A 195,782-nucleotide genomic window follows, 5' to 3' on the forward strand; every position below is an offset into this window, starting at 1 on the left:
ATCCAGGCGTGCGGAGCGCCGAGCACGTGTCCCAACTCGTGCCCACCCACGCCGGTGGTCCAGGACTCGGTCACCGCCGAGCAGTGCCCGCCGGAGGAGTTGTATCCGCCGCCGGTGGGGCACACGTAGGCGTCGGAGTTCGAGGCGAAGTCGGTGAAGACGAGGTAGATGCGGTTGCTGTCGTCGTATCCGGCGGAGATCAGGTCACTGCGGACGACGGCCGAGCTGGTGCTCGGGTTGGTCCCGGCGTCGATCTTCTCGGGGACGATCAGCGAGCGGGCGTAACCGGCGTAGGTGCTGGTGTCGTACCCGGTGCGGCAGCTCAGCTTGACATGCTGGTCGTAGTTGCTCGACTGGTCCAGCGCCCAGTCGATGCGATCGACCACCTTGGCGATGTACTCGACGTTGGCCTCGTAGTTGTTGCCATTGCCGTCGTGCCAGGCGTAGATGACCTGGAGGGCGGGGCTGGCCCCGGTCGGCGCGGACGGGTTGGCCACTGTCGACTGGCACCCGCGTACGGGCACGTCGGGGAGGGCCGGCAGCGCGTACGGCAGAGTGGGTTCAGCGCCGGGCCCCCACGCGTGAGCGGCGGTGGGTGTGACCACGGTGAGGGCGGCCGCGAGCAGGGTCGCGGCGGCGGCGGTGAGGGCGTGTGCCCGACGTACCCGGAGGTGGAGCCTTGGCAAAGGGTTCTCCTCGGTCGGCATGTGCGCGCTCCCAGGATCGGGACCGCCCGCTCATCTAAGCCGATTGAAGTGATGTATATCAATGTATGGCGGTGGAAGTTTGATGGCGGAGCCGCCTTGCGGCTGGCCATGATCGCCGTAGTGGCAGGTGGGAGAGGCGCGATCGGGACGTCTCGGGCGGGCGCGTCGACCTCGTGCGGCGCGGGCCGGTGCGGCAGTGGACGGTGGCGGAGCCCGATCCGAGGTGAAGCAGCGCGCCGGCCCGAGCGCTTGACACTCGGGATGGGATCGCTAACACTTGTCGATACCTCGATTTAACAACCAGCACACATGGCGACTGTGGCGGGTTTGCGTGCCAGGATCGCCCGTGCGGCGGGTGAGCTACGCCAGGATGGTGAAGTCCTTCATGGTTGTCGGCGACGCAGTCTGTTAGCGCTAACATCGCTGGCTTTCCTGAGAGGGGTGGCGGCCGGGGCCTGAGACGAATGACAGCGGCTTCGACCACCGGCGTACCCACAAGGGGCCCGGCGGCCCGACCCTCGGTGTCATCGGCGCGCTCACGACGGCCGGCGCACATCTCGTCATTCGGGGCCGACAGCCACCCGACCGCCCACGGCGTCTCGATCAGGTCCCCGCCCGCGTGGGCCCGAGAGCAAGGAGGCAACATGACGATTCGCAAGGAACGGAAAGGTGCATTCCGCCCGCTCGTCGCGATGGTCGGCGTCCTCGCGTTCATCCTCGGTGGCCTGACGGCCCCGCAGCCCGCCTCGGCGGCCACCACGCTGATCTACACGACGTTCAAGGGCGACGGGGCGGCGGACCAGGAGCTGTGGGTCTATCAGTCCACCAACGGGGGGACGAGCTACAGCGTCCTTTACGACACGAACTTCCGGGGCCCGACCGGCGTGCTCCGGGACCCGAGCATCATCAAGCGCGACGGCACCTACTACGTCGCGTACACGTGGCAGTCCTGGACGACGAACTCGACCTACTTCGCCGTCGCGCGCAGCACGGACCTGCGGAACTGGACGAACATCGCCACCGTGCCGTCGGGCATCTCCAGCACGCAGAACGTGTGGGCGCCGGAGTTCTACGTCGAGGGCGGCACCGTCCGGGTCATCGTGAGTGTCCGCCAGACCACGAACCCGAGCGGCTTCCGGCCGTACGTCTACACCGCCCAGAACGCGGGCCTCACGTCGTGGAGCGGCCCGCAGCAGATGGGCGGCCTGGGCTACAACTACATCGACACCTACGTCGTGAAGTCCGGCAGCACCTACCACGCCTTCACGAAGAACGAGAGCACGAAGTACATCGAGCGTTGGACGAGTAACAGCCTGACCAGCGGCTGGACCCGCCAAGGCACCCTGTGGAGCTCCGGCTACGAGGGCCCGTCACTGGTGCGGCTGGACGACGGGCAGTACCGGATCTACGTCGACAAGTACACAAACGGTGGTATCTGGACGGCGACGAGCGCGAACCTCACCTCGTGGACCGGCCTGAGCCTGGTGGGCTGCTCCGGCTGCCGCCACGGCACGGCAATTCCCAAGTGACCTGACCCGTCCGGGTCATCCGGCGGCTCGGAAACGCCGAGACGCCAGGTGGCTCGATGCGCCGTCACCTCGTCACGTCGGAAACACGGCCGTCGAAAGGGCGTACCTCATGCTGGCACGTACCCGATCCACCGTCATCGCACTGGTCGCAGCCGTCCTGCTCAGCGTCGGCATGGGCGCCGTCTCCACCCCGAGTGGCGCCGCCCCCGGCGCGTCGTTCCAGAATCCCGTCGTCGGTACGCCCAACAGCGCCGACCCGTGGCTCGGCTACTACAACGGCAACTACTACTACACGGCCACCACCTGGACGGGGAACATCTACATCCGTCGGGCGTCGACTCTCGGCGGCCTGCGCACGGCACCGGAGACCCGGGTGTTCACGATGTCGCAGCCGAACGCGACATCGAACATGTGGGCGCCGAGCATGCACCTGCTCGACGGCCCGAATGGGCGGCGCTGGTACCTCTACTACTCGGCCGGCCCGAGCGCATGCTGCGGCGGGCAGCGTCAGCACGTGCTGGAGAGCGCGGGAACCGATCCGATGGGTCCCTACACCTACCGGGGCCCGCTCAGTCTGATGCCGAACAACGGCTGGTCGATCGACGGCAGCGTCATGACGGTGAGCGGGGTGAACTACTTCGTGTTCTCCGCGTTCAACAACAACTCGGGGTTCGAGAACGGCGGCCTGCAGAGCCTCTACATCACGCGTCTGACCAACCCGTGGACGCCCGCGTCGTTGGGGACGCTGATCTCCGAGCCCACTTTCTCGTGGGAGCGCCAGGGCAACCCCGTCAACGAGGGCCCCTACCCGCTGCAACGCGTCGGCCGCACGTTCCTCACCTTCTCGGCAAGCTACTGCGGCACGCCCGACTACAAGATCGGGGCGCTCGAGCTGACCGGCTCCAACCCGCTGAGCCGCACCTCGTGGACCAAGCTCGCCAACCCGCTGTTCCAGCGCAGCGACACCAACGGCGTGTACGGTCCCGCCCACCACTCCTTCTTCACCTCGCCCGACGGCACGGAGGACTGGATCGTCTACCACGCCAACTCATCGTCCTCCCAAGGCTGCGGGACCACCCGCACCAGCCGCGCGCAGCGGATCTCCTGGAACCCGGACGGCACGCCGCACCTCGGTGTCCCTGTCTCCACCTCAACCGTCCTGGCCGGCCCGTCCGGCGAGACGAACAACGCGGGCGCTGTGCCCGTCCAGCGGCTGCAGTCGTTCAACTTCCAGGACCGCTACGTACGGCATCAGAACTACGCCGTCCGGATCGACCCGAACGTCGCCCCCGCGCTGGACGCGCAGTTCCGGGTGGTTCCCGGGCTGGCGGACAGCGGATCCGGGTACGTGTCGTTCGAGTCGGTGAACTTCCCCGGCCACTACCTGCGGCACAACAACTACGTGCTGGGCCTGGAACCGAACAACGGCTCGACGACGTTCCGGGAGGACGCCACCTTCCGCCAGGTGGCCGGACTGGCGAACTCCTCGTGGTCGTCGTTCCAGTCCTACAACTTCCCCGGCCGGTACGTCAGGCACAGCAACTACGTGCTGCGGATCGACGCGATCAGCACCGACTCGGACCGCGCCGACGCCACGTTCCGACGGACAGCCTGACACCCGACCGCACAGCGCGGGTGTGGTGCGGGTGAGCTCGAACCGAGAGGAGCCAGATCCAGTGAGTGGACGTTTCTCGACCCGGATCACGTCGTCTGGCGGTTACGTATCAGGAGTGTCGCGGATCAGCCGACCGCTGCGTTGGTCGCTGGTCGCGCTGGTGACCGCAGTGGCAGGGATGGTCGGCGTCGTCGTCACGTCGTCACCGGCCACCGCCGCCACCAACCAGTTCCGAGGCATGAACTGGGCCGTGCTGGGTGACAACTTCAGCACCGGTCCACTCGTCGTGCAGGGCCTGAACTCGTCCGACAGCAACGCGACAGTGCGGGCCAAGGCCAATGCCCTCTACGACGACATGGCCTCCACCATGGGGGTCAACACGGTCCGGCTGCCCATCAACACCCACACGGTGGGAACGACGTGGTGGGACGCCTACCGAGGCGCCATCGACGCGGCCACCGCCCGCGGATTCAAGGTCATTCTGGCGTACTGGGAGGACGGTGCCGCCTCCGGTGGCAGGATCACGAACCTGGCCGCGTGGAACACGATGTGGTCCACGGTGACCCACACGTACGGCTCGAACACCAACGTCTACTTCGAGCCGATGAACGAGCCGCACGGTTACAGTTCGACGGAATGGCGCAACGTCGCTGCCGACTGGCTCAGCTACCACTACTCCGCGGTGCCCGGCCGGGTGCTCATCGGCGGCACCGGCTACAGCCAGGACCTGCGTGACGTCTGCAACGACACCCGCTTCAACTCGACGCTGCTCTCCTTCCACCACTACGCCTTCTTCTACAGCCCGATGACCTACGACGCCTTTCTGAGCCACATCCAGACCCGTCTCGGCAACTGCGCCTCCCGGGCGGTCGCCACCGAGTTCGGCGCGCTCATGGACAACGGCCTCGACTACGCCGACGCGGGCAGCACCGACAACTTCGTGCGCCACATTCGCGCCATGGCCCAGGTGATGCGCGACAACCGGATGGGTGGCACCTACTGGCCCGCCCTCGGCGGCAAGCCCGGCAGCTCCGGATACGACGCGTACTCGATGTTCTCGCTCAGCGGTAGCGGCACCAACCTCGACCTGACCGTCCGCAACACCTCGGGCGCCGACCGGATCCGCTACGGGTGGGGCGACACCATCGGCGGCCCCACGACACCCCCTCCAGCAACGGGAACGACCTACCGGATCAACGTGCGCCACAGCGGCAAGGCCATGGACGTCCAGTCACCGAACACCGACAACGGCGCGCGCGTCGGCCAGTACACGTACGGCGGAAGCGCGTGGCAGCAGTGGCAGTTCCAGGACGCCGGCAGCGGCTACTGGCGCGTCGTCAGCCGGCACAGCGGAAAGTGCCTCGACGTGGTGAGCGCCTCCACCGCCGACGGTGCCGAGCTCGTCCAGTACACCTGTGGCACCGGCGCGAACCAGCAGTTCCAGATGGTCGCGAACGGCAGCTACTTCCAGCTCCGGGTACGACACAGCGGCAAGTGCGTGGACGTGCCGTCCGCGTCGACCGCGGACGGCGTGGTCCTCAAGCAGTATCCGTGCAACACCGGTACCAACCAGCAGTGGTCACGCACGGTCGTGTGACGACCGTGTCGGCGCTGGGGGCGCATTGGAGGTGGCTGAACCTGCTTTTTGCCAGGGGAGGGAGAGGGCTCGCATCGGCCGGAAGGCGGCCCGCAAGCGGATCGCGCCGCCAACCCCCGGCCTGTAGCGACCTCCGGACGGCATCCCCGTCGCGTCCCGCATCCCCGGCGTGCGCGACCTCGTCACCGAGCTACGCACCCTGCCCCATCCGGGGTGACAATCCGTACCATGCCAGCGGGCCCGGATACCCCTCGGACAGCAACCAGAGGTCCCACGTCGCTCTCTAATAGCGTTGCAGAGGCGGATGGCCGCCCCTACTGTGGAGATCAGCACCGAGCCGACCAACTAGGAACCGGGAGACCGAGATGTTGTGGCACACCTCGATCGCATCGCAGCGGCTCACGCCGCGCGGCGAGGTCGCCATGACCTGTTTCGGGCGACCCGGCCTGCTGGCCGGTAACAAGGCCAGCAAAGAGCTGAGACGGTGGCGCAGCTAGCACCCGCTAGCGATCCTCGCGCCGCCCTCCCAGATCCGGGATCGGGCGGCGTTTTCTTCCCGGCCCCCGGCCACCACATCCCTATTCGACCTACGGGTGTAGCTCCACCGGCAGAGCACCAGCCTCCAAAGCTGGAAGACGCGGGTTCGATTCCTGCTGCCCGTACGCACCGCCCCGGCCCCGCCGGCGGCATCGATTGTTGAGAATTCCACAGCGGATGGCACATCACCGATGCCGCGCACACCTTCGTGGGCCGCATCGGACGTCATGGCCCGGCCACCGGTAGATCCGCCAGCGGCCGGGTGATCCGGAGCGGGGGAGACGGCAACCCGCGCGCCTTGGGAGCGCGAGACACCCCGTTCGACTCGGGGGTTCCGGACGTAGGGGCTTGTGGCGCAGCGGGTAGCGCACCGGTTCGGCAGGCCGGGGGTCGGCGGTTCGAATCCGCCCAGGTCCACCACGGGATGTGAACGGCGAACATGACGGGCTGACCACCCGTCAGGCGGTTGGTCACCGCCCCGGAAAGCCCGGGTAGGCCGCGCACGATTCCGTCTGTCCTCGTAGCTCAGTGGATAGAGCACCGGATTACGGATCCGGGGGCCGGGAGTTCGAATCTCTCCGGGGACACGAAAGTAGCGGTGCGAGCCGCGCCCCTTCAGGAGGGGCGGGGCCTGTCTCCACCGGCCGGCGTGTGGCCACCGGTCCGAATCCGGTCGACGGCTCGCAGGTGGCTGTAGCTCAGCAGGCAGAGCGTCGCTCTGCCGTGGCGGTCCCGGGTCCGAGCCCCGGTAGCCGCTCCACACCCACCTCCGGCCACGACACCGGAAGGAGATTTCGGCGGACGTGCTCGTACTCGATGCCGACCGTCGTCCGGCTCACCACCCATGTGATGACCCGCTGGCGGCACAGCTGCGGCCCGGCCTGGTCCCGCGCCGGCGTGCTGGCCCGCGACGGGCGTCGCCGCGGCTTCCGCGGCCGCGCCGCGTCCACCATCGACCACGTGCTGCCGCGCTCGCGCGGCGGCGCCAACACCTGGCTCAACACCGTGGCCGCCTGTGGCGGCTGCAACCAGCCCAAGGGCGACCGGACCCCGTCCGAGGCGCGCACGCCCCTGCGGACCGCACCGACGGTACCCACCCGGGCCGCGCTGTCCCTGTTGCTGATGCCGGCCAGCGCGCCATCACCCCGCTGGCCGCATTGGGAGCTGATGTAACCGGCAGCATGACCGGCTCTGACCCGGTCCGTGGAGGTTCGAATCCTCCGCTCCCAGCTTTCCGCCCTCGTAGCCCAACGGCAGAGGCACGACGTTGAGGACGTCGTCAGTGCGCGTTCGACTCGCGCCGAGGGCACGCAATGCCGGCGCAGCACGACAGGCCGTGCAGCCGACTTGTAATCGGCAGGCAGCGGGTTCAGGTCCCGCCGCCGGCTCCACGCCCGGGTAGCCCAAATGGCAGGAGGCGCGCCGCTCAGGACGGCGACAGTGCGCGTTCGAATCGCGCTCCGGGTACGCACCGCACCATCCTCTGGGGCTCGTAGCTGGCGGCTGCGGCCAGGCAGTGGCCCGGTTGCTGAAACTCATCAGTGTGGTCTGACCACGGCATACTCGGGGGTCATGGGATTCGAAGAGGAGTGGCAGGACCTGGTTCCCGGTACCGACCGCATTTCCGGCATCGGGGTCGCGGTCGGCGGGCTCGACGGTGACGTCTGGACTGCTGGTCACGACCTGCTGTTCCCGGCATGCTCGATCAGCAAGCACGTCGCCGCGTTCGGCACGCTGCGGCTGGTCGCCGACGCGACCCTCGATCTCGACACCGACGTCAACGCCTACCTGTCCACCTGGCGGCTGCCCGGAACCGGTACGGTGACCGTACGCCAGCTCTTGGCCCACACCGCAGGCCTGACCAAGAACTGGTTCCCCGGGTACGCCGCAGGTCAGCCCGTGCCATCACTGCAGCAGATCCTGCAGGGTGAGCCACCGGCCAACACGCCCAGGGTCCGGCGCGAACTGCCGCCGGGCACCGAGTTCCGTTATTCAGGCAGCCACTACGCCGTTCTCGAGCAACTCCTGACCGACGTGACTTCGACGCCGTTCGACAAGCTGATGGCGACGCTCGTGCTGGAACCGGTGGGCATGGTGGACAGCAGCTTTGATCAGCACTTCCCGAACGAACACCGGGACCGTGCGGCCCGCGGCCACTGTGGCGGCACCCCCGTTCGCGGCGGCTGGCATACGCAGCCGGAGATGGCCGGCGCCGGGCTGTGGAGTACCCCGGCGGACCTGGTGCGGCTGGAGCTGGAGATCAGCCGTGCCGCCGCGGGCGAATCCGCGCTACTGCCGCAGGATCTGGCCGCACAGATGCTGACCCCGCAGGTGCCCGGCGGGTTTGGTCTTGGCACCGAACTTGGCGATGGGCGTTTTGGGCATACCGGGCAGAACACCGGCTACAGGTGCTTTTCGTTTGCCTGGCCGGTGTCGGGCACAGCGGTCGCCGTGATGATGAACGCCGAGGACTGCCACGACACCCTGCTCGCCCTCATCGAACTGGCCGGCCGCAACTACGGCTAGCGCCCGGCAGGCAGCGCCAAACTCACCCAGCATTGCGGGTACGCAGAGATTCGTCGGTGTCGAGCCTGTGTGCCGGTCTTCGCAGGCCGTCCTTCGCGGTGCCACGTAGTGCCTCGGGAGCGTGTCATGCGACGGAACGTCGACGATTGAGGTTGCTGGTCCTGCCATGCATCAAGGGTCGCATCCCATCGTCGCACTGATTTGCCGTCGAGCGGGCGCTACGTGCGGTCGCCTGGCGGGCCGCGCCGCCCGCTCATGCCGGGATGAGGGTGCCGAGATCGGTGGTCGACGCCCAACAAATGGCATCGATCATGAGCAGCCGCAGGGATAGCGTCTACCCCGCGATGAGCGATCCGGCACCCTCGCTCGAATGCGGTGCGTGTGACGTCATCGGTGTCCACGAGCTCGATCCGCACCCATCCGTGGTCCTCTGCCGCACTTGAGAAAAATGGCTCGATCGAACCGCGCTGAGAGGCGATCATCACGAGTGTTCCCTGCGGCCTCGGGCACTCCGGCGGAGGGCATCATGGGGGCGAACGGCTTGATGTCCTCGAACCGCTCACGTTGATGCGCCTGTTCCAGATGGAGGACGGATGCTGGCTCCGCTGCGATATGACGCGTTCCGATACCTGGCTGCCGGCCGGCTGGTCAACATGCTGGGCAACGGTGTCGCTCCCATCGCGTTGGCCTTCGCCGTGCTCGACATGACCGGCTCGGTGCGCGACCTGGGCCTGGTGGTCGGCGCGCGATCGCTGATGACCGTGCTGTTCGTGCTCTTCGGTGGGGTGATAGCTGACCGGATTCCGCGCCGGCTGGTCCTGGTCGGCTCCAATGTGCTGAGTGCGGTGACCCAGGCGGTGGTGGCCGCCCTGGTGCTCACCGGCACGGCGACGATCCCGCTGCTGCTGGCGCTCGGCGCGGCCAACGGCATCGTGAGCGCGCTGTCCCAGCCAGCCTCGGCCGCTGCGACGCCGCAGACCGTACCGCCGGAGCTGATCCAGCCGGCCAACGCGCTCATCCGGCTCGGCATCAACGCGGGCATGATCGGCGGCGCTTCGCTCGGCGGTCTCCTGGTGGCCGCCGTCGGGCCGGGGTGGGGCCTCGCCATCGACGCGCTCACCTTCGCTGTCGCGGCTGTCGCGTTCGCCGGAGTCCGGGTCGCTGCCTCGCCAGCGAAGAGCACCCGCACGAGCGTCGTTGCCGACCTTCGGGAGGGCTGGACGGAATTCACCGCGCGGACCTGGGTCTGGGTGGTGGTGCTCGGCTTCATGATCCTCAATGCGGCCCTCGCTGGCGGCGTGAACGTGCTCGGCCCGGCCGTCGCGGACGAGACGGTCGGCCGTAGCGCCTGGGGCCTGGTGTTGGCGGCGCAAACCGTCGGCATGGTCGTGGGCGGGTTGATCGCCCTGCGGATCCGGGTTCGCCGGCTGCTGCTGCTTGGGGTGGCCTGCATGTTCGCCGAGTCGTTCCTGCTGTTGGGGCTGGCCCTGGCGCCCACCATCGTCGTGCTGCTGTTGGCCGCAGTGGCGGTCGGCATCGCCGTCGAACAGTTCGCGGTGGCCTGGGACACGTCGATGGCGCAGCACATCCCGGCCGACCGACTCGCCCGCGTCTATTCCTACGACATGCTGGGGTCATGGATCGCCATCCCATTCGGCCAGATCGCGGTCGGACCGGTCGCCGTGGCGATCGGCGCCCGCGACACACTGCTGATTCTGGCGACTCTGGTGGTGCTCGCCGTCCTCGGCATGCTGACCAGCAGGGACGTCCGCCGGCTGCAGGCGGCGGCCCCGGCCCACGCTGCCGACGCAACGGAGATCGAGTCAGCCGACGGTGGACCGAGCGACAGCCCCACCACGAAGCCCACCGAACCAGCCGCCCGCGCCTGACCGGTCCTCAGTCCTCAAGGCCGGCCGGCCGCGACTTCAGCTCGAAGAGCAGGATTCAGCCGCCGCCACGTACGGCGGCTCACTCTTCTCTCGCTAAGCGCGCTAGGCAGGGTTCCGCCAGGCAGGTGCAGGTTCAGGTGCCATTGCGTGGGGCATCCGGTCCTTCCGGTCCCGGCCACGATCGGCCGGGAACTACGATGGTCTCGATGACCATTCCCGAACGGCGACCCGACGACGTCCCTACCGACGAGGCCCGGGTCGGCGAGGCTTTGCGGCTGCTCTGCGGCGTGCCGGTCGAACTCAGTGTCGCCGCCAAGCGGCTCAGCCGTGGCAGCGGTGTCTACGCCTGGTGGGCTGCTCCCTCGGTCTTTCCCGATCTTCCCGGACTGCCGAATGAGCACATCCCGTCGTTACGGCTGTTGTACCTCGGACGGGCGGGCAGCCTGCGGGGGCGGATCCTGCGCAACCATCTGAGGCGTTCGGGCAGCTCGACTCTGCGCCGTACCCTGGCCGGGCTTCTTGTGTCCGAGGGATACCGGACGACCTGGACCGACCGTGTCGTCCTGGTCCCCGAGGATGAGGCGCGGCTGACCAAGTGGATGCACGCGCACCTGCGCTTGACCTGGGCGGAGGATGCGGAACCGGCGATCATCGAGGCCGAACTTGTCCGGCGTGTGCACCCGCCGCTCAACGTACACGGCGTGGGCCCCGAGCACATCCAGGCCGCCGTTGTCGCCGCGAAGAACTTGTACAACGCCAGCAGCCGCCCGGCCGAGCCTCCGCGAACGCCGTAACTGGTTGCCCGACATGCCGACGGGTGCGGTTGCGCGTTCCTGCTGCCGTACGAGTCGAGCGTGATCGCCGGCCTTGCCAACAGCCCCTTGATTTTCGTTGATGTCGATGGGCCGCTGATCCCGCTGAAGGCTCGGCCACGGAGCCGCGAGCGTCCTCCGGGCCGTGCCGATGCGGCATTTTCGGCGGTTCGCCGGTGGATCAGGCAGATCGACGGCACTGCCTGATCGCTCGTACGCTCATGCCGCGATCCGTGCGTCACGTGACGTGAGCGCGATCGGCACGCCGGTTGGTGCCCCGAATGCCGAACTGAAGTGCGTTCTGGTCCGAGCTACCGCCGATATGACGGTGGTTCGTCAGGCATGTCTGCGGGTTTGTCTCGCCACGGCCGTGCGGATCGCCGCGGTGAACTGGTCCGGTGCTTCCAGCCAGGGATGGTGGCCCGCGTTCGGAATGAGGACGACCTCGCACCCGAGGTGGGCTCCGAGTCGTCGCAGGGCATCGGCGGGCCGGCTGTCATCGGTTCCGCCGATGATCACGGTGCCGGCGGGAAGGCGTTCGCGGAGTTCATTCACGTGCGATTCGAGCGGGTCCGCCTTCTTCGCGGCGTTGAGCTGGCTGTTCATCACATAGTTGACGGGTCGCAGCGCGCGGGCCGATGCCAATGCCCAGTCCCAGGCCCGAGCCCGGTCGGCGTGGTCGGTGAACCACGACAGAGTGAGGTACTCGATCTCTTCGGCGTCGGTCCGCGATGCGTTCGCTTCGAGTTCGTCGAGCCTGTCTTGCTGCTCGTCGGTGCGTCGTGTTCGCTGCGCCGCACCGTAGGCATCGCGCCAGGGGTCCAGGAAGGGCCCGGCGATCTGGATCAATCCCGCGACGCGCTCGGGATGCGCCAGGGCGAAGTAGCAGGCCAGGTTGGTTCCGAACGAGTGCCCCACCAGGACGGCCCGGTCGTGCCCCCACGCGTCGAGTAACAACGCCAGGTCTCGAACGTGTCGGGCAATCGTATGGTGCCCCTCCCAGCCGGATCCTCCCGTGCCACGTTGGTCGTAGCGATGGACCAGGCACAGGTCCTCGACCATGCCGGCGACCGGGCCGAGATAGTCGGGCAGCCCCGGACCCCCGTGCAGGATGACCAAGGGGATGTCGGCGTGATCCAGGGAGCCCGTGGTCCACGTGCGCAGCTGTGCACCGTCATCCATCTCGATCTCGGCTGCAGACATGGACGTGAGCGTACGCACGCCGACGCCCTCACCTGGCCACTATCCGGTCCTGCGGCTGAGCACCGACTGCCCCAGGACCAAGTCCTGGCCGACTACCTGTAGCAGGCGGTGCGGCTCACCGGCTCAGGTGACTCAGGAGGTGGGTGGTCGACACAGATCCAGTCCGGGATTGGGCATCTCGACGGCCTCGCCGTGGAGCAGCGGGTCAGCCATCGTCGGATCGTCCAGCACCGTCCGCAGCTCATCAACCGACAGGCGGCGTCGGATCAACTCCACGCCCATGGGCAGTCCCTTTCGAATCGTGCTTAAACGTCACTTGATCTTTTGGCTGCCGTAGCGACCGAGTCTGCGCTGGTGGGATCGTCGGGCTCTGGCTTGGGATGCCCATTGCTGGGTCCCCCAGCGCAGGATGTGCGCTGGGGGTAGCGACGGGGTGAGGACGAAGGGGTGGTGTCAGCCCAGCCGAGTTGCAGCCGCGCCGGTGGTTGGTCACCGAACGGCCGGCGGGTCCGCGGAGGCATAGTGGCGTACGTACTCCCAGACCGGTTCGGAGAGCTGCTCATCGGATCGCTTCTGTCCCACCACCTCGTACCAGGCAAGGTTCTCGATCCAGAATCGGGCAATGAACTGGTCGAAGTCGTCGGCCACCCGCACCAGGTCCTCATGCGCTTCCTCCTGGGGGACCACCCGCAGGTCGTACGCCTCTGCACCGCACAGGACCTCGTGGCTGCCGTCCGGTAGCAGGTGCAGATACCAGAACAGACAACCCTGCTGGTCGTTGAGGAACCGCACCAGCTGCGCGCCATGGTGGACGGGGCTCGGCGCCCGCGGAAGGTCGGAAGCCCAGTAACACGACGTGCAGGTCGGCACCGAATCGCGCAGCACCGGATCAGCCATGAACGCGACGAACTGCTCCGGCAAGGCCGCCTCATTTCCGGACACGGGCGCGCCATTGGTCAGTGTGTCCAGGCCGTACTGACCGGCAGCGCGTTCACCGAGTGGCACCAACTCCCGCATCCAGCTGTGCAGACCACCTGGATGCCCGAGGGGAAGCGCCGGTAGCGCGGTGTGGGAGCTGCCGCTGTACGTGGCGAAATCGACCTCGTGGCTGCGGAACCTGCCGAGATCGAACGAGATCCAACCATCTCTGATCGTCATGGCGGCACCATAGAGCCGGCCACCGACAGTGCCCGCCGCGCGGGTTGATGCGGCCGGTCTACGCACCTGGCGAGGATCGCAACTACCCGATCAGGCGTCGCAGCTTACTGGCTACCGGCGCTGTGCCCGGTTTCCGGTGCCCGCGTTTCCTGGCTGAATCTTTCGGCAGTGGCGTTAGCGGTGTCATGGCTGTACGGGCTGGGCCAGTGATCGGACCAGGCGCTCGCCGTCGGGCCACGCACCGAACCCCGTCTTGGAGTCCAGGTGCCCGACGGCGCCCGCGTCGAACAGTTCCGAGCCCCAGTCTCGCGCGTACGCTTCGAACTGCTCGAACGTGGTGATTGGATCGTTGCGGCTGGCGACCAGGATCGAGCGGAAGGGCAGTGGCTCGCGTGGCACGTGGTCGATGAAGACATCGACCGGCTCGCCAGGGTCGGGAGTCCAGTCCGGATCCAGGTACGGTGGTGTGACCAGTAGAGCGGCACGGACGGGACCGACGTGCTCTTTGGCCCAGGCGGCAACGGTCAGGCATCCAGCACTGTGTGCGATGAGGATCGCCGGCTCACCGTCGGCGCTTATCGCAGCGTGTAGCGCGGCGACCCGTTCGGCGGCGACGTACGGTGGCCCGGGCGGCTCGGGCGCCCATTGGTACTCCGGGTGGTCCCTGACCCAGCCACGCGACCAGTGGTCGGGGAATGGAACTCCTCGACCGGGCACGACAAGGTGACGCGTCATGCGAGGAGGTTAACGCGACGATCCTCGGACTCGTGGGTGCGAAGGTCGTGGTTGAGTCGACGAAACCGAGCCGCAACGACGCCTTCACCTGGCAACTGACGGCGGCACCGAAGGAGTCGACACCAAGACCGAGGTCAACGGTCGGTCGGCCGCACCGCCCGCGCTCGACGGGCTCGCCGGTGCACCACGACCGGCACGAACACCACACCGGCAACTACCGCGATCAGGGCGGCGACCCACCACGACAACGCCGGAACCAGTAGCAGACCGAAGAACGACAGCGGTACGACCAACACGGCGTCCGCCACGCTGTGATCGGCCGACCAGCGTCGAACCCGCGAAGAGGCGAGGGCGGTAGCGCCCAGGAGCAGTCCATACGTCAACGTGGCCAGCACGCCCAGGACCGGCCCCCGCCGTTCGGTCATCTCGAATCCCACGAGACCGGCGAGGGCCAGGGCGCCGACGAAGCGCGCAGTCCGCCACGTCCGGCCAACGGATCGCGCGCTTCTGGTGGAGGGTGCCACGGCAGCATTATGACGAGATCTCGTGCGCTCCGCGTACGCCGGCGGGGCCGACACCCTTCGCGAAGGCCGGCCACCGGATCGAGCAGGCCGACGTCGAGCTGACGATTTTTCGTTTCCTGCCGTTCAATCTCGCATCGATCCGAGTTGTTAGGGTGCACCGACCGCCATCGATGGCGGCCTGGTGTGGAGGGAAGTCGATGCGCGAGACAGTAAACTGGTCGGCCCGTGCCCTGGGCGCTCTCGCAGGCGCCGTCGCGCTGGTGGCGGCTCTGCTGCCGGCCACTCCAGCCGCCGCGGCGAACACGGCCTTCAAGGCGGCGACGCTCAACATCTACTACGGACTGAGTCAGGCCGACTTCGCGCACGACCTCAACCTGATCGCGTCCAAGGCGGACCTCGTCGGGCTCAACGAGGTCGGCAACCGCAAGGCCTTCCTGGAAGGCTGGGCCGCCGACAACGGCTGGTGGCTGTACGCGCCAGGCGGGACGAACCAGGCCGGCGAGACGCTGATCGCCAGGAAGAACATGTTCGACGTCCTCGACAAGGGCTCGATCTTCGTCTGTGACACCAACGGTCCGGGCGAGGTACCACCCGCGCGGTACAACAACTGGGTCACGTACCGGCACAAGACCAGCGGCCGCACCGTGACGCACATCAACGCCCACGCGGTGGCCGGCATCGAGGCCGCCGGTCAGCCGCAGGACCTGCCGCGCACCAGGTGCGCCGAGGCCCAGTTCCAGGCTCTGAAGGACCTGGCGGTCGCCAAGCAGGGCACGGGCCAGGTCATCGTCAGCGGTGACCTCAACGTCGACTTCAGCGCCGACCGGAGCTACGGGTACGCGAAGTTTCCGTGGCAGGTCTTCGAGGCCAACGAGCTGCCGAACCTGCGCTCCAACTACAACCTCTACGGTGAGCAGGGCACCGGGACGCACGGCAACCGGCACATCGACTACGTCTACTTCTGGAAGCGGCTGCCGGATTACCAGCGCATGTGGATGACCGGTTACGACATCGTCGGTGGCACCAGGTCCGACCACAACGGGGTCGTCGCGACGTTCTCCATCCAGAGCTGACGTACCCGTTTTCGTCGGCAACGGAGTCCGCTCGCGCCCCGCTTGACGAGGCCGGGCAGGAACCGTTGCCGGCGAGAGCAGAGCGTTGCGGGAGTCTGCTCCACAACGACTGTCTTGCGGACGACCCGGGTGGCGGTCGGTGCCGATGATCGTCATCCTGGCCACCAGCAGGGCATCCGGCCAGCAGCTATCGATCTCCGGCCGGAGCCGGCTCGCCGCCGGCCGGCGCCTTCAGCCCGGCTATGCCGGGCCGTCGCTGCCACGGCCAACGACCCTCCAGTTCGACTTCGAGGGTGACGCTGAGAAAGGTCCGGACCGCCACGATGAGGGCTAGCACCCCGACGCTGTAGAAGGTCGGCGACACCGCCACGGTGCGGATGATGTCGCCGGCCACCAGCAGTTCCAGTCCCAGCAGGATCGCGCGGCCCACCCCCTGTCGGTAGGGCCGGTACGCCGCCGTCGGCCGCCGGGTCCGCCAGCAGCTCAGCAGGAACCTGATCGAGGCGATGGCCACCCCGATTGCGATGACCAGTACACCGGCCAGGTCGAGGAGATATCCGACCCCATCGACGATCTCAGTTCTCGACACTGCTCACTCCAGCGCGCGCTCGTGCTGGCCGTCCTGACCGTCCGTCGGGCGCCGAAAGTTCATGATGCCGGATCCGATTGGGCTTGACCGCAGGTTTCACGTCTCCGCCTCGACAGCCCTCCGGTCGGGTAACGAGGGCGTCAGCGTCGGGTGTGGCGCACCAGTCGTTCCACAAGCACTGACGGCGCGCCAGCGGGGAGACGCGGTGGGGGTGGCGACGGCACCGCCCCCGCTGTCACGTCCGGGGAGCGACGCCGGCGGGGCGAAACGTCGGCATTGGCGGTTGGTGAACGACTGCTATCCCGGGCGGCGGCCGGCCGCGATCATTGCCCGGAGATAGATATGAGCCAATCTCACCTCCGGGTGGAGCGCCCGGGCGCGGAGGGCGAGATGTCGGCACGGCAGCCGGGCGTACCGAAGGCCCGACTCCGCGTCCCCGGAGGAACTCTCATGCCCCGTCCCCCACTCCGCGCCCGGCTCGCGGCGCTCACCGCCGCGGCCCTGACCGCGAGCGTCCTGACCGTCACCCCGCCGGCACCGGCGCTGGCCGCCAGCCCGTTCGCCGCCAACGACTACTGCCTCGGCCAGTGCGCCGACATCCTGCCCCCCGGGCAGAACGGCAACGCCACGCTGGCCGCCATCCTGGCCCACCAGGCGCTCGGCACCCGCCCCGCGCACTCCAGCGACCAGCTCGACGAGTACGCGAACCTGGTCTACAACTACGCCGGGCTGACCGACGAGCAGATCGCCCACTTCTTCAACGACGCCTCCTTCGGCGTCCCCGCCGCGCAGGTCGAGAGCACCGTCTCGCCGCGCGCCGACGTCACCATCGTGCGGGACAAGGCCACCGGGGTCCCGCGCGTCACCGGCACCACCCGCGCCGGCACCATGTTCGGCGCCGGCTACGCCGGGGCCCAGGACCGGCTCTGGGTGATGGACCTGCTGCGGCACGTCGGCCGCGGCAACGTCACCTCGTTCGCCGGCGGTGCCCCCGGCAACCGGGAGCTGGAGCAGAGCGTCTGGGCCAACTCGCCCTACACCGAGGCGGACCTCCAGGCCCAGGTCAACGCGCTGCGCACCAAGGGCGCCCGGGGCCAGCAGCTCTACACCGACGTGGTCGACTACATCGCCGGCATCAACGCCTACATCGACAAGTCGATCGCCGACGACAACTACCCTGGCGAGTACGTGCTCGCCGGCGCCGGCAAACCGAAGCACTTCACCATGACCGACCTGATCGCCACCGCCGGGGTGATCGGCGGCCTCTTCGGCGGGGGCGGCGGCAGCGAGATCCAGTCCGCGCTGGTCCGGGTGGCCGCCCGGGCCAAGTACGGCGCGACCGAGGGCGACCGGGTGTGGGCGGCGTTCCGGTCGCAGAACGACCCGGAGACCGTGCTGACCCTGCACGACGGGCAGAGCTTCCCGTACGGCGCGACGCCGCCCGGCGCGACCAGCGCGGTGCTCCCCGACGCCGGCACGGTGGTCGCCGAGCCGCTCGCCTACGACCAGACCGGCGGGGCCGCCGCGCGCACCGGCGCCAGCACCGCCACCCAGGAGCTGATCGGCGGCCTGGCGAACCTGCGCGCGCACGGCATGTCCAACGCGGTCGTGGTCTCCGGGCGGCACACCACCACCGGCAACCCGGTCGCCGTGTTCGGCCCGCAGACCGGCTACTTCGCCCCGCAACTGCTGATGCTCCAGGAGTTGCAGGGGCCGGGCATCAGCGCGCGCGGCGCCGCGTTCGCCGGGCTGAACCTCTACGTGCTGCTCGGCCGCGGCCAGGACTACGCGTGGAGCGCGACGTCGGCCTCGCAGGACCTCACCGACACCTACGCGGTGCGGCTGTGCACCACCGACGGCAGCGCGCCGACGCTGCGCAGCAACCGCTACCTCTACCACGGGCAGTGCCTGGCCATGGAGACGCTGGAGCAGCGCAACTCCTGGTCGCCGACGCTGGCCGACTCCACCCCGGCCGGGTCCTACACGCTGCGCGCGCTGCGCACCAAGTACGGGCTGGTCGCCTACCGGGGGCTGGTGAACGGGCAGCCGACCGCGTTCACCAAGCTGCGCTCCACCTACCGGCACGAGGCCGACTCGGCGATCGGCTTCCAGGCCTTCAACGACCCGTCGGCGATGGGCAGCGCGGCGGCGTTCCAGACGTCCGCCGCGAGCGTCGGGTACGCGTTCAACTGGTTCTACGTCAACTCCACCGAGGCGGCGTACTTCAACTCCGGCTCGAACCCGGTCCGCCCGGCCACCGTCGACCCGAACCTGCCGGCGAAGGCCGAGCCGGCGTACGAGTGGGTCGGCTGGAACCCGGACACCAACGAGGCCACCTACACCCCGCTCTCGGCCCACCCGCAGTCGGTCAACCAGGACTACTACGTGAGCTGGAACAACAAGCAGGCGCGGGACTTCGGGGCGGCGGACGGCAACTTCAGCTTCGGCTCCGTACACCGGGGTCAGTTGCTCGACGGTCCGGTGCGCGCGGCGATCGCCCAGCGCAAGCTCGGCCGCGCCGACGTCGTGAAGATCATGGCGGACGCGGCGGTGACCGACCTGCGCGGCCAGCAGGTCCTCGGCGACCTGCTGCGGGTGCTGGACAGCGCGCCGGTCACCGACCCGGCACTGGCCGACGCGGTCGGCAAGCTGCGGGCCTGGCAGCAGGCCGGCGCCCGGCGGGTGGAGACCACGCCCGGCTCCAAGGTCTACCAGCACGCCGACGCCATCCGGATCTTCGACGCGTGGTGGCCGCTGCTCGCCTCGGCGCAGTTCCGCCCCGGCCTCGGGCCGGACCTCTACGCCGCGCTGGTCGACGCCATCGAGGTCAACGAGGCGCCGTCGGGCGGCCAGAACGGCGGGCGCGACGGCGCCGCGAGCTGGGCGTTGCAGGGCCAGGCGCACAAGGGCTCGTCGTTCCAGTACGGCTGGTGGGGCTACGTCGACAAGGACGTGCGCACCGTGCTCGGCGACCCGGTGGCCGGCGGCCTCGGGCGCGCGTACTGCGGTGGCGGAGACCTGGCCGCGTGCCGCACGGCGCTGCTCGGCGCGCTCGGGCAGGCGACGGCCGTGCCGGCCACCACCGTCTACCCGGGCGACAAGTCCTGCTCCGCCGGCGACCAGTGGTGCGCCGACTCGATCGCCCACTCCGGGCTCGGCGGCATCACCCACCCGGTGATCGCCTGGCAGAACCGCCCCACCTACCAGCAGGTCGTCTCGTTCCCGGCCCGCCGGGGCGACGACGTCACCAACCTGGCCCAGGGTCGCCCGGCCACCGCGTCGAGCACCCAGTTCCTGACCGGCAACACGCCGGACAAGGCGGTCGACGGCAGTCTGAGCAGCCGCTGGGCCAGCAGCTACAACGACAACCAGTGGCTCCGGGTCGACCTCGGGGCGGCCCGCACCGTCAGCCGGGCGGTGCTGCGCTGGGAGTCCGCGTACGGCACGTCGTACCGGATCGAGGTCTCCGGCGACGGCAACTCCTGGACGCCGGTGTTCGCCACCACCACCGGCAACGGCGGCGTCGACAACGCCACCTTCGCCCCGGTCGCCGCCCGCTACGTGCGGGTGTACGGGCTCAAGCGGGCCACCTCGTACGGGTTCTCGCTACACGAGTTCGAGGTCTACGGCCGGTGACGCCGACGGCCGGCCGGCGGGAACCCTCCCGCCGGCCGGCCGAGGGACAGGAGCAGGCCGGCGGCGGCGAGGGCGGCTCCGGCGGCGGCGGTGTACGCGGGGAGCTGGGCGGGGATGCCCAGGTGCACGGTGATGCCGAGGATGCGGGACAGGCCCCAGGGCAGTAGCGCGAGCTGGTCGTTCCACACCGTCAGCGCGCGTTCCAGGCCCACCACCGAGACCAGGGCGGACAACACGCCGAGGGGCACGCCCGCGGCGGTGAGGGTCAGCCCGACGGCGCTTCGACGGCGCAGCCCGTACCGGTCCCGCAGGACCACGGCGGCGGCCACGAACAGCCAGCAGAACGCCGCGAACGCGACGGTGACGTACGCCGCCCGCAGACCAGGCGCGGTCCAGAAGGCGAACCAGTACCCGCCCGGTCCGCGCCCGGCGAGCGCGGCCAGCAGCAGCACGCTGCGCAGCAGCGCGACGCCGCCGACCACGGCCCACAGGTGGAACGGGTCCCGCCGGCCGACGACGAGGCGTACGACGAGGGCGAACAGCGCCCACCCGCCGAGGGTGACCAGCAGGTGCGCCGGCGCGGCGAACCAGGTCAGCACGAGCCGGCTCGCGGCCAGCACCACGGCCGGGACCAGCCACACCAGCACCCGGTCGGCCCGCGCCCCGGGCGTCGGCAGCGCGGCGACCCGCCACGGCCGGAGCGCGCCGAGCAGCAACCCGCGCGCGGCGGCCGCGCCGGACCCGCGCCCGCGCAGGCCGAGCAGCACCACGAGCAGGATCGACCCGAGCAACGCCCGGGCCGCCCAGGCCATCGCCGGGTCCCGGTCGGCGCGCCGCGCCCCGAGGTCGGCGGCGGTGAAGTTGTACGCGGGCAGGTCCAGGTCGGCGCCGTAGCGCTGCCGGTGCGCGTCGCGTGCGTCGTGGTACGCCGCCGCGGCCAGCCGCCAGTCGTGGCGGGCGGCCGGGGAGCCGGTGTCCAGCCACTGCGCGTGCCGCAGCACCATGGCCCGGTACGCGCCCAGCGTCTCGAACAGGTCGACCTGGTAGTCGAGCGTCGCGGTGAAGCGCCCGCGCAGTTCGGCGTCCCGCCAGGTCGCCGGGTCGGTCGCGGCGACCAGGTCGCGCATGCGCCGGGCCAGCGCGACGGCCTGCGTGCCCTCCTCGATCGCCTGGTCGACGCGGCCGCCGGTCACCGCGTAGATGCTGTCCAGCGCGGCGGAGTCGCCGGTCGGGATGTCCCACTCGAAGATCCACATCATGGGCGGCGGTTCCAGCCCGAGCGCCCGCACCGACCGGTCGGCGTACGGGCCGATGTAGAGGCCCTTGGTGACCGCCTGCCGGGACAGCGCCATGGCCTGCCCGATCGCGGCGACGGTGGCCGGGTCGCCGGAGAACGTGCGGTACGCCCAGTCCGCCGTGACCTGCGCCGGGTCGGCGTGCGGGTCCCAGGCGAGGCGGCCGACGGCGTACGTGTTGAGCTCGTAGAGCTGCCAGAAGCCGGCGCGCAGGTGCAGCGACATCGGCCCGGCGCGCAGCGGCCCGCCGTCCTGGGTCCAGTTCCAGACGCCCTCGACGTTCGGGTTGGCGGCGAGGAACGCGCGCAGCGCCTGGCGGTGCAGCGGGCCGAGATCGTTGGGCAGCGAGCCGAACGCCTCGAACTCGCGCCGGGCCTGGAACTCCACGATGCGGCGGTGCCCGCCGCCCAGCAGGGTGGTGTTCAGTGGCAGGTGGCTGTAGAAGTCGCCCAGGGTGTACTTGGTGGACACGATCAGGTGCGGGTCGTCGAGCCCGCCGAGCACCCGCTCGTACGACTCCGGGTTGGTGTGCAGGTCGCCGACGGCACCGACGCCCACCGTCCAGGTGCGGAAGATGATCTCCTTGCCGGCCCGGCCAGCGGTGTCCAGCAGCGCCCGCAGCATCGCGCGCACGGACGTCTCCGTGGTGACGGCGAGTTTTGACGAGTAGTCCCAGCCGGCCCCGGCGTACACCTCGCCGCCCTCGCCGACGCGGACCATCAGGCCGTCGACGAACGGCATGCTCTCGAACAGCTCGGCCAGACCGGCCTGGTAGACCGCCCACAGCCGCGGGTCGGCCACGTCGAGGCCGCCGACGGTCCGCGTCAGGTACGCCTCCAGCGGGGGCGACACCGCGAGCATGTCGGTCAGCAGGAAGACCCGCACGCCCATGTCGTCGGCGTACCGGAAGACGGGGCCGAACGCCGCGACCATCGCACGCGCGCGGTCGACGTGCGGGTCGCCGGGCGGGTAGACCGCGCGCCCGTCGCCGACCTTCGCGAACGTGACGTACTCCAGGAAGCCGGGCACGACGATGCCGTTGAATCCCTGCGCCACCGAGTGGTCGACGAACTGCCGGAACTGCGCGTCGATGCGGGCCACCGCGTCGGCGTCCACCCACGGCGCGCCAGGCAGCACCGCCGACCCGACCACGTCGGTGTTCAGGCCGTAGTCGTCGCCGGCGGCGAAGGCGGCCGGGTCGGGCTCGCGCCCCACCGAGCCCGCGTCGGTCAGCCGCAGGCCGAGCCGGGGGAGGACCACCCGACCCGCGTCCGCCGCGGGGAGCGCCTCGGCGCCGGAGCGGATCCGGTCGGCCAGCCGGTACATCCCGGCCGCCACGCCCGCGACGTCGCCGCCCTGGACGGCCAGTTCGGCGCCGTGCACGTCGAGCCGGTACGACTCGGGCGACCCGCCGAGGGTGGCCAGCACGCCCGCCCGCAGCGTGGTCACCGCCGACAGGTCCGGGGCCGTGCCGCGCGCCGCGCCGGTGCCCGGCGCGGCCGTCGCGGACCTGGCCGGGCGCGGCGCGGTGGGGGCGAGCACCGGCCGGGGCAGGCCGCGGGAGACGACCGCGTCGGCGACGGCGGCCGCGGCCTTCCTGACGCGCGGCTCGTCGGGCACGACGAGGGACACCAACGGCGGGACCGGTGCGGGCGTCCGCGCCGGCGCGGCGACGGCGTCCTCGCGCGGCACGGCGGCGGGGGAGTGGCTCAGCCCCAGCATGTCGCCGACCCCCCAGGCCGTGGCCGCGCCGAGCGCCAACAGGACCGCCGCGGCGACGAGCAGCGGGTACGGCCTGCGGAACCGAGCGACGTGAGTCACGCTCGCATGGTAGTGGCCCGCCGGCCCCGTCCTCGGCGTGCGGAAGCGCTTCCTCGGTACGTCCGGCTGGGGTTCGCCTGACCCGGACCGGCGGTCAGAGCTGCACCGGAACGTCAATCACCTGGATCGGCTCCTGTTCCCAGGCCGCCAGCAGACCGTTTACCACTTCGACCGTGTCCGTCCAGCCGGCACGGCCACTCAGGCCGGCGGCCAGCAGGGTCGACGGGACCTGCCCGGCGCGCAGCAGCTGCTGCCAGCCCGCGACGTCGAGCTGCAGGTATTCCAGCGCGGGCAGCTCGGTGACGGCGGGAAGGTCGGCGACGACGGCGGATTCGGTGACCAGGGTGCGCAGCCGGTGGCCGGCCAGCGCGGACAGGTCCGAGGGTGCGGCTCCGGCTCTGATGTACAGCACCTCGGTCGTCGGCTGGACATCGGCGAGTGTCCTGCCGCTGCGCGATCCGGCCCGCACCAGCAGCCCGCCTTCCGGACCCAGCTTCGCCAGGGTGGTGGGCCGCTCGGTGAGCAGCTCGGTCAGCGAGGGCGCCAGCCAGCGGGCGCCAGCCGACATCTCGTGGTCCACGAACAGCACCTGGCCGAACGTCCCCTGCGGCCCGGGGGCGAGGTCGACGACGTACAGGTTGCCGCCACCGTCATCTCCGACCACGAACCACGCTGGCGAGGCTGCCAGCTGCTGCATCCGGCCGTGCGGATCGGGCGCGACGACCTCGGTCGCGCCATACCTCCAGGACAGGTATCGGGCCTGCGGTTCCAGACAGGCGCGGGCGGCGGCGTCGGCCAGCGGCACGATCCGCAAGCCGTGAAGACGATCCCGGTCGGCGGGCTGCAGGACCAGGGTGCCCTCGGCCGCGGCGAGGAAGAGCGCCCGGACGTCATCGGGCAGTGCGACGCCGAGGTCCGCCTCCGCTGCGGCCAGCTCCGACGGGTCGGCCGGCCGCGCGTCCGGCAGCAGCTGTCGGACCAGCGCGGTGACTGTGGCCGCGTCGGCGCCGGGGGAGGAGGCCACGTCGTAGCGGACCGGCTCGCGGCGGTACGGCTCCGGATGCGCTCCGGCGACCAGGTGCACGTCCTCCAGCAGGTCGCTGCCCATCCCGAACGAAACCTGCGGCGCGCTGGGGACGATGCTCACCGTTGCCGCCCCGGAGTGCGTCGTGACGCCGCGCACCGCGACGGCCTGCCCGCCGGTCAGCTCGGTCAGCGATCTGAGCATGTCCGTCGGCCGCTCACCCCGCTTCAGGTCCAGCCCGAGGAGGCGGTGGTCGCCGTCGTAGGTGATCGAGCCGCCGAACGCGCCCGGCGCCATCGTGCCGCGGAACTCGGCCTTCCCTGCCTCGGGGGGCATGCTGTTGCGCAGCGCGGTCACGAACGGACGCCAGGCATCGGCCTGAAACAGCGTAGCGTCGATCATCGCCTGATCGTAGGCGGCGGGTCGGCGCCCGCGTCGGCCGCCGACGGCGGCCTCGCCCCTCGGCCAGCATCCAGTCGCGGTGTTCGCGGGCGGTGAGACGGCGGTTTCGGCATCCGCGGGGCAGGGCAATGATCGGAGCCGACGACAGGAAACTCCTGGAGGGACGGCTCCCCGTGGAAGTCACCGGCTTCTTCACCGCGATCATCATCGGCCTCATCATCGGCGGGCCGGGCCGACTGGTCGTACCCGGCAAGCAGCACATCCCATCTGGCTGACCCTGCTCATCGGTGTGGTCGCCGCGATTCTCGGCACCCACGTCGCCGGTGCGCTCGGTGTCGACGACACCGCCGGCGTCGACTGGATCGAACTGGCCATCCAGGTCGTCTTCGCCGCGATCGGCGTGGCCATCGCCGCCGGCGCCTACGGCCGCCGCCGCATCCACTGACCGTCACACCATCAGTACCGCCGGCACCTGCGGCACCAGCCCGCCGCGCCGCTGGCACACTGACCACCCACACCATGACGTACGACGAGAGGGAACAACTGATGGCGGCGGAGGGCAGCACCAAGGCCGTGGTGACGGCGCTGGTCGCGAACCTGGGCATCGCGGTGAGCAAGTTCGTCGCCGCAGCGGTCACCGGGTCGGCGTCGATGCTCGCCGAGGGCGTGCACTCGGTGGCGGACTCCACGAACCAGGCGCTGCTGCTGGTCGGCGGCAAGCGCGCCCGCCGCGCCCCGTCGGCGCTGCACCCGTTCGGGTACGCCCGCGAACGCTACGTCTACGCCTTCATCGTTGCGATCATCCTGTTCACCCTCGGTGGCCTGTACGCGCTCTACGAGGGCTACCACAAGATCACTGATCCCCACGAGCTGACCTCACCGCTGATTGCCGTCGCCGTACTGGTCATCGCGATCGCGCTGGAGAGCTACGCCATGTACACCGCCGTCAAGGAGGCCAACAAGGTCCGCGGCAACCGAGGCTGGGTCTCCTTCGTACGCCACGCCCGCGCCCCCGAACTGCCAGTGATCCTGCTCGAGGACGCCGGAGCCCTGCTCGGCCTGATCTTCGCGCTGTGCGGGGTCGGCCTCAGCGTGCTCACCGGCAACGCCATCTTCGACGGCATCGCCACCCTGTGCATCGGTGTCCTGCTCGTCGCCATCGCCGTCGTCCTCGCCGTCGAGACCAAGAGCCTGCTCATCGGAGAGGCCGCCCTGCCCGAAGAAGTCGCCGCGATCCACACCGAACTGGTGTCCACCCCCGGCGTCGATCGGGTCATCCACCTGCGCACCCTGCACCTGGGGCCGGAAGAACTCCTCGTCGTGGCGAAGATCGCCGTCGGCACCGCCGAGCAGGGTGCCGACGTCGCCGCCACCATCGACGACGCCGAGGCGCGGATCCGGCGGGCCCTACCCACCGCCACCACGATCTACCTCGAACCCGACATCGACCGACAGCGCCTACGCACCAACCTGACCCGTTGAGGCTGGTTCAGGACCAGAGTCGGGGGTGAGGGGCGATGACGTCCCAGGCCCCGTCAGCGGCCACCAGGGCGGGGACCCTGCCGGTACGCCGAGGCCAGCCGAACGAAGCCTTCCGCAAGCGTCACCTGCGGTGACCAGCACAGTGCCTCTCGGGTCCGGCGTTGGTCGAACCAGTGTGCGGTGGACAACTGCTCGGCCAGGAACCGGGTCATCGGCGGTTCCTCAGTACGCCGAAGTGCCGACCACAGCCACTCCACTGCGGTGCCGCCGGCCTTCGCCACGGCCACCGGCACCCGAAGCCTCGGCGGCGCCGTGTCGGCGGCGACGCAGATCCGGTCGATGAGTTCGTGCACTGTCCGCGGCTCACCGTTGGTCACGACGAAGACCTGCCCGTGTACGCCGGCCTCGGGCGCCCGGTCGAGCGCGGCGACGAGGGCGTCGACGGCGTTACTGACGTACGTCGTGTCGATCAGGGCGGTTCCCTGGCCGACCAGTGCCAGCCGGCTGGCCCGGGCTCGCGCGACGATCCGGCCCACCAACTGGGTGTCGCCCGGTCCCCAGACCAGGTGGGGGCGGATCGCCACCACGGCGAAGTCGGGCGAGTCGGCGGCCAACGCGAGCAACTCAGCCGAGGCCTTGCTGCGGGCGTAGTGGCCCCGGGCCCGGTCCGGGTCGGCGGCGCCGGCACCGACGCCGACCAGGCCGGTGCCGTGGTGGGCCACCGACGGCGAGGACACGTGCACGAACCGCGTCACGCCGGCTGCCCGGGCGGCGGCGAGCAGGGTGGCCGTGCCACCGACGTTGGTGTGCTCGAACTGTTGCCACGGGCCGGTCATCGACACTTTCGCGGCCAGGTGGACCACGGCGTCGACCCCTTCAGCGGCCGCCCGTACGGCTTCCGGATCGGTGATGTCGCCGCGACGCTCGTCGACCCCGACCAGGCCGCTGGGCCGACGCTGCAGGACGCGTACCTCGTCGCCGCGCATCCGCAGAGCTGTGGCGACAGCGCTGCCGAGCATGCCGCTGGCACCGGTGACCAGGATCCTCACGGTCCGCTGATCCTTCCGCCAGCGAGCACTCGTTCCGCCCAGTGACGGAGCCGGGTACGGTCGATCTTCGAGTTGTGGCGGATGTCCGTCGGCAGGGACGGGACCACCAACACGGCCGCGACCGGCGGCGCGGCTGCGGTACGTACCGCGTCGGTGAGTTCTCGGCTGGCCAGTCGGGCACGGCGGGTCCCGGGCAGGGTCTCGGCGATGACCACGACCTTCGCCACACCGGGCGGTCCCACACCGACCACTGCGGCCCGCGCGATCTGCGGCAACGACTCGACCTGCTGCTCGATCCCGACCGGGCTGAGCACGCCGTCGGACGTGAGCAGGATATGGGCCAGTCGACCCTGCACCCACAGCCGGCCATCGGGATCCAGGCACCCTACGTCGCCGGTGCGGTGCCATCCGGGATTGCGAGAGCTGTCCCGCTCGGTCAGCCAGAGCCCGTCGTAACGATCCTTCACATGCCCGGCCCTGACCAGGATCTCGCCGGTCAGCCCAGGAGCGCAACCGGGTTGCTCGGAAGGCGTGCCGGTCGAGTCCAGGGCCGCGATCGCCACCTCAACACCGGGCAACGGCCGGCCGACGCAGACACCGTCACCCGGCTGGGCGTCGACGATCTCGTCGAGGGTGATGTCGGTGACCGGGAGGACCTCGGTCATCCCGTAGGGGGTGTGCGGCTGCGCCTTGGGCATCAACGCCCGCGTCTGGGCGAGCAGCGCGGCGGGCACCGGCGCGCCCGCGCTGAGCAGCAGTGTCACCCCCTCCAACGCGGTGCGCTGGCGATCGTCCAGCACGTCGCCGGTGTCGACCACGTTGCGTAACGCGGCCGGTGACGCGAACACCGCCGAACCGTCGACCGCGGCTGTCGCCTCAGCGAGAGCGGTGGCGGTCAACGTCCGTGGTGCGGTGACGCTCATGTCCGGGATCGCCGAAGGGGCACCGAGGGCCGGCCCGAACAGTGCGAATGGCGCGAACGCCGCCACGATTCCGGCGTCGGCGTTCACCCCGAGTCCGAGCAGCGCGTCACGCATCGCGGCGAGTTGGCGATGGGTGTAGACCACGCCCTTCGCCGGCCCGGTAGAACCGGAGGTGAACAACACGGCCGCGTCGTCGTCCGGGTCCGGCGTGGCCGGAAGTTCCACGACGCCGGCGCCGAGGCGGGCGAGCTTGCCCAGGGTGGGCACCCCCAACGCGGCGGCGCCAGGCCCGGCCCCGATCCGCCGTCCGGGCCAGCGCAGGGCCCGGGCGACGGCGAGTCCGCGGCCGATGGCGACCAGGTGCGAGGGGTCGGCGCTGCGCAGTGCCCGGCTCATGCCGGCCAGTCCCAGACCTGGATCGACCACCACGATCACCGCACCGATGCGAAGGCACGCGTAGATGGCGGCGGTCAGATCGGCGCCGGGCGGTACGAGTAGTGCCACCCGATCACCGCGACGCACTCCGGAGGCCGACAATCCGGCCCCGATCTCCCGGATCCGTTGCCACAACAAGGACCAGCTGACCTGCCGGCCGTTGTTCGCCAGCTCGACCAGGGCGACCGAGCGGTCCTCGGCACGCTCTGCCAATGCCGCCCACAGCGGACGCCATGGCACTGCCGCTTCCGGCGTCGGGGTCGGGTCGGCCGGCCGGCCGTCCAGGTCGACCAGCCACCGCGCGACCGCACCGGCGACATCGGCGTCCTCGGGGAGCAGGTGACCCGCGCCTTCGAACCGGTGCAACTGCGCATGCGGCAGCCGGTTCCGCAGGTCCCTCAGATGCACCTCGCCGAAGACCGGGTCGCGCGGCCCCCACAACAGCAGTGTCGGTGTCTCCGCCAGCGTGTGCAGACCCTGCGCGACCTCTTGCAGCGCCTGCCAGCTCGGGTGGTCGGGACTGAGCGGGATGTCCGCGACGAAGCCGCCGATCGCCGCCCGTCGGTCCACGCTGCGGTACGGAGCGAGATAGCCCTCTCGGACAGGCTCCGGCAGCCACGGATTCGCCAATGCGAGGGTGGCCTGCAGGAACGTCGGCGTCCGCACGGTCACCGCCGGCAGCACGCCGGGCAGTCGGGCCAGGCGGATCAGTGTGGGCGCCGGCGACCCACTCGGCTGGTGCACCGCGGTGTTGGTCAACACGACACCGCGTAGCTGATCACGGTGGCGCAGGGCCCAACCCAACGAGATGGACCCGCCCCAGTCGTGCCCGACCGTGACCACCGGCCCGGTCAGACCCAGCGCGTCGGTGACCGTGGTGAGGTCGTCGATCCGTTGCGCCAGCCCGCGTACGGTGCCGGTGCGCTCGGAGAACCCCATGTCCAGATGGTCCACGGCGACCACCCGCCACGGCGGTGCGTCAGCCCGCGCGAACCGGGCCAGCAGATGCCGCCACAGGTACGACCAGGTGGGATTGCCGTGCACGCACAGCAGAGTCCCGACCGGTCGGAACGCGCTACCGGAATCCGTAGCGGCGGTGTCCAGGACATGCCAGGTGCGCTGCACGCCCTGACTGTCCACCGCGGTGACCCACCGGGACCAGGCACCGTCCAGACCGGGCAGTCCGAGCGGCGGCACGGCGTCTCGACTGCTCACCACACGACCTCCAGAGCGCACGTGTTCAGGCCGGAGCCAACCCCCATGCACAGCACCCGGTCACCGGAGTTGAGTGATCCCGCGTGGTGGGCCAGAGTCAACGGCAGCGACGCCGGGCCGACGTTTCCCCACAGCGGGAACGTCTCCGGGACCTTCCGAGGGTCAAGGCCGAGCCGGCTGACGACTCCCTGCGTGTGGGCCACCGAGACCTGGTGCATGACATAGAGGTCCATGTTCTGCCAGTCCCACGACCCGGCGTGCGCCCACGTCGCCTCAGCGAGGCTCACACCCGCGTCGAGAAGACCCTTCGCATCGGTACGCATCCGCGTGTTGTCCCCGACGCACAGCTTGTGGTGTTGGGTGGCCGCCCGGCCCACACCGCCGATCAGCCGGTGCCCCTGCTGGTGGGCGTCCGCGGTAGCCAGCACCATCGCGGCCGCGCCCGAACCGAGGGTCAACGTGGCGAACTGCTCCCGGACGTCGTCCCGGGTGGAGTCGGATCTACGTAGCCGCTCGATCGTCGCCTGCTGGGCCTCACGGGAGCTCTCGCCCGCCACGATCAGCGCGTACCGGATCTGTCCGGCGTCGATCATGTTCGCAGCGACCTGGATCCCGTTGACGAACCCGAGGCAGGCGTTGGCGATGTCGAAGTTCAAGGCCGATGGCGGCAGGTCCAGCGCGTGGTGGATCGCCACCGCCGTCGACGGCTCCAGATGCGCTCGTGACACGGATGTGTTGATCAGCAGGCCGACGTCACGCGCGTCGACACCCGCCTCCGACAGTGCCTTGGCCCCGGCCATCGCCGCCGCGTCGGCGAATCCGAAGCCCTCCGGCCACCAGCGCCGCTCCTGGACGCCGGCGATCCGCTGAAGCATCCCCGGGCGCAGCCTCAACCGCCGGAAGGTCTCGCTCAGCTGCTCGTCGAACTGATCAGAGGTGACAACGACCGGCGCCTCCAAAGCCGCCACCGACAATATCGCCGTGTTCGTGTAGCGATACTCAGCGTTGCCATGCGTCATCCAGCCTCCGCCCGTCGCCCACCCTGAGGGCTCGAAGTTATCCACTCGGTCCCCCCATCCACCAATGGCCGATCGGCATCGCGGTGAACATCACTCACCCGCCCGCACGCATCCAGCACGTCTTCGCTCCATGGGAGCGCTCAGTAAGTAACCCGCCACTCCACGCCTTGTCGGCAGACGTCGCCGCCGACGGATCCGCGTCACCGTTCGGGAGCCCTTCCGCGTCTGGTGAGCCTGCCATCACAGGTGGGCGCCGAACCGTGCCCTGTCGAGTTCGTTCCGTCGGTGACAGGTCGGGGAGTTGCTGCGGAGCTGGCAGGCGAGAACCAGCGGCTGACCGGTCCGCCTGGGCGGCTTTTCGCCGCAGTGCAAGGTCAGGGCCTTCCACCTCGGGTGCTTCGGCCTGCGCGACGACCGGACTGTATCGGGCTGCGCTTAGCGGCGACAGTGCGCCGTGCTGCTCATCCTCGTGCGTGAGGCGAGCGCTGAAGGTGAGTGACGTCAAACGTCGTCGGACGTGTCGAGCACGGTCCAGTCGCGGCATTCCGGATGGGTGGCGCGGTGGTGACGTGCCCAGAGCCCGACGTCGCGTTCTTGCCTGCGTGGCGGAACGGCGGCTAGTTGCAGCCGACGCAGTAGGTGGAGGTTGGCGGGCAGTGCGGCGACGTCCGAGGCGCGGAGGCGGGGGTGGTCGACGATGAGTGCACCGTCGCGCATGGTCACGAGCGCGCGGTACTGGCGGAGATCGTCTGGGCCGTCGGGCCGGAAGAAGGTTTCGCCCTGGCGGCTGGGACGCAGGATGTGCCGCCCGTCCGGGTGGAGGTGATCGAGAAACCACTCAAGGAAGGCGGCGCGTACGGGCCCGTGGGTGGGGTCCTGGCGGTCGACCGCTCGGGCCTGACGCTCAAGGTCGGCAAGGGTGTTCGAGTCGACCGCGATGAACGTCCTCGGACCGCGAGGCCACTGCCAGCGCTTCCAGGTGGGCCGAGTGTCTGGTGCCGTCGCGGGCCGCGGCAGCCGTGGGGCTTGCTCCAGGAAAGAGGTATCGATACCGGCGTGGGCGAAGTGCGTGCGCAGCCAGGCCCGCTGGAAGTCGTTGGCGGTCTGCCAGGTCCAGACGAGTCCGTCGTACTCGCCAGCCGGCCGGGGCTTGTCGGCGCCGGGCAGGTTGTGGCAGACGTCAGCGATGAGTCTGATCTCGGTGAGGTGCCCGTCTGGATGCTTCGAGAAGTCGGGCCTCGACGCGAGGGCACGAATTTCGATCATCGCGGCTGAGAGCAACACGGCGATGGCCGCGCGCCGCTGATCGCGCGTCCATCCGCTGCTCGGTCTCCGGCGTAGGCGCACGACGAAACGGTATCGCCTCTGTCCCGGGCGCAGTCGCGGGTTGCCCTCAATCGATATTGATCTCTAGGCTGCCGCCGTCTGGTGGAGCACGGCGGGGACCAGTGACCACCGTGCCGGAAGTTCTTCACGCAGGGGAATCGTCGGTGCGAATCCGGCCGTCCCGACGGGCAACTGCCCTGACCAGCAACAGAGCTGGTCAGGGCTTCGGCAGTCAAGCTGTCATGGCTGCACGCCGATTGGCGTCAGTGGTTGTTCGGGCATGGTGAGTTGCGTAGGGGGAGCTCGGCGGGCATCAGTAGCGGCCGGTACGTCCGCACGGAGTCGATGAGCGTGCCGAAGTGAGAAGAGGCGTTCCCATCGAGATACCGCGTGGGTATCGTGACCTGCTCGATCGGGCAGCGGTTGCGGGCGGCGGCGACGAGGACGGCCATCTCGTAGTCGAAGCGTTCGCCCGGAATCGTCAGCAGCCATCGCACCAACTCGTGCGGGTATGCCCGCAGACCGGTCTGGGTATCGGACGCCGTCACGCCGGTTGTCGCCTTGAACAGGGCTCGTGTGATGGTGTTGCCGACGCGGCTGCGTAGCGGGACATCACCGTCGAACCGACGGACGCCGAGCACGATGCTCCTGGTGTCGCGCACCCGTTCGGCCAGGCGCAGGATGTCTGACGCACGATGCTGGCCGTCGGCGTCGGCGCACACCACGTCCTTTTCCGGGTGGGCTCGCAGTACGTACTGGTAACCCTCCTTGAGTGCGCTTCCCTTGCCGCGGTGGCGGTCCAGGCGCCGCAGTGTGCAGCCGAGGTCGCGCACCCGCCGCAGCAGGTGCGCCGAGTCCGTGCCGCTGCCGTCGTCCACCACGACGACAGGCATGTGTGCTGTCGACGTACGCAGATCAGAGACGAGTTCGACGAGCCTCTCGCCCGGCTGGTACACCGGCAGGACCACGACGGTCTGTGTCATGCCAACCTCCTCGACAGCGCACGACGCGCATCCACCGGCGATACCGGCGTTACCGGCGTGCACTTGGTGCCGGCACCTTTACCCCCTTCGCGAGTGGTCCTCACCCTGCCTTCTGCGCCCACCGACAACCACTGTGGTCGGTGCCACGGGGACGCGTCCATGCCGTCGACCGATGAGCCTCGCTGCCAGCGCGAGGAGCCGCCGCTCGCGGCGCAGCAGCCCGGCCGGGCTGCGTGCGCCCAGGAGGCACAGCCACGCCGCGGCGTGCAGCATGCGCGGTGACCAGAAGCGACCGACAGCGCTGGCATCCGGCACCGGAACGTCGAGCATCGCCCCAGTGGGAAGCCGGAGAATGCGCGCGGTGAGGAACCTGACGCGGGGCAGGTGCCAGGAATGGGAGACCAGGCCCAGCGGTTGTCGCGTGTCGAATGAGACGTCGGCGAGCAGTCCGTCCTCGACCGCGTAGAACACGTTTTCGAGGGTGCTCGTCGATCGCGTCTCGGACTTCAGGTCCGCGTACCGGCCGAGGCCGGCTGCCCGGGCCCGACTCAGCATCAGATCGCCCTCACAGCAGCCTGCCGGCGGCTTGTCATCGCAGCGGTGTCGCCCCGGCCAGCCACCGCTGAAGACGATGCGAGGTCGTGGGATCTGCGTGGCGCCGCTGCGGTAGGCGGCTCCGTTGGCGGCGACGTAGGCCACCGCCGTGTCGACGCGGGCGGCGCTTGCTGGCGTCAGCGTCCATTGCCCGTCGACTCGCTGCACGCCGCACCCGAACACCAGCAGCACGGGTGCAATCGAATCGCCGCCCCGCCCCCGGGGCGCCGGCCGACTGCTACGGATGCGCGCACGGATGACCACCCCACTACGCGTCACGACCGGCACCCCCAAGGTTGTTCCACACCGTCGCCGCCCGCGCCACCAGCCCGGACTGGACCAGCACCGCGAGACCCCTTCGGCTGCCCCCTCACACCAGCCGACCACACCACTCTGCTTTGCGAACGCACAACCGGCACCACCATCGACAACCAGTCGAACAGTGTGATGATCACCGCGCGCCACCCGGCGCCTTGAACGTCACCTGCACCGGCCCATCGACCAGGGCCCACCACGCGACCGGAGAAACCCACCGAATTCACAGTCGTAGTTGCGGGTGCACTCAGTGATGGCGCGATGGCGGAAGGTGGAGTTTCCGCACGGTCCGCAGTCCTGAAATGTGGCTGCTGTCGACATAGGTCGATTCTTGGCGCGGTCGTAGGTTTCCAGGACGCGACGACCATGTGACAGCGGTCACCTAATCTGGCAGTTGGCGACATGGTGTGCCGGAGCACCGTCGGGCCACAGCGCGGGTGCGGTTGCGCGTACGGCCGAGCACGTCAGTCTGAGGCCGGCGACGCTGTTGCTGTACGACTTGACAAGCCGCCTGCTGCTCGACTGGGAACTGTCGAACAGCAGGCGGTCCCTGACTTGCTCCACGAAAACGGCAGGCTTCATGCCTCGTGGGTGGTGATCGTTACTCAGGGAGTCCAGTCACCGATAATGATAGCGATCTCCAGGTTGAAGGCGAGGAAAACACCCGTCTCCTCCTGGAAGCTACCCATGGCCGTCACAGCCGGAGCCACATACGCTTCTTTCATCTTGTATCACCTCCTTCGCTATGAAAGTGGGGTTTCATCTGGACGACGTGGTCAGGTTCGGCCGCTCAACGCGAAACAGCTTCCTGAGCTCCCCGCGCCCCGCGACCTCATCCACGATTCGCCCCTCGGCCTCCACCCAGGCGTGCGCCTGAAAGGGAGGCTCCGCCATCACACCGACACACCAATCCGCCCAGGAGCCGCGCAACCTGCACAGGAGCACGACGGCTGTTGAGCGGATGAGGCAGGCGGAACTGCCGCGACAGGTGGTGCTGACGGTGAGAATCTCATTTCTTGCCCGGCTGACGTCGGTGTAGGTGCCTGGCCGGGACCCCCGTGACGCGGCTGTCAAGAAGCGTCTCAATCTGGCCGGCTTCTGCTTACTCACAACCCGTGCCACGCGGACGACCGCGCGTATTGCGAGACGGGTCATGACGGGAACCTTCACCGGGGTGACCGGAAGCACCTGACTCATAGGATGCGGTTCTCCCGCAGCTGCTGAACCACCTTGTGGACGTCCGCACGGGCTTGATCGACCGAGACGTCGTAGCGGCTCAGGATCGCTTCGACGGCATCGTCCACGCTCCCGCCGGCGGAGACGATCGAGACGACCAGACTTGCCGTCGGATTCAGGTGCCAGTACTGGCCTCGCTCCTCGTCGAGCACGACTTCGCCGTAGTTCGTCTCTACGCGGCTCAACTGCGTCGATTCCCGGCGCTTGGAATGTCTCATCGTGCCCCTATCGGGTTGCAGCATTACGGGAACGCGCCCTGAGGAAGAGGGCGGTGTTTGTGAGAGCGAGCACGAATCGCGATGGCTCCCGCATCGAGTCGGGCGGGACATCACGGAAGAACCTGTCTCGGTCGATCAGGCCGTGATCGAAGAGTCCCGCTTCCTCCCAGATCTTCATCAGACTCGGGTAGTTGTTCTTGAAGCCTCGGACTGCCTGAGGTCCACCACCGACCTTCGACGTGCGCGCCAGGTAGTCCTCCGGCAAGAGGCCGGACATTGCCGCCTTCATGAGTGGCTTCCACTCCAAAGGTGAGTCGCGTTCCTGGTAGGCGACCCCCAGGACGGCCTCGACGACGTGGTCGTCGAGAAGGGGCGCGTCGACGCGCACGCCGGCGAGTTCTCCAATATGGTGCATGCCACGCGCGACTTTGCCCGCTTCTTGGACCATGTAGAGGTCAAAGTGTTCGCTTGCCGTGTCGCCGAGGGGGATGAGGATATCGGTCAAGCCTTTTAGGTCATCGATGATCGACTCACGTGCGTCTTTCGTGAGCCACGGTATGAGCTGAATGGGTACGGACCAGTCATTGATGCGAGGTATTGGCAGCTGAGCCAGCCTCACGGCATCGTCTGCGTGCTTGACCGCCGCCGCGTACCATTCGCCATACGATCGCCTGTCAAGCAGATCCCTCAGCAGGCTCAAGGCCCCCTGATTCTCAAGCAGCGGCCAGTCACGTACCCGCCGCCAAGCAAGTCGCGGGTTTGCTCGGAAGACGGCCTTCTCCCACATCGGGAGACCACGCAAGAGATGGTCTCCCCCGACCCCGGTGAGATGAATAGATGCGCCGATCTGCTGTTCCCGTTTCAGCATTTCCAGGAACCTGGGCGTCGCCGCTGCCGCCTGAGTCGGCTCGTCTGGAAAGATCGAGACCTCCAGCCCTCCGAAGAACTCGGGCAGGTCCGCAGTCGATGAAACGACATGCTGCGTCACTCCGGGCATGCTCGCGATTGCCTTCTTTGCCCAGAGGAGATCTTCGCCTCCGCCGATCTGGTCTGCGTAGAGCGTATTCGCTACGCATCCGACAGGGCCTTGTGCCGCGAAGTAGCAGACGGGAGTGGAGTCAAGGCCGCCAGACAGATCGGCAACGACGGTCTGGCCGCCCGAGGTGCGTACAGCGACTGCGGCCGCAAGCGCGGCGCGAAGCCTCTCGGCACCCTCACGTCTCGAACCCGTGGGCGTTGGGCGCGTCCACCAAACCGGCTGTCTCAGCGAGGAACCGTCCGATGTCACAGCGACGTAGCGGTGGCCGGGAACTGATTCGACGCCTGCCCAGACGGGGAGATCGTTCAGCGGCGCGGGCAGACCCATGGCGAGATGCAGCCTGGTGCGGCTGGTCTCCAGGCGTGTGTCGCCGAGGTAGGCCAACACGTCTGCCCTGTCCGACACGAGATGAACACCGTTGACCCGTGCGGTGAACACCCGCCGCGTCTGACTCACCGGTCCGCGAGCGACCAGGCCACCAGGCGTGTTCGCGAAGAGGACGAAGCTTCCGTCGAAACGGCTCCCCGCTCGCACAAGTCCGTCCGGGTCCTCAGCTAGGGGAAGCAGTTGGCGCAACCCGAGATGGTTCGCAGAGGCGGGGCCCAGCAACGCGACCGCGCACTGACCTGCGGCTTCGTGTATCAGCGGGTCCGTACCGGTCTTGGCGATGAGCCATGGGCGCCCGGAGGAGTGATGAAGCCTGACGTCGCCTATCCCGCGCAGTCGCTCCTCGACGCCAGCGGCAGCGGCACTGTCAGGAAGAAGTACGACAAACTGACCAACCCGATCGAGATCCACTTTGCTATTCCCCTGACGAGTCGTTGTGAGCAGCAAGGACTCAGCCGCCCTGGTGATCGTCGCCGGCTCGGTCTGGATCACCCTAGGTAGGACCAGGGGCCCATGCAAGGTCACTTATGTAGTCCGACGACCACCCGGTGTTCGGTGTGGACCAGCAGCTCAGTCGCGTCGCGTGTGGTCTGGATCCGGCGGGCGGCGGGCAGCCCGGCGCGGGGGCCACGGAGCCCGTGACCGATGGCGAGCAGCCGGGCGCTGAACGTGGTGCCCAGCAGGAACGGCGGGCGATACGGGATCCATCGCACCGGAGTCGATCCGCCAGGTGCCCAGGAACGCGATCAGCAGCAGGATCATGGCCGGCCGGTGGCCAGGGGCATCAGCGTCTTCGCGCCGGGGAACGGCCGCTGCCAGTCGTCGAGAAACCCGATGTACGCGTCGAGCCGGGCCCGGAAGGGCCGATGCGGCGGCACCACCGGCGTGCAACCACCCTGCTCGCCGAGGCCAACGGCACCGAACTGCTCGGGGTGTGACAGCTGGATTGTGGTGACCCGCAATGATGGGGCCGCTGGGTTGCTGTAGACGACGGGGTTGGCGGCACAGGTGTAGGCGGGTCGTTTTTCGGGTCGACGGAGATGAATCGGCCGATCTTCGGGTCGTATTCGCGGGCCCGAGGTGGGTCAGGTCGGTGGAGTACTGGTCGCCGTGCCTTGTCGGCGTGCAGCTTGGCGGGTTTGCGTCGTGGTCGGCCGCTGGTCGTGCTGTTCACTTACCGGAGTCAATCCGTTTGCGGATCAACCGCGTTCTTCGACAAGCTCTGTGACACTGGCGTAATCGAGCTGGGAGGATCAGTGGAGTTACGGGACATCGAGATCTTCCTGACGCTCAGCGCGGAACTGCACTTCGGAAGGACCGCTGAGCGGCTGCGGATCAGCCAGGCCAGGGTCAGCCAAGCGATCAAACAGCAGGAACGCAGCATCGGGGGCAGGTTGTTCGAGCGCACCAGCAGGGCCGTGCGGCTCACGCCGCTGGGCGATCAGCTGCGTGACGACCTCACACCGCATTACCAGGGAGTGAAGGAGAGCCTCGCGCGAGCGCGGCTTTCCGCCCGCGGCGTCACCGCCGTGTTGCGCATCGGCACCATCGCCGCGTTCATCCACGATCTCGATCCGGTGTGGAGCGACTTTCGCCGACGTCACCCGCAGTGGGGCCTCAACATCCGCTACACCCAGTACCTCGACGCCTTCGCCGCGCTACGCCGCAACGACATGGACGCGCTGATCTGCTGGCTTCCCGTGGAGGAGGTCGACTTCACCGTCGGGCCGCTGGTGCACACCGGGCAGCGTGTCCTGGCGGTGGCCCACGACCATCCGCTGACCAGGCGCAGCACCGTGTCCCTGGAGAGACTGGCCGAGGACCACGGCGTCGTCACCGGCCAGCCCCACATCCCCGACTACTGGGAAGACGCCTGCGTTCCCTTCCACACGCCCAAAGGCAGAGCCATCGAGCGGCGCGTACACGTGGCGACGCTGGAAGACATCCTCATGCTCGTCGGGACCGGGCAGGTCACCCACCTCATGCGCGCCGATGCTCCCCGGTACCACAGCCGGCCCGACCTGACCTTCGTCCCTTTCGAGGACGCCCCGGACATGCGCTGGGCACTGGTGTGGCGCAGCGACAGCGACGACAACCCGCGCGTCCGGGCGCTGGCCGGCATCTTCCGCGAACACGGACCCTTGCGGCACTGACGAAAGCCCGGAAGTCGCGGCTGCCTCCCCTTGACGCGGGCGCACACCGCGCTCGACGAGGGCTGGGGCAGTTCACGTCACCAAGCAGGTGCACCGATAACGTCTGGTTATCGCGCCTTAAGAAGGCTGCCGTAGATGAGCCGGCGAGGTAGCTGAGAGGCTGACCCGGTCCAAGCGATCTGGACGCCGCTGGGTCGATCTCCGTTGATGGGGGAGCGACCTCGACCGTGTCTGGTTCCGCCCCTGGCTCCACGTTGTTCGCCTGGGAGGCATGCATGAGAAAGTCGATCGGTACCATCGCCCTGCTATTGAGCATCGCTGCCGTGGGGATCGCGAACCCTGCTGCGGCTTCGGCCGCCAACCAGTCCTCCGCCCGGCATTGCGTCGGCAACCTGGACACCGGCCGGATCACCTGTGCCAGCGACCAACAGCAGGCCCGGCAACTCAGCGATGTCGGAGCAGCGGCCCTGACGATCGCGATCTTCTACGACAACACCGGCTACAACACCGCTGCGGGCACGTTCACCTGGACCCAGTCTCGCCAGTGCACCAGCACTTACGACAATGAGTTTGAGTGGGTCGATCTCAGCAGCGTCGGCTGGAACAACCGGGTCAGCTCGGTGCATACCTACAACCAGTGCGACGTCAAGTTCTACAACCTGGCGAACTTCGGGGGTGCCTCCTCGACGTGGATCGATCAGGCATCGAACCTCGGCACCATCGGCGACGGCTGGAGCAACCGAGCGGGCTCGGTCAAGTTCTCCTAGTAGTGCATTGTTGGGGACGGGTTGGTGGCAGAGGGGCAGCACCGAGCCGGGTCGCGAGTAGGTCCTGCGGTTGCCGCAGGACGGCGTAGAGGCTCAGGTCTGCCCCGTTGCTATTGGCGTGTCAGCCGCGGTTGGTTTTGTAACAGTTGGGCGGCCGCGGTGAGGGTGACGAGGCGGTGCCAGCCGATCCAGGAGCGGCCTTCGAAGTGGTACGTGGTCGAGCAGCTCGGCGATCCGGCCGGGGTGTAACGCCAGTACCCCGGCACCGCGGGTCGGACGGAGAATTGCCAGGTCGGGGTGTTTCTCGCCTACCACTGCAGCACGGGCACGCGCTGATCGACTGGCAGCTCTACCTCCCAACGTCGTGGACCGCGGCTGGCTCTGGCTCGGCGGCATCGTGTCGATCCAGCGCACCAGGCTACGAAACGTGCCGAGCTAACAAGGGCCGACCGCCGCGGCGACTCGGAGGACTTCGGCGGCCCGGGTCATAGGGTTCTGCCATGATCGTAAGGTGACTACGGGGAACCACGCTCCGGCGCTTCGCGTCTGGCGCGTGACAAAGTACAACCCGGCTGATCGAGATGAGCGGGGCCATTACACCGGCCGCGAAGACGCCGACAGCGACCACGGTCCGGTCGAGGCCGCCTATCTGGACACGGTGGCGGCCTTTGCCGAGGACACCGGTGTGGACGTCCTGCAGATCCGGGAGCCGTCGGTCCCCATCGTCACTGGCATCGGATCGGACATCCAGGAACGCTTTGGTGGGCTCGTCGAGCTGTTCGGCGTCGACCTAGACGGCTACCACGACGGCGCTCCTCTTCAGCTGGATCATGCCGTGGAGCTGGTGCGGTCGATGCTGCGTGGCGACGGCGTATGGTGCCGGCTGGAAGCGGGGGACGACTTCTTCGTTCACGTCGGCTGGGACCAGTACGTCTATGTCGCCAGCAGCGCTGGCTGCCCCAGAGCGGTCGCCTTCGCCCACAAGCATGGTCTGTTCGCGGAGCCGATCTCCGGTTCGCCGTACGTCTTCGGGTTGGACGACGACCACATCGACGTCCGCTCCGCCGACGCGGCATTCTGGGCCGACCTGGCGGGGTTAGTTGACGAGCTTGGCACGTGCTGCTCGAGGAGGGCTACGTGCACAACGACTCGCGATGGCACCGGCTGACCCCGAGCACCGTTGACACGGTTCGTGACAGGTTGACACCTCGTCCGACCAGCCTGCAGTACGCGCGCGACTAGCGGATGCCGCTGCCGCAACAGCTTTGTCGGTGTACGCCGAGCAACGCCGCCCTCTACTGACGGCCGTACTTCCCGATGCCGATGGAGTCCTGCGCGCCCGCTGGACTCCATAGCCGGTAAGTACCGCAACGGCCTGGAAACCCTGCTCTCGGCGAAGTTCCGCATGCCCCGTGGCCGTCATCGTGGACCTGTACGCCAGCCGCGGCTGAAGCCTCGGTCATCCTCTGTGTCGTCGACCTGCTGGACCTGGTCGTGGTCACGGCATCAGATGGACGCGGATCCGTCTGGCCGTAACCGCCGCATCCTCCAGGACGGCCAGCCGGGGCTCGGCGGATTCGAGCAGGTGTGGATGACGCAGTAGCGCCAGCGGCGCCAGACGCCGGTCGGTCAGCACCGCGTCGATCATCGACCGGTCGCCGCCACAGACCAGGGCACTGACCGCATCGTGAGGGTCGGCGACAACACCGGGCGCATGGGGCAGCATGATCCGCGCGGCGATGTCCGCAGCCCGCGCAGTAGCAGCCTGGGCCTGGTTGGCGCGGCGACGTGCGTAGCGCTGCTGCGAGGAACCGCCGGCCGCGGTGCGACCCTGCACGTAGAATCGCTCGACCTTGGAGACGGTGATGGTCGTACCGTCCGCGACACCGGCGGCAACCGCGCCCTTACGGGCCAGCAGCACGGCGATCCGGGGCGGTCGGATGATACGGGCCAACAGCGTGTCGACGTCCTTCGCGTCGGCAAGCCCCGGCGGCGGATACAGCGTGGCGGTGTCACCGTTGCTCACACCGGTCAACACGAGGCCCTGCTCGGTGGCGCCGTCGTGGCGGCTGTAGAAGCCGTCGAGCCAACCACGAATCCTCTCCGGTGAGATCTCCACCCACCGCCCGCCACCCGCGGCGGGTCGCGCCTTCACCACGTGAACTCCCCCTGTCAGGAACGGCCGGCCTGCACCCACCATGCTCACAAAGAAGCGGGGCGCGCCATCGAACACCGCCCAGATGATGCCCGGCTCCGCCGAGTTGCGGGCGTCAGGTGGTGGCTGCAGGCTGGCTGACCGGGGTCGTTTCGGGGTGAGGATCGGGGTGCCAGCCGAGTTCGACTGACCGGCGGCAGGTGGCTGGGTCGTCGCCGCAACTGATGTACAGGGCGGTGAGCATGGGTGCGCCGTGGCCGAGTGCCTGGCGCGGTAGGGGACCTGTGGCCACCAGGGACACCAGTCCGTGGCCGATGGTCCAGCTTTGTGTGGCCAGGGCCAGGGCGTCGACGTCGTGGCGGAAGCGTCCGATGTCCTTGGCCCGGTCGATGGCGCGTAGCAGGCAATTCAGTGATTCGTCTGCGGCTGCGGGGTCTTCCAGTTCGTAGCCGGCATCGAACATGACCCGGTAGAGGTCGGGGTTGGCCAGGGCGTTGGACAGGTAGGCGGCCCCCAGGGCGGCGAGGTCTCGTACCGGGTCTGCTGACAGCGGGACCGCCTCGAGCTTGGCGGCAAGGCGAACGAATCCCTCCTGACGGGTTGCCTGCCACAAGCCGTCCATCCCGCCGAAGTAGGTGTAGACGGCCATGGTCGACACGCCGGTTCCCGCGACGAGCGAGCGTAGGGTGACCGGCTCCCGGGCGCGCAGCATCTGCGCGGCTCGCTCGATCAGCAGGGTGCGGACCGCGGGGTCTCTTGTTCTGACCATGGCGCCACAATACATAGCAATGCTATGTTTAGACGTCCGATCTTCTGCCGCCGATGCGAGGAGTGGTTCATGGCCGTGGAGCTGGTCAACCCCGACGGACTGCCGAAGCCCGAGGTGTACCGGCAGTTGTCGATCGCCACCGGATCGAGGCTGGTGTTCCTGGCGGGCCAGGTGGCTCGCGACGCGGATGGAAACCCGGTTGGCGAGGGCGATCTGGCCGCCCAGGTCGAGCAGGCATACCTCAACATCGGTACGGCCCTGGCTGGGGTCGGTGGCTCGTTCGACGATGTGGCGAAGCTGACCATCTACATCGTCGACTGGTCCCCTGACAAGATGCCCTTGCTGGGCGAAGGTGTGGCCAGGGCGGCCGCGAAGCTGGGGATCGACCCGGTCAAGCCGATCACCCTGCTGGGTGTCGCCGCGCTGGGTGAGCCCGACCTGCTGGTCGAGGTGGAGGCCACCGCCGTCCTCGACTGACCCCTGTGCTCCGCTGACGCAGCGCACGCATCGCCCTCGAGACAGGAAGCGGCCGCCCCCGTACGCTCAAGCCGTGATTCGCGCGTCACGCAACGTGAGTGTGATCGGCGCGTCGGCAGGTGCCGCGCTGGGCGCGCTGACCGCTCCGCTGCTGGGGCTGCGCGACGCCGCCAGTCTCCGGCAGGCCGCAGCGGCGGCGGTCGGGCCGGGGGCCTGACGCGTACGTCACGGTCCTGCCGCCGGTGGAGCCCGACGCGCGGGCGTTGGCCCGAGCCTGGCGGACGCCGGGGCCGACGAACGGCACCTGTACCGCGCGGGGCTGGCCGCCACGTGGCGTCCCGACGCCGCCGCGGCGGCGCTGTGCGTCCTGAGGTCGCCCCGCTGGGCCCCGCGGCCGGGACCGCCGGCCCGACCGGGGTCGGGTCTCATTGCATTAATACTTAACTATCTTTATAGTTCGATGGCACTAGATTCCCTCCCGACCACCGGAGGTGTCCCCGTGCGACTTCGCGGCAGAATGATCCTGGCCGCCGCCCTGCTGGCGGCGGTGGCGTTGGCACCACTGACCCTGGCCGGCACGGCCGGCGCTGCAGCGGCACCGACCGCGAGCTTCGCCAAGGTGAACGACTGGGGCTCCGGCTGGGAGGGCAGCTACCGGATCACGAACTCCGGCAGCAGCACGATCACCTCTTGGCGGCTGGAGTTCGACCTGCCCGCCGGCACCACCGTCGGAACGTACTGGGACGCGCTGCTGACCAGCAGCGGCCAGCACCACACCTTCACCAACCGCTCCTGGAACGGCACGGTCGCCCCGGGTGCCTCCGTGACCTTCGGCTTCGTCGCCACCGGCACCGGCACCCCGACCGGCTGCACGCTCAACGGCCAGCCCTGCGCCGGCGGCACGACGCCGCCCACCACCCCGCCGCCGACCAGCGCGCCGCCGACCACACCTCCGCCGACGACCGCACCGCCCACCACCCCGCCGCCGACCACCGTCTCGCCGGTCGCGGCCAACGGCCAGCTCCGGGTCTGCGGTCGCCAGCTCTGCAACCGCGACGGCCGCGCGATCCAGTTGCGCGGCATGAGCACGCACGGCATCCAGTGGTACGCGAACTGCGCCACCCCGACCTCCCTGGACGTGCTCGCCGGGGAGTGGAACGCCGACGTGCTACGCATCTCGATGTACATCCAGGAGGGCGGGTACGAGACCGACCCGCGCCGCTTCACCGACCTGGTGCACCAATACATCGAGCTGGCCACCGCCCGGGGCATGTACGCCATCGTCGACTGGCACATGCTCAGCCCCGGCGACCCGAACCACAACCTGACCCGGGCGCGCACCTTCTTCGCCGAGATCGCCGACCGGCACAAGGACAAAGTCAACGTGCTCTACGAGATCGCCAACGAGCCCAACGGCGTGGCGTGGAGCGCCATCAAGAGCTACGCCGACCAGGTCATTCCGGTCATTCGCAGCCGGGACCCGGAGGCCGTGGTGCTGGTCGGCACCCCTGACTGGTCCTCCCTCGGCGTCTCCGGCAGCGGCGGCGGGGTGGACACGATCGCGGCGAACCCGGTTGCCGGCGGCAACCTGATGTACGTCTTCCACTTCTACGCCGCCTCGCACGGCAACGCGTACTACGACACCTTCGCGCGGGCCGCCGACCGGCTGCCGCTGTTCGTCACCGAGTTCGGCACCCAGGACTACTCCGGTGACGGCCCGAACGACTTCGCCATGGCCCAGCGCTACCTCGATCTGATGGCCAGCAAGAAGATCAGCTGGACCAACTGGAACTTCTCCGACGACTTCCGCTCCGGCGCGGTCTTCACCACCGGCACCTGCGGCAGCGGCCAGTTCGGCGGCACCAGCCGCCTCAAGCCGGCCGGCGCCTGGATCCGCGACCGTATCCGCACCCCCGACACCTTCTAACCAGGGCGACCTAACCAGGGCGACCGCAGTCGGGGCGACAGCTGCGTCAGTGAGACGACCGAGGGTGCGGTCACCGGCTGTCGGCTCCGCCTGAAAACCGACCCCTCTGTTTCCGGATCCTGCCCGGAAACAGAGGGGTCACAGTTCGACCGGCGCTGACACCGCGTGCGCGGGGAGCATCCGCGCGCCTCGCACCCAGGGGCCGCTCTCAGCGGGATCACCCGCGGGACGCGTTTGCCGTACGGCAGAGGCGCCGAATCGACTGGGCCCAGGATGGCCGGCCCGTAGTCGCCGTAGAAATGTGTCCGAGGCTTGTCCGCAGGTGCGCGAAGGCGGATGCAGGCGTGCCGCCGTACCTCTCAAGAGGCATCGCGGGCCCCGGCAACCGGCGCACACCGACGTGGCTCGACGCGTTCTGACAGTCGTTGGACTACCTGGTGCATCATCAGATCGGGCGCCTCGCCGGCAGGGCGTCCGAGGTCGCGGAAGATGGCCTGGGCCGCCTCGTGACAGGCCAGCGCCTCCCGGTGGCGCCCCTGCAGCCTGCGGAGGAGGCCAAGCTGCCGCAGCGACTCGGCCTCGCCGTGACGGTCGCCCATCTCACGGTAGATCGCCAGGCACCGCGTCAGGCAGTCGAGCGCCGCAACGTGGTGGCCCGTGTCGCGGTGCAGGATGCCGAGGTCGAGCAGTCCGACGGCCTGGCCGTAGCAGTCACCCAACTGCTCGAAGATCGCCAGCGCCTGCCGGTGACACTTCAGCGCCTGCCGGTATCTTCCCTGCGTCCGGTAGATGGGGCCGAGATTGTCCAGGATCATCGCCTGACCGCGGATGTTGCCGAGTTTCTCGTACATGCGCAGGCTGTCGCGGTAGTAGTCTTCCGCCTTGTCGAACTGGCCCATTGCCTGGTGGGTGACGCCCAGGATCTGCAGGCAGTGCGCCTCGCCGCCGTCGTTGCCCAGTTCCCGGTGGATCGCCCGGCTCTCCAGGAGGCACTCGATCGCCTCGGACGAACGGCCCAGCTGACCGAGGGCGGCGCCGAGATCGTTCCAGGCGTTCGCGTACGCCCGCCGGTCACCCGCCTGGCGGGCGACGGTGCCGGCGATCCGGTTGACCTCGGCCGCGTGGCTCCAGTGGCCGCGTAGCCGCAGGAACGCGTAGAGCGCCCGGGCCAGTTGCACCGGTACGGTCGGGGGGATGCCGTATGTGTCGGCGGCCTGGCGCACGGCCGCAACCACGTTGGACCTCTCCGCTTCCAGCCAGTCGAGGGCGGCGCAGGCGTCGGCGAAGTCGAGACCGTCCGGACCCTTTCGCCGATCGCGTTGCGAGAGTCGCCAGTCCCCGGGGCGAATCACCGCCGAGGCGTTCCAGGCGGTCGCGACGTACCCTTCGAAGACCCGCCTGAGCGCGGCCGTCCGTTGCTGTACCGGCTGGCTGCCGGTGGCCAGCTCGCGCCCGTACAGCCGGAGCAGATCGTGCAGCCTGTACCGGCCGTGGGCCGGCGTGTCGAGCAGGTTGGCGTCGACCAGGCGCTCCAGGATCCGCTCGGCCTCCGGCTCGGGCCGGTCCAGCAGCCAGGCCGCCACCGGCACGCTGATGTCGGCACCGTCGAGCAGGCTGAGCAGGCCGAACGCCTCGGCGGCCGCGCGGTCGCACGGATCCTCGCTGCGGGACAGCTCCTGGTGCGAGACGGCGAGGCTCGCGCGGAACCCCATGTCGGTGACCTCGAGTTCGTCGAGCCGCCGTTGCGCGTCGGCCAGCCGGTCGGCGAGAACCCGTAGCGTCCAGCCAGGCCGGGCGGTGAGGCGTGCGCCGGCGATCCGCAGCGCCAGCGGCAGGTATCCGCAGGCGCGGGCCACGTCGGCGGCCACGCCGGGTTCGGCGTCGACCCGCGCCGCGCCGGCGATCTGAGCCAGCTGCCGCACGGCCGCCGACGCGGTGAGCACATCCAGCTTGAGATGCACAGTGCCGGGCATGCTGGTCAGCGTGCGGCGGCTGGTCACCAGCACCGCACACCGCGACGAGCCGGGGAGCACGGGGATGACCTGGGCCGGTTCGCGTGCGTTGTCGAGTACCAGCAACAGCCGCCGCAACGCGACCTCCGACCGGAAGCGGGCGGCCGCCTCCTCCACGTCCGTCGGGACGTGCTCCGCGGCGACGCCCAACGCGCGCAGAAAACGGGCGAGTACCTCCAGCGGGGCCAGCGGGTGCAGGCCCTCGCTGTATCCCTGGAGGTCGATGTAGAGCTGACCGTCGGGGAAGGCCGCTGCCGCGCGATGGGCCGCGTGGATCGCCAGCGCCGACTTGCCGATCCCGCCGGCTCCCTCGATCGCCACGATCCCCAATGGACCCGAGCTGTCGAGCACGGCGAGCGCGCGCTGGATCCGCAGTAGTTCCGCGCCCCGGCCCACGAGTTCGGTGACGTCAGCGGGCAGCTGGCGCGGCACCGGGACGGGCACCGCGTCGCCGGCGGCGGTCGTGGCGGCCGGCGGTACGGACGGGGAGGCCTCGTCGAGGTCGCCGTTCAGGAGCGCCCGGTGGATCTCCTGGACGGCCTCACCGGGCTCGACCCCGATGTCGTCGACGAGGCGGCGGCGCAGCCTCCGGTAGGCGTTGAGTCCCTCGCTCCGTCGACCGGCACGGTGTAGCGCGATCATCAACTGCCCGGCGAACCGCTCGTGGAGCGGGTGCTCCTCCACGAGGTGGTTCAGCTCGGGCAGCAGCCGGGTGTGCTCGCCAGTGGCCAGCTCGGCGTCGATGCAGTCGGCATGTGCCGCGAGCCGGCGCTCGTTGAGGCTGGCGGCCTCGGACTCCAGGGTCAGCCCTGTCAGGCCGGCGAGGGCGTTGCCGCGCCAGAGCGCGAGTGCCGTGCGGAGCGCGGTGGCGGCATGGGCCGGCTCCGGTTCGTGCCGCGCCTTCTCGACGAGGTGCCCGAAGACGTCGACGTCCAGCTCGTCCGGGCCGACCCGCAGCCGGTACCCGACGTCGTGGGTGTCGATGGCCCCGCCCACCCGGGCGAACCGGGTACGTAGTGCGGCGACGCGATTCTGGACCTGGCGGCGGACCGTGGCCGGCGGGTTGCCACCCCAGCCGGCCTCCGCCAGCCGGTCGTGGGTGACGACCAGGTTCGGGTTGAGCAGCAGCATGGCGAGTATCCGTTGGGATCGATGACCTCCGACGTGCAGCTCCCGGCCGTTCGCCGACACCCGCAGCGGACCCAGAATGGCGAACTCCATACGACGCCGTCCCCCGATGCCGATCGCATTGGTGTTACTCGATGATTGTCCTGCCGTCAAGAGTTGTCGCTGATGAAAATTCTGTGATCAGACGATGTTGACTATGAGCATAGTTCTGATTGCCCATCTCGTCCGGGGCCGACGTGCACGGGGGAACGTTGTGTTCAGCTCGCTCGATTTCGATCCGATCCAGGCGCTTGCCGAACCTCGCGCACAGCACGACCCCTTTCTGGTTTACGGACCCCTTCTGGACCAGCATCCGGTGTTTTGGTATGAGCCGCTGCGGTCGTGGGTGTTGACCCGGTATGACGATTGCAGCGCGGTCCTCCGGGACAGCGCCCGGTTCAGCACCGACTGGAGCCGAGTCGGTGAGGTGGTGCCGCCAGCCGCGCGCAGCATCCAGGCGCTCGACCCGCCGGAACAGACCCCGGTACGTCGGCTGTTCGTCGAGGCGGTGCGCGCGGCACACGGTGACGTGCTGCGCGACGAGGTGGTGCGAGAAGCGAGCGCCCGGCTCGACGCGTTGGCGAGTCGGGAATCGTTCGACTTCGTCACCGAGTTCGCCGAGCCGCTCGCCCTGCACACCACAGCCTTCCTGCTCGGCGTTCCGGCGCCGGAACAGGCGTGGTTCGTACCGTTGGCCAACGCCATCTCCGACGGCATGGACGGACACCTGTTCACCGACCGGCTGGCGCCGGCCACGGCGGCGCGGGCCGAACTCGCCGCACTGACCGCGCGCTGGCTGGCCGATCCCGGCGCAACGGGCGTGGTCGGCTTCGTGGCGCAGCGCGCCGGGCACTACGGCGTCGAAGCGGCCCTGACGGCGACGACGCTGCGGGTCGCGCTGCACGCCGGGTACACCTCGGCCAGCAAGTTGCTGAGCCTGTCCGCGGTGGCGCTGCTTGGCGTGTCCGGCGCGTCGAACCTGCCCGGCGGGCTTGACGCGTTCAGGTCGGCCGACCCGAACACCGCGGTCGAGGAGCTGACCCGGTACACCTCGCTGGTGCAGGGCGTGGCCCGGGCCTGCGTGCAGGACACCGAGTTGGCCGGCGTCACGCTGCGCCAGGGTGATGCGGTCACCCTGCTGCTCGGCGCCGCCAACCGGGATCCGGCCCGCTTCGACGGCCCCGCCGAACTGCGGCTGACCCGTTCGCCCAATCCACACCTGGGCTTCGGCCGCGGCACCCATGCCTGTATCGGTTCGCTGTTCGCCGTGATGCAGACCGGGATCGTGTTCTCGATCCTGGCTGACCGATACCCGCGGGCGCGGTCGGTGAGCCCACCGACGTACCCGGGGAACGTGACTCAGCGCACCGTCGGCCGTTTCGAGGTGGCGCTGAGCTGATCGAGAGGAGGAACGCCATGCGTTACGACCACTGACCACGTGAGACGTGAGGTGGCTGCCGGGCCGGATGTCGGTCCGGCAGCCCCGAACCAGGACCGTCCCGCGCCGGCGCCGAGGCGCCCCCGGCGCCCTATCCGCCAGGGAGAACGATGACCGCCGACCCGTACGCGTTCGCTGCCGGCTACTACGACCTGTTCCGCGCCCGGCCGGACTCCTGGCCGCCGGTCGGCTTCTTCGCCGACCTCGCCCCGGTGGGCGGGCAGGCGCTCGAAATCGGGCCAGGCACTGGCCGGATCACCCTCGCTGTCGCCGAACGGGCCGCCGGGGTGCACTGCCTGGAGCGCTCGGCCACGATGCGCGCGGTGCTACTGGCCAAGCTCGCAGCGCGACCGGACCTCCGGGACCGGATCACGATCCTCGACGGGGCCGCACCCGACTTCGACCTGGCCCGGAAGTTCGACTACGTGTACTTCGCGGGAGTGCTCGAACACATCCCGCCGCAGGCCCGTCCGGCGCTGTTCCGGACCGTCGCCGCGCACCTTGCCCCCGACGGCGTCCTGGCCATGGACATGGTGCTCGACCTGCCGGTGGCCGACGAGCCCGAGCGGCCCCGGAGCACCGCGCAGGTAGGGGAGTGCCGGTACGAGCTGTCGGTCGAGACGCGGCCCCGCGGCCTCGATCTCGCCACGCTCCGGCACGTGTACCGCACATACCACCAGAACCGGCTGGTCGCCACCGAGACGATGGAGCGCGATCACCACTACCACCGCCGCGCGGCGGTGCTGCGCGATCTGGCCACGGCCGGCCTGGTCGCGATCGGTGGCTCGGTCCAGCACGCGCCGGCCGATCAGTCGAACCCGAACAACCCGGGCACCCTGGTCGCCCAGCTCGCGCCGGTCTCGGCAGGCGGCACCGCATCGGGCTCTGCCACGCTGGATCCGGCCGCTTCGGGTGCCGGAATCCAGCGATGACCGCGGTGATGACCGATCGGCTTCCAGAGGCCGTCCGGCTGGCCCTCGAATGGGACCCCGAGCGGCTGGCCGCCGAGGTGCGGGCGCTGTCCGACCAGACCTGGCGGAACCAGCGGCCGTACGGCAGCGCCGGCCCGATGCCCGAGGTGACCCTTGACTGGAAGATCCTGTCGTTGCGCAGCCCGGGCGGCGATCCGGGCCGTACCGATCCCGGCGGTGCGGGCATGGTCGGCTTCGCCGACACCCCGTTGCTCGACCGCTGCCCGGAACTGCGCGCCGTGCTGGACGCCATCCCGGCACCGCTGCGTTCCGCTCGGCTGATGGCCCTGGGCCCCGGCACCCGGGTACACACCCATCGCGACGGCAAGTGCGGCCTGCCGTGGGGGCGGCTTCGGTTGCACGTTCCGATCATCACGCACGAGCGGGCGCTGACCGTGCTCGACGACCGGGAGTGGCACTGGCCGGCCGGTGAGCTGTGGTACGGCGACTTCAACCGGCTCCATCACGTCCGCAACGAGGGGTCGACCACCCGGATCCACCTCGTCATCGACTCCCTCGTCACGCCGGCAGTGATCGATCTCTTTCCTGCGGACTTCCGGCGCACCCTGCCGTACGCCGACGTCGTCTTCGCCCGGCAACCCGTGCCGCTGCAGGAGTGGGAACTGCCGCCGCTGTGCCGACAGTTCACGCTGCCCGTCGCATTCGCGGACTGGGCGGAGGAGGACGAGCACCTCGGCGAGCCCGATCTCCCGGCCGAGATCACCGTTGACGGCGACCGGTTGGTGCTGGCGATCGCCGGTGGGCAGCGGCTGGCCCTGGTGCACCTCGGCAACGCCGAGTTCAGGCTGGAGGGCTGGTGCGACGAGCGCTGCCTGCGTCTCGACCCCGATGGCACCACAGTGCTCCGGATTCGCACAGGACGCACCGAGCGGGAATGGAAACGCTGAGTCGAACCGGGCGGGAGAGGACGAGATGCGCGCTGTACTGGCACTGGTACTGGGGGTGACACTGGCCGTGCCGGCCGGTGGATCCGGTGGAGCCGGTGACGCCGGCAAGCTGTGGCTCGCCGATCGCCTGGAGGGCACGGTGTCCGGTGCCGCCGCGACCCACCACCTGGCCGCCTGGCAACGCATCGCCGACCGCACCGAGGGCACCCGGGCCACCGGCACGCGGGGATTCGCACAGTCGGCCGACTACCTGACCCGTCGGCTGACCGACGCCGGTTACCGGGTGACCCGGCAGCCGGTTCCCTATCAGGACTTCCGGTTCGACGCCGAGCGGATCACCGAACTCACCCCGAACGCCGCCCCGATCCGGACGTACCTCCTGCGCTTCTCCCCGACGACGCCGGTCGGCGGTATCGAGGCGCCGGTGGCGGTCGTTCCCGACACCGATCCCACACCGGGCTGTGAGCCGTCCGACTTCGCCGGCCTGCCGGTGCGCGGTGCGGTGGTGCTGGCGCCACGCGGCTCCTGCGGCCTCACCCGACAGGAGCAGGTCGCCGCGGAGGCCGGGGCCCGGGCGTTGCTGCTCTACCGGATCCTCCCGCGGCCGGACAACCTGTACCGGACCGCGGTCCCCAACCCCGCGGCCGCCACCATTCCGATCGCCACCATCACCCAACGGCGCGCCCAGCAGCTTGCCGCGGACGTGGCGGCGTCGCCGGTACCGATCCGGCTCCACCTGGAGTTGCGCGGTCACACAGTTTCAGGGATCACCGAGAACATCCTGGCGGAGACTGCCGGCGGCCGCTCCGACCGCACCGTGGTCGCCGGCGCGCACCTCGACAGCGCGACCGAGGGGCCGGGCCTCAACGACAACGCGAGCAGTGCCGCCGCGTTGCTGCAGACCGCGCTGGCGCTCGCGCCGGCGCAGCGGCGGATCCGCAACAAGGTCCGCTTCGCCTGGTGGGGAGCCGAGGAACTGGTCATCCTCGGATCCACCCACTACGTCGCGAATCTCACCGCCCGGCAGCGCTCGGATATCGCGCTGTACCTCAACTGGGAACTGCTCGGCTCGGCGAACTTCGGGCGCTTCGTCATGGACGGCGTGGGCGCTCCGGCCGGCTCCACCACTGTGGCGGCGATATTTGCCGGTTACTACGCGGATCGCGGGCTCGCACACAGCACCGTGCCGGATGCGGCGATCGGGTCCGACCACGAACCCTTTGCCAGGGCCGGCATCCCGACAGGCGGCTTCCACGGCGGAACGACCGGGATCAAGACCGTCGAGGAGGAACGCCTCTTCGGTGGTCAGGCTGGTCAGATGTACGACTCCTGCTACCACCAGGCATGCGACCGGATCGAGAGTATGAGCTTGGCCGAGTTCGACCGCAACACCAGGGCCGTAGCCTGGCTGGTCGGACGCTTCGCCCTTGATGTCGACGAGGTCGTGGCACCGTTGGCGACGACGTGACGGACGAGGAGGCGTTGCCGTGCGAGTCCTGCTGCGCAACCGCAGCTTCCAGCTGCTGATATTCGGGCAGACCCTGTCGGCGCTGGGAGACCGGGCGCTCATCATCGCCTTCGGCATCTGGGCCAAGGAACTGACCGGCAGCAATGCCGCCGCTGGTGTGGCGTTCTTCTTCGTGGCGTTGCCGTATCTGTTCGCGCCGCTCGCCGGCGTGCTGATCGACCGGTTCTCCCGACGTGGGGTGTTCATCGTCGCCAACCTGGTGATGGCGGCTGTCCTGTTCGTGTGCCTGCTGGTCAACGACGCCGGCGATATCTGGGTGCTGTACGCCGTCACGTTCTGTTACGGCGTTTCGGGGATCATCATCGGCCCGACCCAGTCGACGATCATCTCGTCCACGGTGGATGAGAGGGACCTGCCCGACGCGAACGGCCTGATGCAGACCATCACCGGCGGCGTGCGGCTGCTGGCTCCGTTGGTCGGGGCGGCGCTGTTCACCGTCCTCGGCGGGAAGGCCGTGGCGGTGATCGACGCCGTGACCTTCGTCGTCGCAGCGCTGTGCGTGTGGCGGATCCGGTTCCCGGACAGCGCCCGGCCCGCCAGGGAGCCGGCCGCGTTCCGGCAGGAGATGCTTGCCGGCCTACGTCACGTTTTCGGGGTACCGATCCTGCGTCGCGTGGTCATCGCGCTCGGCGCCACCCTGCTCGTCATGGGGTTCTCCCAGACCCTGATCTTCTCGATCGTCGATGACGGGCTGCACCGCTCGACGGCCTTCATCGCCGTGCTGGTCAGCGTGCAGGGAGCAGGGACGATCGCCGCCGGTCTCGGGTCAGGCGCCCTGACCAGACGCTTCGGTGACGTCAACGTGGTCACGATCGGTATCGGCAGTATCGCCGGCGCCGCGCTGCTCTACCTGTCCTCCAACGTCTTCGTTGTGGCGGCGGGTGCGCTCTGGTTCGGCGCCGCTGCCTGTTGGACGACTGCCGGCCTCATCACGGCGGTCCAACTGCGCACGCCCGAGGAGCTGAAGGGTCGGGCACTGGCGACCTCGATGGGTGCGGTCAGCCTTCCGCAGACGGTCTCCATCGCCCTCGGTGCGGGACTGTCGCTGCTGGTCGACTATCGGATCCTGCTTGGCGCGATGGCGGTGGTCACCGTCGGGTCGGCGGCGTGGCTCGCGTGGTATTCGACCGGCGACCAGCTCGGAAAGAGACCCGCGCGGGCAACAGTGCCCGCGGCGCAGAGCGTGCAGGAGAAATAGTCGGAACGTCCCGCTCGAAGGAGAACCATGCAGATAATCAGCATCGGGTTTTTGCGCACCGGTACCACGTCGATGAAGCTGGCTCTGGAAGAGCTCGGGTTCGGTCCGTGCTATCACCTGAAGGAACTCGTCAACGAGCCGTCGCGCGCCGCCGAGTGGCTCACCGTGGCGGAAGACCCTGCGTCGGCTGACTGGAAACAACTCTACGCCGACTACAACTCCGCCGTCGGCACCCCGACCACCACGTTCTGGCGGTACGTCATCGAGGCGTTTCCGGACGCGAAGGTGATCGTGACCGTCCGGGACCCGAACGAGTGGTACGACAGCGCCACCCGCACGATCGGTGAGGCGCTCGAGCCGCCGCTTCCGGTCCGCCTGCTGACCTGGCGGCCCCGGCGCGAGCCGGACCTGCTCGACGCGGTCCAGCGGATCGCCCGCCAGCACGAAGGCGGCCAGGTTACCGACCGCGAGGAGGCGGTCGCGGCGTTCGAACAGCACCTCGCCGACGTCCGGGCCCACGTGCCGGCCGATCGGCTGCTGTTCTACAGAGTGCGTGACGGATGGGGTCCGCTCTGCGCGTTCCTCGGTGTGCCCGAGCCGGTCACGCCGTTTCCGCGGGAGAACGACCGGGCTACGTTCCGGCGCCGCATTCGCAAGGGGGTCACCCGGGTCATTGCGCGTCGGGCGGTGGGTGCGGTGGTCGTGGCCGGGGCCGTCGCACTTGCGGTCTGGGCCACGCGGCGGCCGCGCTGAGTCTCATGCCGGGCCGCTCACGATCGGCGGACAGCGATCCGTCCTTGACGCGGCCCGGTGAACAGTCGAGATTGCGGCTCGGCGATCGGCCGGCGCGCCGGTCCCTCTGTTCAGGCGCTCAGTAGGCCCATGGCGACGGGCCCTGCTTGAGGATCCGGACCCCGCGTTCCCCAACCGTTGGCCGGATGGTGACCCGGTACTCCAGATGATTGCCCGGGTCTGTCTCGGAGAACTTCGAGGGCCGTTGCCCGGTCGGGAGATACCCGACACGCACCCGGTATCGCCCGGCCGGGACAGGGATCGGTTCCACCTCCTCGGGAAGCTGCGTGGCGCCCGTGACCGCCAGCTTTCCCGACGGGAACTCGACGTCGGATTCCACGACATGGTCATAGGCGTCGAGCGGCTCGAAGACAGGAAGGCCGCTCCAGATGTCCAGCCTCACCGGCACGTAGTCATAGCGGGCTGTGCCGATCACGACGCAGTGCCGCTCCACGGCAATCCGCCACGCCTCATCGGCCTTGTCCCAGGTGTCCCCGTCAAACACGCGCTCGGTCGCTTCTGCGTCGGAGAGCACGACGGCCAGGTGGTCGGCGTAGGGCTCGAACCGGTAGATCCGCACACGCTCGTCTGGGACGGCGGGCACGCTATCAAGACACGTCCGGTCAGCCGGATACGAGCTTTCAGACTGACGCTCCCACCGGACTACCGGTACGGGGCGTACTGGATGCCGCGGGACCAACGCCGCCAGAAGGGCAGCGGCAGGCAACCGGCCGGTGCTTCGCCTCCGATCTCGGTCTCTACGGCTCCATCGGCGAGCGTGACCGAGATGGCCGAGCGACCCGGAGCGAACACCTCCCGAACCCTGTCGGCGATCACTGAGCGAGCGATGTCTTCCAGCAGAGCGACGTCCTCGGGGCCGGCTTCCAGTTCCCATCGGCCGCCGTGGTCACCGACCTGCAGGATGAGTTCATCGGAGAAGTCCGTCCAACCGAAGGCACGGGCATCGGGGTTACGTGGTGTGACGCTGATCGAAATACCGCCCTCGACGCCGTCAATCTCCACAGTCGCCACCCCCACCAACTCCCTTGCCAGTTGCCTCGCGATATTCAGGGTTGGTGTACGAGGCGGCTGGTCGGTGTCAGGCTCGTCGCGGCCGTGCTCATCGGTCACGCCGTCAGTCTGCCAAGCCATCAGGGGTGAGGCGGACCCAGCAGTCCTGATCCCGGACCGTGGCCGGCCCGGCCGAGGTCGGGGTCTCGGATGAGTGCATGGACCGCCTGCCCGTTCGAGCGAGCAAGAGCCGTAAGGAGAGAATGTGATCAGTGACCTGCCCGCGGCCACGGGACAAGCGTCTGCGGTGCGTCAACGCAGGCCGTTCGCACTGCTTCTGGTCGCGCAGTACCTGTCCTCCTTCGGCAACGCGATCACGGTGGTCACCGTGCCGCTGTATGTCCTGGAGAAGACCGGCAGCCCGGTGGCGGCCGGCCTGGCCGGCTTCGCGGGCACGTTGCCGCTGATCTTCGCTGGGGCGGTCGGTGGCGTCTGGACCGACCGGCTCGGCGGCCGGCGGATGAGCGTGATCTGCGATGCCGCCTCGGGCTTGTTCGTGTTCCTGGTGCCGCTGCTCAACGACACTGTCGGGCTGCCGATAACGGTGCTGATGCTGCTGCTGTTCGGGCGCGGCCTGGTCTCGACTCCGGCGTCCTCGGCCCGGCTGAGCCTGCTCAAGCCCCTGTCCGAGGCGGCCGGCGTGCCGACGACCACCGCGGCCACCTGGTTCCAGGGCGCACCCCGCCTCGGGCTCGTGGTCGGCGCGCCGCTCGGCGCGGTGCTGGTCGGGGTCTCCGGCGCGGCGGTCGGCATGTACATCGACGCCGCCACGTTCCTCATCGCCGCCCTGCTGGTCGGCTTCGGGGTACCCGCCCGGCGCCGGGAGCCGACCGGCGTACGCCCGAACTTCCTCTCGGAGATGGTGGCCGGTGCGGCCGTCCTGAAGACGGTGCCGGTGGTCATGGCCATGACGGCGTTCGTGTTCGTGACGAACCTCCTGGACGACGCGTTCACGCCGGTGATCCTGCCGGTGTACGCGCGCGACGTGCTCTCCGAGGGGAATCTGCTCGGCTGGATGCTGGCCGCGTCAGGTGTCGGCGCGGTCATTGGCACCTTCATCTATCCGCCGCTGGTGAAGTACTTCGTGGTCAAGCGCCGCCTGACCCTGTTGGGCTGCTTCACCGCCATCGGGCTGCTGCGGCTCGTGTTGGCGATCGTCCCGCACAGTGCGGTCGCGGTGGGGGTGTGCCTCCTGCTCGGCCTGGCGGCCGGACCGCTCAACCCGGTGCTCTCGGCCGTCATGATGGAACGGGTACCCGAGGACCTGCAGGGACGGGTGTTCGGGCTCACCGGCGCGGTCGCGATGAGTGCGGCCCCGCTCGGCATCCTTGGCGCCGGCCTCGTCCTCGACGTCCTCGCCGTCCGGACTGTCATCGTCATCTTCGGCCTCGCCTACCTCGCCCTCATCGTGGCGTCTCTGCCGAGCAAGTCGCTGCGGCAGATGGATCCCGATCCGGAACCGGCAGCCCCGGCCGACCAGGGGGCCGTGCGCGCCTGACGACCGCCTGGCCCTGGCCGCGGCCGACGACTGAGGCACCTGGTCGCAAAGGGACACGCTTGTTGTCGGGCTGGCAGACGTCGGGTCTGTGTCGTTCAGCGCGGACGATGCGACCGCCTCCATCATCGGCGGGAGAACACCTTCATCCGGCTCTGGCGACCCGCCCTCAACACGCTGTGGCCGGTGAACGAGATTGTCGGCGTGCGCACCAACGGACTCCGACAACCGCACCAGGTCTGTCTCACATTCGGCTCCGTCTGGACTCGCCGGGTCGACTGGCCACCGCTGGTGCGGTAGCCGGTGCGCGCCGATCCCATCAGGCCGGACGCCCTCTGCGCTGCCCGAAGGATCCGAAGGCCTCGATCGACGTCATGACCGAGCCGTTCGGGACTGTTCCGAACAGTCAGCGGGACCCTGCGACTTCTTTTTCATCGCATGCTGGTTCAAGCGGGGAGTCCCGTATTCCCTGCGGGGGCCGTACCAGAGCACCTGCTCTTCGCCCCCCCGGCCGGCCGGCTCGCACCACCAGTCCGAGTGCCCACCGATCGAAAGGAATCCTCATGCCACCCGTGGTGACCACCCTCGAAAGGCCGCTGGACGAGGCGCTCGACCTGAGCGACGCGTTCGACCTGGATGTCCGGGAGATCAAGGTGGTCCCGGCGCAGCAGGAACCGACTGCTACCGGCTTCACCTGCACGCTGTTCACCTGCCCGGCGCTGACCTGCGGAAGCTCCTGCACGAGCTGCTGACGGCTTCGTGTCGTAGTAGGTCCGGTCGGCTGACCGACCGCGAGTGACGAAAGCGGGTGCCGCTGGCCGGTGGCACCCGCTTTCCGCACCACGGCCCGTGGAGAATAAGGAGAACGAGATACCCATGTCCCGCGAACCCCTGTTCTGCTCCGCCAAGGTCGCCCTGCTGCGCGCACCGGTCCATCCGGTTGGCCGGGCCTGCGGCCTGGCGGCTGCCGACGAGCCGGCGGACGCCGCGGTCCGGACGCTGGCCGAGCTTGCGAGCGATCCGCTCGTCCCGGAAGCCATCTCGATCTCCAGCCCATCACTGGCGCACCGCCTGGACGCCCTGCTCGACCGGGGATCCGACCGGCCCGCATCGACTCCCGCCGACCTGCGCCGGGCGGTCCGCGCGCTCACCAGTTACCGACTGCGTATGGCCAGCAGGTCAACCCCGTTCGGGTTGATGGCAGGCGTCGCACCGGTCTCGGTGGTGGACGACCCGGCGGACGCCAAGGTCCGCCTCGGTACGCAACACCGGCGCTCGGCCCGACCGGACCAGGAGTGGCTGGGTGAGGTCATCCGTGACTGCGAGCGGCGACCCGAGGTGCTCGCCCGTCTCCGGGTCGTCTTCAACAACCTGTCTTTCGCGCGGGGTGACCGGCTCGTCCTGCCCTACGTGCCCAGCTCCGCCGAGGGGCAACGGACGCGTACCGCCGTGCAGGAGGTGAGCCTGCGGCATACCGCCGCCGTGCGGCTCGTCGCCGAGTTGGCGGGCGTGCCGATCCTGTTCCGCGACCTGGCGGCCCGGGTGGCCGAGGCGTTCCGCGCGGTACCGGCCGACATGGTCGATGCCATGCTCACGCTGCTCGTGCGCAAGGAACTGCTCCTCACCGAGCTGCGTCCCGGGATGGACGCCGCGGACCCGCTCGGCCACGTCATCCGGGTGCTGACGGCGGTGTGCCCGACCGTGGCCGGGCAACTCGACGCACTCCGCGGCGACCTCGCCCGCTACTCCAGCCAGCCGTTGGGACACGGACGCACCGCGTTGACGGCCGTGCGGGAACGGATGCGCGGAATGTCGCCGGAGGAGCCGACCGTGCAGGTGGATCTGGCCTTGGACGCCGACGTCGCCCTGCCCCGCAAGGTGGCGGTCGAGGCCGAACGGCTCGCGGAGCTGTTGTGGCGACTCGCCCCGCAGGAGCCGGGGACGGCGGCCCTGCGCCAGTATCACAACGACTTTCTGGAACGGTACGGCCAGGGCCGGCTCGTCGGGTTGACGGAACTGCTCGACCCGGACGTCGGTATGGGCGCCCCGGCCGGTTACCGCATGCCGCCCACCTCCCGGTTCCGTCGCCCGGAACCGGCTCCGGAGCGTGACCGGGACCGGATACTGGCCGAGCTGGTCCAGGAGTCCATGTTGACCGGAGAGCCGGAGGTGGTCCTCACCGACCAGCACCCGCTGCTGGCCACGTGCGCCTCCGACGAGGGCCGCCCGCCGGCCTCGCTGGAGCTGCACACCCACCTGCTCGCGGAGTCGGTGCCGGCCCTGCAACAGGGGGACTTCCGGCTGATCGTGGTCGGTGCGCTTGGTCAGGCGGCGGCAAGCTGCGGGCGGTTTGCGTACCTGTTCGACGGCGAGGCGCGCGACGCGTTCGGGGCCGTCGCCCGGGCCGGCGTCACGGTCGACCCGCGGGCGTGTCCCGTACAGCTCACCTACCAGGTACGTACTCCCCGGGGCGGCAACGTGGCACACGTGCCGCGGTGGGCGCCGGCGACCCTGCCGGTGGCGGCGTTCGCCGAGATGGCTGACCCGACCGTGCGGCGGCTGGCCGACCTGGCCGTCGGCGCGGACCCGCACGGCATGTTCGTGATCGACACCTCCGATGGCCGGGAGATCGTGCCGACGACCTTCCACCTGTTGAACGCGCACAACGAGTCCCCGAACGCGGCGCGCTTCCTGCGTGAGATCAGCAGCATCGGCGTACGCCGCTGGCTGCCGTGGGACTGGGGAGGCCTCTCGGTCCTGCCGTACACGCCACGGGTGCGGTACGGGCGGGGGGTGCTCGCGCTGGCGCGCTGGCGGCCGGCCGACCGGCTACGCGACCAGAAAGCACCGTTCACCGACTGGCTGACGGAGCTGTCGAGTTGGCGGGCGCGCTGGCGGGTGCCGGACGAGGTCTGCCTCGCCTACGCCGACCACCGCATCGAGCTGGATCTGAACGAGCGGGCCCACCTGCGGCTGCTGCGGCACGAACTCGGCCGCCGGCGTGACCTCGTCGTGCTGACCGAGGCGCCGGCCGCCGCCGGCGCCGGGACAGGGTGGTTGGGCAACCCGGACGGCGCGTACCGGAACGAGCTGGTGTTTCCGCTGCTGGCGGCGCGTTCCGTGCACCGTCCGGCCCGGCCGCGCGGCGTGCGGCGCCGTCCCGCGACCGGACGGCACCTGCCCGGCGGGGAATGGTTGTACGCCTCGGTGTACTGCTCCGGCGAGCGGCAGGACGAACTGCTGCGTGGCGTGCCGGCGCTGGCGGCGGGACTGGACGTCGACCGCTGGTTCTTCCTGCGCTACGGCGATCCGGACCCGCACCTGCGGTTGCGCTTCCACGGCGCATCCGCCGTTCTCACCACGGGGGTGCTGCCCCGGCTCACGGAGTGGATGACGCGGCTGCGCGACGCCGGCATGGCGCGGCGTCTGGTCCTGGACACCTACGACCCGGAGCTGGAGCGGTACGGCGGACCGCAGGCGATCGAGGCGGCCGAGCGGGTGTTCCACGTCGACAGCGTCGCCGTCGCCGAGCAACTTCGGCTACTGGCCTGCGGCGCGCTCGACATCGACACCACGCTCCTGACCGCGGCGAACCACATCGACCTGGCGGTGCGTTTCTGCGGCGGTCTGGAGCCGGCCGTCGACTGGATCACCGAGGAGTTCGGCCGCAGCGCCGAGCACAGCTGGTTCCAGCGACACCGTCCGGCGGCGCTCAAGCTGATCAACCCGTACGCGGGCTGGGGAGGGCTGCGGGATACGCCGGGTGGCGCTGCGGTGCTGGCCGCGTGGGAGGCGCGGGCCGACGCGGTGACCCGGTACGGGCGCCTGATCCGGGAGCGGGACGACGGCTCGTGGCCGCCGGAGGGTGCGGTGCTGCGGTCGCTGCTGCACATGCACCACAACCGGCTTGCGGGCATGGACCGGGACATGGAGCTGCGGTCGTTCGCGGTGGCGCGTGGCGCGGTGGCGACCCACCGGGACCGGCGGAGGCTGGGGCGGTGAGCGCGCGGAAGGCGGCACTGTGGACCGCGACGGAGATCGCGCAGCGACTGGTCGACCCGGATCGGCTCGTGTCGGTGGTGACCGCCGACGCGAATCGGGACCGCCCACCGGGGATGGCCCCGCGGGCGCCCTGGTCGCCGCTGTCGCTCTCGGACGGGTACCCCGGACTGGCTCTGCTCTTCGCCGAACTCGCGTACGTCGACGACCACCACCGGCGGCACGCGCACGCGCATCTGGCCGCCGCGACGGGTCACCTCGCCACCGGCGCCGCCGACGCGTTGTACGCCGGACTGCCCGCGCTCGCGTTCGCCGCCCGGTGCGCCAGGCGCGGCCCCGGTGATTACGCCAACCTGCTCGACCGCCTCGACCAGCATCTGGCCGCCGGGCTGCGCGCCCGGCTCGCGGCCGAGAAGGAACGGCTGGATGCCGGGCGGCCGGGAATGCCCGGACCCGTCTACGACGTGATCGGTGGCATCTGCGGAGTCGCCAGGTACGTGCTCGGCTGGCTCCCGTCCGAGCGGGATCTGTTGTTGGACTCGCTGACCTACCTGGTGCGGCTCACCGAGCCGGTTACCGCCCACGGACACGTCGTACCGGGCTGGTGGGTGCTCGGGCCACCCGCGCTCGGCCAGCGGTCGCGGTACCCGCACGGGCACTTCAACCTGGGGCTGGCACATGGCGTTCCCGGGGTGATGGCACTACTCGCGCTCGCCGTCGAAGCCGGCGTCGAGGTGGACGGACAGGCCGAGGCGGTCGCCCGGATCGCCGGGTGGGTGCTCGACTGGCGAGTCGACGACTGCCACTGGCCGTCGGCTGTTCCGTTCGACGTCGAGGCCGCCGGCGGATCGGTGCCCGCACCCGCCAACCCGGCTTGGTGCTACGGCACCGCCGGAGTCACCCGTGCCCTCTTCCTCGCTGGCCGGGCGCTCGACCGCGCCGACTGGCGGCGTGCCGCCGTCGACGCCCTGTCGGCGGCTGTGCGGGCCACGACGGCGATGGCCGACTGCGGGCTGTGTCACGGCTGGGCGGGCCTGCTGCACACCGTGTGGCGTACCGCGCGTGACTCCGGCGACCGGGGGCTCGCCGCCCACCTGCCAGGACTCGCCGACCGGGTGTTGGGTTTCTTCGACCCCGCCGCGCCGTTCGGCTACCGCAGCGATGACGCGGGCGGGCAGCGCGGCCCCGACCGGGCGGGCTTTCTCGAAGGCGCCGCCGGGATCGCTCTGGCCCTACACGCCTGGGCGACCGATGACGACCCCGCCACGGACTGGGAGCGCGCCCTCCTGCTCCGCTGATCGAGGCCGCCGGTTGCCACTACGCGCCCGCTCGCGTCGAGGGTGCTGCCGCCGGCCGCCCTCGATCGCCGGTGCCGACCAACCTCGGGCCAGGTTAAAGATTCTTGACACCATGTCGAAGCTGCTTTACCTTTGGCTTGTCAAGTTTTCTTTACATGGGAGCGGGACATGTCCTCCGAGGAGAAGCGCACCTGGATCTCTGCCGTGGTCGGCGTCGTTGTTCCGGTCGTCTACCTGGCGATCGTCCTGTCCAAGGTGCCGGGTGCGGGCGTGGCGAGGATCGCCTATGTGGGGCCGATGCTCACCGCGATCGGCGTCGGGATCGGCGCGAGCATCGTCCTGACCATCGTGGCCGCCATCGCCTCGCCCAGGGACGCGGGCAAGACCGACGAGCGCGATCGGGAGGTCAACCGGCGCGGTGAGTACGTCGGGTTCTACGTCATGAGCATTGCCGCGCTCGTGCCACTGGTCCTGGCGATGGCGGAGGTCGAGCATTTCTGGATCGCACACGCGCTCTACCTGGCGTTCGTCCTGGCTGCGCTGGCGTCGGCGGCGGTGAAGATCGTCGCGTACCGGCGGGGCTGGTAGCCATGGGCAAGCCGACCAGGGTCACCAACTCGATCCGGGCGCTGCGCTTCGCTCACGGCGAAATGACCCAGGCGGAGCTGGCCGACCACATCGGGGTGACCCGCCAGACCGTCATCGCCATCGAACAGGGCCGCTACTCGCCGTCACTGGAAGTGGCCTTCCAGATCGCGCGGGTGTTCCAGGTGCCACTCGACGACGTCTTCGGATACCCCGACACCGACCAGTAGCCCCCACCACCCGACACGGCGCGCGAGGCGACCGCCTCGCGGCCCGGTTCCACGCACCCGAAATCAAGGAGAGACCGCGCACAACCCTGAGGCCTCGTCCGGACCGAGAAGGAGCCACGATGCACGCGCTAACCCGTACCGCCCGCATGACCGGGCTGTTCTACCTCGGCATGGCCATCACCGCCGCACTCGGCTTCCTCATCCTCCGCCCACGGCTCTACGCGGCTGACGACCCTGGTGCGACGCTGGCCAACCTGGTCACGCACGGCTCGCTCGCCCGCGCGAGCGTGGCCCTGGAACTGGCCATGGTCGTCATGCAGGCCCTCACCGCCGTCTGTTTCTATCGCCTGTTCCGCACCGTGAACTCCCTTGCCGCGAGCGGGATCGCCGCCTTCGGCCTGGTCAACGCGGTCGTGGGCCTCGTGAGTGCGGCAATGTTGGGCACGGCGCTGCAGGTCTCAGTCGACCCGGTCGGTGACCCGGCGGCCACCGTCCAGGTCCTGTACCTGGTCAGCCTCAACATGTGGGGCGTGGGAGCACTGTTCTTCGGCCTGTGGCTCATCCCTATGGGCTGGTGCGTGCTGCGCTCGGGCTGGATGCCCCGCGTCCTGGGATGGATCCTCGTCGTCGGGGGCGTCGGGTACGTGCTCAGCCCGTTCGTCCTGTACCTCGCCCGCGACGCACAGGTCCTCTTCGACGCGATGGCGTATCCCGCGTCCGTAGGCGAGTTCTGGATGATCGGCTACCTGCTCATCCGCGGCGTGCGCCGCAAGGCACTGGACGAAGCGCCGACAACCGTTCACACGCCGACGCCGGTGGCGAGCTGAAGCGGTGCTGTGATTGACGCAGCAGTAGCAAAACCGTCTCACTTCACCAGGCGAAGTGCGTCACGCAGGTGACGTCCTTCGCCTGGTGTCGTCAGCCCATCGCCCGGCTGTTCTGAGCTGCTCGTCGGCGTCCCGTGGGAGACCGCGATCGGCGCCGGCAACGTGCGGTTGCTCTCCCTGACCGCACTGCGCGACACCGGCCGATGGTGAGGTGCCGCCGGTCCGCGCGGCCGCCGAGACGGCAGCGGCGCGGACCGACGGCCTCGTTCGTCGGTCGGTGGCGGTCAGCCCGGCAGGGCCACCTGTGCCGGCGTCGACCGGTGGGTGGTGGTGCCGTCGCCGAGCTGCCCGAACGAGTTGTCGCCCCAGCACCACAGGCTGCCGTCGGTGCGCAGCGTGCAGGCGTGGTAGGACGTGGCGAGGCTGTCCGTCCAGGTGGTGGCGCTACCGACCCGGGTCGGGGCCGACCGGTGGGTGGTGGTGCCGTCGCCGAGCTGCCCGGAGCCGTTGTTACCCCAGCACCACAGGCTACCGTCGGTGCGCGTCGCGCACGACGAGTCGATGCTCGTCTCGACCCTTGCCCAGGTGGTGCCGGTGCCGACCTGGAGTGGGGTGGTCTGGAAGCCGAGGCCCCCGCCCACCTGGCCGTACCCGTTCTCGCCCCAGCACCACAGCGTTCCGTCGGCGCGGACCGCGCAGGTGTGCACGTACCCGGCCGTCACGCCGGTCCACGTGGTCGCGGTGCCCACCTGCGTCGGTGTGGCCCGGTAGTCCCGGATGCCGAGACCGAGCTGACCGTCCGAACTGCTGCCCCAGCACCACAGGGTCCCGTCGGTGCGGGTGGCGCAGGTGTGCGCGTACCCGGTCGTGACGCTCGCCCAGGTGGTCGCCGTGCCGACCTGCACCGGGGCGGTCGCCTGATAGGGGGTCGTGCCGGTGCCGAGCTGCCCGTGGCGGTTCTGGCCCCAGCACCACAGCGTTCCGTCCGTGCGTACCGCGCAGGTGGTGCTGATGCTGGCGTCGACACGCGCCCAGGTGGTGGCGTCGCCGATCCGGACCGGAGCGGTCCGGTCCGTGCTGGTCCCGTCGCCGAGTTGGCCGTAGAAGTTGTTGCCCCAGCACCAGAGTGCGCCATCGGTGCGGATCACACAGGTGTGCAGATTGCCCGCAGCGACCCGGGACACCGGCCCGGCGGCGAGCGAGGCGTTCGGCGTGCCCTGGTCGGCAGAGCTGACGCCCGCCGTGGCCGCACCGGCCGTGAACCCGAGGGCCAGCACGGTGATCCCGACAGAGGCCGCTGCCGCGACGGCGGTTCGGGCTGCCCGCCGCCATCGCGTCCACAGCCGCCGCTCCCGATGTTCGTTCATGGTCTGTTCTCCCTGGATATCGTCGGTTACGTGAGGTGGAGGCGGCGTTGCCCCGACAGGTCGCCAGCGACCCATCACTTCACATCGATGAAACACTACATTGATTTACGTCAGTGCCACTCGCCCGGGCCGCTGCCGCTGGCGCTCCCTGGGCACCCGGCGCCCGGGTGGGCTCTGCTACAACGTCCTGCGTGGGTGTGGAGCCGGACGTCACGGGGGCCCGGGGTGGCCCGCCGGCAGTCGGGCGGCGCGTCCTGGGGCAGCTCGGCGCGGTCTGGTTGCTCGGGTCGGCGCTGCTGACCACTGCCATCCCCGCGCTGACCCCGCTGCTCTTCGTGGGTTGGGGTGCGGTGCTGGTCGGGCTGCTGGTCGTTGGCGCACTCGCCGTCGGGCTGCTGTGGCTGATCGCCCGGTCCACGGCGTCCGTTACGGTCCTCGGCGCCCGTCCCGGCCTCTGGGCGCTGCTGGTCCTCGTCGGTGGGTTGGCCCTGGCCCGGCTCGGCTGGCGCTGGACCGACGAGGTGGCGCTCGGCGTCAGCTCCGACGCGACGCTCACCCTGCTCCTGGGCGGCGTGCCGTACGTTCTCGTCGCCGGACTGCTGCTGCGCGGGTGGCGGCCACGGCTCGCCGCTGGGCTCGCGCTGATCGGTCTCCTGGGCCTCGGCCTCGTCGCGCTCGCCCGTTCCGGCCCCGACGAGGTCACCGAGCGGCTGCGGTACGCGGCCCTGGACCGTCGAACCGCGTACGTGGTCGAGGTCCCGGGATACCGTCCCGTCGACCTTGCCTACGGCGGTGAACTGGGCGCCGGGGAGTTCGCGCCCGCCGGCCCGGCCGGGGTGCCGCCGGCGCGTTACGTCAACGTGATCGCAGGCCCGGTCGTCGGCGACGCGCGGGGGGAGTGTGGCCAGCCGCACCTCGACGCCGCCCCGACGGTGGAGAGCTGCGCCACCGAACCGGGCGGGGCGGTCTATCTTCGTGGGGTCGTCGAGCATGGATACCAGGTGACCCGCGGCGACCGCGGTGTCGTCGTCCTTGGCTCGCTGGCCGTCGACCGCGACCTGCTGCGCCGCGCCACCCGCACGCTACGCCCGGCGACCGCCGTCGACCTGCCCGCCGAGGAACGACCGGCCGACCTGTTCGTGGTCGACCTGCCGGGTTACCGGGCCCAGCCACTCGGCATCCCTCGGGGCGTGGGCTACGCCCCCGCCGACCACACCGGCGGCGCCGCCAGCGTGCGCGTGGCGCTGCATGTCACATTCGCCGAGCAGGACCCGTGCTTCCAGGCCGCCTGCACATCAGAGGGCGGCGGGCTCACCTATGTTCGGCGTGAGGACAGCCACGCGTACGTGCTCCGCCGGGGTGAGGTGAACGTCGGTGTCACCGGCGGCGTCTCCGTCGGGCGGTCGCTGCTGCGGGATGCGGTGCTGGCGGCCCGTCCGGCGAGCGAGGACGAACTGCTTCGAGCCCTGCCCCCGCCGCCCGACCGGGACCTGCTGGACCGGCTCCGGGCCTGGTTGCAGGAAGCGATTGGTAATCCGCTGGCCTTGGACGAGCCCTCGGCTTCGAGGGCGTGCTGGTCCGAAGAGAGCGAAAATAACTCAGTGTGATCCACTGTTGACGAGCTGTATCGTGCCGAGAATGGTGGCGGTCGATGCAGGGACCGCCGGACGAACGGGGAGAAGACTGTGATCAGGACCCGATTCCTCGCCCGCCTCGCTGCGACCGCCGTGCTGGTCGTCGCGGGCACCGCTGTCTCCGCAGGGGCAGCGAACGCGAACGAGACGAGTTCCATCGTCGTCGCGCCGACGGCGGACGGGCCGTCGTCCCTGCCGCCGGGCGTCGTGCCGGCGAACGGGGGCGTGAAGATCGCCCCGGGTGGAGGCCCCTCGGCCCAGGCATGGGCCTGCGTCTACGGATACCCCTGCCTCTACGACGGCGACAACGGCACCGGGGACGGTGTCGTCCTGAACGGCTGCGGCTTCTGGGACCTGAACGGCTACCGCAACTGGGCCAATTCGGCCCTGACCTACGGCAACAGCATCACGGTGTACAACTGGACCGGCTCCGCCTGGGTGAACTGGGGAACCGTGCCGGCGTGGCAGCAGTGGAACTTCGAGTTGAAGAACCAGATCGACGGCGTCAACGTGAACTGCTAGCCGCCCGCCGTGGCGTGGCGGCCGGAGCCTGCCACGCCACGGTTGCGGTGCCTGCGCACGACCGGGTCAGCCGCTCAATCATCGCGGTGCACGCATCGTGCGCGTTAGGGCCAACACCCGTTGTCGGTGCCCTGCCGGTCGGGTGGAACACCGGCTGTGGTGGCACCTTCCGTCAGGTCTCAGTACCGGGTGTACACGGTGAACGCCCAGGAGGCCACCGTGCCGTCCTTGTAGATGTATGCCTGGCACGGCCCCGGGGACGTGTACGAGGTGACGTAGGCCGGTCGGGCCGCGTTGCACTTGGTCTTGGTCGAGTAGTGCGGGCTGCTGTAGTCGGCGTGCGCAGGCGCGGCCATGCTGATCACCAGACCGCCGGCCACCGCACCGGCGGCAACGAGACTGCGGACTCGGGGACGACGGAGCAAGTCGGGCACAGGGCTCTCCAGTCTGCCGGGCGGCCCGTCCGGGCCACATGATCACCAGAAGTGTAGGTGCGGCTGACGTTGCCCTCCCAGGTCAACGAAAGTACGACACAGCCTGCTCTACCAACCCACCCTGCGCCGACCTGATCGGCAAGGAGCCCGCGGCAGCGTGCACGCTCCGTTCGAGCGACGTCCTTGCCGTTGCCGTTCACCAGAATCAAGCTGATCGGTGACGCGAGGCCAACACCCGAAGATCAGTGACCAGTTCGTCGATCCACCCGTGCGATACCGGAGCCGCATAGACGCCGATCTCCACGACCCAGCGCAGCGCGCAGATGGTCCAGCACAGGCCGCCGGTCACCAACTGGTCGGTCACCGTACGCGAATCGATTCCCGCTTCGTGCGCAAAGAACTCCGGCAGGGCACCGATCCGTACGCTGTCGATCTGGCCCTGTTTGCGGCACTCGCGCAGCAGCAGGTAGAGGTCGCCGAAATGCGACTGCACGTAGGCGTCCGACCAGTCGACGGTGACGATTCCGCCAGTGGGGGTGTGCAGCAGGTTCTTGGCCTGGAAGTCGCCGTGCACGATGGTTGCGGGTTCGCTGGACAGCCGTTGCAGACGGGCGGTCATCGCCCGGATCGGGTCGTCGAGTGCGCCCGCCAGGTCTGGGCGCAGGGCCGTCATCGCCGTGTCGGCCCGGGTCGCGACCGCAATGAAATCGGCGGTGGACCGACGTAGACCTGCGGCCAGCGTCGGGTCGGAAGCCAGGCGGAGGGCCGACTCGGCGCGCATCCGGGCCAGGACACGAACAGCCTCCTCGTAGCCTTCGGCGGTCGGGCGTACCTCGAGGTTGTCGCCGCCCAAGTCCTCCAAGACGATCACCCCCGGGCCGCCCTCTGTGAGCAACTGCGGCGCGGGAATCCCGAGGGGAACGACCAACTCGTGGTAACGCCGCGCCTCGCCGGCCAGCTCGCCGACGCCTCGTTTGGCGATCACCGATTTCCGGGTGGCACCGTCAAGGTGGATCCGCCAGACTTCGGAGAGCGCCCAGCCGCGCAGCAACTGGCCGCCGACGATCGCGCCATCCAGGTCGGGAAGCCAGCCAGGCAGCGAAGCCTTGATCACCCTGGCATTCTGTCAAGGCGCCCGTTGTGCGCCCGCCAATTCTCGGCGGCATCGAGTCGCCGGTTACGTCGAACGCTATCTGAGCGCGTACGTCCGGCGCCGATCTGTCGTGCCGAACGTGGTGCGCCGTGTCGGTTGCCGACGTTCGAGGGGCCACGGTCAAGGGCTGGCTGACGTCGATGCTGCGCCGCCAGTAAAGCCGTAACCGGGGTTGTAGCCCCCTCGGGGTGGTCCAGCGGGCACCACAGCACCTGCAACAGAGGCACGAGGGTATCTCCATGCCGGCGTTGATCCAGGTCCGCCGGCGCACACGCGCCGATGAGCGCGCACAGTCGTGATCCAACGGGGAGGTGCGGCGATGGCATCACGGCGGGGGTTGAGTTGGCTGGGGCGGGTCGGCGGTTCGCTACTGTTCCAGCATGGTCACTTCGTCACGCCTGGCGGTCGTTTCCGGCGGCGCGACGGGCATCGGCCGCGAGATCGCCAGCACCTTCGCCGCCCACGGCGACCGGGTGGTGATCATCGGGCGACGTGCTGAGCTGCTGCGTCAGGCCAGCAGGGACATCAACCAGACGGTCGGGTCGAACCTGGTGATCCCGCTTGTCGCCGACCTGACGGATCCGGCACAGGTGCAACACGCCGCGGACCACATCACGGAACTCGGCAAGGTCGACGTGCTCGTCAACAACGCCGGCGCGATCATCACGCCGCCGGACAGCGAAGGGCTCGACGCCCTGGCCGCGTCCTGGCGCCGTGATCTGGACACCAACCTCATCACCGCGGTGCTGCTCACGAACGCGCTGCTGGGCCAACTGACCCGACCGGGCGGCAGGCTCATCATGATCAGCTCGGCGGCCGCCCAACGGGGCGGCGCGGGTACGCACTCGGCCGGATCGTACGCGGCGGCGAAAGCCGCGCTGCACGGATGGGCTCTCGGGCTGGCCAGGCAACTCGGCAAGGACGGCATCACGGTGAACGTCCTGGCTCCCGGTTACATCCAGGACACCGACATCTTCCATGGCCAGGACACTCCCGACTTCGTCGCCAAAAAGATCGCCGACACCCTTGTCGGCCGCCCCGGGACGCCAGCGGACGTTGCGGCGGCAATCACCTACATCGCCTCCGCCGGCGCCGGATACCTGACCGGTCAGATCATCGGCCTCAACGGTGGCGCCGTGCTCGGCAGGTAGCGACCGCAGGAAGACGGCCTCGTACTCGAAGGCATCGACTACTGCTGCTTACATGGCGCGCCAGCCGTCGCCGCCGCCGCGAATCGTACGGTTGCGATCCGCGCCGTCCGCGGCATGAGCGGATGTCCGCGGTGATGATCGCGCCGGAGCACGTTTCGCGCTGCCCCCAGCCCTCGCCTCGCAAGCGGTGCAGACGTCCGCTGGTCTAGGGTCCGTAGGGTGGTCATGAGCGCGCAGGACGTTGTGGGCGTAATCGAGTCAGACCCGCGAGCGATGAGAATCCTTCGGGCTACGGCCGAACTTGGATTACCGGACTGGTGGATCGGTGCCGGTTTCGTACGTAACCGCGTCTGGGACGCGATCAGTAACCTCCCGGTCTCGCTGGAGCGCGACGTGGATGTCGCCTACTTCGACCCGGAAAAGCTGGAGCCACGCGAGGACGCAAGCGCCGAAGCCCAGGCCATGGTGGCCCTGCCTGGGGTGCCCTGGGAGATCCGCAATCAGGCCCGGATGCATCTGCGCAGTGGCGGTGAGCCCTACACGTCCGCACTGGACGCGATATCACGCTGGCCCGAAACGGCGACGTGCGTCGCGGTCACGCTACGGGGTGACTCTGTTCGCCTGGTGTCCTGCCATGGGCTGGCGGACCTTGTGGGAATGGTTGTCCGCCCCTCTCCAGCCTTCGACAACGCAGCGGGCCGCGCAAAGGTACAGCGCCGTGTGGAGACCAAGGGATGGCTCGACCGATGGGCCGGACTCCGGCTGGAGATCTGAGGCGTGTTCTAAAGGCCGGTCAGAGCCACTCGGTGCTGATGGTGCTGGTCAGGACGGCATGGCAAATCCGGATCTGCCGCTGAGCGAGGGTCAGGTCCGCGCCTGCGAAGCCGACAAGTCAGCCGACCGCTCGTGCCGAGAACAACGGGTTCGGAACCCCGTACGATATGGCCGGTGGGGTGGAAGGCACTCAGGCAGTGGGGTGAGGACGCCGCTCGTATCGAACCGCTCGTTGGCGGAGTCGCCAACGACGTGTGGAGCGTGCGCGTCAACGGGCACCGCGCGGTCGGTCGTCTCGGCACGAGGAGCGACGCTGATCTTGCGTGGGAGACAGAGCTTCTCCAACACCTCGACCGTGAGGGCCTGACCGTGCCGGTCCCGATCCCGACGATGGACGGCCGGCTGTTCGCCGACGGTCTGGTGGTGATGACCTACCTGGATGGCGGGCCGCCCGAGACGCAGGCCGACTGGCGTCGGGTGGCCGGTGCGCTCCGCGAGTTGCATCGGTTGACGCGGGGCTGGCCGCAACGCCCAGGCTGGCGGTCGTCGACCGACCTCCTGCACGCCGAGACCGGGACGAAGATCGACCTCGGTGCGATGCCGCCTGAGAGCGTTGCGCGATGCCGAGCAGCGTGGGCGCGACTCGCGGGACGTCAGACATGCGTCGTCCACGGCAACCCCAACAACCCCGGCAACGTCCGCATGACCGCGAGTCAGGTCGCGCTGATCGACTGGGACGAGTCGCACGTCGACGTCCCCGACCTCGACCTCGTGCTGCCCGAAAACGCCGCCGGCCTCGACGACGGTGCGTTCGACATCGCCTGGCAGGCGTCGGCCGCATGGGAAGCCGCTGTCTGCTGGGACGACGAGTACGCAGTCAGGCGGCTTGCCGAGGTTCGAGCGGTCTGACTTCTGGCGGCCGGGTGCGTGCATCTGCCACCGAGCGGGCGCGCTGGCTAGGCATTTTGCTCGTCGAACGGCTCGTCACTCCAGCGCCACCACGCCTCGTTGCCATCGATGTGGAGAAGGAACTCAGGAACCTCCCGGCCCTCTGGGTATCGAAGCGTCACGGCGTTCCGGACGGCCTCGTACGCCCGTTCCCAGGACTCGACATCCTCATCGATGCCGTCGAGGAGCCGCAATTCCTCGGCGAACAGCGGCCGGACTTCCGCGAGGCCCTCTCTCGGATCGACACGCGCGTTCAGCCACGGGAAGTCGCCTCCGGTCACCACGAGATCAGCAAGTACCGCGCCATCGTCACGCCGGTGTAGCGTCCAAGCGCCGCCGTGGTCACCGCTCACGGTGACGACCCTAGCGATCACAGAGGGAGCCCTGCGAGCCGTACCCGGCTTCGGCTCCGCCACTGTTCTGACCGCATCAGACGTCTGGTGGAACGGCCACCGATCACGGGAGAAAACATGACGGGCATGCCGCTGCCCACCCCCACGCTGCACACCTCTCGCCTTCGACTGCGGCCCTTCCACGACGCGGATGCGGACGACCTCTTCGCGCTGCACAGCAGCGCCTACGTGCTGCGCTACTGGGACGCGCCACCGTGGAGCGACCGCGCGCGCTCCGAGCGGTTCATCACGGCGTGCCGGCAGATGGCAGAAGGGGGCACCGGGGCACGGCTGGCCGTGGATCGCTTGTCCGACGGGGCGTTCATCGGCTGGTGCAGCCTGACGCGGTGGAACCCGGACTACCGCAGCGCATCGCTGGGCTACTGCTTCGACCATGCGGCGTGGGGCCACGGCTACGCGACGGAGGCCGCACGGGCTGTGCTGCGGTGGGCATTCGACACGCTGGACCTCAATCGCGTCCAGGCGGAGACCGACACACGCAACACGGCGTCTGCCCGGGTGCTGGAGAAGCTCGGGTTCCTGCGTGAAGGGACGTTGCGGGAGGACTGCGTCGTGAACGGCGAGGTCTCTGACTCGTGGGTCTACGGGCTGATCAGGCGGGAGTGGCGGCCGTCGTCCGAGCCGGAAGCCGCCCGCTGAATCCCCGCTGCCTCGCGAGGCCTCGCCCGGCATCCGGGTGCTCCGCCTCGCCGCGTCGAGGGCCGACACCGGGCAGATGCCGCCGACTGCGCTGCTATCGCTGTGCTTCGAAGTGCTCCCTCATCGCCGGGTAGTAGTCGTCGAAGTTCGGCGCCGGCTGGCCGTCGTGCGAGGCGGTCAACGCGTCCAGGTAGTACTCCCAGCCCGGTCCGACCTCGCCGACGCCCTCCGTGCCGGTCAGGTGCTGGGTGAACCGAAGCTCGGTCACGCCCGCATTCTCAATCAGCATCATCTCCAGGTGCCAGCTGCCGTGCTCGTCCACCGCGGAAACCGCCAGCCGACGTGGCGGTTCGCACGCGTCGATAACCATGTCCATCCAGGGCCTGCCCTCCTCGTACGCCATCTGGACCTTGATCGTGCGTCCCGGCGCGGCGTCGCCCTGCCATGGGCCGAACCAGCGCGCCGTGCGTGCCGGATCGGTGAGGCTGGCCCAGACGTCAGTCACGGGAGCGCGGAATGTGCGGGTCAGCACAAGGTCGTCGCCGATCAGCCGGCCGGTGGGTGTCGGGCTCATGCGGTCTCCTTCTGGGATGGGTGTCGCCCGGCGGCTGTCTGCCGCTCGCGGCGGGCGCGGTAGACCTCGGTCTCCAGCGCGTCGAGGCGGTGCTGCCAGCCGGACGGGCGTGTCAGCCGTCCCAGCCACCCGGCCAGCTCGTCGAGCGGCGCGGCGACCAGTGTGTAGACACGCCTGCGTCCGTCGGCCGTGTCGCGTACCAGGCCGGCCTCGCGTAACACGCGCAGGTGACGGCTGACGGCCGGCCGGCTGATCACGAACCGGTCGGCGATCTGGCCGGCCGCGAGCGGTTCGTCGCGCAGCATCAGCAGGATCTCCCGCCGAACCGGATCGGCGATCGCGGCCACCACCTCGTCCACGCCGGAAGCGTAACCAGTAAGTTACGCTTTCGGCAACGTCGCTCCATGGGTGCGGGCGGCGTGGATCGCCGACGCGTTTCGGCGACAGCTCGAACCTGGTCGTCATCGGCTTCGCATCGAATCGGTGATCGTTGCTGCGCCCTCGGGGCAGCCGGTAGGATCCCGGAGTCAAACGCCAGCCGGTAGAGGTGAAGATGAGCGACCTGGGCCCCTATGAACAGGTCATGGGCATCGTCAGGCGGGTGCTTCAGATCGAATCCGTCGACCCTACGGCGGACTTCTTCGATCTGGGCGCCAACTCCCTGGCGCTGCTCCAGATCGTCGAGCTGGTCCAGGAGGAGTGCGCGGTCACGGTGACTGTCACCGACATCTTCGACGCACCCGATGTCGATTCGTTCGCCACTCTGGTCGCCGATCGGGACACGTCCGCTGACCCGACTGCCGGCTGATCGGCCGACCGTGCGGGTACTGGTCACCAATGACGACGGGATCGACGCTCCTGGCCTGGCGGTCCTCGCCGCCGCGCTCTCCGGCGCGGGCCACGACATCACCGTGGTCGCCCCCATCGGGGACGCCAGCGGCGCCGGCACCGGGGTGCGGCTGACCGTCGACCGGCCGATCGCGATCCGGCGTACGACCGTCGACGGGGTCACGTTCGTCGGCGTGGACGGGACGCCCGCGCTCGCCGTGATGCTGGCCCGGATGGGGGCTTTCGGCGCGCCGCCCACGTGTGTGGTCGCCGGGATCAACGTGGGATCCAACACCGGCCGGTCGATCCTGCACTCCGGCACCGTCGGTGCCGCGCTGACCGGTGCCTCGATGGGCATGTCCGCCCTGGCGGTGAGCCTGCACGCACGTCGACCGGAGAATCTCGAATCGGCGGCCCAGGTCGCCGGTCTCGCGCTGACGTGGCTGGCCGGGGCCCGCAAACGCACCGTCCTCAACGTCAACGTGCCCGATCTGCCCCTGTCACGACTGCGCGGCGTCCGGTGGGGACGGCTCGCCGCGTTCAGCCAGACGCGCGCGACGATCGCCGAGGTACGCGACGACGAGATCGAACTGCGGCTCACCGGCTCCACGCTCCCGCTGGATCCGGCGACCGACGCGGGGCTGGTCGAGAACGGTTACGTGGTGGTCACGCCGCTGCTCGGCATCCAGGCGGCCGGCGATGACGCCGCCGCCACCGCCATCGAGGCCGAGCTCACCCGTCGATCCGTCCCGATCCCGAGCGGGTGACCCCCACGGCCGACCACGCGTCGAGGTCGTCGCCCGCCTCCGGGCGGCGCGGACACAGGTGGTACTGGTGGGGCGCGACGGCATCGGTGCGGTCCTCCAGCAGTTCGACCACCCGGCGGTGCAGCGCGTCGACCTCGCCGTCACCGACGACGAAGGCGAGGAGTCGCCCGTCCGCGGCACGGAACACCGCCACGTCCTGCGTACCGGCGGCGGCGCGAAGCACCTCGACCATTGCCTGCGGCCGGATCCAACCCGACTCGATCGGCCACCAGTCCTCGCCTCGTACGGCCGGGCGGAGACCGGTCAGGTCTGCCGCTTCGGCGAGGGCGACGGGACGGTACGCCGCCTCGATGAGCAGGTTCTCCACCCCGCGTAGCACCGCCATCGGTGACGGAACGTAGGCGGTGTCGGTCAGCACGCTGATCAGGCACTGGCCTGGTGCCCGGTCGACGTTGAAGAAGAACTTGCAGTCCTGCACGTCCCAGGCGCCGATGACGACCTCCTCTCCCTGCTCGCGAAGCCGCTCGACGTCGGCGCGGGTGAACGTTGCCCCGTCGATCTCGTCCCACCGGTCCTGACCGCCGCGGATGTCGTTGAAGTACGCGGCCAGGTCGTGTCGTACCCCCTGCTGAAGGCCGGTCGAGGCGATCATCTCGTCCAGCGCGGCGGTGTCGTAGTAGCCGAACCGGTAGGCGTCCAGGCCACCCCGGTAGCAGCGTCGGGCCAGCCCCGCGAAGTCGCCGTCGCCGAGGTCGATGTGGAACATCCCGTTCTGCGAGGTCGGTGCGAGCAGACGCTGCCGTAGATCGTCGTGCCGGTTGCCGACGATCAGTTGCAGGGCGCTGCTGTCCCGGCCGCTGATCGTGGCCAGGGCCACGGCGGCACCGGCGAGCAGCACGCTGGAGGTGGAGATTCGCCCGGCGGTCGCCAGTCGGTCGGCCGCCACCGCCAGCGCGGCGGACTTCAGTCCCAGCGACTGGAACCGGGGCGTCGCCGGCGGCGCCGGCGCGAAGTCGAACATGGTGTGCGGCATCGACGTCAACGTGCGCTGCCAGAAGTCGAGCGCGGCGGCGCTACGGCGCGACCCGGCCGGCGTCTGCTGGTAGTTCGCCTCGTCCACCGCCTGCCACCGGTCCTCGGGCCCCGGATCGGCGGGCTTTCCCTCGAGCATGGCGGTGATCTCGTCGGTGACCAGCCGCATCGACCGGCTGTCCAGACAGACGTGCGACGCCACGATGACCAGCCGGAGCGGCTGCCCCGCCACGCGTACGACACCGAAGCGCACCGGCCATTCCCGGGCGTGGTCGAAGCACCGCAGCCGTAGCTCGTCGAAGAGGCCGGCGGCAGTCTCCTCCAGTTGCTCCCGTTCGCAGTCGCGCAGTTCGACGGTGAGTGTGCCCGCCGGCTGGACCTGCTGGCGCGGCCCGTCGTCGCTGTTGACGTAGTGTGTCCGCAGCCCCTGGTGGGCTTCGGTCAGCCGACGCAGCACGTCGAGCAACGCGGCCAGCTCCGTGCCGTCAGGCAGCTCGCACATGGTGGCCATGTTGAAGTAGGAGCTCTGGTCGCCGTACCACTGGATGGGTTTCCAGATCGCCTGCTGGCCCCAGGTCAACGCGGCCGTCACCGGCTCGCCACCAGCGTCGATTCCCACCTGGACCTGACGGTCGCCGTCCACAGCACTCCTTCAGCGGTATGCGTCTGCCTGCATGCGGAACAGTTCCGCGTAGCTGCCCGGGGCAGCCATCAGTTCGGCGTGTGTGCCCTGCTCGACCACCCGGCCCGCTTCGAGCACGATGGCCAGGTCCGCCGTGCGGACCGTGGACAACCGGTGGGAGATGAACAGGGTGATCGCGCCCGAGGCGCGCGCGGCCTCCCGGGCCGACCGCAGGTATCCGTCGAACAGCTCCGCCTCGGCGGTCGCGTCCAACGCCGAGGCGGGCTCGTCGAGCACCATCACCAGCGGGTCGGTCCGCATCAGGGTACGAGCCAGGGCGAGCCGCTGCCACTGGCCACCGGACAGTTCGGCGCCGTCGGCGTACGTCTTGCCGACGATGCCGTCGAGTTGCCCGGGTACGAGGTGCGGCAGGTCGGCGGCACCGGCACGGCCGAGCGCGGTGTCGATGGCCCGGTCGTCGTCCACGGCCGGCAGGTGGCCCACTCCGACGGTGTCACGCAGCCGTAGCTCGATGTGGGCGAAGTCCTGGAACAGCGCCGTGATCCTGGACCGCCACCGGACGGTGGACAGGGTGGCGAGGTCCACGCCGTCGACCAGGATCCGCCCCTCGTTCGGCTGGTAGAACCCGCACAGGAGTTTGACCAGGCTGCTCTTGCCCGCCCCGTTCTCACCGACGACGGCGACGGTCGACCCGGCCGGGATGCGTAGGTCGATCCCGTGCAGGACCGGCCCATGGGTGTCCGGATAGGTGAAGCTGACCCGGTCCAGCACGATGCCGTCGGTGAGCCGCTCGGGTGGGTCAGCCGGTGCCGCCGGGCCGTCGGCGCCGGCCGCCGCGCGCAACCAGCGCAGCCGCTCCACCATCGCGCCCGCACCGTGCAGGGTCTGCACCAGCTCGATGCCGTTGCCGACCTGGCTGCTCACCGCGGTGGCGAGCGCGATCACGAGGACCACGTCACCGATGGCCGCCCGCTGGTCGACGGCTTGGAGCACCACGTGGAGACAGGCACCCGCGTACGCGAGCGCGAAGACGGCCTGACCGCCCGACCGGATCAGGGCGGACCGCCACTGTGCCCGCCACAGGACGTCGGTGACCCCGGACCAGGTCTGCCCGTACCGCCGGACGAACTCGTCCGCCAGCCCACCGATGCGGACCTCCTTGACGCTGGCGGCCGAGGTGATTTCGTCGAGGTAGTGCCCGGCCCGGCGGGTGTCCTGCGCGGTCGCCTCCCGGGCCGCGTCCACGATCCGCTGGGCCCGTCGCCCGGCCAGCAGTGACGGAACCGCGGCCAGTGGCAGCAGGAGGAGGTACGGGCTGATCTCGGCGAGCAGGATCGCGGTGAGGGCGACCTGGACGGCCAGGCCGATGACGCGAAGCAGCGACTCCAGGACCATCCGTAGCTGCCAGGTGTCCCGACGGACCAGGGCCACCTTGTCCGCGTGCTCGGGCTGTTCGTGTGGAGACAGGCCGGCGACTCCGTTGGTCAGTTCGCCGATCTCCTCCTGTAGCGCCACCTCCTGCCGTTCGCCGAGCTCGAAGTAGGAGAGGTGGGCGAAGTGACCGAGCATCAGCTCGCCGATGAGCAGGGCGGCAACCGCGACGGCGGCCAGCACCGCAGGGGTGACCTCGTGCCCGAGCACCGCGTCGGTGAGGAGTTTGAGGCACAGGGCCACGAGTGGGGTCACCGCGTAGCCGAGCAGGAGCAGGACGCTGCCCACCGCCAGCCGCCGCCGGTCCGCCCGCAGCGACGAGCGGATCAGGAAGCTGGCCGCGCTGACCACCGACCTCATGCGGCCACCTCGGGTTCGAGCCGGATGCCTTCCTCGGCGAACTGGCGGGCCTGAAGCTGGAACAGTTCGGCGTACCGGCCGCCCGACGCCATCAACTCGGCATGGCTGCCGCGCTCGACGATCCTGCCGTCGTCGAGCACGACGATCTGGTCGGCGTGCCGCACGGTGGAGAAGCGGTGTGAGATCACGACGGTGGTCAGCCCCTGTGCCTGGGCCAGTACGCGCTGGAAGTACTCGGCCTCGGTCCGCACGTCCAGTTGCGCGGTCGGCTCGTCGAGGACGAGCACCCCCGCTCCCTGTTCGACGGCGAACAGCGCCCGCGCCATCGCGACCCGCTGCCACTGACCTCCGGAGAGGTCGGTGCCGCCCTGGTAGCGCCGGGACAGGGTCGTGTCGAGCCCGTCGGGCAGGGCGTCGAGCAGCCCCGCGGCGTCGGCGCGTTCGGCCGCCCGGCGCATCGCCGCCAGGTCGTCCAGGTGCTCTACCGAGCCGAAGCCGATGTTGTCACGGGCGGGCAGCTCGTACCGGGAGAAGTCCTGGAAGAGCACCGCCAGCCGGCGCTGCCAGGCCCGGGAGTCCAGTTCGGTCAGGTCCCGGCCGTCGACGAGGATCTGCCCGCTGTCCGGCTGGTAGAGCTTGGTCAGGAGCTTGATCAGGGTGGTCTTGCCGGCGCCGTTGAGGCCGACGATCGCCGTCGACGTACCGGCGGGCAGGGTGATGTCGACGCCCCGCAGAACGTCGCGGTCGCTGCCCGGGTAGCCGAAGCTGACCCCGGCGAACCGGATCTCCCGGGCCGGCATCAGCGTCACCGTGTCATCCAACTTCTGCTCCGGGCCACCTGAGCCTGCACCGGTGGCGGCGACGACCCGGTCGAGCGCCCGCAGCGAGTTGAGCCCGAACATGGTCTGCACGTCGGATTCCGGGAAGTGGACGCCGAACCGGATCGGGACGAGGACGGCCTGTATCGCGACGACGAGTTGCAGCAGGGTGAGCTGGCCGTGCGCGCCGCTCCAGGCGAGGCTGGCAAGGACCGCGCCGGCGCCGAGCAGGCCCACGCCGGCCAGTCGGAGGAACGGCGCGAACATGATCCGCCGCCGGCCGGCCCAGACGATGGAGAGGTGTTCGACGAACTCGGTCCGGTAGCGGTCGCGGAGCCAGGGCAGCGCGGCGAACAACCGCAGTTCCTTCGCCGCCGAGGGACCGGTGAGCAGCTCGAAGAGGTAGAGCAGGCGGCGTCGGCTGCCGGCAAGAGTCGCGTTAAGGTCGCCGAACCGCCGCAGCGAGCCCCGGGTCCCGAACCTGATCACCAGCGCCACGATGCCCAACACCGCCGCCGCGACGGGGGAGAAGACAACCGCCACCACGGCCACGGCGGCGGTCAGTTGCGCGTACCGGGCGATGAGTGCCAGCCAGCCCGCGCAGGCGCCGCCAGGAGTGGACCAGTCCGACTTCAACGGGGTACGGATGTCGTTGAGCTGATCCTGCACCGCCGGGTCCTCCAGCGCCGCGATGCTGTCGGCGCGGGCGCACGCCGACATCAGCAGTTGTGCGCAGTAGCCGTCGACCCGGCGGGTGACCAGTTCGCCGACGGCGGTCTGTACGGGCACCAGCATCTGCTGGACCAGGACGGCACCGGCGGCCAGGGCCAGTCCCACGGCGAGCCCCCGCCCGGCGGGCGAGGTCAGCTCGACGCCCACCGCCTCCGGGACCCGGCTCAACACGACACTGATCGACACCGCGAAGACGACCGGCAGGACGCCACAGACGACCTGCAGGACGACGGCGACGGCGAGAGTGCGGCGGCCCGCGCGGGGCAACAGCCGAATTATCGGCCACCACCGGCTGAGAGCTGCCCGGATGCTGCTTGCCGGTGACGGTACGCGCACTGGCCCACTTTCTGCACGGCAGATGATCGCGAGCAGCCTAGTAAGGCACGCCGAACAGCGTCAATGCCGGTGAATGCCTCAGGCCGTTCCGGTGATCGCGCCACCCGGGACGGTCATGCGGGATCCTCTCGCCGGGCGGGCCGGGCGTGGGCAACGATGGTGCCGGCAACGCCGACGGTCGGGGCACGCGACGTGTGGCATCCTGCTGTCGTGCCAATGCCTCACGTCCTGCACGACCTGTTGGAGGCCGCGGCCGACGCGACGCCGAACGCCACAGCGCTCGTCGACGCGGACCGGCGGGCCAGTTACGCCGAGCTCGACCGCAGGGCGAACCAGGTCGCCCGCCACCTCATCGGACACGGGGTGCGCCGGGGCGACCGGGTCGGCCTCTACCTGGACAAGTCACTGGAGGCGGTGGTCGGCCTCTACGGCATCCTCAAGGCGGGCGCGGCCTACGTTCCGCTCGACCCGTCCGCTCCACCGCGGCGGCTCGGCTACATTGCCCGCGACGCCGGGATCGCGGTGTTGTTGACCAGCCACCACAAGTCCGCCGTCTGGTCCGACCTGGTTGCCGCCGGTGCGCCGCTGTCGATGCTGCTGTGCCTGGACGGCGACGCCCCGTCGACGGCGGCTCCGGACGGCGTCGCCCTGTGCGGCAGCGCCGACCTGGCGGCGCTCGATGCGGGCCGGGTCGGACGGGCGGTGACCGAACTGGAACTGGCGTACGTGCTCTACACGTCCGGCTCCACCGGGAAGCCGAAGGGCGTGATGCTGACCCACCGTAACGCGCTCGCATTCGTCGAGTGGGTGGTCGACGAGCTGCGACCGTCGGCGGACGACCGGTTCGCCAGTCACGCGCCGTTGCAGTTCGACCTGTCGGTGCTGGACCTGTTCGCCAGCGCCCGGGTGGGCGCGGCACTGCACCTCGTCCCGCGGTCGGCGATGCTGTTCCCGGTGGAACTGGCCGGCTTCATCCGCGACCGCGGGATCACCGTCTGGTATTCGGTGCCGTCGGCGCTGGTGCTGCTGGCGACCCGGGGTGGCCTCGCCCGGGAGGGCCTGCCGAGTCTGCGTACCGTCCTGTTCGCCGGGGAGGTCTTCCCGACGCCGATGCTGCGGCGGCTGACGGGATTGCTGCCACACGCCCGGTTCACCAATCTCTACGGGCCGACCGAGACCAACGTCTGCACCTTCCACCACGTCACCGACCTGGACGGATCCGACGACCGGCCGGTGCCGATCGGCCTGCCCATCCGTGGGGTCGACACCTTCGTGGTGACCGACGACGGCCGGATCGCCGAACCGGGGGAGACCGGCGAGTTGTGGGTGCGGGGGCCGACGGTGATGCGCGGCTACCTCGGTGACGACGAGCGTACCGGGGCGGTGTTCGGCGTCGATCCGCGATCGGGGGACGGCGCGCTGGCCTACCGCACCGGTGACCTGGTCAGCTTTCACGAGCCCGCCGGCTACCGGTTCCTCGGCCGCCGCGACCTCCAGGTCAAGATCCGGGGCTACCGGATCGAGCTGGGTGAGGTCGAGAGCGCGTTGCACCACCATCCCACGGTCACCGACTGCGCCGCGGTGGCCGTTCCCGATCCGCTGCTCGGGCACCGGATCGTCGCGCACGTCGTGGCCGGGCCGGACGTCACCGTCGCCGACCTGCTCGCCGGCTGCCGGGACAGGCTGCCGGACTACATGGTGCCCAGTCGGATCGAGCTGCACGCGGCGTTGCCCCGCACCACGACCGGCAAGATCGACCGGCAGGTGCTCGCGAAGGGCGAAGCTACGACACGCTGACGGTGCCGCGCCGGAGCTTGCCGGCGTCGTTACGGGGCAACGTCGCGGTGAACTCGTACGACGCGGGCACCTTGTGCAGCGTCAACCGGGCGCGGCAGTATGCGTCCAGCTCGGCCTGGGACAGTTCCGGGTCGGTCGGGACCACCAGAGCGTGGGGCACCTGACCCCGGATCGGGTGGGTCCGGCCGACCACGCAGGCGTCCGCGATCCCCGGATGGCTGGTCAGCACGGCCTCCACCTCCGCCGGGTACACCTTCGCCCCACCGACGTTGATGGTTTCCTGGACCCGTCCCTTTATGAACAGGTATCCGTCGGCGTCGAGGTATCCGAGGTCACCCACGCTGAGGTACTCGTCCCGCCAGGCCACCAACTGCGGGCCGCTGCCCAGATACTCCGGCTGCTTCGCCGTCGCCGGACGCAGGAACACCTCACCGACCACACCGGGCGCGGCCGGCTCACCGTCGACGACGACGGCGACCGTGCCGGGAGCGGGCCGGCCGACGCTGCCGGGATGGCGCAACCACTCGTCTCCCCGGATCCACACGAAGCCGATCTGCTCCTGCGCACCGTAGCTCTCGTACACCCGTTCCGGTCCCAGCAGGTCCAGCCAGGCCAGTTTGACCTCTGGCGGGCAGGGCCCGGTGCCGTGGTGCAGCGCGGTGACCGACGACAGGTCACGACCGAGCACCCCGCCGGGTTCCAGCAGCAACCGCATCATCGTCGGTACCAGCCGCAGCACGTTGACCCGGTACCGTTCGATCGCCTCGGCCACCAACCGAGGGATGAACATCGGGGTGGTCACGAGCGTGTGCCCGAGCGCGAGCCCGTGGTGCAGGGCACCGAAGCCGCCGTGGAACAACGGCATGGTGACCAGCTGGACCTGCCCGGCCGTCAGCCCCACGGCGCGGTCGTGCGGTGACGGCAGCGCGCCCGGATCGAAGGTCCAGGGACGACGTCGCACCACCACCTTGGGCCGCCCCGTCGTGCCGCCGGTCGCCAGCGCGCTGCGGGGTGGGCCGGACGGTTCGGGAGGCGCGTGGTGCGACTCCCCGCTGCCCCACTCGACCGGATCGACCACCCGGATCGGGAGTTCCTGGCGGGGTACGCCGACGAAGAGCGCCGGTGCGACGTCCGTGAGGATCTGCGCGGTGTCGCCGGCCGGGGAACGTGGATCGAGTGGCAGTACGGTCGCACCGAGCTTCCAGCCGGCCAGCGTGGCCACCACGTGGTCGACTCCGTTGGGCAGGGCGATCACGACCACGTCTCCCGCGCCGAGTCCGTGTCGGGCCAGCACGGCGGCGCAGTGGTTCGCCCGGCGGTCCAACTCGCGGTATCCGACCGTCGTCGCCGAGCCGTTTCTGGACAGTGCCACGAGGGCGGCCCGCTCGGGGTGTGCCTCGGCCAGGTCGGCGACGCGTTGTCCGATGGTACGCACGGCGGTCATCAGGCCTCTCGGGTGTAGAGCGTGAGCTTGCGGTGCGTGCGGACGATCCGGAAGCCCGCGGCCAGGACCGCGTCGTGCATCACCGGATTGGCGTACACCAACCGGATCCGGCGTGGATGGTCGGCCTGGGAGCGCAGCACGCCAGCGAGGAACTCCTCGAACGTCCGCCCGACGAACGGATTGAACAGGTAGAGGATCGTCGCGTCGGGCGGGATCTTCCAGGCGCTGACGTCCTCGCCGACCAGTTCGATGCCCGACCGGGCAGGCAGCCGGGCGACGTTGCGGCGGGCCACCGCCAGCAGTTCGGGGTCCACCTCGACGCCGATGATCCGGCGCGCCCGGTAGCGCCGGGCCGCCACCAGCAGCACCCGCCCCTTTCCGGTGCCGACATCGACGAACACGTCGTCGGGCCCGACCTCCGCCGGCGGCAGGATGCGGGACAGTCGCCAGGCTTCGGACGGTTCGTAGCCGCGACGGTCCCCGTCGGCGACGGACCCGACCGGGGCCGAGGTGGTGTCGACCCGCAACAGGCGGTCGAACAGCCAGCCGTAGGCGGCCCGGCGGGCCCGCCGCAGCCGGGCGTCAAGCATCGACACCCTGCGAGAAGAGGCCCAGCGCGGCGTTGCCGATGAAGTCGAGGGCCTCCAACGGGGCGTGGGGCTGCATGAAGGGCCCGGCGCGTACGTCCCGGTAGATGCGGGACAGCGGATGCGACGAGAGGTAGGTGCCGCCGCCGACCAGGGTCATGGCGGTGTTGACGACGTCGATGGCGGTGGAGGTCACGGCGGTCTTGGCGCACTGGAAGGCGACCATCATCTCCATCCCGTCCGGCGCCGGCACCGCATCGGCCTCGCCGGCCAATGCCTCGTCGACCACGCCGAGGGCACTTTGCAGCGTGGCGCGGGCGGTGGCCAGTTTGAGGTCGAGCTCGCCCACGGCGTGCACCAGACCTGACGGGCCCGACCGGCCGGCGCGCAGCTTCTTTCCGATCTGGGCCACCGCCATGTCCCGGGCCGCCTCGGCGCAGCCCAGGTAGGCCCCTTGCAGCCCGATGTTGCTGACCGTGCGGCCCTGGAGGGTGGCGGCGTTCCACACCCCCCACTGGCCCCGGGGCGAGAGCGCTTCGGCCGGCACGAAGACGTCGTCGAGCACGACGTCGTTGCTGCCGGAGGTACGCATGCCGAGCGCGTCCCACCCGGGAACCACCGTCAGCCCGGGAGCCGACCGTGGCACGTGGGCGGAGGCGAACATGTAGCCGTCCGGTGTCAGGACGCGGAGCCGGATGTAGAAATCGGTGGCCGCCGCCGACATGGTGACGAAGATCTTGCGGCCGTTCAGCAGGTAACCGCCCTCCACCGGGGTCGCCTCGGCCATGACATGGTCGTGGTCGGTGCCGGCCTCGGAGGTGGCCCCGCAGGTGATCGCGGTGCCGTCGGCCATCTGCCGCAGGGCCGTGGCGAGGCGGTCCCGCTCGGCGGCGTCCTGCTCCCGCTGCCACCGTCGGGTGAAGTACCACTCCCGGGCCAGTTGCATGTGCACGGCGATGGCAATGCCGGCGTCCGCCCGGCCGAGGCGGTTCACGACCACGGTGAGGTCGTGCAGGGTGTCCACGCCGAGCCCGCCCAACTCCTCGGGCACGCACGCACCGAGCAGCCCGCTGGTGGCCAGGTCGCGAAGGTTGTCGACGGGGAAGGTGGCGCTCCGGTCGTGCTCGTACGCGCGTTCCGCCAGCGCCGCCGAGGCGTCCTCCGCGAGCCGGGCAGCCTTGTCACCGGCTGCCGTACGGGGACGGAGTTCTCGTACCACGTATCGACTCCACTCGACTTGTTGCCGCCACTGGACACGTGCGCCAGTGCGTCGGTAGCCTTCGAACGCCTTTGCCCCAGCGGCAATCGACCCCGGCTGACGCGATGGTCGCGCGAGTCTAACCCAAGGGCCGTGACATTGGTTGTTTCGAATGCTGGCACACCTGTCTCCCGGGGTTCCGCCGGCGCGACCTGGCAGATCGAGGGCGGCGTCCCGCTGACCGGCACGGTTCCGATCGCCGGCTTCAAACACGCGCTCGTGTCCGTGCTGGCCGGGGCGGTGGCGATCGGCGGGCGGGTGCGCATCGCCAACGTGCCCGACCTCGACGACACCCGGGTGCTCTGCGCCTCGGTACGCCACCTCGGTGGGATCGCGCGGCACGACCGGGACCGGGCACTGCTCGAACTGGACCTGGCCGGTCTGACCGGCACGGAGTTGCCGTCCGAACTCTCCACCCGGGTGCACGGCACGCTGTATCTCGTGCCGGCGGTGCTGGCCCGCACCGGACAGGTCCGGGCAGCGGGCTTCGGTGGCTGCCGGATCGGCTCCGCCGCCGGTGGCGCGCGGCCGGTGGGGCACATCGTGGACGTGTTGCGGCGCTTCGGCGCACAGGCGGACGCCGACGGTGAGGAACTGGTCGCCACCGCCGACCGGCTGACCGGCACCGACATCGACATGCGCGACTACATGGACGACCCGGTCCTGATGACCGGGCCGCTCTACTCGGGAGCGACGAAGACCGCGCTCATCGCCGCGATGGCGGCACAGGGTCGCAGCGTCATCCACCACCCGTACCCGAAGCCGGACGTGACCGAGCTGATCGCGTCCGCGCGGGCCGCCGGTGTCAGGGTGGAGCAGGACGAGTCCAGCATCACCGTCCACGGCACCGGCCGGCGGGTCGCCGACTACGCCCACCGGTTGCCAGCCGACGGGCTCGAGGCGCTCACCTACCTGACCTGCTCCCGATACCTGGCGGCCGACGACCTGCGGTTGACCGGCATGGTCCCCGGCGACCTGACCGGCATCGCGGCCGAGGTGCGGGCCCTGGCCGCGATGGGGGTCGAGCTCCACTGGGCCGACGACGGCGCGCTGGTGGCCCGGTCCGGCGGGGGGCCGCTTCGTGCCGTCGACGTCACGGTCGCCTCACGAGGCATCTTCAGCGATGCCCAGCCGTTCCTGACCCTGCTGCTCACCGGTGCCGACGGTCCGGCCCGTATCCGGGACACGGTGTGGCACAACCGGTTCCAGTACGCCACCCAACTGGTCGAGTTGGGCGCCGACATCACGGTCTCGGCGGGCGAGGCGCGGGTGCGCCCGGCCCGACCCGCCCGTGCCGGACGTACCCTCCAGGCCTCGGACGTGCGCGGCGCGGCCGTGCTCGTGCTCGCCGCGCTGGGCATCGCCGGTCCCACCACCGTGCACGGCGTGGCACACCTCGACCGCGGCTACGACGACCTGTTGGGCAAGCTGATCAAGGTGGGTGCGCAGATCACCCCGGCAGGCTGACGGCTGCCAGGTCGGCGCGCAGCAGTGCCGCGTCGGCGGCGGAGAGCCCCTGTCCCACCGCGGCGACGTTCGCGGCCAGTTGCTGCGGGTCGCTGGCGCCGGCCAGCACCGCGGAGACGCCGGGACGGTCCACGATGGCGGCGAGCGCCACGTCGGCCGGGCTCAGGCCGCGTTCGGCGGCGAAGCGGGCCAGCACGCTGCGGCGCAGGATGTTCTCCTCGGTCAGGTAGGCCCGTTGTTTCGCGGTCAGGGTCGCCGGATCGCGGGCCGTGTCCGGCCCGGCGGCCAGGAAGCCCCGCGCCAGCACCAGGCAGGCGATGAAACCCAGGCGGCAGTGCTGGGCGGCCGGCAGGACGTCCCGCTCGACCGTGTGGTCCAGCAGGTTGTAGGGCGCCTGGGTGCTGACGAGACGGGTCCGCCGCGACGAGTGGGCGTGCCAGTGGGCGTCGACCAACTGCCAGCCTGCGAAGTTCGACGTTCCGGCGTACCGGATCTTGCCGCTGCGCACCAGTTCGTCGATCGCCTCGACGGTCTCCTCGATCGGCGTGTTCGGATCGGGGGCGTGGATCTGGTAGAGGTCGATGTGATCCGTACCCAGCCGCCGGAGGCTCGCCTCGACGGCGCGGCGCAGGTGGATTCGCGAGGCTCCCCGGTGGTTGGGGCCCCGGCCGACGGCCCACCGGCCCTTGGTCGCGATCACCACCTCGTCCCGGAGCCCGGTCAACGCGCGGCCCAGCGCCTCTTCGCTGGCTCCCTTGCCGTAGACGTCGGCGGTGTCGAAGAGCACCACTCCGGCGTGCACCGCTGCTCGCACGAGCCGCTCGGTCCCGGTGGCGTCGAGCCGGGTGCCGAGATGACTACAGCCGAGACCGAGCACCGACACCCGCAGCCCGGAGTGCCCCAGGCACCGATAGCGCACGCCGTTCAGCTCCGCTTCGGGTCGGTCACGTCCGCCAGCCATCGGTCCGCCTCCGCCGAGGAGCGCAGCCGCACCACCCGGGTGCCGGTGCCGGCCAGCGCGGCCAGCCGTTCGGGAAGCTCCCGCTGGTGCCGTCGGTGCGAGCGGACGGCCCACAGCAGCACGGAGTTGCGGCCGAGCAGGGCCGACCACCCCTCACGATTGCCGGACCACAGCTCGGTCCCGCGCAGGATGCGGGAGAGGCTGCGGCGGGCCAGCCGGGGCAGGATCACCCGCAGCGGGATGTCGAGCCAGATCACCGTATCGGCCAGCGGCCACAGTGTCTGACTCACCTTGTCGATGTAGTTGCCGTCGAAGACCCACCGGGGCTGCTGGGCCCGCTCGGCCACCCGCTCGCGGAACACCTCGATCGGGGTCTGCGCCCAGTTGGGGCCGTGCTGGATGCCGTCCAGCTCGATGTGCTCGGCACCGATCCAACGGGCCAGCGGCTCCGACAGGGTGGATTTGCCGGCCCCGCTCGTGCCGATGACGACCACGCGCTGCGGCGCGCTCCCCGGGGTGGGGCCAGGAGCATCCAACGCTGGTTCTCCGACCGTCATTGTCGTCCTCAGACTGTTCAGTGGTGACATCGACCGGGGTTGACCTTGACGAGCCGCCCCGCGAGACTTGTGCCCGCTCCGGATCTTACAAGGATCCATGCCCTGACAGACGGGCTGGTAGATGGAGGGCGTCGTGACCCCAGTTGTGTCGAATGACCCGAGATCGCGGGTCGTCACCCGGATCGGCCTGACCGACTACCCGCCGGGTCGGGAGATCCTGGAGCGGGTGCTGGCGACGTTGCGCGAGGACGGGATCGCCGTGCTCGCGGGCTTCCCGGCCGAGCCGGATGTCCTGCTGCGGTTCGCCTGCCGACTCGGCCGGCCAGAGCCGCGCAATCAGGCGGAGCAGCCGGATCTGGCGGACACCACGAAGTGGGTGACCCGGGTCTGGTACCGCAGCGAGCTGCCCGAGGACGCGGAACGGGCGTACACCCAGGGCGCGACCAAGCTGGATCCGCACACCGCGCGGGCCGCTGCTCCGGTGCAGCCCCGGATGCTCATGATGCTGATGGCCGACCCCGGCGTACGCCTGGCCGACACGGAGATCGACAACGGCCAGTCGCAGTTCGCGCGGCTCGACGACGCGGTGGCCTGGCTGCGGGACAACCACGGCGCAAAGCGCGCCGCCGAGGTGCTCTCGACGCTGTCGCGGGTGCCGATCAGCACCGAGGAGCCGTACCCGGACGTCCCGGTCGTCGCCCCCATCCTGCGGGTCAGGGGCGACGGCGAGTGGCAACTGCGTTACTGGGAGGGCATCCGGGAGCACGCGGCCAACGGTGAGACGGCCGACCAGGTCGTCGGGGCGCTCGCCGACCTCGACGCCGCGCTGGCCGCGGTGCGGTTCGAGACCGTACTCGACGCCGGTGACCTGGTGCTGCTCGACAACGACCGGGTCACCCACGGTCGACGCGCCTTCCCCGCCTGGACCACCGGGCCGGACGGCACGCGGGTGCCCTCCAGCCGCCTGATCTACAACCTGCACGTCTTCAGCGATCTGGCCACGGTGCGCGACTGAGCGTCGCCGGCACGGCGGAGAGACGCGACCCGGCCGGACCGCCGGCCGGGTCGGCGATCCCGCCGGACTGCGCCCGCCGGTGCGGCCCCGGCGCCGAGGTCAGCGCCAGAAGGTGGCGGTGACCGAACGCCGGTGGGCCGCGGTGGTGGCGGGGGCTTCGACCGCGTGCCAGGACCGCTCGGAGCGCACCAGCACCGCGCTGGCGCCCAACGTCGGGGGAAGCGTCCGGGACGGTGTCACCGCGTCGGCCGTGTCGAGGATCAACAGCCGGCCACCGTCGCCCGGCTGCCAGGACTCGGTCAGGTAGAAGATCTGGGTCACGATCTTGTCCGGCTTGTCCACGTGCGCCGCGAGCCAGTCACCGCTCTGGTACTCCCAGAGGCTGAGGGTCAGTTCGCTGCCGTCGAGTGGGACGTGCGTCAGTTCGCTGATCGTCTCCCGGTAGGCGGGACCGGACAGGACGTCGACCAGGGCGGCCCACCCCTGATCCGGCAGGCTGCCCGGGCTCACCCCGTCCAGCCGGGTGGTGCGGAACCGGTAGCTCTTCTCCCGTTCGGTCTCCTCGCACGACTGCATGGCGAACCCGTCGAAGGAGCGGGACAGCCGCAGGGCCAACTCCTGCGGCAGAGTGGTCGGGAGATAGCTGTGCGGCCACGGATCGACGGTCAGCGTTGCCGTCCGCAGCGTGTCGATCAGCTCATCATGGACGTTGGTGGTCGACATTGCGCCAGCCCTTCTCAAGACTTCACGCGTACGCCATGACCTGGCGGACGGCGGCGGTGGCATAGCTGCCCGACGGCAGGAAGAAGCGCAGCCCCAGACTGCTTCGCCCGGCGAACCGGTGGTCGTCGCACGGGGCGTCGACCGAGATCGTCGTCTGTACCACCGTGGTGCGCTGCGACTGCCGCACCACCGGGGCCCCGTCGACGAAGCTGTAGCGGTCGTACGGCAGCATGGTCGCCTGGACCAGCACCCGGGCGGCGGCCTGCGGCGAGGTCACGTACCGATAGGTGATGCCGTCCACCACGACCGGGAAGTGCTCCCCTGGACAGGCCTGCTCGACCAGGGCGGACAGCTCCCGGTTCCAGCGGTCGGAGGCGAACGCGGCCAGGTAGAACGAGGTGGTCCGGGGGTCGAGCCGGGTGAAGTACGCCTCCGGCGCACCGGTCCACGCCCCGGCGCCGGAGCTTTCCGGCGCGCCGAGGCCGGCGAGTTCCCGCAGGGCGTCATCCCAGCGCCGATCGAGGATCGCCGCGCCGACGTGGTGGGTCCGCTTGGGCCCGTTGGGCACTCCGAACCGCTGCGTGTCGTAGTAGTTGAGGTAGAGGGCGGTGACCTTGCCACGGGCGCCGAGCCGGGCGGCGGTCTCGTGGTCGAGGTTTCGGACCAGGATCCGGAAGCCGTTGCCCTCGAGCTTGCCGACCTCCAGGGGCGCGTTGCCGTAGCCGTAGTGCCGCAGCTCCAGCCACCGCCCGGCTTCCTGGGCGACCCACCAGCCCTGGGCCGCGGTCTCCAGCGGCAGGGTGCCCGCCGGAACGGCGACCAACTGCTCGGTGTGCCCGTCCTCGTCCTTGAGGCCGCCGTAGGTGACCTCGGTGGAGGGCAGCCCCAGCTCGGCGGCGACCAGTCGCACCGCCTCCATCGTGGTGAAGCCGCATTTCCGCATCAACAGGTAGTGCTGCTCGGCCCGCTCCGCCGGCGTCAGCTCGACGACCATATTCTCCCGGACCACAAAGTCCTCGGGAACGAACTTCAACACAGGCTGGTCGCCGACCATGGCCGCCTTCTCCAAAATAAAGGGATGCCTTGACTAACCCGAAGCGGATTCGTATGGTAGGCGCCGACATGTGCGACTGTCAATAAATCTCGGTCAGGGGTGACTGTGCCACCAGGCATTGGTTCCGCCGGTGGCGGATTCGAGGTTTTCAAGCGGCGTTCACCGGATTCACGGCTCAATCTGAGCAGCAACGAACTGTTGCATCCGCGGATCGGCGAAGTGCTGCGGCAAGCTCTGACCGAGGTTGACCCGGAGTTACTCCGCCGCTACCCGGTCGGAGCCGGCGCGATAGCCGCGATAGCCGACTTCTTCGGAATTCCCGAGGATGAGTTCCTCGTCACGCCCGGTTCGGATTCCGCGCTACGGCTGGTGTGCGCGCACTATGCGGCCAGTAGCGGGGACAATGGCCAAATCCTACTTCAATACCCGAACTACGACGTGTGGGAGAACGTCTCGGCCCTGCATCGGCTGCCGCTGGAGCGGGTCGGCGGCGGGCCGGACGACCAGGCGGCCCGGCTGCTGGCCAGGGCCCGCGCGACGAATGGCGCCCTCGTGGTGGTGAGCGTGCCGAACGGGCCGGGCGGTTGGGTCTTCTCCGGCGCCCAGCTCGACGAGTTGACGCGGGTGGCCGCCGAGCGCGACCACCTTCTCGTCATCGACAGCTGCTACCAGGCCTTCGACGGCCCGATCGGCGCCCAGCTGGCCCGCCGGGGCGGCCCGGTCCTGGTGGTGCAGACCCTCTCCAAGTCGCACGGCCTGGCCGGCGCCCGCGTCGGGCTGCTGGCCGGCGCGCCGGGGCGGATCCACGAGTTGGCGCGCACCCAGTTGGAACAGACCGTGTCCGGCGTGACATTGCAGGTGGTGCGGGCGATGCTCGACCGCGCCGACGTGCTGGAGGAGATCTGGGCGGACATCCGGTCGGCCCGGTCCCTGGCGGAGCGGCGGCTGCGGGAGCGAGGGCTGGAGCCACTGCCCTCCGGCGGCAACTTCCTGACCGTGCCGCTCGGCACGGCGCAGCGGGCCGCCGCGACCGAACGGGCGCTCTCCACCGCCGGCTATCGGGTCAAGAACCTCTCGGCCATCACCGGCATGGCCGGCTGCCTCCGCTTCACCGTCGGCGATCAGGACACCACCGAGTCGGCCGTACGCGCTCTGCTGGCGGGGCTGTCGACGGTTGGCGAGCCCGACGATGCGGTGACCGCGCCGTGACGCTCCTGGTGCTGAACCGCCGGCCGATCGTCGACCGGATCCCCGGCTGGCTCGCCGACCTGGGCGAGGACCTGGTCCTGGTCACGGCGGCCTCCGCGCTCCGGTCAGGGGCGCCCGAACCGGCCGGGTACCGGCAGGTCACGGTCGTGGAGGACTACGACCACCCCGATGTCGAGCAGGCTCTGGTCGAGATCGGCCGGAAACACCGGGTGCGGCGGATCATCGGTACGACCGAGATCGACGTGCTGCGGGCGGCCCGGGTCAGGCAGCGGCTGGGGCTGCCCGGGCAGAACCTGGACAGCGCCCGCGCCTATCGCGACAAGCACCGGATGAAGACGATCGCCGCGGCGGCGGGCGTGCCCGTGGCCGCGATGCGACTGCTCGGCCGGGTGGCCGAGCTGGATGACTTCGTCGCGACCAACGGGCTGCCCTGCGTGGTGAAGCCGGTGTCCGGAGCCGGGTCGGTGGGGGTCCAGGTGTTGTCCGACCAGGTTGCGGTGCGGCGGTTCGTGGCCGAGCACGCCGGGAGCGCCCCCGACCGGTTCCTGGTCGAGTCCTGGGTGGCGGGTCCGGTCTACCACGTGGACGGGCTCATGGCCGGCGGCCGGGTGCTCCAGTGCTGGCCGTCGCGGATGCGCTATCCGAACCTCGACGCGGTGACCCACTCCCGCCCGTTCATCAGCTGGATGTTGCCCGCAGCCGATCGGACCGGGCAACGGCTGCGCGATCTGATGGCCACCGTGGTGGCCGCCCTGCCCGCGCCGGCCGAGGCGACCGCGTTCCACGCCGAGGTGTTCCACTGCCCGGACGACCGGTTGCTGCTCTGCGAGATCGCCTGCCGACCCGGCGGCGGAGGCATCGTCCCCACCTACGAGCGGGCCCTGGGGGTGAACCTCTACGCCGCGTCGCTGCGCGGTCAGGCGGGGGAGGACCCCTCGGCCGTCGCGGGGCAGGTGGAGCCCCGACAGCTTGCCGGCTTCGGCTGGTTCGCACCGAAAAGGGGTCGCCTGTTGAGCGTTCCGGACAATTGCCCGATTCCGGGGGTGTACCGATATGCCGCGAGCGGCCGGCCCGGTACCCGCTACCAGGGAGCACGGTCCATTTCCGACAACATCGCCAAGATCCTGCTCGCCGGCCCCGCCGATGAAGACCTGGACGAGCGAATGGCCCGACTGGAGTCCTGGTGGGACGACTCCTGCGACTGGCTGCCACCCGAGGAGGACGCGGTGCGGCACGCCGTCGGCAACAGCGCTCGGTGACCGGGCGGTAGCGGCAAATAGTGGCCCCTACTTTCCTTGACACGCCAAGACTCCTAACCATAGAATCGACCGCGATAATTGCGGTGACGTGTGGGGAGAAAGCGTGTCCAAACCCAATATCGACGTGCTCCTCGACGGCCTGTTCTCCAATTCACAGTTGCAGCGTGAATGGGAGTTGAATCCCACCGAGGTGGCCAAGCGCTATGAGCTCACCGAATCGCAATTGACCGCCCTTCTCGATGGCGATGTCGACGCCCTGCTTAGTGAGGGTCTGGCGGAACGGCACGTCCAGCAAATGCGGGTCAGCTGGTAGCCGGTAGCTTCGGCCAACACATCTTCGCCCTAGACCTCCAAAGGAAGACGTTGATGAGCAGCATCGTGAACATGGACACGCTGGGCTCGGCCGAGTTCCACACCGATCCGTTCCCGTGGGCCTACTACGAGGGCGCCTTCACCGACCCCGACAAGCTGATCGAGGCGTTCCCCACCACCGGCTTCGAGTGGCACTCGCAGCGGCGGATCCTTGAGGCGATCGGCAAGAAGGGCAGTGACGCGTGGTACCAGCACAACGTCGCCACCCGGGCGCTGTTGGAGCTGGGCGAGACCAAGCCGCACGAGCCGGGCGAGCTGGACGACATCTGGCTCCAGGTGGCCGAGGACCTCACCTCGGCGGAATACCGGGAGCGGCTGACCGACCTCACCGGCGTCGACGTGCGTGGGCTCCAGATGCAGGCGCACTTCTGGCGGTTCGACGAGGGCGCGTTCTTCACCCCGCACGTCGACAAGCCGCACAAGATCGTCACCCACCTGATGTACCTGACCGACAACTGGACCCGCGAGATGGGCGGCTGCTTCCGGGTGCTCTCCTCCGACGACCCGGAGGACGTGCACACCGAGATCCCGCCCACGCCCAACAACTCGCTCGTCCTGCGTCGCACCGACAACGCCTGGCACTCCGTGTCCCGGATCGAGATGGGTGGCCAGCGGTCGCGCAAGCTGCTTCAGGTCTGGTTCTGGGGCGAGTAGTCACTTGATCCACTGGACGACTCGGCTCGACGAGACTCCCACCTCCGCCGCAGGCGACATCCCGGTGCTGCGCCCGGACTCCCCGGTCAAGGCACGGCTGTGGGACGAGGTTCTCACCACCCAGTACGACCGGGTCGCGCCAGCCCGACCCGGTGCCCGCCTGGTGCTCGCCTGGGGCGCCGAGGCGCTGCCGGCCGCCCGGGTCTACGCCGTCCACAGTGGTAGTCGGCTGGTGGTCGGGGAGACCCTCGACGAGCTCGTGACGTCGGTGGTGGACAGCGTCGAGCCCCACCTGGTCGTGATCGCCCGCACCCACCAGTTGCGGGTGCGGGCCCTGGCGGCGCTCTCGGCGGCGGCCCGCGAATCCGGTCGGCCGGTCGGGTTCCTCTGCGGGCGGGACGCCGCCGGGCTGTCCTTCTCGGTGGCCAAGGCGCTGCTGTTGCCGCGCGCCGGGCTCACCGGCATCGACGTGTTCGACGCACCCTCCCACCGCGCGGAGGAGAACCGCTCCGGCGTACCCGAGGATCTCGCCGGCTGCCTGGTCCACCCCGCGCTGGCCAAGGTGCTGCGCAGCCACGGCGAGGGTGGCCACGCCAAGCTGCCCGGCGTCGTGTGCTGTGGCCTGCCCGACGAGGTGGAGTTCGCCGACGCTCCGGAGGCCGGCTGCGCCCGGCCGGAGCGCCGGTGCAAACGGGCCCCGGCCATCGATGCCGAGGTGGTGTTCGCCGACGAGCTCGCCGCCCCGGTCGTCTGCTTCGTGTGCTGCAACGGGTTCAACGTCGCCAGTGAGCTCTACCCGTCGTCGGTGTCGATGGCCGTTTCCTTCGTCGAGGGCTGGTCGGGGGCGCTGATCGCACCGATCCGCCCGCTGGTCGCCCCCGACGAGATGGTCACCGCGCTCTCCACCGGCCTGGCCGACGGTCACGCACTCGGCCGGATCGTGCTGCGGCTCAACGAGATGAGTGGCCGGATCGGGCAAGCCGACGCGTTCGTCCTGCACGGGGACCCGTGCCTGGCTCTCGCCACGACGGGCGGCGGCGAGCCCGCCGGCGTCGACGCGGGCGCGGCCGACGATCGGGACGAGCATCCGGCGGAGTGGCTCAGCCGGGTGCTGCGGCACGCCGAGCGTGGCCGGCGGCTGCTGCGTGCGGCGCGGGCATGGCTCGGTGACGAGGGTGAGGCTGCTCTCGACCCGTTGCGTACCCGCTTCGCGCACCTGGAACGCTCCACCCTCAACGCTCTGAAGTGGGCTCAGGTCGAGCCGTCCGGCGCGTCCCGGCAGCGACTGCTGCGCAACACGACGCTGATCCGGTTCGGCATCGGCCAGTGGGACCGGGCCCTGGCCCAACTGCTGTTGGAGTCGCGGGCCAGCCTGGACGCCTTCGACATCGGGCACTACGACCAGAACCTGGCCGAGATCCGTCCGGGCGATCCGTGCCTGCGCTGCACGACCCCGACCGAGGTGCACATCTTCGGTGCCGACGAGGTGCCCGCCGAGCGTCGCACGGCCGAACTGTGCCTGGTGTGCGGCCCGATCCGGGCGAGCCGGCTCGAAGGCGTCTCGTTGACGGTGGTGTCCAGCCCGCGTACCGGCCAGGGTGGCGAACCGTTCCGGCTGCGGGCCGCCCTGCGGGTCCCACCGCCGTCGTCCCGGCTGGTCGACGTGGTGCAGGTGCAGCTGCGCTTCTTCGACAAGGCCAACGACCGTTGCGTACACCAGGAGGCCCGGACGGTGCCGGCCCAGGACCAGACTCTCGACTTCGACTTCGACCTGCCGGTCGACCTCGGCGTCGATCTGCACAGCATCCGGCTGGTGGCGGCAAGCGGGTTCGACCTCGCCTACGCCCGGGCCCGGTTCGCCAGCCTGCCCGGGCTGGTCGGCGCGCGCAGCGGGGATCCGGTCCGATGACCGGTACGGCCACCCTGCTCCACCACGACGGCACCGAGGAGATTCCCCGGTTCCTCGGCGCGCCCGGCGCCGCCCTGTTCGGCTGCCTGCACCGGCCGGCGGGCGTCGCCCGGTCGCTGGTGGTGCTCTGTTCCTCCATCGGGGCGGAGTGGAAGTACAACTACCGGCGCGAGGTGCTGCTCGCCCGGCGGCTCGCCGAGCGGGGGGTGGCCGCCGTGCGGTTCCACTACCTGGGCTCGGGTAACAGCGACGACGGCAGCCCCGACTTCGCGGCCCTGGTGGCACAGGCCCGCCAGGTCGAGGCGTGGGGGCGGGCGGAGTCCGGGGCCACCCGGGTCGGCTACTTCGGTGCCCGGTTCGGCGCGCTCGTCGCCGCGGCGGCGAGCGCGGACACCGACATGCCGCTGACCGCCTGGGGCGCTCCCGGTACGGGCGCCGGATACTTCCGGGAGCTGCTGCGGATCGAGCGGGTGGGGCGGCTGGCCGAGGGGAGTGCCGCGTTCGCCGAGGCCGAGGAACCGCGCGTGCGGCTGGCCCGGGGCGAGCCGGCCGACGTCGTCGGTTACCCGCTGCCTCCCGAACTGTACGACTCGGCCCAGTCGTTGGTGTTCACCGAACTGGCCGGGACCGCACCGCGCGACGTCTGCCTCGTCGAGATCGGTGGCGACGGCTCCGCCCGCCGGGCGGCGGAGAGCCTGACGGAACGTGGGCTACGCGTACACGCCAGCCGACTCGTGGAGGACCGGTCATGGTGGCTGCACGACGCCGACTGGCGTCCGGACGAAACCCGTCAGACGGTACGGAACATGATCGAGGAGACGGTGGACTGGTTTCTCACCGTGCTGCCGACGTGACCGGCGCGGCGGGCGCGCCACCGGCGCGGGCAGCCGATGAGCGGCCCTTCTACTTCCGTGCCGGCGCCGAGCACATCTTCGGGGTGCTCACGGAGCCGACGGCCGCCGACAGCGGGGTGGGCGTCCTGCTGCTCTCCGGCGGGGTCTACGTGCTGTCGACGAACCGGAACCGGCTCTACGTCAGGATGGCCCGGCAGCTCGCCGCGCAGGGGCACCGGTCGCTACGGATCGACTACCGGGGCGTCGGCGAGAGCACCGGCATGATCGGCGACTATCCTCTCGACGACCCGAACGTGCCCGACGTCGAGGCCGCCATCGGTCAGCTCGTCGCCGCCGGGGCACGGCGGATCGTCCTGGTCGGCTCCTGCTACGGCGCGCGGGCCGCGATGCACGTGGCGGCCGGCCATCCCGCCCTCGCCTCCATGGTGCTGCTCGCACCACCGCTGGGCGACCGGGGGCGGGGCGCGGCAGCCACCCCCGACGAGGTCGGGAAGGTCTTCCAGGACCGGTTGTCCACGTTGTGGCGACGCAGGATCCCCACTCTGCTGCTCTACGGGCAGGAGGACAACTACTACCACGACTTCGCCCGGGCATCGGCCGAGCCGTGGCTCTCGGGCCTGTTCGGCGACGGCTCCGCGCTGGTGCTGCGGACACTGCCGGGAAAGGCGCACGGCCTGCAACGGATCGACCTCCAGGATGTCTTCGTCGACACGGTGCTGGACTGGGTGGCCTCGGTGACGGGAGGCGACCGTGCCCCTGCTGTCTGACGCGTGGACGGCGCGGGAATCGCACCGGCATCCGTACCGGTGGCTGGCCACCGAGCCGGGCGATCTGCTTGCGCCGGACACCGCGCACCGGTTGGCGGAGACGTTCCCGGACGACGGGTACACCCGCCGCGACGAGAGCACCCGGACCTCCGGCAAGCAGTACCGCAACTTCTCCCGGGAAGTGCTCGGCCCCGCTGTGGACGTCACCGGCGAACTGCCGGAGCCCTGGCGGCGGCTGATCGCGGAACTCGTCGACCCGACCTACCGGGCCCGGGTGGCCGCACTGCTCGACCAGGAGCCGGCCGGCTCGTTGGAGGTGCGACTGGTCCGGCACGCCGCCGGCGACTGGCTCGGCCCGCACACCGACCGGGGCGACAAGCTGTTCAGTCACATCCTCTACTTCAACCCCGGCTGGCAGGAGGAGTGGGGCGGCTGTCTCGAGATCCTCGACGGCGACGACCCGACGGCCGTGGTCGGCCGGGTCGTACCCCGGCTGGGTGCCTCGGCCCTGCTCGCGCAGGCGAGCAACTCGTGGCACCAGGTCACCGCCGTGTCCGGGACCTCCGTGCAGAGCCGGACGTCGTTGCTGGTGCACGGCCTGCGATGAGGATTCTCGTGGTCGGCTGCCCCGGGGCGGGCAAGAGTACCTTCGCCGCTTCGCTCGCCCGGGCCACCGGGCTGCCGTTGCGGCACCTCGACGACGAGTACTGGGGCGCGGGCTGGAGCCGCCCCGACCAGCAGTGGTGGCTGGAGCACCAGACCCGGCTCACCGGTGGCGAGCACTGGATCATCGACGGCAACTACCTGCCGACGATGCAGCTGCGGGTACCCCGGGCGGACCTGGTCGTGCTGGTGGACGCCGCGACGTCCACCTGCCTGGTGCGGGTACTGCGCCGGGCCTGGCGGATCAGACGGGGAGATCCCGCCGCCCTGCCGGAGCGGGTCCGTGCCCAGGCCGAGTCGGGCACCCCGGTCCCGGCGACCAAGGCCTTTCTCCCGTTGCTGGCGATGATCCTGCGGTTCCGGCGACGGGACTGGTGGCGCGTGGTCGACGTGGCCACGGCCCAGCCGGGAACGACGCTGCTGGCCGCCGTCGTCGGCGGGCCGCTCGGCACCCGCCTGGCCGGGGTACGCCGCCGGCTGTCCGGGCGGGCCCCGTCGGCCACGGTCTGCCCGTTGCCGACCGCTGCGCAAGTGATCCGTGAACTGATCGGTGACGACGGCGCCACGTCCGGACGAGCCGCTGACGCGCAGGTCCACGAACTACAGGGAGGGAACCGGCCATGAAGATCTTGGTGTGTTGGCCGCCGCACGTGCCCAGTTACTTCAACGCCGGTCATCACCTGCCTGTCTTCTCCATCACCGCATTCATGCGGGCCCAGGGGCACACCGTCGACGCGTTGGACGCGGGCGCGCTGAACTACTCGTGGAAGGAGTTCGGCGACCTGGTCTTCCAGGGCAGGTACGACGTGATCGCCCTGGTCAACGACTTCGACGTGGTCGAGGGGGTACGCCGGGCGGCCGACTACGTCCGGGCCCTGGCGCCGGAGAGCACGGTGCTGACCGTGGGCCGGCTGAGTTTCCAGAACCCGCAGTTCTTCCAGGGCTTCGACCTCGACGCGGTGGTCCAGGGCGGAGACTACGAGGCCGGCGTCGCCGAGGTGGTGCGGTGGGTCGCCGAGGGACGCCCGGACGACGCCGACGCCCCCGGGGTGGCACTGCGGACCTCGACCGGTTGGCGGACGCCGAACCGGCCCGGGACCTGGTTCCCCGCCGACCAGTGGGTGCTGCCCGACGTGCGGGACATCCCGTATGCGCACTACGAGCAGCTGTACCACCGGGACCAGAACAAGTTCTGCGGCATTCCCGACCGCCGGGAACTGGTGGTGCCGGTGGCCCGGGGCTGCCCCGTCGGATGCGACTTCTGCGACGTGCCGACGATGCAGGGACTGCGGGAGCGCCGGATCAGCGTCGAGCGGGCCGTCGACTACATCGTCACCTCCTTCGCCGAGCACCCGTTCGAGTACGTCGCCTTCTACGCCCCGACCTTCACTCTCGACCGGCAGTGGGTCCGTCAGCTCTGTGACGCGCTGATCGACCAACCGCGCCAGTACCGCTGGAAGTGCGCCACCACGATGCACCACCTGAACGAGGAACTGGTCGAACGGATGGCACGTTCGGGGTGCGTGCGGATCAGTGTCGGCGTGGAGACGTTCGAGACCGAGGCCGAGGGGGAGCTGCCCCGGGTGAAGCGGTCCGCGGCCGCCCGATTCGAGACGCTGGTGCGCTGGTGCGACCAGTACGGCGTGGAACTCAACTGCTTCGTCATCGTGGGTCTGCCCGGCACCAGCCCCGAAGGCACCCGCAAGACGATGGAGATGATCAGCGCGGCCGGCGCCCGGGTCCGCCCCACTCTCTACACCCCGTACCACCAGATGCGTGCCGACATGACCGAACGCGAGGTCAGCGCGTTCAACCGGCAGACCTTCGTCGACGCGGACGAGGTGCGGCGCGCCGGACACGACCCGCAGGAGTTCCTCCAGTTGCTGTTCCGCGCCGACGACTACCAGACCCCGTCGACCGAGCGGATCCCGCAGGCGATCGGGACCTGATGGACGCCGACTCCCCGCGTACGCTGCTCGCCGGCCGGGTGGCCAACCTGCGCGACCTGGGCGGACTGCCGGCCGGGGACGGCGCGGTGGTCCGCCAGGGCCGGCTGCTGCGGTCGGCCACCCTGGTGCACCACGACGACGCGGTGCTCGACGAGGTGACCACGACGGTCGGCGCAGGTGTCTACTTCGACCTGCGTACCGATCGCGAGGTGGATCGCGACGGGGACGCCCGGCCGTTGGTGGCGCGGGGCTGGCACTGGCATCGGCTACCGATCCAGGACCTCGATCCGGACGACGACGTCGACGAGCCGGCCGTGCGGCGGTACCGACGGGCGATGCCCCGTTACCTCGCCGCCGCGCGGACGATCGGCGAGCATCTCGGGCGGTACCCGGTCGGTGTGGTCGCCTGCTCCCTGGGCAAGGACCGCACCGGCCTCGTGGTGGCGGTGCTGTTGCGTCGGCTCGGGGTGCCGCTTGCCGACATCGGTGTCGACTTCACCCTGAGCAACGCCTGCCTGGCTCGGCAACGCCGGTTCCTGCCGCCGCGCTGGCGTGACGCGCGGCGGTCGATCGGGCAGGTGGTCGCCGACGACTGCCTGGCCGCGTTGACCGACGAGGTGGCGGCCGGGCCGGATCCCCAGCTGCGCCAGATTCTGCTGACCAGCGGGGACGATGGGGGGGAACGTGGAGTTCGGCTGGACTGAGGAGCAGCGACAGCTCCGTGAGAGCACCCGTAGGTTCGCGCAGGACATGCTCAACGACGATGTGCCCGGCCGCGACCGCACCGGCGAGTTGTGCCGTACGGCGTGGCAGCGCTGCGCCGAGTTCGGCGTACAGGGGCTGCCGTTTCCGAAGGCCGTCGGCGGCCAGGAAGCCTCGTTGCTGGACACGGTGGTGGTGTTGGAGGCGCTCGGCTACGGCTGCCGGGACAACGGGCTGCTCTTCTCCCTCAACGCGCACCTGTGGTCGTGCGCCCTGCCGATCCTGAAGTTCGGGGACGACACGCAGCGCGCGCGATACCTGCCGGCGCTCTGCGACGGGTCACGCATCGGGGTCCAGGCGGTGACCGAGTCCGGCTCCGGCTCGGACGCGCTGTCGGTGGCGACCACGGCCCGGCCGGATGGCGACGACTTCATCCTCGACGGGGCGAAGACCTTCATCACCAACGCCCCGGTGGCCGACGTCTTCGTCGTGCTGGCCGCGCTGCCCGGCGAGTCCCGCCTCGGTGGGCTGTGCGCCTTCGTCGTCGAGCGGGACACACCTGGGCTGTCGGTCAGCCGACCCGTGGCGAAGCTCGGCCTGCACACCTCGCCGATGGGGGAGGTGTATCTCGACGGGTGCCGGGTGCCGGGCACCGCATTGCTCGGCGGTCGCGGCAGTGGCATGACCGTGTTCAACACCACCATCGAGTGGGAACGCAGCTTCGTCCTCGCCACCGCACTCGGCACGATGCAGCGCCAACTCGACGAGTCGGTCGGCCACGCCCGTACGCATCGACGTTTCGGCCAGCCGATCGGCCGGAACCAGGCAGTCTCCTCCCGCATCGTCGACATGCGGGTGCGGCTGGAGGCGGCCCGGCTCCTGCTGTACCAACTGGCGTGGCTCAAGGACCAGGGTCGGCGTACCACCATGGAGTCGTCGATCGTCAAGCTGTTCGTCAGCGAGGCGCTGGTCGCCTCCAGCCTGGCCGCCTTCGACACGCACGGGGCGGCCGGGTACATGGCCGGCACCGAGCAGGAGCGGGATCTGCGCGACGCGCTGGCCAGCCGGATCTATTCCGGGACCTCGGATATCCAACGAAACATCATCGCCGGCATGATGGGCCTCTGATGCCATCACCGAGCACGACAGCCAAGGAGTCAGCGTGGCGGCCATCGCCGACCGGGTCCGAAACTTCGTCGTCCACGACCTCAACTGGTCCGGCGACCCCGCCCAGCTCACCGAGGACTTCCCGCTGATCGACGAGCGGGTCGTGGACTCGCTCGGACTGCTCGGGATGGTCAGCTTCCTGGAGTCGGAGTTCGGCATTTCGGTCGACGACACCGAGATCACCCCGACGCACTTCGGGACGCTCGGCAGCATCGAGCGATACGTCGCCGACAAGCGCGGGTGACCCGGTCCATCGAGGCAGTTGACTGAGACGGTCCGGGCCGGTGAACAGTCCCGTGGAGGCCGCGGTGCCATTCCGATCCGTGCCCGCGGAGTGCGCCCTCGCAACAGCCTCAGCCGAGATCGACCGGCTCGGCCTCACGGCGCGGGCGGCGGTCCTCGGCCCGGCCGCATCGCCGACCATGCGCGTCGCGCTGTTCCGGGACGGAGCACAGGTCGCCGTCGGTGCGGGGAAGGGGGCGGGTCCCCAGGGCGCGGCGAGCGCGTACTTCGAGGCCCTGGAGCGATATCTCATGTCAGCCCGGGACAACCGCCGGTGGACCGCGGACGCCACCAGGCTGGTGCCGGCGAGCGTCGTGGCCGGGCAGTCCGCCCTGGAGTCCGACCTGGTCGTGCGGCGGTGGGCGGCGGAGTTTCCGGACTCCGTCGCGGCGTGCGCCTCCTACGGCGAGATTCGCTATCCCACGTTCCTCACCGATCCGCGCTACTACCGGTGGCCGGTGGCGGGTGACGACGTCCGGCCGTACCGCAGTCTGCTGCGGTACTCGTCCAGCCTGGGCACCGCGGCAGGCGTCGACCTGGCAGAGGCCGTCTACCACGGCCTCTGCGAGCTGATCGAACACGACGGGCTCGGGCAGGCGCTGCTGCGCTGGTACGTCGCCGGAGTACCGGACGTCGACCTCGTGCCGGTCGGGGAACTGCCGGACGGGTTGCGTTCGCTGCACGCGCAGGCCGTACGGGCGGCCGGCGCAGCCGTACACCTGCTCGACGTCACGACCGACCTGGACGTGCCGGTGTACGTGGTGGTCAGCCCGGCGGCCGACGGCGGGCCGACCCGGCTCGGGGCCGGCGCATCGCTCTGGGCCACCGACGCCGCGGCGCGTGCCCTCGGCGAGTTGATCCAGGTCTGTGCGCTCTCCTCAGCTGCCGCCGGCTCGCCTGCTGTCCAGCGTCTGGCGGCCTGGCCGGCACTGCAACGGTGTGCCCTGATGCCACTCGACGAGCTGCTCTCCGGCCCGGTGCGGGCGGTGCCGCTACGCGCGGACGTAGCCGGCGACGGCAGCCCGGGTTGGGGGCTGGGGCACGTCCGGCGGGCTCTGGCCCGGCACGGCATCGACTACCACGTGTGCGAGGTCACGCCAGTCGGCTCACCGATCGCGGTGGCCACCACGATCGCCCCCGGGCTGGAGCGCTTCAGCCTGGTACGGCACGGGGTGCCCGTCATCCCGACCGGGCGGGGGTGGCACCTGTGGCCGTCGCCGGACCGGGCGACGATCACCCGACCAGATCCAGTTCGAACGAGATGAGGAAAGACATGTCTGCTGGCGACTCCCGCTTCCGCACGAGTGACGAGGACGGTGAGCTGAAGGCTCGTCATTCGCCACCGGGCGGCACCCTGTGCTTCCACCCCGCCGACGGGGGCGAAGAGCCGACGGCCCGTAAGGTCGGGCCCGGCGGTGGCGGCAGCATGTGCTTCCGCCCCGGTGACGAGGACGGTGCGCCGACGGCTCGCCTCGCCGACGATCTGGCGGTGGACCTGCACCTCGCGCTGACCAGCATCGACGATCGGCAACTCGCCCTGCTGGGCTGAAGCAGGCCGTGACGCAGCGCACCGAGGCAGCCGGCGTCGAGGGACGCCGGCTGTTCCACCGTGACTTCACCTTCTGGTACCTTGCCCGATCGATCTCGGTCGCCGGGACCGCCGCCAGCGCCGTCGCCCTGCCGCTGCTGGTCTACCGGACGAGCGCCTCCCCGGCGCTGACCGCGGCGGTGGTCGGCCTCGAAGCCCTGCCGTACCTGTTGTTCGGGCTCTTCGCCGGCGCCGCCGCGGACCGCCTGCCACGCAAGCGCATGATGATCATCGCCGACGTGTGCTGCGCCCTCCTGCTCGCCACCGTGCCGGTCGCCGCGCTGTCCGATGCGCTGCCCTCCTGGTACCTGCTCGTCGTGGCGTTCGGCGTGGGCTGCGGTTTCTGCTGGTTCGACGCCGCAGCCTGGGGCTCCTTCGTACGTATCGTCGGCAAGCCGGGGATCACCCGGGCGAACAGCGTCATCTGGTCCACCGAGATCGTGCTGGAGATCGCCGCGCCCGCCGCCGCCGGACTGCTGGCGGCGATCGCCGACCCCACCCTGGTGCTGACCGTCGACGCCGCCACCTACCTGGTGTCCGCCGCGCTGCTCGCCCAGATCCGGACCGGGCTGGACGCGGGGCCGGCGGTGGCCCGCCGGCTGCGGGCCGAGATCGCCGAAGGAGTGCGTCACCTCTGGCGAACGCCGGTCCTGCGTACGCTGACCGCCGCGGGCTTCGGCCTGAACGTCGCTGCCGGCGGCGTGCTGGGTCTGCTCGTCGTCCACGCCGACCAGGCTCTCGGCCTGAGCCCGCAGGACCAGCGCCTGGGTCTGCTCTACGCCGCCGCCGCGGTCGGCGCGCTGATCGCCGCCGTCCTCCTGCCCCGAGCCAGCCGGTGGGCCGGCCAGGGAACGGTGTCCATCACGGGGCTCGTCATCTTCGTCGCGGCCCTCATCGGCCTGGCCGGTACGTCGGCGTTCACCGTGGCCCTGGCCGGTTGGGCGATCTGGGCCGTGGCGCGGCTGACCGTGAACGCGAACGGCATCACCGTGCGCCAACTGCTCACCCCCGATGCGCTGCAGGGCCGCGTCAACACCACCGGGCGCATGCTGGCCTGGGGCGGCACTCCCTTCGGCGCCCTGATCGGCGGGCTGGCCGCAGACACCTACGGGGTCCGGGTCGCGTACCTGATGCTGGCCGTGCCCGTCGTGCTCAGTCTCGCCCTGGTCATCGCCTCGCCGGTGCGTGGCCTGCGGCTCGCGGTCGACTAGCCTGGCCGTCAACTCATCGACCGCGCCCGGCTTCACCGCTGGGACACCCGCCCCACCACCCGCCGCCTCAGGTGACACCTACCGCCGGTCGCTCTTACTCCGCCTGGGCGTCAGGTGTTGACCGGACGTCGGGCGACCAGGCGTACGTGGGTGACCGGCCAGTCCAGCGGCTCGCCCGCCGGGGTGCTGAGGGCGGCCACCGGGGCGAGACGGTTGGTGACGATCCAGTCGTTGCGGGACGTGCCGCTCGCGGCGTCGATCTCGAAGCCGACGTCGGTGAGCAGCGACTTCCAGTCGGCGTACTCCATGCCGCAGAACTGCTCCTGGGTCTCCGACAGCCAGTTGTCGGCGTAGTCCTTGCGGGTGAGGAAGTCCATCGCCGCGCCGAGGGTCAGCTCGACCACGCCGTCCGCCCCGTCCACCGGGCGGTATGCGAACGGGAACCGGTAGTCGACCGCGAACTGGTCCAGCCGAGCCCGGGTCGACAGCGCGCCGACGTACGCCGCCACCTCGGCCGGTGGCACGCTCGCCAGGTCGGTACGTGGCCGGGGCGGGTTGGTGCCGTCCGTCGTGGCCAGCCGCAGGTGTACCGTCCGGTCCCGGCCGTCCGGCCCGCACACGTCACTGTTGATCCACACCCCGCCGGGCACGGTGTGGTCGTAGAGGGCCCGCACGAACCGGCGCAGCGAGGCCATCCGCTCGCCGTACGACCAGATCTCGTGGGTCAGCGCGAAGGTCATCGTGGTGTCCACCGAGCGCGGCGCGAACACCGCCCCGCCGAGCACGTTGCGCCGGTAGAAGAAGACGTTCGGGTTGGTGAACATCCCCTGCGCCTTCTTGTGCACGCACTCCTCGAACAGGTGCCGGGCCACCTCGACGCCGATCAGGTCGCTCTCCCGCAGGGCCGGCTCCCGGTCGGCCAACTCCAGGACGGCGCCCGCACCGCAGCCGACGTCGACGATCCGCCCCGGCCGCACGTGCTCGCGCACCGCGTCCCACTTGCGCTGCGCGGCGTCGCTGAACGCCTCGGCGTACGTGCGGTAGTCGCGGGTGGTGGTCAAGCCGCCCTCATCGCCGACCACCGGGTCGTTGACCACCGAGCGGACCAGCTCGTCGAGCCGGTAGCGGCGGTACACGTCGACGGTCGCGGGGTGGGTGAGGTCCCGCCACGACGGGTCGTCGTCAGCCAGCCGCAGCAGGACGTCCCACGGCCGGACCGGGGTCGGCTCGACGTCGGCCTCCACCCCGGCGATGCGGAAACCGAGCCGTTCGTACATCGCGGCGACCTCCGGCGTCGAGCAGGCGACGACCGTGTCCGCCGGGGTCAGCTCCAGCCCGGTGGACGCCGCGACGGTCTTGAGGGTCACCTCGGCGAACCGGTCGGTCGGCGTGGTGTCGAAGACCGGCACCACCACCGACCGGAGCCCGGCGAGCACGCTGAACCGTTCGATCGCCGCCTCCCGCCGGTGGTACGGGACCGGGTTGCGCCGGGTGTTCTCGTGGTTGGCAGAGGTGACCGCCCAGACCACGGTCGCCCCGCCGGCCGCCTCGTTCCCGGGCGCGCCGTCACCGTCGGCACGGTCGTCGTCGCACTGTGCCGCGAGCTGGCGAAGGTACTCGGCCTGGAACCGGGTCAGCAGGTGGTGACGGCCGGGAAAGAGCAGGTAGCGGGGCATGTCACGTTCCTATCCGATGCCCGGAGCACGCCGCCCGGCAGGGGTCCCCATCGCCGGTGGGGGGCCAGGAGCCCGCCACGGACGGCGCGGACCCTCCCGCATCGCGTCGGCCGCTAGATTGGAGACATCAGCAGTCGACGATCCGATCGCAGCCCGTCCGGAAGCGGCGCCACGTCCCGCACGCCGGACTGGGCCGCGGTGGGCGCGATCGCCGGTGTGGCGGCCACCCTCCTCACGCTGCTCACGTACCTGCTGCCGCGGGAGCCGTCCGTGCCACCGCCTGCCCCGGGAGCCGGAGCGGGCCCAACGGTGTGGCCCGACCCGAGCACACCGGACCGGACCACGCCCGACCAGACGACGCCAACCCCGACGACCACGCCCGAGCCTGGCGTGACGACGCCCCGCCCCACCGCCGGCACGCCGCCGACGTCCGCGCCGGCCCGGCCGCCGTCGATGGCACCGCTGCCGCCCGCCGGCTGCGAGGAGGCGCTCGCGGTCGTCGGCCGGTTCTACCGGACCTCGGGTTCGACCAGGCAGAGCCGGCAGGCCGCCGCCACGACGGCGTACGAGGGCATGATGGGCGCGAGTCTGAACGCCGCAGGGGGCGTCCACCAGGCCACGGTGGCACTCTCGCGGGACTTCTCGGACCTGCGCTTCATCCTGTCGGGCATGGTCGAGGGCGACTACGACGCGGTGCAGGCCAGAACGGACCGCGACGCCCAGACCCTCCGGAACGTCTGCGACACCGGCTGACGGCATCAGGCCCTTTCAGGCGGCCGGGTTCGGGGTGGCGAGGGTTCGGCCCTCGATCAGTTCGCAGGGAAGCAGCCGTTGGCGGTCGCTGCTTCGGCCGTGCAGGATGTCGTCGAGCACCTCGATGGACTGCCAGCCCATCTCTCTGCGGGCGATGTGGAAGCCGGTGTAGTCGAGGTCGGTCTCGATCTGTCGGGTGGGCTCGCCGAGTGCCACCAGGGACAGGTCACCGGGTACCGACAAGCCTCGGGCCCGCGCCGCCTCGGCCATCGCCACCGCCTCGACCAGTTCCTCGCAGAAGACGGCGGTGACCGCGACCGAACGCAGGGCGTCGAGTAGTTCGGACGAGGCCCTGCCGCCGACCGGTTCGTGCCGGCCGTCGATTCCGGTCTCCCGGACCGCGGTGATGAAGCCGGTCAGCCGGTCGACGGCGGACTCGGCGCCGGCGCCGGCACCGACGTACGCCACCGTGCGGTGCCCGAGTTCGACGGCGCGGTGGACGAGGGCGGCGGTGGCCTGGGCGTAGTCCGCGCCGACGTAGGGCACCGGGCCGCCCTCGCCGGAGGGCAGGTAGGCGTCGTCGCGTCGACCGACGGACACGAAGGGCATGTCTCCGGCGACCATCCGGGCCAGTTCGTCGCGGGGGATCTGCCGACCGAGCAGTACGCATCCGTCGGCGAGTCGGATGCGGTTGTTGTCGTGGAAGATCCGCCGGCTGCCGCCGCTCACGGGGGCGCTGGTGAAGAGCAGCAGGTCGCAGCCGATGCTCTCCGCGCACGCCTCGATGCCGGTCAGGAACGGGTGGTAGAAGTTGGCGCTGGTGCTCGGGAACACCGACTCGTAGGTGAACACGCCCAGGATCTGGTTGTGCTGTCGGAGCAGCCGCCGGGCGAGCGGGTCGGCGACGTAACCCGTCTCGCGGATGACCCGTAGCACCCGCTCCCGGGTCTCCACGGCGATCGTCGCACAACGGTCGTTGAGCACGAGTGACACCGTCGTCTGGCTCACTCCGGCCATCCGCGCGATCTCGTGCTGCGTCAGCCTGCCTCGTGCTGCGGACACGGTTGTCGCCCATCTTCTGAAGCGTCAGACATCGGTGAGGATCGTCGCGGAGGATGCTGCCCGGCTCGCCGAACCGGTGTCAAGGGACGCTCGGGGGAGTAATACGTATTACTGGCGTCGATGGTCTTGACCGGGAGTTCCTGCTGATCCAAGACTCAGCGCATCCACCGGCAACGCAAGGAGCCGACATGCCCCCTCACGCCCTCTCCCGCCGCACCCTTCTCCGGACCGCCGGCGCGGGCCTTGCCGGCGCGGGCCTCGCCGCGTTCGGTCGCCCGGCCCACGCCCAGCCCAGGACCCCGCGGCTCGGCCGGATCGCCCTGGTTCCGCTCGACGACCGGCCCTACACCTGGTACGCCCCGCAACAGATCGCCACCGGTGCGGGCTACGACACCCTGCTGCCACCCCGGGAAACCCTCGGGCGGCACTTCGCCCCCGGTGACGGTCGCGCCGTCGGCCGGTGGCTCACCTCGTCCACCAGGCAGGCAGACGCGCTGGTCGTCGCCCTGCCGATGATCGCCTACGGTGGACTGCTCAACTCCCGGAACAGCTCGATACCCGAGACCGAGGTGTTCGCCCGGCTGGCGGCGGTACGGGCCGTCCGGCGCGACCGCCCGCACCGGCGGCTCTACGCCTTCGACACCATCATGCGGCTCACCCCTGAAGGGCCGTGGCGCAACGAGCTGCGGGCCTGGGCGACGGTGAAGGACGAGGTCGACAACCTCGGGATGGAGGAGAAGCGCCCGCAACTGGACACGTTGGAGTCCCAGATCCCGGCCGGCGTCCGCGACGACTACCTGGCCACCCGGGCACGCAACCACCGGGTCAACCTGACGATGATCGAATGGGCGGCCGAAGGGATCTTCGACTTCCTCGTCGTGGGCCAGGACGACGCCACCGGCCACGGCCTGCACCGACCGGAGTCCCAGGCGCTCGCCGCCCGCATCGCCGAGCTGGGCGTCGGTGACCGGGTGGTGATCTACCCGGGCGCCGACGTGGTGGCCGCCCTGCTCATCGCCAAGATCGCAATCAGGGACGCGGACGTGCGTCCCACGGTGAGCGTGGAGTACTCCCGGGTGCCGGGCGAGGACTGGACCGCGCCCTACCAGAACATCCCGTACGCGCAGCTCATCCGGGGCTACGTCGACATCCTCGGCGGGACGGTCGTGGACCGGCCGGAGCAGTCCGACCTGGTCCTGATGGCCAACACGGGCGGCAACTCGGCGTCGGTGGCACCGTTCGCCGACCGTCTGGTGGCCCACGTCCGTGCCGGACGCGTCGTGGCGCTCGGCGACGACGCGATCGCCGGACACTCCGACCGGCGACTGCTGTCCCTGCTCAACGGCCGGATCCGGTACGTCGAGCTGGTTGGCTACTCGGGCTGGAACGTCGGGATCAGCCTCGCCCAGGCGATGTCCCGCCTGGCGCTACGGCAACGCTCGACCCGCGGCGACCTGCCACCCGGGGCATCCGCCACCAACGGTGAGCCGGTCCTGGCCGCCCGGCGGGCGCTCCTGTACGACGCGGCCCGGGCCAGCATCGAACTGTCCGTGTCGGAGCTGGTGCAGACCGATTCGTACCGCAACAACGTGCGCACCGCCACCACCGCCTACGCGTCCGCGCTGGGCGAGCCGGACCCGCAGAACATCGCCACCTACTTCTCCGAGATCAACGCGTACGCGGTCGACAACACCATCCCGTACGCCGAGAAGCTGTTCGCCGACGAGTTCGCCGGGGCCGTGCTCGCCCTCGGCAGCGATGGACGAGCGCCGGTGACTGCCCGGGTGGACCGTCTCGACGCCTGGCACATCCACCTGCCCTGGAACCGCACCGGCGAGATCGCCGCCGAGCCCCGGATCGTCCTGGCACCGGCTCGGGGGCAGCGGTGAGGGCGCGGCTGGCAGGGCTGCTGGTCGCCCTCACCGTCGCCGTCGTGACGCCGGTCCCGACCGCTCCGGCCGTCGCCGCCAACCCGATCCCGCTCGTCGACAGCTACTTCGACTGGCTCGTGGCGTCGTACGACGGGGTGCGCAACGGGTTGCGCCGGGACATCGAACACGTCTACGGCGACCAGCTCGTGGTGGCCGGCAAGACCTGCACCACGGCGAGCCCGTGCACGGTCGGCGGGCCGCAGCAGAGCACCGCCGCCTGCGCCGCGCTCCAGTTCGTCTCGGTCTACCTCGACCAGCGCGCGGCGTACGAGCAGCGGTCGCTGTCGAGCGTGGAGACCGGGCTCATCGACGAGTTCGCCAACGCGGTGCTCGCCCACCGGCTGACCAAGGACCCGACCGCGCCGAAGATCTTCGACGACGCGGTGGCCAGCACCCCGGACGGCCAGATCCGCTACTTCACCTCCTTCGGCAACGCCGCGTGCGGAGAGGCTCTGCTGGCCGCCCACGAGGCCACCGGCGTCCCCGGATACCTCGACGCGGCCACCGGCATCGGCGAGTTCCTGCTCCGCATGCAGGATCCACGCCCCTACTACCTGACCTACGGCGTGCACCCGTTCGTCGACGGAACCGGCCAGCCCACCGCCCCGCCGGGCGGCTACGTGGACCAGATCTCCAGTTGGAGCAACCTCTACTCGACGATCTCCACCTGGAACCTCACGGCGATCGCCTTCATGCAGCGGCTGGAGACGGCCGTGGCACCGCCGGACGACCGGTACGGCCAGTCGGCCGCCACCGCCCGGCAGTTCCTCAGCACGGGGCTCCAACTCGGCGCGGACTGGTACACCTTCGACTTCGACTCTCCCGCCACCAGCCAGAACCGGGTGGTCGCGCAGAGTGCGTACAGCGCGGACTGCCGTGACAACCGGTGGCACCGCAAGGGCTCCTGCACCTACACCAACGGCCAGCTCACCGGCGGGACCCTGGGCACCGACATGATCGAGTACGGGCTGGCCGGACTTTACGACCACGAACGCCAGCTCAACGGTGCCGCCTCCGCGGCTGCCGCCGTGACGACCCTCTACACCACATACACGAGCCTCCCGGGCTGGCACACCGCCTCGGCCAACGACCCGCTCGACTGCGTCGACGACACCACGGCGGGCGTCGTGGACCCGTACTACCCACCGGACAACCAGGGCCCGACGCCGTCGGGTGACGCGTGGGACTACGACCCGCACCTGTCCTTCGGCGGCTTCTTCCGCCTCACCTCGCCGACCGAGAACGCCGAGGCGAAGTACTACGACATCGTCGGCTTCGGCATCCTCGCCGAAGTGCGCAAGGAACTGGTGCCGGCCAAGTTCACCGCCGGCTACCAACGGTTGCAGCAGGCGGACCGGCGGGACGCGCTCTACGCCCTGCTCGACCGCTCGTTGGCCGCGATGTTCCTGCCCGGCACGGACAGCAACGACCTGGACGGCGACAGCGACACCACCGAACGCCTGTGCAAGGGCACCCGGGGCACTCTCCCGGTCGCCCACAACGGGCTCGGCATCCTCAAGGCCATCGGCTACGCCGGCACCCGCTGACGGCACGTCTGGTCCGCTACCGCTGACCTCGTCTCCCACCACCACCGCACGAAAGCGAACCGATGCATCGCACAAGACGACTGACACCCCGCGCTCTCAGCATGATCACCACCGCCTCCGTCACCCTGACCGTCGCGGTCGCCCTCCCGGCCGCTCCGGCGGCTGCCCGCCCGCCCGCCGACCTGGGCAAGCTCGCCGTCGTACCGCTGGATGACCGGCCCTTCACCGCGCACACCCCGGTCGCGGTCGCCGAGGCCGGCGGGCACCAGGCGCTGACGCCCCCGAAGGACCTGCTCGGCGAGTACTTCACCTACGGCCAGGCCGACGCGGTCGCCGCCTGGTGGCGCGCGGCCGCCGCCGACGCGGACGGCTCCGTCGTCGCGGCTCCCATGCTCGCCTACGGCGGCCTGGTCGCCTCCCGGACCTGCCAGACCAGCCTCGCCGACGCCCAACGACGGCTCACCGTGCTGGACGAGGTGAAGCGGAAGAACCCCGACAAGCCCCTCTACGCGTTCGACGTGATCATGCGGCTCACCATCGAGCCGACCAGCAGCTACCCGGGCGTCCACTCCGGCCCGATCCGGCGCTGGGCGATCCTGTCCGACCAGGTGGAGAACCTCGGTCAGGAGGAGCACCGGGCCGAGTACGAGCAGGTCGCCAGCGAGATCCCCGAGGAGATCAAGGCCGACTTCCGCTGTGCTCGGGCCCGGGACCACCAGATCAACCGCGACATGATCGAACGGGTCGCGAACGGCACCATCGACTATCTGATCCTCGGCCAGGACGACGCCACCGAGCACGGCCCGCACCGCCTGGAGAAGGCCGCCCTGGCCGCGCTCGCGGCGAAACTCGGCGTCGAGGACCGGGTCAGGATCTATCCGGGCGCGGACATCCTCGGCGCGCTGCTGGTGGCCAAGCACATCACCGAACGGCTCGGTGCCGCTCCGACGGTCGACGTCGAGTGGTCCCGTACCCCAGGCGACCAGTGGATCGCCCCCTATCAGGACGTCCCCTACGCCACCCTGGTCGACGAGTACCTGCGTACCCTCGGCGCCCGCCCCTCCGACAGCCCTGACGCCGACATCCTGCTGATGGCGAACACGGCCGGGGGCGGAAACCTGGAACCCTTCGCCGACCGGATCCACGACGCGGTGGCCCGGGGCCGGCTCGTCGCGGTCGGCGACGACGCGGTGGCCGGCAAGGTCGACAGCGAGCTACGTGCGTTGCTCGCCCCCAGGATCCGGTTCGGGGAACTGGCCGGTTGGTCCGGCTGGAACATCGGCCTGTCCATCTCCCAGTCGGTGGTCCGCGCGGCGCTGACGCAGGCGAGCCGGACCGGGCGGCTACCGGGCTTCCCGGGGCGCGCACAGGGCATTCCCTTCCAGCAGGCCCGCCAGAGCATCCTGCTGGATGCCGCCACCGCGCACGTCGAGCTGACCCTGCAGGAGCTGGCCCACACCGACGTCTACCGCAACCAGGTGCTCAGCCAGGTCCAGGCGTACGCCCGGGACAACGGCGACGATCCGCAGTACATGACGAAGGTGTTCGAGGGCGCCAACCAACTCGCGGTGCAGCGGACCCGGTCCCTGGCCGACCAGCTCTTCGCCGACGAGTTCGCCGGTACCCCGATCCGAGCCGGCAACGACGGCCGGCACGAGGTCACCGCGGCCGTGCACCGGTTGGAGTCCTGGCAGATGACGCTGGCCTGGTCGCGTTACCAGGAGTTGGAAGCTTTCCCCACGCTCGCCCTGAGCGCGGATCCCACCGACCGCGGCGCGCTGCTCACCGTCTCGGCCCTGCCGCTGCGGACCACGGTCCGGCCGGACTCGGACGTGGACGAACGGGTCACCGCGGTGCTCCGGAACGACGTCGGCGCGCCCGTGACGGCGCGGCTCAGCGTCGTCGTCCCCGACGGGTGGGTCGCGCCGACCCCGACCGAGGTGCGGCTCGAGCCGTTCGCGGTGCGGGAGGTGCCGTTGACCGTGGGGGTCCGCAAGCTCGCGGCCGAGCAGAGCGCCACGGTCACGGTCGAGGTCCCGCACGGCATGTCGTCGGCCGGGCCCCGGCAGTTCGCCGCGAGCGCCACCATGACCTTCGGAGCGGTGTGGCGCAACGTGGCGCTGTCGTCCGAGGGTGCCACCGCCACCGCGTCCGGCTGGTGGCGGCAGTACGCCCCGGCGCACGTGATCGACGGCAACCGGGTCAGCGCCGGTAGCCGCTGGATCACCGACCCGGGTGACAGCCACTGGCTACGCGTCGACTTCGCCGACACGGAACTGGTCGACACCGTGCGGCTGTACCAGTACGGCGGGTACGAGTTGACCGCGTACCGGATCTCCGGTCTCGTCGACGGTGCCTGGCAGCTGCTCACCGAAGTGACCGGAAACGCGACCCAGGTCACCACACACACCGTCACGCCGGTCCGTGCGACCGCCGTCCGCCTCGACGTGCTCGGCAGCCGGGACCGGCAGGCGCGGCTCTACGAGATCGAGGTGACCTGCCGGGACGCGTCCTGCGGCTGACCGTCGACGCGCCGGCCGCGGAGAGCGGCCGCCGCCGGACCGGGCACCGTGTCGCCCCCGAGCCTGATGCCTCGGGGGCGACACGGCCGTCGACGATCGGTAGGACCTGATCCAGGCGGGCATGGCGCAGGATGCGGTGGTTCGGGTTACGCACAACCAGGACTCCGCCGACGCAGGTCAACCACGATCGACGTAGGTGTCAGTGGTCCTGTCACGGTCGTACCTTTCTTCGTGGGCCGGGTGACCTGTCACGCTGCCGCATGGCTCTGGCGATCATCACGCGGCCTGGCGGCGAAGTACCATCCCGCTCATGCGGACGCCCGGGCGAGCGGACTGGTCGATCGATGTAGACGATCCCGTGGTCGGGGTCGGCGAGTTCGTGATGGCGGACGAGGCGGCGTACTGCGCACTCGACCGCCGGCTCAGTCACGCCGAGCTTTCGCTGCACCGCGAGACCGCCAGTGCCCGCCTGTCGGTGGTCGACGTCGCCGACGTCGCGTCGTTCACGTCCGAGTACCGCGACCAACTCGGAATCGGTGACCATCGCGGAGCGGTGCGGCTCATCGGTGGTGGGTTGGGTCAGTTCCGTGCCGGAGTCTGGGCCTCGCCGGTGGCCGAGCCGGACCGGCGGGGGCTGATCACCGATTTGGTACGGCGGGCCCTGGACGGAGCACGCCGGGACGGCGTGGCGGCCGTGTCGCCGTTCGTCGGCGCGGCGGATCTGGAGGCTTTCGTAGCGGCTGCCGGAGGTGTCCGCACCCGTGCTCAGGCGTCGTGGTGTTCCCTGCCGATCGGCGCTGCCGGCGATGTCGACCAGTTCATCGACGCCCAGGAGCGAAAGTGTCGCCAGACCTGGCGACGGGACCAGCGCGACGCCGAACTGCTCGGCCTGACCTACGACGTGGTGCCGCTCGCCGACGAGCATCTCAGGGCGGCGGCTCCGCTGGTGGCCGACGTGGCCCGGCGTAACGGGCTGGACGAGCACGTGCGGATCGCCCAGTGGCGGGTGAAGAACTACCTGAGGCGGCCCGGCCGTCACTTCCTGATCCGAAGTTCGGCCGGCGGTCGGGCGCTGGCGTACACGGTGTGCCGCCGATGGGGCCGCACGCTCGACGCCCACACCGTGGGGCTCGACGGGGGCGCCCCGCAGCGGCGGTCGGTCTACCACTTCGCGGCGTACCTGGCCCCGCTACGTGTCGCGATCTCCGCCGGGCTCCGGCGCCTGGACCTCGGTCTCGCCCACGAACAACCCAAGCTGGTACGCGGGTGTGAGGCCGAACCCATGTGGTTCGTCGACTACCGGGGCTAGCCACGCCCCGGCGGAGCTACCGGGGATCGCCAGCCGTGGCCGCGCCGTCGCGGAGCAGCCGCACCACCGTTGCCCGGTCGAGTTTGCCCGAGACCGTCCGCGGCAGATCCTCGCCCAGCACCACGTACCGGCTCGGCCGGTACAGCGGTGGCAGCTCGTCGGCGATCCGGCGCCGGAGGTCGTCAGGATCGTGGTGGTCGCCAGCCAGTACGGCCACCAGGTTGACCGTACCGGCCCGGTCGGGCACGGCGACCGCCGCGACCTGGTGACTTCCGGTCACGCGCCGCAGAGCCGCCTCGACATCACCCAGCTCGATCCGTACGCCGCGCACCTTGACCTGGGAGTCGCGACGACCGAGGAACGCCAGCCCGTCCGGGCCCTCCTCGAACACGTCGCCGGTCCGGTACATGCGGACCCCGTCGCGGAGGACGAACGCTTCGTCGGTGGCGCTGCGGTTTCCGACGTAACCCTCCGCCAGGAGGCCGCCGAGCAGCAGCTCGCCGTCGCCGTGCTCGTCCCGTTCGATGCGGTACGTGGACGGCGCGATGGGCTGCCCGGTCGGTGCTGACCCCTCGCCGAGCGTATGGGTGTACCGCCACGTCGTCGCGTAGATCACCGCCTCCGTCGGCCCGTAGTGGTTCCAGACCGCACCTGCGGTGGCCGCGAGTTCGTTCGCCAGCCGACCCGGCAGCGCCTCGCCGGCACTCCACACCGAGGTCGCCGCAGATGGTGACCAGCCGAGCGAGGCCATCAAGCCGAACATCGTGGGCGTCGCCTGGATCACGGTAGGTGGCTGCGCGGCGAGCCACCGCACCAGGGCCCCGACGTTGGTGCGGGCCGTCCGACGTGGAAACCGCGCCTCACCGCCCGCCAGCAGGGGCACCAGCGTCTCGACCCAGCTGATGTCGAAGCTGGGAGAACTCAGGCTCGGGATCGAGTCCCGCTCGGTGAATTCGAGATACTCGGCGAAGGTCGCGATCCGGGTGCAGAGGTTGTCGAGCCGGACGTGCACACCCTTCGGCACGCCGGTGCTGCCGGAGGTGAACATGACGTAGCCGGGCTGGTCACCGAGGTCCGGCCGCTCGGTGTCGGCCAGCCGGCTGGGGCGGTAGGCCTCGGCGTTCGTCCGGTCGCGGTCGACCGCGACGACGGCGTTGGCGCCGGCCGTCCTGAGCATCTGCTCGCGCCGCTGCGGCGGTGTGGCCGGGTCGATCGGAACCACGATGGCGCCGAGACTCCATGCCGACAGGCTCACCACCAGGTTCGCGAACGGGTCGGAGGTCTCGACGGCGATCACCGCGCCCGAGACGTCGGAGGTCACCGCGTTCAGCTCGTCACCGACGCGCGACAACAGGGACCTCAGCTCGCCGGGGGCGAGGGGGCCCTCCGGTTCGAGCGTGACCCGGGGTCCGCTCCGGTCGCCGAACGCCTCGCTCCACGAACCGGAGGTGACGGCCGACAGCCAGTCGCGCCCTGTCATTCCACGGGGACGATCTTGCCGGCCATCTCGGCGAGGTTCTCGCTCTCGAACACGACCTCCATGTCCAGTACGAGTCCGTGGTCGGCCTCGAGAGCGGACACCAGCCGGACGGCGTCGACCGACGTCACGCCCAGCGCGAACAGGTCGTCCTCCGGGGTGAGCGACTTCATGTCGAACACCGACTGCGCCGTGACCAGCAGAATCGTCTGGATCGAGTCGTCGTCCATGGGCCAGTCCTCCCCGCCATGGTGAATGGGTTTCCAGATGCTAGCCAGCGACACAGGCCTGCGGAAGCGCCGGACGGCTATGATGACCATCATTCATCTCACGTGATTCACGTCTATGTCCGGGATCAGGTGAGCGGGCAACGGAGGGAACCTGTGCAGACACAATCCGTGTCCGTCGCCACCCTGCGCGACGGTCGGCGCGGCGTCGTCGTGGCCGTCGACTTCGGGGGAGTGCGCGAGGAGGCTGGCTTCCCGGACCTGCTGCCGCACCTGTCGATCGAGCACACTGTGCTGGTGCCGCAGACGACCGTCGAGATCGACGGCGACTGGGAGGGCATGCGGCGGCGCCAGCTGGAGTCCTGGGTGGACGGCATCCGGTCGTACGGCCAGCCGGTCTCCGCGGTGCTCGGTTACTGTGCCGGCTCCGCGATGGCGACCCGGCTGGCCATCGAGTTGGCCGATGGCGCTGGTGGGCCCGCGTTGGTTCTACTGGACCCGTCGTGGCCGACCCGTGACGTCCTCATCGAGGCGCACGACGTCGCCGTCGAGCGGCTGCTGGACCCGGTTCGGGACCCGGCCGTCCGCGAATCGCTCCGCGCCGCGGTGCCGGACCAGGAGGATCCGACCCGGCTCGCGCGAGCGCTCGTCACGCACTATGCCGAGACCGCCTGGCGGGTCGCGGCCCACCTCCGGCTGACCGAGACGCCGGTCCGGAAGCTCATCGCACGGATCGAGCGGCACCTGAGCTATCTCCTGGTCGCGGCGGGTGAGGCAGCGGATCTCGCGACCCGGGACGCCCTCCCGCCGCCCGGTGCGGTGCTGACGATTCTGTCCGTGGCCACGCCCGACGAGGTCGCGTGGCTTCCTGGCACCACCGTACGAACCGAGCTGCCCCGGCCCCGTCTACTCGCCGAGCCGGCCGTCGCCAGCCGGGTCGACGGTTTCGTGAGGCACCACGACGCCGACGGCGCCGGAGGCGGCAGGTAGGTTACTCACCTGGTCGGCGGCAGTGCCCTGGAGGTCAGCATGTTGCCGGGGATCTCGGTCCAAGCCATGATTCCTCATCTCGTCCGAAATGTGAGCGGCGCTTTCCTCACGCTATCAGAGATCATCTAATGTCTATCGATGGCGTAATAATGCAATTGTTACCGCCATTTATTGAACCCGACTCCCAAGGTGGTGGACCCGCCAACGGGATCGGTGCGTTTTCCAAGCTGATCTCGCAGCTCGGAACAGGTGCGTCGGGCCACGGCCCGGCGGCTCGGCGCGCCGGGCTGCCAGCATCGGCTGGGCGGCATCGCCGGGTTGACGTCGGCGTTCAGGTAGGTTCGAGCCCATGATCGAGATTGCCGACTTCGTACCGCACGGTCCCATGGAGCCCGAGCTGATCGAGGAGTATCGGGGTCGCGTGCCGGACGATCTCGTCGAGGTCTGGGAGCGGTACGGGTACGGGACGTTCGGCGAGGGCTTCCTGCGGGTGCTCAACCCGAAGGCGTACGAGGACGAGGTCGCCGACTGTATCGGCAAGACCCAGGGCGACGGGATCGCGATCCCGGTCATGGTGACCGGGTTGGGCGACCTCATTACCTGGGAACCCAGCATAGGCAGCTTGGTCGGAATTCTGTATCGCGAGGGTCGCACGGTCGGGCTCGGCAGCGTGAAGACGTTCCTCGGGCTGACACGTCTTGACGGAGCCGAGCATCTCTCGGACACGTTCAACTGGGACATCTTCCCGAAGGCGGTCGCGGCGCACGGGGAGTTGCCGTACGACGAGTCGTTCATCTTCGTGCCGCTGCTGTCGATGGGCGGACAGGCGAAGGTCGAGAACCTGCACAAGCGCAAGACCATCACCTCGATCCAGGTCGCCGTGGACCTCCAGGGCGTCATCGGGCACTGACCCCGGCCCCTTCGCTCCCGGCATGCCCGCGGCCCGGCGAGCGAACTCGTCGGAGCCGGAGGCGGTGTCCGGCAGGCGCCGTGCGGGGCCGAGTGCCAGCTGCTACCTGGCCTTCGGGGCGGCGGAATCGGGAGAAGTCGGGCGGCGGATGGGGCCACCACCGAAGATGGCAGTAGCTGATCGACGCCCGGAGGTGAGTGGTGTCCTTCTCCCGCCGGCCGGTGCGGCGGCTGACCCGCGAGGTCTACGACCGGCTCCGTACGTATCTCGTCGTCGCACTCCAGGCGGGTCTGGCTGCCGGGCTGTCGTGGTTCCTCGCGCACGACGTCCTACAGCTCAAGCAGGCGGTGTTCGCGCCGGCCGCCGCCGTCGGCACCGTGGCGGCCTCCCTGGGCGACCGCGTCCGGCGCACTGCGGAACTCATCGGTGGGGTCATCCTCGGGGTGCTGGTGGGGCAGATGATCATCAACCTGATCGGTGTCGGGCCGGTGCAGACCGGATTCATAGTGGCCCTCGCCATCTCCGTGGCGGTCGCCTTCCGCGGCAGCGGCGCCATCATCGTGCAGGCCGCGAGCACGGCGGTGCTGCTCGGCACCATCTCTCCGCTGCACCAGCACCTGGGTGTGCCGCGGACCGTGAACGCGCTGATCGGCGGGCTGACCGCCGTCGTGGTGGCGCTGTTGCTCCTGCCGCTGAATCCCGTCCGGGTGGTCCAGCGAGCCGCGGGCAGGACGCTGGACATCTTCACCACCGAACTGAGCGCTGCCGCCACCGCCATCGCCGAGCGCAACGACCGGCAGTTGGAGGAGACCCATCGGCGCCTGTGCGCCGCCGAACAGCCGAAGCAGCAGGGCTACGGAAGCCTCGGAGCGGCGCTGGAGGTCGCCAGACTGTCACCGTGGCACCGCAGGCGCAGGGCGGTCGTCCAGCGGTACGAGCGCGCGGCGCAACATTTCGACCAGGCCTACACCAGCAGCCGGGAGACGGTCCGGTGGGCATTGCGGGCGATGCGTGCGGGTGAGTCGATACCGGCTCACCTGCCTGCGTCGATCGAGCACCTGGCTCAGGCGGTACGGCTGTTGCACAGGGATTTCGTCGCGATGCGTGAGCCCGACATCGAGCGTGTCGAGCAGGGTATCCGGGAGGTCGACCGGGCAGCCGCCGCGGGTGTCCAGTTCGCCGCTCAGGTCGCGATCTACCAGCAGCGCCTCGCGCTCAGCGCCCTGCTGCAGGCGGCGGGAGCGGAGCAGCCGGAAGCCAACCGTCGAGTGGGGCTTCCGAACGAGGTCTGAACCTGATCTGAGGTCGCGACGACTGACGCCACACCTACCCCGCTGCCGTGGGACGGCCGCACCGGGCGCCGACCGCGTCGGTCAGCCCCGGCGGGTCACCCCGCCGGACGGACCGGTGCGCCGGCGGACGGCCGCGGGTACGTGTGGAAACCGCTGCCGCTCTTGTGTCCGTACCGGCCCGCGTCCACCATTTCCCGCAGCATGCGCCCGGGTCGGAAGCGGGGGTCGCCGGTGCACTCGAACAGCACCAGGAGGGTGTCCACGACGGTGTCCAGGCCGATCAGGTCGGCCGTGCGCAGCGGGCCCATCGGGTGCCCGAGGCAGTCCCGGAAGACCCGGTCGACGGTCTCGGCGTCGGCGGTGCCCTGGCCGAGGACCTCGGCGGCCTCGTTGACGGTGAGCATCAGCACGCGGTTGAGCACGAAGCCCGGCCCGTCGGCGACCACGATGCCGGTCTTGCCGATCGTGGCGAGCAGGTCGAGGGTGCGCCGCAGGGTCTCCGCGTCGGTCCGTGGCGCCCGCACCACCTCGACGCTGTCCTTGAGCGGCGCGGGATTCATGAAGTGCGTCCCGACGACCCGCTCCGGCCGGCGGGTGCAGGCGGCGAGCCGGTCGATCGGGATGGCGGAGGTGACCGAGGCGAGCACCGTCTGTGGTGGACAGACCGCGTCCAGCTCGGCGAAGATTCGTTCCTTCAGCGGGATGCGTTCCGGTGCGCACTCGACGACGTACCCGGCCCGGTGCAGCGCGGCGGTCCGGTCGGTCCAGCTGATCCGCTCGACGACCCGGGCCACCGGCTCGTCCGCGTGGCGTGCGCCCAGCAGCCGGGCCTGCCGCAGCTCGGTGCGCAGCCGGGTCCGCGCCGCCGCCAGCCCGGCCGCCGATGCGAGCGCCGGGTCGACCACGACCACGTCGTACCCGCCGGCGGCGAGGCACTGGGCGACGCCGAGCCCCATCGTGCCGGCGCCGACCACGCCGACGGTCCCGTCCACGCCGTCGCCGTGCGCGGCGTACGCGTCCGGCCCGGCGTCGCCCGGTCCGGTGGTCTCCTGCCCGGTCACGCCGCCACCACCCGCACCGGGTGCGACCGCGCGGCCGGCGGCCGGGCCGGATCGATCGCCAGCGTCCACTTGTCGCCCGCGTCGTCCTCGACGGCGAAGCCGGCGAAGCGCAGGGTGACCAGCATCTGGCGGTTGGCCGCGGTGGGCACGAACTCCGCCACCGGTCGCCGGCCCGCGGCCAGGGCGGTGTGCACGAGGTGGTCCAGCAGCGCCGCGCCCGCACCGCGGGACAGCACCCGGCACGACATCAGCAGCAGCCGCAGTACGGTCGCGGCCGGCCGCAACTCGGTGACGGCCAGCCCGACGGTGCCGTAGGAGCCGAACCGGTCGCGCAGCCGCGCCACCAGCACCTCGTGCCGGGGCGACGCGCACAGCGCCCGCAGCTCCGCCGGGCTGAACGTGACGCCTGTGGTGTTCAGCTGATGGGTGCGTACGGTCAGCTCGTGGGCCCGGGCGAGGTCGGCCGGGCCGGCCCGGCGCACCCGCAGCACCAGCCCGAGCGAGGCGAGGAACTCCGCGGGCGGCCCGGCGTGCGCGGCCTCGGCGGCCCGGCGCCGGTCGTCGACCCGGTAGAGCTGGCGGCGCCGCCGCGACTCCTCGGTGCCGGGCCCGGAGGTGAACTCGGGTCGGGCCGGCAGGTCGGCGACGGCGTCGGCCGGGTGGCAGCGTACGGCCGGCAGCGCGGTGGCGACCTCGGCGCGCTCCACCGGGTCGTTGTCGACGAACGCGACCGCGTCCAGGCCGATGCCCAGGTCGGCGGCGATCCGGGCGACCGCCTCGGACTTGGCGCCCCAGCCCACCTCGACCCGGGTGAACAGGTCGAGCAGGCCGTGCGCGGCGAGGTGGGCGGCGGCGGGGGCGCGCTCGCCCCGGCTGGCCACGGCGTGCAGGACGCCACGCCGGTCCAGGGCGCGCAGCGTGCGTACCGCGCCGGGGAACGGCACCGGGTCGTCGCCCTCCAGCACGACGCCGTCCCACAGCGTGTCGTCGAGATCCCAGACCAGGCACTTCACCAGCGTGGTCACCGTCGTCCTCCTGATCCCGTCGCACGGGTCCGCCGCAGCAGATGGTCGGCGACGTGCAGCTCGGCCACCTGGGCGGAGCCCTCGATGATCTCCATGACCTTGGCGTCCCGGTAGAACCGGCCGGCCCGGCTCTCCGGGGCGCAGCCGGCCGCGCCGAGCACCTGCACGGCCGTGCCGGCGACCGAGGCGGCGGTGCGGGCCGCCGCGTACTTCGCCGCGACCGTGCCGGCGATCGCGTCGGGGGCACCGGCGGCCCGCCACCGGGCTGCCCGGGCGGCGAGTTCCCGCGCGGCGGCGGTCTCCACGGCGGCCCGACCCAGCAGCGCGCGTACGGTCTGGTGCTCGGCGAGCAGGGTGCCGCCCTGCCGGCGGGTGAGTACGTGTTCGGCCATGTCGCGCAGGCACGCCTCGGCCATCCCGACGCAGCCCCAGCCGACCGTGAACCGCCCGTGGTCCAGTGCGGTGGCCGCGACGTGCGACAGGCCGAAGCCGGGCGGCGCGACGCGGTTCGTCGCGGGGACCCGGACGCCGTCGAGCCGGATGTGGGCCAGTTGGGCGGCGCGCAGGCCGAGCTGGCCCTCGACCGGCTGCCGGGTGACGCCGGCCCGGTCGGTCTCGACCAGCACGGCGGTGTGCCGGCCGTCCAGCACGCCGAGCACCAGCACCACGTCGGCGACCTGCCCGAAGCTCACCCAGCGCTTGACGCCGGTCAGCTCCAGGGTGGGCTCCCGGCCGTCGACGACGGCGCGGACGCGGGTGTCGACGGCGGCCAGGTCGCTGCCCGCGCCGGCCTCGGTGGCGGCGAAGCCGGCGAGCAGCTCGCCCCGGGCGAACGCGGGCAGCCAGCGCGTCCGCTGCTCGGCGGTGCCCCAGCGCAGCACGGCCGCCGCGACCATGGCCTGCACGGTGACCAGCGCCCGCAGCGCGCCGCACACGCCGCCGAGCCGGGCGCACAGCTCGCCGACCTGCGCCGGGCTGGCGCCGAGACCCCCGTAGCCGACCGGCAGGTCCGCGGTGAGCAGCCCGGCCTTCGCCGCGGCCCCGCGTACCGCGACGGGCAGCGCGCCGTCGCGGTCCCAGCGGGCCGCCTGGCCGCACGCCGCCGCCGCGAGGTCCGCGCCGAGGCCGTCGAGCGCCGACGGGGCGGACGTGGCGGTCACGCCGCCAGCCCGGCCCGGCCGGCCAGCTTCGCGAGCACGAAGTCGGTCAGCCGGGAGATCGTGCGGAAGTGGCCGAGGTCGAGGTCGGCCACCTCGACCTCCAGGTCGAAGCGCTGCTCCACGAAGACCACCAGCTCGATCGCGAACAGCGAGTTGAGCAGGCCGAGCGCGAAGTAGTCCTCGTCGGGGCCGATCGGCCCGGACAACGCCGGGGCGATGAAGTCGTGCAGCTCCCGCGCCACCGTGGCCCGGTCGGGTGCGTCCATCCCCACTCCCATCTCAGTCCACCGTCTCCGGGGACACCGGCTCGCCGTCGAACTCGACAAGCACCAGGCTCCAGGCGGCCACGGGGCTGGAGTTGACCAGTACGGCCCGCTGGCCGCCCCGCAGCCGCCCCGCCCCGATCTCGGTCGCCAGGTTCAGCAGCACGTCGTTCGGGCCGAGGTGGCCCAGCTCGCGCAGGTTGTCGTGGCAGGCCGAGGCGACGCTCACGCCGAGCGTCTCCTCGACGAAGCGGAACGCGCCCGTGGAGAGGTTGTGGCTCACGTGCCGGGCGATGTCCGCCGGCGCAAGCCCGTTGCGTTCCAGCAGGCGCCGGTACATCTCGCGCAGCCGGTTGCGGCTCTCCAGCGCCAGCTGGAAGGAGTACTCCCGAGGGTCGCGGCACTGCTCCGTCCAGCGGGCCGACGGGCGGTCCCGGAAGTCCACCCGGAACAGGTCCCAGTAGCGGCCGTCGGTCTCCTGCAGCACGTCGAGCACCCGCAGCGGCCCGTCGCGCGAGACGACCGCAGCCATCCCGCCGTCGCCGCTGACGGTGACCGGATGCCGGTAGCGTCGTGGCGTGGCCGGCGTACTGCCGTGCACGACGAGGACGTCGGACAGGTCCGGGTCGGCGGCCAGCAGGCCGCGCGCCACCAGCAGCGCCGGCGTGACCGACACGCAGCCCAGCCCGCCGACGGAGAACGTCAGCGCCCGGTCGGCGCCGAGGTGCGCCTGGAGCCGGGTCTCGGCGGAGCTGACCAGTGTGGCCGGCGCGCGGGACTCCACCACGACCAGCGCGCCGACCCGCTCCGGGGCCAGCCCGGCGGCGGCCAGGGCCCGGCTGGCGGCTCCCGCGGCCAGGTCGAACGCGTCCAGCCCCGGGTCGGCGCGGACGCGGTCGATGCCGAGGCCGGCGCAGAGTTCCCGCTCGCCCGGCCCGAGGTACGCCAGCTCCGGCAGCTCCGCCACCGCCACCGACCGGTGCGGCAGGAAGGACGCCATGGTCCGTACCGCCATCGTTGCGGGCATGTCGCCGCCCTTCGGTCGCAGGGGCCGTCGTGGGTGTCGCGTCGCGGGCCGCCGGGCCGGTGTCCCGGTCCGCCGACCCGGTGCCACTGTGCCGAGCACGGCGGGCGGCGGGACAGAGAAGGACCGGCACAGGCGTTGCCGGTCCGTCTCTGGTACCGGCCAGCCGGCGTCCACGAGTCTCGATCCGATGCTGACCGCCGGTGAAGGGGGAGACGCCGATGCCCACCCAGACGAACGCCCCGCCGCGCGGTACCGGGGACCGGATCCGGCCGGTGCCGCGCGGCGGCCCGCTGCGGCTGTCGCCCGGGCAGGAGCGCCTGTGGTTCCTCGACGGGCTGCGCGGCGACGGCACGGAGTACCTGGTCTGGCTGCGGTGGCGCCTGCGCGGGCCGTGGGATCCCGAGGTGTTCGCCCGCGCGGTGACCGAGGTTGTCCGCCGGCACGAGGTGCTGCGCACCCGGTACGGCGACGACGACGGCGGGCCGGTGCAGGTGGTCGACCCGCCCGGCCCGGTCGACGTCACGGTCGTCGACCTCGCCGGCGCACCGGACGCCGGGGCCCGGGCGACGGCGCTGCTCGACGCGACCGGCAACCGGCCGTTCGACCTGCGCCGGGAGCACCCGCTGCGGGTGGTGGTGGCCCGGCTCGCGCCGACGGAGCACCTGGTCGGCCTCACCCTGCACCACATCGCGGCCGACGCGTGGTCGTGCGACGTGCTGCTGCGTGACCTCGACGACGCGTACCGCACGGTGCTGACCGGCCGGCGCCCGCCGGCACCGCCGACGGTGCAGTACGCCGACGTCGCCTCGTGGCAGCGGGCCCGGCGCGAGGCCGCCGGGACGGCCGGCGTCGACTACTGGCGCGACCAGCTCGCCGGGCTCGAACCGGTCCTGCTGCCCACCGACCGCCCGCGCGGCGCCCGCCGGGACCGCCGCGGCGACATGCTCACCCTGGACGTGCCGGAGCACGTCGCACGGCTGGTCGGCGTCGTCGGCGAGCGGTACGGGACGGGCGCTTTCATGACGCTGCTGGCCGCCTTCCAGGTGCTGCTGGCGCACCGGACCGGCCGCACGGACATCGCGGTCGGCATGCCCGCCGCGGGGCGGGACGCGCCGGAGAGCGAAGACCTGGTCGGCTTCTTCGTCAACACCCTGGTGCTGCGGACCGACCTGGCGGGCGGGCCGTCGTTCGCGCGGGTGCTGGAGCGGGTGCGGGCGACCGTGCTGGCCGCGCTCACCCACAACGACGTCCCGTTCGAGGAGGTCGTGGCGGCGATCCGGCCCCGCCGGGACGCCGCCCGCAACCCGCTCTTCGAGATCATGTTCCAGGTCCTGCACACGGGGGAGACGCCCGGCATGCTCGGCGGCGCCACGGTGGAGCCGCTGCCCATGACCGCCACCGACGCCAAGTTCGATCTGGTGTTCACCGTGTGCCGGGACGCGGCCGGCGACCTGCACTGCGTCCTGGAGTACGCCGGTGGCCTGTTCGACCGCGCGACGATGCGGCGGCTCGCCGAGGACTACGTCACGCTGCTGGAGCGGCTGGCCGGCGAGCCGGAGGCCCGCGCGCTCCCACCGGCCCCGGCACCCGGCGCACCGGCCGCGCCAGCGCACCCGGCCGTCGCGCGGGCGCCCGCCGCCGGGGCGCCGACCGACCCGGTCGAGCAGGCCGTCGCCGGGATCTGGGCGCGGCTGCTCGGCGTCGACGACATCGCCACCGACGACGACTTCTTCGACCTCGGCGGCCACTCGCTGCTGGTCGCCCGGGTGCGTACCGCGCTGCGGCAGACGTTCGCCGTCGAGCTTCCCCTGCAGGTCCTGTTCGAGGCCACCTCGGTGGCCGCTCTCGCGGCCGCGGTCACCGCCGCGGTCCGCGCCGACGTCAGCCGACTCTCCGAGAGCCAGGCGCGGGACCTGCTGTCCCGCGCCGCCCGGGAAGGAACCCGATGACCGAGACCGCGAACCCGCCCACCCCGATCGAACAGCCGCCCACCCCGCACGAGCAGCTGCTCGCCCGCCGGCTGCGCGGCCTCGACCCGCTGCCCGAGCCGGGCATCCCCCGGGCCTGCGGGGCGCAGCCGCCACCGCTGTCGTACGCCCAGCGCCGGCTGTGGATCCTGGACCGGCTGCGCCCCGGCGGCGTCGAGTACCTGGTGCAGATCGCGCTGCACCTGACCGACCGCCCGGGTGGCCGGCTGGACGTCGCCGCGCTCCGCGTCGCCCTCGACGGGCTGGTGGCCCGGCACGAGGTGCTGCGTACCCGCTACCCGGTCGGCCCCGACGGCGAACCGGTGCAGGTGGTCGACCCGCCCGCCCCGGTGCCGCTGCCGGTCCGCGATCTCACCCACCTGGACAGCGATACGCAGTGCGCCCTGCTGAACCGGCTCGTCTCGGTCGACCGCGAGCCGATCGACCTGGCCGCCGGGCCGATCCTGCACGCGCTGCTCGTGCGCCGGGAACCCGACCAGCACCTGCTGCTGCTCACCACCCACCACATCGCCGTGGACCACTGGTCGGAGGGCCTGCTGCTGCAGGAGCTGCGGCACCGCTACACCGCCGCGCTCGACGGCCGCCCCGCCGCCCTGCCCCCGCCGCCGGTGCGGTACGCCGACGTGGCGGTCTGGCAGCGACTGCGCGAGGCCGCGCTGCGGGAGGCCCAGCTGCCGTACTGGCGCCGCCAGCTCGCCGGCGCCACGCCCGTGGAGCTGCCGGCCGACCGCCCCCGCCCGGCGGTACGGGACACCGCCGGCGACGTCGTGCCGTTCACCGTGCCCGCCGGGGTGGCCGGGGCGCTGGGCGGGTTGGCCCGCCGGCACCGGGCCACGCCGTTCATGCTCCTGCTGGCGGCGTACGCGGTCGTCCTCGGCCGGTGGGGCGGCACCAGCGACGTCACGGTCGGCACGCCCGTCGCCGGGCGCGGGCACGACGACGTGCAGGACGTCGTCGGGCTCCTGGTGGACACCGTCGTGGTCCGCGCCGACCTGGCCGGCGACCCCACGTTCGGCGAGCTGGTCGAGCGGGTCCGCCGCACCGCGCTGGACGCCTTCGCCCACCAGGAGCTGCCGTTCGAGCAGTTGGTCGAGGAGCTGGCGCCGGACCGCGACCCCGCGCGCACGGCACTGTTCTCGACGATGTTCGTCTGGCAGGAGGCCGGGCCGGACGCCTTCGGAGTGCCCGGGTTGGACGTCCTGCCGGTGCCGATCCCGTTCGCCGACGCCAGGTTCGACCTGACCATGTCGGTCTCCCCGGAGCCGGACGGCTCGCTCGCCGGCGCCCTGGTCTACGCCACCGGCCTGTTCGACCGGGCCACGATCGAGCGCTTCGCCGCGCAGGTCGGGCAGGTGCTGGCCGGCGTGGCGGCGGCCCCGGACACTCCGCTGTCCGAGGTCGACCTGATCCCGCCGGCCGAGCGCGAGCAGTTGCTCGGCGACTGGAACGACACCGCCACCGAGGTGCCGGCCGGCACGGTGCCCGCGCTGTTCCGGGCCCAGGTGGCCGCGACGCCGGACGCGGTGGCCGTGCGGGCGGCGGGGCACACCCTGTCGTACGCCGAACTCGACGCCCGCGTCACCGCGCTGGCGGCGCGGCTGCGCGCGGCGGGTGTCGGTCCCGAGTCGGTGGTCGGGGTGTGCCTGGAGCGCGGCGCGGAGCTGGTGACCGCGCTGCTTGCCGTGCTCACCGCCGGCGGCGCGTACCTGCCGCTGGACACCGAGAGTCCGCCGCGGCGGCTGGAAGAGCTGCTCACCGACGCCTCGGTACGGGTGGTGGTGACCGACCGGCCCGCCGTCGGCACCGCCGCGCGCACGCTGGTCCGGCCCGACGCGGGCACCGCCGCGCCGGGCGGGCCGCTCGGCGACGACCTTGACCCGGACCACCCGGCGTACGTGCTGCACACCTCCGGCTCGAGCGGCCGGCCCAAGGGCGTCGTCGTCACCCACCGCGCGCTGGCGAACCGGCTCGCCTGGATGGGGCGCGCGTACCCGCTCGACGCCACCGACCGGGTGCTGCACAAGACGCCGTACGGCTTCGACGTCTCGGTCTGGGAGCTGTTCTGGCCGTTGGTCACCGGCGCGACGCTGGTCGTCGCCCGTCCGGGCGGGCACCGGGACCCGGCGTACCTGGCCGCGACGATCGCCGAGCACGGCGTCACCACGCTGCACTTCGTCCCGTCGATGCTGCGCGCCTTCCTCGACACGCCGACCGGCGCGCTGCCGTCGCTGCGCCGGATCTTCGCCAGCGGCGAGCCGCTGACGGCCGAGCTGGCGGCGGCCGTGCACGAGCGGTTCGGCTGCGAGCTGCACAACCTGTACGGCCCCACCGAGGCGACGATCGACGTGACGGCGGCGCGATGCCTGCCGGGGGAGCCGGTCACGATCGGCCGGCCGGTCGCCAACACCCGCGCCTACGTGGTCGACCCGGACCTGCGGCTGCTGCCGGCCGGCGTGCCCGGCGAACTGGTGCTGGCCGGCGTGCAGCTCGCCCGCGGCTACCTCGGCCGCCCCGGGCACACGGCCGACCGGTTCGTGCCGGACCCGTTCGGCACCGCGCCCGGCGGCCGGCTCTACCGCACCGGCGACCTGGTCCGGCACCGCGCCGACGGGACGATCGAGTACCTGGGCCGGCTGGACCGGCAGGTGAAGCTGCACGGCCAGCGCGTCGAGCCGGGCGAGGTGGAGGCGGTGCTCGGCACGCATCCGGACGTGGCCGCCGCCGTGGTCGCCGTGCGCGACGACCGGCTCGTCGCGTACCTCGTCGGCGCGCGCGACGCGGCCGGTCCGGCGCTCGACCGGGACGGGGTCGCGGCGTACGCCCGGGCCCGGCTGCCCCGGCACCTGGTGCCCGCGCGGTGGCTGGTGCTCGACGCGCTGCCGCTGACCACCGCCGGCAAGGTCGACCACCGGGCGCTGCCCGCGCCGCCCCCCGACGACGCGCCGGCCGGGGCCCCACCCCGGACCGCGCTGGAGCGGACGATCGCGCAGGCCGTGGCCGACGCGCTGGGCGTCGACTCGGTGGGCCGCGACGACGGCTTCTTCGCGCACGGCGGCGACTCGATCCGGGCGATCCGCGCCGTCGGGGCGCTGCGGGCGGCCGGCCTGCCGCTGTCGGTGCACGACCTGTTCCGGCACGCCACGGTCGCCGAGCTGGCCGACCTGGTCGGCACGCGGGCGCCGGACGGCCCGGCCGACGCGTCCGGGTGCGCCGTCGAGCCGCCGGTCGTGGCGCCGTTCGCACTGCTCTCCGACGCCGACCGCGCGCTGCTGCCGCCGGGCCTCATCGACGCGTACCCGATGGGCGAGACGCAGGCGGGAATGGTCTACGAGATGCTGGCCGCGCAGCGGCCGGTCTACGTGAACGTGAGCTGTTACCGGATCGAGGACGAGACGCCGTTCGACCTGGCCGACCTGCGCGCGGCGGCGGCGCTGCTGGTACGCCGGCACGAGATCCTGCGTACCTCCTTCGCGCTCGCCGGCTACACGCGGCCGCTGCAGCTGGTGCACCGCACCGCCGAGCTGCCGGTGGACCTGGACGACCTGCGGGACCTGCCGCCGGCCGCGCAGCGCCAGGTCCTCGACGAGTTCCTGCTCGCCCAGCGCGCCGCGCCGTTCGACCTGGCCGTGCCGCCGCTGCTGCGCTACACCGTGCACCGCACCGGCGAGCGCGAGTTCTGGCTCACCCACGTCGAGTGCCACGCGATCCTCGACGGCTGGAGCCACACCTCGGTGATCGCCGAGTTGCTCGCGCACTACCGGACGCTGCGCCGGGGCGGCGTGCCCCGGCCGGCCCCGCTGCCCGCCGTCCGGTTCGCCGACTTCGTCGCCGCCGAACAGGAGTCGCTGCGCTCGACCGGGGACCGCGACTTCTGGACCGCCACCATCACCGCCGACGACAAGCTGGAGATCCCCACCGAGTGGGGCGCCGGGACGGACGGGCCGGGCGACGACGCGCCGGACTCGGTCGTCGTCGGGTACGCCGACCTGGAGCCGGCGCTGCGCCGGCTCGCGGCCGACGCGGGCGCGTCGCTGAAGAGCGTGCTGCACGCCGCCCACCTCGCGGCCTGGGGCGTGCTCACCGGGCGGCAGCGCTTCTTCACCGGCCTGGTCGGCAACGGCCGGCCGGAGCGGCTGCGCGGCGACGAGGTGATCGGCATGTACCTGAACACGATGCCGTTCCCCGCCGACCTGACCGTCGGGAGCTGGCCGGAGCTGGTGCGGGCGGTCTTCGACCGGGAGACGCGGCTCTGGCCGCACCGCCGCTACCCGATGGCCGCGATGCGGCGCGACGGCCGGCACGCCTCGGCGCTGGTCGACGTCAGCTTCACGTACCTGGACTTCCACGTGCTCGACTGGGACTCCGGCATCGACCTGGAGTCCGACTTCAGCCCGAGCGAGCAGCCGTTCTCGGCGGTGTCGTTCCCGGGTTACCTGCGCCTGCTGGGCCGGCCGAGCCGGATCGACCGGCCCCACCTGGAGCTGGTCGGCCGGACCTACCAGCGGGTGCTGGCCGCGATGGCGGCCGGCGTCGCCCCCGGTTCCGGCGCCGTTCCCGGTTCCGGTGCCGGCCGGGGCGCCCGCCGGGATGCGGTGCCGGCCGCGGCGGGGTCGCCGCGGACGGTGACGCTGGCGCCGGCCGACCTCGACCGGGTGCTCGTCGCGCCGAACCGCACCGAGCGGGCCTTCGGCAGCGACGAGCCGGTGCACCGGCTCGTCGAGCGGCAGGCCCTCGCCGCGCCGACCGCCGTCGCGGTGCGCCAGGGCCTCGTCAAGGTCTACTACGCCGAGCTGGAGCTGCGCGCGAACCGGCTGGCGCACCGGCTGCGTACCCTCGGCGTCGGTCCGGGCTCGGTCGTCGGCGTCTGCCTGCCCCGGACGCCCGACCTGGCCGTCTGCGTACTGGCCGTGCTGAAGGCGGGGGGCGCGTTCCTGCCGCTGGATCCGGCGTACCCGGTCGAGCGGCTGCGGTTCATGCTCGACGACACGGCGGCCACGGCGGTGCTCACCGCCGGGCGGCCACCGGCCGGCCTCGCCCGCCCCGGGGCGGCGGCCGTGCCGACGGTCGACGTGACCGACGAGTCCGCCCAGCTCGACATGCCGGTCACCGCGCCGGAGGTGACGGTGGCGCCGGACGACCTCGCGTACGTCATCTACACCTCCGGCTCCACCGGGCGGCCCAAGGGGGTGGCCGTGTCGCACCGGGCGCTGCGCAACCTCCGCCACGCGCAGCAGGAGGTCTTCGACCTGCGGCCGGGCGACCGGATGCTGCAGTTCTTCCCGGTCGGCTTCGACGCGTCGGTGTCCGAGCTGGTCGCCGCGCTCACCGCCGGCGCCGAACTGGTGCTGCCCGCGCCCGACCGCGACCCGGGCGACCTGCGCGGCGAGGCGGCCACGCTGACCCACCTGTTCCTGCCGCCGTCGATGCTCAGCCGGCTGGACCCGGCGGACTTCCCGCGCCTGCGGGTCACCCTGGTCGGCGGCGAGGCGTGCCCCGCCGGGCAGGCCGACCGGTGGGCGCGGCACGCCGCCTTCGTCAACCTGTACGGCCCCACCGAGGCGTGCGTCGCCGCCACGTACGCGCCGGTCGCCGCCGGCTCGCCGGAGCGGATGCCGTCGATCGGGACCCCGCTGGCGAACGTGCGGTGCTACGTCCTGGACGCCGACGGTCGACCGCTGCCCGCTGGGGTACGCGGCGAGCTGCACGTCGCCGGCGCGGGCCTGGCCCGTGGCTACCTCGGCCGGGCGGGGCTGACCGCCGAGCGGTTCGTCCCCGACCCGTTCGGGCCGGCCGGCACCCGGATGTACCGCACCGGCGACGTGGTCTCCCGCGCGGCCGACGGCACGCTGCGCTTCCACGGCCGCGGCGACCAGCAGGTCAGCGTCCGCGGCTTCCGCATCGAACTGGGCGAGGTCGAGCACGCGCTGGAGGCGCACCCGGCGGTGGCCGCCGCGGCCGTCGCGGTCGCCGCGGCGGGCACGGACGAGGCGACGCTTGTGGCGTTCGTCCGACCCACCGCCGGCAGCTGCGGGGCGACCCCGTCCGCGGCCGAACTGCGCGAGCACGTACGCCGCCGGCTGCCGGCGCACCTGGTGCCGACCCGCTGCCACGTGGTGGGGGAGTTCCCGGTGACCGCCTCCGGCAAGGTCGACCGCGCCGCGCTGGTCGCGGCCGAGCCGAAGCCCGCCGAGCGGAGCGCGCCGGTGGCGCCCCGCACCCCGCTGGAGCAGGCCGTCGCCGACGCCTGGGCGCAGGTGCTGCGGCTGGACCGGGTCGGCATCGACGAGGACTTCTTCGACCTCGGCGGCCACTCGATGGCGATGATGCGGATCATCTCGCTGGTGCGGGAGTCGCACGGCGTGGAGCTGACGTTCCGGGCCTTCCTGGAGCACCAGACCGTCGCGCGGCTGGCCGCAGCGATCTCCGACGGGGCGGTCGGCGGCCCGGAGGCGCCGGCCGAGCCCGGCAGCCGCAACCGGGCGATGCTCTGGCTTCGCCGTGGCAGCGCCCCGCCGCTGTTCTGCATCCACCCCGGCGGCGGCAGCGCCCACTGGTTCCAGCGCTTCCTGCCGTACCTGGACCCGGAGCTGCCCCTGGCCGCGTTCGAGTGGCCGAAGCCGCACGGCGACCACGCGACGATCCCCACCGCCGCCGAGATGGCCCGCCGGCACCTCGACGAGCTGCGGGCCGCGCAGCCGCACGGGCCGTACCGGCTGTTCAGCTGGTGCGGCGGCAGCACCATCGCGGCGGAGCTCGCCACCCTGCTGCTGGACGCCGGCGAGGACGTCACCTTCATGCTGCTCGACCCGGTGCTCGACGCGCAGACCCGGCCGAAGTTCTACGAGCAGATGGGCTTCGTGCGCCGGCTGGAGAAGCTGGTCCTGGAGATCGACCGGGGCGGGCCGGAGGCGGACACCCCCGAGCGCCGGGCCGAGATCATGGACCTCTACGAGCGGGTCGCGAACGACATCGACGAGAAGGAGGGCATGGCGCTGCCCGAGCGCGGCGTCGGCACCGCCTGGCCGCGGATGGTGCGGGTCTGGCGCGAGTCGTTGCAGGCGCTCATCGAGTACCCGAACCCCCGCTACGCCGGCAAGTTGCACCTCATCGCCAGCGACGCGCTCGCCAACGGCCAGCACGTGGTCTCCTCGGGCCAGACGTTCGCCGACTACCTCGCCCGCTGGGAGGAGCTGGTCGGCGGCGGCATCGAGCTGCACCGGGTGCCGGGGGACCACATCGGGATCATGAAGCCGCCGCTGCTGGTGCACCTGACCGACGTGATCAGCGCCGTGCTGGACGGCGACCGGTGACCGCCCCGGCCGGCGGCCGGTCGCCGGCCCCGGCGACAGCCGACGCGGCGGCACGGCAGCGGGCGTGGAACCGCACCGCCCGCGCGTACCCGGCGGACGGCCCGGTGCACCGGCTGTTCGAGGCGCAGGCCCGGCGCCGCCCGGACGCCGTGGCGGTGCGCTGGGCCGGCGGCGCGCTGACCTTCGCCGAGCTGGACCGGCGCGCCAACCGGCTGGCGTGGGCGCTGCGCGACCACGGGGTCGGCCCCGAGACACCGGTGGGTATCCGGGTGCCGCGCGGCCCGCTGCTGGCCGTCGCGGTGTACGGGGTGCTCAAGGCGGGCGGCTGTTATGTGCCGGTCGAGCCGACGCTGCCCGCCGAGCGCGCGCACACCCTCCTGGCCGAGGCGGGTGTGCGGCTGCTCGTCGTCGCCGAGGGCGGGGACGGTTGGCGGGTGCCGTCGGGGGTGCGCCCGGTGGCCGCCGACGCCCCGGTCGCGGACCCCCGCGAGGAGCACACCCCGGAGCCCGGCACCGGCGCGGACTCCACCGCCTACGTGGTCTTCACCTCCGGCAGCACCGGCCGGCCCAACGGCGTCGCCGTGACGCACCGCCCGCTGCACAACCTCTTCGCCTGGTGCCGCCGGACGCACGGCTTCGGCCCGCACGACCTGGGCCTGTCGGTCACCTCGCTCGGCTTCGACCTGTCCGTCTTCGACCTGCTCGGGCTGCCCGCGTACGGGGCGGGCGTGTACCTCGCCGACGACGCGCAGCGGCGCGACCCGGAGCTGCTGCGCGACGTGCTGCTGCGCGAGCCGGTGACGTTCTGGAACTCGGCGCCGACCACGCTGGCCCACCTCGCGCCGCTGCTCGGGGGCCACCGGGGCACCGACGGCACCGGCGACCTGCGGCTGGTCTACCTCAGCGGCGACTACACGCCGTTGACGCTGCCGGACGAGGTGCGCGCGGTCTTCCCCAACGCGACGGTCGTCAGCCTCGGCGGCGCGACGGAGGCGACGGTGTGGTCGAACTGGTTCGAGGTCGGCGAGGTCGACCCGGCCTGGCGGAGCATCCCGTACGGGCGGCCGATCGACAACGCGCAGTACTGGGTGGTCGACGAGGAGCTGCGGCCCTGCCCCCCCGGGGTGCCGGGCGACCTGCTCATCGGCGGCGACGTCCTCGCCCTCGGCTACCACGGCCAGCCGGAGCTGACCCGGCAGCGGTTCGTCCCGGACACGCTCGGGCCCGATCCGCGCGGCCGGCTCTACCGCACCGGCGACCGGGCGAGCTTCGGCCCCGACGGGGTGCTGACCTTCCTCGGCCGGGCCGACGGGCAGGTCAAGATCCGCGGCGCCCGGGTGGAGTTGGCCGAGGTCGAGCACCGCCTGCGCGGGCACGCGGGCGTGCGCGACGTGGTGGCGCTGGCCCGGCCGGACCACGACGGCGACCGCGCGCTGGTGGTCTACGTCGTGCCGGCCGCCGGCTGCCGGCCGACCGTACGGGAGCTGCGCCGGCACGCCGCCGCCGCGCTGCCGGACTACATGGTGCCGGCCGCGGTGGTGTTCGTGGACGGCTTTCCCGCCACCGCCAACGGCAAGCTCGACCGCGCGGCGCTGCCGTGGCCGACGCGCACCGGCAGCACGCACGTGCTCGGCGTGCCGGGGTGAGCTAGCTGCCATCGGCATCGACGGGTGTGGCGCATCCGCTTCTGCCGAGATGTGCGCATCCGATCACGGCGGCAGCGATGCCGACGACAGCGCGTGCGGGCCGTGGGCGCGCGGTCGCCGGGCTCGCCCTCGTGGCACCATGTTGCGCTATGGATCATCAGGGGCAGCTTCGTCGTGCGGCGCTCGCGTCGGGCATCCCGGACGACGAGGTCAGCCGGTTCGTCCAGCACCTCCGTTTGTCGATCCGGTTGAGTGGAGGATCCAGCGGCGTTCCGGTCGGGCAGTTCGGTGGGTTGCCCCGGCTGCCGGTGGGCATGGACTGGCCGTCCGACGGGGTCAGTCCGTTGCCGTTCGTCTTCTCGGTCGACTGCGCGGCGCTGCCAAGAGTCGACGGCTTCGGCCTGCCGGCAGACGGCTCGCTGCTGTTCTTTCTCGACCACGAGCAGGCGGCTGCCACCGGGGAGCGGAGGTACGGGCGAGTCGTCTATGTGCCGGCCGGTACCGATACCGAGGTGGCGGCAGGATCCACCGACCACGCGTCCGCCGGCAAGCAGTACGACGTCGGCGCCACGCTGCGCGCGGAGTTCCCCGACTGGTTCGGGGCGGACGAGGAGGACGAGGAGGACGAGGAGGACGACCTGTCGCCCTTCCAGCAGCAGTTGGCCCGTGACATCGAGCGTGACCTGCCGCACCTTGACGAACTCTGTGCTCTGGCCAACGATCTCTGGCCGCCTGACAACGGGTACGCCAGCGCCTATCTCGGCGGGTACGCCGACGAGGAGGTAATCAAGGGTATTGCGGAGCAGACCCTCGCGTGGCGTGAGAAGACCGGCGAGATCGTCATCCCGGTCGCGAAATGGTATTCCCATGTGGAGAAGGAGACGCACCGGCTGACGATGGAGTGGGTGTCGCTCGCCCGCTTTCCCGTCGATAACGAGTTCTACTACCGGAGCGACGGGAGTTTCGTGATCCGTCACGACGACCTGGCCGCTGGTCGGCTGGACGAGGCGCTTTCCGTGGCTGCGTTGATCCCATAGCACACCGGCGGGGCCGGAGACGGCCACGATCTGCGTTGCCGGCGATGCCGACGCCAGGTGCTGGGCACCCGCTACTGCCGAGATCAGCGCAGCTGATCAAGGTTACTGAGGTGGGAAGGCCGTTACGTCGCCGTCGAAGACCGAGCCTTCCGGCACGAGGTCGCGCAGCGCCACCCGGGCGTCGCCCCCGGAGCACATGCGTGGGAAATCCGGGCCGAAGCAGTGTTTCGCGATCACGTCCAGCAGTGTTCGCTGGGCGGTGGTGGGCGGCTCGACGGGCGGAAAACCGTTCGGGAATGCCTTCATGCGCAGCCGCGCGCCCCAGTCACCGACGTAGATGATGGGAGGCGCGCTGGCAAGGAGAACGTCCAGGACGGGGACCAGGTGGTCCAATGTCGCCCGGTCGATGGCTGCCGGCAGGAAGCTGACCATGAAGATCGGACCGAAGTGCGGGTAGTTGCGCTTGCACCACCTGGCGGCGGACGGCGTCGACAGCACGTCGAGTAGCGCCCGGGTGCCTTGGACGCTGCCCGCATTTGCAGGCGAGAGCGCGGCGGCTGCCCGTACCACCGGATCCGGATCCGTCTCCATGACCGGTGTCGTGCCGTACCCCCACGATTGCAGGCTCAGGACCGCCATCACCCTGGAGTGCTTGTCGAGGCCGGCGAGGGCGTGGCCATGCGACCACGCAGTGGCCTCGGCTCGATGATGCGCGAGTTCCGGGGCGTCGAGCAGACAGGCGAGCATCGTACCCAGCGCTTCGGAGGCGACTGCTGGGTCGGGGTCGGTGCGCAGCGCGTACGCAGTGCGGTAAACGGACGGGCGGGCGGCACGGCACGCGGCGACGTCAGCCAGGAGGCCACGCCGGCGCTCGTCTGGCTCTGTGGTGTGCTGCATGACCGACGTCAGCCAGCCCAGCAGGGCGGCCCGCAGCGGCACCCTGACGCCTCGGCGGCCACGTCCGGGCGAAACCAGCGTCGACGTGCGGGGATCGTCAAGCACCGCGGCGACGAAGTGCACCGCCGGCGCCGTCGCACTATAGATGCCGCCCTGGTGGTGGACGACGTTGTAGAGGTCGAGCAGCGCCCTGTCCTGACGGCCGCCGTCCTCATCCAGCAACGCCGCGAGAATCTCCGGCGACGAGGGCACGTCGGGATCCCCGGCGTACGCGTGCTCGACCACGGACCAGTCGGTCTGTGCCAGGAGATCTCCGTGTCGCACCGACGAAGCATAAGTCGTTCCGATGCAATATCCGGATCTGCCGCTGAGGTGGCGCACCACGCTTTGAGTCACCGCCACGTCCAACTGTCCCTCTGTTCGGGCCAGCCGGGAGGTCTCCCGATTCTGCATGCCGGATGATCGTGGCGTGGAGTACCTCGACCTGTCTCCGTACGACTACCTCACCTTTCCGCTGCCGATGCGGACCGTCGGGTGGCTGGGGCGCCGTTACGGGGTGCAGGGTGCAAGCACGGCACCGATGACCGGCGCCGAGTTGGAGCAGTTCGGGGCCGCCTCCCGGCGGCTCGGTAGCCGCACGCTCGGCTGGCACGACTGCGACTTCTGCGGAGCCTTCGAGAGTAACGGCGAGTATCGCTACTACCTGCCCGACGGGGAGACCTACGCCGCACCGATGATGATCCTGCACTACGTTGAGGAACACGGGTACCGGCCGCCCCGGGAACTGCGCGACGGCTTGCAAGCGGCCGGGCAGCCGCAGTGGGACTGGCGTGCCGAGCGTTTGCACGCGGTGCTGCTGGACCAGTCGGAGGACCTGGATTTCCGGTGCGAGGCCGCGGTCGACCTCGCGAATTGGAACGACCCACGCGCGTTGGACGCGTTGCGGCGTGCCGCACACGATGAGCACCTTGCCGACTCGGCGGGAGACGAGATCGGCCGCTCGTTGGCAGCGTTCGTGGATCGTGGCCTTGCGAGGGATCTGATCGCCGAGGACTTGCACGACATGGTGCGGTACGGCATCGACGAGGCATCGGGCCAGTGACGGTCCAGGGGCATCCGCATCTGGCATCCGCAGACCGCGCGGCAGCAGTTCAAGGACTGGGGCGGTGCTGCCACCACCCTGGGATCAGTGACCCGCGGTACCGGCGCGCCGTGTGTTGGGCGGGTCGTTCGAACTCATGGCACTCGGCCAGCGGCAACGGTCAGGCTCGTCCCGCTGCCAGCCGCGGTGGCCCGAGCCATCGACCGGGCCGTCGACGAGCGCACCAGCGGGTCGATCCTGCGCAATACCCTCGGTGTTCGGATGGACCGGCATTTCGCCACCGGCCGGCTCAGGCACCTTGCCCACACGGCGGGGATCCGGATGCCGAGGATGCACCCACACATGCTGCGGCACACGTTGGTGACCACCTTGCTCGACGCCGGCGTCGGCCTGCGTGACGTGCAGATCGCCGCCCGCCATGCCGACCCGCGAACCACCATGCGCTACGACCGCGCCCGCAGGAACCTCGACCGGCACCCCAACTACATCCTCGCTGCCTACATGGCCTCTGGAACATGATCATCCGCTCACGGTCCTGTCGATGAACGGACGCGACGTGGCCGCGCAAACCAGTTGACGGCACCGGCAGGATGTTCGGTGTGCGTACGTTCAGTGACCTCGTCGATGAGGCCGCCGCAGTGGACGTGTCCGGTTGGGACTTCGACTGGCTTGAAGGCCGGGCGACGGAAGAGCGGCCGCCGTGGGGGTACTCCCGGTTGATCGCATCGCGCCTGCCCCATGTCACCTCGGCCTTGGACATCGACACCGGTGGCGGCGAGATCATCGCCGAGGTGTCGCACCTACCGCCGAGAATGGTCGTCACCGAAGGCTGGCGCCCGAACGTCGAGCGCGCCCGTCGCACGTTGTCGCCCCGCGGTGTCGAGGTCGTGCCTGTCGAGCAAGGCCAGCCCCTGCCCTTTGCCGATGCCAGCTTCGATCTGGTGACGAGCCGTCATCCAGTTGACCCCGACTGGAGCGAGATCGCCCGCGTGCTCACCGATGACGGCACCTACCTCGCCCAGCACGTCGGGCCGGCATCCGCGTTCGAGCTCATCGAGTTCTTCCTCGGCCCGCTGCCGCGGGAGCGGCTTGGCCGTCACCCCGATCATGAGGCCGCGGCGGCGCGGGCGGCCGCGCTCGAGATCGTCGACCTGCGCACCGCTCGCTGCCGGATGGAGTTCTTCGACATCGGCGCGGTCGTCTACATCCTGCGCAAATGCGTCTGGTGGGTGCCCGACTTCACGGTGGAGCGGTACTGGGACACCCTCAAGCAACTGGACGCCCACATTCGCCACCACGGCGCCTTCGTGGCCCACTCGACACGGAGCCTCGTCGATGCCAGGCGTGCACCCCGCTGAAACGCTCACCGAGCGCCTTCCCTGAGGCTTTCGCCCATGCCGCTGGCCGTGCCCGCTCAAGAATCGCACGACCTCCCAGCGCGACTCGAAATCCGGAAGGAAGTCGACGTCCTCGTCGCGCCAGGGGCGCAGCAGGAGGCGGTCGCTCGCGATGGTGCGCATACGAGCTGACCTAGCCAGTGCCGAGCAACGCGCCTCAACCCGTTTTCTTGCACGCCTCTGCCGCCGAGCAGACGTCAGGGGACCGCACCTGCGAGACCGACACCGTCAGCCGACCGCTCGTGTCGAGTCGCGGATGTTCCGGCTCGCGACTTTAGGCGATCGTGAACAGATGCGGCTCCCGCCCCGGGTGGACCGGAAGGCGGGAGCCGCAGTCGTGTGCATGGATTCGGACAGGACGGCGGTGAAGCTGGTGATCAGATGGTGAAGCCGCCGTCGACGTTGACCGTTGCTCCGGTGATGTAACGGCCGTCCGGGCTGGCGAGGAACGCGACCGCGGCGGCCACGTCGGCTGGCGCCGCGAAGTGACCGAGGGCGGTGAACCCGTTGATCGTGTCGGAGTTTGGGCCGTCGGCCGGGTTCAGTTCGGTGTCCGTGGGCCCCGGATTCACCAGGTTGACGGTGATCTGCCTGCCGCCGAGTTCGCGTCCGAGTGCCTTGGTCAGGCCGATTAGCGCGGTCTTGCTCATGGCATACAGCGAGAAGCCCGGGAACACCGCTCGCTCGGCTACGTTGCTTCCGATGTTGATGATCCGCCCACCGGCTGACATGTGGCGTACCGCGGCCTGCGAGGCGACGAACGGCGCGCGGACGTTGACCGCGACGGTCTGTTCGAAATCCTGCAGGCTCAGTTGCTCGAGCGGTCCGATCAGGAAGGCGCCGGCGTTGTTGACCAGGACGTCCAACCGGCCCAGCTCACCGACGACCCGATCGACCGCGGCAACGACCGCCCCGGGGTCGGCGCTGTCCGCTTGGACGGCGATCGCCCGACGTCCAGCGGCCTTGATCTGGTCCACGATGTCGTCGGCCCGCTGCTGATTCTGCTCAAACGTGAGCGCCACATCGGCGCCCTCCTCGGCCAGGCGAAGCGCAACAGCGGCGCCGATGCCACGGCCCCCGCCGGTAACCAGCGCCACCTTGCCATCGAGTTCTTTGTTCATGACGGAGAGCCTGGTCGACGTGGCCGCACCTGTCTGGCGGTGATCGGCCGTCGCGTTCCCGCCCTTCGCGCGGCGGAGCATCCGGATCTGCCGCAGACCGCGCGTCGTGAAGCGTAGCCGGCTGGCGGGCGGCGACGCGCGAACGTGCCGGGAAGGAGGCCGTGCACGCGGGATATTGGATCAGGCAATACGGCAGGCCGCTGGCTACCCAGGCTCACCGGACCTTTCTCACTTCCGGTTCACGGGATCAGGGGTGCGGTGCTCTGCCTGCGGCCCTCGGGCCGGATAGCTCCGAGGAAGCGTTGCCGAGCGGATATGTCGTCGTCGGTATCAACGTCTTGACGTCAGCAGGCTCATGCGCCCAGAACTTGAGCAGGGTGCTGACCGCTGCCTCGGCCACCCGGCCGGAGTCTTGGACAACGGTCGACCGAAACCAGGTGCCGCCTGCGTCGATCGTCGCGATCGCCTCACGGGTGCCATCCACCCCGACGATCACCAGGTCCCCGACGTCTTCGCCGGCAGCCGCCCGTTTCTGGACCGCGTCCACAGCGCCCAGCGCCATCTCGTCGTTGGTGCAGAACACGACGTGGACGGCGCCGCCCTTTCGGTGAGTCTCCTGCAGCGTCTGGCCGACTATCCCAGCGGACCGGCCCCGATCGAACCGGCCCTGGTCGTTGATGGTTATGTCGGCGGATGGGACCTCCGCCCGGAGCCGGGCTGCGAAGGAGTTCTGCCGGTCGGGATGCTCAGTACTGGCGACCACGAGAACGTTCGGGGAAAGGAATCCCCGTTCCTTTAGTACTTTGGCCACCCATTCGGCTGAGCGGGTGCCGATCTCGGCGTCTTCGCACCCCACGAATGCGACGTTCGCTGGGTAGTCGCGCACGTGCTCGAAAGGTGACGAGTCGACGAACACGATTGGGATGCGTAAGCTCCGGCAAAACCGTTCGAACTCGACACGGTTGACCGCGCAGTCGGCCGCCATGACGAAGCCACCGAGGAAGGACCGGGAGTTCTTCCTGAGCTCAGCGAGTTGTTGAAGCTGACCGTGCCCGCCGTATTCGTGCGGCGGGATCTTGAGGACAAGGTCGACACCGTGCCGATCCAGTGCCCGGATCAGGTTCTCCAGCAGTTCGGCGACCCAGTGTTTCTGCACAAACGCCGAGACAAGGAGGAAGACCTGGCGCCGGCCGGAATGATGGTGGTACCGGGTGACGGCGAACGCCGTCCCGCCGGCCGCGACAATCGCCGGGAACACGAGCCAGACCGACGTGGCCCATGTGGTGGCCGCCCACGAGGCGTAGACCTTGCCGCCGATGGCGAGGATCAGTCCGCTGACCAGCGATATCGACAACTCCCGGAGGAGCCTTTCCCGCCGCCCACCATCAACCACGCTGCCACCTCATCGAGACACCACCCAGGTCGGACGATCAGTTGCAACGCAACGCGCTGTCCACGATAGGCGATCAGGCAAGTAGGTCGATGCGATCTACAGCCGTGGGGCCCGAGCGCGGCGCCTCTGCCGCTAACAGGCCGAGGTACCGCCCCGGCCCGAGACGGATGCCGCACCCAGCCTCGCGACGGCGGCGTCGCCTCTTGCGGCGGAACCCACTCGGCACCGCTGGCGATGTCCCAGCGGAGATGATCACCAAATTCCAGGTGCCAGGTCTGTCTGTGGTCGGCGATCGACCGCGACGGCCCTGCGTGGCCGGGTAGCACCACGGGACGTGCCGCCAGGCGGTACCGGTGCGCGACGCGTACACAGTTGTGCCGACTCGCCACACTGAGCGCACTCCAAGTGGTTCCCGAGATTGGAATCGGCATGCGCTTGTTCCTGCTGCAACTGCCCGCCCTGGTTGGGGTTCTCATCGGCGTCGTGGCCACGTACATCACAACGACAGCGCAGGAGCGGAGCCGTTGGCGCCGGCAGCAGGCGGTCCGCTGGGATGAGCGGCGGATCGCCGCCTACTCGGACTACGCACATGCCGTCAAGAAGGTCATCTCGATCGCGGTGCGTCTCGCCGCCAAGCGGGGCGTTTACGAGGACGACTTCTGGTTCGCCGGGGAAGTCGGTGAGGCAGATCTACTCGTCGCGGAGGAGGAACGGACGACTCGATGGGAGGCAGTGTTGATGCTGGGCGACGACGAGGTAGTTGCATCTGCCCGACAGTGGCATGACGCGACGTTCCGCCTCATGCGACTGGCCCTGGGCCAGTCCGGTGACCTGACCTGGAACGAGGCAGTACGGGCTACCGGTCAGGCGCGAGGCCGCTTTTACACTGCCGCTCGTCGAGACCTCGGTGTCAAGTTCGACGCGTCCTCCGCACCGTACGAGTGGCAGATGTCCAAGTGGCTGACCGAAACGCCCGAAGACAGGAACACGGCAGTCGCTGGCGATCGAGTCGCCTGAGCCGGCAGCAGTCAGTCCGTCGACAAGGGCCACTTCAGCGGCTGCCCAGAGGCATGCGGACAGGCCGCCGATCGCGCGGCACGGTTCGCAGCCGCCGTCCACGGGTGGCGGGCGCGCTCGTGCCGATGACCGGATGTTGATCGGGTGCCGTGACGCGGGTGCTTTTCCGGCGAACGCAGAACCTGTCCCAACCGCATGCGCGAGGTGACGTCCGGCCCAGATGCGTGCCCTGCCGATGGGCTGACCGGCGGGCGTGGTGCCGTCAGGCCAGTGCGGGAAGGATGACCCGTTCCAGCACCGTGAGCGGGGTCCGCCACTGGTCGGGGTCGTCGTAGTTGCCGGCGGTGATGGCCACGGTGAGGTCCAGGTCGGGCAGGACGAACAGGCGTTGGCCGCCGTTGCCCATGCCGGCCACCAGCCGATGGCCCTCGATGGATTCGATGTACCACTGGTAGCCGTACTGCGCGCCCCAGCTGGTCTGCAGGCGTGGTTGGAGCATCGTGTGGATCCAGCCGGCGGGGACGATCCGCTGACCGTCCCAGCTTCCCTCGGCCAGCACCAGCTCGCCGAGCCGGGCCAGGTCGCGGGGTGCGAGTCGCAGCCCGGACGCGGCGGAGGCCACTGCGTCCGCGCCGGTCATCCACTCGAAGCTGCCGATGCCCAGCGGCGCGAACAGCACGGCCTGCGCGTACTGCGGCAGCGACTGCCCGGTGCCGTCGGCGATCAGTCGACCGAGCAGAGCCGTGGCACCGCCGCAGTAGGTCCATCGGGTGCCGGGCGGCTCGACGATCGGCCGCTCCAGGATGTACCGGTACCGGTCCGGCGCCAGCTCCATCGCGATCTCGGCGTTGGCCGGGCTGTTGTACGGGAGATCTTCGCACCATTCCACGCCCAACGACATTGTCAGTGCGTGCTCGACGGTGAGCCGGGCACGCCGGGGGTCGGCCGCCAGGTCGGGGTACTGCGGGAACCGCTGCAGGAGCGGCTCCGCCGGCGGCGGGACCAGCCCTTCGCCGAGCGCGATGCCGTACAACAGGACGGTCACGCTCTTGGTGACGGATCGGATGTCGTGTAGGACCCCGGGCCCGAACTCGACGACGCCCAGCGGGTCGCCCCAGGCGAAGTCCTCACCGGCCCCGTAGTACTCCAGCACGGTGCGACCGCCGCGAACCGCCGCGACGGCGTGCAGACCGCCGACCTGGCCAGCTCGAAGTGTTTCGTCGAGACGGTCACGCGACTGCGTCGTCATGGGCACTCCGAGGGGGGCGATGCCGGCCAGCGGAACAGCATGCTCGTTATACCGGAGTTTCCGCTTCTGAGGCGACCCGGTTGGGAGGGCCAGGCCCGGCGCGCCGCAGATGTCCGCCGCGCGTCCGCATCTGCCGCCTGGGTGCGCTGTGCGGATCTGCCGGATCCGGCTCAATGAGCTTGCCGCGCGGCCCTACCGGCTCTCGGCGGCGCTGGTGACTCCGGCGGCGTGACGGAACGCGAGGAGTTCAGCCGCGTCGGGCAGTTTGATCGGTGGATCACTTGTTCGCATCGCCATCAAACCGGTCATCGTGCCGCGACGGATCGCAGCGTCGATTCTCCGGCGGGTGTTGGCCGGCAGGCGCTTCCAGGCCGCCGCAGCGGCGCAGAGAGGACACGGGGCACCGACGCGTGCGGCGAGAATCGTCGCACAGCGTTCGCCGCAGCCGGGGCAGAGGTAGTCGAGCACGCTGTCCAGTCTGGGTCCTGGCCTGTTTCTGCTCGACGGGTACCTTCGGTTCGGCCCGGAAGGCCGGGCGCGATCACGGAGGCCCGCGCCGTCGCCCCCGTATTCACGATGGCGCGGGCCCGCTCACCGGGTCAGCACGGGTGGATGTACCAGATCGGGTCCCAGTCGACGGAGACCGGGACGTTGTCCGGAGCAATCTCCTGTTGCGTCACGCTGCCGCTGTTGCGGAGGTACGCGACCGCGTCGTCCGTCTGGTGGTTGACGGCGGCCCCACGGCCCAGGAAGTTCGTGACGCTCCGAGAGTCGCAGTAGTAGAGCTCGAAGAAGGTGTGCTGACCGTCGCCCTCTCCCACGGCGTAGCAGGAGTAACCCGACTTGCAACTGCGCAGGTACAGGTTCCGGGACTCCGTGCTCAGGTTGCGGGTCACGTACTCCCGGGGTCCGCTGCCGTTCTTGCCGTCGGGCCAGAACGGGCTGAGCCCCGGTCTCACCTCCAGCGTGGTGTCGGCCCGCGCCGGGGACGCGGCGGTGGTGAGCAGCGCGGCGGCTGCGGCGGCGATCGCCAGGACCCGGAATCTCCGTAGCTGCAGCATGGGTTCCTCCCGTCTGTTGCGGACGCTCTGGAACGAGCATGCTTGCCGCGGCACGCGGCTGTCCTTACGGACGCGTGCACAGCTCTTGCGTCAGCGCGCACTCCCGGTACCGCCGGGGGAGACCCCCGGATCGTGTGCGGGATCGTTGGCCACGGGATCAGCTCAGGCAGCCGCGGGGAAAGAACCCCCAGGCGATCCCCCCGGCGAGGCGCTGTCCGTGCCACTTGGCCATGACGTACTGGCGGCTCTTCGTGACGTAGCGGACGTCGACCTGCTGCCCCGCCGGCACCGTGCCCAGCGGGTGGGTCGGCGCGGCGCTGCCGGAACCGTACGCGGCGGCGGCGCCGATGTTGCCGTAGACCGGGCAGGGCGTCGTGCTGCGGGTGACCTTGAGGCCGCCGCCCTTGTTCTCGCTCCAGACCCCGTACGGGCTGCACAGCGGGTCGGTGCCGGAGGCGGTGCAGAAGACCGCCTCCGAGTGCCACCACCGCAGGGAGTCCGGCGATCCGTCGGCCTTGCTGGAGCCCACGACGGAGGGGCCGTTGGCGCAGGAGTCGGTCATGAAGCCCGTCCGCTCGATGGCGAACTTGCTCGTGCCGTAGGCGTACGCGCAGCCGTCGAAGCTGCCCGCGGCGTGGCCCCACGGCCACCGGGTGATCCCCTCGGTGTTGCCCGCGGAGCCGTCGCCGGTGTCCCGGATGTCCATGTGGTCGAAGCTGGTCTTGACCGTGCCGTCGGCGAAGACGAAGTCACGGGCGAAGAGGTAGCCCACCATCGGCCCGTTGGCCTTGTAGCTGAGCAGCACCCAACCCGGACCCATGCCGGTCTGCGCGTGGCTGTCCTCCGCGGCGGTCTGCACCCGGTTGACACCGTAGCCCCACGCCTGCGCCGGCGTCGGCGCGAGCATCGCGGGGACCAGTGCCATCATCCCCGCGGTCGCTGCGGCGATCAGCGTCCGGCGCAGCCGTGCGGTCATCTGGTTCTTCTTCGTTGAGCGCATAGATAAAAAGAGATCACTCGATGCGTCGGCGCGCAACCGCAGGGGCTGCGACCCGGCCGGAGAGCCAGGCCGCCCATGCCGCTTGGAGCCGGGATCTTGTCATTCTGCGGACCTCAATTTAGGGTGCCCTTAGTTACCCCCTATAACCTGCGATGGAGGTGCAGTGGCGCGCGTAGGCGGACGTCCACCCCGGATCGGTGTCGACGACATCGTGCGGGTCGGTCGCGGTCTCGGTATGCAGGCCCTCAGCGTCAAGGCCGTCGCCGCCGAACTCGGGGTCAGCCCGACCGCGCTGTACCGCTACGTCGACGGGCGGTGGGCGCTCGAACGGCTGGTCGGGGAGAGCATCCTCACGGAGCTGACCCTGACCGACGACCCCACGCACGGCATCGAGCGGCACCTGCTCTCGTTCGCGCTGCAGCTGCGGGCCTTCACCCACGCCCACCCGGGCATGGCGGGCTACCTGCAGACGCTCTTCCCGCGCGGCGAGGCCGGGCGGCGGGTGCTCGCCGACGAGGTCGCCGCGCTCGTGCGGCGCGGCTACGCCACGGACGCGGCGATCGTCGTCTGCGGGGCGGTCGCCTCGATGACGATCGCGCTCGCGGCGTCCGAGGAGGTCAGCGCCGCGGCCGAGACCGAGGACGCCGACGGCCTCGACCGGGAGCGCCTGGCGGCGATCACCCACCTCGCCGTCGACGACCGCCTCGGGCCGGCGCACCTCGCGCTGCCCCAGTTCGGGCGACCCGAATACGTGCGGCTGCTGCTCACCGGCGCGATCCGTGGCCTGGTCCACGTCGCGCCACCGGGCCGGCCGGTCCATGAGATCGTCGCGGACCTCGCCGCGACCGGAGAGGAACTGTGATGGGCAGACGCGGATTCCAGGGCGCGGTCATGCGCAGCTTCGGCGCCCGCGACCATGAGGCGACCGTGGTCGGGCGGGAGCAACGCGCACCGAACTTCGTGCGTGTCCGGCTGACCTCACCGACGCTCTTCGACGAGGTGGAGGCCGCCCCGACAGCCTGGCTGCGGTTCTGGTTCCCCGACCCCGACGGTGGTGACACCGAGCACCAGCGCGCCTACACCATCGCGGAGGCGGATGCGTCGACCGGCGAGTTCGCCATCGACATGGTGCTGCACGAGCCGGCCGGCGCCGCGTCCACCTGGGCGCGGAACGCCCAGCCGGGGTGGACCGTCATGGCGACCTCGCTCGGCTCGTCCCGGTTCGAGGTGCCGGAGGAACCGCCTGCCGGCTACCTGTTGGTCGGCGACTCGGCGTCTATCCCGGCGATCAACGGCATTCTCGGTGCGGTTCCCGCGGACGTGCCGGTCGAGGTGTACCTCGAACAGCACGACGAGGCCGACCTGCTCATCCCGCTCGCCGCCCATCCACGGGCACGGGTCCACTGGGTGCCGCGTGCCGGAGGGGCCTCGCTGGCCGGGGCGGTCGAGACCCGCGACTGGTCGGACTGGTACGCCTGGCTCGGCACCGAACACGTCTCCCTCAAGCACCTGCGGGCCCGACTCAAGGACGAGTTCGGGTTCCCGAAGTCGGAGGTGTACGGCCAGTCGTACTGGATCCACGGTCGTTCCATGGGCAAGTGGCGCGCCAGCAAGGAGGAGCGGGCGGCGGTCCGGGCCGCGGAGGCGGCCACCGCGTCACCCCCCGCCGCGCCCGCAGACCAGGCGTCGTCGGAGATGCCGCCCGCGCCTGTCGTGGACGGGGCCGGCGCGACGACGGCCCGGACGACACCGACCAGGTCCGTGACCCCTGCCGAATCTGTGGCCCCGGCGGCATCCGTGAACTCGGGCGCGGAGGTGCGGGGTGCCTGGCGGGCGCAGGCCGCCGGACGGCTGCTGGCACCGCTCAAGCGCACCCTCATCCTGGCCGGGGTGTTGCAGGCGGTGGTGACGCTTGTGGAGTTCGCCCCGTTCGTGCTGCTGGTCGAGCTGGCGCGGCGGATGCTGGCCGGCGCCCCGGAGGAGGCGCTGTGGGCGGTCGGGCTGTGGGCGGTCGCCCTGCTCGGCGTGGCAACCCTGCTCAGCGGCGCGCTCACCCTGTGGCTGCACCTCGTCGACGCCCGCTTCGCGCGCGCCGTGCGGCAGCGGCTGCTCGGCAAACTGGCCCGGCTGCCGCTGGGCTGGTTCACCGTACGTGGCTCCGGTCACGTCAAGCAGGTGGTGCAGGACGACACCCTGGCCGTGCACTACCTGGTGACCCACGCCGTATCCGACGCCGTCGCGGCGATCGTGGCGCCGCTGGCCGTGCTCGGCTACCTCTTCGTGGTCGACTGGCGGATGGCGCTGCTGCTCTTCGTACCGGTGCTGGTCTACGTGTTCACCATGTACGCGATGATCATCCAGTCCGGACCCAGGATCAGCCAGTCCCAGCGTTGGGCGGAGCGGATGTCCGGCGAGGCCGGCGCCTACCTGGAGGGACAGCCCGTGATCCGGGTCTTCGGCGGAGCTGCCGCGTCGACGTTCCGTGTCCGGCTCGACGAGTACATCCAGTTCCTCAACGACTGGCAGCGACCGTTCACCAACAAGAAGACCCTGATGGACCTCGCCACCCGGCCGGGGACGTTCCTGATCGTCATCGCCACCGCCGGCACCGCCTTCGTCGCCGACGGCTCGATGCAGCCGGTGACGCTGCTGCCGTTCCTGCTGTTGGGAACCACGTTCGGCGCCCGGCTGCTCGGGATCGGCTACGGGCTGAGCGGGCTGCGTACCGGGCTGCTCGCCGCCCGCCGTGTGCAGAACACCCTCGACGGCCCCGAACTGCTGCCCGCGGCGGAGGACACCCACGCCAAACCGGGGGAGGCCGACGGCGCCCTCACCCGCCACAACGCCGGGACCGTCGTCTTCGACCGGGTCACGTTCTCCTACCGACCCGGGGTGCCGGTGATTTCCGACGTCTCGCTCACCCTCAGCCCCGGCACCGTCACCGCCCTCGTCGGCCCGTCCGGATCGGGCAAGTCGACACTGGCCGGGCTGCTCGCCCGCTTCCACGACGTCGACTCCGGCACGATCCGGGTCGGCGGTCGCGACGTGCGCGACCTCGGTGTCGACGCGCTGTACGAGCGGATCGGCTTCGTGTTCCAGCAGACGCAACTGGTGCACGGCACAGTGCACGACAACATCGCCCTCGCCGTGCCGGAAGCGACCCGGGATCAGGTCGTCGCCGCGGCCCGCGCGGCGCACGTCCACGACCGCGTCCAGCGCATGGCCGACGGGTACGACACCGTCCTCGGCCCCGACGCGGCACTGTCCGGCGGGGAACGCCAGCGCCTCACCATCGCCCGCGCGATCCTCGCCGACACCCCGGTGCTCGTCCTCGACGAGGCGACCGCCTATGCCGACCCCGAATCGGAGTACCTCGTGCAACAGGCCCTCAACCGGCTCACCGCCGACCGCACCGTGCTCGTCATCGCCCACCGGCTGCACACCGTCACCGGCGTCGACCGGATCGTGGTGCTCGACGAGGGACGGATCGTCGAGACCGGAACCCACGACGAACTCCTCGCAGCCGGTGGCCGGTACCGGCGGCTCTGGGACGCCGGACAGGGGCGCCGTGCCGACGCCGCCGCGACCGACCCGGACGGGCAGCCGCTTCCGGCCGGTCAGTCGTTCGTGACCGAGGGGGCGGCCCGATGATCCGTACCCTGGTGCGTCTGCTGCCCCCCGACCAGCGCGGCCGGGCTGCCGGCCACACCGCCCTGACCGTCGTCGGCGTCATCCTGCGCGGGGTCGGCGCGGTGCTGCTGGTGCCGCTCGTCGCCGCTCTGTTCGGCCCCGACCCCGAACGGGCGTGGCCGTGGGTGGGCGCCCTGGCCGCGGTCACCGTCGCGGGATGGATCGTCGACGCGAGTGTCGCCCGGATCGGTTTCGACCTCGGGTACGGGCTGCTCGACAACGCCCAGCACACGATCGCCGACCGGCTGACCCGGATCCGGCTGACCTGGTTCACCGCCGACAACACCGCCACCGCCAGGCAGGCGATCGCGGCGACCGGCCCGGACCTGTTCGGCATCGTCGTCTACCTGGTCACCCCGCTGATCGGCGCGATCACCCTGCCCGTCATCGTCGGGCTGGCGCTGCTCGCCGTCTCCGTGCCGCTCGGGCTCGCCGCGCTGGCCGGGGTGCCGGTGCTGCTCGGCGCGTTCTGGGCGGCCGGGCGGATCACCCGGGCCGCGGACCGCACCGCGGATCAGCACAACACCGTGCTGACCGAGCGGATCGTCGAGTTCGCCCGCAACCAGCAGGCCCTGCGGGCGGCCCGGCGCGCCGAGCCGGCCCGCAGCGTCGTCGGCGCCACGCTGGCGTCCCAGCACGGTGCGGCCGTGCGGGTGCTGCTCATGCAGATCCCGGGGCAGTTGCTGTTCAGCCTCGCCAGTCAGATCGCCCTGGTGCTGCTGGCCGGCACCACGACGGTGCTCGCGGTGCGGGGCGACCTCGGCATCCCGGAGGCGATCGCGCTGATCGTCGTCATCGCACGTTACCTGGAGCCGTTCGTCGCGCTCGGTGAGCTCACGCCCGGCCTGGAAACCGCCACGACGACCCTGCGGCGGATGCACGCCGTCCTGAACGCACCGGTGAAGACCGAGGGCACGGCGGACGGGTCCGTGCCGACCGGGGCGCCCCGGATCCGGCTGGACAGAGTGGGATTCCGCTACGACCCGGACGGTCCGCCCGTCCTCGAGGGCCTGGACCTGACCTTCGAACCGGGCAGCACCACCGCGATCGTCGGCCCCTCCGGCTCGGGCAAGAGCACCGTCCTGGCGCTGCTCGCAGGGCTGCACACACCGTCGACCGGTGCCATCCGCATCGGCGACACCGACGTCGCCACCCTGGACCCCGACGCCAGGCGTTCGCTGGTCAGCGTGGTCTTCCAACACCCGTACCTGTTCGGGGGCACGGTCCGGGACAACGTCCTCGCCGGCGACACCACGGCCGGCGCCGACCGGGTCGCCCGGGCCGCCGCGCTGGCCCGCGTCGACGAGTTGACCGCCCGCCTGCCCGACGGAGAGGAGACCGTCGTCGGCGAGGCCGGCACCGCCCTGTCCGGCGGCGAACGGCAACGCGTGAGCATCGCGCGGGCACTACTCAAGCCCGCGCCGGTGCTCCTGCTGGACGAGGCCACCAGCGCTCTGGACACCGAGAACGAGATCGCGGTCGTCCGGGCGCTCACCGACGACCCGGTGCCGCGTACCCGGGTCATCGTCACCCACCGGCCCGGCAGCATCCGTCACGCCGACCGGGTCGTCCTGATCGAGGAGGGGCGCGTCGTCGAGGACGGGCCCGTCGACGAGCTGCTCGCTGCGGGAGGCCGGTTCGCCCGGTTCTGGCAGCAGCAGGAGTCGGCGGCCGGGTGGCGCATCGCGGCGGGCCGCACCGCCGGCTGAGGGCTGCAGGCGCGTCATCAGCGTGCCGGTCGCCGGCGCGGGGTGCCCGCACTCCCTGCGCGCCGGACGGCCGGTCGCGCAGGGAGGGCCCGCCTCCGGCGCTTTGTCAGGGGAACGGGTGCGGGTGCGGGTTGACCTCCGACGGGTGCAGCGGGGTGTCCCGGTAACCGAGCCGCACCGGAATCTCCCGGAACCGGGCGAGGTCCACCCGACGGTTGCGGTGCCCGAACACCATGGGCAACGTCCCCGGGATGATCACCCGGACGCAGGCCAGGTCGACCTCGGCCTGTTCCCGGGAGGTCTGGTCCACGACGATGACGTCCGAACCGCCGTCGACGTAGCGGCTGACGGTCTGCAGCAGGTCGTCACGCAGGTCCGCCGCGGGCTGGTGGCGTTTCTGGTACGGGAACGCCTCCGCCATGGACAGCACCTCCGTCCGCTGGAACAGGAAGCCGAAGCGGTCCCAGGCCTGCGGTGCGGCCGCCAGGGCACCGTGGTCGTCCATCTCGCGTACCTCGTCGGGATCGGCGACCAGTTGCGCGGTCCGTTCCGGGTCCCGTAGCAGTTGCTGTTGGTAGCGGGCAACGGTGGCCAGTTCCACGAGGGCCGAGTGCAGGGCCCGTTCGGGATCCAGGTGCGCGCCGCCACCGCAGAACGCCTTCGGCCGGTCCGGTCGTCCCGACTCGTCGACAAGCATCAGCCAGATCGACGGCACCCCCTCGGGCATCGTCGTGTCGAAGACGTACAGCCGGCATCCGGTTTCCCGTTCCAGCCACCGCACCAGCAGCCGGGTCTGCGGGTCGTCGGAGGTGTGCGGGTCGATCCGCGGCACCGGCAGTTGGGCGAACCAGGTGGCCAGGAACCCGTCGCGCTCGGCGACCTCGAAGATGCCGTACAGGGCGGCCTCCTCCAGGCTCGACCCGAGCGCACAGCCGTTGGAACTCTCCTGCCCGAACCCTTGGGTGTGGCCGCCGTAGTAGACGAACGTCTCCGGCACCAGGACCGGCCCACCACGGCGGAACGAGTAGCCGTATACCCAGTCGATCGGCAGGTCGGGGTGGTACGCGACGGCATCCTTGCCGTAGGGCTCGGCCGGAAGCCCCAGTTCGGTCGGCTCCACCGCCCGCTCCGGTCCCAGTTCGCGGTAGGAGGCCCGAACCGTGGTGCGCCGCGCCCGGCGGCTACCGCCGAGCCGTTCCAACGCCTCGGCGATGGCGACCGCCACGCTGGACGGGTAGGTGAACGTACGGCCGTAGCCGGCGAGCTCCGTGCAGCAGACCGGTCCGCCCAACGCCGCGGTCAGGATCATCGGATGCTGGTGTGCGACGTTGAGCACCGAGAACAGCCCGAGTTTGGGGTCTACGAACACGTCGACCAAGTGCTCGTGCTCGGCGGCGAGGTCGCGGAGGCGGTAGCTCTCGGGGCGCGCTTTGGGGCGGGGCAGCAGCGGGAGCGAGCCCGCGTCCGGTCCGTCGTCGGGAAGCCCTCCGCACGTCGGGCACTCCGGGTCGGCGATGAACCGGTGCCGGGTGACCTCCAGGGTGACGGTGTCGACGTCCAGCACCGCCTGGGCGAGGGTTTCCCCGTCGGCCCGGGCGACGTGGTCGGCGACCAGCCCGGCCACGACCGTGACGACCGGCCCGACGAGGACCGCGGCCGGCACCGCCACCGTGCCCGCCGACACGGCCCTCCCCAGGGCCGAGGACGCCCGGGACTGTTCCGCGCCCAGGGCGTGCTCCTCGCGGAACACCACGCACTGGTGACAACCCGGCTGCCCGGCTGTCGTCCACGGCCCGATCCGCACCCCTCGCGGGGTCGGATGTACGGGCAGGAAGTCGACGCCCGCCTGGTGGGCGGCCCGGGCGGCGTCGAGTACCGCGGCCGGGTCACGGCTGTCGAAGCACGCCACCACCAGCTCCGCCCCGGACGTCCGTCCGGCCCGGCCGGCGGTCAGCGACCGTCGTACCGCCGCGGCCAACCTGCCGTCACCGTCGACCCGGGCCTGCGTGTTCGCTCCGTCGGCAGCACCGTTCGTCATCGCGCACCTCCGGTCGGCACGACCGTCGCCTCTACCAGAAAGGGAAGTACCGCCCGGCTACCGGGAACGTCGTCGACCGGGCGGACCAGCAGCCGCCGGCCGGCGGCGGCGAGTTCCGTCAGCAACGGTTCCAGTCGGGATTCCCAGCCGTCCACGCCGATGCCCGGACCGACTCCGGCACCGGCCCACGCCTCAGTGGCGGAGTCCGTGCCGGCGTCGGCACGCGTGTCGCCCCGGTCGGTGAGCACCGCCACCGCTGCCTGGACGCCGTGCTCCAGCGCGGTGGCCACGTCCAGGTCACAGCAGTGGGCCAGCCACCGCGTGCCGGTGCCGACGAACACCGTCGGCGTGGGTGCCGAGTCCCGCCAGGCGTACAGCGGGTGGCCGAGCACCGCCGCGTCCCCGGCCAGCACGGTCGAGGGTTCCGGCCAGTCCGCGGGATCGATCCAGGCACCGTCCGGTATGTCCGCCGCCGGGTCGGCCGGCGACCCGGGACCCCCGGCCGGTGGTGCGACCGCCTCGGCCCGGCGTAGGTGCAGTACCGCCCGCCCCAGGGCTTCCGACCAGCTGAAACCCGCGGTGACGGTCACCGCGTCCGGTGTCGCCAGCACCTCCTCGGAGCTGACCGGGTCCCACCACCGCTCCGGCTCGCCAGTCCGGCCGGCCGTGATTGCCGGGCGCCCGCGCCGGGCCAGTCGGGCGCCGACGTACTCGAACGCTGCCGTGCCGACCCGGTTCAGCGCCTGCTCACGGGTGCCGCCGACCGCCCGTACGGTCCCCACACCACCGTCCGGATCGACCACGACCGCCTCGACGCAGCTCACCAGGAGCTGCGAGTGCGCCCCCGTGCCGACGCTACGGATCAACCCGAGCCGCGGGTCGACCACCGAGACGATCCGGCTGACGAAGGTCGGTAGGTCCACCGGGGTACGACCCGCCATCTCCGCCACCTGGTCGGCCAGCCTGAACTCCGGAGCCGGCCGGGGGCCGCAGTCGACACAACCCGGGTAGCCGACGGCCAGGTGCCCGCCGATCGTTCCCGACGAGAGGTCCACGAAGCTCATCCGCGCCGTCATCGCGGATTCCGCGCCGACCGCGTACCGGAAGTAGGCGAACGCGAGCACCGCCCCGGTCACGGCACCCATCGGGGCCGAGATGAGAGGCTCGGCCTGGCCGACCGAATCCGTCGTTGCGGGGCATGGTGCCGTCCCGAGCCCGTTCCTGTCCGACGCGCTGCGCGCGACGCAGGCCAGGCACGCACCGGCCTGGCCGTGTCCCGACGGCCCCACCCATGCCTCCCCGTCGAGAGGGAAGGCGTGCAGGACTCGGGCGCCCGTCGACCGGGCCACCCGATCGATCCGCAGTGCCCGGTCCAGCACGGTGTGATCAGCGCAGTGCAGCACGGCGTCGTAGCCGGCCAGCGTCTGGGCGAGTCCCGTCTCGTCGTCCAGTTTCCCGGCCGCCGTCCCGATCGTCAGCCGCAGCTCCGGGTCACCGGTCCGGAAGTCGTCGAGCACCCGCCGCAACCGCGGGCCGACCTCGGAGTCCTCCCCGGTCGCCAGGACGGAGATCGACCCGAGGCCCAACTCGAACAGGGTCTGCACCAGCGACGCCAACACCTCGCCCGCGCCGATGAGGAGCACCCTGCTGTTGCGGAACTGTTCGAAGCGGTGCAGGGGGGCGTCGGCGACGTGCTCGGCGAAGAGGATCTGCTGGTGGTACCGCTCCAGTTCCCAGTCCCGCAGCCCGTGCGGTGGTTCCCGGTCGAGGTCCCGGGCGACACCGCGCTCGACCAGCAGGTCGACCACCTCGGTGACCAGCCGCCGCTGCTCCGCGGGAAGCCCACCGGTCAACGCGTCGACGGTGCGCCGACCGTCCAGGTGCGGCGCGATCCGCCGGATCAGTGCGTGGGCCGCCGGCCCGGTGAGCCGGGCGTTGCCCCGCCCGGTCTCCAGATACACGCCGTCCTCGTCCGGGACGTACATCAGGTCGTTACGCAACTTCGGTCTCATGCCGGATCTTCCCCCTCCCGCTCCGACTCCGGACGACTGCCCGGGTCGACACCCTCTTCTGCTGGTTGGCCGAACAGCCCCATCCGGACGAGCACCGACCGGCCCGGGTCCTGGAATGCCTGCCGTCCGTGCAGGTAGCGACTGTTGTCCACGACCAGCACGTCGCCGGCCTGCCAGGGCACCGCGAAGGTGCGGTCGGAGGCCGCGGTGGCGACCTCGACGATCAGCTCCTCCGGCACCCGGTCACCCGTGCCGGTACGCACGCTGAGCCGCTGCTCCTGGTACTCGTCCTCGCCCGGCCGGCTGATCAACAGCGAGTTGCAGAAGGCGGGCTCGCCACCGAAATAGGTCGGTGGGGTGCACCGGGTGCGGAACCACGTGGTGAGCGCCCCCGCCGCGGTGAACCGCGCCCCGATCCCCTCCCACGGCCGCAGGTACGGCTCCCACTGCCGGATCGCGGCAACCACCTCGTCCCGGTCGGTGGTGCCGAACATCCGATGCCAGCGCTCGGGCTCCAGGGTGCTCTCCCAGACCAGGTGCATGTCCTCGAACTCGGCGCGGACCGGCCGGGGCAGCGCGGCGAGCAACTCCACCCCGTCGCAGAGGGTGGTCGCCCCGCCGTCGTCGGCGGGACGTACGCACATGAACGTCAGCACGTCCGGTGAGCCGGGCGCGTAGGACGCCTCCCGGTGCAGTGGCATGCCGGCCAGGCCGCGGGTCACCGTGGTGGTGGTCGCGTCGGCACTGACCACGTCCCGCTCGTCGTGCAGGCCGTTGGCGTACGGCACCGCTGTCATCAGGGCGTCCCCGATCGCGGCGAACTCCGCCGCGCTCCGCTGCGGGTCACGCAGCAGCAGCGCACCACGCTCGGCGAGAACCGTATGGATCGTTGCGGGCGAAGGATCGCCCGTCAGCATCGGGATGGACGGTTCAGGCATGGGACACTCCTCCGGTCAGCCGTGCGGTCAGCAGACCAGCCTGGGCTCTCGGTCTGGCGAGCAGGATCTGCATCAGCGGGGCCTGTGTGGCGGACAGGCCGAGTTGCTCGGCGACGACGGCGGGGTCGTACCCGAGCAACGGGCGTGCCCCGGCCGTCACCGCGGTCGCGGCCAGGCAGGCCAGGTGCACACGGACACCGGTGAGCAGGTACAACCGGTGGTACGCGGCGGGGTCGAGGTCCTCGACGGGGCCGAACCCGTCGGCCACCGCGAACAGCGCCGCCCCGGCCGAGGCCATCGACGGGTTCAGCCGGCTCACCTCGGCCACCCGCGGTCCGGTTCCGGGCACCGGCCAGAGCGCGTGCCGGTCCGGGTCGTACCGGTAGCTGCCGGGTGTCAGGCCCTCGACCTGGGCGACCTGGCACCACCAGGACGGGCGCAGCGGATGCTCGGCGATCTCGCGCAGCGGGCCGGGCCGCGTCGTACCACCCGTCGGGCTGGCTGAGCCCGGGACGGTCACCGCCGCCAGGACGCCGGCCAGCTGGGAGAGTTCGAGGCCGGGAGCCAGGTTGAAGGACGAGGCCCTCCGCACGGCGGCACCGGCCAGGTCCAGATCCGGCACTGGCGGCAGTGGCACCGGCGTGGCAGGGCCCCGGTCGTACCGATCCGTCGGGCGGCACGCCGATGCCGGTGCTGGGGCCGGTTCGCCCGCCGGGTGGCGGCCTGGTGCCGGACGGACCCTGGCACCGGCACGGATCTGCCGGTGCAGGGCCGCTACGGCCGGGTCGGACTGCCCCAGTTCGAGCCGGTCGAGTTCCAGACCGCGGGCGGACGCCGCGGGTGTGCCCGGTGCTGGCGGCCCGCCGGCTGTTCCGGTCGACTCAGGCCCGGGAAACGTCACCTCGGCGGCCGCGTAGACACTCTCCACCGTGCCGTCCAGACCGAGCAACGCCTCGGCCGCCGGAACGTCGATGTCGAGGTGCACCGCGGTCACGGCGGGGGAGACGAGCAGTTGGCCGAGCAGCACCCCGGAGTCGAGCATGGCGAGCCGGTAACCGAAGGCGCGGTACTTGCCGGCGTTCTTCCACGGTCGCCAGGCGGCCAGCAGCAGGTGCCGGGTCACCGGCGGCCCGCCGAGCACGGGGGCCAGCTCGGCGGTGTGGTCGCCGGCCCGCACCAGTTCCAACCAGTGGTGTGTCGGGTCGAAGTGATAGAGCCCGGCCGGAATCTCCGGCGACCCACCCCAGGCCAGATAGAGCTCGCCCGGATGGTAGTTGCCCCCGGAGGGCACCGTCCGGTGGGTGGAGGCTATCCCGGGCAGGTGACGTAGGGGGTCGTCCGCCCGGGGGAGCGTGCCGGCGGTCAGCACGGCCGTGGACCAGCTGGTCAACTCCTCGAACCGCCGGATCCCGTACCCGAGCAGCAGCGCGCTGAGCCGCTCGGTGGTGCTGTCGCCCAACGCCGGTCGGCCCGGCCCTGGCCAGGGCAGGACCACCCGCTGGGCGTCGGGATAGCGTTTGACCGCCGGGCGGCCGTGGTCCCGCGCGGGTGGTCTTCCCGGTTCCGCCTCGATGGCGGCGAGGTACCGGCGTACCGCAGCGGAACTGGATCCGGCGTCCCGGGGCCCGGCGAGGGCTTCCGTCATGTCAGCTACCCGCGCTTTCGTAACGTCGCAGTCCGGCTTTGAAGATCTGCCGCGCGATGATCAGACAGAGCACGGCGACCACCGGGGTGAGCAACCCGACCGTGGCGGACACCCCCTTGCCCAGCAGCGCGGCGGCGGGAAAATACCCGACGAAGGTGACCGGCAGCAGGGTGAGGAGAACCCGCAGTCCGACCCCGTAGACGGTGATCGGGTAGCGGGCCAGGTCGCCCAGCACGTGCACTCCCGCCGCCAGTGAACTGGACGGGCTGAGCAGCCAGAACGCCACCGAATTCGTGGCGAGGTTGATGGCCACCTTCGTCGCCAGGGCACTGACCAGCAGCACCACGGCCCAACCGATCGTGACGGGCTGCCAGTCCACGTCGACCTGCCCGACCGCGCCGACCAGCAGCACCCCGCCGAGCAGCACGTTGCCCAGCCCGTTGACGCCGAGCGCGGAACCCGTCACCTGCAACGTCACCGGGTACGGCCGGACCAGCAGGTAGTCGAGGTCGCCCCCATTGATCATTCCGGCGAGCTGCCACGTGCCCTCGAAGAAGAGCGACCCCACGCCCTCGGCGAGCAGCACCATCGCGTAGACGCACACGACCTCCCAGCGGGTCCAGCCGGCCAGCTCCGGCACCTGGGCGAAGACCGCGCCGACGAAGACCAGCCCGGCGCCCTGGCCGAGCACCGTGGCGCCGATGGTGAGCAATGCGTCGTACCGGTACTCCAGCACCGCCCGCAGGTGGGCACCGAGCAGCCGCAGGTAGACCCGGATCATCATCAGTAGGACCATCGTCAGCCGCCGTGCACGGTGAGTTTGCGTACCGAGAGCGGCCACAGCAGTCGGGCGGCGCCCCACAGCAGGACGATCCAGATCAGTTGGGTGCCGATCAGTGACCATGCCTCGGCGCCCTGGGCCTTACCGAGGAAGATCAGAGCGGGGGTCGACACCACACTCGGGAACGGCGAGTACCAGCACAGCGTCTGCAACCACTCGGGGTACAGCGCGATCGGCGCCACCGATCCGGAGCCGATGTTGGTGATCGCCATCCGCGCCATGCTCAGTCCCTGGAAGTTCTGGGTCCAGAAACAGGCCAGCCCGACCGTGTAGACCAGGGCGAACTTCAGCGGCACGACCGCCAACAGACTGAGCAACCAGAGCACCGCCTGCGTTCCCTCGGGCAGCGCGACCCCGCCGAAGACGAGCACCAGGACCCCGATCATCACCGCGCTGGTGAGCAGTTCGGCGAGCAGGTAGCCGATGGCCTCGGCGAACCGCGCCAGTTGGTAGTCGACCGGCCGGACCAGGTCCAGGGCGACGGTTCCGCTGAGCACCCGCCCGGCGAGCGCGACGTCGGTGAATCCCCCGAGCAGGGTGCCGGTGAGCAGGGCGACGAGCAGGTAACCCCGCATCTGGTCCCAGGTCAGTCCGCCGATCAGGTCCTCGCCGCTCCCGGCGTACACCGCCCGCCACACCGCCAGCAGGCCCACCGTCTGCACCACCCCGCCGGTGAGCACCAGCAGCAGGAACTCGCCACGGTAGGCGAGCAGGCTCGACCAGGCCGTCCGGGCGAGGCTGACGTACGGCCTCACGTCACGACGTCCCGGAACGGCTCGTTCAGCTCACCGGCGTACGCGCGGCGAACCACGTCCTCGATCGACGTCTCGTCGATTCGCAGGTCCACCACCGGCATCCGGGCGGCGACCGCCGAGACGATCTCGCCGGCTCCGTAGCTGGCGCTGTCGAACGCGACCGAGATCTGGTGGGGTGCCCCGTCGACGACCAGCATCACGGCGGGTAGGCGGTTCTGTAACCGGGTGACCCAACCCGGGTCGAGGACCACCGTGCCCGCCCACTCGGGGTCGAGGGTGAAGTGGACGATCCGTTGCCGGGTCACCAGCTCCTTCACCCGGTCGATCGGCCCGTCGAAGACGATCCGGCCCCGGTCGATGATGACGACCCGCCGGCACACCTCCTCGATGTCTCCGATGTCGTGGGTGGTCAGCAGGAGGGTCGCGCCGTCGTCGCAGATCTTGCGCAGGAACCGGCGCACCGCGTCCCGGGCGTTGATGTCCAGCCCGATGGTGGGTTCGTCGAGGAAGACCACCGGTGGCGCGTGCAGCAGCGCGGCGGCCAGGTCGGCGCGCATTCGCTGGCCGAGGGAGAGCTTGCGGGCCACCACGGGCATGAGTTCGCCCAGGCCGAGCAGGTCGTCGAACTCGGCGAGGCGTTCCTTGTACCTGCGTGTCGGGATCCGGTAGAGGTCACGCAGCAGGGCCAGCGAGTCGCGGACCTGCAGGTCCCACCAGAGGTGGCTGCGTTGGCCGAAGAGCACCCCGACGTTGCGGGCGTTGGCGTGGCGGTCCCGGTACGGTTTCAGACCGCACACCCGGACCTCGCCGGCGGTGGGCTGGAGGATCCCGATCAGCAACTTGACCGTGGTCGACTTGCCCGCCCCGTTGGGTCCGAGGTACGCGACGGCCTCGCCCGCCTCGACCGAGAGGTCGACGCCGCTCACCGCGGTGTGCTCCAGATGCCGGGGCCGCACCAGATGGCGCAGCGAGCCCGCGAACCCGGGCTGTTTGTCAGGCATCCGGAACGTCTTGGTGAGACCACGGGCCTCGATGACGGGCATCGCCTACCGCCGTCGCTGGTGGGTCACCGGGGCCCCGACTCAGCGTCACGAAAACCCAGGCGGAGCACGAACGGCAGCCCTTCGATCGACTCGACCACGGTGTCGAACCTGGTGCTCAGGGCGCGGACCAGGTAGTCGATGGTGCTGTCGCTCGGGTTGATCCGGGCCGAGAGTTCCTCCATGGTGCTGACCAGGTAGACCGTGCCCGCGCTCACGCAGCCCGAGGAGACGAACTGGCACAGTTCGGACCAGGGCAGGTAACGCCAGAAGTCGACGCTGACCACCGCGTCCAACTCGCCGGGGGCCGCTGGCGGGGTCGTTCCCAGCAGGTGCCGGTTGGTGTCGGTGCGGGGAGCCCCGTAGTCGAACGTCAGCGCCCCCTCGCCGAGCGCGACGTCGGCGCTCCCGGTGCCGACCCAGAGCACCTTCGTGCCGGGCAGGCTGGGAGCGAGCCGCTCGTGGACCGGGCCGACCCGACAGGCCGAGCGGGCCACGCAGTCTGCCAGCACCCGCCGGTACTCGAGGATGCGCTCCACCACGACGAAGCCGTTCCACCAGCCGACGAACTCCCAGTCGACGTGCGGATGCGTGCTCAGGATGAGCGCCATGTTCTCGGTGAGGTCGGCGACGTTCGCCCCCTCGTTGCGGTAGTGCGGCAGGTGGTAAACGGCGGCCTGGTCGTCGTAGGCGAAGTTGATCCGGTCGGTGCCGAGGTGCTGGTCGATCCGGTAGAACAGCTCCAGGTCCTCCACCCCCCAGCGGCGACCGAACCGCTGGTCGAAGCCTCCGACGGCGAGCACCAACGAACGGTGCACCGACACGTTGTGGGTGTAGGCGAACATCCAACCGATCTGCAACCACTCACCCGGTTCCGGGCTGCTCTTCCAGAACCTGATGTCCCCACCGCCGACGACGTGCCGAGCTGTCGGGACGGTGCCGGCGCCGGCCACCACCGCTTCGACATCCTCCAGGTTGAGTTCGTCACGCCGGCCGATCAGGACGGGGGCGGAGTCCGGGACGGCGTGATGGGAGGCGTGCCGCTCCAGCAGTTGCGGCTCCGCGTAGGAATCCGCGTCGAGGAACACCACGACGTCCGCGGTGGCATGCTGGACGCCGGTGTTGCGGGCCACCGACCGGCCACCCTGCTCGGGCAGCTCGATCAGCCGCAGGTTGAGGTCCTTGGCTGCGATGGCGACGCCCGAGTAGTCGACGTCGTCGGTGCCGTCGCGGACGACGATCACCTCGAAACGATGCGCCGGGAGGGTCTGTCGGCCAAGTGCCCGCAGCGTGAGTTCGAGACAGTGCGAGTCACCCCGGGTCGGAATGACGACGCTCAGCTCCGGTACGGAGTCCGACTGTGGGGCCGGTACGGCAGTCATGGGATCACCTTGTGTCTCTGTGGGATGTCGTCGCCGCAGCGTGCCCGACGCGACGGCAGCGTGGTGCCATGCGGCGGGCCTGACGCATGCCGGAAGGCCCGCCACCCGGGCCGGAACGCCCACCTCGGTAGCCGACGTGGGCGTTCCGGCCCGAGCCAGTCATTCCGTGGCAGTCCCGATGACCGCCGGTGAAGGGGTCGAACGTTCCAGTTGACGCAGCGCCACGTCGAGGGCCGACTACAGGCACACCGGCTACAGCAAGCACACCAACCCACCCGGCGCCGCCCCGCCACCGAGCGCGCCGGCGCGAACGAAGCTCACACCGGCGCACCCGACTCGGGCCGCCATGCGCACGCGGCCCAGAGCCACCGTCAGTGGCAGCCGGCGCAGCACCAGGAGATAGGCCGGCTGCAGCCGCAGCCGATGCACCCACCACAGGTGCGGCCGGCGTTGGCGCCCTCGGCGAGGGTGATGCTGCCCGCCGGCGCGATCCCGTACAGATCCTCACCCTGAACGCCACCCTGCCACGACACCGAATCAGCGTCGATATCGGCCAGGTCGAGCGCGAACTCGCTCATGAGAGCATCCATCATAAATCCTTTCTGAACCAGGGGTAGAGAACCAGTCATCAGGTTCCTGTTCGCCAGGGTAGGGCACAAAGCGCAATCGGAATTATCACGGATCGATCAACCTGCACTCTTTGAGCTCGCCGTAAACGCTTCGCCGACCATGCGTCACCAGCTTGCTTATTCGGGGTTACCGACGCCGTGCATATTGGTCCCGCGCAATCTGCGAGGACGGGTGTCCTCGCCGGCTGCCATCTATCGCGTTGCCCCACCGGCGCGCCTACCCGCTGGGCGCGCCGGCGCAAACGAAGCTCACGTCGGCGCGCCCGATTCGGGCCGGATCGAGCATGCGGCCCGAATCGCCGTCAGTGACAGTTCACGCAGCACCAGGAAATGGGCCGGCCGCCGCAGGCATTGCACCCGCCACCACAGGTGCGGCCGGCGTCGGCACCCTCGGACAGGGTGACGCTGCCTGCCGGGGCAATCCCGTACAGACCCTCACCCTGAACGCCACCCTGCCACGACACCGAACCAGCATCGATGTCGGCCAGGTCGAGCGCGAACTCGCTCATGGAAGCATCCATCATGGATCCTTTCTCGACTAGGACGTACGGAGAACCAGTCATCAGGCCCCTGTTCGCCAGGGTAGGACACGAAGGGCGACCGGAATTATCACGGATCGGTAAACCTGCATTCTTCGACGCGCTGTAGCCAATCCGTTCACGGTGTGTTGTTGCCCCCTGTCCTCGCGATTCTTGAGGTGGTCCCATTGGCCGGACCGTTATCCGTCGCGCCGCCCCACCAGTCGGTCGGATCGACTACCGTGGCGCACCACAGGAATGACGGGAAAGCGAGCCGCCGGAAGAGTCATATTTCGCACTACACCAATAATTGACGGTGACTCTGGGCCGGTGCGAACTTCTGTACCCGCATGCGCCTGGGACAGGAGTCAGGGGTGTTTCCCGACCGGACGATCCACGGGACGAAACCCACCAGAAGGGCCCGCCGCAACCGAGGCGGCAACCGCCCGGGCAGCGACATGGCCGGTCCGCCACCGGCAGCCAGAGCGACATCCCTACGACAGGAGAAGGCAGTGACCGACCACGGGACGCCGGACGGATCGGCGCCGGCAGTACGCGAGCGCGACTACCTCATCAACGTCTACCAGCCCAAGAAGTATGACGACGGTTCTATGTCAATCGTCAGTGCCGACGGCTGTTGGGTGACCACCGCCGGCGGTCACCGAATGCTCGACCTGCATGGACAGCACATGTGTCTGGGCGTGGGGCACCGGCATCCCCGGCTCGTGGCGGCCCTGCACCAGGCGGTCGACGGCCTCGACTACGCGGCGGACTTCGTCGCCCACGAGGGCAAGACCCGGGCGGCGAAGCTGCTCATCGAGCAGACCATGACCACCGACTGGGCGGGCGGCGTCCGGTTCGTCTCCTCGGGCTCCGAGGGCACGGAGATGGCCATGCTGATCGCACGGCTCTACACGAACCGCCCGATCATCGTGACCAGGGACCTCGGATTCCACGGCTGGACCGCCGCTGCCTCCGCCGCCACCGGGGTGGCCTCCCGCCGCAACGTCTTCACCACCGAAAGTGGTGAGGTCCGCCCCGTGCCGAGCCCGCACGCGCCCTACCCCGCCGCGCCGGCGCCGCTGTGCGGTTCCTGCCCCCTGAACCAGTCCTACCCGAACTGCAAGGACGCGGACGGCACCCTGGCCTGCGTGACGGCCACCGAGCGGGTCTTCCGGTCGGTGGGTGTCGAACAGATCGCCGGGTTCATCACCGAGATCTGGCACGGCGCCGGGGCGTTCCTGCCCCCGGACGAGTACGTTCCGCAGATCCGTGAGCTGACCAGCCGGCTGGGCATCCTGTGGATCGACGACGAGTCGATCGGCGGCCCGGCTCGCACCGGCCACTGGTGGGCGTTCCAGCACTACGGTGTGAACCCCGACATCGTGACCATGGCCAAGGGGCTGACCAGCGCCGCGGTGCCCGCCGGAGCCTGCGTGGTGAGCCGCGAGATCAGCGACTTCATGGACAGCGGCTGGTGGGCACACGGCAGCACGTTCTCCGGGCATCCACTGGCCTGCGCCGCCATCGTGGCCAACCTGGAGATCATCCTCGACGAGAACCTGGTCGAACGAGCCGGCGAACTCGGGCGTTTCGTCGAGCCCCGCCTGCAGTCGATGGTCGAACGACACCCGTCCGTGTCGGGGTTCACCGGACGCGGACTGTTGTGGGGCATCGAGCTGGTCAAGGACCCCGCGACGGGGGAGCGGTGGGTGCCCGCCGACCGTCGACACAACCAGGCGGTGGACGGTCCCATCGAGTTCAGCCCGGGCGGATTCGTCGCGCACGAGTGCGCCATGCGCGGCGTACTCCTGTTCAACTACTCGCCGAACACCGTCACCATCGCACCACCGCTGCTGATCACCGAGGAGGAGTTGGAGATCGGCCTCACCGCGATAGACGAGGCGCTCGACCAACTGGACAAGCAGATGCCGTAGACCGACCCGGGGGAGGTGCCGGCTCAGCGGATGAGGGGTGCGGCGGTAGGTCCCTGCGTCGCCGGGCGACCGGCATCCGGGCCGACACCCGGCGGCGGCCCGCCCCTCCCGCTGGCCGCTGCCGGGTACGTCCGACGAGCTGCCATCGGCCCATCCCCGCCCACCATCTTCACCGGGTCGCCGTGGTCAGGCGGTCGGGTCGCCGAGAGCGGCGCAGACGTTGTCCTGCCGGCCGATTCCCAGCGTCAGCTCACGGGTGCCGGCCGGATCGATCGAGACGACGTGCAGCCCGTCGAGGATGTAGTAGCCACGTGGGTGGTGGTCTCCCGGCCGGAAGCCGAACCCCGCCGGCCCGATGATGGTGTAGCGCAGCCACCCGCCGTCCGGGCGGTATTCGAGCAGCCCGGAGCCGCCCGCGTCCCGGCGTACGGCCTTTCCGGTGTCGGTGTTGACGAAGTCCACGGTCAGCGGGCCGGCGTACTCCTCACGCCGGACGGCGCCGGTGGCGTACCGGGCGAGCACCCGGACCCGTACGTCCTGGGAGACGACGCGGACCTGAAGCGGGAACGAGCAGTAGCGGCCGGCCGGCCCGGTCCATTCCTCCTGGATCGACGGACGCCAGGGCTCGGGGCGGTTGCCGGCCCAGCCGCGCCATCCGGACACGGACACCTGGGACCCGGTGTCCCGCGCGACCGCCGGACTCGCGGGAGCGGTCGCGAGGCCCGTGGCCACCATCAGCATTCCGAGCAGGTACCGACCGACGATCTTTCCCAGGCGCATGCCATCCACCTAACCAGTAAAAGTCAGTTAACCGGTGTCGTCGACAGTAGTGGTTAACTTCGTCGAGTCAAGGCACACTGTCGCCATGCACTGGGTGAACGTCGAGGGCTATCCGATGCCCCTCCCGGTCGGCGGGCATCCCGCCCTGGAGCTCTGCAACACCTGGGCCGGCTGGGCGGCACCACCCGGTCCGGAACGGGAGTGGCTGCGCGACTACGACCGCCTGGCCGTGTGGGCCGGGTATGCCCAGTTGCTCACCCCGACCACCGTCGGTCGACTCCGGGAACACGGTCGCCGCCACCCGGACGCCGCACACGACGTACTGCTGGCGACCCGGCTGCTGCGCACCGCGCTGCACGACGTCCTGCTCGACCCGGGCGACACCGTGGCCTTCCGGCACGTCGCCGAGCAGGCGCAGCACGCCGCCGCCGTGGCGGTGCTGGAGTCGGACCAGGACGGGCTCGCGCACTGGGCGCTGCCCGACGACGTGGGTCTGCCGCTTCCGCTGCTCGCCGGTGCCCGGGCCGCCACCGACCTGCTCAGCTCGCCGGCCCGCACCGAGGTACGCGCCTGTTCGGCCGTCGACTGCGGATGGCTCTTCCTCGACCGGCGGGGTCGGCGTCGCTGGTGCAGCATGGCCACCTGCGGTAACCGGGCCAAGGTACGTGCCTATGCCGCCCGTCAGCGCCCGGACTGACGGGCCCGGACGCCGGCGGCGAACAGGTGCCGACCCGCCGTCCTCAATCAACAGCCCTGGATGCCTCGTTGACCTGCTCTGCGGCCTGCCGTAGCGTTGCCGATCAATGCCGGCCATGGGGCCACCGGCATCATCCCTAGGAGCAACGTTGGCGATCCCTGGATTTTCCATGCCCAAACGCAGGTTGGCAGCCGCTGTTGCTGCCCTGGTGGCGGCAACAGTCAGTGTGGTGGCGGTAGGTAACCCTACCATCGCTGCCCCATCATCCACTTCGAAGACCGGCTCGTGGATCGTGCGGCTCGACGAGCCGTCGCTGGCCGCGCACCAGGCGAAGTCCGGCAGGATGAACGCCAGGTCAACTGAGGCACGCACCTACACCGACCGGCTCGCCGCCCGGCAGTCGGAGGTCGCGAAGCTGATCGGTAAGCGGCTGGGCCGCGAGGTCAAGGCGACCAGCTCCTTCCGCAACGTACTCAACGCGATCGTCATCAAGGCGGACGCGGCGGAAGCCGCGAAACTGGCGAAGGTGGCGGGCGTGGCCGCGGTCGAGCCCGAGGAGGTGTACGAGCTCACCAGCGACGCCAGTCACGAGATCATCTCCTCGCCCGCGGTCTGGGCGGGGGAGACCGGCCCGGAGCTGGCCACCCGGGGTGAGGGCACGGTCGTCGGCATCCTCGACAGCGGCATCAACGCCGGCCACCCGGCCTTCGCCGCCACGGACGGGGAGGGCTACACGCACACCAACCCGTACGGCCGGTACCTGGGCGTCTGCGACCCGACCCACCCGAACCACGACCCGATCTGCAACGACAAGCTGGTCGGCGCGTACAGCTTCGTGTCGGGCAACTCGGCCCGGGACACCAACGGCCACGGCAGCCACACCGCCTCCACCGCCGCCGGCAACCGGCACCAGGTGACCCTGAAGTACGGCCCGGACCAGCCGGTGCGGACCGTGCAGGGTGTCGCGCCGCGCGCCAACCTGGTGACGTACCGGGTGTGCATCGAGAGCTGCCCGGTGTCGTCCATCCTGGCCGGCATCAACCAGGCCGTCGTCGACGGGGTCGACGTACTCAACTACTCCATCTCCGGAGCGGACCGGCCGTGGACCGACTCGGTGAGCCGGGCGTTCCTGGAGGCGTTCGGGGCCGGCATCTTCGTGTCGGCGTCGGCCGGCAACAGCGGACCCGGTGCCGGTACGGTGGCGCACACCTCGCCCTGGAACGCCTCGGTCGCGGCGACCACCACCGACCGTACCTGGGTCAAGTCCCTGTCGGTGGTCGGCCCGACGCCGGTGCCGCCGGCGCTGGCGAACCTGAAGGGCTGGCCCGGCTTCGGTCCGGGCAACTCCAGCCCGATCGACGCCGAACTGCGCTACTCCGGCGAGGTGGGTACGGCGACGGGCTGCGCCGCGTTCCCGGCGGGCTCGCTCGCCGGGGCGATCGCGCTGATCCCGCAGGGCACCTGCACGTCGGCCGTCAAGATCACCAATGCGGCCAACGCCGGTGCCGTCGCGGCCGTCCTGTTCGAGCGGCAGCCCGGCCCGCCGGTGTTCCTCTCCGGCGTGGAGAAGTCGACGATTCCCGCGATCAGCGTCACCCAGGCCGACGGTGAGGCGCTGCAGAGCTTCGCCACCACCACCGCCGAGCCGGTGACCGCCCGCCTGGGCGCCACCACCGAGCTTGCCCGCGATGCCGGCAGCGCCGACCTGGTGGCGTGGTTCAGCTCCCGGGGCCCGAGCGACTACGACCTGCTGGCCCCGACCCTCGCCGCCCCCGGGGTGAACATCCTCGCGGCCTACCGTGAGGTCGACGGGGACCCGAACCAGTACAACATCATCCGCGGTACGTCGATGGCCTCGCCGCACGTGGCGGGCGCCGGAGCACTGCTGGCCGCGCTGCACCCGGACTGGTCCCCGGCCCAGATCCGCGCCGCGCTGGCCGGCACCGCCGACCCCGAGGGCGTACGCGAGGGATCCGGCACCCCCGCGGACCCGCTGGACGCCGGAGCGGGTCGCCTCGACCTCGCCGCCGCCGGCCGGGTCGGCCTGGTGATGGACGAGTCGTACGCCAACATGCTGGCGGCCAACCCGGCCACCGGCGGTGTGCCGCGCGAGCTGAACGTGCCGTACCTGGTGAACCAGCAGTGCAACCAGTCCTGCTCGTGGACCCGTACGGTGACCAACGTCGCCGACACCACCGCCACCTACTCCGCGTCGGTGACGGCACCAGCGGGGCTGACGGCGACGGTGACCCCGGCGACGTTCACCCTCGCTCCCGGTGCGAGCCAGCAGCTCACCGTCGACCTGAACGTCTCGGGCAGCTCCGGCGGCAGTTGGACCTTCGCCGACCTGCGGGTGACCACCGACGGCCACCACGCCAACGGCGCGGCCATCGCCGGGGTGCACTACCCGGTGGCGGTGATCCCGGTGGCTGCGGGAATCACCGTCGACCCGACGACGATCGAGGTGACGCAGAAGCCGGGCCTGTCCACGACCCGCAGCGTCACGATCCGGAGCACCGGCAACGGCGCGCTGGAGTGGCGGCTGGCCGGCGGTGCCGGTTGCGTCCTTCCCGACCAGGTGGACTGGCTGTCGACGGACACCACGTCCGGCACGCTCAACCCCAACAGCTCGACCCAGCTCCGGTTCACCCTGGACTCGACCGGCAAGGCCCCAGGAAAGCTGCAAGCCACACTCTGCGTGGCGAGCAACGACCCGGCCAAGCCGAGCATCCCGGTCACGGTGACCCTCGTCGTCTCCGACCTGCCTACCATGGAGGTCACGCCGGAGCTGGCCGTGAGCCAGCCGGCGGGAACGGTCACCGGGACGAAACTGACCATCGGGAACACCGGTACCGCGCCGCTGGAGTGGACCATCGGCGAGGCTCCGGTCGTCGCGAACCGGACCGCGCTGGCGACCACCGACCCGAAGCGACGCGAGCTGCTGCGCAACGGCGTCCTGCTGGTACCCAACACGGCGCTGCCCGGCGTGGCGGCCTTCGACCCGCAGGACGGTGACCTCCTCGAACCGGCGTTCATCACCTACCCGCCGGAGACCGAGGTGGACCTGGGGACGACCACGCACATCATCCTCAACCAGGCACAGGACGGTTTCCTGGTCTCGTCCCAGAGCACCGGTGCCGTCTACTCGTTCAACCTCGACGGGCAGTACCAGGGGGTGCACGCGCCGGCCGGTGGGCCGAATCCGAGCATCATGGGCAACGTCCGGGGCATGACGCTCTCGCCCTGGGGCACGCTGCTGGTGGCCTCCGGCAACGGCAACAAGGTGGTGGAGTTCGACGCCAAGGGCAACCACCTGCGTGACTTCATCACGTCCGGGTCCGGCGGGATCTCCGGACCGTGGTACCTCACCTTCCGGGAGAACGACCTGCTGGTCTCCGCCAGCGGCGGCAACATCTACCGGTACGACCACTCCGGTCAGCCGCTGTCGGTCTGGGAGAACACGGTCAACTTCCCGCAGCAGATGCACCGGCAGGAGAACGGCAACCTCCTCGTGGCGGCCTTCTCCAGCCCGCAGGGCGTCTGGGAGATCGACCCGAACGGCGCACAGGTCAACCGGTACACCGGGGCGCTCAGCAACCGTGGGGTGCACCCGCTGGGCAACGGGAACATCCTGACCACCAACAGTGGCGGGGTGCACGAGATCGATCGCGGGACGACGCTCGTCGAGACCCCGCTCGCCACCAACGGTGCCCGCATGATCAGCGAGATCGCGCGGTCCCAGCCGTGTGACGAGGCGGCCGACGTGCCGTGGTTGCGGGTGACCACGCCGAAGGGCAAGACCCCGGCGGGCGGCAGCAGCAAGGTCACCGTCCTGGTCGACTCCACCGGGCTGACGCCCGGGGTGCACGAGGCGCATCTCTGCGTCGCGGGCAACGACCCGGACAGCCCGCTGCTCGGCGTACCGGTCAAGGTCACGGTCACCGACCAGGCGTGTGCCCGTACCATCACCGGGGCTCACCTCGGCCCGCTGACCGCGTCGGCCGGGCTGACCTGCCTCGCCTACGGGTCGGCCGTCGCCGGCAAGGTCACCGTGGCACCGGGTGCCAGCCTGCACACCAACGGTGCGGTTGTCGTCGGGGCGATCTCCGCGCAACGTGCGGCCGGTGTGGAGCTGTCCGCGACGGCCGTGGTCGGCGCGATCAGCCTGAACAGCGGGGCCGGCCCGCTGTCGCTGACCGGTAACCACGTGACCGGCCTGGTGTCGTTGACCGGTAACAACACCGGCTCGGCAGCACCCCTGGTCTCCGGCAACACCGTCGTCGGGCCGCTGAAGTGCAGCGGTAACGAGCCGGCACCGGTCAACGCTGGGGTGCCCAACACGGTGTCCGGAGTCGTCACCGGGCAGTGCCGTGGCCTGTAACCGATAGTTCGACGCGAGCACCAACCGCCGGATGGCCGGGCACCCCGCCCGCCATCCGGCGGCTTTTTGGGCCGCGCCCCCGGCTCCGCGCGCCCCCGGCTCCGTGCCCGCGGCGCCGCGCGTCCCCGGCTCCGCGCGTTGATCATGGGGTTAGCGGCGCGGATGGAGATCGACGTGGCCGCCAACCTCATGATCAACAGGCGGAGTGGGGCGGGGTGCGGGCGGAGCCCGGGGGCGGGGTGGGCGAGGGGGCTCACGACGGCGCCGGCCCGCCCGTGCGGCACCACAGCGTTGCGCCGGGCCGCCGGTCCCGCCGGTTGGCTATCCTCGCGAATCATGGCTACCACCCCGACCTGGCCTGACGGGCGGCCGGCCGGCTCGAAGCTGGAACGGCGGGTCATCGCCGCCGCCCAGACCGCTCTGGTCCGCCATCGGCATGTCTCGCCGCTGGCCCTGCTCGGCGCGCTCGGTTGGCTCCCCGGCGATGTGGTCGACCGGTGGCGGCAGGGCCGCCTCCCGGAGCTGGAGCGGGGTGCGGCGGTACCTCCGTCGCGGCTGCTGGAGGCGCTGGGGATCTTCGGTCGCTGGGCCCGGGCCGAGGGGCTGCACCCGGGCGAGGTCGACTATGTCGGCGCGACCCGGGACCGGCGCCAGCTGCGCTTCACCGTCGGCGGCGATCCGGAGGTCGAGCGGGTCTACCGGACACACTGGGCGTCGGCCGCGCTCTCCGAACCCGCCCGGGAGCGGCTGGTGCAGCGGCAGAGCGCCCCGCCGGATCTGGTGGTGCACTCGGCGCTCACCGACTGGACCTGTGCCGACTGCGGTGACACCGGCGATCTGCTCGTCTCCGAGGACGGGCGGACCCTCTGCCTGACCTGCGCCGACCTGGACCATCTGGTCTTCCTGCCGGCCGGGGACGCGGCGCTGACCCGGCGGGCCAAGAAGGCCAGCACGCTGTCCGCCGTGGTGTTGCGGTTCAACCGGTCGCGCCGGCGGCACGACCGGTTGGGGCTGCTGGTGGAACCGCCAGCGCTGGACAGCGCCGAGCAGCAGTGCCTGGGCGACGAGGCCGCGCGGTTGCGTCGCCGTGAGCGGGACCGGGAGCGGCGGGCCGACCAGGACGTGGCGTTGATGGCGCGGATGGCTGAGGAGATCCTTCGGCTCTTTCCGCGTTGTCCGGCGTCCCGGGCCGAGGCGATCGCCAGGCACACCGGCCTGCGGGGCAGCGGCCGGGTCGGGCGTTCCGCCGCCGGCCGCGCGGTGGACGAGGACGCGATGACCCGCGCGGTGTTCGCCTCGATCCGGCACGAGGACACCGGGTACGACCGGCTGTTGATGGCCGGTGTCCCGCGTACCGAGGCGCGGGAGCGTATCGGGACCGACATCGACCGCGTTCTCGCCGCCTGGCGCTCCGGTTCCTGACGGCTGCCGGGCTGTCGCACGGCGATCAAGCCCGTCCGTGCCCACGACCTGCTGCCGGAAGTGACGGCTCCAGCCGAGGTCGACGGAGTCGCGCGGGCCGCTTGCCGCAGGCCCCGCCGTCGCGAGCCATCTTCATATTTTCAAGGACTTCGATTAGGCTCTGATCCGTCCTGCGATGATCCACAGTGGAGGCCCATCATGAGGAAGATGACCGTCCGTCGCAAGAGTTCGCTGCGTCTGCTGTCCGGTGCCCGCCGGCTCTGGATCGAGTGGTGCTGGTAGCAGCCGAACCGGCGGGCGCTCCCGGGCGCCCGCCCCTGCGGCGGTCGGTTCGGCCATGACCGACGGGCCGGGCGGCTACGACTGCCACCGCGACCACGGGCCGTACGCCGGAGTCGCGGCCTTCCTCGGCCGGCTCGCCGCCGACCGTCCCCGTCTGGCGTCCCGCCACAGGATCGCGCTGCACGCCATCGCACCCCGCCTGGACGGTACGGCTCGACCGCCCGCCGAGGAGGAGCCGATCCGGTTCCATCCCGCCCGACGTACGGCCTATCTGGCCTACGGCGCGGCCGAGTTCGTCGCGGCCTGGGCAGACCGGCTCCGCCGCCCGGTCACGGTGCGGTTCACGCACGTCGGAAGCGCCGACGAGACCACCCGCGAGCTACTGGACGCGCTGACGCGCCGACTCGGCCCGTCCCCCGTACGCCTCGACCTGCGCGACAGCGGCCCCCGCCGGGCGGCGACGGCCGTCCCGACGCCGGAGGCGATGCGTGCGGCCGTGGGCGACAGCCTGGCCCGCGGCTTCTACCACCATGCGGCCCGAACCGCCCGGCGCGGGCGCGCCGCGGTGACTCCGGGCGGCGACCTGCGGCACTGGTGGGCGTTCACCACCGGCCTGGGCACCGCCCTGGCGGCGCTGGACCGCGCCGCCGAGGCCCTCGACCTCTACCACGAAGCGCGCGCCGCCACCGACGATCCCAAGATCGCCATGTCGGCCGCGTACGCCACCGCCATGCTGTACGCCCGGCACCTGCCGGCCGCCGACCAGGATCCGGCGCAGGCGCGGCACTGGCTGGAGAAGGCGCTCCACCTCGCTGCCGGGCTGGACGACCCGCGGCAGCGGGTGCTGTCCACCGTCTTCTACGAGCAGGGCCTGGCCCTGCTGGACAGCAGGCAGGGCGATCCCGCCTCCGCGCTACGGCTGATCGACGACGGGCTGGCCCGGCTGGCCGCGGTGCTCGCCCCCGGCGAGCGCCCGCAGGACCTGGCCCGGCTACGCCACAACCGGGCTCAGGTGCAGCTCGCCCTGGGCGATCCGGCGCAGGCCCTGGCGGACCTCGACACCGTGATCGCCCACGACCCCGACAACTGCGAGTACTACGTGGACCGGGCCGCACTGCACCGGGAAGCGGGGCGGCCACGGGCCGCCATCAGGGACTACGACACCGCGATCCGCCTGGGACCACACCTGCCGGAGGCGTACTACAACCGGGCCATGCTCCACCAGGAGCGCGGCCGTGCCGAGCGGGCGCGTGACGACCTGGAGCGCGTGCTGACAATCGACCCCCGGCACCTCGACGCCCGCATCGCCCTGGCCAACCTGCACGTCCGACGCAACGCGCTCGACCAGGCCGAGACGGACGTGCGGGCCGGGCTGGCGCTGGAGCCGCAGGAGCCCGCGCTGCTGTGCACCCTCGGGCTGATCCGCTCGGAGCGCGGCAGCCTCGCCGAAGCCGACCGCCTGTTCAGCCAGGCGCTGGCCGGGGATCCGGAGCTGGTCGAGGCGTGGACGAACCGTGCCGCTATCCGGTTCGAACACGGCGACGTGCCTGCCGCCCTGGCCGACCTGGACCAGGCCGTCGCGCTGTCGGCGGCACCTGTTCCCCGCTACAACCGTGGCACGGCGCTGATGCGGCTGGGACGGTGGGAAGAAGCCGCCCGCGACTTCACAGACGCGCTCACCCAACCCGACGTGGACCGGTCGCTGCGCCGCGACCTGCAGGCGGAGCTGGCCCGCTGCCGCCGCGCCATGCCCCGGTGACCGCCGGCCAGGGCGGTGCCAGCGGCCTACCGCTCGCACCACGGCAGCCGGGGCAAGGTTCTAGCATCGTTCCCATGATCGAGGACTTTGCGGATCGGCTCCTGCGCGACGTGGCCAGCCTCGATCCCTGCACGGCGGTCGTCGAGGCCGGCGAGCAGGATGTCGACGGGCTGACCGACTACGGCCCGGAGGGCCACCAGGCCCGCGCCGACCTCGCCGCCCGCGCTCTGCGCGAGCTGGAGACCTTGGCTGACGCGCCGGCGGCCGCGACCCCGCTGCACGCCCACCTCGCCGAACGGCTGCGCACCCGTGTCGCCTTCCACGAAGCCGGGGAGGACCTGCGCGAACTGCACGCGGCGGCCACCGGTCCGCTCCAGCTCATCCGCCAGGCCGTCGAGGCCGCGGTTCCCGCCCGCGGCGCTGAGGGCGCGGCCTTCGAGGAGGGCTGGGCTCGTGTCGGCGTACGCCTGGCCGCGATTCCCGCGGCCCTGGACGGGTACGCCCGCAGCCTCCTCCTCGCCGCGGAGCGTGGCAATCTGCCGGCGCGGCGTCAGGTGGAGCTCGTCACGCGGCGCTGCCGCAACTGGATCGACGACGATGTCGCCCTGGTGGATCGCTACGGCGAGGGGCCTCAGCGGGCGTCGTTGCAGGCCGCAGCGACCGGCACGCGAGGGGCGTACCAGAGACTGGCCGAGCTGCTGACCGCGGACCTGGCACCGCGGGCCGTCGAGGAGGAAGCGTTCGGCCAGCAGCGGTACGCGCTCTGGGTGCGCACCTTCCTCGCGGCCCAGCCTGACCTGCGCGAGCTGTACGACTGGGGCTGGGACGAGTTCCGTGCGACAGAGGCAGAGCTGATCGCGGAAGCGAAGGCCCTGGGTGGAAGCGTGCCGGAGGTGCTCGCCCGGCTCGACAGGCCCGACGCACCCGGCACGCTGCACAGCAGGGAGGCGTTCGCCGGATGGCTGCAGGAGCTGTTGGAGGCCACGACCGAGCGGCTGGACGGCGTGTACTTCGACATCCCCGCCCCGCTGCGGCGTATCGAGTCAAGGCTTACCACGTCGTCCGGCATCGCCTACACCGGCCCGTCGCGGGACCTGACGCGGCCGGGCCGGGTCTGGTGGTCCCTCCCCGAGAACGCGGCGAGCTTCCCCACCTGGTACGCCTACAGCACCGCCTATCACGAGGGCGTTCCCGGCCACCACCTCCACCTCGGCACCGAGGTCTGCCGGGGCGGCCTCGGGCAGCGGCTGAACCTGCTAGGCGGCCTCTCCGGCAGCCAGGAGGGCTGGGCCCTGTACGCCGAGCGGTTCATGGACGAGCTGGGGCTCTATGAACAGCCGGGTGCTCGACTGGGGCACCTGTTCATGCAGCTCCTGCGGGCGGCGCGGGTCGTTCTCGACATCGGCCTGCACCTGCGACTGCCGATGCCGTTCGGCGATGGAGCACTGTGGACGCCCGACGCCGCGCTGGAGCTGCTGCGGGGCCGCTGTCACCAGGGGCCGTACGCGTCCGCCGAGCTTGCACGTTACCTGGGCCGACCGGGGCAGGCGCCGGCCTACAAGGTGGGGGAGCGCGTGTGGCGGGCCGGCCGCTCGTCCTTCCCCGGCGACCGGCGCGCATTCCACCGTCAGGCACTGGAGCTGGGTTCGCTGGGCCTGGACCAGTTGACGGCCGCCCTCTGCTCCCTGGTGGTGTCAGATGTGGCACCAGACGCGAGCGATCACGGCGCCGTCCGGCAGTGAATCGAGGTACTCCGCCATCGCGAGAACATGGGCATCCCAACCCCGATCGTTGGTGTACTGGCTGAGCCACCGTCCGTCAATCGTCACGTAGGCGTGGGTCGCTACGGATTCGGCAGCGGCCTGCGCCAGGAAGACCTCGCGTTCTCCGCTGAACTGCATGACGGGATCTGCCAGCAGGAGTGAGAAGCTGAAGTACGGGTGCTCCTGCGTGGCCGCCGCCTGAGCGACTTCCTGAATCGCCGGCTGGAGAAGGTAGGCCCGCTGCGCCTCGTCGGGATCGTCGTGGAGTTCATCGAAATGCACGCGTGGAAGCGCTCCGGGATGGGCGTCGGCGACCTCGGTCCACGCGTCCCAGGCTCCTGCCGCCTGCTCCCGGGCGGCACGACGAATGGCATCGAAATCGACTGTTCCCTTGGGCGCGGCGACCACGACGGGGTCCATACCGGGATGCGCAACGCGTATCGCCTGCGAGTCGTCCAGGTGTTCAGGCCGCAGCGGCAGCACGGCGCGCTCCGGTAGCCGCCACCAGTCCCAGGCCGCATCCGGGTCGAACGGCTCGTGGCGATAGTCGTTCGCGTCGAAGGGGGCGAGTGCTGCCGTAAGCGCAGGAATCACGGACTCCTGACTGGCAGGAGCGAGGAAGACCGTCGTGTAGAACTTCACGACGCGGGAGCCTATCCGCGTTCTCGTCGATGGCAGCATGCTGGGCGCTCGCCGCCCCAGGGCCAGGCGATGAAGCTGCTTGCTCCGCGAGTCAAGGGCGGCGATCCAGGGCGATCCAGTAGCGCCGCACCGGACCGTGCCCGGTGTCGCGGATGCCCTCCAGGACGCCGCCGTTGCGCTCGATCGTGCGGGCCGAGGCGACGTTGCCCGCGAGACACGGTATGAGAACGCGATTCAGGCCCAGGGCGACGCGGGCCTCGACGAGCATCTCGCCCAGGGCCCAGCTTGCCAACCCGCGGCGGCGCGCGGACGGGCGTACGCCGTAGCCGATGTGACCGATCCTGTCGTCGAAGTAGTGCCGCAGGGCGATCCCCCCGAGCACCTGGCCGTCTTCGACGATCCAGCGCGGTGAGCCGTGCTTCTCGTCCGGGCAGGGTTCGCCGGCCGGGTGAGTCAGCCGGATCCGCTCGTGCACCCATGCGGCGAACCCGTCGGACGAGTCCACGTCGTCTCCGGCGCCCAGGCCGAAGCCGTCCTCGTGGAGACCGGGACCCCAGTCGTCGCGGCAGTTCAGGAAGGCGGTGTGCAGGCGGGTGGTCGGCAGGATCAGCTCAGGCATGCGGCGACGGTAGTCGGGGCTCGGCCGCGAGACGAGTCGCTTCCCGACCGGCTCCAGGACCCCCAGAAGCTGATCCTGCGTCACCGCTCCTCGACCTGTTAGGGGAGGTACGAGGATGCTTTCCCAGACGCTCAACGGCGGCTTGATGGCTGCCTCGGGCCTCTTCTGTGGACGGAAGGCGTGGACATCGAGGGGCGCGCGTGCCGCCGTCCTGTGATCTGCGTCGCACTTGGAGGCGCCCGCGACCAGCGCCTGGCCGCGCCGCACAGGAACCACCGTTACTCGACCGATCCGCAGGTCGCTGTCGACGCCGGCGGTCCCGTCGCCGGGTCCGGTCGTTGCGCGGAGGGCGTTACGAACGCGCGGTGTTCGGGGCTGGTGGGCGAGAGGTCGCGGGCGGCGAGCCAGGCCGCTGCGGTGGCGGGGTTGCCGGCAATCGTCACCGGGCGGCGTTCGAGGCGGGTCAGCAGCGCGGCGCGGATCTCCGGCGGGCCGGTGAGCAGGCCGCCGGCCAGGACGAGCGGTCCGGCGTCGGGCGCGACGGCACGCACGGTGGCGGCGAGCCGGTCGGCGGCTGCCTCGATCAGGCGGTGCGCGTCCTGGTCGCCGGCGCGGGCGGCGTCGAGCACGAGCGGGGCCAGCTCCGCCACCCGGTCGCGGGGCAACGTGTAGAACGCGGTGACGAAGCCGTCGCCGGCTGCGGTCGGCACCGCCGCCGCCGATCTCGCGGGTGGTCCGGTGGCCTGCCCGGTCCTGGCAAGTGCAGGATCGGGGGCGAGCGGGGTGGCGGCGCCGAGTACGGCGGTGGACACGGCGTCGACCAGTGACCCGCCCGCGCGGTGGCCGGCGGTCAGCGCCCGGGCGGTCAGCCGGGCCGCTTCGAGGCCGAGCCAGAAGCCGCCGCCCTCGTCGCCCAGCAACCAGCCCAGCCCGTCGACGGTGCGGCCCACCGACCGCTCGACGATCTGCACGGCGATGGCCCCGGTCCCCGCGATCAGCACCGTGCCCGACGGCGCCGGCGTTCCTGCCGCGAACGCCACCACCGCGTCGCCCACCGTCCGCAGCGGACACGTCAGCCCGGTCGCCCGCCAGGCGTCCAGGTAGCTCGCCGCCACGGCCGGCCGGTCCAGGGCCGCCCGCCCGGCCAACCCCACCACGGCCGCCGCCACCCGCGCCGGATCGTGCCCGGCGAGGGCCTTCCGCGCCGCCGCGGCCAGGGCGGCCGCGGCGTCGGCCGGCGGCTGGGTGGCCGGGTTGCCGGCGCCGGCCCGGCCGCGGCCGACGATCCGTCCGTCGGGCGTCGCCACGACCACCCGTGTCGCCGAGCCGCCGCAGTCGGCGCCCAGAACGAGGTCTGTCGATGTGCAAAGTATTGACATGAGTCGAGGTTCAATCATAATTTTGCTCAGCACAAGAGTGATGCGAAAGGAATGCTGATGGCTGGAACCGGGTTGCTGGGCCGCGTCCGCACCGAGCTGCCGACCCTGCCCGAGGCTCTCCAGCGGGTCGGCGAGCGGCTGCTCGGTGACCCTGAGGAGACCGCCCGGTCCACGATCGTCGACCTCGCCGAGCGGGCCGGCACCTCGACGGCCACGGTCACCCGCTTCTGCCGCACCTTCGGCTACCGGGGCTACGCCGAGCTGCGGGTCGCCGTCGCCACCGAGACCGGCCGGGCGGCGCAGGCCCGCTGGGACACCGACATCGACCGCGAGATCGGTCCCGACGACCCACTCAGCCATCTGCTGGACGTCGTCGCGTCGGCCGACGGCCGGGCGATCCAGGACACGGCCGGACAGGTCGACCTCGCCGCCGTCGACCGGGTGGCGGCGGCCGTCGCCGAGGCGCGCCGGGTCGAGCTGTTCGGGTTGGGCAGCTCCGGCAACGCGGCCCGCGAGATGGCGTTCCGCCTCGAACGGATCCGGGTGCCGTGCTGGCACCGCCCCGACCCGCACACGGCGCTCACCAACGCCGCGCTGCTGGAACCGGGCGACGTGGCGATCGGGCTGTCGCACAGCGGCCGCACCCGCGAGGTCGTCGAGGTGCTGTCCGAGGCGGCCGACCACGGCGCGCTGACCGTCGCCGTCACCTCGTTCCCGCGCTCGCCGCTGGCCGAGGTGGCCGACGTCGTGATGACGACCGCGGTGCAGGAGACGACGTTCCGGCTCGCCGCGCTGTCGGCGCTGCACTCCCAGTTGCTCGTGCTCGACCTGATCTACGTCGCGGTCGCGCAGCGCACGTACCGCCGTACCACCGCGGCCTTCGAGGTGACCGCCCGTGCGGTCGCCGCCCACCGCCTGCCCGACGAAGGCCGCCGGCCCCGGCGGCGTCACCGACCGGAGGAACGATGATCGGCGCCCAGGAGTACCTCACCGCGGTCAACGCCGCGATCGCGCACGTGGCCGCCACCCAGCAGGACGCCGTACGCCGCGCCGCCGACCTGCTCACGGCCGGGCTGCGCGCCGGCGGCGTGGTGCAGGCGTTCGGCAGCGGCCACTCCGAGGCACTGGCCATGGAGATCGCCGGCCGGGCCGGCGGCCTCGTGCCGACCAACCGCATCGCGCTGCGCGACATCGTCCTGTACGGCGGGGCCGAGCGCGCGTCGCTCGACGACCCGTTCCTCGAGCGCGACCCGGCGGTCGCCCACCGCCTCTACGAGCTGGCCCCCGTCAAGCCGGACGACGTGTTCGTGATCGCGTCGAGCTCGGGCGTCAACGGCGTGGTGGTGGAGTTGGCACGCCTGGTCCGCGAACACGGCCACGGGCTGGTCGCGATCACCTCGCTCGCCCACACCAACGCCGTCCCGCCGCGGCACCCGAGCGGCCAGCGGCTGGCCGACCTCGCCGACGTGGTGCTCGACAACGGTGCCCCGTACGGCGACGCCGCCCTGCCGATCGACGGCGGGGGAGCGGTCGGCGCGATCTCGTCCATCACCGGCGCCCTGCTGGCCCAGCAGGTGGTGTGCGAGGTGGTGGCCCGGCTCGTCGCCGCCGGCGAGACGCCCCCGGTCTACCTGTCGGCGAACGTTCCCGGCGGTGACCGGCACAACCAGGAGTTGGAGGCGCGGTACGCCGGGCGCATCCGGCGTGCCGCCTAGAGAAGGCGAGCCAGTCATGAATCCCTCTTCTCCGGACAGACGCTACCCCGCCACCCGCCGCGCTCTCCTGCGCGCGACCGCAGCCGCCGCGGCCGTGCCCCTGGCCGGATGCGTGACCGCCGGCGGCGGTGACGACGGCGCCCCGGCCGCCGAGGGCGTGAAGAGCGCCGACAACCCGCTCGGTGTGCCCGACGCGACACCGCTGGAGGTCGTCATCTTCAAGGGCGGTTACGGCGACGACTACGCCGTCCACGCCGAGAAGCTCTACCAGGAGCGGCACCCGGGTGCGACTGTCGACCACAAGGGCATCCAGAAGGTGGGGGAGGCGCTCCAGCCGCGGTTCGTCGCCGACACCCCGCCGGACGTCGTCGACAACACCGGCGCCGGACGGCTCGACCTGGCCACGCTCGTCGCCGCCGGCAAGCTCACCGACCTGAGCGAGCTGCTCGACGCCCCGGCACTCGACGGCGGCGGCACGAAGGTGCGCGACACACTACTGCCGGGCGTCGTCGACGAGGGCGCGTTCGACGGCGCACCGCGCGCGCTCAACTTCACCTACACCGTCTGGGGGCTGTGGTACTCCCGGCCGCTGTTCGCGCGCAACGGCTGGACGTTTCCGACGACCTGGGACGCGATGCTGACGCTCTGCGCCGAGATCAAGAAGAGCGGTACCGCGCCGTGGACGTACCAGGGCAAGTACCCGGAGTACATCAACGATCCCTTGTTGGCCATGGCGGCCAAGGCCGGCGGAATCGATCTCGTCAAGGCGGTCGACAACCTGGAACCGAACGCGTGGAAGCAGCCGGCGCTGCTCGACGCGGCCACCGCCATCGCCGAGCTGGCCGGGCGCGGCTACCTCCTGCCCGGCTCGGAGGCGTTGTCGCACACCGAGTCGCAGGCCGCCTGGTGCCAGGGTCGCGCCGCGATCATTCCCTGCGGATCGTGGCTGGAGGCTGAGCAGAAGGGCGTCGCCCCCGACGGCTTCGACATGGTGATGGCCCCGGTGCCGTCCCTCGGCGCCGGTGACCGGATGCCGGTGAGCGGGCTGCAGGCGGCCGGCAGCGAGTCGTTCATCGTGCCGGCCAGGGCGAAGAATCCGCGCGGCGGGCTGGAGTTCCTGCGCGTGCTGTTCTCGAAGCCGGCCGCCCGGCGGTTCGCCGAGCTGAACTCCACCCTGCCCACGGTGACCGGCGCGACCGACGGCCTCACCCTCTCCAGCGGGCTCGGCTCGGTGAAGGCCGCCGTCGACGCCGCCGCCGCGCACACGTTCGCGTACCGCTTCCGCACCTGGTACGCGCCCCTGGCGAAGGCGGTCGACGACGCCACCGGCGAGCTGGCCACCCGGCGCGTCACGCCGGCCCAGTGGGCCGACCGGATCCAGAAGGCGGCGGACGGCGTCGCGGCCGACAGCGCCGTCACCAAGTACGAGCGGTAGCGATGACGAGCGTCCGATCCGGCCGCAACCGCTTCCTCGCCGGCGCGATCCTGCCCGCTCTCGCCCTGTACGCGGTGTTCGTGCTCTCGCCGTACGCGCAGGCGTTCTACCTGGCCCTCACCGACTGGACCGGCGTGTCCGGCGAGGTGGGCTTCGTCGGCCTGGACAACTTCCGCCGGCTGGCCGACGACCCGCTGTTCCGCGCCGCACTGCGCAACAACGGGCTGATGCTCCTCGTCGTGCCGGCGGTCACCATCGTCCTCGGGCTGCTGCTGGCCGCGCTCGTCTCGTTCGGCGGGCGTGGCGGGGCCGCCGGACCGTCCGCGGTCCGGGGCGGCGAGCTGTACAAGGTGGCGTACTTCCTGCCGCAGGTGCTCTCGCTGCCGATCGTCGCCGTGCTCTGGCAGTTCGTCTACGGCCCCACCGACGGGCTGCTCAACGGCGTGCTGCGCGCGGTCGGGCTCGACGGGCTCGCCCGCAGTTGGCTCGGCGACCCGGCCGTCGCGTTGTGGGCGGTCATGGCGGTGCTGGTCTGGTCGTCGGTCGGCTTCTACATGCTGCTCTTCGGCGCCGCGATGGAGTCGATCCCGCGCGAGGTGCTGGAGGCGGCGGTGCTGGACGGCGCCGGGCGCCTCGCCGTCCTGCGGCGCGTCGTCGTGCCGCTGCTGTGGGACAACGTCCAGGTCGCGTTCGTCTACCTCGGCGTGCTCGCCCTGGACGGCTTCGCGGTCGTGCAGATCATGACCGTGGGCCCGGGCGGGCCGGACGGAGCGACCGAGGTGATGGGTCTCGGGCTGTACCGCAACGCGTTCACGTACGGGCGGTTCGGGTACGCCGCGGCGATGGGCGTCGCGCTGTTCTTCCTCACGCTCGCGGTCGCCGTCGTGGCGTTGCGGGCCGGACGCCGGGAGCGGGTGGAATACGCATGACGACCATCATCGAGCGGCCCGTCGACGCGCCGCCCGCGCCGCCGACCCGACGCCGACGCCGCAGCGGCACCTGGGGCCCGCACGTCTTCCTCGTGGCGTGGGCGGCGATCGTCACGGTGCCCCTGCTCTGGGCGGTGACCAACTCACTCAAGACCGACCGCGAGATCCTCACCAGCCCGTGGACGCTGCCGGAGCAGCCCCGGTTCGACAACTGGTCGCGGGCCTGGGACCAGGCCTCCATCGGCCGGTACGTCGGCAACAGCGCGATCGTGGTCGGGGCCGCGCTGCTGCTCACCATGGTGCTGGGCTCGACCGTCGCCTACGCCCTGGCCCGCTACCCGTTCCGGGGCAACCGGATCGTCTACTACACCTTCGTCTCCGGGCTGCTCTTTCCGGTGTTCCTGGCCCTGGTGCCGCTGTTCTTCGTGGTCGAGCAACTCGGCCTGCTCGGCACCTATCCGGGCCTGGTCCTCGTCTACACCGCGTACGCGTTGCCGTTCACCGTCTTCTTCCTGCACGCCTTCTTCCGCTCGCTGCCGACGGTGCTCGCCGAGGCGGCGTTCCTCGACGGCTGCTCGCACTGGGGCGTCCTCGTCCGCGTGATGCTGCCGCTGGCCCGACCCGGCCTGATCAGCATCGCCATCTTCAACTTCCTGGGGCTGTGGAACCAGTACCTGCTTCCGCTGGTGCTCAACCCCGACCCCGACCGCTACGTGCTCGCGCAGGGGCTGGCCGCGCTGTCGGTCAGCCAGGGCTACCGCAGCGACTGGAGCGGCCTGTTCGCCGGCCTCACCATCGCGATGCTGCCGGTGCTCGCCGCGTACGTGCTCTTCCAACGCCAGATCCGCACGGGCCTCACCGCGGGGGCGATCAGGTAGGCCCATCCGTCCGGCTCCGCCGCGCGGGCGGTCGTCGTCGCCCGACCGCGCGTACCCCTTTCCCTCCCACCGTGAGGAGACCCCCATGTCACGGAGATCCCGCGCGGCCCTCGCCGCCGCGTCGGCGGCGCTCACCGCCGCCGCCGCGATCGTCGCAGCCGGCCCGGGCGGCAGCGCCGCCGCCGCGGCCGACACCTGCGGCGTGCTCTTCGACGACTTCGCGTACGCGACGTCGGCCGACCCCGCGCTGCCGGCCCGCAACTGGACGGTACGCACCAACGCCGGCGGCCCCGGCGTGCCGGGCGCCTCGTGGCCGGCGTCCAACATCTCGTTCCCCACCTCCGGCGGGCAGAAGGTGCTCCAGCTCGCCGCTGCCACCGACGGGACCGCCGCCGGCACCAGCCACGCCGAGTTGTTCCAGCGCCGGGCGTTCTTCGAGGGCACGTACGCGGCCCGGGTGCGCTTCGCCGACGCGCCGGTCTCCGGCAACGACGGCGACCGTCTCGTCGAGACGTTCTTCACGATCACCCCGCTCGACCGTCCGATGGACCCGAACTACGGTGAGATCGACTTCGAGTACCTGCCCAACGGCGGGTGGGGCGAACAGGGCCCGATCTTCTACCAGACCACCTGGGAGACGTACCAGAACGAGCCCTGGGTGGCCGACAACACCCACACCGCGCAGCGCCGCAGCTTCGACGGCTGGCACGACCTGTTGTTCACCGTGTCGCAGGGCCGGGTGAAGTACTACGTCGACGGTCAGCAGGTGGCCGACCACGGCGACCGGTACTACCCGGAGACCCCGATGTCGATCAACTTCAACCTGTGGTTCATCGACCTCGTCGCCCACACCGGCGGGCGCAGCACCTACCACCAGCAGGTCGACTGGCTCTACTTCGCCGACCGGCAGGTGCTGACGCCGGCCCAGGTGGCGGCGCGGGTGGCCGGTCACCGGTCCGCCGGCACCACGCACACCGACACGGTCGGCGCGGGCGGGGCCTGCCCCACGCCGCCGCCCAGCTCGCCGCCGCCCTCGTCCCCGCCGCCCTCCACGCCGCCGCCGTCGACCCCGCCGCCCTCGACGCCGCCGCCGGCGAACTGTGCCGGCGTGCCGAACTGGGACCGGGACACGGTGTACCTCGGCGGCCAGCGGGTGCGGCACAACGGCCGGCTCTGGCAGGCGAACTGGTGGACGCTCGGCTCCGAGCCGGGACTCACCGCGCAGTGGCGCGACCTGGGCCCCTGCTGACTCCGTGCCGGGGCGCCGCCGTCACCGGGGCGGCGGCGCCCCGGCACCAGCCTTGTCAGTCCGTCGACAGATCCGTTGGGGGAGAGGCCGGTCTCAGCCGCTTCCGCTCGACAGCGCTTGTCGCCGTCACCACACTCAGCGGCGGCACGTCCTTCGCGACGACGGCGCCCGCGCCGACGACCGAGCCGCGACCGATCGTCACGCCAGGGGTGATCGTGGCCGCGGCGCCGATCCACACGTCGTCCTCGATGACGATGGGCGCGTGCGTGATGAAGTCGTACCGCTCGTCGAGCTCGACCGGGTGTCCGGCCGTGCTCAGGGTCACGCGGGGACCGATCAGGACGCGGTCACCGATGGTGATTCCGCCGTAGTCGAGGAAGAAGCAGCCCTGGTTGATGAAGACGCGCTCGCCGAACGACGCGCCGAGCCCGTAGTCGCAGTAGAACGGGGGCAGGATGGACAGCGAGTCAGGAACCGGTCTGCCGAAGATCTCGGTCAGCGCCGCCCGGCGCGCGTCGAGGTCGTCGAACGGCAGCGCGTTGAGGCGCGCGGTCAGGCTCATGACGAGCCGTACGCGCTCCGCGAAGGCTCGTGACTCAGGCGTCCGTGTTCGTAGGCGTTGCTCGTCGCGCACCAGGCGATGCTGGCACAGCGAGTCAGAGGCCCCGGCGCCGGTTGTCGGATCACCGTCAGCAGGCCCTGCCGAGACGGAGAAAACCTACCCTCGTGGTAGCGATCCCGGCCGACCCGAGCTGGCGACCCCACCGCCGAAGCCGAGCCGGCGACCCTGTCATGGAGGTGGTCCATGTCCCCCCACCACACTCTGTTCGCTTCCCGTCCCCGCCGTCGTCGACCGACCCTGCTCCTGATCCTCGGGCTGGTGCTGGGCCTGGCTGCCCCCACGGTAGTGGCAGCCCCCGCGTCCGCCGGGCCCGGCGTGCTGTCTGCCCACTGCTCCACCAGCGGGTTCTTCGAGCCGAACCCAGTCGACCCGTCGATCGGTACGACCTGGACGCTCATCGGAGCCCGGAGCAACGAAGCCTTCACCTACCGGTACTGGATGGCGCAGCAGCCGCCGAGCGGGTCGTCCATCCTGTACTACCGGTACAGCCTGGTGGCCAAGTGCAACTCGGGCAACTTCCTGATCTCCAGTACGACGCTCACGACGACCGGCGCCTCCGGCACCGCCTACTGCACCAGCAGCACCGACATCACGCCCCCGGCTTCGGCGGTCACCTACCGGTACGTCGGGCAACGCTGGGTCCGTACCCAGGGAATCACCCCGACCGCCACGATCCGGTACTGGCATGTGGAGCGGTTTTCCTACGTCTCCCTGACCTGGACGTACGACTCCAGCTACGTGGTGCGGTGCTGAGCTTGCTGCGCAGGTGTCTGGTCGTGTCCCTTATGTGTTCCTGTAGCAGTTCGTCGGACCAGACGACGTCATCCGCGGAGATGCCCACGCCGGAACGGGCGTCGCGGCCGAGATGTTCTTCCAGGGCGGGGATTGTCTCGACCGCACGCAGTTCCAGGATGATCGTGAGGGCGAACCGGCCAGATCTGCGGACCGGCGTGCGGCATGGCGGCGAGCAGGTCCGGCACGAGAACGGCGGCGTACCCGAGTGCCCGCCCATCCCGGCCAGCACCTCGGCGTATGCCGGACGGGTGTCCAGCCGGCCCCGAACCGCGGCCAGGTCACACCCGCCTTCGTCGCGGCATAGGCCGCGGCCTCGCGGATCTGAGGGTCGGCGTCATCGAGCAGGGCCACCAGAGGCTCCAGTTGAGCGGTGACCGCTGTCCGCACCGACGTGAAGGCGGCACCGTGGGCGTGCCGATCGTCGGCCAGCATGCCCAGCATCCAGACGAACTGGTCACGGCGGTTCGCGGCCCCCACGGCAAGTTCCGCGAGGAACGGCACCGCTCTTCGAAGTCTGCGCGCTACTCGTACTCCTGCCCGCACCGGGCCAGCTCCGCGAGATCTGCCCAGCCGAGGGAGCCGACGGGGTGCTCGCCCGGCTCCGGTTCGCTCACCAACGGCACGACGGGGCCAGGAACGGGTTTCCGTAGGCCGTCGTCCTCGCTCCAGCCACCCAGCGCGCCGGCCATCCCACATTCCAGGTACGCCTGAGGATCGAAGTTGTACCAGCGCAGGTCCGTGGCTCGCACGCATCCTGCCGTCCGGGGGGCGTCGACGCCGAACCGGGCGTACTCGTCGAGTGGTCCCTGCTCGGCGAAGTCGGCCAGGTCCGCGATCTGAGACAGCACGACGGCTTCCCAGTCGGCATACGACGTCGGCTCGTCGGTGTAGCGGAACGACGCCGAACGCCACGAGGGCTGCAGCGGCGCCGGCTCGACCGTGCCCGCCGCCACGACCATCGCGGCCACCGTGTCCAGGTCCAGCGAGACCCGACCCGACAGCGGCCGGGCGACCCGCCACCACGAACGCAGGAACACGTCCAGGCTGCGCGCGGCCGCGTTCATGCGTTCGCCCGCTGAGACAAGGCGTCGGTAGAGGTCACGGTTCGTGTGGCAGACCGGCCCTGGTGGCCCGTCGACCCAGTAGGTCTGCTTGTGCACCACACCGGACTCCAGCGCCAGGACCCTGGCCAGCGCCTCGATCCGGTCGGCGAAGACGCCCACGCGAACCCGGTTGCCGTTGTCGTCCTGCCGCCAGAGCTCCCACGCAGCCACGGCAACCACCGTAGTTGTTGCCCACCCCGCCGAGGAGCCCCGACCCCGCTACGTCGCGGCGATCGGGTAACCGATCGTGTCGAGGTCCTTCCGTAGGTCGGTGACGGTGAGTTGCGGGTTCAGGGCCCGTACCACGGTGTCGGTGAGCGGCTGCCGGGCGACGACATGCTCGACCGCGGCCCGGTCCGCCTCGACCTCGTAGTAGTCGCCGGCGAACTCGACGAACCGGTCGACGATGTCGTCGAGCAGGATCTCGAGCATGTCCGACCCGTCCGGCCCCGGGTCGTACGGTCCGCGCAGCGGTGGGAAGGTGATGCCGTCGCCGGCGCACCAGCGGTCGTCACCGGCCAGCCGCCACAGCACGGCGGTGGCGGTGAACTGCCCCGCCTCGTCGCAGAACGCTGGCTCCTCCAGTTGCGGGCGGAACACCGCCGGGATGCCGTCGGTCAGGCCCGGCCACAACTCGTGGTCCGGATCGCGGTAGGGCGACATCGCCGACTCGTGATCGAAGACCCAAATGAACGCGCCGTGTGCGGTGAACACGACGGTCCACTCGTCACCGCTGCCGTTGCTCATCAGCGCCGCCTCGCCCTCGCCCCAGGTCGGGGTGTAGACGTAGTAGGGCGCCCCGCCGTCGATGATGCGCTCCAGCACGGCCAACGCCTTGCAGCGCTGCTGCAGGCGACCGATGGCGGGCAGCCTGGCGGCGACGTCGTACACGGTCACCGGGTGACCCTACGCCGGCAGGTGCCGATTCGATCACCCACCTGTGTCGCCGCTGGCGGCTCAGTCGAACGTGATGCGCTGGGCGTCGGAGGGTATCCATGGGCCCGACTCCGCGGTCCAGCCGAAGTCGTACTGCTCCACGGCCTCGATGAATCCGGCCGGCGGCCGGTAGGAGTGGGCGGTGACGTAATGCCAGATGAGCGAGGGCCCGGCAAACATCACGCCCGGCCCCGGCACCCTGATCTCGGTGTGTCCCAGCCAGAGGATGCCGCTCGGGTGGGCCACAGAGAGCATGGGGTCCTCTGGGCGGCTCGGGCAGAAGGGGCACCGGCTGTATCCGCGCATCGTGTTGACACGGGCTGCCGCGATGATGTCGAGCAGCGAGTTGGCGAACCAGCTCGGGGTGGGGCCCTCCTCGAACGGGTGGGAGGCATCGAGCCATCCCACGTTGATCCGGTCGTATCCGGGCCGGAACTCAAGCCAGCCCCAGTCCGTCTCGATGATGTCGACATCGCTGTAGCGATAGATGCTCAGGTCCTCGAAGTAGGCCACCTGAGGTTCGTACCAGAGCTGCCGGTTGCCGCTCGCTGCGCCAGCCGCGTCACCTTGGTAGGCCGTACGACCAGTGCAGCGCCACGTCGGGCTTCATCCGTAGCCACAGGGCGGTGGCCGGCGAATCGTCCGGAAAATCGACCCGTAGCAGCTCGCGACCATGGATCCGGTCGACTCCGACGCCTCGAACGCCGCGCAGATCCAGGTCGAGCAACTCGGCTCCGCCGGGGGCGGTCCGCAACCGTAGGCGAACGACCTGGTAACCCGGCTCGATGTACATCTCGATGTCGTAGCCGGCTCGCGTGGTCTGGAACGTCACCGCCGTGTAGGGCCACAGCTCTCGCCAGTCGAACTGGTATCCAATCTCCCGCTCGTCGTCCGCGTACCGGTAGACCGGCTCCGCCTCGAACAGCCAGATCAGGTCCTCGTAGCTGGGGACCGGCTCCATGACCACCGGAAGATACTGCCGTACGCCATCGCTGCGGTCGGCGACCACCTCGTCGACGGCGCGACAGAGGGCCACGGTGGACTGGCGGAGCTTCGTATTCGATCGTGGCGGGTGCGGCGATTCGATGGGATTCGCGATGACTCTGTGCAGTGCCTCCGGTGTCGGCGCTGCTGGCCTGGTCCCAGATCGGGGCTTGGAAAACCAGTGCCGTGCCCGATGATCGGTGGATGATCGCGGCAACCTGGCGGGTGGTGGGGCGGGCGTTTCCCGGTCCGGGGGTTCTGGCGGTGTGGGTGCTCGTGACTGTGCCAGCTCCGCTGATCGTCTTCGAGGGGACTCACCGGTGGGAGGAGGACCAGAAGGTTTCGACTGCGCTGTGGTGGATCGTGGGGGCGGTGCCTGTGCTCGCTGCCGTGGTGGCAGCGAAGTGGACACGGTGCACCGGTCAGCGTCGCGCTGCCTCGGTCGTGATGGCGGCTGTCGTCGCGGCCACGCTGATCAGTGCGGGGTTCGTGGGCGCGACGGTGGCTGTCTATCGGTGGGTTGTCCCGCTCAGTGGCGCGGCTCAGTGGTGGAGCGTCCTGTTCGGCAGCGTTCCCTTGGCGATCTGTGGTGCGGCGGTCGGTTACCTGCTCGCCCGAGTCCGGTTGCGGCGTAGCCCAGTGTCGGCCCGACGTGGCTATGTCACTGGCGGAATCGCCGCCATGGTGGGTGCCTTGCTCGCCGAGCTGACCGTGCAGCTTGGCGCTGAGGGCAGCACGGTGTGGTACGACCCGGTCGAGTACGGGGCAGTGGGCCAGTATGCGGCCCCGGCCAGTGAGCAGCGGGAATTGAGGCTGCCGGCGGCAGGCCAGTACGCGATTTTCGCGGTGGGCTTCGCACCACGCAGCCCTGACTGCCGAATCACTGGCGCCGACCGAGCTGTCGTGCCGGCGAAGTTGGTCACCATCGCACCCGGCGACTACGGAGGTGACGCGGCCTCCTATGCCTGGGTCGCTTCCTTCGAGGTTCCCGTGCCCGGTACCTATTCGCTGTCCTGCCGTACCGACGACCAGCAGGCGTCGTACACCGTCGGAGAAGTTCCGCAGATCCGCGGGGCGGTGAGTGCGCTGATCCACTGGCCGCTGATCGCGATCTGGTTGCTCGGTGCCATCCCTGGTCTGCTGATCATCGCGGAAACCGCCAGGCGGCGTACCAGGCGCCGGTCAGCGCCAGGCGCGATGGCGGAGCCGTAGCCGTCCGGTCGGGTTCGCTTCGCGTCCCGAGGCCGGCGGCCGGGATGGCACGATGTGCGCCGTGGGTTGGTTTCTGGTGGTGACGCCCCTGCACCAGGCGGCCGAGAACGGTGCAATCGAGTGGGCGGCTGAGGCTGAGTATTCCTGTGGTCTGCCCGAGGAGGCACCGACCCTCCGCGCGCTGCCGACTGTGGAGCAGGTCTTGCTAGCGTTTCGGAAGGCTGGCTGCCACGGCACTCCGTGGTTCCAGGTTGTCGGGCGTGGGGTGACCGAAGAGCTACCGGAATGTCCGGGCGCGGCCAGCTGTGTGCCGGCGGCTGGTCTGGACCTGGGAGAGGTCAGGCTGGGTGTCGACGGTGCCAGCCCTGACGAGCCTGTGGAGTTGCACCAGGCGGTGACCGACATCGGGTTCCGCAAGCCGTCGGGACGTGCCGTGCTGGCGGCGGCCGTGGCGCTGGCATCGCAGGCCGGGCCGCTGCTGGTGCTCGACGACAGCGGTGGGAACGCGTTCGTGGTGTCGCCGGGCGACGAGCCGGCCCACCTGGCCGAGCACTGGCCCTGGTAAGCCGGCGCGGTGGAACCGCTTCTCCCTGACGCCCAACTCGGTGGGTCCACCCCGGCATGCGCTCTCCGGCTCACCGTTCAGTTACCGGGCAGAATTCGACGGTCACTGCCCGTGGCGGGGCGGCCGTTACGTGCCGGACTCATTGGCGTTCTTGACAGTCTCGGTCTCGTTGGGACATTCTCTGGGCCAGCTCGTTCCCTGGTCTTCCAGCACGCCGACGACTGCTTTCAAGGTTGGCGTCCCACGTTCCAGCCTCATGAAAGAGGAGGTCCATTTGCGTCGCAATATCGTAGCCAGCTTGGCTGTTCTTGTCGTCGGGCTCGGTTTCTTGGTGCCGCAGGAGTCTGCGCTTGCCGCCGCCGGCGCGCCGTTCAAACTGCCCTACCGGGCGGGGCACGCGTACACCGTCACCCAGACCCCCGGGAGTGGCTTCTCCCACAACGACGGCTACAACCGGCATGCCGTTGACTTCGCCATGTCGCAAGGCACCCCGATCGTCGCCTCGGCGGCCGGCACCGTCCACTTCGAGGGATGGAGCGCCGGTGGCGGCATCATCGCTCTCATCGACCACGGCAACAATCGCTGCTCCCAGTACGCCCATCTCAGCGCCACCATCGTCAACCGGGGACAACGGGTCGCCCAGGGGCAGCAGATCGGTTCGTCCGGCGCTACTGGAAACGTCACCGGCCCGCATCTGCACTGGAATGTCGTCTACTGCGACTCCCAGCTCAGCCGCGAAATCCCGAACACGGTGGAGGTCGGTACCAGTTACCCCACCGGCACCGCGCCGGTGAGCCAGAATCGCCTGTCCACCGGCCTACCCGGGGCCGACGGCGAACGGGTGTCCGACTTCAGTGGTGACGGTGCCGCCGACGTGCTGGGGGTCGACGCCAGCGGTGACTTCTGGTACTACCCCCACAATGGGGCCGGCCTCAGCGCCCCGGTCGAGATCGGGCATGGTTGGGCGGCTTTCAAGCACGTGATGGCGGCGGACTGGAGCGGCGACGGAGCTGCCGACGTCCTGGGTGTCGACTCCTCCGGGAGGCTGTGGTACTACCCGAACAACAGCTACGAGCTGTCCGGCCGCACGCAGATCGGGCAGGGTTGGTCGACGTTCCGGCATGTGATGGCTGCGGATTGGAGTGGCGACGGGGCCGCTGACGTTCTGGGTGTCGATTCGGGCGGGAGTCTTTGGTATTACCCGCACAGTGGTGCTGGCCTCGGTAATCCGGTCAAGATCGGGCACGGCTGGTCGACGTTCCGGCATGTGATGGCTGCGGATTGGAGCGGTGACGGGGCCGCTGACGTTCTGGGTGTCGATTCGGGCGGGAGTCTTTGGTATTACCCGCACAGTGGTGCTGGCCTCGGTAATCCGGTCAAGATCGG

The 195,782-nt window shown here is 70.8% G+C and carries 167 protein-coding genes, 8 tRNA genes and 3 pseudogenes (1 of these 178 only partly in view); 101 read left to right on the plus strand and 77 right to left on the minus strand.

What is annotated here, in order from left to right:
• A protein-coding gene (locus ABZ809_RS08835) for a hypothetical protein (RefSeq protein WP_357561884.1) crosses the window boundary here: on the minus strand, positions 1–686 show its 5' portion. It extends 739 nt beyond the left edge of the window; the window shows 686 of its 1,425 coding nt (coding positions 1–686); the start codon lies at positions 684–686; its stop codon lies off the left edge, out of view.
• Between the two features lie 665 nt (positions 687–1,351).
• Here ABZ809_RS08835 and ABZ809_RS08840 point away from each other — a divergent pair.
• The 15 genes from ABZ809_RS08840 to ABZ809_RS08910 all read left to right on the plus strand — a co-directional run bounded on the left by ABZ809_RS08840 (position 1,352) and on the right by ABZ809_RS08910 (position 11,194).
• Positions 1,352–2,236, plus strand: coding sequence for a glycoside hydrolase family 43 protein (locus ABZ809_RS08840; protein ID WP_357561885.1), 885 nt, complete (start codon positions 1,352–1,354; stop codon positions 2,234–2,236).
• A gap of 109 nt (positions 2,237–2,345) precedes the next feature.
• On the plus strand, positions 2,346–3,851 hold the full coding sequence (locus tag ABZ809_RS08845; RefSeq protein WP_357561886.1) for a family 43 glycosylhydrolase: 1,506 nt from the start codon (positions 2,346–2,348) through the stop codon (positions 3,849–3,851).
• Positions 3,852–3,966: 115 nt separating this feature from the next.
• Positions 3,967–5,448 carry an RICIN domain-containing protein gene (locus ABZ809_RS08850; protein WP_357561887.1) on the plus strand — a complete coding sequence of 494 codons (1,482 nt, stop codon included), beginning with the start codon at positions 3,967–3,969 and terminating at the stop codon, positions 5,446–5,448.
• A gap of 589 nt (positions 5,449–6,037) precedes the next feature.
• A tRNA-Trp gene (locus ABZ809_RS08855) sits at positions 6,038–6,110 on the plus strand.
• 219 nt (positions 6,111–6,329) lie between these two features.
• Positions 6,330–6,405, plus strand: a tRNA-Ala gene (locus tag ABZ809_RS08860).
• 94 nt (positions 6,406–6,499) lie between these two features.
• Positions 6,500–6,572, plus strand: a tRNA-Arg gene (locus ABZ809_RS08865).
• A gap of 100 nt (positions 6,573–6,672) precedes the next feature.
• Positions 6,673–6,745, plus strand: a tRNA-Gly gene (locus ABZ809_RS08870).
• Positions 6,746–6,801: 56 nt separating this feature from the next.
• Positions 6,802–7,158: an HNH endonuclease gene (locus tag ABZ809_RS08875; RefSeq protein WP_357561888.1), complete on the plus strand. Its 357-nt coding sequence runs from the start codon at positions 6,802–6,804 to the stop codon at positions 7,156–7,158.
• A tRNA-Gln gene (locus tag ABZ809_RS08880) sits at positions 7,144–7,215 on the plus strand. The genes ABZ809_RS08875 and ABZ809_RS08880 overlap by 15 nt, the downstream gene beginning before the upstream one ends.
• A gap of 6 nt (positions 7,216–7,221) precedes the next feature.
• Positions 7,222–7,294, plus strand: a tRNA-Leu gene (locus tag ABZ809_RS08885).
• Between the two features lie 6 nt (positions 7,295–7,300).
• Positions 7,301–7,376, plus strand: a tRNA-Thr gene (locus ABZ809_RS08890).
• A 1-nt stretch (position 7,377) separates the two neighbouring features.
• Positions 7,378–7,452, plus strand: a tRNA-Leu gene (locus ABZ809_RS08895).
• 105 nt (positions 7,453–7,557) lie between these two features.
• On the plus strand, positions 7,558–8,511 hold the full coding sequence (locus ABZ809_RS08900; protein ID WP_357561889.1) for a serine hydrolase domain-containing protein: 954 nt from the start codon (positions 7,558–7,560) through the stop codon (positions 8,509–8,511).
• 593 nt (positions 8,512–9,104) lie between these two features.
• Positions 9,105–10,400 (plus strand): MFS transporter, encoded by a 1,296-nt coding sequence (locus ABZ809_RS08905; RefSeq protein WP_357561890.1) that lies wholly within the window; start codon positions 9,105–9,107, stop codon positions 10,398–10,400.
• A gap of 206 nt (positions 10,401–10,606) precedes the next feature.
• Positions 10,607–11,194 (plus strand): GIY-YIG nuclease family protein, encoded by a 588-nt coding sequence (locus tag ABZ809_RS08910; protein ID WP_357561891.1) that lies wholly within the window; start codon positions 10,607–10,609, stop codon positions 11,192–11,194.
• Between the two features lie 354 nt (positions 11,195–11,548).
• Here ABZ809_RS08910 and ABZ809_RS08915 read toward each other — a convergent pair whose 3' ends face one another.
• From ABZ809_RS08915 to ABZ809_RS08935, 5 genes are all read right to left on the minus strand, one after another.
• On the minus strand, positions 11,549–12,415 hold the full coding sequence (locus tag ABZ809_RS08915; RefSeq protein ID WP_357561892.1) for an alpha/beta hydrolase: 867 nt from the start codon (positions 12,413–12,415) through the stop codon (positions 11,549–11,551).
• Between the two features lie 132 nt (positions 12,416–12,547).
• Positions 12,548–12,697, minus strand: a complete 150-nt coding sequence (locus ABZ809_RS08920) for a hypothetical protein (protein WP_357561893.1) — start codon at positions 12,695–12,697, stop codon at positions 12,548–12,550.
• 207 nt (positions 12,698–12,904) lie between these two features.
• The gene (locus ABZ809_RS08925; protein WP_357561894.1) at positions 12,905–13,573 is read right to left on the minus strand and encodes a hypothetical protein; all 669 of its coding nucleotides are present in this window, start codon (positions 13,571–13,573) and stop codon (positions 12,905–12,907) included.
• Between the two features lie 183 nt (positions 13,574–13,756).
• Positions 13,757–14,308 (minus strand): alpha/beta fold hydrolase, encoded by a 552-nt coding sequence (locus ABZ809_RS08930; protein ID WP_357561895.1) that lies wholly within the window; start codon positions 14,306–14,308, stop codon positions 13,757–13,759.
• A 134-nt stretch (positions 14,309–14,442) separates the two neighbouring features.
• The gene (locus ABZ809_RS08935) at positions 14,443–14,733 is read right to left on the minus strand and encodes a hypothetical protein (protein ID WP_357561896.1); all 291 of its coding nucleotides are present in this window, start codon (positions 14,731–14,733) and stop codon (positions 14,443–14,445) included.
• A gap of 296 nt (positions 14,734–15,029) precedes the next feature.
• Between ABZ809_RS08935 and ABZ809_RS08940 the strand changes: the two genes are divergently transcribed.
• A complete protein-coding gene (locus ABZ809_RS08940; protein ID WP_357561897.1) occupies positions 15,030–15,905 on the plus strand; it encodes an endonuclease/exonuclease/phosphatase family protein in 876 nt (291 codons plus the stop codon).
• A 187-nt stretch (positions 15,906–16,092) separates the two neighbouring features.
• Here ABZ809_RS08940 and ABZ809_RS08945 read toward each other — a convergent pair whose 3' ends face one another.
• A complete protein-coding gene (locus tag ABZ809_RS08945; RefSeq protein ID WP_357561898.1) occupies positions 16,093–16,494 on the minus strand; it encodes a DUF1622 domain-containing protein in 402 nt (133 codons plus the stop codon).
• Between the two features lie 450 nt (positions 16,495–16,944).
• Here ABZ809_RS08945 and ABZ809_RS08950 point away from each other — a divergent pair, with 450 nt between their 5' ends.
• Entirely contained in the window at positions 16,945–20,130 is a 3,186-nt protein-coding gene (locus ABZ809_RS08950; RefSeq protein ID WP_357561899.1) for a penicillin acylase family protein, read from the plus strand.
• On the opposite strand, the gene ABZ809_RS08955 is transcribed toward ABZ809_RS08950, so the two are convergent.
• On the minus strand, positions 20,118–23,246 hold the full coding sequence (locus ABZ809_RS08955) for a hypothetical protein (RefSeq protein ID WP_357561900.1): 3,129 nt from the start codon (positions 23,244–23,246) through the stop codon (positions 20,118–20,120). The two genes, ABZ809_RS08950 and ABZ809_RS08955, sit on opposite strands and share 13 nt — an antisense overlap.
• Positions 23,247–23,340: 94 nt before the next feature.
• Positions 23,341–24,672 carry an SMI1/KNR4 family protein gene (locus ABZ809_RS08960; RefSeq protein ID WP_357561901.1) on the minus strand — a complete coding sequence of 444 codons (1,332 nt, stop codon included), beginning with the start codon at positions 24,670–24,672 and terminating at the stop codon, positions 23,341–23,343.
• A 173-nt stretch (positions 24,673–24,845) separates the two neighbouring features.
• On the opposite strand from ABZ809_RS08960, the pseudogene ABZ809_RS08965 reads away from it, so the two are divergent.
• Positions 24,846–25,117 (plus strand): annotated as a pseudogene (locus ABZ809_RS08965) (GlsB/YeaQ/YmgE family stress response membrane protein).
• A gap of 101 nt (positions 25,118–25,218) precedes the next feature.
• On the plus strand, positions 25,219–26,154 hold the full coding sequence (locus ABZ809_RS08970; protein WP_357562087.1) for a cation diffusion facilitator family transporter: 936 nt from the start codon (positions 25,219–25,221) through the stop codon (positions 26,152–26,154).
• 53 nt (positions 26,155–26,207) lie between these two features.
• On the opposite strand, the gene ABZ809_RS08975 is transcribed toward ABZ809_RS08970, so the two are convergent.
• The 11 genes from ABZ809_RS08975 to ABZ809_RS09025 form a co-directional block, all read right to left on the minus strand.
• On the minus strand, positions 26,208–27,203 hold the full coding sequence (locus ABZ809_RS08975) for an NAD-dependent epimerase/dehydratase family protein (protein ID WP_357561902.1): 996 nt from the start codon (positions 27,201–27,203) through the stop codon (positions 26,208–26,210).
• Entirely contained in the window at positions 27,200–29,776 is a 2,577-nt protein-coding gene (locus tag ABZ809_RS08980) for an alpha/beta fold hydrolase (protein ID WP_357561903.1), read from the minus strand. Before ABZ809_RS08980 ends, ABZ809_RS08975 begins: the two co-directional genes overlap by 4 nt.
• Positions 29,773–30,795, minus strand: coding sequence for a 3-oxoacyl-ACP synthase III (locus ABZ809_RS08985; protein ID WP_357561904.1), 1,023 nt, complete (start codon positions 30,793–30,795; stop codon positions 29,773–29,775). The genes ABZ809_RS08980 and ABZ809_RS08985 overlap by 4 nt, the downstream gene beginning before the upstream one ends.
• Positions 30,796–31,296: 501 nt before the next feature.
• Positions 31,297–32,061, minus strand: a complete 765-nt coding sequence (locus ABZ809_RS08990) for a hypothetical protein (RefSeq protein ID WP_357561905.1) — start codon at positions 32,059–32,061, stop codon at positions 31,297–31,299.
• A gap of 323 nt (positions 32,062–32,384) precedes the next feature.
• On the minus strand, positions 32,385–33,104 hold the full coding sequence (locus ABZ809_RS08995) for a glycosyltransferase family 2 protein (RefSeq protein WP_357561906.1): 720 nt from the start codon (positions 33,102–33,104) through the stop codon (positions 32,385–32,387).
• A 78-nt stretch (positions 33,105–33,182) separates the two neighbouring features.
• Positions 33,183–33,890 carry a YdcF family protein gene (locus tag ABZ809_RS09000; protein ID WP_357561907.1) on the minus strand — a complete coding sequence of 236 codons (708 nt, stop codon included), beginning with the start codon at positions 33,888–33,890 and terminating at the stop codon, positions 33,183–33,185.
• Between the two features lie 882 nt (positions 33,891–34,772).
• The gene (locus tag ABZ809_RS09005) at positions 34,773–35,210 is read right to left on the minus strand and encodes a lasso peptide biosynthesis B2 protein (RefSeq protein WP_357561908.1); all 438 of its coding nucleotides are present in this window, start codon (positions 35,208–35,210) and stop codon (positions 34,773–34,775) included.
• Positions 35,207–35,467: a lasso peptide biosynthesis PqqD family chaperone gene (locus ABZ809_RS09010; RefSeq protein WP_357561909.1), complete on the minus strand. Its 261-nt coding sequence runs from the start codon at positions 35,465–35,467 to the stop codon at positions 35,207–35,209. Before ABZ809_RS09010 ends, ABZ809_RS09005 begins: the two co-directional genes overlap by 4 nt.
• A gap of 7 nt (positions 35,468–35,474) precedes the next feature.
• Positions 35,475–37,385 carry an asparagine synthase-related protein gene (locus ABZ809_RS09015; protein ID WP_357561910.1) on the minus strand — a complete coding sequence of 637 codons (1,911 nt, stop codon included), beginning with the start codon at positions 37,383–37,385 and terminating at the stop codon, positions 35,475–35,477.
• A 29-nt stretch (positions 37,386–37,414) separates the two neighbouring features.
• Entirely contained in the window at positions 37,415–37,606 is a 192-nt protein-coding gene (locus ABZ809_RS09020) for a hypothetical protein (RefSeq protein ID WP_357561911.1), read from the minus strand.
• Between the two features lie 45 nt (positions 37,607–37,651).
• Positions 37,652–37,774 (minus strand): hypothetical protein, encoded by a 123-nt coding sequence (locus ABZ809_RS09025; RefSeq protein ID WP_357561912.1) that lies wholly within the window; start codon positions 37,772–37,774, stop codon positions 37,652–37,654.
• 375 nt (positions 37,775–38,149) lie between these two features.
• On the opposite strand from ABZ809_RS09025, the gene ABZ809_RS09030 reads away from it, so the two are divergent.
• The 4 genes and pseudogenes from ABZ809_RS09030 (at position 38,150) to ABZ809_RS09045 (ending at position 40,981) form a co-directional block, all read left to right on the plus strand.
• On the plus strand, positions 38,150–39,046 hold the full coding sequence (locus ABZ809_RS09030; protein WP_357561913.1) for a LysR family transcriptional regulator: 897 nt from the start codon (positions 38,150–38,152) through the stop codon (positions 39,044–39,046).
• A gap of 275 nt (positions 39,047–39,321) precedes the next feature.
• Positions 39,322–39,813, plus strand: coding sequence for a hypothetical protein (locus tag ABZ809_RS09035; protein ID WP_357561914.1), 492 nt, complete (start codon positions 39,322–39,324; stop codon positions 39,811–39,813).
• 237 nt (positions 39,814–40,050) lie between these two features.
• Positions 40,051–40,184 (plus strand): annotated as a pseudogene (locus ABZ809_RS09040) (transposase); the annotation flags it as partial.
• A 182-nt stretch (positions 40,185–40,366) separates the two neighbouring features.
• Positions 40,367–40,981: a hypothetical protein gene (locus tag ABZ809_RS09045; RefSeq protein WP_357561915.1), complete on the plus strand. Its 615-nt coding sequence runs from the start codon at positions 40,367–40,369 to the stop codon at positions 40,979–40,981.
• Positions 40,982–41,311: 330 nt separating this feature from the next.
• Here the strand turns inward: ABZ809_RS09045 and ABZ809_RS09050 are convergent, their stop codons facing one another.
• The gene (locus tag ABZ809_RS09050; protein ID WP_357562088.1) at positions 41,312–41,971 is read right to left on the minus strand and encodes an acVLRF1 family peptidyl-tRNA hydrolase; all 660 of its coding nucleotides are present in this window, start codon (positions 41,969–41,971) and stop codon (positions 41,312–41,314) included.
• Between the two features lie 112 nt (positions 41,972–42,083).
• Complete coding sequence (locus ABZ809_RS09055) at positions 42,084–42,737, minus strand: TetR/AcrR family transcriptional regulator (RefSeq protein ID WP_357561916.1); 654 nt, start codon at positions 42,735–42,737, stop codon at positions 42,084–42,086.
• A gap of 69 nt (positions 42,738–42,806) precedes the next feature.
• Here ABZ809_RS09055 and ABZ809_RS09060 point away from each other — a divergent pair, with 69 nt between their 5' ends.
• The 3 genes from ABZ809_RS09060 (at position 42,807) to ABZ809_RS09070 (ending at position 45,141) form a co-directional block, all read left to right on the plus strand.
• Complete coding sequence (locus ABZ809_RS09060; protein ID WP_357561917.1) at positions 42,807–43,214, plus strand: RidA family protein; 408 nt, start codon at positions 42,807–42,809, stop codon at positions 43,212–43,214.
• Between the two features lie 73 nt (positions 43,215–43,287).
• A complete protein-coding gene (locus ABZ809_RS09065) occupies positions 43,288–43,431 on the plus strand; it encodes a hypothetical protein (RefSeq protein WP_357561918.1) in 144 nt (47 codons plus the stop codon).
• Between the two features lie 300 nt (positions 43,432–43,731).
• The gene (locus ABZ809_RS09070) at positions 43,732–45,141 is read left to right on the plus strand and encodes a cellulase family glycosylhydrolase (protein ID WP_357562089.1); all 1,410 of its coding nucleotides are present in this window, start codon (positions 43,732–43,734) and stop codon (positions 45,139–45,141) included.
• Positions 45,142–45,500: 359 nt separating this feature from the next.
• Here the strand turns inward: ABZ809_RS09070 and ABZ809_RS09075 are convergent, their stop codons facing one another.
• Positions 45,501–48,374 carry a BTAD domain-containing putative transcriptional regulator gene (locus ABZ809_RS09075; RefSeq protein WP_357561919.1) on the minus strand — a complete coding sequence of 958 codons (2,874 nt, stop codon included), beginning with the start codon at positions 48,372–48,374 and terminating at the stop codon, positions 45,501–45,503.
• Positions 48,375–48,534: 160 nt separating this feature from the next.
• Here ABZ809_RS09075 and ABZ809_RS09080 point away from each other — a divergent pair, with 160 nt between their 5' ends.
• From ABZ809_RS09080 to ABZ809_RS09105, 6 genes are all read left to right on the plus strand, one after another.
• Complete coding sequence (locus tag ABZ809_RS09080) at positions 48,535–49,719, plus strand: cytochrome P450 (protein ID WP_357561920.1); 1,185 nt, start codon at positions 48,535–48,537, stop codon at positions 49,717–49,719.
• A gap of 149 nt (positions 49,720–49,868) precedes the next feature.
• Positions 49,869–50,690 carry a class I SAM-dependent methyltransferase gene (locus ABZ809_RS09085; RefSeq protein ID WP_357561921.1) on the plus strand — a complete coding sequence of 274 codons (822 nt, stop codon included), beginning with the start codon at positions 49,869–49,871 and terminating at the stop codon, positions 50,688–50,690.
• 8 nt (positions 50,691–50,698) lie between these two features.
• A complete protein-coding gene (locus tag ABZ809_RS09090; RefSeq protein ID WP_357561922.1) occupies positions 50,699–51,637 on the plus strand; it encodes an aspartyl/asparaginyl beta-hydroxylase domain-containing protein in 939 nt (312 codons plus the stop codon).
• Positions 51,638–51,662: 25 nt separating this feature from the next.
• Complete coding sequence (locus tag ABZ809_RS09095; RefSeq protein ID WP_357561923.1) at positions 51,663–53,105, plus strand: M28 family peptidase; 1,443 nt, start codon at positions 51,663–51,665, stop codon at positions 53,103–53,105.
• Positions 53,106–53,124: 19 nt separating this feature from the next.
• Positions 53,125–54,363 carry an MFS transporter gene (locus ABZ809_RS09100; RefSeq protein ID WP_357561924.1) on the plus strand — a complete coding sequence of 413 codons (1,239 nt, stop codon included), beginning with the start codon at positions 53,125–53,127 and terminating at the stop codon, positions 54,361–54,363.
• 27 nt (positions 54,364–54,390) lie between these two features.
• Positions 54,391–55,116 carry a sulfotransferase family protein gene (locus ABZ809_RS09105; protein WP_357561925.1) on the plus strand — a complete coding sequence of 242 codons (726 nt, stop codon included), beginning with the start codon at positions 54,391–54,393 and terminating at the stop codon, positions 55,114–55,116.
• 118 nt (positions 55,117–55,234) lie between these two features.
• Here the strand turns inward: ABZ809_RS09105 and ABZ809_RS09110 are convergent, their stop codons facing one another.
• Together ABZ809_RS09110 and ABZ809_RS09115 are read right to left on the minus strand one after the other, a co-directional pair.
• Entirely contained in the window at positions 55,235–55,735 is a 501-nt protein-coding gene (locus ABZ809_RS09110; RefSeq protein ID WP_357561926.1) for a hypothetical protein, read from the minus strand.
• A gap of 83 nt (positions 55,736–55,818) precedes the next feature.
• Complete coding sequence (locus ABZ809_RS09115; RefSeq protein ID WP_357561927.1) at positions 55,819–56,286, minus strand: hypothetical protein; 468 nt, start codon at positions 56,284–56,286, stop codon at positions 55,819–55,821.
• A gap of 187 nt (positions 56,287–56,473) precedes the next feature.
• Here ABZ809_RS09115 and ABZ809_RS09120 point away from each other — a divergent pair, with 187 nt between their 5' ends.
• The 7 genes from ABZ809_RS09120 to ABZ809_RS09150 all read left to right on the plus strand — a co-directional run bounded on the left by ABZ809_RS09120 (position 56,474) and on the right by ABZ809_RS09150 (position 64,660).
• The gene (locus ABZ809_RS09120; RefSeq protein ID WP_357561928.1) at positions 56,474–57,724 is read left to right on the plus strand and encodes an MFS transporter; all 1,251 of its coding nucleotides are present in this window, start codon (positions 56,474–56,476) and stop codon (positions 57,722–57,724) included.
• 560 nt (positions 57,725–58,284) lie between these two features.
• Positions 58,285–58,473, plus strand: coding sequence for a hypothetical protein (locus ABZ809_RS09125; RefSeq protein ID WP_357561929.1), 189 nt, complete (start codon positions 58,285–58,287; stop codon positions 58,471–58,473).
• A 124-nt stretch (positions 58,474–58,597) separates the two neighbouring features.
• Entirely contained in the window at positions 58,598–61,723 is a 3,126-nt protein-coding gene (locus ABZ809_RS09130; RefSeq protein WP_357561930.1) for a lantibiotic dehydratase, read from the plus strand.
• Positions 61,720–63,018, plus strand: a complete 1,299-nt coding sequence (locus ABZ809_RS09135) for a lanthionine synthetase C family protein (RefSeq protein WP_357561931.1) — start codon at positions 61,720–61,722, stop codon at positions 63,016–63,018. Before ABZ809_RS09130 ends, ABZ809_RS09135 begins: the two co-directional genes overlap by 4 nt.
• 168 nt (positions 63,019–63,186) lie before the next feature.
• Positions 63,187–63,606 (plus strand): hypothetical protein, encoded by a 420-nt coding sequence (locus ABZ809_RS09140; protein ID WP_357561932.1) that lies wholly within the window; start codon positions 63,187–63,189, stop codon positions 63,604–63,606.
• Positions 63,607–63,608: 2 nt separating this feature from the next.
• Positions 63,609–63,833 (plus strand): helix-turn-helix transcriptional regulator, encoded by a 225-nt coding sequence (locus ABZ809_RS09145; protein ID WP_357561933.1) that lies wholly within the window; start codon positions 63,609–63,611, stop codon positions 63,831–63,833.
• Between the two features lie 119 nt (positions 63,834–63,952).
• Positions 63,953–64,660, plus strand: a complete 708-nt coding sequence (locus tag ABZ809_RS09150; protein WP_357561934.1) for a DUF4386 domain-containing protein — start codon at positions 63,953–63,955, stop codon at positions 64,658–64,660.
• Positions 64,661–64,944: 284 nt separating this feature from the next.
• Here the strand turns inward: ABZ809_RS09150 and ABZ809_RS09155 are convergent, their stop codons facing one another.
• Positions 64,945–66,027 carry a hypothetical protein gene (locus tag ABZ809_RS09155; RefSeq protein WP_357561935.1) on the minus strand — a complete coding sequence of 361 codons (1,083 nt, stop codon included), beginning with the start codon at positions 66,025–66,027 and terminating at the stop codon, positions 64,945–64,947.
• A 191-nt stretch (positions 66,028–66,218) separates the two neighbouring features.
• Here ABZ809_RS09155 and ABZ809_RS09160 point away from each other — a divergent pair, with 191 nt between their 5' ends.
• Positions 66,219–67,634 (plus strand): hypothetical protein, encoded by a 1,416-nt coding sequence (locus ABZ809_RS09160; protein ID WP_357561936.1) that lies wholly within the window; start codon positions 66,219–66,221, stop codon positions 67,632–67,634.
• A 78-nt stretch (positions 67,635–67,712) separates the two neighbouring features.
• A complete protein-coding gene (locus ABZ809_RS09165; RefSeq protein WP_357561937.1) occupies positions 67,713–68,183 on the plus strand; it encodes a hypothetical protein in 471 nt (156 codons plus the stop codon).
• A gap of 179 nt (positions 68,184–68,362) precedes the next feature.
• On the opposite strand, the gene ABZ809_RS09170 is transcribed toward ABZ809_RS09165, so the two are convergent.
• Together ABZ809_RS09170 and ABZ809_RS09175 are read right to left on the minus strand one after the other, a co-directional pair.
• Positions 68,363–68,539: a hypothetical protein gene (locus tag ABZ809_RS09170; protein ID WP_357561938.1), complete on the minus strand. Its 177-nt coding sequence runs from the start codon at positions 68,537–68,539 to the stop codon at positions 68,363–68,365.
• A 283-nt stretch (positions 68,540–68,822) separates the two neighbouring features.
• Positions 68,823–69,731 carry a phosphotransferase gene (locus tag ABZ809_RS09175; RefSeq protein WP_357561939.1) on the minus strand — a complete coding sequence of 303 codons (909 nt, stop codon included), beginning with the start codon at positions 69,729–69,731 and terminating at the stop codon, positions 68,823–68,825.
• A 419-nt stretch (positions 69,732–70,150) separates the two neighbouring features.
• Between ABZ809_RS09175 and ABZ809_RS09180 the strand changes: the two genes are divergently transcribed.
• The 3 genes from ABZ809_RS09180 to ABZ809_RS09190 all read left to right on the plus strand — a co-directional run bounded on the left by ABZ809_RS09180 (position 70,151) and on the right by ABZ809_RS09190 (position 72,604).
• A complete protein-coding gene (locus ABZ809_RS09180; protein ID WP_357561940.1) occupies positions 70,151–70,921 on the plus strand; it encodes an SDR family oxidoreductase in 771 nt (256 codons plus the stop codon).
• A 225-nt stretch (positions 70,922–71,146) separates the two neighbouring features.
• The gene (locus ABZ809_RS09185) at positions 71,147–71,695 is read left to right on the plus strand and encodes a nucleotidyltransferase family protein (protein WP_357561941.1); all 549 of its coding nucleotides are present in this window, start codon (positions 71,147–71,149) and stop codon (positions 71,693–71,695) included.
• Between the two features lie 174 nt (positions 71,696–71,869).
• Complete coding sequence (locus ABZ809_RS09190) at positions 71,870–72,604, plus strand: aminoglycoside phosphotransferase (RefSeq protein ID WP_357561942.1); 735 nt, start codon at positions 71,870–71,872, stop codon at positions 72,602–72,604.
• A 47-nt stretch (positions 72,605–72,651) separates the two neighbouring features.
• On the opposite strand, the gene ABZ809_RS09195 is transcribed toward ABZ809_RS09190, so the two are convergent.
• Positions 72,652–72,996 carry a hypothetical protein gene (locus tag ABZ809_RS09195; RefSeq protein ID WP_357561943.1) on the minus strand — a complete coding sequence of 115 codons (345 nt, stop codon included), beginning with the start codon at positions 72,994–72,996 and terminating at the stop codon, positions 72,652–72,654.
• 117 nt (positions 72,997–73,113) lie between these two features.
• Here ABZ809_RS09195 and ABZ809_RS09200 point away from each other — a divergent pair, with 117 nt between their 5' ends.
• Positions 73,114–73,695, plus strand: coding sequence for a GNAT family N-acetyltransferase (locus ABZ809_RS09200; RefSeq protein WP_357561944.1), 582 nt, complete (start codon positions 73,114–73,116; stop codon positions 73,693–73,695).
• A 94-nt stretch (positions 73,696–73,789) separates the two neighbouring features.
• Here the strand turns inward: ABZ809_RS09200 and ABZ809_RS09205 are convergent, their stop codons facing one another.
• Positions 73,790–74,269, minus strand: coding sequence for an SRPBCC family protein (locus ABZ809_RS09205; RefSeq protein WP_357561945.1), 480 nt, complete (start codon positions 74,267–74,269; stop codon positions 73,790–73,792).
• The gene (locus tag ABZ809_RS09210; protein ID WP_357561946.1) at positions 74,266–74,628 is read right to left on the minus strand and encodes a metalloregulator ArsR/SmtB family transcription factor; all 363 of its coding nucleotides are present in this window, start codon (positions 74,626–74,628) and stop codon (positions 74,266–74,268) included. Before ABZ809_RS09210 ends, ABZ809_RS09205 begins: the two co-directional genes overlap by 4 nt.
• A 194-nt stretch (positions 74,629–74,822) precedes the next feature.
• Between ABZ809_RS09210 and ABZ809_RS09215 the strand changes: the two genes are divergently transcribed.
• Both ABZ809_RS09215 and ABZ809_RS09220 read left to right on the plus strand, forming a co-directional pair.
• Complete coding sequence (locus tag ABZ809_RS09215; RefSeq protein ID WP_357561947.1) at positions 74,823–75,077, plus strand: acyl carrier protein; 255 nt, start codon at positions 74,823–74,825, stop codon at positions 75,075–75,077.
• 10 nt (positions 75,078–75,087) lie between these two features.
• A complete protein-coding gene (locus ABZ809_RS09220) occupies positions 75,088–75,864 on the plus strand; it encodes a 5'/3'-nucleotidase SurE (protein ID WP_357561948.1) in 777 nt (258 codons plus the stop codon).
• Here the strand turns inward: ABZ809_RS09220 and ABZ809_RS09225 are convergent.
• The 3 genes from ABZ809_RS09225 to ABZ809_RS09235 are packed head-to-tail and all read right to left on the minus strand — an operon-like array spanning position 75,830 to position 81,147.
• Positions 75,830–77,539, minus strand: a complete 1,710-nt coding sequence (locus ABZ809_RS09225) for a condensation domain-containing protein (protein ID WP_357561949.1) — start codon at positions 77,537–77,539, stop codon at positions 75,830–75,832. The genes ABZ809_RS09220 and ABZ809_RS09225 overlap by 35 nt on opposite strands.
• Before the next feature lie 9 nt (positions 77,540–77,548).
• On the minus strand, positions 77,549–79,330 hold the full coding sequence (locus tag ABZ809_RS09230) for an ABC transporter ATP-binding protein (RefSeq protein ID WP_357561950.1): 1,782 nt from the start codon (positions 79,328–79,330) through the stop codon (positions 77,549–77,551).
• On the minus strand, positions 79,327–81,147 hold the full coding sequence (locus ABZ809_RS09235; protein WP_357561951.1) for an ABC transporter ATP-binding protein: 1,821 nt from the start codon (positions 81,145–81,147) through the stop codon (positions 79,327–79,329). The genes ABZ809_RS09230 and ABZ809_RS09235 overlap by 4 nt, the downstream gene beginning before the upstream one ends.
• Before the next feature lie 285 nt (positions 81,148–81,432).
• Here ABZ809_RS09235 and ABZ809_RS09240 point away from each other — a divergent pair, with 285 nt between their 5' ends.
• Complete coding sequence (locus ABZ809_RS09240) at positions 81,433–83,013, plus strand: amino acid adenylation domain-containing protein (RefSeq protein ID WP_357562090.1); 1,581 nt, start codon at positions 81,433–81,435, stop codon at positions 83,011–83,013.
• Here the strand turns inward: ABZ809_RS09240 and ABZ809_RS09245 are convergent.
• The 3 genes from ABZ809_RS09245 to ABZ809_RS09255 are packed head-to-tail and all read right to left on the minus strand — an operon-like array spanning position 83,000 to position 86,263.
• Complete coding sequence (locus tag ABZ809_RS09245) at positions 83,000–84,457, minus strand: AMP-binding protein (RefSeq protein ID WP_357561952.1); 1,458 nt, start codon at positions 84,455–84,457, stop codon at positions 83,000–83,002. The two genes, ABZ809_RS09240 and ABZ809_RS09245, sit on opposite strands and share 14 nt — an antisense overlap.
• Entirely contained in the window at positions 84,457–85,047 is a 591-nt protein-coding gene (locus tag ABZ809_RS09250; RefSeq protein WP_357562091.1) for a methyltransferase domain-containing protein, read from the minus strand. Before ABZ809_RS09250 ends, ABZ809_RS09245 begins: the two co-directional genes overlap by 1 nt.
• Complete coding sequence (locus ABZ809_RS09255; protein ID WP_357561953.1) at positions 85,040–86,263, minus strand: acyl-CoA dehydrogenase family protein; 1,224 nt, start codon at positions 86,261–86,263, stop codon at positions 85,040–85,042. Before ABZ809_RS09255 ends, ABZ809_RS09250 begins: the two co-directional genes overlap by 8 nt.
• Before the next feature lie 132 nt (positions 86,264–86,395).
• On the opposite strand from ABZ809_RS09255, the gene ABZ809_RS09260 reads away from it, so the two are divergent.
• The gene (locus ABZ809_RS09260) at positions 86,396–87,769 is read left to right on the plus strand and encodes a hypothetical protein (RefSeq protein ID WP_357561954.1); all 1,374 of its coding nucleotides are present in this window, start codon (positions 86,396–86,398) and stop codon (positions 87,767–87,769) included.
• Here the strand turns inward: ABZ809_RS09260 and ABZ809_RS09265 are convergent.
• Positions 87,753–88,730, minus strand: a complete 978-nt coding sequence (locus ABZ809_RS09265) for an aldo/keto reductase (protein WP_357561955.1) — start codon at positions 88,728–88,730, stop codon at positions 87,753–87,755. The two genes, ABZ809_RS09260 and ABZ809_RS09265, sit on opposite strands and share 17 nt — an antisense overlap.
• The gene (locus ABZ809_RS09270) at positions 88,694–89,287 is read right to left on the minus strand and encodes an AAA family ATPase (RefSeq protein WP_357561956.1); all 594 of its coding nucleotides are present in this window, start codon (positions 89,285–89,287) and stop codon (positions 88,694–88,696) included. The genes ABZ809_RS09265 and ABZ809_RS09270 overlap by 37 nt, the downstream gene beginning before the upstream one ends.
• A gap of 133 nt (positions 89,288–89,420) precedes the next feature.
• Between ABZ809_RS09270 and ABZ809_RS09275 the strand changes: the two genes are divergently transcribed.
• Positions 89,421–90,302 (plus strand): TauD/TfdA family dioxygenase, encoded by an 882-nt coding sequence (locus ABZ809_RS09275; protein WP_357561957.1) that lies wholly within the window; start codon positions 89,421–89,423, stop codon positions 90,300–90,302.
• Positions 90,303–90,401: 99 nt separating this feature from the next.
• Here the strand turns inward: ABZ809_RS09275 and ABZ809_RS09280 are convergent, their stop codons facing one another.
• Together ABZ809_RS09280 and truD are read right to left on the minus strand one after the other, a co-directional pair.
• On the minus strand, positions 90,402–91,025 hold the full coding sequence (locus ABZ809_RS09280; protein WP_357561958.1) for a 2OG-Fe(II) oxygenase family protein: 624 nt from the start codon (positions 91,023–91,025) through the stop codon (positions 90,402–90,404).
• A gap of 22 nt (positions 91,026–91,047) precedes the next feature.
• Positions 91,048–92,079, minus strand: a complete 1,032-nt coding sequence (gene truD / locus ABZ809_RS09285) for a tRNA pseudouridine(13) synthase TruD (protein ID WP_357561959.1) — start codon at positions 92,077–92,079, stop codon at positions 91,048–91,050.
• 105 nt (positions 92,080–92,184) lie between these two features.
• On the opposite strand from truD, the gene ABZ809_RS09290 reads away from it, so the two are divergent.
• From ABZ809_RS09290 to ABZ809_RS09365, 16 genes are all read left to right on the plus strand, one after another.
• On the plus strand, positions 92,185–93,288 hold the full coding sequence (locus ABZ809_RS09290) for an aminotransferase class I/II-fold pyridoxal phosphate-dependent enzyme (RefSeq protein ID WP_357561960.1): 1,104 nt from the start codon (positions 92,185–92,187) through the stop codon (positions 93,286–93,288).
• On the plus strand, positions 93,285–94,547 hold the full coding sequence (locus ABZ809_RS09295; RefSeq protein ID WP_357561961.1) for a hypothetical protein: 1,263 nt from the start codon (positions 93,285–93,287) through the stop codon (positions 94,545–94,547). Before ABZ809_RS09290 ends, ABZ809_RS09295 begins: the two co-directional genes overlap by 4 nt.
• A gap of 103 nt (positions 94,548–94,650) precedes the next feature.
• Entirely contained in the window at positions 94,651–94,860 is a 210-nt protein-coding gene (locus ABZ809_RS09300; RefSeq protein ID WP_357561962.1) for a hypothetical protein, read from the plus strand.
• Positions 94,861–94,913: 53 nt separating this feature from the next.
• A complete protein-coding gene (locus ABZ809_RS09305) occupies positions 94,914–95,573 on the plus strand; it encodes a 2OG-Fe(II) oxygenase (RefSeq protein WP_357561963.1) in 660 nt (219 codons plus the stop codon).
• A gap of 4 nt (positions 95,574–95,577) precedes the next feature.
• Entirely contained in the window at positions 95,578–97,482 is a 1,905-nt protein-coding gene (locus ABZ809_RS09310; RefSeq protein ID WP_357561964.1) for a hypothetical protein, read from the plus strand.
• Complete coding sequence (locus ABZ809_RS09315; RefSeq protein WP_357561965.1) at positions 97,479–98,336, plus strand: hypothetical protein; 858 nt, start codon at positions 97,479–97,481, stop codon at positions 98,334–98,336. The genes ABZ809_RS09310 and ABZ809_RS09315 overlap by 4 nt, the downstream gene beginning before the upstream one ends.
• Entirely contained in the window at positions 98,333–99,103 is a 771-nt protein-coding gene (locus ABZ809_RS09320; protein WP_357561966.1) for an alpha/beta fold hydrolase, read from the plus strand. Before ABZ809_RS09315 ends, ABZ809_RS09320 begins: the two co-directional genes overlap by 4 nt.
• On the plus strand, positions 99,087–99,710 hold the full coding sequence (locus ABZ809_RS09325; RefSeq protein ID WP_357561967.1) for a 2OG-Fe(II) oxygenase family protein: 624 nt from the start codon (positions 99,087–99,089) through the stop codon (positions 99,708–99,710). Before ABZ809_RS09320 ends, ABZ809_RS09325 begins: the two co-directional genes overlap by 17 nt.
• Positions 99,707–100,390, plus strand: a complete 684-nt coding sequence (locus ABZ809_RS09330; RefSeq protein ID WP_357561968.1) for a hypothetical protein — start codon at positions 99,707–99,709, stop codon at positions 100,388–100,390. The genes ABZ809_RS09325 and ABZ809_RS09330 overlap by 4 nt, the downstream gene beginning before the upstream one ends.
• The gene (locus ABZ809_RS09335; protein WP_357561969.1) at positions 100,387–101,715 is read left to right on the plus strand and encodes a radical SAM protein; all 1,329 of its coding nucleotides are present in this window, start codon (positions 100,387–100,389) and stop codon (positions 101,713–101,715) included. The genes ABZ809_RS09330 and ABZ809_RS09335 overlap by 4 nt, the downstream gene beginning before the upstream one ends.
• Positions 101,715–102,419, plus strand: a complete 705-nt coding sequence (locus ABZ809_RS09340; protein WP_357561970.1) for a tyrosine-protein phosphatase — start codon at positions 101,715–101,717, stop codon at positions 102,417–102,419. The genes ABZ809_RS09335 and ABZ809_RS09340 overlap by 1 nt, the downstream gene beginning before the upstream one ends.
• Before the next feature lie 46 nt (positions 102,420–102,465).
• Entirely contained in the window at positions 102,466–103,545 is a 1,080-nt protein-coding gene (locus tag ABZ809_RS09345; RefSeq protein WP_357561971.1) for an acyl-CoA dehydrogenase family protein, read from the plus strand.
• Between the two features lie 34 nt (positions 103,546–103,579).
• The gene (locus ABZ809_RS09350; RefSeq protein WP_357561972.1) at positions 103,580–103,828 is read left to right on the plus strand and encodes an acyl carrier protein; all 249 of its coding nucleotides are present in this window, start codon (positions 103,580–103,582) and stop codon (positions 103,826–103,828) included.
• A gap of 64 nt (positions 103,829–103,892) precedes the next feature.
• Complete coding sequence (locus ABZ809_RS09355) at positions 103,893–105,131, plus strand: YcaO-like family protein (protein ID WP_357561973.1); 1,239 nt, start codon at positions 103,893–103,895, stop codon at positions 105,129–105,131.
• An 8-nt stretch (positions 105,132–105,139) separates the two neighbouring features.
• Positions 105,140–105,415: a hypothetical protein gene (locus ABZ809_RS09360; RefSeq protein ID WP_357561974.1), complete on the plus strand. Its 276-nt coding sequence runs from the start codon at positions 105,140–105,142 to the stop codon at positions 105,413–105,415.
• A gap of 8 nt (positions 105,416–105,423) precedes the next feature.
• Entirely contained in the window at positions 105,424–106,665 is a 1,242-nt protein-coding gene (locus ABZ809_RS09365; RefSeq protein ID WP_357561975.1) for an MFS transporter, read from the plus strand.
• Positions 106,666–106,775: 110 nt separating this feature from the next.
• On the opposite strand, the gene ABZ809_RS09370 is transcribed toward ABZ809_RS09365, so the two are convergent.
• Positions 106,776–108,341, minus strand: coding sequence for a class I SAM-dependent methyltransferase (locus ABZ809_RS09370; protein WP_357561976.1), 1,566 nt, complete (start codon positions 108,339–108,341; stop codon positions 106,776–106,778).
• A gap of 390 nt (positions 108,342–108,731) precedes the next feature.
• Here ABZ809_RS09370 and ABZ809_RS09375 point away from each other — a divergent pair, with 390 nt between their 5' ends.
• Positions 108,732–109,094, plus strand: a complete 363-nt coding sequence (locus tag ABZ809_RS09375; RefSeq protein ID WP_357561977.1) for a hypothetical protein — start codon at positions 108,732–108,734, stop codon at positions 109,092–109,094.
• Between the two features lie 15 nt (positions 109,095–109,109).
• Here ABZ809_RS09375 and ABZ809_RS09380 read toward each other — a convergent pair whose 3' ends face one another.
• The gene (locus ABZ809_RS09380) at positions 109,110–110,156 is read right to left on the minus strand and encodes a LacI family DNA-binding transcriptional regulator (protein ID WP_357561978.1); all 1,047 of its coding nucleotides are present in this window, start codon (positions 110,154–110,156) and stop codon (positions 109,110–109,112) included.
• A gap of 188 nt (positions 110,157–110,344) precedes the next feature.
• On the opposite strand from ABZ809_RS09380, the gene ABZ809_RS09385 reads away from it, so the two are divergent.
• From ABZ809_RS09385 to ABZ809_RS09400, 4 genes are all read left to right on the plus strand, one after another.
• The gene (locus tag ABZ809_RS09385) at positions 110,345–112,045 is read left to right on the plus strand and encodes a DUF4127 family protein (protein WP_357561979.1); all 1,701 of its coding nucleotides are present in this window, start codon (positions 110,345–110,347) and stop codon (positions 112,043–112,045) included.
• Positions 112,042–113,634 (plus strand): hypothetical protein, encoded by a 1,593-nt coding sequence (locus tag ABZ809_RS09390; protein WP_357561980.1) that lies wholly within the window; start codon positions 112,042–112,044, stop codon positions 113,632–113,634. The genes ABZ809_RS09385 and ABZ809_RS09390 overlap by 4 nt, the downstream gene beginning before the upstream one ends.
• Positions 113,635–113,735: 101 nt before the next feature.
• The gene (locus tag ABZ809_RS09395) at positions 113,736–116,156 is read left to right on the plus strand and encodes a DUF4127 family protein (protein WP_357561981.1); all 2,421 of its coding nucleotides are present in this window, start codon (positions 113,736–113,738) and stop codon (positions 116,154–116,156) included.
• 310 nt (positions 116,157–116,466) lie between these two features.
• Complete coding sequence (locus tag ABZ809_RS09400) at positions 116,467–117,465, plus strand: hypothetical protein (RefSeq protein WP_357561982.1); 999 nt, start codon at positions 116,467–116,469, stop codon at positions 117,463–117,465.
• A 16-nt stretch (positions 117,466–117,481) separates the two neighbouring features.
• On the opposite strand, the gene ABZ809_RS09405 is transcribed toward ABZ809_RS09400, so the two are convergent.
• Together ABZ809_RS09405 and ABZ809_RS09410 are read right to left on the minus strand one after the other, a co-directional pair.
• The gene (locus tag ABZ809_RS09405; protein WP_357561983.1) at positions 117,482–118,945 is read right to left on the minus strand and encodes an AMP-binding protein; all 1,464 of its coding nucleotides are present in this window, start codon (positions 118,943–118,945) and stop codon (positions 117,482–117,484) included.
• Complete coding sequence (locus tag ABZ809_RS09410; RefSeq protein ID WP_357561984.1) at positions 118,942–119,172, minus strand: acyl carrier protein; 231 nt, start codon at positions 119,170–119,172, stop codon at positions 118,942–118,944. The genes ABZ809_RS09405 and ABZ809_RS09410 overlap by 4 nt, the downstream gene beginning before the upstream one ends.
• Positions 119,173–119,325: 153 nt before the next feature.
• Here ABZ809_RS09410 and ABZ809_RS09415 point away from each other — a divergent pair, with 153 nt between their 5' ends.
• The 3 genes from ABZ809_RS09415 (at position 119,326) to ABZ809_RS09425 (ending at position 122,361) form a co-directional block, all read left to right on the plus strand.
• On the plus strand, positions 119,326–120,159 hold the full coding sequence (locus tag ABZ809_RS09415; RefSeq protein ID WP_357561985.1) for a hypothetical protein: 834 nt from the start codon (positions 119,326–119,328) through the stop codon (positions 120,157–120,159).
• 349 nt (positions 120,160–120,508) lie between these two features.
• Entirely contained in the window at positions 120,509–121,069 is a 561-nt protein-coding gene (locus tag ABZ809_RS09420) for a T6SS immunity protein Tdi1 domain-containing protein (RefSeq protein ID WP_357561986.1), read from the plus strand.
• 221 nt (positions 121,070–121,290) lie between these two features.
• Complete coding sequence (locus ABZ809_RS09425; protein WP_357561987.1) at positions 121,291–122,361, plus strand: FUSC family protein; 1,071 nt, start codon at positions 121,291–121,293, stop codon at positions 122,359–122,361.
• A gap of 95 nt (positions 122,362–122,456) precedes the next feature.
• Here the strand turns inward: ABZ809_RS09425 and ABZ809_RS09430 are convergent, their stop codons facing one another.
• Genes ABZ809_RS09430 through ABZ809_RS09450 form a run of 5 tightly spaced genes read right to left on the minus strand, consistent with a single transcriptional unit; the run spans position 122,457 to position 126,897 of the window.
• Positions 122,457–123,422, minus strand: a complete 966-nt coding sequence (locus ABZ809_RS09430) for a 3-hydroxyacyl-CoA dehydrogenase family protein (protein ID WP_357561988.1) — start codon at positions 123,420–123,422, stop codon at positions 122,457–122,459.
• Complete coding sequence (locus tag ABZ809_RS09435; RefSeq protein WP_357561989.1) at positions 123,419–124,447, minus strand: HAD-IIIC family phosphatase; 1,029 nt, start codon at positions 124,445–124,447, stop codon at positions 123,419–123,421. Before ABZ809_RS09435 ends, ABZ809_RS09430 begins: the two co-directional genes overlap by 4 nt.
• Positions 124,444–125,607: an acyl-CoA dehydrogenase family protein gene (locus ABZ809_RS09440; protein WP_357561990.1), complete on the minus strand. Its 1,164-nt coding sequence runs from the start codon at positions 125,605–125,607 to the stop codon at positions 124,444–124,446. The genes ABZ809_RS09435 and ABZ809_RS09440 overlap by 4 nt, the downstream gene beginning before the upstream one ends.
• Positions 125,604–125,873 (minus strand): phosphopantetheine-binding protein, encoded by a 270-nt coding sequence (locus ABZ809_RS09445; RefSeq protein ID WP_357561991.1) that lies wholly within the window; start codon positions 125,871–125,873, stop codon positions 125,604–125,606. The genes ABZ809_RS09440 and ABZ809_RS09445 overlap by 4 nt, the downstream gene beginning before the upstream one ends.
• Positions 125,874–125,886: 13 nt before the next feature.
• Positions 125,887–126,897 carry a 3-oxoacyl-[acyl-carrier-protein] synthase III C-terminal domain-containing protein gene (locus ABZ809_RS09450; protein ID WP_357561992.1) on the minus strand — a complete coding sequence of 337 codons (1,011 nt, stop codon included), beginning with the start codon at positions 126,895–126,897 and terminating at the stop codon, positions 125,887–125,889.
• Positions 126,898–127,115: 218 nt separating this feature from the next.
• Between ABZ809_RS09450 and ABZ809_RS09455 the strand changes: the two genes are divergently transcribed.
• From ABZ809_RS09455 to ABZ809_RS09470, 4 genes are all read left to right on the plus strand, one after another.
• Entirely contained in the window at positions 127,116–128,846 is a 1,731-nt protein-coding gene (locus ABZ809_RS09455) for a condensation domain-containing protein (protein WP_357561993.1), read from the plus strand.
• Positions 128,843–136,195, plus strand: coding sequence for an amino acid adenylation domain-containing protein (locus ABZ809_RS09460; RefSeq protein ID WP_357561994.1), 7,353 nt, complete (start codon positions 128,843–128,845; stop codon positions 136,193–136,195). Before ABZ809_RS09455 ends, ABZ809_RS09460 begins: the two co-directional genes overlap by 4 nt.
• Positions 136,192–137,841 carry an amino acid adenylation domain-containing protein gene (locus ABZ809_RS09465; RefSeq protein ID WP_357561995.1) on the plus strand — a complete coding sequence of 550 codons (1,650 nt, stop codon included), beginning with the start codon at positions 136,192–136,194 and terminating at the stop codon, positions 137,839–137,841. Before ABZ809_RS09460 ends, ABZ809_RS09465 begins: the two co-directional genes overlap by 4 nt.
• A gap of 149 nt (positions 137,842–137,990) precedes the next feature.
• Complete coding sequence (locus ABZ809_RS09470) at positions 137,991–138,878, plus strand: DUF1963 domain-containing protein (RefSeq protein ID WP_357561996.1); 888 nt, start codon at positions 137,991–137,993, stop codon at positions 138,876–138,878.
• A gap of 102 nt (positions 138,879–138,980) precedes the next feature.
• Here the strand turns inward: ABZ809_RS09470 and ABZ809_RS09475 are convergent, their stop codons facing one another.
• A complete protein-coding gene (locus ABZ809_RS09475; protein WP_357561997.1) occupies positions 138,981–140,228 on the minus strand; it encodes a hypothetical protein in 1,248 nt (415 codons plus the stop codon).
• A gap of 16 nt (positions 140,229–140,244) precedes the next feature.
• On the opposite strand from ABZ809_RS09475, the gene ABZ809_RS09480 reads away from it, so the two are divergent.
• The 3 genes from ABZ809_RS09480 (at position 140,245) to ABZ809_RS09490 (ending at position 142,235) form a co-directional block, all read left to right on the plus strand.
• Positions 140,245–140,877: a hypothetical protein gene (locus tag ABZ809_RS09480; RefSeq protein ID WP_357561998.1), complete on the plus strand. Its 633-nt coding sequence runs from the start codon at positions 140,245–140,247 to the stop codon at positions 140,875–140,877.
• Between the two features lie 87 nt (positions 140,878–140,964).
• Complete coding sequence (locus tag ABZ809_RS09485; protein WP_357561999.1) at positions 140,965–141,396, plus strand: site-specific integrase; 432 nt, start codon at positions 140,965–140,967, stop codon at positions 141,394–141,396.
• An 80-nt stretch (positions 141,397–141,476) separates the two neighbouring features.
• Positions 141,477–142,235, plus strand: a complete 759-nt coding sequence (locus ABZ809_RS09490; RefSeq protein WP_357562000.1) for a methyltransferase domain-containing protein — start codon at positions 141,477–141,479, stop codon at positions 142,233–142,235.
• Positions 142,236–142,292: 57 nt separating this feature from the next.
• On the opposite strand, the pseudogene ABZ809_RS09495 reads toward ABZ809_RS09490, so the two are convergent.
• The 3 genes and pseudogenes from ABZ809_RS09495 to ABZ809_RS09505 form a co-directional block, all read right to left on the minus strand.
• Positions 142,293–142,397 (minus strand): annotated as a pseudogene (locus tag ABZ809_RS09495) (GNAT family N-acetyltransferase); the annotation flags it as partial.
• Between the two features lie 254 nt (positions 142,398–142,651).
• Positions 142,652–143,395 (minus strand): SDR family oxidoreductase, encoded by a 744-nt coding sequence (locus tag ABZ809_RS09500; protein WP_357562001.1) that lies wholly within the window; start codon positions 143,393–143,395, stop codon positions 142,652–142,654.
• A 247-nt stretch (positions 143,396–143,642) separates the two neighbouring features.
• On the minus strand, positions 143,643–144,788 hold the full coding sequence (locus ABZ809_RS09505) for a substrate-binding domain-containing protein (RefSeq protein WP_357562002.1): 1,146 nt from the start codon (positions 144,786–144,788) through the stop codon (positions 143,643–143,645).
• Positions 144,789–145,217: 429 nt separating this feature from the next.
• On the opposite strand from ABZ809_RS09505, the gene ABZ809_RS09510 reads away from it, so the two are divergent.
• On the plus strand, positions 145,218–145,805 hold the full coding sequence (locus tag ABZ809_RS09510; protein ID WP_357562003.1) for a hypothetical protein: 588 nt from the start codon (positions 145,218–145,220) through the stop codon (positions 145,803–145,805).
• Between the two features lie 262 nt (positions 145,806–146,067).
• On the opposite strand, the gene ABZ809_RS09515 is transcribed toward ABZ809_RS09510, so the two are convergent.
• The 4 genes from ABZ809_RS09515 to ABZ809_RS09530 form a co-directional block, all read right to left on the minus strand.
• On the minus strand, positions 146,068–147,054 hold the full coding sequence (locus tag ABZ809_RS09515; protein ID WP_357562004.1) for a serine hydrolase: 987 nt from the start codon (positions 147,052–147,054) through the stop codon (positions 146,068–146,070).
• 192 nt (positions 147,055–147,246) lie between these two features.
• Entirely contained in the window at positions 147,247–147,522 is a 276-nt protein-coding gene (locus tag ABZ809_RS09520; RefSeq protein WP_357562005.1) for a hypothetical protein, read from the minus strand.
• A 131-nt stretch (positions 147,523–147,653) separates the two neighbouring features.
• Positions 147,654–148,115 (minus strand): hypothetical protein, encoded by a 462-nt coding sequence (locus ABZ809_RS09525; RefSeq protein WP_357562006.1) that lies wholly within the window; start codon positions 148,113–148,115, stop codon positions 147,654–147,656.
• Between the two features lie 157 nt (positions 148,116–148,272).
• Positions 148,273–149,091 (minus strand): hypothetical protein, encoded by an 819-nt coding sequence (locus ABZ809_RS09530; RefSeq protein ID WP_357562007.1) that lies wholly within the window; start codon positions 149,089–149,091, stop codon positions 148,273–148,275.
• A gap of 187 nt (positions 149,092–149,278) precedes the next feature.
• Here ABZ809_RS09530 and ABZ809_RS09535 point away from each other — a divergent pair, with 187 nt between their 5' ends.
• Genes ABZ809_RS09535 through ABZ809_RS09545 form a run of 3 tightly spaced genes read left to right on the plus strand, consistent with a single transcriptional unit; the run spans position 149,279 to position 154,514 of the window.
• Positions 149,279–149,977: a hypothetical protein gene (locus ABZ809_RS09535; RefSeq protein WP_357562008.1), complete on the plus strand. Its 699-nt coding sequence runs from the start codon at positions 149,279–149,281 to the stop codon at positions 149,975–149,977.
• Positions 149,977–152,766 (plus strand): ABC transporter ATP-binding protein/permease, encoded by a 2,790-nt coding sequence (locus ABZ809_RS09540; RefSeq protein ID WP_357562009.1) that lies wholly within the window; start codon positions 149,977–149,979, stop codon positions 152,764–152,766. The genes ABZ809_RS09535 and ABZ809_RS09540 overlap by 1 nt, the downstream gene beginning before the upstream one ends.
• Positions 152,763–154,514, plus strand: a complete 1,752-nt coding sequence (locus ABZ809_RS09545; protein WP_357562010.1) for an ABC transporter ATP-binding protein — start codon at positions 152,763–152,765, stop codon at positions 154,512–154,514. Before ABZ809_RS09540 ends, ABZ809_RS09545 begins: the two co-directional genes overlap by 4 nt.
• Positions 154,515–154,620: 106 nt before the next feature.
• Here ABZ809_RS09545 and ABZ809_RS09550 read toward each other — a convergent pair whose 3' ends face one another.
• From ABZ809_RS09550 to ABZ809_RS09595, 10 genes are all read right to left on the minus strand, one after another.
• Positions 154,621–156,552, minus strand: coding sequence for a TOMM precursor leader peptide-binding protein (locus tag ABZ809_RS09550; RefSeq protein WP_357562011.1), 1,932 nt, complete (start codon positions 156,550–156,552; stop codon positions 154,621–154,623).
• Positions 156,549–158,564 carry a TOMM precursor leader peptide-binding protein gene (locus ABZ809_RS09555; RefSeq protein WP_357562012.1) on the minus strand — a complete coding sequence of 672 codons (2,016 nt, stop codon included), beginning with the start codon at positions 158,562–158,564 and terminating at the stop codon, positions 156,549–156,551. Before ABZ809_RS09555 ends, ABZ809_RS09550 begins: the two co-directional genes overlap by 4 nt.
• Complete coding sequence (locus tag ABZ809_RS09560; protein WP_357562013.1) at positions 158,561–159,502, minus strand: TauD/TfdA family dioxygenase; 942 nt, start codon at positions 159,500–159,502, stop codon at positions 158,561–158,563. Before ABZ809_RS09560 ends, ABZ809_RS09555 begins: the two co-directional genes overlap by 4 nt.
• Complete coding sequence (locus tag ABZ809_RS09565) at positions 159,495–161,147, minus strand: hypothetical protein (protein WP_357562014.1); 1,653 nt, start codon at positions 161,145–161,147, stop codon at positions 159,495–159,497. The genes ABZ809_RS09560 and ABZ809_RS09565 overlap by 8 nt, the downstream gene beginning before the upstream one ends.
• A 1-nt stretch (position 161,148) precedes the next feature.
• Positions 161,149–161,943, minus strand: a complete 795-nt coding sequence (locus ABZ809_RS09570; protein WP_357562015.1) for an ABC-2 family transporter protein — start codon at positions 161,941–161,943, stop codon at positions 161,149–161,151.
• 2 nt (positions 161,944–161,945) lie between these two features.
• The gene (locus tag ABZ809_RS09575) at positions 161,946–162,743 is read right to left on the minus strand and encodes an ABC-2 family transporter protein (protein ID WP_357562016.1); all 798 of its coding nucleotides are present in this window, start codon (positions 162,741–162,743) and stop codon (positions 161,946–161,948) included.
• Positions 162,740–163,744 carry an ATP-binding cassette domain-containing protein gene (locus ABZ809_RS09580; protein WP_357562017.1) on the minus strand — a complete coding sequence of 335 codons (1,005 nt, stop codon included), beginning with the start codon at positions 163,742–163,744 and terminating at the stop codon, positions 162,740–162,742. The genes ABZ809_RS09575 and ABZ809_RS09580 overlap by 4 nt, the downstream gene beginning before the upstream one ends.
• Before the next feature lie 65 nt (positions 163,745–163,809).
• Complete coding sequence (locus ABZ809_RS09585) at positions 163,810–165,165, minus strand: glycosyltransferase family 2 protein (RefSeq protein ID WP_357562018.1); 1,356 nt, start codon at positions 165,163–165,165, stop codon at positions 163,810–163,812.
• 371 nt (positions 165,166–165,536) lie between these two features.
• A complete protein-coding gene (locus ABZ809_RS09590) occupies positions 165,537–165,743 on the minus strand; it encodes a hypothetical protein (RefSeq protein ID WP_357562019.1) in 207 nt (68 codons plus the stop codon).
• 353 nt (positions 165,744–166,096) lie between these two features.
• Positions 166,097–166,303, minus strand: coding sequence for a hypothetical protein (locus ABZ809_RS09595; protein ID WP_357562020.1), 207 nt, complete (start codon positions 166,301–166,303; stop codon positions 166,097–166,099).
• A gap of 521 nt (positions 166,304–166,824) precedes the next feature.
• Here ABZ809_RS09595 and ABZ809_RS09600 point away from each other — a divergent pair.
• Positions 166,825–168,249, plus strand: coding sequence for an aspartate aminotransferase family protein (locus tag ABZ809_RS09600; protein ID WP_357562021.1), 1,425 nt, complete (start codon positions 166,825–166,827; stop codon positions 168,247–168,249).
• 186 nt (positions 168,250–168,435) lie between these two features.
• On the opposite strand, the gene ABZ809_RS09605 is transcribed toward ABZ809_RS09600, so the two are convergent.
• Positions 168,436–169,029, minus strand: a complete 594-nt coding sequence (locus ABZ809_RS09605; RefSeq protein ID WP_357562022.1) for a hypothetical protein — start codon at positions 169,027–169,029, stop codon at positions 168,436–168,438.
• Between the two features lie 85 nt (positions 169,030–169,114).
• Here ABZ809_RS09605 and ABZ809_RS09610 point away from each other — a divergent pair, with 85 nt between their 5' ends.
• From ABZ809_RS09610 to ABZ809_RS09630, 5 genes are all read left to right on the plus strand, one after another.
• The gene (locus ABZ809_RS09610) at positions 169,115–169,726 is read left to right on the plus strand and encodes a CGNR zinc finger domain-containing protein (protein ID WP_357562023.1); all 612 of its coding nucleotides are present in this window, start codon (positions 169,115–169,117) and stop codon (positions 169,724–169,726) included.
• Positions 169,727–170,018: 292 nt separating this feature from the next.
• A complete protein-coding gene (locus ABZ809_RS09615) occupies positions 170,019–174,107 on the plus strand; it encodes a S8 family serine peptidase (RefSeq protein WP_357562024.1) in 4,089 nt (1,362 codons plus the stop codon).
• Positions 174,108–174,443: 336 nt separating this feature from the next.
• Positions 174,444–175,529 (plus strand): DUF2293 domain-containing protein, encoded by a 1,086-nt coding sequence (locus ABZ809_RS09620; RefSeq protein WP_357562025.1) that lies wholly within the window; start codon positions 174,444–174,446, stop codon positions 175,527–175,529.
• Between the two features lie 337 nt (positions 175,530–175,866).
• Positions 175,867–177,570 (plus strand): tetratricopeptide repeat protein, encoded by a 1,704-nt coding sequence (locus tag ABZ809_RS09625; RefSeq protein ID WP_357562026.1) that lies wholly within the window; start codon positions 175,867–175,869, stop codon positions 177,568–177,570.
• Between the two features lie 74 nt (positions 177,571–177,644).
• Positions 177,645–179,312 (plus strand): DUF885 domain-containing protein, encoded by a 1,668-nt coding sequence (locus tag ABZ809_RS09630; protein WP_357562027.1) that lies wholly within the window; start codon positions 177,645–177,647, stop codon positions 179,310–179,312.
• On the opposite strand, the gene ABZ809_RS09635 is transcribed toward ABZ809_RS09630, so the two are convergent.
• From ABZ809_RS09635 to ABZ809_RS09645, 3 genes are all read right to left on the minus strand, one after another.
• A complete protein-coding gene (locus ABZ809_RS09635; RefSeq protein ID WP_357562028.1) occupies positions 179,265–179,975 on the minus strand; it encodes a hypothetical protein in 711 nt (236 codons plus the stop codon). The genes ABZ809_RS09630 and ABZ809_RS09635 overlap by 48 nt on opposite strands.
• Positions 179,976–180,066: 91 nt before the next feature.
• Positions 180,067–180,678, minus strand: coding sequence for a GNAT family N-acetyltransferase (locus ABZ809_RS09640; RefSeq protein WP_357562029.1), 612 nt, complete (start codon positions 180,676–180,678; stop codon positions 180,067–180,069).
• Positions 180,679–180,872: 194 nt separating this feature from the next.
• Positions 180,873–181,991 carry a BadF/BadG/BcrA/BcrD ATPase family protein gene (locus ABZ809_RS09645; protein WP_357562092.1) on the minus strand — a complete coding sequence of 373 codons (1,119 nt, stop codon included), beginning with the start codon at positions 181,989–181,991 and terminating at the stop codon, positions 180,873–180,875.
• Between the two features lie 39 nt (positions 181,992–182,030).
• On the opposite strand from ABZ809_RS09645, the gene ABZ809_RS09650 reads away from it, so the two are divergent.
• The 6 genes from ABZ809_RS09650 (at position 182,031) to ABZ809_RS09675 (ending at position 188,179) form a co-directional block, all read left to right on the plus strand.
• On the plus strand, positions 182,031–182,942 hold the full coding sequence (locus ABZ809_RS09650; RefSeq protein WP_357562030.1) for a MurR/RpiR family transcriptional regulator: 912 nt from the start codon (positions 182,031–182,033) through the stop codon (positions 182,940–182,942).
• Positions 182,939–183,688, plus strand: coding sequence for an SIS domain-containing protein (locus tag ABZ809_RS09655; RefSeq protein WP_357562031.1), 750 nt, complete (start codon positions 182,939–182,941; stop codon positions 183,686–183,688). Before ABZ809_RS09650 ends, ABZ809_RS09655 begins: the two co-directional genes overlap by 4 nt.
• Before the next feature lie 16 nt (positions 183,689–183,704).
• The gene (ngcE, locus tag ABZ809_RS09660) at positions 183,705–185,123 is read left to right on the plus strand and encodes an N-acetylglucosamine/diacetylchitobiose ABC transporter substrate-binding protein (protein WP_357562032.1); all 1,419 of its coding nucleotides are present in this window, start codon (positions 183,705–183,707) and stop codon (positions 185,121–185,123) included.
• A gap of 2 nt (positions 185,124–185,125) precedes the next feature.
• Positions 185,126–186,052, plus strand: a complete 927-nt coding sequence (locus tag ABZ809_RS09665) for a sugar ABC transporter permease (protein WP_357562033.1) — start codon at positions 185,126–185,128, stop codon at positions 186,050–186,052.
• Positions 186,049–186,930 carry a carbohydrate ABC transporter permease gene (locus ABZ809_RS09670; RefSeq protein WP_357562034.1) on the plus strand — a complete coding sequence of 294 codons (882 nt, stop codon included), beginning with the start codon at positions 186,049–186,051 and terminating at the stop codon, positions 186,928–186,930. The genes ABZ809_RS09665 and ABZ809_RS09670 overlap by 4 nt, the downstream gene beginning before the upstream one ends.
• An 85-nt stretch (positions 186,931–187,015) precedes the next feature.
• The gene (locus tag ABZ809_RS09675) at positions 187,016–188,179 is read left to right on the plus strand and encodes a carbohydrate-binding protein (RefSeq protein ID WP_357562035.1); all 1,164 of its coding nucleotides are present in this window, start codon (positions 187,016–187,018) and stop codon (positions 188,177–188,179) included.
• A gap of 55 nt (positions 188,180–188,234) precedes the next feature.
• Here ABZ809_RS09675 and ABZ809_RS09680 read toward each other — a convergent pair whose 3' ends face one another.
• A complete protein-coding gene (locus tag ABZ809_RS09680; RefSeq protein ID WP_357562036.1) occupies positions 188,235–188,741 on the minus strand; it encodes a sugar O-acetyltransferase in 507 nt (168 codons plus the stop codon).
• Between the two features lie 243 nt (positions 188,742–188,984).
• Here ABZ809_RS09680 and ABZ809_RS09685 point away from each other — a divergent pair, with 243 nt between their 5' ends.
• A complete protein-coding gene (locus ABZ809_RS09685; protein WP_357562037.1) occupies positions 188,985–189,554 on the plus strand; it encodes a hypothetical protein in 570 nt (189 codons plus the stop codon).
• Positions 189,555–190,117: 563 nt separating this feature from the next.
• Here the strand turns inward: ABZ809_RS09685 and ABZ809_RS09690 are convergent.
• From ABZ809_RS09690 to ABZ809_RS09705, 4 genes are read right to left on the minus strand one after another with little or no spacing between them, the layout of a single operon-like run.
• The gene (locus ABZ809_RS09690; RefSeq protein ID WP_357562038.1) at positions 190,118–190,870 is read right to left on the minus strand and encodes a hypothetical protein; all 753 of its coding nucleotides are present in this window, start codon (positions 190,868–190,870) and stop codon (positions 190,118–190,120) included.
• A gap of 48 nt (positions 190,871–190,918) precedes the next feature.
• Complete coding sequence (locus ABZ809_RS09695; RefSeq protein WP_357562039.1) at positions 190,919–191,596, minus strand: hypothetical protein; 678 nt, start codon at positions 191,594–191,596, stop codon at positions 190,919–190,921.
• A 60-nt stretch (positions 191,597–191,656) separates the two neighbouring features.
• Positions 191,657–192,148 (minus strand): hypothetical protein, encoded by a 492-nt coding sequence (locus ABZ809_RS09700; RefSeq protein ID WP_357562040.1) that lies wholly within the window; start codon positions 192,146–192,148, stop codon positions 191,657–191,659.
• A 49-nt stretch (positions 192,149–192,197) separates the two neighbouring features.
• The gene (locus tag ABZ809_RS09705; RefSeq protein ID WP_357562041.1) at positions 192,198–192,671 is read right to left on the minus strand and encodes a hypothetical protein; all 474 of its coding nucleotides are present in this window, start codon (positions 192,669–192,671) and stop codon (positions 192,198–192,200) included.
• A gap of 83 nt (positions 192,672–192,754) precedes the next feature.
• Here ABZ809_RS09705 and ABZ809_RS09710 point away from each other — a divergent pair, with 83 nt between their 5' ends.
• The 3 genes from ABZ809_RS09710 to ABZ809_RS09720 form a co-directional block, all read left to right on the plus strand.
• Positions 192,755–193,831, plus strand: a complete 1,077-nt coding sequence (locus ABZ809_RS09710) for a hypothetical protein (protein WP_357562042.1) — start codon at positions 192,755–192,757, stop codon at positions 193,829–193,831.
• Between the two features lie 61 nt (positions 193,832–193,892).
• Complete coding sequence (locus tag ABZ809_RS09715) at positions 193,893–194,396, plus strand: hypothetical protein (RefSeq protein WP_357562043.1); 504 nt, start codon at positions 193,893–193,895, stop codon at positions 194,394–194,396.
• A 256-nt stretch (positions 194,397–194,652) separates the two neighbouring features.
• A partial coding sequence (locus ABZ809_RS09720) for a peptidoglycan DD-metalloendopeptidase family protein (RefSeq protein WP_357562044.1) occupies positions 194,653–195,782 on the plus strand: 1,130 nt, incomplete at its 3' end.

Source organism: Micromonospora sp. NPDC047074, from assembly GCF_040643815.1.
Classification (GTDB): Bacteria; Actinomycetota; Actinomycetes; order Mycobacteriales; family Micromonosporaceae; genus Micromonospora.

Coding starts and splice junctions, on each gene's coding strand:
- ABZ809_RS09095 (WP_357561923.1), top strand. CDS start 51,663: ATGCGCGCTGTACTGGCACTGGTACTGGGGGTGACACTGGCCGTGCCG.
- ABZ809_RS09550 (WP_357562011.1), bottom strand. CDS start 156,552: ATGACGAACGGTGCTGCCGACGGAGCGAACACGCAGGCCCGGGTCGAC.
- ABZ809_RS08960 (WP_357561901.1), bottom strand. CDS start 24,672: ATGATCGACGCTACGCTGTTTCAGGCCGATGCCTGGCGTCCGTTCGTG.
- ABZ809_RS09645 (WP_357562092.1), bottom strand. CDS start 181,991: ATGATTGAACCTCGACTCATGTCAATACTTTGCACATCGACAGACCTC.
- ABZ809_RS09215 (WP_357561947.1), top strand. CDS start 74,823: ATGAGCGACCTGGGCCCCTATGAACAGGTCATGGGCATCGTCAGGCGG.
- ABZ809_RS09270 (WP_357561956.1), bottom strand. CDS start 89,287: ATGACGGTCGGAGAACCAGCGTTGGATGCTCCTGGCCCCACCCCGGGG.
- ABZ809_RS09185 (WP_357561941.1), top strand. CDS start 71,147: ATGAGCGCGCAGGACGTTGTGGGCGTAATCGAGTCAGACCCGCGAGCG.
- ABZ809_RS09385 (WP_357561979.1), top strand. CDS start 110,345: ATGCCCCCTCACGCCCTCTCCCGCCGCACCCTTCTCCGGACCGCCGGC.
- ABZ809_RS08845 (WP_357561886.1), top strand. CDS start 2,346: ATGCTGGCACGTACCCGATCCACCGTCATCGCACTGGTCGCAGCCGTC.
- ABZ809_RS09055 (WP_357561916.1), bottom strand. CDS start 42,737: ATGGTCAGAACAAGAGACCCCGCGGTCCGCACCCTGCTGATCGAGCGA.
- ABZ809_RS09085 (WP_357561921.1), top strand. CDS start 49,869: ATGACCGCCGACCCGTACGCGTTCGCTGCCGGCTACTACGACCTGTTC.
- ABZ809_RS09075 (WP_357561919.1), bottom strand. CDS start 48,374: ATGGAGTTCGCCATTCTGGGTCCGCTGCGGGTGTCGGCGAACGGCCGG.
- ABZ809_RS08990 (WP_357561905.1), bottom strand. CDS start 32,061: ATGATCGAAATTCGTGCCCTCGCGTCGAGGCCCGACTTCTCGAAGCAT.
- ABZ809_RS09305 (WP_357561963.1), top strand. CDS start 94,914: ATGAGCAGCATCGTGAACATGGACACGCTGGGCTCGGCCGAGTTCCAC.
- ABZ809_RS09685 (WP_357562037.1), top strand. CDS start 188,985: ATGTCCCCCCACCACACTCTGTTCGCTTCCCGTCCCCGCCGTCGTCGA.
- truD (WP_357561959.1), bottom strand. CDS start 92,079: ATGGTCGGCGACCAGCCTGTGTTGAAGTTCGTTCCCGAGGACTTTGTG.
- ABZ809_RS09360 (WP_357561974.1), top strand. CDS start 105,140: ATGTCTGCTGGCGACTCCCGCTTCCGCACGAGTGACGAGGACGGTGAG.
- ABZ809_RS09280 (WP_357561958.1), bottom strand. CDS start 91,025: ATGTCGACCACCAACGTCCATGATGAGCTGATCGACACGCTGCGGACG.
- ngcE (WP_357562032.1), top strand. CDS start 183,705: ATGAATCCCTCTTCTCCGGACAGACGCTACCCCGCCACCCGCCGCGCT.
- ABZ809_RS09560 (WP_357562013.1), bottom strand. CDS start 159,502: ATGCCTGAACCGTCCATCCCGATGCTGACGGGCGATCCTTCGCCCGCA.
- ABZ809_RS09665 (WP_357562033.1), top strand. CDS start 185,126: ATGACGAGCGTCCGATCCGGCCGCAACCGCTTCCTCGCCGGCGCGATC.
- ABZ809_RS08900 (WP_357561889.1), top strand. CDS start 7,558: ATGGGATTCGAAGAGGAGTGGCAGGACCTGGTTCCCGGTACCGACCGC.
- ABZ809_RS09510 (WP_357562003.1), top strand. CDS start 145,218: ATGCGCTTGTTCCTGCTGCAACTGCCCGCCCTGGTTGGGGTTCTCATC.
- ABZ809_RS09145 (WP_357561933.1), top strand. CDS start 63,609: ATGGGCAAGCCGACCAGGGTCACCAACTCGATCCGGGCGCTGCGCTTC.
- ABZ809_RS08930 (WP_357561895.1), bottom strand. CDS start 14,308: ATGACGCGTCACCTTGTCGTGCCCGGTCGAGGAGTTCCATTCCCCGAC.
- ABZ809_RS09580 (WP_357562017.1), bottom strand. CDS start 163,744: ATGCCTGACAAACAGCCCGGGTTCGCGGGCTCGCTGCGCCATCTGGTG.
- ABZ809_RS09450 (WP_357561992.1), bottom strand. CDS start 126,897: ATGCCCGCAACGATGGCGGTACGGACCATGGCGTCCTTCCTGCCGCAC.
- ABZ809_RS09540 (WP_357562009.1), top strand. CDS start 149,977: ATGGGCAGACGCGGATTCCAGGGCGCGGTCATGCGCAGCTTCGGCGCC.
- ABZ809_RS09265 (WP_357561955.1), bottom strand. CDS start 88,730: ATGGCTGGCGGACGTGACCGACCCGAAGCGGAGCTGAACGGCGTGCGC.
- ABZ809_RS08905 (WP_357561890.1), top strand. CDS start 9,105: ATGCTGGCTCCGCTGCGATATGACGCGTTCCGATACCTGGCTGCCGGC.
- ABZ809_RS09405 (WP_357561983.1), bottom strand. CDS start 118,945: ATGACAGGGCGCGACTGGCTGTCGGCCGTCACCTCCGGTTCGTGGAGC.
- ABZ809_RS09345 (WP_357561971.1), top strand. CDS start 102,466: ATGCTCAACGACGATGTGCCCGGCCGCGACCGCACCGGCGAGTTGTGC.
- ABZ809_RS09525 (WP_357562006.1), bottom strand. CDS start 148,115: ATGCTGCAGCTACGGAGATTCCGGGTCCTGGCGATCGCCGCCGCAGCC.
- ABZ809_RS09555 (WP_357562012.1), bottom strand. CDS start 158,564: ATGAGACCGAAGTTGCGTAACGACCTGATGTACGTCCCGGACGAGGAC.
- ABZ809_RS08985 (WP_357561904.1), bottom strand. CDS start 30,795: ATGACGCATGGCAACGCTGAGTATCGCTACACGAACACGGCGATATTG.
- ABZ809_RS09035 (WP_357561914.1), top strand. CDS start 39,322: ATGAGAAAGTCGATCGGTACCATCGCCCTGCTATTGAGCATCGCTGCC.
- ABZ809_RS09610 (WP_357562023.1), top strand. CDS start 169,115: ATGCACTGGGTGAACGTCGAGGGCTATCCGATGCCCCTCCCGGTCGGC.
- ABZ809_RS09445 (WP_357561991.1), bottom strand. CDS start 125,873: ATGGACGCACCCGACCGGGCCACGGTGGCGCGGGAGCTGCACGACTTC.
- ABZ809_RS08950 (WP_357561899.1), top strand. CDS start 16,945: ATGCCCCGTCCCCCACTCCGCGCCCGGCTCGCGGCGCTCACCGCCGCG.
- ABZ809_RS08940 (WP_357561897.1), top strand. CDS start 15,030: ATGCGCGAGACAGTAAACTGGTCGGCCCGTGCCCTGGGCGCTCTCGCA.
- ABZ809_RS09245 (WP_357561952.1), bottom strand. CDS start 84,457: ATGACCGCCGTGCGTACCATCGGACAACGCGTCGCCGACCTGGCCGAG.
- ABZ809_RS09655 (WP_357562031.1), top strand. CDS start 182,939: ATGATCGGCGCCCAGGAGTACCTCACCGCGGTCAACGCCGCGATCGCG.
- ABZ809_RS09180 (WP_357561940.1), top strand. CDS start 70,151: ATGGTCACTTCGTCACGCCTGGCGGTCGTTTCCGGCGGCGCGACGGGC.
- ABZ809_RS09205 (WP_357561945.1), bottom strand. CDS start 74,269: ATGAGCCCGACACCCACCGGCCGGCTGATCGGCGACGACCTTGTGCTG.
- ABZ809_RS08935 (WP_357561896.1), bottom strand. CDS start 14,733: ATGACCGAACGGCGGGGGCCGGTCCTGGGCGTGCTGGCCACGTTGACG.
- ABZ809_RS09570 (WP_357562015.1), bottom strand. CDS start 161,943: ATGGTCCTACTGATGATGATCCGGGTCTACCTGCGGCTGCTCGGTGCC.
- ABZ809_RS09470 (WP_357561996.1), top strand. CDS start 137,991: ATGGATCATCAGGGGCAGCTTCGTCGTGCGGCGCTCGCGTCGGGCATC.
- ABZ809_RS09400 (WP_357561982.1), top strand. CDS start 116,467: ATGCGGACGCCCGGGCGAGCGGACTGGTCGATCGATGTAGACGATCCC.
- ABZ809_RS08920 (WP_357561893.1), bottom strand. CDS start 12,697: ATGGGCGTGGAGTTGATCCGACGCCGCCTGTCGGTTGATGAGCTGCGG.
- ABZ809_RS09130 (WP_357561930.1), top strand. CDS start 58,598: ATGTCCCGCGAACCCCTGTTCTGCTCCGCCAAGGTCGCCCTGCTGCGC.
- ABZ809_RS09460 (WP_357561994.1), top strand. CDS start 128,843: ATGACCGAGACCGCGAACCCGCCCACCCCGATCGAACAGCCGCCCACC.
- ABZ809_RS09170 (WP_357561938.1), bottom strand. CDS start 68,539: ATGGCCGCGCCTGCGCACGCCGACTACAGCAGCCCGCACTACTCGACC.
- ABZ809_RS09340 (WP_357561970.1), top strand. CDS start 101,715: ATGGACGCCGACTCCCCGCGTACGCTGCTCGCCGGCCGGGTGGCCAAC.
- ABZ809_RS09585 (WP_357562018.1), bottom strand. CDS start 165,165: ATGACTGCCGTACCGGCCCCACAGTCGGACTCCGTACCGGAGCTGAGC.
- ABZ809_RS09680 (WP_357562036.1), bottom strand. CDS start 188,741: ATGAGCCTGACCGCGCGCCTCAACGCGCTGCCGTTCGACGACCTCGAC.
- ABZ809_RS08925 (WP_357561894.1), bottom strand. CDS start 13,573: ATGACGATCAGAGATGGTTGGATCTCGTTCGATCTCGGCAGGTTCCGC.
- ABZ809_RS09620 (WP_357562025.1), top strand. CDS start 174,444: ATGGCTACCACCCCGACCTGGCCTGACGGGCGGCCGGCCGGCTCGAAG.
- ABZ809_RS09105 (WP_357561925.1), top strand. CDS start 54,391: ATGCAGATAATCAGCATCGGGTTTTTGCGCACCGGTACCACGTCGATG.
- ABZ809_RS08875 (WP_357561888.1), top strand. CDS start 6,802: ATGCCGACCGTCGTCCGGCTCACCACCCATGTGATGACCCGCTGGCGG.
- ABZ809_RS09625 (WP_357562026.1), top strand. CDS start 175,867: ATGACCGACGGGCCGGGCGGCTACGACTGCCACCGCGACCACGGGCCG.
- ABZ809_RS09330 (WP_357561968.1), top strand. CDS start 99,707: ATGAGGATTCTCGTGGTCGGCTGCCCCGGGGCGGGCAAGAGTACCTTC.
- ABZ809_RS09515 (WP_357562004.1), bottom strand. CDS start 147,054: ATGACGACGCAGTCGCGTGACCGTCTCGACGAAACACTTCGAGCTGGC.
- ABZ809_RS09125 (WP_357561929.1), top strand. CDS start 58,285: ATGCCACCCGTGGTGACCACCCTCGAAAGGCCGCTGGACGAGGCGCTC.
- ABZ809_RS09420 (WP_357561986.1), top strand. CDS start 120,509: ATGATCGAGATTGCCGACTTCGTACCGCACGGTCCCATGGAGCCCGAG.
- ABZ809_RS09070 (WP_357562089.1), top strand. CDS start 43,732: ATGATCCTGGCCGCCGCCCTGCTGGCGGCGGTGGCGTTGGCACCACTG.
- ABZ809_RS09455 (WP_357561993.1), top strand. CDS start 127,116: ATGCCCACCCAGACGAACGCCCCGCCGCGCGGTACCGGGGACCGGATC.
- ABZ809_RS09595 (WP_357562020.1), bottom strand. CDS start 166,303: ATGAGCGAGTTCGCGCTCGACCTGGCCGACATCGATGCTGGTTCGGTG.
- ABZ809_RS09005 (WP_357561908.1), bottom strand. CDS start 35,210: ATGAGTCAGGTGCTTCCGGTCACCCCGGTGAAGGTTCCCGTCATGACC.
- ABZ809_RS09090 (WP_357561922.1), top strand. CDS start 50,699: ATGACCGATCGGCTTCCAGAGGCCGTCCGGCTGGCCCTCGAATGGGAC.
- ABZ809_RS09410 (WP_357561984.1), bottom strand. CDS start 119,172: ATGGACGACGACTCGATCCAGACGATTCTGCTGGTCACGGCGCAGTCG.
- ABZ809_RS09010 (WP_357561909.1), bottom strand. CDS start 35,467: ATGAGACATTCCAAGCGCCGGGAATCGACGCAGTTGAGCCGCGTAGAG.
- ABZ809_RS09545 (WP_357562010.1), top strand. CDS start 152,763: ATGATCCGTACCCTGGTGCGTCTGCTGCCCCCCGACCAGCGCGGCCGG.
- ABZ809_RS09590 (WP_357562019.1), bottom strand. CDS start 165,743: ATGAGCGAGTTCGCGCTCGACCTGGCCGATATCGACGCTGATTCGGTG.
- ABZ809_RS09155 (WP_357561935.1), bottom strand. CDS start 66,027: ATGAACGAACATCGGGAGCGGCGGCTGTGGACGCGATGGCGGCGGGCA.
- ABZ809_RS08970 (WP_357562087.1), top strand. CDS start 25,219: ATGGCGGCGGAGGGCAGCACCAAGGCCGTGGTGACGGCGCTGGTCGCG.
- ABZ809_RS09140 (WP_357561932.1), top strand. CDS start 63,187: ATGTCCTCCGAGGAGAAGCGCACCTGGATCTCTGCCGTGGTCGGCGTC.
- ABZ809_RS09335 (WP_357561969.1), top strand. CDS start 100,387: ATGAAGATCTTGGTGTGTTGGCCGCCGCACGTGCCCAGTTACTTCAAC.
- ABZ809_RS09370 (WP_357561976.1), bottom strand. CDS start 108,341: ATGCCCCGCTACCTGCTCTTTCCCGGCCGTCACCACCTGCTGACCCGG.
- ABZ809_RS08915 (WP_357561892.1), bottom strand. CDS start 12,415: ATGTCTGCAGCCGAGATCGAGATGGATGACGGTGCACAGCTGCGCACG.
- ABZ809_RS09565 (WP_357562014.1), bottom strand. CDS start 161,147: ATGACGGAAGCCCTCGCCGGGCCCCGGGACGCCGGATCCAGTTCCGCT.
- ABZ809_RS09475 (WP_357561997.1), bottom strand. CDS start 140,228: ATGCAGAATCGGGAGACCTCCCGGCTGGCCCGAACAGAGGGACAGTTG.
- ABZ809_RS08840 (WP_357561885.1), top strand. CDS start 1,352: ATGACGATTCGCAAGGAACGGAAAGGTGCATTCCGCCCGCTCGTCGCG.
- ABZ809_RS09650 (WP_357562030.1), top strand. CDS start 182,031: ATGGCTGGAACCGGGTTGCTGGGCCGCGTCCGCACCGAGCTGCCGACC.
- ABZ809_RS09240 (WP_357562090.1), top strand. CDS start 81,433: ATGCCTCACGTCCTGCACGACCTGTTGGAGGCCGCGGCCGACGCGACG.
- ABZ809_RS09060 (WP_357561917.1), top strand. CDS start 42,807: ATGGCCGTGGAGCTGGTCAACCCCGACGGACTGCCGAAGCCCGAGGTG.
- ABZ809_RS09605 (WP_357562022.1), bottom strand. CDS start 169,029: ATGCGCCTGGGAAAGATCGTCGGTCGGTACCTGCTCGGAATGCTGATG.
- ABZ809_RS09395 (WP_357561981.1), top strand. CDS start 113,736: ATGATCACCACCGCCTCCGTCACCCTGACCGTCGCGGTCGCCCTCCCG.
- ABZ809_RS09150 (WP_357561934.1), top strand. CDS start 63,953: ATGCACGCGCTAACCCGTACCGCCCGCATGACCGGGCTGTTCTACCTC.
- ABZ809_RS09200 (WP_357561944.1), top strand. CDS start 73,114: ATGACGGGCATGCCGCTGCCCACCCCCACGCTGCACACCTCTCGCCTT.
- ABZ809_RS09315 (WP_357561965.1), top strand. CDS start 97,479: ATGACCGGTACGGCCACCCTGCTCCACCACGACGGCACCGAGGAGATT.
- ABZ809_RS09530 (WP_357562007.1), bottom strand. CDS start 149,091: ATGACCGCACGGCTGCGCCGGACGCTGATCGCCGCAGCGACCGCGGGG.
- ABZ809_RS09250 (WP_357562091.1), bottom strand. CDS start 85,047: ATGCTTGACGCCCGGCTGCGGCGGGCCCGCCGGGCCGCCTACGGCTGG.
- ABZ809_RS09670 (WP_357562034.1), top strand. CDS start 186,049: ATGACGACCATCATCGAGCGGCCCGTCGACGCGCCGCCCGCGCCGCCG.
- ABZ809_RS09630 (WP_357562027.1), top strand. CDS start 177,645: ATGATCGAGGACTTTGCGGATCGGCTCCTGCGCGACGTGGCCAGCCTC.
- ABZ809_RS08995 (WP_357561906.1), bottom strand. CDS start 33,104: ATGACACAGACCGTCGTGGTCCTGCCGGTGTACCAGCCGGGCGAGAGG.
- ABZ809_RS09500 (WP_357562001.1), bottom strand. CDS start 143,395: ATGAACAAAGAACTCGATGGCAAGGTGGCGCTGGTTACCGGCGGGGGC.
- ABZ809_RS09675 (WP_357562035.1), top strand. CDS start 187,016: ATGTCACGGAGATCCCGCGCGGCCCTCGCCGCCGCGTCGGCGGCGCTC.
- ABZ809_RS08910 (WP_357561891.1), top strand. CDS start 10,607: ATGACCATTCCCGAACGGCGACCCGACGACGTCCCTACCGACGAGGCC.
- ABZ809_RS09230 (WP_357561950.1), bottom strand. CDS start 79,330: ATGAGGTCGGTGGTCAGCGCGGCCAGCTTCCTGATCCGCTCGTCGCTG.